At 34.4% G+C, this 230686-nt stretch carries 206 protein-coding genes, 2 tRNA genes and 1 riboswitch (1 of these 209 cut by a window edge); of the genes, 88 read left to right on the top strand and 120 right to left on the bottom strand.

Annotated elements, in window-relative coordinates; all coding sequences use genetic code 11:
- Positions 1–433: the 3' portion of a LytR/AlgR family response regulator transcription factor gene (locus JS605_RS01035; RefSeq protein ID WP_203255849.1), read on the top strand. Its footprint begins 317 nt before the window's first position; only the last 433 of its 750 coding nucleotides appear in the window; its start codon lies off the left edge, out of view; it ends in the stop codon at positions 431–433.
- Positions 434–637: 204 nt separating this feature from the next.
- Positions 638–1816: a hypothetical protein gene (locus tag JS605_RS01030; RefSeq protein ID WP_203255848.1), complete on the top strand. Its 1179-nt coding sequence runs from the start codon at positions 638–640 to the stop codon at positions 1814–1816.
- 251 nt (positions 1817–2067) lie between these two features.
- Here JS605_RS01030 and pruA read toward each other — a convergent pair whose 3' ends face one another.
- A complete protein-coding gene (gene pruA, locus JS605_RS01025) occupies positions 2068–3696 on the bottom strand; it encodes an L-glutamate gamma-semialdehyde dehydrogenase (RefSeq protein WP_203255847.1) in 1629 nt (542 codons plus the stop codon).
- Between the two features lie 207 nt (positions 3697–3903).
- On the opposite strand from pruA, the gene JS605_RS01020 reads away from it, so the two are divergent.
- Entirely contained in the window at positions 3904–4629 is a 726-nt protein-coding gene (locus JS605_RS01020; RefSeq protein ID WP_203255846.1) for an NRDE family protein, read from the top strand.
- A complete protein-coding gene (locus JS605_RS01015; protein WP_203255845.1) occupies positions 4622–5614 on the top strand; it encodes a DUF6695 family protein in 993 nt (330 codons plus the stop codon). The genes JS605_RS01020 and JS605_RS01015 overlap by 8 nt, the downstream gene beginning before the upstream one ends.
- On the opposite strand, the gene JS605_RS01010 is transcribed toward JS605_RS01015, so the two are convergent.
- The 3 genes from JS605_RS01010 to JS605_RS01000 all read right to left on the bottom strand — a co-directional run bounded on the left by JS605_RS01010 (position 5611) and on the right by JS605_RS01000 (position 8295).
- A complete protein-coding gene (locus tag JS605_RS01010; protein WP_203255844.1) occupies positions 5611–6402 on the bottom strand; it encodes a hypothetical protein in 792 nt (263 codons plus the stop codon). The two genes, JS605_RS01015 and JS605_RS01010, sit on opposite strands and share 4 nt — an antisense overlap.
- Before the next feature lie 171 nt (positions 6403–6573).
- A complete protein-coding gene (gene apaG / locus JS605_RS01005; RefSeq protein WP_203255843.1) occupies positions 6574–6960 on the bottom strand; it encodes a Co2+/Mg2+ efflux protein ApaG in 387 nt (128 codons plus the stop codon).
- Between the two features lie 84 nt (positions 6961–7044).
- Entirely contained in the window at positions 7045–8295 is a 1251-nt protein-coding gene (locus tag JS605_RS01000; RefSeq protein WP_203255842.1) for a type IX secretion system plug protein, read from the bottom strand.
- A gap of 151 nt (positions 8296–8446) precedes the next feature.
- Here JS605_RS01000 and JS605_RS00995 point away from each other — a divergent pair, with 151 nt between their 5' ends.
- From JS605_RS00995 to nqrF, 6 genes are all read left to right on the top strand, one after another.
- Positions 8447–9802 (top strand): Na(+)-translocating NADH-quinone reductase subunit A, encoded by a 1356-nt coding sequence (locus JS605_RS00995; RefSeq protein WP_203255841.1) that lies wholly within the window; start codon positions 8447–8449, stop codon positions 9800–9802.
- A 73-nt stretch (positions 9803–9875) separates the two neighbouring features.
- Positions 9876–11099: an NADH:ubiquinone reductase (Na(+)-transporting) subunit B gene (locus JS605_RS00990; RefSeq protein ID WP_203255840.1), complete on the top strand. Its 1224-nt coding sequence runs from the start codon at positions 9876–9878 to the stop codon at positions 11097–11099.
- A gap of 2 nt (positions 11100–11101) precedes the next feature.
- Positions 11102–11848, top strand: a complete 747-nt coding sequence (locus JS605_RS00985; protein WP_203255839.1) for a Na(+)-translocating NADH-quinone reductase subunit C — start codon at positions 11102–11104, stop codon at positions 11846–11848.
- A 1-nt stretch (position 11849) separates the two neighbouring features.
- Positions 11850–12494, top strand: coding sequence for an NADH:ubiquinone reductase (Na(+)-transporting) subunit D (locus JS605_RS00980; RefSeq protein ID WP_203255838.1), 645 nt, complete (start codon positions 11850–11852; stop codon positions 12492–12494).
- Positions 12495–12525: 31 nt separating this feature from the next.
- Entirely contained in the window at positions 12526–13248 is a 723-nt protein-coding gene (nqrE, locus tag JS605_RS00975; RefSeq protein WP_203255837.1) for an NADH:ubiquinone reductase (Na(+)-transporting) subunit E, read from the top strand.
- A 1-nt stretch (position 13249) separates the two neighbouring features.
- Entirely contained in the window at positions 13250–14557 is a 1308-nt protein-coding gene (gene nqrF / locus JS605_RS00970; RefSeq protein ID WP_203255836.1) for an NADH:ubiquinone reductase (Na(+)-transporting) subunit F, read from the top strand.
- A 68-nt stretch (positions 14558–14625) separates the two neighbouring features.
- On the opposite strand, the gene JS605_RS00965 is transcribed toward nqrF, so the two are convergent.
- Entirely contained in the window at positions 14626–15075 is a 450-nt protein-coding gene (locus JS605_RS00965) for a Na(+)-translocating NADH-quinone reductase subunit F (RefSeq protein WP_203255835.1), read from the bottom strand.
- Between the two features lie 108 nt (positions 15076–15183).
- On the opposite strand from JS605_RS00965, the gene JS605_RS00960 reads away from it, so the two are divergent.
- Entirely contained in the window at positions 15184–16053 is an 870-nt protein-coding gene (locus JS605_RS00960; RefSeq protein WP_203255834.1) for a DUF4846 domain-containing protein, read from the top strand.
- Here the strand turns inward: JS605_RS00960 and JS605_RS00955 are convergent.
- The 6 genes from JS605_RS00955 to JS605_RS00930 form a co-directional block, all read right to left on the bottom strand.
- Complete coding sequence (locus JS605_RS00955; RefSeq protein ID WP_203255833.1) at positions 16046–18904, bottom strand: CHAT domain-containing protein; 2859 nt, start codon at positions 18902–18904, stop codon at positions 16046–16048. The genes JS605_RS00960 and JS605_RS00955 overlap by 8 nt on opposite strands.
- 54 nt (positions 18905–18958) lie before the next feature.
- Positions 18959–19699, bottom strand: coding sequence for a tetratricopeptide repeat protein (locus JS605_RS00950; protein WP_203255832.1), 741 nt, complete (start codon positions 19697–19699; stop codon positions 18959–18961).
- Positions 19700–19705: 6 nt separating this feature from the next.
- On the bottom strand, positions 19706–20272 hold the full coding sequence (locus tag JS605_RS00945; RefSeq protein WP_203255831.1) for an RNA polymerase sigma factor: 567 nt from the start codon (positions 20270–20272) through the stop codon (positions 19706–19708).
- A 102-nt stretch (positions 20273–20374) separates the two neighbouring features.
- Entirely contained in the window at positions 20375–21430 is a 1056-nt protein-coding gene (locus JS605_RS00940) for a Kelch repeat-containing protein (protein ID WP_203255830.1), read from the bottom strand.
- Positions 21431–21452: 22 nt separating this feature from the next.
- Positions 21453–22241, bottom strand: coding sequence for a hypothetical protein (locus JS605_RS00935; protein WP_203255829.1), 789 nt, complete (start codon positions 22239–22241; stop codon positions 21453–21455).
- A gap of 66 nt (positions 22242–22307) precedes the next feature.
- Positions 22308–23453, bottom strand: coding sequence for a hypothetical protein (locus tag JS605_RS00930; RefSeq protein ID WP_203255828.1), 1146 nt, complete (start codon positions 23451–23453; stop codon positions 22308–22310).
- A gap of 96 nt (positions 23454–23549) precedes the next feature.
- Here JS605_RS00930 and JS605_RS00925 point away from each other — a divergent pair, with 96 nt between their 5' ends.
- Positions 23550–23927 (top strand): Na(+)-translocating NADH-quinone reductase subunit F, encoded by a 378-nt coding sequence (locus JS605_RS00925; RefSeq protein ID WP_203255827.1) that lies wholly within the window; start codon positions 23550–23552, stop codon positions 23925–23927.
- Positions 23928–24929 (top strand): FAD:protein FMN transferase, encoded by a 1002-nt coding sequence (locus JS605_RS00920; RefSeq protein ID WP_203255826.1) that lies wholly within the window; start codon positions 23928–23930, stop codon positions 24927–24929. It begins immediately after the preceding gene.
- A gap of 10 nt (positions 24930–24939) precedes the next feature.
- On the opposite strand, the gene JS605_RS00915 is transcribed toward JS605_RS00920, so the two are convergent.
- The 5 genes from JS605_RS00915 to gpmI form a co-directional block, all read right to left on the bottom strand.
- Positions 24940–26379 carry an SLC13 family permease gene (locus tag JS605_RS00915; RefSeq protein ID WP_203255825.1) on the bottom strand — a complete coding sequence of 480 codons (1440 nt, stop codon included), beginning with the start codon at positions 26377–26379 and terminating at the stop codon, positions 24940–24942.
- Positions 26380–26444: 65 nt separating this feature from the next.
- A complete protein-coding gene (locus tag JS605_RS00910) occupies positions 26445–27215 on the bottom strand; it encodes a class I SAM-dependent methyltransferase (protein ID WP_203255824.1) in 771 nt (256 codons plus the stop codon).
- 152 nt (positions 27216–27367) lie between these two features.
- On the bottom strand, positions 27368–28186 hold the full coding sequence (gene map / locus JS605_RS00905) for a type I methionyl aminopeptidase (protein ID WP_203255823.1): 819 nt from the start codon (positions 28184–28186) through the stop codon (positions 27368–27370).
- The gene (locus JS605_RS00900; RefSeq protein WP_203255822.1) at positions 28183–28596 is read right to left on the bottom strand and encodes a BT0820 family HAD-type phosphatase; all 414 of its coding nucleotides are present in this window, start codon (positions 28594–28596) and stop codon (positions 28183–28185) included. Before JS605_RS00900 ends, map begins: the two co-directional genes overlap by 4 nt.
- Before the next feature lie 50 nt (positions 28597–28646).
- The gene (gpmI, locus tag JS605_RS00895) at positions 28647–30164 is read right to left on the bottom strand and encodes a 2,3-bisphosphoglycerate-independent phosphoglycerate mutase (RefSeq protein WP_203255821.1); all 1518 of its coding nucleotides are present in this window, start codon (positions 30162–30164) and stop codon (positions 28647–28649) included.
- A gap of 248 nt (positions 30165–30412) precedes the next feature.
- Here gpmI and JS605_RS00890 point away from each other — a divergent pair, with 248 nt between their 5' ends.
- Entirely contained in the window at positions 30413–30808 is a 396-nt protein-coding gene (locus JS605_RS00890) for an ankyrin repeat domain-containing protein (RefSeq protein ID WP_203255820.1), read from the top strand.
- Between the two features lie 394 nt (positions 30809–31202).
- Here the strand turns inward: JS605_RS00890 and JS605_RS00885 are convergent, their stop codons facing one another.
- From JS605_RS00885 to JS605_RS00875, 3 genes are all read right to left on the bottom strand, one after another.
- Positions 31203–31691, bottom strand: coding sequence for a COG1470 family protein (locus tag JS605_RS00885; RefSeq protein WP_203255819.1), 489 nt, complete (start codon positions 31689–31691; stop codon positions 31203–31205).
- 101 nt (positions 31692–31792) lie between these two features.
- Positions 31793–32560: a M48 family metalloprotease gene (locus JS605_RS00880; RefSeq protein ID WP_203255818.1), complete on the bottom strand. Its 768-nt coding sequence runs from the start codon at positions 32558–32560 to the stop codon at positions 31793–31795.
- Positions 32561–32645: 85 nt separating this feature from the next.
- Positions 32646–33098, bottom strand: a complete 453-nt coding sequence (locus JS605_RS00875) for a GNAT family N-acetyltransferase (RefSeq protein ID WP_203255817.1) — start codon at positions 33096–33098, stop codon at positions 32646–32648.
- A gap of 85 nt (positions 33099–33183) precedes the next feature.
- Between JS605_RS00875 and JS605_RS00870 the strand changes: the two genes are divergently transcribed.
- Together JS605_RS00870 and JS605_RS00865 are read left to right on the top strand one after the other, a co-directional pair.
- Positions 33184–33609 (top strand): GNAT family N-acetyltransferase, encoded by a 426-nt coding sequence (locus tag JS605_RS00870; RefSeq protein WP_203255816.1) that lies wholly within the window; start codon positions 33184–33186, stop codon positions 33607–33609.
- A gap of 47 nt (positions 33610–33656) precedes the next feature.
- Positions 33657–33732: transfer RNA gene (locus tag JS605_RS00865), tRNA-Gly, on the top strand.
- Between the two features lie 43 nt (positions 33733–33775).
- Here JS605_RS00865 and pepE read toward each other — a convergent pair.
- On the bottom strand, positions 33776–34483 hold the full coding sequence (gene pepE / locus JS605_RS00860; protein ID WP_203255815.1) for a dipeptidase PepE: 708 nt from the start codon (positions 34481–34483) through the stop codon (positions 33776–33778).
- 147 nt (positions 34484–34630) lie between these two features.
- On the opposite strand from pepE, the gene JS605_RS00855 reads away from it, so the two are divergent.
- The 5 genes from JS605_RS00855 to JS605_RS17470 all read left to right on the top strand — a co-directional run bounded on the left by JS605_RS00855 (position 34631) and on the right by JS605_RS17470 (position 39659).
- Positions 34631–35428, top strand: coding sequence for a carboxypeptidase-like regulatory domain-containing protein (locus tag JS605_RS00855; RefSeq protein WP_203255814.1), 798 nt, complete (start codon positions 34631–34633; stop codon positions 35426–35428).
- 95 nt (positions 35429–35523) lie between these two features.
- A complete protein-coding gene (locus tag JS605_RS00850) occupies positions 35524–36312 on the top strand; it encodes a hypothetical protein (protein WP_203255813.1) in 789 nt (262 codons plus the stop codon).
- Positions 36313–36374: 62 nt separating this feature from the next.
- The gene (locus JS605_RS00845; protein WP_203255812.1) at positions 36375–36875 is read left to right on the top strand and encodes a DUF6702 family protein; all 501 of its coding nucleotides are present in this window, start codon (positions 36375–36377) and stop codon (positions 36873–36875) included.
- A gap of 109 nt (positions 36876–36984) precedes the next feature.
- Entirely contained in the window at positions 36985–39288 is a 2304-nt protein-coding gene (locus JS605_RS00840; RefSeq protein ID WP_203255811.1) for a M1 family metallopeptidase, read from the top strand.
- Between the two features lie 83 nt (positions 39289–39371).
- On the top strand, positions 39372–39659 hold the full coding sequence (locus JS605_RS17470) for a Sec-independent protein translocase subunit TatA/TatB (RefSeq protein WP_317194096.1): 288 nt from the start codon (positions 39372–39374) through the stop codon (positions 39657–39659).
- A gap of 21 nt (positions 39660–39680) precedes the next feature.
- Here JS605_RS17470 and JS605_RS00830 read toward each other — a convergent pair whose 3' ends face one another.
- The 9 genes from JS605_RS00830 to kynU all read right to left on the bottom strand — a co-directional run bounded on the left by JS605_RS00830 (position 39681) and on the right by kynU (position 47245).
- A complete protein-coding gene (locus JS605_RS00830; protein ID WP_203255809.1) occupies positions 39681–40466 on the bottom strand; it encodes a carboxylesterase family protein in 786 nt (261 codons plus the stop codon).
- Positions 40467–40478: 12 nt separating this feature from the next.
- A complete protein-coding gene (locus JS605_RS00825) occupies positions 40479–41129 on the bottom strand; it encodes an O-methyltransferase (RefSeq protein WP_203255808.1) in 651 nt (216 codons plus the stop codon).
- A gap of 65 nt (positions 41130–41194) precedes the next feature.
- Positions 41195–41383, bottom strand: coding sequence for a hypothetical protein (locus tag JS605_RS00820; protein WP_239000222.1), 189 nt, complete (start codon positions 41381–41383; stop codon positions 41195–41197).
- A gap of 109 nt (positions 41384–41492) precedes the next feature.
- Positions 41493–42578, bottom strand: a complete 1086-nt coding sequence (locus JS605_RS00815) for an amidohydrolase family protein (RefSeq protein WP_203255806.1) — start codon at positions 42576–42578, stop codon at positions 41493–41495.
- Positions 42579–42618: 40 nt separating this feature from the next.
- Positions 42619–43149, bottom strand: coding sequence for a 3-hydroxyanthranilate 3,4-dioxygenase (locus JS605_RS00810; protein ID WP_203255805.1), 531 nt, complete (start codon positions 43147–43149; stop codon positions 42619–42621).
- A gap of 133 nt (positions 43150–43282) precedes the next feature.
- Complete coding sequence (locus tag JS605_RS00805) at positions 43283–44065, bottom strand: SDR family oxidoreductase (RefSeq protein WP_203255804.1); 783 nt, start codon at positions 44063–44065, stop codon at positions 43283–43285.
- An 86-nt stretch (positions 44066–44151) separates the two neighbouring features.
- Entirely contained in the window at positions 44152–45573 is a 1422-nt protein-coding gene (locus JS605_RS00800) for an FAD-dependent oxidoreductase (RefSeq protein WP_203255803.1), read from the bottom strand.
- A gap of 3 nt (positions 45574–45576) precedes the next feature.
- Positions 45577–45981: a hypothetical protein gene (locus JS605_RS00795; protein WP_203255802.1), complete on the bottom strand. Its 405-nt coding sequence runs from the start codon at positions 45979–45981 to the stop codon at positions 45577–45579.
- Positions 45974–47245: a kynureninase gene (kynU, locus tag JS605_RS00790; protein WP_203255801.1), complete on the bottom strand. Its 1272-nt coding sequence runs from the start codon at positions 47243–47245 to the stop codon at positions 45974–45976. Before kynU ends, JS605_RS00795 begins: the two co-directional genes overlap by 8 nt.
- Before the next feature lie 112 nt (positions 47246–47357).
- On the opposite strand from kynU, the gene JS605_RS00785 reads away from it, so the two are divergent.
- Together JS605_RS00785 and JS605_RS00780 are read left to right on the top strand one after the other, a co-directional pair.
- Positions 47358–47777: a (4Fe-4S)-binding protein gene (locus JS605_RS00785; protein WP_203255800.1), complete on the top strand. Its 420-nt coding sequence runs from the start codon at positions 47358–47360 to the stop codon at positions 47775–47777.
- 138 nt (positions 47778–47915) lie between these two features.
- Positions 47916–48716 (top strand): class I SAM-dependent methyltransferase, encoded by an 801-nt coding sequence (locus JS605_RS00780; RefSeq protein WP_203255799.1) that lies wholly within the window; start codon positions 47916–47918, stop codon positions 48714–48716.
- Positions 48717–48803: 87 nt separating this feature from the next.
- On the opposite strand, the gene JS605_RS00775 is transcribed toward JS605_RS00780, so the two are convergent.
- Complete coding sequence (locus tag JS605_RS00775; protein ID WP_203255798.1) at positions 48804–49292, bottom strand: superoxide dismutase family protein; 489 nt, start codon at positions 49290–49292, stop codon at positions 48804–48806.
- A gap of 5 nt (positions 49293–49297) precedes the next feature.
- Positions 49298–49918 (bottom strand): YceI family protein, encoded by a 621-nt coding sequence (locus JS605_RS00770; RefSeq protein ID WP_203255797.1) that lies wholly within the window; start codon positions 49916–49918, stop codon positions 49298–49300.
- 127 nt (positions 49919–50045) lie between these two features.
- On the opposite strand from JS605_RS00770, the gene hemN reads away from it, so the two are divergent.
- Positions 50046–51410, top strand: a complete 1365-nt coding sequence (gene hemN / locus JS605_RS00765) for an oxygen-independent coproporphyrinogen III oxidase (RefSeq protein ID WP_203255796.1) — start codon at positions 50046–50048, stop codon at positions 51408–51410.
- Between the two features lie 59 nt (positions 51411–51469).
- Positions 51470–52303, top strand: a complete 834-nt coding sequence (locus JS605_RS00760) for a universal stress protein (RefSeq protein ID WP_203255795.1) — start codon at positions 51470–51472, stop codon at positions 52301–52303.
- Positions 52304–52425: 122 nt separating this feature from the next.
- Here the strand turns inward: JS605_RS00760 and JS605_RS00755 are convergent, their stop codons facing one another.
- From JS605_RS00755 to JS605_RS00695, 14 genes are all read right to left on the bottom strand, one after another.
- Positions 52426–52728, bottom strand: coding sequence for a type II toxin-antitoxin system RelE/ParE family toxin (locus tag JS605_RS00755; RefSeq protein ID WP_203255794.1), 303 nt, complete (start codon positions 52726–52728; stop codon positions 52426–52428).
- Positions 52712–52945, bottom strand: a complete 234-nt coding sequence (locus JS605_RS00750) for a hypothetical protein (protein WP_203255793.1) — start codon at positions 52943–52945, stop codon at positions 52712–52714. The genes JS605_RS00755 and JS605_RS00750 overlap by 17 nt, the downstream gene beginning before the upstream one ends.
- 175 nt (positions 52946–53120) lie before the next feature.
- A complete protein-coding gene (locus JS605_RS00745; RefSeq protein ID WP_203255792.1) occupies positions 53121–54524 on the bottom strand; it encodes a TolC family protein in 1404 nt (467 codons plus the stop codon).
- On the bottom strand, positions 54521–55879 hold the full coding sequence (locus JS605_RS00740) for an HlyD family secretion protein (RefSeq protein WP_203255791.1): 1359 nt from the start codon (positions 55877–55879) through the stop codon (positions 54521–54523). The genes JS605_RS00745 and JS605_RS00740 overlap by 4 nt, the downstream gene beginning before the upstream one ends.
- A 10-nt stretch (positions 55880–55889) precedes the next feature.
- Complete coding sequence (locus tag JS605_RS00735; protein WP_203255790.1) at positions 55890–57548, bottom strand: peptidase domain-containing ABC transporter; 1659 nt, start codon at positions 57546–57548, stop codon at positions 55890–55892.
- 2 nt (positions 57549–57550) lie between these two features.
- Positions 57551–58222, bottom strand: a complete 672-nt coding sequence (locus JS605_RS00730) for a TetR/AcrR family transcriptional regulator (protein ID WP_203255789.1) — start codon at positions 58220–58222, stop codon at positions 57551–57553.
- Positions 58223–58433: 211 nt separating this feature from the next.
- The gene (locus tag JS605_RS00725) at positions 58434–59135 is read right to left on the bottom strand and encodes a sulfite exporter TauE/SafE family protein (RefSeq protein ID WP_203255788.1); all 702 of its coding nucleotides are present in this window, start codon (positions 59133–59135) and stop codon (positions 58434–58436) included.
- A 1-nt stretch (position 59136) separates the two neighbouring features.
- On the bottom strand, positions 59137–59583 hold the full coding sequence (locus tag JS605_RS00720) for a FixH family protein (protein ID WP_203255787.1): 447 nt from the start codon (positions 59581–59583) through the stop codon (positions 59137–59139).
- 207 nt (positions 59584–59790) lie between these two features.
- Positions 59791–61215 carry a cytochrome c oxidase accessory protein CcoG gene (ccoG, locus tag JS605_RS00715; protein WP_203255786.1) on the bottom strand — a complete coding sequence of 475 codons (1425 nt, stop codon included), beginning with the start codon at positions 61213–61215 and terminating at the stop codon, positions 59791–59793.
- 137 nt (positions 61216–61352) lie between these two features.
- Positions 61353–62291, bottom strand: a complete 939-nt coding sequence (locus JS605_RS00710) for a cbb3-type cytochrome c oxidase N-terminal domain-containing protein (RefSeq protein ID WP_203255785.1) — start codon at positions 62289–62291, stop codon at positions 61353–61355.
- On the bottom strand, positions 62288–62473 hold the full coding sequence (locus JS605_RS17465) for a CcoQ/FixQ family Cbb3-type cytochrome c oxidase assembly chaperone (protein ID WP_239000221.1): 186 nt from the start codon (positions 62471–62473) through the stop codon (positions 62288–62290). The genes JS605_RS00710 and JS605_RS17465 overlap by 4 nt, the downstream gene beginning before the upstream one ends.
- A gap of 18 nt (positions 62474–62491) precedes the next feature.
- On the bottom strand, positions 62492–64675 hold the full coding sequence (gene ccoN, locus JS605_RS00705) for a cytochrome-c oxidase, cbb3-type subunit I (RefSeq protein ID WP_203255784.1): 2184 nt from the start codon (positions 64673–64675) through the stop codon (positions 62492–62494).
- Between the two features lie 9 nt (positions 64676–64684).
- Entirely contained in the window at positions 64685–64870 is a 186-nt protein-coding gene (ccoS, locus tag JS605_RS00700) for a cbb3-type cytochrome oxidase assembly protein CcoS (protein ID WP_203255783.1), read from the bottom strand.
- Positions 64871–64994: 124 nt separating this feature from the next.
- A complete protein-coding gene (locus JS605_RS00695; protein WP_203255782.1) occupies positions 64995–67481 on the bottom strand; it encodes a heavy metal translocating P-type ATPase in 2487 nt (828 codons plus the stop codon).
- Positions 67482–67601: 120 nt separating this feature from the next.
- Here JS605_RS00695 and JS605_RS00690 point away from each other — a divergent pair, with 120 nt between their 5' ends.
- The 4 genes from JS605_RS00690 (at position 67602) to JS605_RS00675 (ending at position 71500) form a co-directional block, all read left to right on the top strand.
- Positions 67602–68846 carry a PAS domain-containing sensor histidine kinase gene (locus tag JS605_RS00690; RefSeq protein ID WP_203255781.1) on the top strand — a complete coding sequence of 415 codons (1245 nt, stop codon included), beginning with the start codon at positions 67602–67604 and terminating at the stop codon, positions 68844–68846.
- Entirely contained in the window at positions 68843–69895 is a 1053-nt protein-coding gene (locus JS605_RS00685) for a response regulator (RefSeq protein ID WP_203255780.1), read from the top strand. The genes JS605_RS00690 and JS605_RS00685 overlap by 4 nt, the downstream gene beginning before the upstream one ends.
- Positions 69896–69983: 88 nt before the next feature.
- On the top strand, positions 69984–70790 hold the full coding sequence (locus tag JS605_RS00680) for a universal stress protein (RefSeq protein ID WP_203255779.1): 807 nt from the start codon (positions 69984–69986) through the stop codon (positions 70788–70790).
- A gap of 32 nt (positions 70791–70822) precedes the next feature.
- On the top strand, positions 70823–71500 hold the full coding sequence (locus JS605_RS00675) for a Crp/Fnr family transcriptional regulator (protein WP_203255778.1): 678 nt from the start codon (positions 70823–70825) through the stop codon (positions 71498–71500).
- A gap of 45 nt (positions 71501–71545) precedes the next feature.
- On the opposite strand, the gene JS605_RS00670 is transcribed toward JS605_RS00675, so the two are convergent.
- On the bottom strand, positions 71546–73492 hold the full coding sequence (locus tag JS605_RS00670) for a S9 family peptidase (protein ID WP_203255777.1): 1947 nt from the start codon (positions 73490–73492) through the stop codon (positions 71546–71548).
- Between the two features lie 240 nt (positions 73493–73732).
- Here JS605_RS00670 and JS605_RS00665 point away from each other — a divergent pair, with 240 nt between their 5' ends.
- From JS605_RS00665 to JS605_RS00645, 5 genes are all read left to right on the top strand, one after another.
- Positions 73733–74863, top strand: a complete 1131-nt coding sequence (locus tag JS605_RS00665) for a vWA domain-containing protein (protein ID WP_130936935.1) — start codon at positions 73733–73735, stop codon at positions 74861–74863.
- Positions 74864–74920: 57 nt separating this feature from the next.
- Complete coding sequence (locus JS605_RS00660) at positions 74921–76432, top strand: MoxR family ATPase (protein ID WP_239000220.1); 1512 nt, start codon at positions 74921–74923, stop codon at positions 76430–76432.
- A 251-nt stretch (positions 76433–76683) separates the two neighbouring features.
- Positions 76684–78768 carry an HAD-IIB family hydrolase gene (locus JS605_RS00655; protein ID WP_203255776.1) on the top strand — a complete coding sequence of 695 codons (2085 nt, stop codon included), beginning with the start codon at positions 76684–76686 and terminating at the stop codon, positions 78766–78768.
- 15 nt (positions 78769–78783) lie between these two features.
- Positions 78784–80058 (top strand): glycosyltransferase, encoded by a 1275-nt coding sequence (locus JS605_RS00650; protein WP_203255775.1) that lies wholly within the window; start codon positions 78784–78786, stop codon positions 80056–80058.
- Between the two features lie 16 nt (positions 80059–80074).
- Positions 80075–80959, top strand: a complete 885-nt coding sequence (locus JS605_RS00645; protein WP_203255774.1) for a carbohydrate kinase family protein — start codon at positions 80075–80077, stop codon at positions 80957–80959.
- A gap of 2 nt (positions 80960–80961) precedes the next feature.
- On the opposite strand, the gene JS605_RS00640 is transcribed toward JS605_RS00645, so the two are convergent.
- From JS605_RS00640 to JS605_RS00590, 11 genes are all read right to left on the bottom strand, one after another.
- Entirely contained in the window at positions 80962–81456 is a 495-nt protein-coding gene (locus tag JS605_RS00640) for a YdeI/OmpD-associated family protein (RefSeq protein ID WP_239000219.1), read from the bottom strand.
- Positions 81457–82023, bottom strand: coding sequence for a YdeI/OmpD-associated family protein (locus JS605_RS00635; protein WP_203255773.1), 567 nt, complete (start codon positions 82021–82023; stop codon positions 81457–81459). It abuts the gene before it with no gap.
- A 2-nt stretch (positions 82024–82025) separates the two neighbouring features.
- Positions 82026–83675 (bottom strand): M1 family metallopeptidase, encoded by a 1650-nt coding sequence (locus JS605_RS00630; protein ID WP_203255772.1) that lies wholly within the window; start codon positions 83673–83675, stop codon positions 82026–82028.
- Between the two features lie 12 nt (positions 83676–83687).
- Positions 83688–85022 (bottom strand): M28 family peptidase, encoded by a 1335-nt coding sequence (locus tag JS605_RS00625; protein ID WP_203255771.1) that lies wholly within the window; start codon positions 85020–85022, stop codon positions 83688–83690.
- Positions 85013–85507: a DUF6265 family protein gene (locus JS605_RS00620; RefSeq protein ID WP_203255770.1), complete on the bottom strand. Its 495-nt coding sequence runs from the start codon at positions 85505–85507 to the stop codon at positions 85013–85015. Before JS605_RS00620 ends, JS605_RS00625 begins: the two co-directional genes overlap by 10 nt.
- A gap of 171 nt (positions 85508–85678) precedes the next feature.
- Positions 85679–87484, bottom strand: a complete 1806-nt coding sequence (locus JS605_RS00615) for an acyl-CoA dehydrogenase family protein (RefSeq protein ID WP_203255769.1) — start codon at positions 87482–87484, stop codon at positions 85679–85681.
- 169 nt (positions 87485–87653) lie between these two features.
- On the bottom strand, positions 87654–88844 hold the full coding sequence (locus JS605_RS00610) for an acetyl-CoA C-acyltransferase (protein WP_203255768.1): 1191 nt from the start codon (positions 88842–88844) through the stop codon (positions 87654–87656).
- 130 nt (positions 88845–88974) lie between these two features.
- Positions 88975–91383 carry a 3-hydroxyacyl-CoA dehydrogenase/enoyl-CoA hydratase family protein gene (locus JS605_RS00605; RefSeq protein WP_203255767.1) on the bottom strand — a complete coding sequence of 803 codons (2409 nt, stop codon included), beginning with the start codon at positions 91381–91383 and terminating at the stop codon, positions 88975–88977.
- Between the two features lie 17 nt (positions 91384–91400).
- Entirely contained in the window at positions 91401–91841 is a 441-nt protein-coding gene (locus JS605_RS00600; RefSeq protein WP_203255766.1) for a MarR family winged helix-turn-helix transcriptional regulator, read from the bottom strand.
- A 130-nt stretch (positions 91842–91971) separates the two neighbouring features.
- On the bottom strand, positions 91972–92364 hold the full coding sequence (locus JS605_RS00595; protein ID WP_203255765.1) for a DUF1761 family protein: 393 nt from the start codon (positions 92362–92364) through the stop codon (positions 91972–91974).
- Between the two features lie 97 nt (positions 92365–92461).
- The gene (locus JS605_RS00590) at positions 92462–94234 is read right to left on the bottom strand and encodes an AMP-dependent synthetase/ligase (RefSeq protein ID WP_203255764.1); all 1773 of its coding nucleotides are present in this window, start codon (positions 94232–94234) and stop codon (positions 92462–92464) included.
- Between the two features lie 344 nt (positions 94235–94578).
- Between JS605_RS00590 and pflB the strand changes: the two genes are divergently transcribed.
- From pflB to JS605_RS00575, 3 genes are all read left to right on the top strand, one after another.
- Positions 94579–96804, top strand: a complete 2226-nt coding sequence (pflB, locus tag JS605_RS00585; protein WP_203255763.1) for a formate C-acetyltransferase — start codon at positions 94579–94581, stop codon at positions 96802–96804.
- 116 nt (positions 96805–96920) lie between these two features.
- On the top strand, positions 96921–97643 hold the full coding sequence (pflA, locus tag JS605_RS00580; RefSeq protein ID WP_317194094.1) for a pyruvate formate-lyase-activating protein: 723 nt from the start codon (positions 96921–96923) through the stop codon (positions 97641–97643).
- Between the two features lie 37 nt (positions 97644–97680).
- Entirely contained in the window at positions 97681–98958 is a 1278-nt protein-coding gene (locus JS605_RS00575) for an L-lactate MFS transporter (RefSeq protein WP_203255762.1), read from the top strand.
- Between the two features lie 195 nt (positions 98959–99153).
- Here the strand turns inward: JS605_RS00575 and JS605_RS00570 are convergent, their stop codons facing one another.
- The 4 genes from JS605_RS00570 to JS605_RS00555 all read right to left on the bottom strand — a co-directional run bounded on the left by JS605_RS00570 (position 99154) and on the right by JS605_RS00555 (position 108642).
- A complete protein-coding gene (locus JS605_RS00570) occupies positions 99154–101484 on the bottom strand; it encodes a response regulator (protein WP_203255761.1) in 2331 nt (776 codons plus the stop codon).
- Positions 101485–102283: 799 nt separating this feature from the next.
- The gene (gene purL / locus JS605_RS00565; protein WP_203255760.1) at positions 102284–105940 is read right to left on the bottom strand and encodes a phosphoribosylformylglycinamidine synthase; all 3657 of its coding nucleotides are present in this window, start codon (positions 105938–105940) and stop codon (positions 102284–102286) included.
- 431 nt (positions 105941–106371) lie between these two features.
- Positions 106372–107232, bottom strand: a complete 861-nt coding sequence (locus tag JS605_RS00560; RefSeq protein ID WP_203255759.1) for a fructosamine kinase family protein — start codon at positions 107230–107232, stop codon at positions 106372–106374.
- 192 nt (positions 107233–107424) lie between these two features.
- A complete protein-coding gene (locus tag JS605_RS00555) occupies positions 107425–108642 on the bottom strand; it encodes an RsmB/NOP family class I SAM-dependent RNA methyltransferase (protein ID WP_203255758.1) in 1218 nt (405 codons plus the stop codon).
- A 297-nt stretch (positions 108643–108939) separates the two neighbouring features.
- Between JS605_RS00555 and JS605_RS00550 the strand changes: the two genes are divergently transcribed.
- The 8 genes from JS605_RS00550 to JS605_RS00515 all read left to right on the top strand — a co-directional run bounded on the left by JS605_RS00550 (position 108940) and on the right by JS605_RS00515 (position 115552).
- Positions 108940–110268, top strand: coding sequence for a sulfatase-like hydrolase/transferase (locus JS605_RS00550; protein WP_239000218.1), 1329 nt, complete (start codon positions 108940–108942; stop codon positions 110266–110268).
- Between the two features lie 15 nt (positions 110269–110283).
- Positions 110284–111063, top strand: a complete 780-nt coding sequence (locus tag JS605_RS00545; RefSeq protein ID WP_239000217.1) for a YHYH protein — start codon at positions 110284–110286, stop codon at positions 111061–111063.
- Between the two features lie 30 nt (positions 111064–111093).
- Complete coding sequence (locus JS605_RS00540; protein ID WP_239000216.1) at positions 111094–111627, top strand: toxin-antitoxin system YwqK family antitoxin; 534 nt, start codon at positions 111094–111096, stop codon at positions 111625–111627.
- Positions 111628–111693: 66 nt separating this feature from the next.
- Positions 111694–112323 (top strand): SCO family protein, encoded by a 630-nt coding sequence (locus JS605_RS00535; protein WP_317194093.1) that lies wholly within the window; start codon positions 111694–111696, stop codon positions 112321–112323.
- Between the two features lie 176 nt (positions 112324–112499).
- Complete coding sequence (locus tag JS605_RS00530) at positions 112500–113078, top strand: RNA polymerase sigma factor (protein ID WP_203255757.1); 579 nt, start codon at positions 112500–112502, stop codon at positions 113076–113078.
- A 38-nt stretch (positions 113079–113116) separates the two neighbouring features.
- Positions 113117–113437: a hypothetical protein gene (locus JS605_RS00525; protein ID WP_203255756.1), complete on the top strand. Its 321-nt coding sequence runs from the start codon at positions 113117–113119 to the stop codon at positions 113435–113437.
- A 2-nt stretch (positions 113438–113439) separates the two neighbouring features.
- Complete coding sequence (locus tag JS605_RS00520; RefSeq protein WP_203255755.1) at positions 113440–113958, top strand: Spy/CpxP family protein refolding chaperone; 519 nt, start codon at positions 113440–113442, stop codon at positions 113956–113958.
- Between the two features lie 544 nt (positions 113959–114502).
- A complete protein-coding gene (locus JS605_RS00515) occupies positions 114503–115552 on the top strand; it encodes a beta propeller repeat protein (protein WP_203255754.1) in 1050 nt (349 codons plus the stop codon).
- A 13-nt stretch (positions 115553–115565) separates the two neighbouring features.
- Here JS605_RS00515 and JS605_RS00510 read toward each other — a convergent pair whose 3' ends face one another.
- From JS605_RS00510 to JS605_RS00480, 7 genes are all read right to left on the bottom strand, one after another.
- Positions 115566–116009 carry a Spy/CpxP family protein refolding chaperone gene (locus tag JS605_RS00510; protein WP_203255753.1) on the bottom strand — a complete coding sequence of 148 codons (444 nt, stop codon included), beginning with the start codon at positions 116007–116009 and terminating at the stop codon, positions 115566–115568.
- A gap of 10 nt (positions 116010–116019) precedes the next feature.
- The gene (locus JS605_RS00505) at positions 116020–116526 is read right to left on the bottom strand and encodes a hypothetical protein (RefSeq protein ID WP_203255752.1); all 507 of its coding nucleotides are present in this window, start codon (positions 116524–116526) and stop codon (positions 116020–116022) included.
- 44 nt (positions 116527–116570) lie between these two features.
- Entirely contained in the window at positions 116571–117113 is a 543-nt protein-coding gene (locus tag JS605_RS00500) for an RNA polymerase sigma factor (protein ID WP_203255751.1), read from the bottom strand.
- Between the two features lie 300 nt (positions 117114–117413).
- Positions 117414–119249 carry an ABC transporter ATP-binding protein gene (locus tag JS605_RS00495; RefSeq protein WP_203255750.1) on the bottom strand — a complete coding sequence of 612 codons (1836 nt, stop codon included), beginning with the start codon at positions 119247–119249 and terminating at the stop codon, positions 117414–117416.
- Positions 119249–120979, bottom strand: coding sequence for a phospho-sugar mutase (locus JS605_RS00490; protein ID WP_203255749.1), 1731 nt, complete (start codon positions 120977–120979; stop codon positions 119249–119251). The genes JS605_RS00495 and JS605_RS00490 overlap by 1 nt, the downstream gene beginning before the upstream one ends.
- A gap of 105 nt (positions 120980–121084) precedes the next feature.
- Positions 121085–122032, bottom strand: coding sequence for a glycosyltransferase family 2 protein (locus JS605_RS00485; protein ID WP_203255748.1), 948 nt, complete (start codon positions 122030–122032; stop codon positions 121085–121087).
- Positions 122033–122035: 3 nt separating this feature from the next.
- Positions 122036–122551 carry a DUF4199 domain-containing protein gene (locus JS605_RS00480; RefSeq protein ID WP_203255747.1) on the bottom strand — a complete coding sequence of 172 codons (516 nt, stop codon included), beginning with the start codon at positions 122549–122551 and terminating at the stop codon, positions 122036–122038.
- A gap of 157 nt (positions 122552–122708) precedes the next feature.
- Between JS605_RS00480 and JS605_RS00475 the strand changes: the two genes are divergently transcribed.
- The 3 genes from JS605_RS00475 (at position 122709) to JS605_RS00465 (ending at position 125230) form a co-directional block, all read left to right on the top strand.
- Positions 122709–122960 (top strand): type B 50S ribosomal protein L31, encoded by a 252-nt coding sequence (locus JS605_RS00475; RefSeq protein WP_076700033.1) that lies wholly within the window; start codon positions 122709–122711, stop codon positions 122958–122960.
- Between the two features lie 117 nt (positions 122961–123077).
- Positions 123078–124253 carry a GlmU family protein gene (locus tag JS605_RS00470; RefSeq protein ID WP_203255746.1) on the top strand — a complete coding sequence of 392 codons (1176 nt, stop codon included), beginning with the start codon at positions 123078–123080 and terminating at the stop codon, positions 124251–124253.
- A 41-nt stretch (positions 124254–124294) separates the two neighbouring features.
- Positions 124295–125230 (top strand): TolB family protein, encoded by a 936-nt coding sequence (locus JS605_RS00465; RefSeq protein ID WP_203255745.1) that lies wholly within the window; start codon positions 124295–124297, stop codon positions 125228–125230.
- A 3-nt stretch (positions 125231–125233) separates the two neighbouring features.
- Here the strand turns inward: JS605_RS00465 and JS605_RS00460 are convergent, their stop codons facing one another.
- The 3 genes from JS605_RS00460 to JS605_RS00450 are packed head-to-tail and all read right to left on the bottom strand — an operon-like array spanning position 125234 to position 129830.
- On the bottom strand, positions 125234–126871 hold the full coding sequence (locus tag JS605_RS00460; RefSeq protein ID WP_203255744.1) for an ABC transporter substrate-binding protein: 1638 nt from the start codon (positions 126869–126871) through the stop codon (positions 125234–125236).
- Positions 126872–126874: 3 nt separating this feature from the next.
- The gene (locus tag JS605_RS00455; protein ID WP_203255743.1) at positions 126875–128668 is read right to left on the bottom strand and encodes a hypothetical protein; all 1794 of its coding nucleotides are present in this window, start codon (positions 128666–128668) and stop codon (positions 126875–126877) included.
- A 10-nt stretch (positions 128669–128678) separates the two neighbouring features.
- Complete coding sequence (locus JS605_RS00450; RefSeq protein ID WP_203255742.1) at positions 128679–129830, bottom strand: ATP-binding cassette domain-containing protein; 1152 nt, start codon at positions 129828–129830, stop codon at positions 128679–128681.
- 112 nt (positions 129831–129942) lie between these two features.
- Between JS605_RS00450 and mtaB the strand changes: the two genes are divergently transcribed.
- Together mtaB and JS605_RS00440 are read left to right on the top strand one after the other, a co-directional pair.
- Complete coding sequence (gene mtaB, locus JS605_RS00445) at positions 129943–131298, top strand: tRNA (N(6)-L-threonylcarbamoyladenosine(37)-C(2))-methylthiotransferase MtaB (RefSeq protein ID WP_203255741.1); 1356 nt, start codon at positions 129943–129945, stop codon at positions 131296–131298.
- A gap of 12 nt (positions 131299–131310) precedes the next feature.
- Positions 131311–131802 (top strand): hypothetical protein, encoded by a 492-nt coding sequence (locus tag JS605_RS00440; RefSeq protein WP_203255740.1) that lies wholly within the window; start codon positions 131311–131313, stop codon positions 131800–131802.
- 57 nt (positions 131803–131859) lie between these two features.
- Here the strand turns inward: JS605_RS00440 and JS605_RS00435 are convergent, their stop codons facing one another.
- On the bottom strand, positions 131860–132156 hold the full coding sequence (locus JS605_RS00435) for a GNAT family N-acetyltransferase (RefSeq protein ID WP_130936895.1): 297 nt from the start codon (positions 132154–132156) through the stop codon (positions 131860–131862).
- Positions 132157–132281: 125 nt separating this feature from the next.
- On the opposite strand from JS605_RS00435, the gene JS605_RS00430 reads away from it, so the two are divergent.
- The 3 genes from JS605_RS00430 to cls are packed head-to-tail and all read left to right on the top strand — an operon-like array spanning position 132282 to position 135372.
- Positions 132282–132941, top strand: coding sequence for an alpha/beta hydrolase family protein (locus tag JS605_RS00430; protein WP_203255739.1), 660 nt, complete (start codon positions 132282–132284; stop codon positions 132939–132941).
- Positions 132942–132991: 50 nt separating this feature from the next.
- Complete coding sequence (locus JS605_RS00425) at positions 132992–133912, top strand: lytic transglycosylase domain-containing protein (protein WP_203256702.1); 921 nt, start codon at positions 132992–132994, stop codon at positions 133910–133912.
- Between the two features lie 5 nt (positions 133913–133917).
- Entirely contained in the window at positions 133918–135372 is a 1455-nt protein-coding gene (gene cls / locus JS605_RS00420) for a cardiolipin synthase (RefSeq protein ID WP_203255738.1), read from the top strand.
- Positions 135373–135614: 242 nt separating this feature from the next.
- Here the strand turns inward: cls and JS605_RS00415 are convergent, their stop codons facing one another.
- On the bottom strand, positions 135615–136193 hold the full coding sequence (locus JS605_RS00415; RefSeq protein WP_203255737.1) for a M48 family metalloprotease: 579 nt from the start codon (positions 136191–136193) through the stop codon (positions 135615–135617).
- A gap of 211 nt (positions 136194–136404) precedes the next feature.
- Between JS605_RS00415 and rpmH the strand changes: the two genes are divergently transcribed.
- Together rpmH and carB are read left to right on the top strand one after the other, a co-directional pair.
- Positions 136405–136566, top strand: a complete 162-nt coding sequence (gene rpmH, locus JS605_RS00410) for a 50S ribosomal protein L34 (protein ID WP_027878648.1) — start codon at positions 136405–136407, stop codon at positions 136564–136566.
- A 113-nt stretch (positions 136567–136679) separates the two neighbouring features.
- On the top strand, positions 136680–139532 hold the full coding sequence (gene carB / locus JS605_RS00405) for a carbamoyl-phosphate synthase large subunit (RefSeq protein ID WP_203255736.1): 2853 nt from the start codon (positions 136680–136682) through the stop codon (positions 139530–139532).
- A 255-nt stretch (positions 139533–139787) separates the two neighbouring features.
- On the opposite strand, the gene JS605_RS00400 is transcribed toward carB, so the two are convergent.
- The 7 genes from JS605_RS00400 to JS605_RS00370 all read right to left on the bottom strand — a co-directional run bounded on the left by JS605_RS00400 (position 139788) and on the right by JS605_RS00370 (position 146243).
- On the bottom strand, positions 139788–140324 hold the full coding sequence (locus JS605_RS00400; protein ID WP_203255735.1) for an acyl-CoA thioesterase: 537 nt from the start codon (positions 140322–140324) through the stop codon (positions 139788–139790).
- 3 nt (positions 140325–140327) lie between these two features.
- Positions 140328–141029, bottom strand: a complete 702-nt coding sequence (locus JS605_RS00395) for a DUF3307 domain-containing protein (protein WP_203255734.1) — start codon at positions 141027–141029, stop codon at positions 140328–140330.
- A complete protein-coding gene (locus tag JS605_RS00390) occupies positions 141026–141640 on the bottom strand; it encodes a transcriptional regulator (protein ID WP_203255733.1) in 615 nt (204 codons plus the stop codon). Before JS605_RS00390 ends, JS605_RS00395 begins: the two co-directional genes overlap by 4 nt.
- Before the next feature lie 149 nt (positions 141641–141789).
- Positions 141790–143109, bottom strand: coding sequence for a DNA recombination protein RmuC (locus JS605_RS00385; RefSeq protein WP_203255732.1), 1320 nt, complete (start codon positions 143107–143109; stop codon positions 141790–141792).
- 145 nt (positions 143110–143254) lie between these two features.
- Complete coding sequence (locus JS605_RS00380) at positions 143255–144049, bottom strand: ABC transporter ATP-binding protein (protein WP_203255731.1); 795 nt, start codon at positions 144047–144049, stop codon at positions 143255–143257.
- A gap of 16 nt (positions 144050–144065) precedes the next feature.
- Entirely contained in the window at positions 144066–145097 is a 1032-nt protein-coding gene (locus JS605_RS00375) for a FecCD family ABC transporter permease (protein ID WP_203255730.1), read from the bottom strand.
- Positions 145098–146243, bottom strand: a complete 1146-nt coding sequence (locus JS605_RS00370; RefSeq protein ID WP_203255729.1) for an ABC transporter substrate-binding protein — start codon at positions 146241–146243, stop codon at positions 145098–145100. It lies immediately after the preceding gene.
- 70 nt (positions 146244–146313) lie between these two features.
- Positions 146314–146558, top strand: a riboswitch (cobalamin riboswitch).
- A gap of 64 nt (positions 146559–146622) precedes the next feature.
- Here JS605_RS00370 and JS605_RS00365 point away from each other — a divergent pair.
- Both JS605_RS00365 and JS605_RS00360 read left to right on the top strand, forming a co-directional pair.
- Positions 146623–148497 carry a TonB-dependent receptor plug domain-containing protein gene (locus JS605_RS00365; protein ID WP_203255728.1) on the top strand — a complete coding sequence of 625 codons (1875 nt, stop codon included), beginning with the start codon at positions 146623–146625 and terminating at the stop codon, positions 148495–148497.
- 11 nt (positions 148498–148508) lie between these two features.
- A complete protein-coding gene (locus JS605_RS00360) occupies positions 148509–149081 on the top strand; it encodes a PAS domain-containing protein (protein ID WP_203255727.1) in 573 nt (190 codons plus the stop codon).
- A 199-nt stretch (positions 149082–149280) separates the two neighbouring features.
- Here the strand turns inward: JS605_RS00360 and JS605_RS00355 are convergent, their stop codons facing one another.
- Together JS605_RS00355 and JS605_RS00350 are read right to left on the bottom strand one after the other, a co-directional pair.
- On the bottom strand, positions 149281–149997 hold the full coding sequence (locus JS605_RS00355) for an adenine nucleotide alpha hydrolase (protein ID WP_203255726.1): 717 nt from the start codon (positions 149995–149997) through the stop codon (positions 149281–149283).
- A 12-nt stretch (positions 149998–150009) separates the two neighbouring features.
- On the bottom strand, positions 150010–151443 hold the full coding sequence (locus tag JS605_RS00350; protein WP_203255725.1) for a S41 family peptidase: 1434 nt from the start codon (positions 151441–151443) through the stop codon (positions 150010–150012).
- A 486-nt stretch (positions 151444–151929) separates the two neighbouring features.
- Here JS605_RS00350 and JS605_RS00345 point away from each other — a divergent pair, with 486 nt between their 5' ends.
- From JS605_RS00345 to JS605_RS00330, 4 genes are all read left to right on the top strand, one after another.
- Positions 151930–152439 carry an RNA polymerase sigma factor gene (locus tag JS605_RS00345; protein WP_203255724.1) on the top strand — a complete coding sequence of 170 codons (510 nt, stop codon included), beginning with the start codon at positions 151930–151932 and terminating at the stop codon, positions 152437–152439.
- Entirely contained in the window at positions 152426–152911 is a 486-nt protein-coding gene (locus tag JS605_RS00340) for a hypothetical protein (RefSeq protein WP_203255723.1), read from the top strand. The genes JS605_RS00345 and JS605_RS00340 overlap by 14 nt, the downstream gene beginning before the upstream one ends.
- 14 nt (positions 152912–152925) lie before the next feature.
- Entirely contained in the window at positions 152926–153519 is a 594-nt protein-coding gene (locus tag JS605_RS00335) for a DUF4252 domain-containing protein (RefSeq protein WP_239000215.1), read from the top strand.
- Between the two features lie 128 nt (positions 153520–153647).
- Positions 153648–154193 carry a DUF4252 domain-containing protein gene (locus JS605_RS00330; protein ID WP_203255722.1) on the top strand — a complete coding sequence of 182 codons (546 nt, stop codon included), beginning with the start codon at positions 153648–153650 and terminating at the stop codon, positions 154191–154193.
- Between the two features lie 268 nt (positions 154194–154461).
- Here the strand turns inward: JS605_RS00330 and purB are convergent, their stop codons facing one another.
- Together purB and JS605_RS00320 are read right to left on the bottom strand one after the other, a co-directional pair.
- Entirely contained in the window at positions 154462–155805 is a 1344-nt protein-coding gene (purB, locus tag JS605_RS00325) for an adenylosuccinate lyase (protein WP_203255721.1), read from the bottom strand.
- 86 nt (positions 155806–155891) lie between these two features.
- On the bottom strand, positions 155892–156461 hold the full coding sequence (locus JS605_RS00320) for an adenylosuccinate lyase (RefSeq protein WP_203255720.1): 570 nt from the start codon (positions 156459–156461) through the stop codon (positions 155892–155894).
- Between the two features lie 37 nt (positions 156462–156498).
- Between JS605_RS00320 and JS605_RS00315 the strand changes: the two genes are divergently transcribed.
- The 3 genes from JS605_RS00315 to JS605_RS00305 are packed head-to-tail and all read left to right on the top strand — an operon-like array spanning position 156499 to position 162411.
- Positions 156499–156972: a heme-binding domain-containing protein gene (locus tag JS605_RS00315; RefSeq protein ID WP_203255719.1), complete on the top strand. Its 474-nt coding sequence runs from the start codon at positions 156499–156501 to the stop codon at positions 156970–156972.
- Positions 156973–157027: 55 nt separating this feature from the next.
- Entirely contained in the window at positions 157028–158263 is a 1236-nt protein-coding gene (locus JS605_RS00310; RefSeq protein ID WP_203255718.1) for a glycosyltransferase, read from the top strand.
- Between the two features lie 59 nt (positions 158264–158322).
- Positions 158323–162411: a T9SS type B sorting domain-containing protein gene (locus JS605_RS00305; protein ID WP_203255717.1), complete on the top strand. Its 4089-nt coding sequence runs from the start codon at positions 158323–158325 to the stop codon at positions 162409–162411.
- Positions 162412–162673: 262 nt separating this feature from the next.
- On the opposite strand, the gene JS605_RS00300 is transcribed toward JS605_RS00305, so the two are convergent.
- Positions 162674–163780, bottom strand: a complete 1107-nt coding sequence (locus JS605_RS00300; RefSeq protein ID WP_203255716.1) for a WD40 repeat domain-containing protein — start codon at positions 163778–163780, stop codon at positions 162674–162676.
- Between the two features lie 203 nt (positions 163781–163983).
- On the opposite strand from JS605_RS00300, the gene JS605_RS00295 reads away from it, so the two are divergent.
- Positions 163984–166281, top strand: a complete 2298-nt coding sequence (locus tag JS605_RS00295) for a type IA DNA topoisomerase (RefSeq protein ID WP_203255715.1) — start codon at positions 163984–163986, stop codon at positions 166279–166281.
- The gene (locus JS605_RS00290; RefSeq protein ID WP_203255714.1) at positions 166271–166846 is read left to right on the top strand and encodes a pseudouridine synthase; all 576 of its coding nucleotides are present in this window, start codon (positions 166271–166273) and stop codon (positions 166844–166846) included. The genes JS605_RS00295 and JS605_RS00290 overlap by 11 nt, the downstream gene beginning before the upstream one ends.
- 130 nt (positions 166847–166976) lie before the next feature.
- Here JS605_RS00290 and JS605_RS00285 read toward each other — a convergent pair whose 3' ends face one another.
- Complete coding sequence (locus JS605_RS00285) at positions 166977–167591, bottom strand: hypothetical protein (protein WP_203255713.1); 615 nt, start codon at positions 167589–167591, stop codon at positions 166977–166979.
- Positions 167592–167595: 4 nt separating this feature from the next.
- Positions 167596–168090 (bottom strand): RNA polymerase sigma factor, encoded by a 495-nt coding sequence (locus tag JS605_RS00280; protein ID WP_203255712.1) that lies wholly within the window; start codon positions 168088–168090, stop codon positions 167596–167598.
- A 491-nt stretch (positions 168091–168581) separates the two neighbouring features.
- Between JS605_RS00280 and JS605_RS00275 the strand changes: the two genes are divergently transcribed.
- Positions 168582–170735, top strand: a complete 2154-nt coding sequence (locus tag JS605_RS00275; protein WP_203255711.1) for a TonB-dependent receptor — start codon at positions 168582–168584, stop codon at positions 170733–170735.
- Between the two features lie 14 nt (positions 170736–170749).
- On the opposite strand, the gene JS605_RS00270 is transcribed toward JS605_RS00275, so the two are convergent.
- Entirely contained in the window at positions 170750–171982 is a 1233-nt protein-coding gene (locus JS605_RS00270) for a M48 family metallopeptidase (protein WP_203255710.1), read from the bottom strand.
- Between the two features lie 5 nt (positions 171983–171987).
- Positions 171988–172788, bottom strand: coding sequence for a TrmH family RNA methyltransferase (locus tag JS605_RS00265; protein WP_203255709.1), 801 nt, complete (start codon positions 172786–172788; stop codon positions 171988–171990).
- 39 nt (positions 172789–172827) lie between these two features.
- On the opposite strand from JS605_RS00265, the gene JS605_RS00260 reads away from it, so the two are divergent.
- Both JS605_RS00260 and JS605_RS00255 read left to right on the top strand, forming a co-directional pair.
- Complete coding sequence (locus JS605_RS00260) at positions 172828–174900, top strand: T9SS type A sorting domain-containing protein (protein WP_203255708.1); 2073 nt, start codon at positions 172828–172830, stop codon at positions 174898–174900.
- 108 nt (positions 174901–175008) lie between these two features.
- Positions 175009–175797, top strand: a complete 789-nt coding sequence (locus JS605_RS00255; RefSeq protein WP_203255707.1) for a DUF6503 family protein — start codon at positions 175009–175011, stop codon at positions 175795–175797.
- 19 nt (positions 175798–175816) lie between these two features.
- Here JS605_RS00255 and JS605_RS00250 read toward each other — a convergent pair whose 3' ends face one another.
- Entirely contained in the window at positions 175817–176884 is a 1068-nt protein-coding gene (locus JS605_RS00250; protein ID WP_203255706.1) for a DUF3810 domain-containing protein, read from the bottom strand.
- Between the two features lie 193 nt (positions 176885–177077).
- Here JS605_RS00250 and JS605_RS00245 point away from each other — a divergent pair, with 193 nt between their 5' ends.
- On the top strand, positions 177078–178538 hold the full coding sequence (locus JS605_RS00245) for an aminoacyl-histidine dipeptidase (protein WP_203255705.1): 1461 nt from the start codon (positions 177078–177080) through the stop codon (positions 178536–178538).
- 75 nt (positions 178539–178613) lie between these two features.
- Here JS605_RS00245 and metE read toward each other — a convergent pair whose 3' ends face one another.
- Positions 178614–180911: a 5-methyltetrahydropteroyltriglutamate--homocysteine S-methyltransferase gene (metE, locus tag JS605_RS00240; protein WP_203255704.1), complete on the bottom strand. Its 2298-nt coding sequence runs from the start codon at positions 180909–180911 to the stop codon at positions 178614–178616.
- A 153-nt stretch (positions 180912–181064) separates the two neighbouring features.
- Here metE and JS605_RS00235 point away from each other — a divergent pair, with 153 nt between their 5' ends.
- The gene (locus tag JS605_RS00235; protein ID WP_203255703.1) at positions 181065–181529 is read left to right on the top strand and encodes an Lrp/AsnC family transcriptional regulator; all 465 of its coding nucleotides are present in this window, start codon (positions 181065–181067) and stop codon (positions 181527–181529) included.
- Positions 181530–181605: 76 nt separating this feature from the next.
- Here JS605_RS00235 and JS605_RS00230 read toward each other — a convergent pair whose 3' ends face one another.
- A complete protein-coding gene (locus tag JS605_RS00230; protein ID WP_203255702.1) occupies positions 181606–182112 on the bottom strand; it encodes a hypothetical protein in 507 nt (168 codons plus the stop codon).
- 232 nt (positions 182113–182344) lie between these two features.
- Here JS605_RS00230 and JS605_RS00225 point away from each other — a divergent pair, with 232 nt between their 5' ends.
- Entirely contained in the window at positions 182345–182722 is a 378-nt protein-coding gene (locus tag JS605_RS00225; protein ID WP_203255701.1) for a Fur family transcriptional regulator, read from the top strand.
- Positions 182723–182786: 64 nt separating this feature from the next.
- Here JS605_RS00225 and JS605_RS00220 read toward each other — a convergent pair whose 3' ends face one another.
- The 6 genes from JS605_RS00220 to JS605_RS00195 all read right to left on the bottom strand — a co-directional run bounded on the left by JS605_RS00220 (position 182787) and on the right by JS605_RS00195 (position 189135).
- A complete protein-coding gene (locus JS605_RS00220) occupies positions 182787–183188 on the bottom strand; it encodes a nuclear transport factor 2 family protein (protein WP_203255700.1) in 402 nt (133 codons plus the stop codon).
- Between the two features lie 177 nt (positions 183189–183365).
- The gene (gene yidD, locus JS605_RS00215; RefSeq protein ID WP_203255699.1) at positions 183366–183590 is read right to left on the bottom strand and encodes a membrane protein insertion efficiency factor YidD; all 225 of its coding nucleotides are present in this window, start codon (positions 183588–183590) and stop codon (positions 183366–183368) included.
- Positions 183591–183698: 108 nt separating this feature from the next.
- Positions 183699–185180, bottom strand: a complete 1482-nt coding sequence (gene cysS, locus JS605_RS00210) for a cysteine--tRNA ligase (protein ID WP_203255698.1) — start codon at positions 185178–185180, stop codon at positions 183699–183701.
- 42 nt (positions 185181–185222) lie between these two features.
- The gene (gene folE, locus JS605_RS00205; RefSeq protein ID WP_203255697.1) at positions 185223–185897 is read right to left on the bottom strand and encodes a GTP cyclohydrolase I FolE; all 675 of its coding nucleotides are present in this window, start codon (positions 185895–185897) and stop codon (positions 185223–185225) included.
- Between the two features lie 317 nt (positions 185898–186214).
- Positions 186215–187738: an OmpP1/FadL family transporter gene (locus JS605_RS00200; protein ID WP_203255696.1), complete on the bottom strand. Its 1524-nt coding sequence runs from the start codon at positions 187736–187738 to the stop codon at positions 186215–186217.
- Positions 187739–187869: 131 nt separating this feature from the next.
- A complete protein-coding gene (locus JS605_RS00195) occupies positions 187870–189135 on the bottom strand; it encodes a hypothetical protein (RefSeq protein WP_203255695.1) in 1266 nt (421 codons plus the stop codon).
- A gap of 99 nt (positions 189136–189234) precedes the next feature.
- Here JS605_RS00195 and proS point away from each other — a divergent pair, with 99 nt between their 5' ends.
- The 3 genes from proS (at position 189235) to rpsT (ending at position 191174) form a co-directional block, all read left to right on the top strand.
- Positions 189235–190713 (top strand): proline--tRNA ligase, encoded by a 1479-nt coding sequence (gene proS, locus JS605_RS00190; RefSeq protein WP_203255694.1) that lies wholly within the window; start codon positions 189235–189237, stop codon positions 190711–190713.
- Between the two features lie 114 nt (positions 190714–190827).
- Positions 190828–190899: transfer RNA gene (locus JS605_RS00185), tRNA-Glu, on the top strand.
- A gap of 23 nt (positions 190900–190922) precedes the next feature.
- Positions 190923–191174, top strand: a complete 252-nt coding sequence (gene rpsT, locus JS605_RS00180; RefSeq protein WP_203255693.1) for a 30S ribosomal protein S20 — start codon at positions 190923–190925, stop codon at positions 191172–191174.
- A gap of 89 nt (positions 191175–191263) precedes the next feature.
- Here rpsT and JS605_RS00175 read toward each other — a convergent pair whose 3' ends face one another.
- From JS605_RS00175 to JS605_RS00155, 5 genes are all read right to left on the bottom strand, one after another.
- Entirely contained in the window at positions 191264–192250 is a 987-nt protein-coding gene (locus JS605_RS00175) for an MBL fold metallo-hydrolase (RefSeq protein ID WP_203255692.1), read from the bottom strand.
- Between the two features lie 13 nt (positions 192251–192263).
- Positions 192264–193286 carry a M28 family metallopeptidase gene (locus tag JS605_RS00170; RefSeq protein ID WP_203255691.1) on the bottom strand — a complete coding sequence of 341 codons (1023 nt, stop codon included), beginning with the start codon at positions 193284–193286 and terminating at the stop codon, positions 192264–192266.
- Between the two features lie 25 nt (positions 193287–193311).
- A complete protein-coding gene (locus tag JS605_RS00165; RefSeq protein ID WP_203255690.1) occupies positions 193312–194361 on the bottom strand; it encodes a M28 family peptidase in 1050 nt (349 codons plus the stop codon).
- Positions 194362–194480: 119 nt separating this feature from the next.
- Positions 194481–194822, bottom strand: coding sequence for an FUSC family protein (locus JS605_RS00160; protein ID WP_203255689.1), 342 nt, complete (start codon positions 194820–194822; stop codon positions 194481–194483).
- Between the two features lie 4 nt (positions 194823–194826).
- The gene (locus tag JS605_RS00155; protein WP_203255688.1) at positions 194827–195594 is read right to left on the bottom strand and encodes a DUF3108 domain-containing protein; all 768 of its coding nucleotides are present in this window, start codon (positions 195592–195594) and stop codon (positions 194827–194829) included.
- 127 nt (positions 195595–195721) lie between these two features.
- On the opposite strand from JS605_RS00155, the gene JS605_RS00150 reads away from it, so the two are divergent.
- The gene (locus JS605_RS00150; protein WP_239000214.1) at positions 195722–196108 is read left to right on the top strand and encodes a DUF4870 domain-containing protein; all 387 of its coding nucleotides are present in this window, start codon (positions 195722–195724) and stop codon (positions 196106–196108) included.
- A gap of 197 nt (positions 196109–196305) precedes the next feature.
- Here the strand turns inward: JS605_RS00150 and dnaN are convergent, their stop codons facing one another.
- The 4 genes from dnaN to JS605_RS00130 form a co-directional block, all read right to left on the bottom strand.
- Positions 196306–197424, bottom strand: coding sequence for a DNA polymerase III subunit beta (gene dnaN / locus JS605_RS00145; protein ID WP_203255687.1), 1119 nt, complete (start codon positions 197422–197424; stop codon positions 196306–196308).
- Positions 197425–197594: 170 nt separating this feature from the next.
- The gene (gene gldG, locus JS605_RS00140; RefSeq protein WP_203255686.1) at positions 197595–199979 is read right to left on the bottom strand and encodes a gliding motility-associated ABC transporter substrate-binding protein GldG; all 2385 of its coding nucleotides are present in this window, start codon (positions 199977–199979) and stop codon (positions 197595–197597) included.
- An 87-nt stretch (positions 199980–200066) separates the two neighbouring features.
- Positions 200067–200363 carry a putative quinol monooxygenase gene (locus tag JS605_RS00135; protein ID WP_203255685.1) on the bottom strand — a complete coding sequence of 99 codons (297 nt, stop codon included), beginning with the start codon at positions 200361–200363 and terminating at the stop codon, positions 200067–200069.
- Positions 200364–200368: 5 nt separating this feature from the next.
- Positions 200369–201241 (bottom strand): SAM hydrolase/SAM-dependent halogenase family protein, encoded by an 873-nt coding sequence (locus tag JS605_RS00130; protein WP_203255684.1) that lies wholly within the window; start codon positions 201239–201241, stop codon positions 200369–200371.
- Between the two features lie 242 nt (positions 201242–201483).
- On the opposite strand from JS605_RS00130, the gene JS605_RS00125 reads away from it, so the two are divergent.
- Complete coding sequence (locus JS605_RS00125; protein WP_203255683.1) at positions 201484–202437, top strand: PhoH family protein; 954 nt, start codon at positions 201484–201486, stop codon at positions 202435–202437.
- A 148-nt stretch (positions 202438–202585) separates the two neighbouring features.
- On the top strand, positions 202586–203533 hold the full coding sequence (locus JS605_RS00120) for a phosphoribosylaminoimidazolesuccinocarboxamide synthase (RefSeq protein ID WP_203255682.1): 948 nt from the start codon (positions 202586–202588) through the stop codon (positions 203531–203533).
- Positions 203534–203540: 7 nt separating this feature from the next.
- Here the strand turns inward: JS605_RS00120 and JS605_RS00115 are convergent, their stop codons facing one another.
- The 3 genes from JS605_RS00115 to JS605_RS00105 form a co-directional block, all read right to left on the bottom strand.
- Positions 203541–204188, bottom strand: coding sequence for an HAD family hydrolase (locus tag JS605_RS00115; protein WP_203255681.1), 648 nt, complete (start codon positions 204186–204188; stop codon positions 203541–203543).
- 100 nt (positions 204189–204288) lie between these two features.
- Positions 204289–205176, bottom strand: coding sequence for an alpha/beta hydrolase (locus JS605_RS00110; RefSeq protein ID WP_203255680.1), 888 nt, complete (start codon positions 205174–205176; stop codon positions 204289–204291).
- 25 nt (positions 205177–205201) lie between these two features.
- Positions 205202–206296: a heparan-alpha-glucosaminide N-acetyltransferase domain-containing protein gene (locus tag JS605_RS00105; RefSeq protein ID WP_203255679.1), complete on the bottom strand. Its 1095-nt coding sequence runs from the start codon at positions 206294–206296 to the stop codon at positions 205202–205204.
- Positions 206297–206430: 134 nt separating this feature from the next.
- Here JS605_RS00105 and JS605_RS00100 point away from each other — a divergent pair, with 134 nt between their 5' ends.
- The 3 genes from JS605_RS00100 (at position 206431) to acs (ending at position 210491) form a co-directional block, all read left to right on the top strand.
- Positions 206431–206688 (top strand): DUF4212 domain-containing protein, encoded by a 258-nt coding sequence (locus JS605_RS00100; protein ID WP_203255678.1) that lies wholly within the window; start codon positions 206431–206433, stop codon positions 206686–206688.
- 16 nt (positions 206689–206704) lie between these two features.
- Positions 206705–208459 (top strand): sodium:solute symporter family protein, encoded by a 1755-nt coding sequence (locus JS605_RS00095; protein ID WP_203256699.1) that lies wholly within the window; start codon positions 206705–206707, stop codon positions 208457–208459.
- A gap of 124 nt (positions 208460–208583) precedes the next feature.
- Positions 208584–210491 (top strand): acetate--CoA ligase, encoded by a 1908-nt coding sequence (gene acs, locus JS605_RS00090; protein WP_203255677.1) that lies wholly within the window; start codon positions 208584–208586, stop codon positions 210489–210491.
- A gap of 9 nt (positions 210492–210500) precedes the next feature.
- On the opposite strand, the gene JS605_RS00085 is transcribed toward acs, so the two are convergent.
- Positions 210501–211115, bottom strand: coding sequence for a fumarylacetoacetate hydrolase family protein (locus tag JS605_RS00085; RefSeq protein WP_203255676.1), 615 nt, complete (start codon positions 211113–211115; stop codon positions 210501–210503).
- Positions 211116–211560: 445 nt separating this feature from the next.
- Between JS605_RS00085 and JS605_RS00080 the strand changes: the two genes are divergently transcribed.
- Positions 211561–213120 carry a helix-turn-helix transcriptional regulator gene (locus JS605_RS00080; RefSeq protein WP_203255675.1) on the top strand — a complete coding sequence of 520 codons (1560 nt, stop codon included), beginning with the start codon at positions 211561–211563 and terminating at the stop codon, positions 213118–213120.
- A gap of 310 nt (positions 213121–213430) precedes the next feature.
- Here the strand turns inward: JS605_RS00080 and JS605_RS00075 are convergent, their stop codons facing one another.
- Genes JS605_RS00075 through JS605_RS00060 form a run of 4 tightly spaced genes read right to left on the bottom strand, consistent with a single transcriptional unit; the run spans position 213431 to position 217528 of the window.
- The gene (locus JS605_RS00075; RefSeq protein ID WP_203255674.1) at positions 213431–214981 is read right to left on the bottom strand and encodes an acyl-CoA carboxylase subunit beta; all 1551 of its coding nucleotides are present in this window, start codon (positions 214979–214981) and stop codon (positions 213431–213433) included.
- 7 nt (positions 214982–214988) lie between these two features.
- Positions 214989–216431, bottom strand: a complete 1443-nt coding sequence (accC, locus tag JS605_RS00070) for an acetyl-CoA carboxylase biotin carboxylase subunit (RefSeq protein ID WP_203255673.1) — start codon at positions 216429–216431, stop codon at positions 214989–214991.
- 2 nt (positions 216432–216433) lie between these two features.
- Positions 216434–216919: an acetyl-CoA carboxylase biotin carboxyl carrier protein subunit gene (locus tag JS605_RS00065; RefSeq protein WP_203255672.1), complete on the bottom strand. Its 486-nt coding sequence runs from the start codon at positions 216917–216919 to the stop codon at positions 216434–216436.
- A gap of 57 nt (positions 216920–216976) precedes the next feature.
- Positions 216977–217528 (bottom strand): NUDIX hydrolase, encoded by a 552-nt coding sequence (locus tag JS605_RS00060; RefSeq protein WP_203255671.1) that lies wholly within the window; start codon positions 217526–217528, stop codon positions 216977–216979.
- A 148-nt stretch (positions 217529–217676) separates the two neighbouring features.
- Between JS605_RS00060 and pyrR the strand changes: the two genes are divergently transcribed.
- The 4 genes from pyrR to JS605_RS00040 are packed head-to-tail and all read left to right on the top strand — an operon-like array spanning position 217677 to position 220403.
- The gene (pyrR, locus tag JS605_RS00055) at positions 217677–218216 is read left to right on the top strand and encodes a bifunctional pyr operon transcriptional regulator/uracil phosphoribosyltransferase PyrR (protein ID WP_203255670.1); all 540 of its coding nucleotides are present in this window, start codon (positions 217677–217679) and stop codon (positions 218214–218216) included.
- 7 nt (positions 218217–218223) lie between these two features.
- Complete coding sequence (locus JS605_RS00050) at positions 218224–219153, top strand: aspartate carbamoyltransferase catalytic subunit (protein WP_203255669.1); 930 nt, start codon at positions 218224–218226, stop codon at positions 219151–219153.
- Between the two features lie 3 nt (positions 219154–219156).
- The gene (locus JS605_RS00045; protein ID WP_203255668.1) at positions 219157–219489 is read left to right on the top strand and encodes a ribonuclease Z; all 333 of its coding nucleotides are present in this window, start codon (positions 219157–219159) and stop codon (positions 219487–219489) included.
- Positions 219490–219494: 5 nt separating this feature from the next.
- Positions 219495–220403, top strand: coding sequence for a ribonuclease Z (locus JS605_RS00040; protein WP_203255667.1), 909 nt, complete (start codon positions 219495–219497; stop codon positions 220401–220403).
- On the opposite strand, the gene JS605_RS00035 is transcribed toward JS605_RS00040, so the two are convergent.
- On the bottom strand, positions 220396–220809 hold the full coding sequence (locus JS605_RS00035) for a hypothetical protein (RefSeq protein ID WP_203255666.1): 414 nt from the start codon (positions 220807–220809) through the stop codon (positions 220396–220398). The genes JS605_RS00040 and JS605_RS00035 overlap by 8 nt on opposite strands.
- Before the next feature lie 108 nt (positions 220810–220917).
- On the opposite strand from JS605_RS00035, the gene pdxH reads away from it, so the two are divergent.
- A complete protein-coding gene (pdxH, locus tag JS605_RS00030) occupies positions 220918–221565 on the top strand; it encodes a pyridoxamine 5'-phosphate oxidase (RefSeq protein WP_203255665.1) in 648 nt (215 codons plus the stop codon).
- 167 nt (positions 221566–221732) lie between these two features.
- The gene (locus JS605_RS00025; protein ID WP_203255664.1) at positions 221733–222227 is read left to right on the top strand and encodes a CAP domain-containing protein; all 495 of its coding nucleotides are present in this window, start codon (positions 221733–221735) and stop codon (positions 222225–222227) included.
- 890 nt (positions 222228–223117) lie between these two features.
- Here the strand turns inward: JS605_RS00025 and JS605_RS00020 are convergent.
- The 4 genes from JS605_RS00020 to JS605_RS00005 all read right to left on the bottom strand — a co-directional run.
- A complete protein-coding gene (locus tag JS605_RS00020) occupies positions 223118–225058 on the bottom strand; it encodes an OmpA family protein (RefSeq protein WP_203255663.1) in 1941 nt (646 codons plus the stop codon).
- 66 nt (positions 225059–225124) lie between these two features.
- The gene (locus JS605_RS00015; protein ID WP_239000212.1) at positions 225125–227047 is read right to left on the bottom strand and encodes an OmpA family protein; all 1923 of its coding nucleotides are present in this window, start codon (positions 227045–227047) and stop codon (positions 225125–225127) included.
- Positions 227048–227065: 18 nt separating this feature from the next.
- Positions 227066–227986, bottom strand: coding sequence for a PorP/SprF family type IX secretion system membrane protein (locus tag JS605_RS00010; RefSeq protein WP_203255662.1), 921 nt, complete (start codon positions 227984–227986; stop codon positions 227066–227068).
- A 10-nt stretch (positions 227987–227996) separates the two neighbouring features.
- A partial coding sequence (locus JS605_RS00005; protein WP_203255661.1) for an HYR domain-containing protein occupies positions 227997–230686 on the bottom strand: 2690 nt, incomplete at its 5' end.

The following is a 230686-nucleotide window of genomic DNA, read 5'->3' as shown; positions in this document are numbered from 1 at the left end:
TGAGTTAATTCAGGCTATAAGTAAAGTAAAGGAACGCAAGGATCATAAGAATCTTATTTATAAGTACGATGCCATGCTTAAAAACATGAGAAGTGCGCCAGGAAAAATAGAGAGATTAGCGATTTCAGATATGGAAGGTATTCTCATGTTAGATACTGCCAAAATTATTTATTGTGCTGCAGAAGGCAGTTATAGCAGAATATATTTAACAGGCAATAAAACGCATTTGTTTTCAAAGAAATTAAAAGAGTTTGAAATTATGTTGGGCGAATCTGGGTTTTGTCGTGTACACCATGCATCGTTAATAAATATTAAACATGTAAATCAATATGTTAAAGGAGAGGGAGGGTATGTGATACTCACAGAAGGGCATCATGTTAATATATCTCGTCGCCGTAGAGAAGCGTTTTTAAGTCAATTAAATAAAATATAGTCTTAGGTTTTTGTAACCCCCTCAGTAATGTGTAGAGACTCGAGCTAATTTTTTTATTATAGAAAGTTAGCTTGCGCTTATTATTGTCCACTTATGCCTCTAACTAAACCATTTATAAAAGTATATTAACCACAAGGGTAACATAGTAATAAATTTCTTTATGATAATAGTAAGTTTGCTTGCAATCTAAAGAATTTTAAACTCATGAAATATATCCTAAATTATAAGTTTTTATTGATAATAGGGGTTGTATTCGTTTCTGTTATTGTAGCATGTGATGGGAAGGAGAATTCTTTTGATTCTGATATAGAGCAAGAAGATCCCGTTGACCCAGATCCAGATGATCCAGAACAGACAGGTTCAATTAGTAGCTCAAACGATATAAGTGCAGCATTGTTATTGAGTAATGCTGAATTTAGAAGTGGTAGTGCTGCAGCAAGCGGTAATCTTTCAGATTTAAAAATTGATAAAGATACTATTAACTTGTGGCCAGGGGTAAAAAGTCGTGTGCGAATATTGAATCGCGATCAGGTTTCTATTAAAAATGTTCTAATACATATATTGGGGGCCAATGGGTATTACACTATGCCAATTGTGGAAGAAGAAAGCATAGATTCTATTTCAGTGTTCTATATTGATATTAATCCAAAAGATCTGGATCTACCCTATGAAGGGAAGATTGTTATATCTCCTACAGATACTAACGGTGGTGTAATTGATGAATTTGAGATGCCAGTTCTTATAGATCCCCCTTTTGATGAAGATATAGGTGCTGGGCCAGATGGTAATGAGAAGGGCAATTGTCCTATTAGGGTGGATCAACAATATTATCTTTGGATTTATACCACGATAGATGGCGAGTTTTTTGATGCGCCAGGATATCCCAAAGGAGGTACTTATGAAACTATGGGGTGTTGTGACAGATCTCGGATTCCTGAAAAATCTGTTCCATGTCTGGGAAAACCTCCTACAGAAGTTTTAGTGGTTCGCAATGATTATAGCTTAACTAATTTAGAATATATTAAATTACATCAAGATGATTATTTTTATGGGTATAATCGTACTTATAATAGCTTTAATTATAGTGAATCTGATTTTTGTAAAGGAGCTGCTAGTTACTCTCAATCTAAAATTGGTCTACAAGCTTTTGGTCAATTTTCCTACGAGCCAGCAAATGATTATGGAACTTTCTATAAGTTTATAATTAAAAACTTAGATTATGTAGAACGTGAACCGGGGAATTTTGCGAATATTGGCCCAAATGAAAGTTTTTCTTCAATAGAAGCGTATATCAGTTGTAAATATATAATTTGGACTACAAGAGTAGAAGGTTCAGTAACTACTAGGGTTTTTGAAAGAGGGGAGAATGATTGGTTTTTTTAATGGTGTTTTTCATTTATCGCAAGTGTTGTCAAAAAAGAAAGGAAATATATAGGTTGGTTTTTATTGATGGTATTTCAATAATATGAGATTATAGCTTTGTAAATCAAGCTATTTAATAGACATGTTATGCTGCAATATTTCGGGTGATTAATTTGTTAAATTAGGGAAATGAATCGGAGTGACGTTTATGTTACTCCGATTTATTGTTTGTATACATATAATTACAGCCTTTTTTATAGCACGAATAAAAACTATTCTCCTAAAAATGGATACCTATAATCCGTAGGTGTTACAAATGTTTCTTTTATAAGTCTAGGTGATACCCATCGTAAAAGATTTTGTGCACTACCAGCTTTATCGTTTGTTCCGGAAGCTCTGGCACCACCAAATGGTTGTTGGCCTACAACAGCACCAGTTGGCTTGTCGTTAATGTAGAAGTTACCAGCACTGTTTTGCAATGCTTCGGTAGCTTGTGTGATTGCATACCTGTCTTTTGCTAAAATAGCACCTGTTAATGCATATTCGCTAGTTTCGTCAACGAGCTTTAAAGTTTCTGCGTAAGTGTCATCTTCATAAACATAAATTGTAATTACTGGACCAAATAACTCTGTACACATGGTAGGGTATTTGGGGTTTGTAGTGACTAAAACCGTAGGTTCAATAAAATACCCTTTGCTTTTGTCGTAATTACCACCAATCAAGACTTCTACATCAGTATCTGATTTTGCTTGGTCAATATATTTTGCCAATTTATCAAAAGACCCTTCGTGGATTACAGCAGTAATAAAATTAGTCATATCCTCAGGAGACCCCATTTTAAAGGATTTTACGTCTTCAACTACAAAGCTTTTAACATCATTCCAAATGCTTTTTGGTATGTAAGCTCTTGAGGCGGCACTACATTTTTGTCCTTGAAATTCAAAAGCACCTCTAGAAATTGCTGTAGCTACCTGCTTAGGATTAGCTGATTTATGAGCAATAATAAAATCTTTACCCCCAGTTTCTCCAACAATTTTTGGATAGGTTTTATAATTGTGAATATTGTTACCTATTTGTTTCCAGAGTTCTTTAAACACAAAAGTAGATCCAGTAAAATGTAAACCTGAAAAATCTGGACTTGCCAAAACCGTATTGGTAATCATCACGGGATCTCCAAATACTACGTTTATTACTCCAGGAGGCACACCAGCTTCTTCAAAGACATCCATTATTACTTTTGCAGAATATACTTGGCTATCACTAGGCTTCCATACCACTACATTACCCATTAATGCCATGCATGCTGGTAAGTTTCCTGCAATTGCTGTAAAGTTAAAAGGCGTTACTGCATAAGTAAACCCTTCTAGAGGTCGATATTCTACACGGTTCCAAGCATCACTTGTACTTTCAGGTTGTTCCATGTAAATATCTGCCATGAATTGTACGTTAAAACGTAAAAAGTCTATCAACTCACAAGCAGCATCAATTTCGGCTTGGTGTATGGTTTTAGATTGCGCTATCATGGTAGCTGCATTAATTTTTGCGCGATATGGGCCCGCAATAAGTTCCGCAGCTTTTAAAAAGATGCCAGCACGTTGTTCCCATGGGATGTTACTCCATGTTTTTCTAGCTTCTAAAGCGGTTGCAATAGCATCATCAATATGTTTTTGTTCTGCTACATGATAGGTGCCCACCACGTGTTTATGGTCGTGGGGTGGCGACATGGTTCTTGTATTGCCGGTGGTAATATTTTTGCCATTAATGTACAACGGTACATCAATTTTACTGTTATACATCATTTTATAAGCCTCTAAAACAGCATCACGTTCTGGAGTTCCGGGAGCATAAGATTTTACGGGTTCGTTAACTGCTACTGGTACATTAAAAAAGCCTTTTCCCATAATTTATTGGTTTTTGATAAAAAATTTTCAGTGAATCGGCTACAAATTTAAGAATTATTAAATTACAAAGTATTACTTAAATACCTTAAAATCGCGTTAAATTTTTAAAATAGAGTTACTTTTTGGTTATAATTTTATGTGCCTTTGTTTGATTTACTTTTTATTTATTTTTTGTAAGTTGGCTGTTCTATAAGAGACTACTGTTTTATGTGTACAGTTACAATTATTCCTAAGGGTAATAGCGATTTTATTTTAACCTCAAATCGAGACGAAGCACCTAGTAGGGTATCTCTAGCACCTGAGTTCTATTCTGTTGATAATACTGAAGTTTTATTTCCTAAAGATGAATTGTCTGGAGGTACATGGATTGGTGTTAGTGAAAAAAAACGAGTGATTTGTGTATTAAATGGTGGTTTTGAAATTCATGAACGCAAAACATCTTACCGACTGAGTAGAGGGGTAGTAGCAAAACAATTTATGGTTGCTGATTCTATTGAAGAGTTAGTTGATACTTATAATTTTGAGGATATTGAGCCTTTTACTATCGTTATCGCTGATTGGAATACTACGCTAAAGTTTTACGAATTAGTTTGGGATGGTATTAGAAAATATTTTGAAGAACTCCCCTTGGAGCCTAAAATGTGGTCATCCTCTACGCTGTATGATAAAAGTATGAGGGCTGAAAGACAACAGTGGTTTGTGGATTATAAATTAGAATACATTCTTAAGTCTGATACCATTTTAGAGTTTCATAAAACAGCTGGAGCAAGTAATGAAGATTATGGTGTCGTTATGGATAGGGGTTTTGTAAAAACAACTAGCATTACACAAATAGAAAAAAATGAAGATAGTGTAGCGATGTATTATGAGAATATTGTAAGTAACGAAAAGTCGTCCAATATTTTTAAAACTCCACAAGTAGTTAATGAATAATACTGGTATTATTATAACTATGGCTTATCCAGAAACCATTGTTATGGTTGCCGATGAGTGGTATTCTCCTTATTTAAAATATCTAGGAATTGGAAAGAGGGATTATTTACGTGCCGGACATGCAGCATTAGTTTTAATTGATAAGTCTACAGGTGTTTTAGAGTATCATGATTTTGGACGTTACATTACACCAGAGCCCAATGGGCGTGTTCGAGGAAAAGATACTGATAACGAATTGGATTTTCCATTAGTGGCGAAAATTGAAAATGACAACATAAAAAACCTAGATGAAATTTTAGGGTTTTTAGGGACTCATCCTAAATTGACTCATGGTGATGGTAAATTGGTGGCTTCAGTTTGTAATGCTGTGGATTATCAAAAAGCAAGAGCGCATATTACCGAAATGCAAAATAAGCATTTTATCCGCTATGCTGCTTTTATAAAAAATGCTTGTAATTGTGCACGTTTTGTGACTGATAGTTTGATTGCTTCAGTAAATGACCCAGAGATTAAGAAAGCGCTCAAAACATCAAAATGGTTTACACCTAGTACAGTGGGGAATGTGCTCTTAGCTGATACTGAGAATTATGTGTATGAGATCTCCGAAACAGGTACAATATCAGAATTTAAAGGTTCGCAAAAGAGTGAAAATATACGTTACTTTTTAGATAGGTTAAAAGACCATAAGGTAAATCTTATTGGGACTTTGGAGCCTAGACAGAATGATGAAAAGGCAGATCATGCCCAGTGGCTATCAGGCATAGCGGCAGGAGCTTGGTTTGAGCTTTACACAACGGAAACAATGGGAGTTTACAGGTTTAGACGTATTTCTCCTTATGGTAATATAGATTGTGATGCTATTTTCGCTATTAATAAGGAAGGGTTTGATTATGAGCAGCCTTATGAGTTTGTGCATTACTCAAATTGTAAATTCTTTCATGTGAATCAGAAGGGTAAATTATTTATGTTTAACCTGTTACATTAAGTATTGTTTCTTCCAATTTTGGATATCTCAGCATCTAATTCAGACTCAGTATTTTTTTTAATTACAATTAATACCAGTAAGGTTAAAATTCCACTGATGTACTTTAAAGGTGGGGTTACTACACTGATAATATCAGCAACATAGGTATAACCAATGTCGTAATTGTTGTTTTCTTCAGTATGATTTTCTGCATGAGGGAATAATATTTTGTCTATAAATGTTATGCTGTCAAACCCTTCAAAATATAACCAACCAACAACAAAATTATAGTATGTGAATAAGAATGTAAAAAAGGACCAAAATAGTATAAGTGCTCTATTTGTCCATTTTTGATTTGTCATTTTCTTTATTTGATACCCAAGAGAAAAACTGTTAATAAGTGGTATCCAATTGAATAATTTGTTTATGTTGGGTTGTTTTAAGTTGACGTTTTTTATAAATAGAATAGTTGTAAATAGAAATAGAAAACCTGAGAGAATAGATAAGGTGTTAAAGATAATTTGGGTTATTGGATAATATCCAAATTGAAAATCATCTGAACTCGTTAAGACAATTCCGCTTTCATGATAAAAATCTGATGGCCAAAACCATGAAGCTTTCCAAAATGACCAGTAATCTAATAAGGGCAGATAAATTATTAAAAATGCAATAATAGCATTGGATAGAATTTTGTGAATTCTATGTTTTTTATGCCAAGTTATATAAGAGGCTGTTAGAAAGGCTGCGCCAACTATAATAATTGGCAGTAGGAGATGATTAGAATTCGAAGCTGAAAATAGACCTTCCAAAAGCTATAATAGTTTTCTTGATTGAAAGTAAAAATAGGTATTAATTTAAAATGTGTTAAATCTGGAATAGAAAATCAAAATTTTCTTCCGCGTTAGGGATTGAGCGGCATGTTTGAAATCCCCGACGTAGGAGGGATTGAGTAGTGAAAGCCCGACCCTTGTGGTAACGCCCTAATTAATAGCAAACGGTGCGCTTAATTTAAATGTTGGGATGGTAACCTGAAACTTTTTTGTTGTTGTAAAGTTTACCATGTTATAATGGCCTTGCATGGCACCAAAAGGAGCAGTGAGTAAGCATCCAGAGGTATAGGTGTGGGATTCGCCTGGATTAAGTACCGGTTTTTTGCCTACGATACCTTCTCCTGTTACAGTCTCTATGTTGTTTAGGGCATCTAGAATTTCCCAGTGGCGTGCGTATAGTTGTACAGTGTCTTTGCTTTGGTTGGTAATGGTAATGGTGTATCCAAAGGCATACTGTATTTTATAATTTTTATAAAATGTACCTTCAAAATTGGTTTCTACCGAAATTTTTATGCCTTTTGTTACCTGTTGAACCATGTTAAATATTGATATACAATACTTTTGCAGTGCTAAAATAAGGATTTTTAAAATTTGATCGTCTAAAAAAGCGTTAAATACAGACTAATTGGTAATATTTGTCGATGAAACTTCATTAAAACCTATAATCCTGTCGTATCTGGCACCTAAATCGCGATAATATACCAATACTTTGTAGTTGTTTTCGGTTTGCCAGAAGTTACCGCTTATACGTCCTTCGTCTAGCGAGCCATCTGCATTTACCACTACATATTTATAGTTGTAAAACCCTTGCTTTAGTTTAAAATGGGTTTTGTAGATTCTACCTTCAGGATAGTAAACCATTCTATTGTAATCGTCTAACGCATAGTTGTTGTAGTTACCGTACACATAAATACTTTCCCCATTGAGCAATTCTGGATATTCCAGAGAAAAATGGATTTCTACATAGTCTGCTTCTACAGAAACATCGTCACGATCTATAGCTGTTATTTTAAACTGCCCATTAATATCGGGGTTGTAGGTATATGGTAATTCTGCTCTAGAGCGATTGGTAAAGAGGTAGCTGTGGTAAATATCGTTGAGCTCTATGTATTGTACCCCCATGGATGCAGCTCTAACATCTTTGGTTTCAAAAAACAAGTACTCGTTGCCCCCCGGAAATGCCGTTTCGTTTACATAACGGTAAATCAGTTTATTACCAATGGTGTATTGCGGCTTTATGTCTTTTATAGCAGTATTTAAATTTCTATTTTGAATAATAAGCGTTTTTACAGTTTGTAGCGGGTTGTTAATCTGAGACGTTGCAGAAATCTCGATATCTACAGTTTGGGTGTAATCAATAGTTTGCACATCGCGCGAACGTTTTATGCTAATGCCGGGGGTAACGATGTCTTCGTAAACCATTAATTTTCTTGAAAACACCAAATTATCATCCCTGTCAAAAACAGAGATAAGGTAGTTGCCAGAAACGACTAAAGCCCTTGTTTGCGCATTAGGAATGGTTAACCTATAATGCGAGTATATTTGGAAGGTATTAAAAGAGTTGCGGTAATCTTGAATCCTAAAGTTATCCACGCCCAGTAAAAATTCTGTACGTACTAAAACAGATTCAGTCCAATCATAATCATAATGCTCTATCTTGTAATAAAAATCAGGTTCGTTGGTTACGAGTGCGTCAAATTCCAAATAAAACCGCTCGCCCAATTTTAAAATAGGTAGCTCCCCTAAATCGCTACTAGTACTTTTAAAAGTGATAGATTTAATATAATCGGGAGGATTTACTTCTTCTATCTGAGCCTGAAGGTTTAGGCAGATTAAAAATAGTCCAATACGTAAAGCGAATTTACAATGCATGTATTTTATTTTTGTAAATATAATCAAATTTGATGCCTAAAGCTTTTGATGTACTAATACTTATAAATTTATATTAATTTTTTATGGGAACTGTATTTTAGTTCGTATTTTTGCACCGATTTTTTAGACAACTAATTTCAACAAAGAAAATATGTCAAACGACATTCGCATTAAGAAAGGTCTAGATATTAAACTTAAAGGTGAAGCCGAAAAAACTACTGAGACAGCGGTTTTAAGTAACTTTTATGTTTTAAGACCTGAAGACTTCCATGGCGTAATTCCTAAATTAATTTCTAAAGTTGGCACAAAAGTAAAAGCAGGAGAGGCTGTTTTTTATGACAAATCTAATGAGGCTATTAAATTTGCTTCTCCAGTTTCTGGTGAGGTAATTGAAATCTCTCGTGGTGCTAAACGTAAAATTTTAGAAGTAAAGATTCAAGCTGATAAAACACAAACCTACCAAGATAATGGTAAGTTTGATGTAAATGCGGCAACTTCAGATGAAGTTAAAGCACATTTATTGGCAAGTGGACTTTGGCCATTTGTAAAACAAAGACCTTATGATGTTATTGCTAGTACTGAAAAAGCTCCAAAAGCTATTTTTATTTCTGGATATGCCAGTGCACCTTTAGCTGCTGATTTAGACTTTACATTACAAGGCAAAGAAGCTGAGTTACAAGCAGCTATTACAGCTTTAGGGAAATTAACCGAAGGTCAAGTTCATGTGTCTGTAGGCAAAAATTCTAACTCACCACTTGCAGGTTTATCTGGAATTGTACTACACAAAGTGTCTGGTCCGCATCCTGCTGGAAATGTTGGTACACTTATAAACAAAGTAGATCCTGTAAATAAAGGAGAGACCGTTTGGACTGTTAATGCACAAGATTTAGTGATTATTGGAGAATTATTGCTAACAGGTAAATTTAATGCAGAGCGTATTGTAGCGTTAGCAGGATCTCAAGTAAAAGCGCCTCGTTATTTTAAAACAAAACTAGGTAGTGAAGTAGCAACCATGATTTATGATAAAGGTGTTGAAAAAGATGCCAATGCTAGAATCATATCTGGTAATGTATTAACAGGTAAAGAAATTAAGCCAGATGGTTATTTAGATTATTACAGTAATGTAATTTCTATCATCCCAGAAGGTGACGATTATGAGTTTTTTGGTTGGAACAAACCAATTTTCAATAAAATTTCTACCTCAAGAGCCTTGACATTTTCTTGGTTAACTCCTAAAAAAGCCTATGATTTAAATACAAACACCAATGGTGAACATAGGGCTTTTGTAACCACAGGGACTTATGAGGAAGTTTTTCCTTTAGATATATTCCCGATGCAAATCCTTAAAGCTTGTATGTATCAAGATTTAGATGAAATGGAGGCTTTAGGTATGTATGAAGTTGCTCCCGAAGATTTTGCACTAACAGAATTTGTATGTGTTTCTAAACAACCACATCAAAAAATAATAAGAGAAGGTTTAGACTTAATGCTTAAAGAAATTGGATAATTATTCATTGAGGAACGAAATGAAAAATAACATTTTATTCATTTAGCAATAGTGAAATGAAAAATATTACAAGATGGGTTTAAAAGAGAAATTACATAAAATTAAAAAGAAGTATGAAGGCAAAAAAATGGCACCAGCCTTTAATGCTATTCATACATTTTTATACCTGCCAAATGAGACGACTCACGGAGGAACTCATATTAAGGTAGCCGATGACTTGAAGCGTACCATGAATACCGTTATCATGGCCTTAGTACCATGTTTAATTTTTGGTATGTTCAACGCAGGTTATCAACACTACTTAGCCTTGGGGGAAATAGAGTCTGCTAAAGGATTTTTAGGAGCTTCGTTTTGGACTATGGACAACTTTATTGTAGGGCTTACACAAGTTTTACCATTAGTTGTAGTATCTTATGGTGTTGGTTTGGCAGTAGAATTTTTATTTGCCGTACTTAAGGGACATGAAGTAGAAGAAGGGTATTTGGTTACAGGAATGTTAGTACCTTTAATTGTTCCAGTAGACATCCCATTATGGATGTTGGCTGTTGCAGTAATATTTGGTGTTGTAATAGGTAAAGAAGTATTTGGAGGAACAGGAATGAATATTCTTAACCCAGCTTTAACCATTAGAGCCTTTTTATTCTTCGCATACCCAACATGGATGTCTGGAGATAAAGTTTGGGTACATGGTGCTGTTGAACGTGATCAAATGATTGCTGCCGGCCAGAACTTAGATGCCATATCAGGCGAAACAATCCTGGGTACCTATGCAGCAAATAACCCGGTTGATTACAGTTATTGGGACATGTTTTGGGGAATAATACCTGGTTCTGTAGGGGAGACTTCAAAATTCTTGATTATTATAGGTGCTTTATTTTTAATCTTTACCAAAATAGGTAGCTGGAGAATAATTGTATCGACATTAATAGGAGCTCTAACTATGGGATTAATCTTTAATGGTGTTGTTGATGCTGGTTGGATTGGAGAATCAAGTAAATTCTATGGCTTAATGAGCGTACCATTCTGGCAGCACTTGATAATTGGAAGTATTTTATTTGGTGCAGTTTACATGGCTACAGACCCCGTAACAGCTTCTCAAACCAATAAAGGAAAATGGATTTACGGATTTTTAATTGGTTTTATTTCAATTATGATTCGTGTCTTTAATCCAGCATATCCAGAAGGTGTATTTTTAGCAATTTTATTAATGAATGTATTTGCACCAACTATAGATCACTATGTGGTACAAGGTAACGTGAAGAAAAGAATGAAACGTTTAAAAGTTAAAACAGCTTAGTTATGGCAATGGATACAGATAAAAATTCGTATACAATAATATTTGCTATAGCCATGGTAGTGGTTGTAGGTTCATTATTGGCGTTTACAGCATCATCTTTGAGGCCAAATATTGATGAAAATAAACGTATGGAAAAACAGCAAAATATTCTATACGCTATGGGTGTTAATGGTAATGAAGGAGATGGAGATATAACTTTTGTAAGTACAGATGTAGTTGGGGAAGAGTTTTCAAAATACATTAAAAAACAATTAGTTATTGAAAATGGCAGAGCAACTGAAGATGATGAAGCTTACTTAATTGATATTAAGAAAGAACAGGCTAAAGCTAAAAATGGAGGTGTAAGACGCTTGCCTTTATTTGTTGGAGAAAAAGATGATAAGACATTTTATATAGCTCCAATAAGAGGTAAAGGTTTATGGGATGCTATTTGGGGATACGTAGCCCTAGATAAAGATATGGTTGTTCAAGGTGCTTTTTTTGACCATGCAGGAGAAACCCCAGGTTTAGGAGCTAATATCAAGCAACGTTATTTTATGGATGATTTTGAGGGAGAGCAGTTATTAACTGATTCTGGTGTCTTTAAAGGTATTACTGTTGCAAAAGGAAATGCAGACCCTAAGAATGAAATTAAAGATGATTATGAAGTTGATGCATTAGCTGGAGCTACTATCACAGGAGATGGTGTTACGGCCATGATTAAGAAAGATTTAAAATTGTATTTACCTTACTTTAAAACGTTAAAATAATATGGGACTACTTTCAAAAAAAGATGCAAAGTTAATTACAGACCCGTTAACGGATAATAATCCAATTACTATACAAGTTTTAGGAATATGTTCCGCTCTTGCAATTACTGCAGAACTAAAAGCTTCGTTGGTAATGGGAATTGCTGTACTATTTGTTTTAGGTGTAGGTAACGTAGTTATCTCTTTAATGAGAAATATCATTCCTTCAAAAATTAGAATTATCGTTCAGTTAATTGTAGTTGCTGCTTTAGTAATTATAGTAGACCAAGTATTAAAGGCTTTTGCTTATGAATTAAGTAAAACACTTTCTGTATTTGTTGGACTGATTATTACTAACTGTATTATCATGGGACGTTTTGAAGCATTTGCTTTGGGTAACGGTCCTTGGAAATCATTTTTAGATGGTGTAGGTAATGCAGCGGGATACGCAATAATTCTTCTAATAGTGGGCTTCTTTAGAGAGCTCTTAGGTTCAGGAACATTATTTGGTATTCCTGTTTTAGGAGATCCAATTGAGAAAACAGGTGTGTATTCTATAGGTTATGAGAATAACGGATTTATGTTAATGCCCCCAATGGCTTTAATAGTTGTGGGATTAATTATTTGGGTACAACGCAGTAGAAATAAAGCTTTAATTGAAGACTAATATTCTTTTTTAAGAATTAAAAAATAAAACAATGATAGAACACATCGAATTATTTTTCAAGTCAATTTTTATAGACAACATGGTGTTTGCGGTGTTTTTAGGTATGTGTTCATACCTAGCCGTTTCTAAAAAAGTTTCAACAGCTGTTGGCCTTGGTGCAGCAGTAATATTTGTTTTAGCAATTACAGTACCACTAAACTGGTTGCTAGATCAATATTTGTTACAACCAGGAGCTTTGTCCTGGTTAGGAGAGGAATATGCTGATTATGATTTAAGTTTCTTGTCCTTTATTATGTTTATTGCAACCATCGCAACTATGGTACAATTGGTTGAAATAGTAGTAGAGAAATTTTCGCCATCATTATACAATTCCCTTGGTATATTCTTGCCTTTAATTGCAGTAAACTGTGCGATTTTAGGGGGGTCATTATTCATGCAATCTCGTGAAATTGAAACTTTAGGTTTAGCATTTAATTACGGTATAGCTTCAGGAATTGGGTGGTTCTTAGCTATTTTAGCAATTGCTGCTATCCGAGAGAAGATTAGATACAGTGCGGTGCCAGCTCCTCTAAGAGGGCTTGGTATCACGTTTATCATAACAGGATTAATGGGGATTGGTTTTCTTAGTTTTGGGGGAATGTTAACTGGAGGAGATGAAGAAAGCGAAGCTAAAACGGAAGCAGCCATAGAGATTCAGCAGGTAGAGACTGAGGAAGCGAAAGAATTAGCAGATAACACAAAAATAATCGAGTAGTATGATTTTAGCAGCAGGAACAACAGGAATAGTTATAGCAACTGTGGCGGCGTTTTTATTGATTACGTTGTTGTTAGTCAGTCTATTACTTTTTGTAAAACAAAAATTATCACCATCTGGTCCAGTAAAGATTACGATTAATGGTGAAAAGGAAATAGAAGTAGCTTCAGGTGGAACACTATTGTCTACGTTAGGAGGAAATAAAATATTCTTACCATCTGCTTGTGGTGGTGGTGGAACTTGTATTCAATGTGAATGTCATGTAAATTCCGGGGGAGGAGAAGCGTTACCAACTGAAACACCACATTTCTCAAGAAAGGAGTTACAGCATGGTGCCCGTTTAGCATGTCAAGTTAAAGTGAAACAAGACATGGATATCACAATTCCTGAAGAGGTATTTGGTATCAAGAAGTGGGAAGCAGAAGTAGTTCGTAATTACAATGTAGCTTCTTTTATTAAAGAGTTTGTTGTACGTATTCCAGAAGACATGAATTACAAGGCAGGTGGATATATTCAAATTGAAATCCCACCATGTGAGATAAAATATGCTGATATTGACATTACAGCACACCCAGAAGAGCATGAAACTCCAGATAAGTTTCAAGCTGAATGGGATAAATTTGGACTTTGGCCTCTAGTAATGAAGAATGATGAGACTGTTGAAAGGGCATATTCTATGGCATCTTACCCAGCTGAAGGACGTGATATTATGTTGAACGTACGTATTGCTACGCCACCATGGGATCGTGCTAAAAATGGCTGGATGGATGTAAATCCAGGGGTAGCATCATCTTATATTTTTGCTCAAAAACCAGGAGATAAAGTAACTATTTCCGGACCTTACGGTGAGTTCTTCATTAACGAGTCTGAAAGTGAAATGCTTTATGTAGGAGGTGGAGCAGGTATGGCACCAATGCGTTCTCACTTATATCACTTATTCAAAACCTTAAAAACAGGTAGAAAGGTTACGTATTGGTATGGTGGACGTTCTAAGCGTGAATTGTTTTATCTAGACCATTTCTATGATTTAGAAAAGAACTTCCCTAACTTTAAATTCTACTTAGCATTATCTGAACCTTTAGAAGAAGATAATTGGAAAGTGAAAGAAGATTTAGATGCTCCTGGAGACGGTTTTGTTGGATTTATTCATAATTGTGTAATAGATAACTATTTAAGCAAGCATGAGTCGCCAGAGGATATAGAATTATATTTCTGTGGACCTCCTTTAATGAATAAAGCGGTTCAAAAAATGGGAGAAGATTTCGGTATCCCAGATGAGCACATTCGATTTGATGACTTTGGAGGATAATCTTCAATTTATGATAATAAAAAACCAACTTATTTAGAGTTGGTTTTTTTATGTCGAAAAAACACGTTTTAAGCAAACATGTATTTTGGCTTATCGTTTTCTAATTCAAATAATTTAGTGTAATTCATAATATTTTCTACGCCCTCTAATTCACACAAATAACTTATTACAGCACATAAACCTTCAAACAACACATTTTTATCAGTTGGATTTTTAGGTTTAGTGTTAATATGATGTAAAGGGACTTGAAAGCCACATGCACTTAAAAAAGTATGTTCAATTTGAAGCAATCCAAGAGGGGTATAGCCATTAAATGTCCTGCCTAAAGTTTGGTGTACTTTACCAACGTAATTTAATACCAAACTGCCATGGCTATCTGAAAGATGTTTCCAGCTATCTCTGTTATCTAAAATATTGCCTACTGCACATTGTTGGCAACATTCAGGATTTAAGGTATTGTTATGAAATGCAGTATATAATTTTTTTATTGCCGATTCTAAACGAGGCGAAGTTTCCATAAGCACAATTTTGACATTAAATTACTAAAATTATCAATTATAGATGTGAAATTACTCTTAATTTTAACTGTATTCATACGAAGAAAAGCTTTATAACGTTTCTTAAGCATGAAGAAAATTTTACTTTTTGCGGGTTTTGTTTTAGTTTTTGGGATATCATACTTGTTGATGATGCCTCATCAGAATAGTATTGCTACTGTGTTAACTGCTAATGTATTTACAGACCTTTTAAACAGGGACAGTCTAACGATTAAGTCTAGAGTAAATCTACCTGAAGGATACACAAGGGTCACTTATCCAAAGGGTTCATTTCAAGAGTATTTGAGAAACTACGAGTTAAAACCATTTGGAACTAAAATTATTAATTATGATGATACTGAATACTTTTGGCAACGTGGACATATTGGAATTTTGGATATTCCAGTGCCTAAAAACGGATTACAACAGTGTGCAGATGCATTAATTAGAATACGTAGCGAATATCTTTGGGACACTAACAGAAAAAATGAAATTGGGTTTAACTTTACAAGTGGCCATTATTGCTCTTGGAAAAAGTACGCTGAGGGTTACAGACCAAAGATTAATGGAAATAAAGTAAGGTTTCAAAAAACAGCAACTGCAAATTACTCTAAAGATAACTTCTACAAATACCTTAACCTTATCTATATGTATTCTGGTACGTTGTCCTTATATAATGAGCTTCCCAAAATAAATGATGTAAAAAGTCTTAAGTTGGGAGATATGCTTATTAAAGGTGGTTCTCCTGGGCATATTGTTATGATTTGTGATGAAGCTGTAAATACAAAAGGCGATAAAATATATTTATTATTTCAAGGAAATACACCAGCGCAAAGTGTACATTTGGTTAAAAATTTAGAAGATACTAAATACTCGCCTTGGTATCATTTAGAGAAAGATGCTATTATACCTGTCTCTAATTACACGTTTTTCGACTCCAAGTTTGTAAGATTTAAGTAGCGCGCTTTGATTTTTTTCTTTTCAAGATTAAGTACGTGATTATGGCAAGTAGTAATGCTATCACAAAATACCATATTACATGTTTAGAAGATTGTAAATGTATTGGAGTGGTATCGCCAATTAGTACTAAACCCGCCCAATAGTTAGGGGCTATTGTTCTACCTTCGGCTTGAGACAAATAATGAAGTTTTGCCACCTGTAAAGCTTCATCCTTAGGCATTCCTTTTCTGATATTATTGAAGAAAAACTCAATAATTTGTGAACTAGATTTTTCATCGATTTTCCAACGACTAGTTAAGATACTCTCACTTCCTGCATAATTAAAAGCGTGTGCTAATGATATCATACCTTCTCCTGCTTGGTAGGTAGGTTTACCAGTCTCACAAGCGGTTAAAATAGCAAGGTTGGAGTTTAAGTTTTCATTGTAGATTTCATAGGTATACAGGGAGTTGTCATCACTTTCACTATTTTTGGCAAAGATTAAACGCGATAGTTCTGGAGAAACATTATTAGATTCAGCATGTGTGCCAATGTGTATTATTTTATGTTCGTTAGCTTCATTTTTAAAGATTTGTTTCGAGGCATTTTCATTTATAAAATAGTCACCATCAAATAAGCGTGAATACTCTTTGGCTAAATCTACACTGAATGGCTGTGGAAGAAGGCTTAAATATGTTTTATCCATTGATAGCGAATCACTAATGGAAACACTGTACTTTTTCTTCATATTCTCATTGAATTCAGGGGCAAATGCAATAAAGTCTTTAGGGTATTCTATAATAGTTTTAGAAGGTTCTACGAGTAAAAGGCTATAGTTATACGAAATAATGTGTTTTGATAATAAGCTTTTTGTAACGAGTTCTTTAAAAGATGTGATTTTAGAACTTGTTAAACTCTCAAAACTTAAATTAAATAAATCCCTATCTGGTATAATCACTATGTTTTTAGTTGTGATTTCGGGTGCAATAGGTTCCCATAAATCTTTGTAAAGCTCATGTAAAGTGTTTGCTGTTGTTTTTATGTCTAGTATATCTTGGGAAAGCGTTGTAATATGCGTTTTTAGATGATTAGTTTTTAATTTAAATAGTTTTTTATCGGTTTTGTTTATTACAGCAGTATATAACGTATCTCTTATATAAAGATACCTAACTATGGATGTGTTTTGCGGTATGTTTTTATGTAGACTATCTAAAGGCTCTTCTAAAGTGGCATAGCGCATTTTGTAATACTTAGGATGTTGATACTTTAATGAGTCTAAAAACGTATTCCATTGGTCGTTGGCTTTAAAAAACGCTTCTATGGATGTACTTGTTTCACTCAAAGCATTAATCATCTCGTCTTTTAAAAATTGCTCTCTAGCAATTATAGTTTTTGGGATATTTGAAAAACTAACCTTTTTTAGGTTTAACCTAGATCGTATTCTATTATAAAGGCTAGATTCATGGAGGCTGATGAGTTTGGTTAAATAATCATCACTTTTAGTTTTGTTATAGAGGTCTACAAGTAATTGTTTTCTAAAATCTATAAGCTCATTGTTTTCGGAAAGAAGAGTTTCAAGATCTGAAGGGTTTTTTATGATGGTTCTCTTTTTTTCTAAAATATCTAGCGCTTTTTTTGTCTGCTTTAAGATACTATCTAAACTGTGAATTGTATGCTTGTCTTTTAAAAAATATTCTGATTTAGATTTGATTAAAAGCGATATTGGTTTTCTTGTTTCGTTTTGAATAGAATCTAACAAACTATTCATTTTTAATTGTCTTTTTTCAAAAAACGAAAGTGCCTCGTTACTATACTTTATGGCGTTTTTATAGTCGTTTATACCAAAATAAACGTTCGCTAAATTTTGTACTTGGTAATATGCTAACAACAGATTTTTATAGGTGTTTTGTTGTGTAAAATTATAGCCTTCCATAGCTAAGGATAATGCCTTTTTCTGCATTCCAATTTTTGTGTAAAAATTAGACATCTCCACTAGCCCATCTAAAAACGAGTTTGAGTATACGCCATTAAAATTTTCTCTAAAAGCATCTTCACATAACTCATACACTTTTTTTGCATTTTTAAAGTCTTCTACATTCTCATATATTGAAGCTCTTACTAAATATGCGTAACTTTTTGCAAAAGGGATTTTGTCAATATTTTTGATGCCTTTGTCAATTATGTTTCCTGCTGTATCGTAGTTTCTAGCAATAAGGTGAAGGTGCCCAAGAATTAATTGGGAAATAATAAGGGCAGTATCATCAGGAGGTAAAATTTTTTGTTTTTTCTTGTAGGAGTACGTTGCTAAATTTATAGCACGCTCATTATCTCCAACACCTCTATAAAAACCAGCTAGATTATCAATACAAGCTAGTCTTTTCTTGATAGCTTTCAACTTTTTTTCTTCATCCTTTACTTGAGCAGTATAATTGTGGAGGTGTTTTATGGCCTCATGTAATGTAGAAATGGAAAGCTCTACGTGTCCTGTATTGAAAAAATTTAACGCTATGCTGTTTTTCGTGAGGCCCAAATTATATGCTTTGTCTTCATCTTTAAAGGCAGGGTTTTCAATGTATATTAAAGATTTTTTGAGATAGTAATTTGAGCTATCTAGCTGTTGGGATTTAACATTTACCAAACCTAGCAGATTGTAGGTTTTATACTTTAGGTGTATTTGGTTTTGATGGTTGTTGTTAAATGATTTTACGAGTTGATGAAGTGTAGTTTCAGAACCTTTATAATCTCTAGACCTATATAGGCTATCGGCCAAATCATAACTTTTTAAAAGCACATCTTTTTCAGGAGATTGTGCATCAATTGGTAAAACGCAAAAAATAGTAAAAAAGGTTAATATGATTTTGATATGTTTCATCAATGTTATGAAGCAACATGTTCTTTCTTTAGAGGAAAACCTTTTGCTTTTTAATTAGTTATCAAGTTCCTTTAATACAGTTTTACTTATTTCACTATTACTTAAACCTAGATTCTTTTTTGCAAGCTCAAGGTTCCCTTCTTTAATATATGCAAGTCCTAAGTAGAAATAGGCATCACTTAAAAATTCAAAACCATCTTTCGCTTCACTTGCGCGCTCTAAGTAAGGTATGGCTTCTTCAGCGTTTTTAGCAGCCAGGTGGGCAACACCCAAAAAGTAGTTTAGGGTATCGTTTTCGGGTTTTTGTTTGTTTAAAATGTTCCATTTATCAATGGCTATTTTATAGTCACCATGTTTGTAGCTTACCATAGCATCATAAAATTCAAAATTATTGGTACTGCTCATAGTTGTTGGTAAGCCAGGATCTGGTTTAAAGTACTTTGCATAAAGTGTTTCGTTTGGAGATCCACTAAAAAACCATATACTTCCAACCGCAATAATAATAGCAGCTGCAGCGGCAATTTTGCTATACCTTAAAAAACGAACTTTTTGTTCTGGGGTTGGTTCAGCCTTTGTTTGTGGGATTTCCTCATGAAATTCATTTAACTGTTCTTTTAAAGACTGGGCTTCTATACCAAAAAGCATAGTACGAACATCTTCAACCTGTGCTTTAAAATCTTCATCAAGATCTAAAAGTCTATTGAAGTCTTCACGCTCTAGGGTGCTTAGAGTACCGTTTAAGTAACGCTCTATGGTTTCTAGTAATTCTTCTGATATGTTGTTATTCTTTTTCAATGTTTGCTATTTTGAGGCTAAAACCACAGCTCTTAATTTTTGCATGCACCTGTATTTTTTATTACGAGCAGTGGTTTCTTCTATGTTTAATTCTTTAGAGATTTCTTTTAATGATTTCTTTTCAAAATAAAATGTTTTAAGGAGTTGTTTGCACGGTTGCCCTAGGTTTTCAAAAGCAGCCATAGTTAGTTTTAGCTTTTTATCTTCTAGCGTATCATATGTTTCTTCAGATTTCACTGTTTTTATAGTATCAGTATTCAATGGTTTTACATCCCTAAAGGCTTTAGATCTTAGAACATCTGTCCACTTGTTTTTACATATTCTGTATAAATACCCTTGTAGGGCACTATCGTTTTGTGGTGCAAATTTATTTTGTTTTATATGTGTCCAAACGGTAATAAATGCGTCTTGATAAATATCTTTTGCGTGTGCAGAAGAACCACTGTTTTTTAACACCAAAGCTTCTATTTTAGGATAATTGGATGTATATAGCGCTTTCAAGATGTTAGCATCATTTTCTTTGATAGCATCTACTAGTTGAGACTGACTCAATAAGTGTATTTTTTTCCCCATGAATTAATAGCTAGAGGAAAGATACAATTATTTCATATTGTTACAAATACTAGGCTATTAAATGACTATTATTTCGATTATCAACTTCATATTTTACTTTTTTTATTTAACAAAAATAGAAAGTGCTCTGGCAAAATTTTTACCATCGGTTAAATTTGTGGCAACGCCATTTTTCCAAACCGTTGCTGCTTCGTTATTTTCTCCTCTTTCAGTACCTGCTACATATACATCATTTTCATGTATAAAAATTGAATGTGCTCTTGCATAGTTATTACCATCGGTTAGATATGTAATGACTCCATTTTTCCACATGGCAGCAGCGTCTTCAAATTGATTGCCCAGATTTTCCATACCAACAGCGTATACATCATTTCCTGAAATTAAAACAGCTTCAACTAAAGCACTATTTGTCCCATCTGTTAGATCTATAGGTACTCCGTTTTTCCAAATTTTAGCAATTAATATTTTGTCTGTAGAAGTGTTGTACTCAGAGCCTCCAACATAAACATCGTCGCCATCTACATATACAGAACTAGCAGTTGCAAATTTAGTTCCATCAGTAAGTTGTGTTGCGATACCATTTTTCCAAACTACGGCTCTAAATTCCGACTGTATGTATTGCCAACCTGCGGCATAAACATTGCCATTTGATACAAAAACAGAAGTTGCTCTGGATTGAAAACCATCTGACAAATCGGTTGCAATGCCGTTTTTCCATACCCTAGCATTAAACCCTATATTTTCTATTTCATCGCCAGCAACATAAACGTCGCCGTTATCTACAAAGATTGATGCAGATGTGGAGTTTTTACTGCCATCTGTAAGTGTTGTTGCTGTACCATTTTTCCACACAGTAGCAATATTAAGTGAACCGTTAGATTCGTGCCCGGTAACATACACATCGTTACCTGCAACAAATACAGAACTGGCAGTTCCAGTACCGTTACTTTTAGCTATATTTCTTGGGGTGTTATTTACCCACAATTCAGCAACTGATGTTAACGCATCTATAGATTTTGTACCAGCAACATAAACGTTTAGGCCGGTTGTGTCTTCTTCCATTTTTTCACTCTCATCATTTTTACTACAGCTAATCGTAAAAAAAGAGATGACTAAAAGAGTTATAAAAAGGTTGTTAAAATGATTATTTGTTTTCATAATTATAAGTACGAGTTGTTTTTTATTTTACATTAGGATTATCAGGCTCGGGATCAAAAATATCTGGTGTTCCATCATTATCTCTATCTGATAATGGACTGCTCCCTGATGGATATAATTGAAAACTCATAGGTAAAAATATATCCATAACTAGATTAGCATATTCATTACTAGGTCCCGCAGATACTGATGAAGCTACACTTACCGTAAACAAGCTTTCCACATAAGTTGCTGCGATCCAAATGAGTGCTGTTGTATTGTTAAATTCTATCATTCTGGCTCTAAAAATTCTTGTGATACCATTTTCACTAAATACTATTGGAGTTGCTTCGCAAAGTGTATTATAATTAGCATTGAAACCAAAAGCATTGGTAACATTATTTACTTCAGTGTCTAAAATATTTGAGTCTGAAAAATTAACAGGATACGTTGAAATGGGAACGTATCTCCATACCACTGCACCGTCGTTCCTAATCATATTTACCCCAAAAGGATTGGTATTGGGATTTATATAATCAATAGCTTGATAACCTTGAGGGGGTGTTAAGGTTAGCGGAGGTAGATTCCTGTTGCTATGAGCATAGGAAAATGGTGCTTGAGGATTTTGCAGTACTGGTATTTGATTTAAGGGAATGGGATTGCCTTTGGCGTATTCCCAATACGCAGAGGTTGCACCTATGGGTAATTCAGGACAATTATCTTGTGTTGTAAATCCTACGAGACTATTAGCGTTATCATTATCATCATTCGAACTGCATGAGGTTAATAAAATAACAATGGCTAAAAGGCTGTATAACTTAAATGCTTTCATAGATGTTTTGCTTTAATAGTTTTTTGTTTATTGGTACATCGAAGTACTTTTAAAATGTCATCATTATTAGTTTTCAATATTGTATTGTGTCCAGTCTTGTTGGTTCATAGAATTATCTATGTTTGGGTTGTAAAGTGAATTATCGGTTCCCACATATTCATTATTCTGGTTCATCCAGTAATAATTATTTTGCCCTTCTACATAATACTGTTGTCCAGTATTTGGGCTAGATACCGTTGTGCGTTCCCATATACCATTATTTATGGATTTGGAATGTCCAGCGTTATTCATGTTATTTCTACGTTGCCAGCTTTCAAAACTACTGTCAGATATAGAGCTGTAGGTGTTACCAAGATTTCTAGCGGCTTGACCTTGTGCGTTGATTGCTGCCATACGTTGTTGGTGTTGTGCTGCACCTTGTCTTGATTTTTGTGAATAAAAGGTATTGTTACTTTGTACCCATTGTGGGTTAATTTCAAAATGCACTAACGCGTTGATGAATGCTTTTTTAGCACTTTCATATTCATGAATAGGAGCTTCCATAGCATTTAAGGTATATCCCCAATCCATACCTCCAGTAGTTGGATAATGGTTTGTGAAATATCGGATAATACCTATTGATTTTATTCCCTTTTTATCTATCCACTCTGTAGCGAGGCATTGAAATTGTTTGTTTTCGGGTATCCCTTTAAACAGGTAACTGTCAAAGCGTTTATCAAATTGGGATAGGGCTGGTAGCGAGAACTGATTTGTTAATTTTACACCTTGGGCTTCAGCATGCGGCAAAATATCTTCTTGAAGTACTCTATTTAAGTTTTTTACTGGTGCTACTGGCCTGCCACTCTGTTGTGTAATGTAATTAAGTTGTTGGTTGTTAGAGAAGAAGTAAGAAATAAAACGTTCACCATAGACCTTAATGTCACTGGAAGATTCAAATAAAATACCTTCGTTGTTTTTACGCTTTACCTTCCAGTCCTTTGGTATTGGCATAATACCTACAGGTATCCCAAATTGTTTGCTCATAACTTTATATCCCTTTAGGCTATGGGATATTTTGGGTTTTTGTTCCTCAAACTCTGAGGTGTTATTTTCATCTAATAGGGTTTCAGAATCATAACCAAAATCAGCAAAATCACTGTTGTTTTTTGTGTTTTGTCCACAAGAAAAGAGTAGTAGCGTAAGTATGCTAAGGCAATATAGTTTAGGTGTCATAGTACGTTTATTTAATGGGTTAACAATTACTTATATTACTACATCGAAAGTGCTTAAAAATGTCATCATCCTAGTAAGTTTTAGTATTTTTGCAGCATGAGTAAACCACTTTCTAAGCAGGAATTACATAATCTGGCAATGAATCATGTTGGAAAAGATTTGGAACAACGTGGTTTTGAATTTGTGGCTATTAATAGCCAACTTAAGAGACATCCTCAATTTGTATGTATCGACAAAAACAATCAGTATTATTTTGTAGTAGTTCGTGCTGTAGTTTTACCAGACAACCCCAATAACTATGATGTGGTTTGGATGGAGTCTTTTAAAAAGCATGCCTTTGAGAAAGATGCTAAGGTACTCTATGCTGGAGTAGGTTTAGGCAACCCTAATGGAGAAGATTTACCTGTATACCTTAACGAAGATTATTTAATAGAATACAATGGTATTCAATACATAGAATCAAACTTAAACTAGATGAAGAAGCTAATTACGTTTTTAATAGTTCTCATTGCATTTTCCTGTAAAAAACACCAACAAACATCTACCACTGTTGATACTTCTCATAATACAAAACTTTCTGGAGCTGTTTTTGGTACGAGTTATAATGTTATTTATGATGATGAAATTGATTATACAGTACAGTTTGATAGTTTGTTTGCTGTAATTAATAAGTCTTTATCAACATATATACCCAATTCAGATATTTCTAAATTAAATAGAAACGAACCTGTTGTTGTAGACCACCATTTTGAATGTGTGTTTTCAACTTCAAAAAAAATATACGAAGCAACTCATGGTGTTTTTGATCCTACTATTGGGGATGTTGTAAATGCGTGGAGTTTTGGTGCTGACCAAAATAAATTTTTAACTGATAGTACTACTATTAATGGGTTGATGGCACATGTAGGTTTTGATAAAGTAAAATTAGAAGGTAAAAAAATTATAAAACCTTTGGATGCCTACTTAGAGTTTAATGCCATTGCCAAAGGGTATGGCGTTGATGTAATCAGTGCATTTTTAGAAAGTAAAAACATCAATAACTATTTGGTTGAAATAGGGGGAGAGTTAAGGGTTAAAGGAGAGAATAAAGAAAAGCGTAAACCTTGGCGGGTTGGTTTAGATGAACCTAGGTTTGATGGGGAGCAGAGTGTTTTTAAAGCAATAAATTTAAAGGATGAAGCTATGGCAACATCTGGTACATATAGAAAGTTTAAAGTAGATGAAAACGGCAATAAATTTGCCCACATTATAAACACAAAAACGGGGTATCCTACCAGAACTAATATTTTAAGTGTCTCGGTTATTGCAAAAGACTGTATGGTGGCAGATGGTTATGCAACAGCATTTCAAGCCATGGGGATTGATGCAGTACAATCTTTTTTAAAATCGCATCCTGAATTGAAAGTATTTTTAATTTTTGAAAATGATGCTAATGCTCTAGAGACTTTAGCATTAAACGGGTTCCCTGAGAACTAATCTGTTTATGTTAAAAGATGAGCGGAACAACAAATTTAAAAACTCCAATTAATAAGAGCACAGCAATAAGATTTATTACCACACCCGCTTTAGCCATGTCGCTTACCTTAACGTAGCCACTGGCAAAAACTATGGCATTTGGTGGTGTAGCCATTGGAAGCATAAAAGCACAACTACTAGCCATAGTTACGGGGATTAAAAGATACAATATTGGTATATCCAAGCCAATTGCAATGCCTGCCACAACAGGAGCTAATACAGCGACTAATGCAACATTACTCATTAGTTCAGTCATAAAAAGCATAAGTATAATTAGCAGTGTTGCTATTAGAATAACACTAATATTAGCATTAGCTATGGTATCTGCCACCATGGCTACAATGCCAGTAGCCGACATGCCTTTTGCTAGAGCTAAACCACCACCAAATAGAATTAGGATGCCCCAAGCTAAATGTTTTGTGTCTTCCCATTTTAAAATGAAATCTCCTTTTTTTAGTTTATGGGGGATTGCAAATAGCGCAATTGCTCCAGCAATGCTTATGGTAGTATCTGATAATTTTAACTGGGGCAGAAGTGTATTTATGGTACTTCTAAAAATCCACAAAAACACCATAGATGCAAACACTATTAAAACCTGTTTTTCTTTCGCAGATAACTTTCCTAGTTTTTGTATTTCTTCATCAATAATAGTATTGGATGTGTTAAAATTTAAGCCAGTATTGGGGAATAACCATTTAACTATAATTAAATAAATAATGGTAATGAGTACAATGGAAAAAGGTAATCCTAAAAGCATCCATTTTAAGAATGAAATTTCGATTTGGTATTCATTCTCCAATAATCCCACTAAAACAGAATTTGGAGGCGTGCCAATAATTGTGGCTATTCCACCTGCATTTGCAGAGAATGCAATTCCCAACATAACACTCAAAGCAAAATTTCTGTCTTTTTTTGTGAAACCGTCATCATCATTTATTAAAAGCCTTATAACAGACATGGCTATTGGTAGCATAACCACAGTGCTTGCTGTATTGCTTATCCACATACTCATAAATGCTGTGGCTATCATAAAACCTAAAATAACTTTGTTTGGAGAGGTGCCTGTTTTTTTAATAATGTTAAGCGCAATTCTTTTATGGAGATTTACTTTTTCAAGGGCTAAGGCAAGCACAAATCCACCAAAAAACAGAAATATTATTGGGCTTCCGTAATTAGCGCCAACATCTGGTAGGGACATCACATTTAGTAATGGAAACAGGAGTAAGGGTAGAAGTGCGGTTACTGATATTGAAACAGCCTCGGTAATCCACCAAACAATCATCCAGAGTGCGGTTGCTATAACAAGGTCTCCTTTATTTGAAACTAAATGGGAGGGTAAAATATTTAGAATGATAAAAAGAAGGGGTCCCAAAAAAAGCCCTATGCGTTTGGATAAAGGTTGGTAAGTCATAAATAATTAGTGCCTTCTGAAGGTTTTTTATACGATTAAGATACTAATTTTTGAATTTTAAGAATCTAAATAGGTTTTGAAACTACAGGAATAATTTCCTCTTTATTTAAACAAAATACTTCTACATCAGCTTTTGGGAGTGTTTTAGAATAGGTTATTTCATCTACTTTAAAACCACACGCTCTTAGCTTATCAAAATAATCACGCCCATAAACCCTAACGTGGTCATACTGTCCAAATATTTTTGCACGTTCCTTTTTATCTGTAATAGAATCATCCTCAAAAGTAGTAGTTCTATTTAAGTCTTGTGGAATTTGGAAAACACCCCAGCCACCTGGTTTCATTATTCTATGTAATTCCTCCATAGCTTTGGTGTCATCTGGAATATGTTCTAGAACGTGATTACAAAAAATAACATCGAATTCTTTATCTTTAAAAGGGAGATTGCAAATATCAGCTTTTACATCTGCCAAAGGAGAATTTAAATCTGTAGTGAGGTAATCTAGATTGTCCATGTTCTTAAAACGTTTGTAAAATGCTTGTTCTGGAGCAAAGTGTAATACCTTTAATTGTGCTGTAAAGAAGTTGGTTTCGCGCTTAAGGTATAGCCAAAGTAAACGATGGCGTTCTAATGAAAGGGTAGATGGTGATAATACATTATGGCGTTGTTTTTCATAACCATAAGGCAGGAATGTTTTGAAGCTTTTGCCATCTATGGGATCTATATACTTGTTTCCTTTAAGAAAAACTACTAAAATAGGACGCACAATATAGCTTAGCCTAATTAATAAAGGTCTTGGAACTATATTTAATATGGTTTTGAAAAGCTGTTTCATATGGGATACGAATTTCTCAAATTAACAGTAAAAAAAACTAAAAAATAACCCTTTTGCAGTTAAGGCTATCTTCTCCAAATGTGACATGGGTTTATATTAATTAGAGTTAATTCGTATCAATAAAAGTATTAGGAAAAAGCGCTTTTGGGTATTTATATAGCTAAAGATTTTTGTCTGAACTCGTTTTCCTCATCACTAGTTATTCCCAAAGCTTCATAAATGTAAGCAAAGGTAGAAAGTAATTCGGGTTTACCATCTACTAATGCCACATTGTGCTCAAAATGAGCAGATGGTAAATTATCTAGGGTGGTTATTGTCCAACCATCTCTATGTTGCTTAATGCGTTGTGTGCCCATATTTATCATGGGTTCGATGGCTACAACCATACCTTCTATAAATTTTTTACCTCGCCCTCTACGTCCGTAATTTGGCATTTCAGGGGCTTCATGCATTTTCTTTCCTAACCCATGACCAACCAACTCCCTAACTACACCATAACCGTGGGCTTCGCAATATTTTTGAATGGCAAAACCAACGTCGCCCACCCTATTGTTCGCTTTAAATTCTCTTATGCCAACATAAAGGGATTCTTTCGTTACTTGGAGTAGTTTTTTGGTGTCGTTGCTAATTTCTCCAACAGCAAAGGTATAGGCATGATCTCCATAAAATCCATTTTTAAGAGCGCCACAATCAATAGAGATAATGTCTCCTTCAACTAAGGGTTCGTTATTAGGAATACCATGCACAACTTGCGAATTGGGGCTCATGCAAAGTGTATTAGGAAAATCGTACAATCCTAAAAACCCTGGCTCTGCTCCATGGTCTCTTATATGTTCTTCAGCAATTTTATCTAGTTGTAACGTAGTTATCCCGGGCTTTATTTCTTTAGCTAAAACGCCTAATGTTTTGGATACTATTAATGCACTTTCGCGCATTAGTTCTATCTCTTCTCTTGTTTTTATCTTAATCATTTTCTAAAAAAATCTAAAAAGCCTTTCTTCCTTTTGTACTCCAAGGGTTTAGCATCACTATTGGTTAATAATTGGTAAATTTCTCCCCAACCGTAAAAACCACCAATGTTTCTATCGTCGATAAATAAATCTGCATTTATTTTTCTACTGATGTCGTTGGTGTATTCTTCCTCAGGAAAACTTTTATTTACAGCATAAAACCGAATGCCGTTATCTTCGCAAAACTTAACAGCCTCGTCCAGTTTATCGCCACAACGGTAAGTCCACAAAATTAGTCTGTGCCCCTCTTCCTGAAGTTTTTTTAACGTCTCAAAAGCAAACATCTGTGGTTTGCCTATTCTGGGGTAGGCATCTTCTACAATAGTACCATCAAAATCAACTGCTATGATGAGTGTGTCTGCAAAATTCATTCAATTCAGGGTTTGTTTTTATGTAAAGTTAAGTCTTTTTCTTTATCTCTTTAAATCAAAGGGTGTTGTGTCATAGCTTCTGGTTGCTGTACACCAATGAGTTTTAAAATTGTTGGTGCTAAATCTCCAAGAATCCCGTCTTTAATTTCTTTTAAATCATTATCAATTAAGATAATAGGAACAGGATTTGTTGTATGTGCAGTATTTGGTGTGCCGTCTGGGTTTATCATAGTTTCACAGTTCCCATGATCTGCAATCAATAACGTAGTGTAATTGTTGTTTAAGGCAGTGGTAACGACTTCTTCTACACACTTATCTACAGCTTCACATGCTTTTATGGCGGCTTCCATAACTCCAGTATGCCCAACCATATCTCCATTGGCAAAATTTAGGCATACAAAATCAGCATCTCCTTTTTGTAATTCTGGTATTAAGGCATCTTTTAATTCGTAAGCACTCATTTCAGGTTTTAAGTCGTAGGTTGCAACTTTAGGAGAATTTCTTAAGATGCGTTGTTCTCCTGTAAAAGGCTCTTCGCGTCCACCAGAAAAGAAAAATGTAACGTGTGGGTATTTTTCTGTTTCGGCAATTCTAATTTGCTTTTTATTATGCTTTTCTAAAACCTCGCCTAGTGTTTCGCTTAAATTGTCTTTATTGAATACAACATTTATATTTTTATACTCATCATTATAATTAGTTAGGGTAACATAATGCAAGTTTAATGAATTCATGTTGTAGTCAGGAAAGTCTTGTTGCGATAATACTTCGGTTAATTCACGTCCTCTATCTGTTCTAAAATTGAAAAAGATAATCACATCGCCTTCTTTAACTTGTGTTAAAGGGATGTTGTTTTCATCAACAGCAATAATTGGTTTTATAAACTCATCGGTTATATCATTAGCATAACTTTCTTCGATAGAATTAACAATGTTTTTGGAAGTTTCTCCTTGGGTATTAACCAATGCATCGTATACTAATTTAATACGTTCCCAACGCTTATCTCTATCCATGGCATAATAACGCCCAGAAATAGTTGCGATCTTAGTATTTGTATTGGAAATGTGTTCTTCAAAATCTTTTACAAAGCCAGCTCCAGATTTTGGATCTACATCGCGTCCATCAGTAAATCCATGTACGTATGAGTTTTTTACTCCGGCTTCATTAGCGGCATCTATTAAACCTTTTAGGTGATTAATGTGTGAGTGCACACCGCCATTACTTAACAACCCTAAAAAGTGAACATCTTTATCATTTGTTTTGGCGTAGTTAAATGCATTAACCAAAACTTCCTCGTTATTTAAGCTTTTGTTTTCTACGGCCAGATTGATTTTAACCAGATCTTGATATACAATTCTTCCTGCCCCTAAATTCATGTGTCCAACCTCACTATTACCCATTTGCCCTTCAGGTAAGCCTACATGTAACCCATCTGTTCTCAAGGATGCACTTGGATATTTTGTATATAAATTATCTATAAAAGGTGTATTTGCATTATCAATTGCAGAAACTTTTGGATCAGGAGATTTTCCCCAGCCATCAAGTATCATGAGGATGACTTTTTTGTTCATTTGTGTTTGTTTAATTAAGCTGCAAAGATATGGAATTTAAAGGGATTGGAAGAGAGTATGATATTAAAAAACCAGTGTTTTTATATTTCTATTTGGAGCTTTTTTTGATAGTTTAAAATGTTAAAATGAGATATGTTAAACGTTAAAAAAATGTTATTTAAGATTTTTTAGTGTAACAAATTGATTTTTATGTCGTCTCTTTAGTGTAATCAAAAAACAATCATTAATCAAAATTAAATTCTTTCATCATGAAAAAATCAATCATTATTTCCGCATTTGCGTTATGTTTTTCTATTATCAGTGTTAACGCTACAACTTCATTTACACCAACAAAAGTATATAGCTCAGTAGCTATTTCAGAAGTAAGTCCGTTTTGTGTATCTATTGCCAAGGGCGATTTAGAAACGGTAAAAAAATTAATTGAGCTTGGTGCTAATGTAAACGAAAAATCTAATGGCATGACTCCTGCGATGTATGCGGCAAAGTTTAACAGATGCGATATTTTAAAACTTTTAATAGCTAAAGGAGCTAAATTAAAGGTAAAATCTACAAAGGGTATGACTGCTATGAAATATGCAAAATTGCATAAAGCTGTAGATGCCGAAAAAGTTTTAAAAGAGGCTCTTGCCAAAAAGAAAAAATAATTATTGAAAAACTATTATAATTATTTTGAGTTAGTCACAATAAAAAGCCCTTGAGAGAGGGCTTTTTTAATGTACAAGAGTTCTCGACATTTAGTTTCTGTTATTTATTCCCATAACTATGGGGCAATGCACAAGATTTAGGTTTTAGACACAATATTTAAACTAAAACAAGAGAAAGTAACTTATGTTTCTGCTTGAGGTATAACTCGTTGTATGTAGGTTAAAATTACAAGAGCTGAATCCATGTATGCTTATCATTCAAAAAAATAACTTTCGTATATAACTTTAAATAAAAATAGAAAACCGTCCCATTTTTTAATAGGACGGTTTTCTTATTCAACTAATTTTTAGTTTGGAAAAACTAATTAAATATAATTCAAGCACATGTTACTTATTATATAACTGTGGCTTTCAATTCAACTTTAATTTCCTCACCAATAGATGGTGTAAGAACGGCTTCTCCTGTATACACTCCTGGACCTAAGTTTGATGGGCCAAAGGTAAAATTAACAGTCATTGATTCTCCTGGATCAAGGGCTTTAAATTGAAACTCTACAGCAGCTTTTCCTGGGAAGTCAATAGAGGCGCTTAAGCCTGTTAAAACTTCGTTGGAATTGTTGGTTAAAGTAACGGGGACAACAGTGTCGTTATTACTTTTTGCAGTGTTTGTAGTGCTATTAACTTCTCCAAAATCAACACTGTAAGAACTAAGGATAATTAATCCATCTTGTCTGTCGTCCATTTCCTCCAGTTCATCTTTAGGGGTGTCATCACTATCACAACTAGTAAGCGTAAAACCACAAATTAAGAGAGCGATACATACTTTAAAGAGATTAATGGTAATGGGGCTTTGTTTTTTCGTTTTTTTGCGTGTTTTTAACATTTTAATTTATTTATAGGTTAAGTAATAATTCAAACGGCTTAAAAAAAACATTATTATGAGCTATTCAAATTATATTTTATTTTTTAACCTATATGCTTAAATTATAAGCTTTTATATTTTTCTATGGATTCTCTTATTTTTTCCATTCTATTTTCAGGATCTGGGTGTGTACTTTGAAATTCTGGAACGCGATTTGGCCCTGCAGCCTCTTTTAAAATTTTCATTACACCAATCATCTCTTTTGGATTATAACCAGCTTTTATCATAAATTTCACACCTAAATCATCACTTTCTAATTCATCATCCCTACCATTTGTTAACAAGGTTTGTTGTCCAATACCGCTTACTAATCCGCCCATATCTGCACCTACTGATCCTGCGGTTGCTAAACCCTGCCAATATTCGCTCTCTGCAATACGTTCTGCACTATGTCTTCCTAAAACATGACCTATTTCATGTCCCAAAACACCAGCCAATTGGTCTTCGTTCTCAAGTTTAGAGAACAAGGCATAAGTGATAAATATTTGTCCTCCTGGAAGTGCAAAAGCATTAATTGTTCTGGAATCGTTTAATAAATGGAATTCGTATCTGTATGGTGTGCTTCTAGCTACGCTGTTATTTACAAGTTTGTGCCCTACATTGTCTACTAATGCTTGATACTCGTTATTTGGATGTAACCCTCCATGTTGTTGTGCCATTTGAGGTGCATTTTGTATACCTATGGCAATTTCTTTATCTGGAGTCATAGATATGGTTTGCATTCTCCCTGTATAAGGGTTTTCCTCTCGTTGGCTACAACGTTTTAAAACAAAAAATAGGGCAATGGCGACTCCTATAAGTAGCCTTACTTTAAGATTTCTTCCTCTCATGTCTGACAGTTTTAGAGTAGTAAATTACAAAAATTTGGTGTATGTATTTAAGACACCTTTTTTATAAAAATGTCACATTAAGGTTTTACAAAACTTTATACATCCTAAAGTGCTCGCCGATATCAGAAATGTTAAATGATGTACCTTTTATTTTGTATGCCCTACGTTTATAGAAATTTAGGGCTTTTTTTCTGGCATTGCACCAAATAAGGTCTACGTTTTTGTTTGCTAATAGTGCCTCGCCATATTGCAATAGTATATTTCCTAATCCTTTACCTTGATAGGGTTGTAAAATGGCCATACCTCTTAGTTGGTATTGCGATGTTTTATTAAATAATTCATGTTTAGTTTGCATAAAAGATACCACACCTATTATATTATTTTTATGAAATAGTCCCAAATGTATAGTGGACGCTAAATTATCCCCAACAAAGGCGCAAGTAGCAATAGGTTTTCCAGTTCTTAAAACAGGATGCCTTACTAAGTACGTCTCCTCTGCTGATATTTCTTTAACTTGGTATTCCTTTTTTACTAACATTGTATGGGTTGTGAAGCGATATTCAAACTTAATAAAATTTAGTAATAACAAAATTTACTTTTTATCTTCACGTTAAAAATTTTATATGAGTTTTAGTTTTGGGATACTCAATAAAAGCGATATACTTAAAATAGTGCCTTTGGTTGAAAAGTTGAACGATTTTAAAGTACCTAAGTCTGTTTTAGAGGAGCGCTTTTTAGAAATGGCAACACAACATTATGAGTGTGCTGTAATTTATGATAATGATAGTATTGTGGGGGTTTGTGGTTTATGGTTTTGTACGAGGCACTATGCTGGAAAAAGTGTTGAGGTAGATCATGTTTATATTGAAGAAAACTACAGGGGAAAAGGTGTTGGGAAACAGTTTTTTAAATGGATTTACAATTATGTGGGTGACAAAGGTTGCAACACTGTGGAATTAAATACTTATGTAAGTAATTATGCCTCCCATAAATTTTATTACAACGAGGGTTTTAAAATTTTGGGTTATCATTTTTTAAAGAAATTATAATTTTCTTTGGTGTATTTGGGAAGTATTATATATTTGCCATCGCTAATGCGGGAGTAGCTCAGTTGGTAGAGCGTCAGCCTTCCAAGCTGAATGTCGCCAGTTCGAACCTGGTCTCCCGCTCCACAAGCCTCATGTTACATGGGGCTTTTTATGTTTAAAGATACATTTAATTTAATGTATCAAGATTGGTGTCCGGATTTATCTCGTAAGGTGGTTTGTTGTACTCAAAAACTCTTGCTTGTAATGTGCCTTTTAGTGTAATGTTTTTGTTTTCTATCCGTAACCAACTGCCTTCTCTTAACCCAACTACGGGTTGTGTGTTATGGTAATGAAACTCTTTAATTCTAGTCTCACGGGTTTCCCCCATATGTTTACTGTTTTTGTCTGGATCTAAATAGTGTGGGTTTATATTAAAGGGTACTATGCCCAGAGCATTAAAGTTTGGCGGGTATACAATAGGCATATCATTGGTAGTTTTTATTGTTAATCCACAAATATTGCTCCCTGCACTTGTGCCTAAATAGGGTGTACCTGCGTTAATGGTATCTTTAAGAGTGGTTATCAATTCATTTTTGTATAGTTGATGAATCAAAACAAACGTATTGCCCCCTCCTGTAAAAATACCTTCGGCATTTTTTAAGGTTTGTTTGGGGTTTTTAGAGGTGTGTAATCCAACAATGTTTTTTCCAATTTTAGAAAAAGCTTTACGTGCTATTTCTGTGTAATCATCATGAGAAATGCCACTTGGTCTTGCATATGGGATAAAAACTATGGTTTTTACATTTTTATATAGCACGGAAAGTTCTTCAAGTATGTATTCTAAATACCTACTACCGTGCAAAGTAGACGTGCTGGCGATAATTACATTTTTCATTTTATTTCAATATGGCGTAAATCTAACTATTTTTTTAACAAATATTAAGAGAGACATATTTTACAAAATGCGTTTTTAATCGTATTTTTAAAGGACAAAGAATTGCTTAATTTAAAAAACAATGCATTTTTGTTAAAAACCTAACCTATGAAAAAGATTGTATACGTATTACTGATTTTTGCTACCATGAATATAAATGCCCAAAACATTACGAGGACAGATGTTAAAGGTAAAATTGTTGTGGAGCACAGTGATATTTCTGGAATAACCATTTTTAATTCATCCTCTAACAAAGGTACGGTTACAGATAATAATGGAGAATTTACTATCGCCATAGCAGAAAATGATATTATAGAGGTTAGTGCTTTGCAGTTTCAAAACTTAAATTTTAAAGTGAATGCAGATATCATAAAATCGAAAAGCATGAAAATCTTTTTGATTGAAGAAATTAATAAGCTTGATGAGATTGTTGTAAAGTCCAAAGGGTTAACGGGTAATTTAATAACTGATATTGATGATTCTAAAACCTTTAATCCTAAGTTGGATGCACTTTATTTTGGCGTGAAACATAGTAGTGAGTATAATTTTGAAACCGATTACAAAACAGAGGTAAAAAATATTGGAGATGATATTCAGCGCAATACCTTGTATAATGGTTTAAATGTGGTAAATGTTGTGGACCAACTGTTGTTGCCTATCTTTAGATCTGAGGCCAAGGAGAAAAAGCCCAAGGATATGCCTGATGTACCTGCAAATGCCATAAAGTACTATTTTGCCTCGGAGTTTTTAGTTGATAATTTTAACATCCCAGAACACCGTGTTGAAGATTTTATAGCTTATGTGGAAAGTGATGATTTTGATTTTACTCTGCTTAATTATGGTAGGGAATTAGAATTTTTAGAACTTTTAAATCAAAAAAGCATAGAGTTTTTAAAGAAGGATTAAAGAGGGTAACTTCTTATTTAACAAAACTTTAGATGCATTTTTTATTTTGTTTAAGACTTTACTTCCGTTATTGAGGTTTTAAATATCCTCATTCTTTGAAGTTAACATTACCTCTTATAATTCTTTTTTCTATTCAGTTTGGGATAGCACAATCTACTGAAATTACTGGTAAAGTTGAAAGTAGCGCCAATGTGGAAAATATCCATGTAATTAATAAAACAGCAAAGAGGTTTACTATAACTGACAAATTGGGGAATTTTACAATTCCTGTAAGTATAAATGATACTTTAAGTTTTTCTTCGGTACAACATGAAGTAAAAGATGTTATAATTTCTAAAACTATTTTTGATTCAAGAACAGTTTCGGTTATTTTAGTTGAACAGGTTAATGCGTTAAATTTAGTGACAGTTGGTAAGGTGTTGTCTGGTAATTTAAGTTCAGATATTGAAAATGTAGAAGGTAGTGCACCAATTAATTTTTATGATGTAGGTATCCCTGGTTATAAAGGTAAGATTGCTACACAAAGTGAACGAAGACTTGCTGAAGCTGGTGAGTTTAAACCTAAAATGTTACTTGGAGCGTTAACAGGATCTATCCCGCTTGATCCAATACTTAATGGAATAACTGGCAGAACAAAAATGCTAAAACAACGCGTAAAACATGAACGTAATGAAGCGTTAATTGTTAAAATAAGAGAGACATTTTCAGAGACGTTGTTCAGTATCATTTCACTTGAAGAAGAATTTAGAATAGATTTCTTTTATTTCTGCGAGATGGATGAGAATTTCCATGAAAGGTGTCATGAAAAATCAGATTTAGAAATTCTAGAATTTTTAAAACAAAAACTTAAACAATATAAAGTAAACCAGAAGGACAAGGATTGATTTTTGGAATACTTTTTGAAAGCTTATAAAATAATTACATTAGCAGAAATTTTACAAAGGTTATGAGGTTCTTGAAAGTTGTCATTCTATTTCTTTTCGTTTTTACTGTGTCTTCTTTTTCTCTAGAGCATAAGTACTACATCAGTAATACACAAATTGAGTATGCTAAAGATAAAGCATCCGTTCAAATAATATCCCGTCTATTTATTGATGATTTCGAGGATGTACTAAAAGAACGATACGATGAAAGTTTAACATTTGATGATACGCAAAGTAACATAGATTTTTATGTGGACAAGTACCTTAGTGAAAAGTTAAGGATAAAGATAGATAACTCTGAAAAAAGTATGAATTATATAGGTAAGGAAATTGAGGCGGGAATTGTAAAATGTTACCTCGAAATTCAAGATGTCTCAAAAATAGAAACCATCGAGGTTTCTAATGAAACCCTATTCGATTTATATGCTACCCAACAGAATATTACAAAACTTAACATCAACTCTAATAGAAAGAGTTTTATTTTAACAAAGCAAAATGCTAAAGCAGTGTTAAATTTTAATTAAATTAAAGGACAAAACTTCTTTAAAGTCATATTTTAGCGCGCATTACGTGACATTTCTGAAAAAGTGTTACCAGAATTAACAAATTTTTTTAAAAATTATAATGTATCAAATGAAACATCTTTTGTATTATTTTCTGTCTTTAATTTTTATTTCTTCAGGTATTTGTGCACAAGAGAAAGAAAATTCAGCTCCTAAAAAAGGGCATACCAATACTAATAAATTCAAGCAGCTTTATGATGAGTTTTCTACGCCAAACGTCTACAGAGCTGCATCTGGTGCGCCAGGACATGCTTACTACCAGCAAAAGGCCGATTACAAAATGGATATTGTTTTAGATGATAAAAATGCAAAATTATCAGGTTTTGAAACCATTACTTATACTAATAATTCCCCAGATGTATTAAAATATCTTTGGGTGCAATTAGACCAGAATGTTAGGGCTAAAGATTCTAAGAGTCCCTTGATAGAAGGGAATGAGGTAGAACCGGTAATGTATCCAAGCCAATTTACAGATGATTATTTAGCGGCACCTTTTGATGGTGGTTTTAATATTGAAGCTGTTATAGATGTTGATGGAAAGCCTCTACCTCACATAATTAACCGCACCATGATGCGTATTGAACTCCCTAAACCTATGACAACAGGAGATAAGTTCTCATTTTCAGTAAAGTGGTGGTACAATATTAATGACCATGTAAAGCAAGAAGGTCGTTCAGGGTATGAATTTTTCCCTAAAGATGGGAACAGAGCCTATGTTATTGCTCAGTTTTTTCCAAGAATGGCAGTATATAGTGATGTTGAGGGATGGCAAAACTCACAATTCTGGGGGCGTGACGAGTTTGCATTAGCCTTTGGGGATTATGAAGTTAATATTACAGTTCCGGCAGATCATATTTTAGATGGTACAGGTGTGTTGACAAATAGAGAAGAAGTGTTTTCTAAAACAATGATGGAACGTTATGAGCAAGCAAAAAAATCGTATGATGAACCTGTTTTAATTGTTACCCAAGAAGAAGCTGAGGCTGCAGAAAAAGGATTTTCAACAGCAACAAAAACTTGGAAATTAAAAGCAGAGAATGTTAGAGATTTTGGTTTTGCAACCTCACGTAAATTTATTTGGGACATGATGGTGGTTAAAATAGGAGATAAGGATGTAATGGCAGTTTCAATGTACCCAAAAGAGGGTAATCCACTTTGGGAGGACTGGTCTACAAAAGCGGTGGCTAGTACTTTAAAAACGTATTCTAGAATGACGTTTGATTATCCTTACCATAAAGCAATTTCTGTTCATGCAAAGCAACAAGGTATGGAGTATCCTATGATTTGTTGGAACTATGGACGCCCTAAGGAAGATGGTACGTATAGTGATCGTGTACGCTATGGTATGATGGGAGTTATTATCCATGAGGTAGGGCATAACTTTTTTCCAATGATTGTAAATAGTGACGAGCGCCAGTGGACATGGATGGACGAAGGCTTAAACAGTTTTGTGCAGTACGTGGCTCAAGTAGATTTTGCTAAGGCTTATCCTGATGCGTTAGCTGAGGGTGATACAGAATTTCCTCATAGAAGAGGGCCTGCAAAAAAGATTGTGCCTTACATGAGTGGAAATCAAGATTACATAGCACCAATTATGACCAAAGGTATTAACACCTACCAGTTTGGGAATAATGCATATGGCAAGCCGGCTACAGCTCTAAATATTTTAAGAGAAACGGTTATGGGCAGAGATTTATTTGATTATGCATTTAAGGAATATGCTAACAGATGGATGTTTAAACACCCAACACCAGAAGATTTCTTCAGAACAATGGAAGATGCTTCAGCTTTTGATTTAGATTGGTATTGGAGAGGTTGGTTTTATACCACTGATTGGGTAGATATAGGGCTTAAGGATGTTAAAAAGTACTATGTATCCTCTGAACCTAATGCTTACATGAAGAATATAATGAAAGAAAGGGGGATTAAGAAAAAACAATTAAGACCTTTAGTATATATGGTAGAAGAGGGAAGTGAGGATTTTAAGAAATCAATGTTAGATCAGAACCCTAAAGACGTTAAAACAGTAAAAGAATATTTAATGGATAATTTCTCGGAGGAAGAGCGTCAACATATAAAAGCACCAAAGTATTTTTACAATATTACCTTTGAAAAACCAGGAGGTTTAGTAATGCCTATTATTGTGGAGTATACCTACGCTGATGGTACTAAGAAAACAGAAAAATACCCAGCACAAATATGGAGGCTTAATGATAATGAAGTAAGTAAAGCAATAGCAAGTGATAAGGAGATTGTAAACATTGCCATTGATCCTAATGAGGAAACTGCTGATGTTGATACAACAAATAATTATTGGCCTAAAAAAGAAGAGAAAGGAGAATTTGAAAACTTTAAGCAAGGTATAAAAGGGTAAACAATTTAATTATTCCTATGAAGCCGATTTTTTTAAAATCGGCTTTTTTTTATGCTCTCAAAACAACTTACTATATTTGTACTGTGATACAAACTTCAACATTTTTATTTATTAGCGGTACGGAAATCGCTTTTATCCTTTTTATAGCAATCATGGTGTTTGGTGCAGATAAGTTACCTGAAATTGCACGTGGTTTGGGTAAAGGTATGCGTACGCTAAAAGATGCCACTAACGATATAAAGCAAGAAATCACAAAAACTGCCGAAAATAATGGTATAGATACCAGTGTAACCAAAGATGTGAAGCAAGAAATAGATAAGGTAAAAGAAGATTTGGAGGACTTCACAGGATCAGTAAAACGAAAATTTTAATTAAGTTATACTCTTTTACTCTTAATCTGTAACTTTGGTTTTTTTACGTTGCTTAAATAGCCAAGTCATCATATTTTTGTCGCTATATGACATAATCCAAGAAAAGTGCCCCACTTCTGGATATTGTGTGTAACCGGGTGTAGCACCAGCTTCTGTTAGGGCATTTAGCATGTTTACTGATAAAATGGGGTTTACTATACTATCTATTGCTCCATGAAATATCCAAATTGGTATATGCGCAAAGTCTTTAGCTTTAGAAATATCGCCTCCTCCGCAAACAGGCACGGCTGCAGCAAATAAGTCTGGATACCTTGAAATGGCATCATAGGTTCCAAAACCGCCCATTGAAAGTCCTGTAATATATATTCTATTAGGGTCTACGGGAGATTTTTTTATCACTTCATTTATAAGTTCCCTAAGAAGCTGCATTGGTTTAGTAGGTTGAGCTTGAAGTTCCATATTTCTATTATAATTTCCCCATACACTATTATCAGGACACTGCGGCGCAATTAATATACATGGGTTTTGAGACATATTTTCGCTTGTTGCAAAATTTCTAACACCCCATTTTAACTGGGCTTCATTATTACTACCTCGCTCACCCATTCCGTGTAAAAAAATTACTAACGGATATTTTTTAGTGTTATCAGCATAATCACAAACTAACTGTCTGTATTTTAAGGTATCTCCTTGGGTGTCCACATATTCTTCATAACTGAAAAGTGATGAAGTAGATTGAGAATTTACTACGCTAAAACTAGAAATAATTAAAACTGCGCTTAATAGCTTAAAATTTAATAAAGTCATATCTTTTTGTGTTTAAGAATCCTTTTTTCTACTTATGGTTAACCCATCTCTAATAGGTAAAACCACCGTTTCTACCCTTTTATCTTCTTTTAAAAGTTTGTTATATGCAATTAGTGCTGGAGTAGAAGTGTCTTCTTTTTTAAATAAAGTATTTAAAACCTTACCACTCCAAAGTACATTATCAGATAAAATAATACCTCCAGAACTCAATTTATCTATCACAATGTTGAAATAATTGGAATAGTTTTCTTTATCTGCGTCAATAAATACCAAATCAAAAGTTACATCTAAACTGGGAATAATATCCAAAGCATTTCCTAAATGTTGATGAATACGGGAACCGTATTCAGACAAATCAAAGTACTTCCTCTGGAAATCTACTAACTCCTCATTTATGTCAATAGTATGTAATATGCCATCAGGTTGCATACCTTCTGCTAAGCATAAGGCTGAATAGCCAGTATATGTTCCAATTTCTAAAATATTTTTTGGATGTACCAGTTTAGATATCATACTTAAAACCCTTCCTTGGTATGGACCACTTAACATGCGTGGCTGTAAAATTTTCTGGTAAGTTTCTCTTGTAAGTTGTTGTAGTAATTCAGGCTCATTTTCAGAGTGTGCCACAACATAATCATCTAAATCTTCAGGAATAAAATGCATAAGTTACCTGTTTGAGTTCTAAAAATAGAAAACAAATTTAGGGTAATCACTAAAAAGTACGATTATTATTCTTCTGCTTTTGGAGCAGCATTATCACTAGTAGGGTTTCCAGTTTCAGTCCCTTCAGCTTTTCCTCCCATTATAAAGAGTATGGCTCCTACAACGACTAATGCTATTTTTATTATCCAAGCTGTAGTATCTCCCCAGCTGTATATCCACATTAATATGGTTGGTACTCTATCTATGAAATTCAAAACAATTGCGAAGAGTCCAAAAAAGACCATGTAAGAACCTATTTTTCTCATAATTTTAGTTTGTTGATTGTTTAAATATATGAAAGAAAAGTAAACTAAATAGCATTTTTTAGGATAGAATTCTATCAACCAATTCTTTTTTGCCATTTTCATCATCACCATATAACCATTGTAAAACGTTATCTTCCCAAATAGCATTATATTCGGTTTCTGTAATGATATCTCGTTCAATAGCTAAGTCTAGAAGTTTGCCAGGATAGGAAGATTGCGGTTCACTTTCCATTTCTCCCAGAGGATATGGATCGTCTAGCCCCATAATAACTTGCTTAGAACCGTGATTTCTTATCAACAAATCTAATCCTCCTGTATCATGTACTAACGTATCAAAGAAAATATTTTTGTGGCCAACTGCTTTTCTGGGGTGGTGCTTGCCTTCAAACAAATCAGGTCTACCATCAAACCCCTGAATGCGCCTCCCTAAATTAATTTGTGCCAATTGTCCGCCATGTGCGAAGCATGTACGCATGTTGGGGAACTTTTCTTGATAACCATTTAATGTTAAAAAATGATAAGCATCTGCACATTGGGCCAACATCCAAATTAGGTGAAACCTCCATGCAGTATTTTCAAGGTTTATAAATTTTTCCCCATCATACGGATGGATTTCAACAGCTAAATTATATTTATTAGCTAACTCAAAAAGAGGTTCGTTTTCCTCATCAAAAATACAACGCCACGTACCAATAGTGTCCATGTAATGCGTTGGTAAACATAATAAGCGCATCCCTAAAGTTTCCACACAACGTTCTATTTCCCAACCGGCACTTCTTATAAAACCGGGGTGTACCACAAAGCCACAAGTGAATTTATCTGGGTGTTCATGCTGAATTCTAGCATTAAAATCATTTTGAAAGCGTAATGCTTTTTTCATTTCTTCTACACGCAAGCCGTTACCATAAAGTTGGGATAAATTCAACACCACCGCATGGTCTAACTTATTGCGTTCCATCCATTCTAACTTTTCATTTAAAAAAAAGCTAGAATCAGTAACGGGACGTTTCCACCCTTTTTGCAACATGAATTTACGGTCTTTATCAACCCAAAAAATGCCTTTTTCCCTCATAAATTCTGGGATTTCCTCAGGATAAGGTAACAGGTGGGAGTGACCGTTTATTCTTAGTTTACGTTTATTCATTATAGGGTATTCTTAGTGAAGACAGGAATGGTAATTAATTTTATAGTTTAACCTTTTTAGGGGGTTGCATTACTGTACCGCAATTTGGGCAACTACGTTTCTTTTTATCTCCGTAATATGCATCGAAAATCTTAGGCATATCGGTTTCAATGTTGTCTAAAGTAAAGTCTTCTTCGTATAGTTTTGTTGCACAGTTTTCACAAAACCACAGCAGTGCATCTTTTGTGCCTTCAGGGCGCTTATATTCAATAACCAATCCTACAGTGTTTGCACCTCGTTGTGGCGAGTGTGGTACTTTTGGCGGTAATAAATAAATATCGCCCTCTTTTATATGTACATCTTTAGGCACACCATTGTCAATTATTTTTAGAACAATATCGCCCTCTATTTGGTAGAAAAACTCTGGTGTTTCATTATAATGATAATCCTTTCTGCTGTTAGGACCGCCAACCACCATAACAATAAAATCGCTATCCTTCCAAACCACTTTGTTACCTACTGGAGGTTTTAAAAGGTGTCGGTTTTCCTCAATCCAGGCTTTAAAATTTATGGGAGATGTTACATTGCTCATAGTAAGCCCCTCTTATTCTCCCAAAGGGAGAAATCCAAACGGGTATTTGAATTTTAGTTACAATTGATTTTCTAAATTAAAGATAATACATATTAGGTAATTTTTCATTTCCTTTAAAAGGGATAAGAAGTCCCTACAAAGATTTGGTCCGACCACCATCAACAGGTAGATTAATACCATTAATATATCCTGCCACTTCACTGGCTAAAAAGGTAATAGCGTTTGCAGTTTCTTCTGCTTGTGCAAACCGTTTTGCTGGTGTGTAGTTTTTCATTATCTCTGTCATTTCTTCTACAGAGGTATCTTCTAACTTAGCTTTTATTTTAATAATTTCAGCCAAACGTTCGGTGTCTGTAAATCCTGGGAGCACATTATTTACTGTGATACCAAATTCAGCAACTTCCATGCTTAAGGTCTTACTCCAATTACCAACAGCACCTCGAATTGTGTTACTCACACCAAGTCTTGGAATAGGTTCTTTTACAGATGTTGAAATTACATTAACTATCCTGCCAAAACCCTCTGCTTTCATAAAAGGTAGTGTGGATTGTGCTAATAAATGATTGCATTTTAAATGCATGGTAAATGCATTTTCAAAAGCCTCTAAACTAGCATTTACAATTTCGCCACTGGCAGGTCCACCTGTATTGTTGATTAAGATATGGAAACCATGTTGTTTCTCAATAAACTTAATTACTTGCTCTTGTAAATCCCTTGGATTCAAGAAATCTGCCACTATGTAACTGTGGTTTCTATGTTGCGGCAGTGCTGCTAAAACCTCCTTTAGTTTTTCTCTGTTTCTTGCCACCAGTGTTACATTAACACCTTCTTGGGCAAGAGCAATAGCAGTGGCTTTTCCTATGCCTTGTGTGCTACCGCATACCAAGGCATTTTTGTTATTTAGTTTTAAATCCATTAATACGTCCCTCTTAATCTCCTTTTTGGGGAGAAACTCTCAACAGGGTTTTGGAGTTGGTTGATATGTTTAATTAATTTTTTGTTTTAAATTCCTTCCTTGGGTTCTGTGCTCAACCCAGCAATTTTGTCATCCTCTAAAATAGTGGCAGTTTCTAATTTTACTTTTTCTAAAATAACTTTGATGTTATCTGTTGATGAAATCACACCATCAGAAAGCATATTTAAAATGGCTTTATCTTGAGCTCTTCCTCGAAGCATAGCTTCGCGGTAACCTATGTTTTCATTGAAGGTAACCAAACTATATTTTGATGCATAGTCATTTGGGAATTCTTTTTCCAGAGCCATCTCAATTTTTCGCTTTTCTTTGAATATAGATTTGGCCACATGATCTTTCATTTCATGGAAATTATCAATAGCCAAATCGGCAATGGCATCAGTATCTTTTTTTCGGGTTTTTTCATATTCAGAAAATACAGTTTCCCAATTGCCCTCATATTTATCTAAAATAGCATCAAATTCTACAACATCTTCAAAAGAGGCATTCATACCTTGACCATAAAAAGGGACAATAGCATGTGCCGCATCTCCCATTAAAAGTGTATTGCCTTTGTAATGCCAGGGGGAACACTTTATAGTACCTAAAGGCGCCGTGGGGTTTGCAAAGAAATCATCTAATAAATTTGGCATTATTGCCAATGCATCTGGAAATTCGTTCTGAAAGAATTCTAGAACGATGTCTTTATTAGTAAGGTTGTTAAAATTGTATTTGCCTTCGTTGTAACTTAAGAAGAGTGTTACGGTAAAACTACCATCTAAGTTAGGTAAGGCAATTAACATAAAGCTTTTGCGGGGCCATATATGCAATGCGTTTTTATGAATTCTGTAAACGCCGTTGTCTTTGGGCAATATAGAGAGTTCTTTATAACCATGGGTTAAATAGTCTTGAGAAAAACTAAACAAGAATTTTTTACCTAAATAATAGCTTTTTCGCATAATGGAGCCTGCACCGTCTGTAGAAATAATAACATCGGCGTCTTCCACAAATTCATCTTTTGTTAGGTAGTCTTTAAAAAGTGCGGTAGTCTTTTCAAAATCTACAGATTTACATTTCTTGTTGAAATATATGTTAACGTTTTCGTGTTTTTCTGCCTCATCTAGAAGTAAAGTGTTTAAATCTCCACGAGAAATAGAGTTGATATGTTCATGTGTTCTGCCACTGTAGTTGGATAAAAACGTATTGCCATGGGTATCATGTATCATACGTCCATGCATAGGGATGCACAGGGCTTTTACCTTATCTTCAATTCCAACCAAAGCTATGCCTTTACGACCTCGATTGGAAAAAGCTAGGTTTATAGAGCGACCAGCACTAATGTCAGTTTTTCGTAAATCGGGGCGTTTTTCATACACCGAAACATTGTAGCCTCTTTGGGCAAGCCTAAGTGCTAAAAGCGAGCCACAAAGACCTGCGCCAATGATGAGTATGTTTTGTTGTTTCTCTTCCATTCACTAAAATTGATTACAATGTAAATAAGCCTTATCAGATTCTTCATTTAAATATAGAGTAATTGAATATTCTTTTTCCCAGACTTCATAGTTTTCTAGATTTTTAATAAACCAATTAGGCTTATTATTTGAATAGAAAACAACTTTTTTCTTTTGACGTTTCATTTTAAAATGGTCAATAAAATAATAAGTTAAGAACTCTTTGGTTGCATTCATTTCGCAATAAAACTCAAATTCATAAGACCAATGAGCAGATTTCCAAAATCTGGATTGAATTACTTCTATTCCTTTTGGACTGTCCTCCCCAAATACTTTTTTCCATGATTTGGGGTCATTATCATAAGTGCCAGAATTACAGCAAATTGTCAGTAGAAAAACTAATATTAATATGAATGCTTTTTTAATCATTTAAAATAGCTTTCAATTTTTCAACCATCCTGTAAACATCTTCAAACGAATTATAAAGAGGTACAGGTGCACAACGAATTACATCTGGTTCTCGCCAATCACTAACAACGCCGGCTTCGGTTAATTTATGGTGCAAAGATTTATTTGCATTTTTAACTTGTATAGAAAGTTGACATCCACGTTCCTCTGGTTGGCTAGGTGTTATAATCCTAATAAAATCCTCTCCTAAATTTTTAAGTAGAAACTCAAAATACCCTGTGAGTTTTTTAGATTTTTCTGTTAGAGCTTCCATACCAACTTTGGTAAAAACATCTAAAGACGATTTTATAGCTGCCATAGATAAAATAGGTGGATTACTTAACTGCCAACCTTCGGCTCCAGGCAATTGATCGAATTCCCCTCGCATATTAAAACGTGTTTCTTTGTTGTGACTCCACCAGCCTGCAAATCGGTTAAGGTCTTTTCTATGGGCATGTTTTTCATGTACAAAACACCCTGCTAAGCTACCTGGACCAGAATTTAAATATTTGTAGGTACACCATGCTGCAAAATCGGCACCAGAATCATGTATATTAAGTGCAACATTACCTGCGCCATGGGCACAATCAAAACCAACAATACAACCATGGTTATGGCCAAGTGCTGTAATACGTTTTAAATCAAAAAATTGTCCGGTGTAATAATTTACCCCTCCAATCATAATCAAGGCAATCTCTGTCCCTTGTTCTTCTAAAATATTTTCTAAATCCTCATAATTTAGTAGCTCTTCTCCTTTTCGGGGCTTCCAAAGTACTAATCCATCTTTATGATCAAATCCATGATGCCGTAATTGTGATTCTACAGCATATTTATCAGAAGGGAATGCATCACTTTCAATCAATATTTTATATCGGGATGTAGTGGGTTGGTAGAACGAAGCCATCATAAAATGAAGATTTGCCGTAAGGGTATTCATTACAATAACTTCAATGGGTTTTGCTCCTACCATCTCTGCCATTTGTTCTGTTAGGAATTCATGGTATTTTAACCATGGGTTTTTGGCTTCAAAATGGCCTTCTACACCCAAACTAGCCCAATCGTCAAGTTCTTGATTTACATAAGATTTGGTTTGTTTGGGCTGCAAACCAAGAGAGTTCCCTGTCATGTAAATCAAATCATTTCCATTTTTGTCTTTTGGAATGTGAAACAGATTTCGATAAGGTCTTAAAGTGTCATTTTGGTCTTGTTTTAGAGCATAATCAAGACCTAATTTGTAATCAGACAATAGATTTTTGTTTTCGGTTTCTAACAAAAATAAGCAATAAAAGCTTAGAAGTAAAGAACAACAGTGGAGGTTAAAATGAGCTGGTTTTTGTATCTTTAGTAAAAACTAAAATATGGGTAAGATAAAAGAATACACAAATGGAGAAACCACAGTAGTTTGGGAAGCTGAAAAATGTATCCATTCTGCGATCTGCGCTAAGGGTTTGCCAAAGGTGTTCCGGCCAAGGTTAAGACCTTGGGTTAAAATGGATGAGGCAGAAACAGAGGCTATTATCGATCAAGTAAAACAATGCCCATCAGGTGCATTACGTTTTTATATGAATGATGAAAAGGATAAAACCTCTGAAACTATGAAGACTAAAATAGAAGTGCTAGAAAATGGACCGTTATTGGTGTATGGCACTCTGAAGGTAGTGGCTAAAGATGGTTCTTCTGAAACAAAAAATAAAACTACAGCATTTTGTAGGTGTGGAAAGTCTGATAACAAACCTTATTGTGATGGGGCACATGTACAAGCAGCATTTAAAGGTTAGTTAAAAATTACCAAAAAGGATAAAGCGCTTTGATAATTAATTATCGAAGCGCTTTAAATATATATAGACGCGTATGCGGAAAAAACTTTATACTATATTTACGATATAGGTCGTAGCTTAGATGTTTAACTTACAGAAATGAAATCAATTAATTCTTTTTTTAAAACCAATAAATCTACTTGGAATAACAAAGTCAAAGTTCATGCCAAAAGTGATATGTATGACATGGCAGGATTTAAAAAAGGAAAATCATCTTTAATGTCCTATGAGTTAGAAGCTTTAGGCGATGTTTCTGGGAAATCTTTGCTGCATTTGCAATGTCATTTTGGACAAGATACGTTGAGTTGGAGTAGGTTAGGTGCTAAGTGTATTGGCGTAGACTTGAGCGATGAAGGGATAAAACTAGCACAACAATTGAATGATGAGTTACAGTTAGATGCTAAATTTGTATGCTGTAATGTTTTAGATACCTCCAAATATGTAAAAGCTGAATTTGATATTGTTTTTACCAGTTATGGTGTGATTGGTTGGTTACCAGATTTAAAACCATGGGGGCGGATGATTGCAGAACGTTTAAAACAAGGAGGAACGTTTTTCATAGCAGAATTTCATCCTATGGTTTGGATGTTTGATTATTTGGGAGATACACCCATCATGAAATATGGTTATATGCAAGATGAGGTTATTTATGAGGAATATGAGGGGACTTATGCCGATGAAAACTCAAAAATGATTAGTAAAGAATACTGTTGGAATCATGGCTTAGGCGAAGTGGTTTCAGCGTTAACCGAAGCAGGTTTGCATATAGAATATTTGAAGGAGTACAATGAAAGTCCATACAATGTGTTGCCTAATTTGGCAAAGACAGATTCTGGGATGTATGTTACCCAGGATAAATTATACCCTCTGATATTTTGTTTGAAGGCGAGGAAGATTTAAGGATGTTACTAACTTTTTGATACTAGTTACTACCATAAAAAAAAGCTACCAAAAAGGCAGCTTTTCTATAGGATAAGCAATACGTTTTTATTTTATAAGTCCCGAGCAACTTATACTCGTTTCTAAGGTACTTGATGGATCGTTTGCTTTGGTATAAACCACAATGTGTTTCCCTAAAATATCTTTTGCATCGTTACCACAACCTATGCACCAATCTTCTGTAATTCTAGAAATAGTACCGTTACCACTATCATCAGCTATAAGATTGCCAATAAATTTGGAGTTATCATCGCTCTGGTTCACTTTGTCTTGAATGTATAATGCGTGTTCTCCAGGAACAAGTCCACTAACAATAGCAGTTAAGGTTACATTATTTTGTTCTGCCTTAAGCATTACTTTGCCAGTTACATTAACATTATACTCGGGGTTAAGCACTACTTTAAACTTTTTAGGTAGAGTAACTTCTGTTTCCACAATAGGTGCTACTACACTCTCTTTTTCATTGTTCTTTTTACATGATGTAAAAAGTAACAATGGGATTATTAGTAGGATGCTGTGGTTTTTTATAAATGTCAATTTTTTTAGCTTTTGCGTAAGTATGTAGATACTTCAAGGGCAACATCTTCCCATGTTTTACTAACACCATCAAGACCTTTGTGTAACTCATAACATATCTTATTTAAGGATGCTAAGGCCTCTAATGCATCCCAATCGGCCAAGTTTATAGTGCCAGTCATGGTAACACGTCTTTGGTCAGTAACAGTTACCTGTAGTGGTAGATCTTTAGTAACCCCATTCATGGTTAAAGCTGCACTATAATCTGTACCATTGTGTTTTATGGTGCCTTTTAAAAGCTCTGTATCTAACATTTTTCCAAAGAAAAACATTTTTATTTTCGCATCTCTACCTTCATCTTTAGTAAATAAACTGCTTACAGGGATTGAGAACTCAAGGTTATTAAGCGCTTCCTCTACAGATGCCCCTTCTTTGTTTTCAAAATTTACCGTCTTAAATTCGCCACCAACACCTTTTTTTTCAGTGGTTTTATAAGCGGTCCATTTTACAGATGTAGCTTCAGACTTTACAACAAACTTTTCAGTGGTAACATCACTGGTTGTATCTGTTTTTACTTCTTTTTTTTCGTTTTTACATGCGGTTAGGGTCAATGCTAAAACAAAAAAAACAATACTTAATTTTTTCATTTTTCATATGATTTTTAGTTATCTCGAAAGTTAAGTTATAAATCCATGAATTGCAACATTAATGATATGACTTATGTCATATTTTTTCACTTTTCAATCTTCTAATTTTGGTATATAATTATCAGGTATGTCAACATCATTAGTAAATAAGTATAACATAGCAGGTCCCCGTTATACAAGTTACCCCACTGTACCTTATTGGGATAGTGCAACATTTTCTGTTGAAGAATGGAAAACCTCCTTGAGGTATTCGTTAAAGGAAAGTAATACCAAAGAGGGTATAAGTATATACATTCACTTGCCGTTTTGCGAGAGTTTGTGCACGTTTTGTGGCTGTAACAAGCGTATTACAAAACAACATGCAGTAGAATTGCCCTATATAAACGCCGTATTAAAGGAATGGCGTTTATATTTGGAGTTATTTAATGAAACACCTCTTATAAGGGAATTACATCTTGGAGGAGGTACACCAACTTTTTTTAGTCCCGAACATTTAACATATTTAATTTCTGAAATTTTAAAGACTTCGCAATTAGCACCAGATTATGCGTTTAGTTTTGAAGGGCATCCTAACAATACAACCAGAGCACATTTACAGGCTTTATATGATGTAGGTTTTAGGCGTGTAAGCTTTGGCGTTCAAGACTACAATGAAACAGTACAAAAGGCTATTCATCGTATCCAGCCATTTGAACATGTAAAAAAAGCCACTGATATGGCTAGGGAGGTGGGTTATACATCAGTAGGGCATGATATTATTTTTGGACTTCCCTTCCAAACACTAGAGCATATTAAGGATACCATTTTAAAAACAAAACTGTTGCTTCCAGATCGTTTGGCATTTTATAGTTATGCACATGTGCCTTGGATAAAAGGTAACGGACAGCGAGGATTTCAAGATAGCGATTTACCTAGTGCAAGTCTTAAGAGAGCACAGTATGAAATAGGTAAACAGCTATTGGCAGAAGTAGGTTATGAAGAAATTGGGATGGACCATTTTGCCCTTAAAACAGATGCTTTGTACCAATCTATGGAACATGGAACATTACACAGGAATTTTATGGGCTATACCGCTTCTAAAACACAAGCCATGATTGGGTTAGGAGTATCCTCCATCAGTGATGCTTGGTATGGTTTTGCGCAAAATGTAAAAGATATTAAATCCTATTACGAGATATTAAAAACCAATACATTACCAGTGTTTAGGGGACATATACTAAATATTGAAGATTTAATTATAAGACAGCATATATTAAACTTAATGTGTCGCTTTAAAACGTCTTGGAGCAATACTAACCTTTATTTTGAGGAAATACCAGATGTTTTAATTCAGTTAAAAGAAATGGAAACTGACGGATTGGTACGTATTTATGCTGATGGTATTGAAGTCACAGAAAAAGGAAAACCTTTTGTACGTAATGTGTGTATGGCTTTTGATGTGTTGTTAAAACGAAAACAGCCAGAAACACAGTTGTTCTCAATGACGGTTTAACGAAACCTACCAAATTTACCGTTATTCTTTACTAGCACTAATTATTAAAAAACAACAAGATGAAAAAAATTATTGTACCCATAGATTTTTCAAATCACTCAGAATATGCACTTAAAACTGCAGCTAAATTAGCTAAAGTGTATAACGCAGAAGTACTAGCACTACACATGTTAGAGATGTCTGATATTATGCTTTCGTCTTCTGATGGTTTGCAACATGAAAAAACAGCATTTTTTTTAAAACTAGCTGAAAAGAAGTTTAAAGCATTTTTAAAAAAGGATTTTTTGCAAGATATAAAGGTAACCCCCTTGGTAAAACACTTTAAAATATTTAGCGAAGTAAATGATGTAGCTATAAAAACCGATGCGGATTTAATTGTAATGGGGTCCCATGGCACATCTGGACTTAAGGAATATTTTGTTGGCTCTAACACAGAGCGCGTGGTACGCCATGCGGAAATTCCTGTGCTGGTAGTAAAAAAGGAATTGCCAAATATTCATTTTGATGTGGTAGCTTTTGCTTGCGATTTTTCTGAAGAATGTATTTCGTCTTACCTTAAAGCAAAACAGTTATTTGAAAAAATTGGTGCTAAAGTGTATTTAGTGCATGTTAACTTGCCAAACGATCGTTTTAAAAGTACATTGGAAATTGAGCGTAACGTTGTAAACTTCTTTACCAAAGCAGATAGAAACTTAGATAAGATGGAAGATGTGTGCTATGTAGCAGATTATACGGTTGAAGATGGTCTGCTAAATTGTGCCAATAAAATTGGGGCAGATATTATTGCTATCCCTACCCACGGCAGAAAAGGCTTAGCACATTTCTTTGAGGGTAGTATTGGAGAAGATGTTGCCAACCATGCGACATTACCAGTTATGACGTTTAAGATTTAAATGGTTATATTTTGGGTGTTACACAGCCCTTCTAGACCCTTAAGGCTAGTGGTAGGGCTATTTTACTAATAGTTTTGGTTGCATATGAGCGGAACCAAAAGCTTACTTTGTCAGCAACGATTTTATATTTTCTTTTTTTTCGGATGCTTTCTGTTTGAAAATAAAGAAACAATCTCAATTGAATTTTTATTAATTCTGTAATAGAGATTATTGTGTTTTTCAACTACAGCTTTTCGGATATTCTTTTTCCCGATAGATGTGGGGAATATTTCAGGTGCTTTAGAAATCAGTTCGATTGTGTGATCTAGTTTAAGGGAAAATGTTCTTAATTCTCTTTCAGTCCAATTATTTTCTAGGTATTCTAAAGTTTCTTTAAGTTCGGATATTGCGTGGTCAGTCCAAAGTATTTTATAGCCACTTTTCATAAATCCCTTTCACATTTGAGTGAGAAGTCAAATTTCCTCTATCAGCATCTATAATTCCTTTTTCGATAGACTTTTTTTCCCTTGCTGAAATTTCATTCCACCAATCGTTTTTTTCCTTTTCTCTTAATTTCATTAGTTTGTCAATCAGAGACTTGTCATTTAAAGTTGATAACCATTGAATTAATTCAATTTTTTTATTTTCTAAGCTTAAATCCATAATACCAAAGTTACAAATTTAATCTTATGATTTTTCTTTTGAACGTAATTTTTATATGATGTACAACTTAGCTGATATAAACTATTTTAATGGCTCATATCCAAAGATAAACGGAGCTATTATTTTTTTCTGATAAAATCAAGTAAAGTTATAAAATGAAAGCAATCCCAATCCCTTAATTAGTCGGACCTTCAGGAATAGCCAATACATTAAATAAATTAGCTTTAGTTTTTAAGAAATCATTCTCAATTTCTATGGCTTTTAACTTTGCATCAATAAGTTTAGATTCTCGGGAATTTACTAAGAACAATGAGCTTTCCCCTAAGAAAAACTTACGTTCTTCTGCAGAGAGCATGGTGGCATAGTCGTCTACAATAACTTCGGTAAAATCACTTTGGGTAACGTAAGAGTCTAGTTCTTGGTTAATGGCATCAATCTTATTTCTTAAGCTTACCCTAGTATCTTGAACTTCAAACCTGGTATCTTGTAACTTTAATTTTGCCAACCTTAAATCACCACGTTCCTTTCTTAAAAATAGTGGGAAGTTAATATTTACCCCACTTTTATAGGCTGAGGTACTGAAAGATCTGGCAACTTCTGGGGTTTCAGATAAAAAATTATACTGTAAATCTATTTGGGGTAATAGATTGTTCGCCTTTAAACGCTTTTCAATATTTAAACTCCTAATCTTATAATCCAGGGATTGTAGCTTTGGATGGCTTTCAATATCAAAACTTTCAATATCGAGACCAGAGGTATTTAAAGTTTCATCTACCGATAAAAACGTATCAACATCGGGTATAACATTATCTTCTAGCTCAACGGGGGTATTGTTATTCAGCCATATAAAATTAGAAAGCTCTAAAGATGCTTTTATAAATTTAATCCTAGATTTTTCTAAGTTTAATTTTCTATTGTTAAGTGCAATTCTTGCCTCTAAAGTATCAATAGCTGGCATATCTCCAACTTCATGACTCTTTTTTATGCCATTGAAGCGTATTTCAGCATTCTCTAAAAAATCCTCATATACACGTTTTTCATTATATCTACGTAGCCAATTAAAATAGGTTACAGTGGCTTCGTATATAATGTTGTTAACAAGTAACTGCCTATCGGCCTGTGCTTGTTTTATATACAAACGCGATTGCCTTAACATGGCCATACGCTTGTTGGTAAGTAAGCCACGTGCTACTGGTATAGAAACCCCTGCACTGTATAAGCCATCCAACGGAACATCAGCTTCTCGGTTAAGGAAATCCCCTGTGTTTTCTTCAAAGTTACCCTTAAACTCAATACCAAACCAGGTTGGAATTTTAAAAGTGGCGTTTAGTTTATCAAAATACTCAGTGTTTTTAAATTTCTTTCTATCGTAATCCACTTCTAACTTAGGATCGAATGCACCTCGAGCCTTCATCAATTTGGCTTCACTCTCGTTAATAACCAAATTGGCTTGCTTTACAATAGGATGGAATGATTTAACGTACCCTAAATATTCTGCTAAGGAAATTACCGAAGTAGAATCTTGAGCAGAGGTTAAACCACTAAAGAGGATTAATATGCTTATTAGGGCTATTCTCATTTTTTGTCTTTTTTTGAGGCTGTTTTGTTACCCTCTGGTTGATAATAGTTAGGAGGGAAACTGTTAATTTGTCGCCATAACTCAAACCAAATAGGGACATCTTCTAATAAAGCTATGGTTTGCGCACCAGAACCTACACGAATTGCTTTGGGCCACTCGTGGTCTGACTCATCTGGAGCTAATAAAATTCTATATTTACCATTATCGCTAATAAAATTTTCGATAGCCACAACTTTAGCGCCATAAGTACCATAAGATACGTTGGGCCATCCGCTAAATACTATGGCGGGCCAACCATCAAACTGTACGCGTACATGTTCGCCAATGTGTATTAGTGGTAAATCAATAGGGCGAACAAACGTTTCAACTGCTAAATCGTATTGCAATGGCATAATGCCTACTAATTCTTCCCCTTCTTTAAATGTAACACCTACACCACCTCTTAATGCTTTATTGATGATGCCGTTTACAGGCGCAGTTACATATAGCAAACTATTTCTACGCTCGTAATTAGTTTTTGCATTTTCTAGTTTGGTAACCTGTGCTTTGGTATCAAACTGACTGGATTGTGCCGTAAACATATCACTCTGCGCCTTAGATATTTTATCTGCAAACGAGGCTTTAGTTCTAGAAAGTTCTAATTCGGCATTGATCACTTCGTTTTGGCTTGCCAAATACTTGTTTTGCTGTGATATAAATTTTGCTTGGGTTTCCTGTAGTTTTAAACGCTTTTCTTCAACATCTTTTACAGCTTTTAAACCTTCTTGTTGTAACGTAAAAATACGATTGTATTGGGTTTCGGCAATCTTTAAATTGGTTTTTGCTGCTTCTAAATCAATACTGTCGCTTTTTACCTTTAGTTGCGATTGTAACAGTTTATTTCTGGTTTGTTCCAGCTTTAAAGAACGCTCGTTTTGCAAGGCAGAAATTTGTCTATTTAAAGCTTCCACTTTTCCGCCATAAGCATTAACTGAAGATGATTTTGCTACAATTTGGTCGTTGGTACGTTCCACCAATCGGTCATCAAAATACTCACTTTTAATTTCAGAAATTCTTAAAATAGTATCTCCCGCTTTTACAGTGTCGCCCTCCTGTACATACCAATCTTCTATACGTCCAGGTATTTGGGATTGAATGGTTTGTGGACGTTGATTTGGTTTTAAGGTAGTAACCAAACCTTTTCCAGAAATATTCTGTGTCCAAGGTAAAAATAGTACTATTAGGATAATAATGGCAGCAGTTAATAAAAACCTGTTAAAGTATTTGTAATACTTTTTATTCAACACGTTTTTTCCTGATTTAAAGACACCTAAATCAATTGTTTTATTTAACTGGTTATGTGTGATATTTAGCATAACTTATATTTTAATTTTTAATTCTTCCCTGTTCTAAAGTAATTATCTCGCTACATTTGTTTAACCATGCATCGCTACTACTTACAACTACAAGTGCCCATGGCCTATCTTTATGTGTTAAATAGTCTATAATAGCATCGGTTTCTTTCTTGTTAAAACGATCTAAGGCATCTTCTAGGATAAGTACTTTAGGTTGTTTTAAGATAGCTCTGGCAAGTACAATCTTCTTAGATAAGGTGTACGACATTTGTTTTCCGTCAGGGTAAAGTATGGTATTCAAACCATTTTGTTGGTCTTTTATAAAACTTTTTAAACCTGCATTTTCTAGGACTTCCATGATTTGTTCATCGGTAATATCAGGGTTTCCAAAGGTTAAATTGTCTTTAATGGTGCCTTCAAATGGGGTTTCGTCTGATAATGATAAACCTAATTGCGATCTGTAAAAATTTAGGTGTAAACTATTAATGGACATATCGTTTACGTAAACATGACCAGAGGTAGCCTGAATAACTCCTGCAACAAGCCTTAGTAAAGTAGATTTTCCTGAACCACTTTCTCCACGTACCAGAATACGGCTCTTAGGATTTATGGTTAAAGAAATATTCCTGAGGATGTGCTTGTCCCTATTATCAACCTCATAGGCTACTTGGTCTAGCTCAATTCGTATGCCTTTACTAAATTTTGGTTGCTCCCCTGTTTGGCTTTCTAAACCTTTGTCTACAATTTGCCCTAGTTTTTCCAGTGATGTTAACGTGTCGTAAAAGGACTCTAAACCAAGGATCAATTTTTCCACAGAGGCTATAACCAATAGGATAATGATTTCGGCTGCAACAAACTGACCTATGTTCATTTCTTGATTTAAAACAAGAGCACCGCCTATCAATAATAAACTTGCAGTTACTATCACTTTAAAGCTTATCATTTGGATAAATTGAAGCATTAATACTTTAAAGTGGTTTTCTCTAGCATTAAGATAACCGCTTACAAGGTTGTCGTTTTTTTGTAACCCCAGACTCGTGCTGCCCGATAATTTAAAGCTGATTACGGATCTGGCTATTTCCTGAATCCAATGTGCAACCATATACTTTTTCTTGGATTCAACGAGACTGGTTTCTAAACCTTTAATTGCTGTGAATTTAAACACCACAAAAATGAGCGCTAAAAGCAGCAAGCCAAATATGATAAAGAATGGATGATAAAATGATAGCAATATTAATGCAAATACAATTTGAAGTACCGCAGTTGGAACATCTATTAAAATTTTAGATAAGCTTTTTTGTATGGTTAACGTATCAAAAAAACGGTTTGCTAGCTCTGGCGGATAGTAATTTCGTAGCTCAGACATTTTTATCTTAGGGAAGCGATACGTTAACTCAAACGACGAACGCATGAAAATACGTTGTTGAATGGTTTCTATAATTCTTAGTTGCATTAATTGTAATAGGCCTGCAAATGCCACACCTAGGGTAACTAAAACTACAAGTACCACCCAAGAGGTAGAGACTTGTGCACCTTGAATTAGGTTAATTATAGCCTGTATTCCTAACGGTAACGATAAAGCTACCACACCCGAAAATATAGCATAGTAAAATACTTGCAGTATATCCCTTTTTTCTAGTTGAAGCAACCCGATTAAACGTTGCCAAGGGGTCATTTTTGGTTGTTCCATAATTAAGATTGTAAGGTGTTTAACACTAGGTTTTTGTAAAATTGGGTAGGGGTTACATCTGCATCACAATCTGTAATGGAGGTAAAATGACTTTTTAAAAAGTGTTGGTGTAAGCTCCCATCTATAATCGTACTTGCCAGGCTGGATGGATATTTGTAATTAGATTTTAACGCAATTATCATATCTCGTAACCGATGAACGATGCGTTTATAAATAACGAAGTAACCCTCTTTGTTTTCTTGGTCTACCTCTTTGGTTAAAAATGATTTTGAATTTTCGTTTACCATAATACGATTTAAAATTACCTCATTTATATGAGAAAAATTGGAATCTTCTTTGGTGGTTCTAGATACGACCTCCACCGCCTTTTGTAATTTGTCTAATGGATTTAAATTATGGGTTTCTACAACTAGCTGGTACTCTATCCATGCCCAATACCATGACGATAAGTACAGTAGTAGTTTATGTTTACTTTCAAAATAGCGATATATAGAACTCTCGTTAGAGCCTATTAAAGTGCCAAGTTTTTTAAAGGTAAAACTATCAAAACCAATGTCGTCTATTAAAATAATGCTGTGCTCTACAATGCGTTTACCTAAAGCTGATGATTCAGGATCTTTTACATATATTTTTTCTGGAACAGCAATCTTTAAGTTTGAAAGTAATGAGTCCATAATTAATAATTTTAAGCGCAAATATAATAGCAATACTATTAATTATGTTAATTTAACTATTAGTTTTGTTAATGTTACCCATAAGGAATTCTTATATAAAAAAGAATTACCATTTAAATACAAGGGTTTTTATGTAAAAGTCTATTTGGAAAAAGGGTACAGATATAGCAGATAACCCTAAAACGCTATAGTGTGAGAATCCTAAATTAATTTAATGGCAATCTATACCATTGCTAACCAGTTCATAAACTGGAGCAGGAGAGAGGTAAGGAATGCCTAGACCTAAACCGCGTAAAATGAAAAGTGTACCAATAATTATAACAAAAACAGGAATGACCTTTTGTATGCGCTGTCTTGTTTTGCCTTTTAGAAAGTGACTAAAATAAATGGCACTGGTCATTAATGGTATGGTGCCCAAGCCAAATACCATCATGTAAAAAGTACCATTGGCAACACTACCATTGGCTATAGTGGCAAAAACCGCCATATATACCAGACCGCAAGGTAAAAAGCCATTTAAAAACCCTATGGTTAAAAATGTATCCATGGTTTTCTTTTTGAGGGCCTTACCTAGAGCCGATTTTACTTTTGTAATCACTTTATAAATTGGTTTAGAAACGTTGTAAGTATTAAATGTTTTTTGAGGCATTACAATCACTACAATCATTAAAACTCCAATGGCAATGGATAATTGCTGCTGAAAACCAAAAATAGACAAACTCTTACCTACAATGCCAAATACTAACCCAATAAAGCTATAGGCTAAAAGTCTGCCTATATGATAAGCTGTTATTTGTGAAATTTTTTTAACCTTATTGGAACGATCTACAGGTAACATAAAAGCCACAGGCCCACACATGCCAACGCAGTGAAAACTTCCTAAAACCCCCAATATAAATGCAGACCAAAACATACTAATACACAATAGGTTCCTTAAATAGGTATGACTTACCTTTGTAGTTCCAATCTATTTTAATGTTCCAGCGGCCATCTACCAAACGTTCGTCAGGTATGAGCAAATAAGAATTAGACAATGAAATAGCAGTTTCAAAGTCCAGTTGTTTGTTAGATGGCCTATATAGGAACAATTTTCCGGTAATCTCTTTATAATTAATATCTTCAGGGAAACTAATTTTTAACCCATCAGCTGTTTTGGTATAACTTATATTGGTTTTAAGCGTTTTAGAATTTTTAAGCTTATCAATATCGTTTTGGTATTTAAGCTCTTCACTGTAATAATCCTCGCTTACCAAATCATGGTCGTATTTATCATTTATGTTCATGCTAACGATAAAGTACATGATAAAGGCAATAAAGCCTATAAATGCTAGTACAATTCCTGTTCCCCAATTTAGTTTCATAATCTTATGTTTTTACAGCTTTTCCCTGTTGGTTCTGGCTTTATTTATGCATTTTATTTTGAATTAATGAATATAATATTTCACTACTCAATCCCTCCCCGGTCGTGCATTTCAAGCATGCCGTTCAATTTCTAATATACTTATCCGATAACGTCATTTTACCTAAAGGTTAAGACTGCTTACTACAACTGTTTACTGTAAACTCAGTTACCTGTAACTCCTCGGACCCAAAAAGTTTGCCGTAGTGGTTTCTATGAGTTCATTATCCTTATAAACACCAATTTTTATTTTATTTCTATCGCCACTTAATGCTGTATTGTTTATTTCTATAAATAAGGTGCCTTCTGCCATACCTTGACTAGGCACAACAAAATCCTTGCTCGTAGATACCAATTTTAATGCACCTTCGTGGGACATTAGTTTAAAGTTTACACCTTCAATATCTTCAGTGGTTTTATTCACTAATTTGTATGTGTAAACGTTGCTGATAATACCGTCATCTTTACGTTCATAAAGCTGTCCCGGTAATCGCAAAACATTAGCTTCTACATCATTTCTTAAAAACAGCATACCCACTAAAACACCCACAAGAATTGATAATACTGCTGTATATCCTTTCATTCTTGCACTAAGTTTAAAAGGTGTTTTTTTCTCAATATTTTCTTCGCTTGCGTATCTAATCAAACCTTTTGGTAAGTATATACTTTCCATGATATGGTCGCATTCATCAATACAAGCAGTACAGTTTACACACTCTAATTGGGTGCCATTTCTAATGTCTATTCCTGTAGGGCATACGTGTACACACTGCATACAATCAATACAATCTCCATGACCTAAAGTATTTCTATCCTCATTTTTACGGAATTTTTTTCTCCCGTTAGCACCTTCCCCACGTTTATGGTCATATGCCACTACGATAGATTTTGTATCTAATAATACACCCTGTAACCGTCCATAAGGGCATGCGATAATACACACTTGTTCTCTAAACCAAGCAAAAACAAAGTAGAATACTGCTGTAAAGATTAGTAACGCAATAAGTGTGCTTATGTGATTAAAAGGCCCTTCAGAAATATATCTTATCAATTCGTCTCCCCCAATTAAATAAGCTAAAAACACATTGGCAATTAAAAAGGAAATCACAGCGAAAATGAAAAATTTCAGTCCTTTCTTTCTTATTTTTTCAGCGTTCCACTTTTGTCTTGCCAGTTTTCTTTGTTTGTTTCTATCACCTTCAATCCAATATTCAATGCGTCTAAACACCATTTCCATAAAGATAGTTTGTGGGCAAATCCATCCACAGAAAATCCGGCCAAAAGCCACTGTGAAGAGAGTGATGAATACCACTCCAATTATCATGGAAATTACAAACAAATGAAAATCTTGGGGCCAAAATGGGAATCCGAAAATATTAAAACGGCGTTCTAATACATTGAATAGTAAAAATTGATTTCCGTTTATTTTTATAAATGGAGATAGGAATAAAAACACCAGTAGAAAGTAGCTTACGTATTTTCGATATTCGTAAAATCTACCCTTTGGTTTTTTTGGAAACACCCAAGCACGTTTACCTTCTTCAGTAACCGTTGCTATAGAATCTCTAAATATTTCGTTCTCTGGGGTATCCATTTTTAATCATTATCCTATAAGGTTTTTACAGCTTTACAGGTATGTTGGTAGTTTTATTTTTAAGACCTACAAGGTTTAAAACACCCTTGTAGGTCGTCTTCAAAAGTTTAGTTTAATTTAGTTTTGAAGTTGTATGTTTATTCTGTACCAACAGCTTCAGTGGTTGGTGTTTCAGGATTATCTTCAGTGGTTATTTCTTCACTTTCATCTACCCAAATATCGCCTTCGGCAGCTTTTGGATTTGCGGGAGTTGTACCTTGTAATGTGAGTACATAACTTGCTACTTTAGCTATTTGTGATGGTTTTAATTGTGCTTTCCAAGGAATCATACCTTTACCCGAACGACCACCTTCTGAAATAGTATTAAATACGTTTTTAATACCTCCACCAAGAATCCAGTGTTTATCTGTTAAGTTTGGCCCAATGCCACCGCCACCATCTGCCATGTGGCAGGCCACACAGTTGGTTTCAAAGATGGACTTACCTGTTTTTAAATCATCTGCTTCTGTAAGCATAACTACAGTATTTACATCTACTAAGTCTTTGGCCGTTTTTTTGTATGCTTCAATTTCAATTCTGGCTTCAGCTAATTCAGTTTCCAATTCATCTAATTGCGTATCGCCATCAAATACATGAAACCTTACCAAATAAATCGCAGCAAATGCTATGCTGATGTAGAAGCCATATAGCCACCATGGTGGTAAATTATTATCAAGTTCTTTAATGCCATCGTAATTATGGTCTAATATAATTTCGCCTTCTTCCTCAATGGGTTTTTGTCCCAGAAGGGTTTTGTAAGTAGTTTTTAGCCAAGTAAACTGGTACGCTTTTTCCTTTTCGGCTAAGAAACCTGCTTTAGCTTCCTCGTCTAATTTATGAAGCATTACATTTTCTAATGCGCCAACAATGGCTTCAATGGCAATTAGAATCAACAATACTAATAAGAGAAATAATAGTACTACTGGATATTCAATAAATGCTGGTTTCTCGCCAGAATCTACAAAGAATTCAACTGCTCCAAAAATGATAAAGAATACAACAGGAACGCGAATCCAAGATGGAACTAACTGTCTCATAATATGTCGTTATTTTGGTTGTCTAATGGTATGTTACTAACTGTTTTTATATAATCTTTCTTAGCGGTTACAACCCACCAAAAAAGTGCTACGAAAAAGATAAAAAAGATGAGCAGTGAAATAATAGGATAGATTTCTATACCTGTGATGCTCTCCATATGTTTTTTTACAAATTTTAACATGATATTTTGCTTATTGGGTTATTTTTGAGCTGTCTCTACTTTAATATCTGTACCCAAACGTTGCAGATAAGCAATTAAGGCCACAATCTCTCTGTTTTTCATTTCTACAAATGGTACTCCACTGGCTGCAGCAGCTTTTTTATCTGCTTCATAAGTGCTGGTAAAATCAGGATCACTGTATAAGTTTTCTTCAATTAGTTTGCCCTGTTCTAACATACTTTGTTGTGCGTTCGCGATGTCCTCGTCTGAATAAGGAACACCAAGCGATACCATGGTTTCCATTTTAGATTCGGTTTGGGATTTGTCCAATTCATTTTTAATCAGCCATTGGTAACGTGGCATAATAGAACCTGATGAGGTGCTTTGTGGGTCGTACATATGGTTAAAGTGCCAGTTGTCAGAATACTTGCCGCCAATACGGTGTAGGTCTGGACCTGTGCGTTTACTACCCCATAAGAATGGATGGTCGTATACATACTCACCAGCCTTAGAGTATTCACCATAACGTTCAACTTCATCTCTAAATGGTCGAATCATTTGGGAATGACAGCCTACACAACCTTCACGAATGTAAATATCTCTACCTTCTAATTCCAAAGGTGTATAAGGTTTCACACTTGCTATAGTCGGAATATTAGATTTTACCATTATTGTTGGTACAATTTGTATAATACCTCCAATTAATATGGCAATTGTTGCAAAAATGGTTAGTTTAATAGGTCTTCTTTCTAACCATGTATGCCAACCTTCACTAGCAATTCGTCTTTTGGAAACGCGCTCAAGAGCCGGAGCTTCTGCCAATTCATCCTGTACTTTACTACCACTTCTTATAGTAGCTATAACATTAACAACTAAAACCAGCATGCCGACGATGTAAAGTGTGCCCCCAATAGCACGCATCCAATAAAGAGGCACTATTTCCGTGACTGTTTCCAAGAAGTTGCCATATACTAAAGTACCATCTGGGTTAAATTGTTTCCACATAGCCCATTGAGTGAAGCCAGCCATATACATAGGAAGTGCATATATTATAATACCCAAGGTTCCTAACCAGAAATGTAGATTAGCCATTCCTAGAGAGTAGAGCTTGGTTTTAAATAATCGGGGTACGAGGTAATAAATCATACCAAATGCCATAAACCCATTCCATGCCAGAGCACCAACGTGTACGTGCGCTATAATCCAATCGGTAAAGTGGGCCATCGCATTTACAGTTTTAAGAGATAGAGTAGGGCCTTCAAAGGTTGCCATACCGTAACCCGTAATGGCTACCACCATAAATTTTAAAACAGGATCTGTACGTACTTTGTCCCATGCACCACGTAAAGTTAACAATCCGTTTATCATACCGCCCCAAGATGGCATCAATAGCATCACGGAAAAGGTAACACCTAAATTTTGTGCCCAATCTGGTAAAGCGGTATATAATAAGTGATGTGGTCCTGCCCAAATGTATATAAAGATTAACGACCAGAAGTGTACTATAGATAGTCTGTAAGAATACACCGGTCTGTTAGCAGCTTTTGGTACAAAGTAATACATCAGTCCCAAGAACGGCGTTGTTAAGAAGAACGCTACAGCATTATGCCCATACCACCATTGTACTAGGGCATCCTGGACACCAGCATAAACGGAGTAACTTTTTAATCCGCTTACGGGTAATTCTAAACTATTAAAAATATGTAGTACAGCTACTGTAACAAACGTGGCGATATAAAACCAAACGGCTACATACAAGTGACGTTGACGACGTTTTAAGATGGTCCAAATCATATTCACACCAAAAACTACCCAAACCAATGCAATGGCAATATCAATGGGCCATTCCAGTTCGGCATATTCTTTAGAGGTGGTAATGCCTAGTGGCAGTGTAATGGCTGCAGCAACAATAATAAGTTGCCATCCCCAGAAGTTGATGTTACTCAACATATCACTCGCCATACGTGTTTTTAGCAAGCGTTGTAACGAGTAGTAAACTCCAGCAAACATGGCATTCCCAACAAAGGCGAAAATCACGGCATTGGTATGTAAGGGGCGTAAACGTCCAAAACTTAACCAGGAGATACCATCAGTTAAATTCGGGAACAGAAACATAAAAGCAAGTAGTAAACCTACCACCATCCCTACTACCCCAAAAACAATGGTAGCGTAGATAAATTTAGTAACGATTTTATTATCGTAATGAAATTGTTGAACTTCCATAATAATGTATTATTCTTCTTTGGTTAGTATTGTTTTATTGGTTTTATTCTTTACAAGTTCGTCTTCAAATAACATGCGTACCGATGGGGTATAGCTGTCATCAAACTGTCCTTTTTTAACAGCAATAACAAATACTATAAAAAACGCCACAGCAACTAATATGCTCACAGCAAGTAAAATATATATAACGCTCATACCTATTTGAAGTTATGGCTCAAAAGTACTTTCATACTTATTCTTAAAAGATGATATTTGTCATGTTTCATGAAAAAAAGAGGCACCACCTGACCTCCCCATAGGGGAGGAAAAACTTTCGTATTTACTCATGCTTAACTCTAAGGTTACTGACTTTGCTTTCAACAACATTAATTTTAGATTTTTTGCTAATCTTATTTTTAGGTGTTGAGTGTACCTCCCCTCTGGGGAGGTAAGGAGGGGCTTTTGGAGCTATTAGATTTGTGCAAACCGTCGTAAATGCTACAATACTAATAGAACTTAAAGGCATTAAAATAGCAGCTACTACAGGAGCCAGTTGTCCTGTTACTGCAAAATAAAGCCCTATGGCATTATAGATAAACGATAGTACAAAACTCCATTTAATAATGGTTATTGCTTGTTTGGAAGCCTTGATAAAGCTGTACAATTGATTAAACTTTGTAGCATCCAATATGGCATCGCAGGCGGGCGAAAATACATTTACATTCTCAGAAATGGCAATACCAACATCACTTTGTGCCAATGCACCAGCATCGTTTAATCCGTCTCCAACCATCAATACTTTTGCACCAGAAGTTTGATGATGCTTTATATATTCTAATTTGTCCTCAGGTTTCTGATTAAAGAATAGTTTTGTTTTTGCAGGTAATAGTTTGGTTAGGTTCTCTCGTTCCCCAGCATTGTCACCAGATAAAATAACCAAATCATAGTCTTTTTTAAGTCTATTAAATAATTTAGATAGTCCTTTCCTATACTTATTATAAAAGGTAAATTTGCCTTTGTATGTGTTATTAGTACTTACATGAACAGCCGTGTTTAGCGTAGTACTTTCTGAAGTGTAACCTACAAAAGGTGCAGATCCTATTTTAATGGAATGGTCGTTATGTTTGGCCGCAATGCCTTTTCCTATATGCTCTTGGTAATCATCTAAAGTCAAAATATTGTTGTCTTCTAAAAGCGTGTATAGCGATCTGCTTAAAGGATGGTTAGAATTGCGTAACGAACTTTTTAAAAGGATTTCTTCGGCTTTAGAAAGTTCGGTACCTTCATAAGTAATAGCAGTTTCTTTATTGGCGGTAATAGTTCCTGTTTTATCAAAGATGATGGTATCAATCGCTGCTAATTGTTCAATCACTGAAGCATTTTTAGCGTAGAATTTTAGTTTGCCAAAAATCCGTAATAGGTTTCCAAAGGTAAATGGAGCAGCTAAGGCGATAGCGCAAGGGCAAGCAATAATCAACACCGCAGTAAATACATTTAGTGCTTTAGAACTATCTACTATTAACCAGTAACCTGTTGCTATTATAGCGATACTCAGCACTGCAACTGTGAACCGTTTACTAATACTATTGGTTAGGGTTGTAAATCCATCTTCCTTATTTTTGTTAAACACATCATTACTCCACAATTGGGTTAAATAACTTTGTTCAACAGTTTTTAAAACATCCACTTCAATACTGCCCTCGGTTTGTTTACCACCGGCAAAAAGTTTAGCTCCAGATTGTTTAGAAACTGCATCTGATTCTCCAGTAACAAAACTATAGTCGATTCTGGCATTACCATTTATCAAAATGCAGTCTACAGGAATCAGTTCTTGGTTTCTAATCAAAAGTCTATCTCCTTTCTTAATATCGTACACCTGTATGGCTTCCTCTTTACCTTTATTGTTTATTTTAGTAATCCCGATGGGAAAGTACGATTTGTAATCCCGTTCAAACGACAAGAAGTTATAGGTTTTTTTCTGGAAAAACTTTCCTAAAAGCAGAAAGAATACCAGTCCCGATAGGCTATCAAAAAAACCAGTGCCAATATCAAAAACTATTTCGGTAGTGCTTCTTAAAAATAGTACGGTAATACCCAAAGCAATGGGAACATCTATATTTAATAATTTAGATGTTAGGCCTTTATATGCGGAAATAAAATAATCTTTGGAACAATAAAACACTACGGGAAGCGAAAATGTAAACATGAGCCATCTGAAAACAGGGGCGTATTGTTCAATCCAAAAGCCACTTACCTGAAAATACTCTGGAAAAGACAAAAACATAATGTTGCCAAAAGCAAATCCAGCAATTCCCAGTTTATAAATTAAAGATCGGTCTACGTTTTTTTGTCCAACACTGTAATCATCCAAGCTAATAAAGGGTTCGTAACCAATACTGCTTAAAAGCTTTACAAGAGCCTTGAGAGAAATCTCTTTTGTATTATAGTTAACACGAACGGTTTTCTTTCCAAAGTTTACAATGGACGAATTAACCGATGGGTGTAACTTATTTAAATTCTCTAAAATCCAAATACAGGAGCTACAGTGAATGTGAGGGATATAAAGCGTAACTATTTGTGTGTTTTCATCGTTAAACTCCAACAAACTTTCAACGATTTTATCATTATCCAAGAAGTTATATTTGCCCTCTATTTCCTTTGGAGTAGCTCCTGGCGCATTCTCTAAATCGTAGTAACACGTTAAGTCGTTTGCAGAAAAAATTTCGTAAACCGTTTTACACCCGTTACAGCAAAACGATTTGTTATCATAAATAATCCCTGAAGTTGTAGCATCTAAACCACAGTGGAAACATGTTTTTGCTTCCATAATATTTGCTCATTTTTACCTTTTGCAAATATTTTAATTTGATGTATTTTAAAATATGATATCTATCATGATTTATATATTTTTACAGCATGTGGTTAGAAAAATTTATTTTTAAAATAGATGTTCCAAAAAGATAAAGACGTTTTTGATGTACTTTTTGAGTCCGTTTCAGAAGGCGTTATTGTGGTTAATGATACACAACAGATTGTAGCTGTAAATAGTTCTGCAGAATACATGTTTGGATACTCCAAGAATGAATTATTACATCAACATTTAGATATTTTAATACCTCCAGCATATCATAAGCATCACAGCCAACATGTTGATGGTTTTATGGAACAGAAGAAGCGCCGGCAAATGGGGCGTGGACGGGATTTGCACGGTGCTCATAAAAATGGTCATACCTTTCCTGTTGAAGCAGGGCTAAACCCGTTAAATATTAACGGGGAAACCTATGTGATGGCCTTGGTAATAGATATTACGGAACGAAAAAAGCAAGAAGATGCCTTAAAAGCGCTTAACAATGAGCTGGAAAAGAAAGTGGCTCTTAGAACAAAAGAGCTAACAGATACGGTTAAAGATTTAAAAAAAGCCAACGAAAAGCGTGATGTAGAAATAAGGAAACGTATAGAGGCTCAAAATAAAATAAGTAATGCGCTCAAAAAAGAAAAGGAACTTAATGAGTTAAAAACAAAGTTTTTATCTCTGGTGTCCCATGAATTTAAAACACCATTAAGTGGTATTTTAACTTCGGTCATGTTATTAGGGAAGTATAAATTAACAGAACAACAAAGTAGGAGGGATAAGCACCTAAAAACGATCTCTGATAAAGTACACTATCTAAATAACATTTTAAACGATTTTCTATCCGTTGAGAAATTAGAGACAGGAAAAGTAACATATAAGTTTGGTTCTTTTCGATTAACTAAAGTCGTGGATGAGGTAATCTACAACGCAAACATGTTGCTTAAAGAGGGGCAAAATATTAATTACCCTAATAATATTGATGAACTATCACTGTATCAAGATGAGAAAATAGTAGAGTTGGCGTTAAGTAACTTGGTACATAATGCCATAAAATATTCTCCAGAGGAAGCTACTATAGATATTGATATAAAGCAGGATAAAACTTATACGTTTTTTAAGGTTTCAGATAAAGGTATAGGGATTCCTGTAGCAGATCAAAAACAAATATTCAATCGATATTTTAGGGCAGAAAACGCACTTTTAACTCAAGGTACCGGTATAGGGTTAAATATTGTTAAGAGCCATTTAGAAAATTTAGGCGGTATTATTAGTTTTGAGAGTGAAGAACATAAAGGAAGTACATTTACCATACAAATACCCAACAAAGCCAATACATGAAAAATATACTTTTAATTGAGGACGATACAATTCTTAGGGAAAACACTGCAGAATTATTAGAGTTATCTAGTTACAATGTAGTTACTGCCCCAAATGGTAAAGCAGGTTTAGAGCGTGCAAAAGCTTTTGTTCCAGATATTATAATTTGCGATATTATGATGCCAGAACTGGATGGTTATGGTGTTTTGGAAGGATTGTCTAAATATGAAGATACAAAGTACATTCCCTTTATTTTCCTTTCAGCTAAAACAGAACGCAAAGATGTGCGTAAGGGTATGGATCTGGGCGCAGACGATTATATTACAAAACCTTTCGAGGAAGAGGAATTAATTAGTGCTATTGAAAGTAGGCTTGCTAAAGCCTCTATTTTACAAGATATTAGAGTACAAGAAACTGTTGAAGCTGTAAATGAGGTTCAAGATATTAGAAATTTAAATGACCTTAAGAATTTTTTTGATGATAACGGCGAAACCTATAAATTCAAACAGGGGCAAACCATATATGAAGAAGGGCAGCATTCCAACCATATTTATCTTATAGAGAAAGGTTTGGTAAAATGCCACCAATTTGATGATCAAGGGAAAGACCTTACCACTTCGTTATATAAAGAAGATGATTTATTTGGTTATGCGTCTTTTAATCAAAGTACTACCTATAAAGAAACAGCTGCTGCCATTAAAGAAACGGTGTTGTTGGGTATTCCAAGAGATGAATTTAAAACACTTCTAAGTAGCAACCATCAAGTAACTTTAGAGCTTATACAATTGCTTAATGAGGATTTGGCAGGTATAAAAAGCCAATTATTGCAAATGGCTTACAGTTCTGTGAAAAAAAGAACGGCTATTACTATTTTAAAATTTGCTGAAAAACTGGGACGAAAACCCGAAGAGTCCATAAGAATTTCAAGAAACGATTTGGCAAGTGTAGCTGGTGTTGCAACAGAAAGCCTTATACGCACACTTTCGCATTTTAAGGACTTAGGTATTATTGAAATTGAAGGTAGAAATGTTAAGGTTTTAGATGTTAATAAACTTAAAAGAATAGAGTAATACTTCAATATATCAATACAGATATGATTTTGGTCATATTTCAGTATTTATGTTACCCATACATTTGTTGCAGAGCAATTTATGTAAAATGGAAAACATTTTAATACCAACAGATTTCTCAGAAAATGCTTGGAATGCAGTAGAGTACGCGGTAAATTTTTTTAAAAATTCGCCCTGTAGTTTCTACATATTGCATGTATGCTCTAATTCAGTAAAACAACATCGTAATACGCATCATGATAATTCATGTGAGAACGATATGCAGGCAATTTTTCGCAAGATAGAAGGCCATTTGCAAAAAAACAAAAAGCATAAGTTTTTCAGGATTATAGATAGTGGTTACATGGTAAGTTCGGTAAGGGAGCAGGTTGAAAAAAACAGTATAGATTATATTGTTATGGGAACCAAAGGTGCCTCTGGGATATCACAAATACCTCTAGGTACTAATGCATCCAATGTTATTACCAAGGTAAAATGTGCTACAGTAGTAGTGCCAGAAAATGCAAAATACTCCAAACTAAATGAGATTGCATTTCCCACGGATTTCTTATCCATTTATTCAACAAAAACATTAGAGGCAATCACTACTATTATAGAAACTCATAAAGCATCGGCTAGAGTATTGCATATTAATAACGCCCAAGCAGTTTTAAATGAGGAGCAACAAAGGAATAAGGAATTGTTAGATGATTATTTAGGCGATACTAAACATAGTTTTCATTTTTTAACCAATACGCAAGTGGAGAGCCAAGTACAGGAATTTGTAGAAGACCGAAAGATAAACTTAATTACTATGTTGGCTAAAAATTTAAATTATTTTGAAAAAATATTATTTCAACCAAAAAATCCAGAGATTAAGTATTATACAGAAATACCTTTTTTGGTGCTACATTAAGTTATGTTTAAATAATAATTTAATTGATAATTATGGGAAAGTGTGAGCAATGTATTATCAAGCAATTTAATGCTTTAAAGTCTTTAAGTCGTGAGGAGTTAGTTCGTATTTCAGGCTGTAAAACATCAAGATTTGTTAAGAAAGGTCAAGTTATCTTTGAAGAGGGTGAGGCCATAAATGGTGTGTACTGTATTAAGGATGGGATTTGTAAATTAACGAAACTAAGTGAAAACGGTAAAGACCAAATTGTAAAAATGGTGGTCAAGGGAGAGCTTATAGGTCAACGCTCTTTAGTTTCGGATGAAAGTTCTAACCTGCAAGCTACAGCCTTAAATGATATGGAACTGTGTTTTATTCCAAAAAGTGAAATTATCTCAGATCTACAGAAAAACCCAAAATTCACTTTAGGCATGTTAAGAGATATGGCTCACGATTTAAAAGAAGCCGATGATATTATTGTGGATATGGCCCAAAAACCAGTAAGACAACGTTTGGCAGAAACCCTAATTTATGTTGAAAAGAACTTTGGAACAAACCCAGACGGTACCATTAGCTTAATGTTGTCTCGTGAAGATTACGCCAATATAGTAGGTACTGCTACAGAATCGGCAATAAGGGTACTATCTCAGTTCAAAAAACAGGGATTAATTTCTACGGTAGGTAAATACATAAAAATCGAAGATTCCAATGGATTGCGACGTGTGGAATAAAAGATAAACTAAATAAGGCTCTGAAATATTCAGAGCCTTACTTTTTTATTCAGCATTTTTTGCTTCAATTTCTTTTACTTGGGATTCTCCATCAATGGGTTGATTTTCTTTCTTTAAGTAGGTGTTTAAAAACTTTAAAATACTGCTGTAGGCTTCAATTTGATTTTTCTTTTTCACAAAACCATGGCCTTCATCTTCAAATAAAACATATTCAACAGGAACACCATTTTTCTTTACGCCTTCTACTATTTCATCAGATTCTACTTGAAGAACCCTTGGGTCTTTTGCACCCTGTAGAACGATTAATGGTTTTGTAACTTTGTCTGTATGGAATAAAGGAGAAATTCGTCTTAATCGTACAGAATCTTTTGTATGCGGATTTCCAAGTTCTTTGTATAGTGCATCTTTAAACGATTCCCACCACGGCGGAATACTTTTTAATGTACGTAACCAATTTGTTACACCAAAAATGTTAACACCTACTGCAAATTCCTCAGGTGTGTAAGTTAAGGCGGCCATAGTCATATAACCACCGTAAGAGCCACCCATAATACCTATTTTATTGGCATCAATTTCTGGTTGAGTTTTTAACCAATTTTTGCCTTCTACGCAATCTTGTAAATCTTTTTCGCCATGGTTTAAATCATCCATTTGAAAAAACGTTTTACCATACCCGCTGCTTCCCCTGTTGTTTACTGCTAAAACTGCATACCCATGATTTACCAAATATTGAGTGAGCGAACTAAAGTTTTGCCTGCTCTGGCCACCAGGACCACCGTGAACTAATACTAACGCAGGGACTTTATGTTCTGTTGAAGCTTGATGGGGTAAATAATAAATTGCAGGAATTTCAACACCATCAAAAGATTTGTATCTAATTACTTTTGCTTTTACCAAATGCTCTGGGGCAATCTCATCATTAAGTACATCTGTTAATTGATGTTGCGCTTTAGTCTCAATATTATATGTGAATAAATTTGCGGGACTATTAGAACCGCCCACATACATGCGCATCATGTTTTCGTCTCTAGAAAATCCAACACTAGTAATATTGCCATTATTAAAGTCAGGTAAGTCAATAATTTTACCAGATGCTACATCAGTTATTTCAATAGCATTTTTTCCATCTTCATTAATATAAGCTACCATATATTTTTCGTTATGAGTAAAATACATCCCCATAATATCCCATGGTTTTTCCAAAACCTTTTCTTTTTTTCCAGTAGTAATATCGTATTTCATAACATACGAAAACTCACTACCCTCATCAGTTGTATAATAAAGCGACTTTCCGTCTAGTGAAAAATCTTGTCCAGAATTTGAGCTTTGGTTTTCATTAACTTTGGTAAGAGATTTGTCATTCCTATTGTAAATAAACAAATCACTATCATTTGTATTAATGGTTTTGCTCAATGCAAAAAGGTTTTTGTCGCTAGAAATAGTATTCATATTATAACCTTCATCATTTTTATATATAAGTTTCGAGGACATATCTCCCACATTCATCTCATATATATCCATAAAACGTTTGTCTCTCTTATTAGAACCGTAGCTAAAACTTTTGCCATCATGAGCCCAACCGTAAAAAGTGGCTCTTGCACCTTCATCTGGAGTTAAATCTTTTATAGAGCCATCTATATCTCTAAGGTAAATATGGTATATCTCATCTCCATTATTATCAGCACGATATAACATGCGCTCATCTTCTGGGAAATAGGATATTCCAAACACGGATGAGGAATCAGACTTAGTAATTGGTACAAACTCGCCACCAGTTGTTGGTACAGTATACATATTATAAATGCCCGATTTGTTGCTAGATACTAACAGTTTTGATTTGTCTGGAGAAAAGCTTCCTCCGCCTACAGCTTCATTATCCATGAACTGCTCAATGGTATATTGCTTTAGATTTAAAGCAACTTCTTTGGTGTCTTTCTCTTTTTTACAAGAGAGGAAAACAACCAAAACACAAAAGATTAATAATTTTTTCATATTGATTGATTTTTAAAGAATTAACAAACCCCAAGTAGGATTTCTCTAATATAAGAAATATTAATTGTCTAAAATTAAAGTTGCACAGCTTGAAGCCATAAGCATACTTATTATTAAAATACATTTTTTAAGGCAAGGAAGAGATGTATTTCTGTAAAGTTTGAATCTAGTTAAAGAAATTGATAAATCTATCAGTAGTCTTTCTTTTTTTATTTGAAAATGTAGTATTTTTATACTGCTATGAAAAACAACAAAGTTTTTAGAAAAGGGTTTGCTTTTAAATCATTCGAAGCACCTTATAAATCGCCTTTTGATACACTTTTTGAAATTTTTAAAGAACTTATAACGCACACTTCTGGAGATTTTGATGAGGCGATTAGTTGGTTACGAGAATTAGATAAGGAATACAAGCTTACCACACCAGAGTACACCATTGAGGATTTTATTGAAGACCTTAAAAAGAAAGGCTATTTACGAGAAGAAATAGACCCTGATGGTAATGGATCATCTTTAGCCATTACAGCTAAAACAGAACGCGCTATACGCCAGCAGGCATTAGATCAAATATTTGGTAAGATAAAACGTAGTGGACAAGGTAATCATAAAAGTAAAAGTCCAGGAATAGGAGACGAACATACAGGGGATTTTAGAGGTTACCAATTTGGAGATGCTTTGGATAAAGTATCGATGACTGAAAGTTTAAAGAATGCCCAAATAAATCACGGAATATCTGATTTTACACTATCTGAAGATGATTTAGTAGTTGAAGAAACGCTACATAAATCCCAAATGAGTACTGTGCTAATGATTGATATTAGCCACAGTATGATTTTGTATGGCGAAGACCGTATTACACCAGCAAAACGTGTAGCCATGGCATTGGCAGAATTAATCACAACAAGATATCCTAAAGACACATTAGATATTATAGTATTTGGTAATGATGCATGGCGAATTGAGATTAAAGATTTACCATATTTAAAAGTGGGTCCTTATCACACAAATACGGTTGCGGGATTAGAATTAGCGATGGATTTGTTACGGCGTAAGCGAAATACGAATAAACAGATTTTTATGATTACAGATGGTAAACCTAGTTGTTTACGCTTACCAGATGGGCAATATTATAAAAATAGTATGGGGTTAGATACTCATATTATCAATAAGTGCTACATGATGGCGCAGCAAGCAAGACGTTTACACATCCCCATCACAACATTTATGATAGCAAAAGATAGCTACTTAATGCAATTTGTACGGGAGTTTACCTATGCCAACCAAGGAAAGGCCTTTTACACGGGGCTCAAAGGTTTGGGAGAAATGATTTTTGAAGATTATGAAACAAATAGAAAAAAGAGGATACGAGGATAGAAAAGCCCCTCTCAATCTCCCCAAAAGGGAGAAACACTCAACAATAAAATAAAAAATATGAGCAATAAAGAGAAAAGTAAGCAGGAAACAGTTCCCTCTCCTTTGGAGAGAGGTAGGGCGAGGCTTTTAGGAGAATTAAAACAATCAGGATATTACTCAAAATCTATAAAAGATGAGTTGAGAGATAATTTGATTCAAAAAATAAAAAATAAAGAAACCACTTTTAAAGGGGTTCATGGTTATGAGAATACGGTAATTCCAGAATTAGAACGAGCTATTTTATCGAGGCATAATATTAATTTGTTAGGATTACGCGGACAAGCAAAAACACGTTTAGCACGGTTGATGTTAAATCTATTAGATGAATATATTCCATATGTGGCAGGTTCTGAAGTAAATGACGACCCTTTAAACCCCATTTCGCGATATGCAATCGAACTCATAAAGGAAAAAGGAGATGATACGCCAATTTCTTGGTTGCATAGGAGTGAGCGTTTTGCTGAGAAATTAGCAACACCAGATGTAACGGTTGCTGATATTATTGGAGATGTAGACCCTATAAAGGCAGCCAATTTAAAATTGAGTTATGCAGATGATCGTGTGATTCATTATGGTATGATACCAAGAGCCAATCGTTGCGTTTTTGTAATTAACGAGTTACCCGATTTACAAGCTAGAATTCAAGTAGCGCTATTTAATATTTTGCAAGAAGGCGATATCCAAATTAGAGGGTTTAAGGTACGTTTGCCCTTAGATATTCAATTTTTATTTACTGCAAACCCCGAAGATTATACTAATAGGGGCAGTATAGTTACACCTTTAAAAGATAGAATTGGTTCGCAGATTTTAACACATTATCCAGAGGACATTGAAACCGCTCGCTTAATCACAGAACAAGAAGCTAATTTAGTTGAAGGTCAAAAAGAAAATGTATATGTACCAGATTTAGCAAAAGATGTATTAGAACAAATTGTTTTTGAAGCTAGAGAAAGCGAATATATAGATGCAAAATCAGGTGTAAGTGCAAGGTTAAGTATCACAGCGTTCGAGAATTTGTTAAGTACAGCAGAAAGACGTGCTTTAATAGCCGGAGATGAACGTACTACCTTGAGGTTAAGTGATTTTGTCGGTGTTATTCCTTCTATCACAGGAAAAGTAGAATTAGTATATGAGGGGGAGCAAGAAGGTGCTGCAGTTGTAGCCTATAACTTGATAGGCGAAGCTGTTAAAAATCTTTTTGTAGAATACTTTCCTAAGATAGAAAAACTTAAAAAACAAGATGAAGAAACACCTTATGATGATATTGTGTCTTGGTTTTTCCATCAAAAAGAAGGTTTTGAGCTACTGGACGATTTAAGGGATAAAGAATATAAAAGCATGCTAGATGTTATATCTCCTCTTGATGATCTTTTGGGTAAACATCAGCCTAATTTGAAAAAAGAAGATAGTTACTTTGTTAAAGAGTTTGTACTTTGGGCACTAGCAGAATACAAACAATTAAGTAAAAATAGATTTTCTGAAGGCATGCAATTTAAAGACCCGTATGGAAGTTTTATAAGCGGGATATAAATTTATTTCATAATGCAAAAGAGCCGATTCATTTTCTTGAATCGGCTCTTTTTTTATGTGTTTGAGTCAATTTTATAATTGTGTAATCTGTAAAATTGCATTATCAAAGTTTAAGATTTCGTAGTGGTTTACTCTTAATTTATCACATTTTAAAAATGAGCAAAATTGATTAGTTTTAGCTTGTTTTTGGCTGTTTAAAGCCTTATTTTGACAAAAAATGATCAAAAAACTGTAAATTTTAAAAATTCTACATGAGTAAAATTAGTGCTGATTTTTCAGAAAATATACAATTATTATCGTTTGATATTGATAATACATTAATCGATTTTCATACCTATCAAAGCAATTTTAAAACTATTTGGGAATCTCATAAACCAGACGATGTTTTTTTGGCTTATAATACTGGGCGTTTAATTGATGATGTGCTTAATTTGATTGATTCTGGTGTGCTCCCAAAACCAGACTTTATAATTTCTGGTGTAGGTACTCATATATACAACTACCAAGAGCAGAAAGTAATTAAAGAATTTAATGATGTTCTTGATGATGGATGGGATTTAAAGGTGGTAGAAGAAATTATATCAAATATCAATCAGCCCATAAGTGAGCAGCCCACTAGGTTTCAGCACGCCTATAAGCGCAGTTACTTTTTTCATGATGCTAGTGTGTCAGATATTGAAGCCATAGAGCAAGACTTTTTTGAAGCCAATATGCATATTAATGTGGTGTATTCTCAAGATAAGTATTTAGATATTTTACCAAAATTTGCAAATAAAGCAAACGCATTACAATGGTTATTGAACAAACTGAATTATAAAACACAAGAAGTTGTGGTTGCTGGAGATAGCGGTAACGATTCTGCTATGTTCGATCTTAAGGACGTTAACGGTATTGTGGTATCAAATGCGCACGAAGAGCTTTATAAGTACACAAAGCATAAAAAAGTGTACCATTCAGAAAAAGAGAAAGGGGACGGTGTTATTGAAGGCTTAATCTACTTTGGTGTACTTCCTAAAGATGCCGAAATCTCTAACATTATAGATCATAGTGAGGATTTCTTTATTCAAAAGGAAATGGAAACTATTGCGCTTGAAGATGAAGATGAAAAAATAGCTCTAATAAAAGAAGGATATAAAAAAGCTATTGAAGCACTCCGTAAAAACATAACACCTTTAGGCTTTTCGGCATGTTCCATAGAAGACAATGTAGCTCACGGTACAGACGAAAACTATTATAGCGTTTGGGCTAGAGATGGTGCTATTACCGTAATTGGAGCTTTACCTTTAATCCATAAAGATGAAGATATCCACAAATGTGCAAGACAAACATTGGTAACACTTTTTGAGCACATTTCCCGTAATGGTCAAATACCATCAAATGTTCGTATCAAAAATAACATTCCGGATTATTCTGGTGTTGGTGGTATATGTTCTATAGATAGTGGTATATGGGTAATTATTGCCTTCTACGAGTATGTTAACGTAACCAAGGATATTGCATTTCTAAGAGAATACATTTCAGATATAAAAAAAACCATGCAATGGTTAGGTGCCCATGATAGTAACAACGACGCACTTTTAGAAATTCCTGAAGCAGGCGATTGGACAGATTTATTCGGTAGAAGTTATAATATTCTTTATGATGAAATTTTATGGTATCGTTCTAATGTCTGCTTTGGACGTATGTTGGAAATGTTGGGTGAGCATGAAGAAGCAGGAGAATATATTCGTTGGTCTCAAGTGATAAAAAAGGAAATTGTACAAAATTTTTGGCCTTCTACTCAACAGCAACTATTTCAATCGGTATCATTTGCTGAAAAGCAATTTACCCTTGGAGATACATCATACCTAATTGCACAAACCACACCTTTCGATTTTAGTTGGCGTTGCGATATTTTAGGTAACGTATTGGCATTTTTACATGGCACTATTGATGCCGAAAAGGCGCATCAAACCTTTAAATTTATGTTAGGCGTGGGGGTTAATGATCCTTTTCCCGTAGCCAATGTGTATCCAGTGGTAAGTCCAGGAGACCCAGATTGGAGGCCTTATTACACAGTAAATTTACTGAATTTACCAAACCATTATCACAATGGCGGAATATGGCCGTTTGTTGGTGGATTTTGGGTAAAGTTTGTGAATAAACTAGGATTGAAGGACGTGGCAATTTCAGAATTATACAAACTTGCTTTAATAAATAAAGAAGGTATAAATCATGAGTGGGAGTTTACAGAGTGGGCACATGGTACTACCGGTAAACCTATGGGTAAAGCCTATCAAGCATGGTCTGCAGCGCAGTATATTTCTGCATGCCATGATTTAAAAATTATTAAATAACTTAAAATATATATTATGAAATCTATTTTAATGATCTCTTTGCACGGATATGTAGCTGCAAACCCAGAACTAGGTAAACCAGATACCGGAGGGCAAGTGGTTTATGTATTAGAACTTGCCGAACGGTTTAGCCGCTTAGGACGAAAAGTAGATTTGGTAACCCGACAGTTTGAAGATCAGCCAGAATACGATGAGGTTAATGAAAATTACAGTGTATGGAGAATCCCTTTCGGAGGTAAAGAATTTATAAGGAAGGAGGATATGCATGACCATCTAAAAAAATTTGTTACCAATTGTTTAGCCGCAATTAAAAAGCAAAATAAACAATACGATATTGTATACTCTCATTATTGGGATGCAGGTTGGGCAGGACAAAAAATAGCAGAGGAGTTAGGTATTTCTCATGTACATACACCTCATTCCTTGGGTTGGTGGAAACAACATACCATGGGAAGTGATATGGACGAAAAGGATATGGAGGAGAAATACCGTTTTAAAGAACGTATTCAAAAAGAATATTTTGTATTTCAAATGTGTAATCATGTAATTGCCACTACTGTTCCTCAAGTAGATTTGTTGAGCCAGCAATATGATCTTCTACCAAGAAATTGTACTATGATCCCTCCCGGCATTGATGAAAATAGGTTTTACCCCGTACCTTCCAAAGAGAATGATAAAATAAGAGCTAAATACGATATTCATCCTACAGATATTTTAGCACTTGGTAGAATGGCGCATAATAAAGGATATGATTTATTAATTAAATCATTACCTACAGTTTTTGAGTTGGTGCCAGAGGCAAGATTAGTAGCTGCTGTTGGCGGAGATTCTGAGCAGGATAAACAGGGCATTAAAAAATTAAAAAAACTTGCTACAGAACTAGGTGTAAACGATAAGATTAAATGGAAAAATTATATAGCAGACGAAGATTTGGCTAACGTATACCGCTCAGCAAATATATTTGCAATGCCATCACGATATGAACCTTTTGGAATGGTAGCTATTGAGGCTATGGCCTGTGGTACACCAAGTGTAGTTACGGTGCATGGTGGATTGAACGATTTAATCGATTTTGGAAATCAGGCACTTTTTGCCGACCCTCATAGACCTTTAGAATTTGGTGCTATGATGTCCATGCCTATGTTATACCCTAACTTAAGAAACGAACTATCTGTTGAAGGTGCGCGTTTCGCACGACGAAATTTTGGGTGGACGGGTATAGCAAAACGCATGTTGCAAGTATTTAGAAACTCTATTAACCAACAGACCATGGAGACTAATATTTACTAAAGAATAAGAGGATATCATGTCTAAGATTGTTTGTTTTGGAGAAGTATTATGGGATGTTTTTCCCAATGGAAGTAAAAAAATAGGTGGGGCCCCTTTAAATGTGGCACTTAGGCTGGCTTCATTTGGAGATGAAGTTACCATGGTAAGTGCTGTTGGCAAGGATAGTAATGGAGAAAGATTATTACAATATATTAATGAAAACGGACTTGATGATACCTATATTCAAACCAAAGACAATTTTAGCACAGGAGAAGTTACAGTTATACTAAATGATAAGGGGTCTGCATCTTATGAAATAGAGCATCCCAGAGCTTGGGATAACATAGAGTTGTCTGATGCATTAGAGAAACAAGTTGCCAACTCTGATGCTTTTGTTTTTGGTAGCTTAATTGTGAGGGATGAGGTGTCAAAACAAACATTATATCGGTTACTTGATGTATCACATTATAATATATTTGATTTAAATCTAAGACCTCCACATTATTCCAAAGCGGTTTTAATACACCTTATGGAAAAGGCAGATTTTATAAAGTTTAATGATGAGGAACTTTATGAAGTTGCCGACTATTTAGGTTCAAAATACATGGGTTTAGAGCAGAATATTAAATTCATTGCAGTGCAAACCAATACAAAACATATTTGTGTGACCAAAGGCGCTTATGGAGCCGTATTATTTTACGATGGACGTTTGTATTACAATAGTGGATACAAAATTAAAGTAGCAGACACAGTAGGAGCAGGTGATTCCTTTCTAGGGACGCTCATTAATCAGTTACTCAATAATGAAGATGCACAAAAAGCAATTGATGTAGCTTGTGCTGTAGGTGCTTTAGTTGCCCAGAGTGAGGGGGCAAATCCTAAACTAACGATGTCTGATATAGATAGATTTACAAACCCTTGACGCTAATTATGTTTTTTCAAAATAGTATAAGGATTCAAAACACCTTTCTTTAAATTTTCACAGGCTATTAAAGCTTTATCAATTCTAGTTTGGCTGGTTTTAAACCTTGCTATAGCATAAATAATACTACGTTGTTTACCTATGGTTAAAGTTTCAAAAATTTTAAAGGCTTCTACGTCCAATTTAAAAACTTCTTCTAATTCTTCGGGCACGTCAACACCATATCTTGAGGTGTCTTCGCATAGTTGAATGCTGAAATAATCGTTCTGCAAAACACCAAGTTCTTTTTGTAATCGCTTGCCAAACATAATCCGATAATCGTCAGTATTTTTATCTCTTACAAATGCCGCATAAAAATTTATTGATTTGTTATCGTTAGATGCTGTTATGTGTAAACGTTTTACTTTTGCATCAATAAAAGGTTGCATGATACGTTCTGGAATATAAATATGATATCGGTCTAATAATCCAACTTCAAAAATATCGCTTTTCAACATTTATCTACTTTTTATATTGGCCTCACATAGTCTTATAATTTCGTTGATGCGTTTGGTTCTTGTTTCTTGTCGCTTAGCACTATGTAACCATGAAAGGTAAGATTTTCTGTAGCCTTTGGAGAAATTTTGATAGTTTTCAAAAGCACGTTCATTTTTGTTGAATGCTGATTGTAAATCTTGTGGAATTATACCATTTTCAACATCATCCATGGCAGTCCAAGTACCTATCTTTTTAGCAAGATCAATCATTTTATAACCAGACTCGTGAATTAGTCCAGCACTTTCCAACACTTCAATATGTTTTTTATTTAGAGCACTCCAGTTGCTTTTTGGGTTTCTGGGGCAGAAGTATTGCCTACGTTTGCCGTTGCCTAAACTCTTTACCGTCGAATCAATCCATCCAAAACACAATGCTACCTTTACGGCTTCTTCCCAACGCATTGTGGGCATATTTAATTCTAATTTATAGAATATCAAATAAATACCTTTGGATGTGTTATGATGTTGTAACAGCCAATCGTACCAATCTATGTCACGTTCAAAATATATTTCAGGTAAGTCTTCCAAATTTAAATTTGCTTGGCATAGATGTAAAAATCGTTATCCACTTCAAAGGTTTTTATTTTGGAATCCTCCTGTAATGTTTTCCATTCTGTAGTAGGATATAACCAACCCTCTTTTTCGTTTATTCTAATTTGAACAGGCATATCAAACCCATCAACAATATTAGTATATCTGTATTGTAATGCCTTTTTGTCAATTTTATATTCTAGAGTTGGAATTTTGGTAGTTCTTAAGTATTGATTAAAAAACTTGGTTAAATCCATACCGGTTTCTTTACTTAAAAAATCTTCAATCTGTTGCGTTGTCACGGTTTGATGGTAGAACTCAACATTTATTTTACGTAAAATGTTTCGCCATTTTTCATCATCTTTAATGAGTTGGCGTAGCGTATGCAGCATGTTGGCACCCTTGTAATACATATCTGTGCCCTCACTGGATTTATTAACATTATAGGTGCCAATAATCGGATTTTTATTTTCAATAAGCTTGCGTGTACCTATCACATAGGCAGCTGAAGCGTCTTTTCCAAAATGATAATCTAAGTACAGGTTTTCCGAGTACGCAGTAAAACTTTCATGAATCCACATATCTGCCACATCTTTGTTGGTAATGCTATTTGCAAACCATTCGTGCCCTGATTCATGAACCAAAATAAAATCAAACTTTAAGCCCCAACCAGTACCTGATAAATCTCTACCCAAATATCCATTCATGTATTTATTACCATAGGTTACAGAACTCTGGTGTTCCATACCTAGGTAAGGAACTTCAACTAACTTAAAACTATCGGCATAAAACGGATATTGCCCAAACCAATGTTCAAAAGCCTCCATCATTTTTGGGGCTTGTTTAAACTGTTCCTTAGCTTTTTCTAGGTTATAGCTTAGTACATAATAATCCATGTCTAGGTTACCAGCCATACCATCATAAATTTCAGAGAAGTTAATGTAATCTCCTATATTGATATTTACGCCATAATTATTGATAGGATTTTTTACAACCCAATGGTAGGTTTTAGTGTCTCCGATACGTTCTACAAGTCTCAATCTACCGTTAGACACGTTTGTTAACTTGTCTGGAACGTTTACACTAATTTTCATATTATCAACTTCATCATACATATGGTCTTTACAAGGCCACCAAACACTTGCTCCTAAACCCTGGCAAGATGATGCAATAAAATGGTTGCCATTTTTGTCTTTTTTCCAGGAAATACCGCCGTCCCAAGGTGCTCTTACGGCTTCTTTAGGGTGTCCCTCATAATGCACTTCAATAGTTTCTGTTTTACCAACTATTTGTTGTTTTTTTAAATGTACAAAATGTGCATTGCCATCATGTTTAACTTTCAATTCTTGGTCGTCTTGTATTATTTTTAAAATAGTCATAGGTGGTTGCAAATCAATTTGCATCACAGAATCTGTTTTAAGAACTTTATATTGAACTGTATTTTTACCAGAAATGAACTTTTTATCCGGTTCAACCTTAATATCTAAGTGATAATAGGTTAAATCCCACCATTCGCGTTCGGGAGTAATACTTCCTCTTAACGTATCCTGTCTGGTAAGGTTTGCTTTTTCAGATAATAATCCTTGTGAATATCCCAAAAACAATGAAAGTGTAAATAAAAACGTTATAAATAGTCTATTGTAATTCATTTATATGAAATTTTATCGTACCATTAAACTATTTGGAAATACAACAGGGCTTTCAAAGCCATTCTCTCCAACAGTTGCAATTCCGAAGAAATAATTATCAATAACAATACCATGTAAAGTGGTGCCTAAAACCCCTTCAACATAACGACTGTTATCCCATGTGGGGGAGGTGGTATCTCTCCAATATACTTTGTAGCCTTTTGCGCCATCAACTTTTTCCCATATAAAGCGTGCTGATGCTTCAACCACACCTCCAATAGCCACTTCTTTTGGTGTAGGGGGTGCCCAAGCTAAACTTGCCAAATTAATAGCGTTTACGGCAGTAAGTTTTTTAGCATAATCAAAGTTAACGTGTTCTATTACATCTCCATATTTAATCCCATTTTCTTCTCTAATGTCTTGATGCTGTTGCGTGTAATTTTCATGAGCCTCCATAATACGTACACCAGCAAATCCTAAATCGTTAAATGGACGGTGGTGACCGCCTCGGCCAAAACGATCTAATCGGTATATCATCATTGGGTTCATTTCTGGCATATATTTTCTGGTGTTTTTATGGATATAACGGGCCAATTGCCTAGAGATACCATCAACTTCCCCACCGTAAAAACGTCTCAATTTTCTTTGATGTTCAGTTTCGGTAGGAGGCACAGGTTCAGAGAAAATTCTAAAGGTTCTGTTATCAATCACGCCATCAACACCTTTAATGTTACCAATCATGTCGTTATTTAATACACCAATAATATCCCAATTGTTATCTTTTGCATATTTAGCCAATCCAGCACCACCAAAAAGACCTTGTTCTTCTCCAGACAGACCAACGTAAGCTATACTGCTTTCAAATTTATATTTAGATAAAACACGTGCAGCTTCTATAGTTCCTGCCATACCAGAGGCGTTATCATTGGCTCCTGGGGCATCTGTAGTGAAATCCATAGTATCACTAGCGCGAGAGTCAATATCGCCACTCATAATCACATAGCGATTAGGGTATTTAGTACCTTTTTGAATCGCCACTACATTAACCACCCATGCATCATGAGGTACACGATTATTACCTCCTTTAGTTACAAAATCTTTCTGATAGGATACGTTTAAGCAATTATTACAATTGCTAGAAATAGTTTCAAATTCTTTTTTTACCCATCTTCGAGCAGCTCCTATACCTCGGGTTTTAGAAATAGTGTCGCTAAATGTATTTCTGGTACCAAAATTTACAAGTGTTTGTATATCTTTTTCAATACGTTCAGCTGAAACGGCATTTATAATATCATAAATATCTTTTTCTGATTGACTATAACAGCACTGAATTAAGGCTACAAAAATTAAAGTAAGTTTTAATCGCATTTATCTTTTTTATAATTGAATTTAACTGTTTCAACTGTGCCGTCTTTATGTTTAACGTCTACGTAAACGTTCATTTCGTTTGGGCTAATGTTTTCAAAGGTCATACCTTCAAATTCTACTCTGTTTTTTGTTATACGTTTTAAAGGAAAATCAACGGTTTCATCTTTTGTTTCCCAGCCTTCTAATTTATTGTTAAAGTGCTTTAATTGCAGTATTAAAGTGTTATTAACTTCTCTGATTACTTCTATTTCATAAAAAGTAACTGTTCCATCATTTATTAATTTGAAAGTTGCCATCATAGAGCCTCCAGATGGTTTACTCCAATTTTCTTCGGTTTGTCCTCCAAAGGCTTCGCCTTTCCAATTCCCTGAAATCCACGCTATGTTTTCTAATTTTGGTTCTAATTGTTTTTCAGATTGTGTGTAGGCATGATTAGTTAATACAAATCCTTTTAATACAAACGCTATTATTATAAATGTTTTCATGATAAGAAGTTTTAATTTATATGTAAAACGTTCTAAACTTGATAATAGAGGACATTATTAGACAATTTTTTAAAGAACTACAAGATAAAGAAATAAAAAAACGCCTCAAAATTGAATTTGAAGCGCCTTTTACATTTGAATTAGTCACACGATATGTTTAGAGTTTAAACTCTAAAAACAATATTTATTTTCTTTAATTACTTTTTCTGCGATAATATGTCTGAGCTCAATAATATTAGGCATGTTTACATATTTGATATAACGTCTTAGGCCTACAAGCATCATTTTTTGTTCATCGCCTTCAGAGAAGGAAATGATAGAGTGTTTGCCTGCAGTTTCTATAACATCGATAGCATGGAATAAATTTAATTTTGCCATAGCAACTTGCTCTTTAACGTTATCTTCTCCTTCTTTTTTAGCCATTTTTTCTGCACGTAAAATTGCAGATTCTGCCAAGTAAATTTGAATCAATATATCAGAAGACGCTAACATTAATTGTTGTTGCTCTTCAATTTTCTCGCCGTATTTTTGAAGTGCTGCACCAGCTACCATTAAAAATAGTTTCTTTAAATTTTTAATGATATTTTTTTCTTCTGAAAACAATTCTGAGTAATCTGGAACATCAAATGATGGAATACCCATTAACTCTTCTTTTACAGCCATAGCTGGTTCTAGAACGTTTACATGACCTTTCATAGCTTTTTTGATGAGCATACCTATACTCAGCATACGATTGATTTCGTTGGTACCTTCGTAAATTCTAGCTATACGGGCGTCTCTCCAAGCAGATTCAATTGGTGTTTCTTCTGAAAAGCCCATACCTCCAAAAATTTGGATACCTTCATCTGTACAATGTTGTACAAATTCTGAAACTGCTACTTTTAAGATAGAGCATTCAATAGCATATTCTTCAACGCCTTTAAGCTCTGCTTCTTGATGGGTATCTTTTCCGTTGTTTTTGCGAAGTTCAATACGCTTTTCTATATCTTTTGCGGCACGATAGGTAGCTGCTTCTCCAACCCAACAGTTGGTAGCCATTTCAGCAATTTTTTGTCGGATAGCACCAAAACTTGAAATAGGTGTTTTAAACTGAATGCGTTCGTTGGCATATTTTACTGATTCTGTTATGGTACGTCTTTGCGCATCTAAACAGGCTGCTGCCAATTTAATTCTACCTACATTTAGTGCATTCATCGCAATTTTAAAACCGTTTCCTCTAGTAGATAACATATTTTCTACAGGAACCACAGTTTCATTAAAAAATACTTGACGTGTGGAAGAGGCACGAATACCTAGTTTATGTTCTTCTTCTCCCATGGTAATGCCATTAGGGTTTTCAGGGTCGTAGTCTACTATAAAACCTGTGATGTTTTTATCATCTTCAATACGGGCAAAAACGATCATTACGCTACAGAAACCAGCATTAGAAATCCACATTTTTTGTCCAGTGATTTTATATGTTTTCCCATCATCTGAAAGTACTGCTTTTGTTCGTCCAGAATTGGCATCACTACCAGCAGTAGGCTCTGTTAAACAATACGAGCCAAACCATTCTCCAGAAGCTAATTTTGGTACATATTTTTGTTTTTGCTCCTCGTTACCGTATAGTGTAATTGGCATAGTACCAATACCTGTATGTGCTCCAAATGCTGTACTAAAAGAACCTGTTGCTCCAGAAATATAATCACAAACCAAACATGTGTCTACAAAGCCCATGCCCATTCCACCGTATTCTTCAGGAACGGCAACACTTAAAAAGCCAAGTTCTCCAGCTTGACGCATACAGGATTCTGTTAATGCATAATCTTTTTGTTCAAACTGCGCTTTTTTGGCCCATATTTCCCTGTCAACAAATTCAGAAACAGCTTCTTTCATCATGAGTTGATCTTCATTAAAATCCTCAGGTGTAAAAATGTCTTCACAGTTGCTTTCCTTTACAAGGAACTGGCCACCTCTTAATATGTCTTTTGTTTCCATAGTAACAGCCCCCTCTAGCTCCCCCAAAGGGGGAGAAACTTACTCGGGGTTATTTTTAATTATATATTAATTCTTATTTCCTTTTTTGTTGATCCTTTTTTTCTTTACAAACACCTTTTTAGTTAGAGTATTTCCTCCTCTTTGGGGGAGGTTAGGTGGGGCTTTGGGCTTAATTAAGAAACTCAAAAATTCCACAAGCACCCTGTCCAGTACCCACACACATGGTTACTGCACCGTATTTACCTTTCATATCACGTTTACGCATTTCATCAAACAACTGGACTGAAAGTTTAGCACCAGTACATCCTAACGGATGACCTAATGCAATTGCGCCTCCATTTACATTGATGATATCTGGATTTAGATCCAATTCTCTAATAACAGCAAGCGATTGAGATGCAAATGCTTCATTAAGCTCTATTAACTCTAAATCACTTTGTTTTAATCCTGCTTGTTTTAAAGCTTTAGGGATAGCTTTAACTGGCCCTATGCCCATAATTCTTGGCTCCACACCAGCTGCTGCGTAATTTACCAATCTCGCAATAGGTTCAAGATTTAATTCTTTTACCATGTCTTCACTCATAACCATTACAAATGCTGCGCCATCACTCATTTGTGAAGAGTTACCTGCTGTAACGCTTCCGCCTTGAGCAAACACAGGTCGTAGTTTTGCTAGAGCGGCTAAGTTTGTTCCTTTTCTAGGGCCTTCATCTTTAGTAACCGTATAGCTTTTAGTAGCTTTTTTACCGTTTTCATCCACGTAGGTTTGTTCAACTTCAATAGGCACAATTTGATCTTGAAATCTATCTTCGGCCTGCGCCTTTAGGGCTTTCATATGTGAGTTGTATGCAAACTCATCTTGATCTTCACGAGACACTTTAAATTCATTGGCTACGGCTTCGGCGGTATTTCCCATACCCCAGTAATATTCTTCCCTGCCAGATTTGGCTAAATCATAATTTAGGTCGGTTTTATAACCTGTCATTGGGACAGCACTCATGCTTTCAGCACCACCAGCGATAATGCAATCTGCCATCCCTGCTTGGATTTTTGCTGTAGCAATACCAATAGTTTCAATACCAGAAGAGCAAAAACGATTTACTGTAACTCCCGGAACATCAATAATATCTAATCCCATTAATGAGATTAAACGTGCCATGTTTAAACCTTGGGAACCTTCTGGCATGGCATTACCTACTATAACATCATCAATACGTTTTTTGTCCAATTCAGGAAGCTCATTCATCATGTATTGAATGGTTTCAGCAGCTAATTCATCGGTTCTTTTAAACCTAAAAACACCTTTGGGCGCTTTTCCAACTGCGGTTCTGTATGCTTTTACTATATATGCTTGTTTCATAAGCCTCTCCCGAACCCTCTCCAAAGGAGAGGGAGTATTTTGGGCTATATTTTAATTGTTTAACTTTTTCATTTTTATTTAGGCCTTAATTTCAGTTCCTCCCCTTTGGGGAGGTTAGGTGGGGCTACTTTTAGTTGCGTAATGGTTTACCCGTTTTTAACATGTGTTGGATGCGCTCCAAAGTTTTTCGTTCTGTACATAAACTTAAAAAGGCTTCCCGTTCTAAATCCAGTAAATATTGTTCAGTAACTAAAGTAGGCTCAGATAGATCGCCTCCTGCCATCACATAAGCTAATTTATTAGCAATTTTATGATCGTGTTCACTGATATAATTACTAGCCTCCATAGCGTCTGTGCCAACTAAAAACATCCCAAGGGCTTGTTTTCCTAGAACTTTTACATCTTTACGTTTTACGGGTTGTGTATATCCTGCATCTGCCATCAATCTTGCATGTGCTTTGGCTGTAGCTATCTGTCTGTCTTTATTAACAACCACCACATCTTTTCCTTTTTGAAGTATACCTAAATCGTAAGCTTCATAAGCAGAAGTTGATACTTTTGCCATTCCTATAGTTAAAAAGTACTCTTGTAGCACATTTAATTCCACATCTCCTTTTCTGAAGGTATCAGAAGCACGAAGTGCCATTTCTTTAGAACCTGCGCCACCGGGAATAACCCCAACACCAAATTCAACTAAGCCAATATAAGTTTCTGCTGCTGCTACAACTTTATCAGCATGCATTGACAATTCGCATGCACCGCCTAAAGACATACCGTGTGGAGCTGAAACTGTTGGAATAGCAGAATAGCGCATTCGCATCATCGTATCCTGAAAGTATTTTATGGCACCATTTAATTCTTCATATTCCTGCTCTACGGCCATCATAAAAATCATACCAATATTTGCACCTACTGAGAAATTAGCGCCTTGGTTTCCTATAACTAATCCATCAAAATCTTTTTCGGCTAGATCAATCGCTTTGTTTAATCCTGCTAAAACATCACCTCCTATGATGTTCATTTTAGACTGAAATTCACAGTTTAAAATACCATCGCCTAAATCTTCAATAACAACACCTGAGTTTTTAAATACTTCATTAGATGTTCTAATGTTATCTAGGATAATGAAGGCATCTTGTCCTGGTACTTTAGTTTGTGATTTTGACGGGATATCATAAAAGTAGGTAGCGCCATTTTGCACGGTATAAAAGGATGCATTACCGGAGGAAAGCATTTCGTTTACCCAATTGGCAACTTCTAAGCCTTCAGCTTTAATTAATTCCAATCCTTTTTCAACACCAATAGCATCCCAAATTTGAAAAGGACCGTGTTCCCAACCAAACCCTGCTTTCATTGCGTCATCAATTTTATATAGTTCGTCTGAAATTTCAGGAATTCTATAAGTTACATAAGCAAATAACTGTGCAAAACTTTTTCTGTAAAATTCTCCTGCTTTGTCCTTGCCGGATACTAAAATTTTGAATCTATCGATAACTTTATCCACAGATTTGGTTAATTCTAAAGTGGCAAACTTTGCACGTTTTTTAGGTCTATATTCTAAAGTATCTAAGTCTAATGACAGGATTTCACTTTTACCGCTTTCGCCTTTAACCTTTTTATAAAACCCTTGTCCCGTTTTGCTACCTAACCATTTATTATCAACCATAGTTGATATAAATTCTGGAAGTTTGAATAGTTCTAAACGTTCGTCATTCTTACAATTTTCAGCAATGCCGTTGGCCACATGTACTAAAGTATCTAAACCTACAACATCAACTGTTCTAAAGGTAGCTGATTTTGGTCGTCCAATTACAGGACCTGTTAATTTATCAACTTCTTCAATTGTTAATCCCATTTCCTTTACGGTATGAAATAAACTCATGATGCTGAAAATACCAATCCTGTTTCCTATAAATGCAGGAGTATCTTTAGCTATAACCGAAGTTTTACCTAAATACTGCTCTCCATAATTATTCAAAAAATCTAAAACAGAAGTCTCAGTTTTAGGTCCAGGGATAATTTCAAATAACTTTAAATATCTTGGTGGATTGAAGAAATGTGTGCCACAGAAATGCTTCTGAAAATCTTCACTTCTGCCTTCACTCATAAATTTTATGGGAATACCAGAGGTGTTACTCGTAATAAGCGTTCCAGGAGTTCTGTGCTTTTCTAAATTTTCAAAAACTTGTTTTTTGATGTCTAGTCGCTCTACTACTACCTCAATAATCCAGTCAACATCTTTTACTTTGGCAATATCATCTTCTAAATTTCCAGTGGTTATCCTACTGGCAAATTTCTGATGGTAAATAGGGGAGGGCTTTGATTTTAAAGATGCTTTTAGCGCATCATTTACCAAACGGTTTCTAACACTTTTATCTTCTATAGTTAAACCTTTAGCCTCTTCTACATCAGTCAGTGCTCTTGGTACTATATCTAAAAGTAGAACTTCAACACCAATATTGGCAAAATGGCAAGCTATTCCACTTCCCATGATACCTGAACCTATTACAGCAACTTTTTTTATAATGCGTTTACCCATTTTCGTTTAAACTCAATTTACTTGTTTATGTATATTTTTTTGTTTGAAACCAATTCGTTTATGGTTTCAGCAACCTCGTAAAAATGACTTAATTTTTCTTCATCTATATTTTTTCTGATGGCCTCATTAAAGGTCAACACCTTTTCTTTTGAAAGCTCTCGTTTTTCTTTTCCAAAATCCGTTAAGTGAATCAAAACACCTCTACCATCTTCTGGGTTAGGATGACGCTCTATCAAGCCTCTTTTTTCCATGGTTTTTAATGTGCGCGACAAGCTCGTCGCTTCCATGCCCATTTTCGGCCCAAGAGCGGTTGAGGGTGTGCCTTTTTCAGGATCTATACTTAGTAGGGTAAAACCAGTAGCCATAGTGCTTTCAAATTTTGCAGCTTCTTCGTTGTACATTTTATTTACAGTTAACCACGTGGTCCTAAGTACATAATCTATTGTTTTGTCTTTCATTCTTGAGAGTTAGAATTTCTCAAATATAATAAAAATATATTATGCGTGCATAATATATTAAAAAAAGAATAGCATAGAAACAAAAAACACCTCATTAAGAGGTGTTTAAAGGTAAAATGTAAAAAATAAACTATCCTAGTTTACCGTTTACGGCACCAATAACAGCTCCAATAATAGATGTCATAACTATAGATATCACAACATCTAAAGCTGCTAGTTGTAGTTCCATTCCAGAATCCATGGCCATATTAAAGAAATTGTAAAATAAGCCTATAAATACTCCAATTATAGCACCAGCTTTAGCACCAGTAGCGGCAGTAGTTATTTGTGCCCATCGGTTGTAAATGTAGGAAACAAAAAAGCCAAAAGTTAAACAGCCTAAAAAGATAAACAACATGGTTTGTTCACTTTCCTCTGGTTGCGGGAATGTGTCTTTAAAAATAATGCCGTAAAACAACCATCCTAAAAGGAAATCTACGATGCCTCCAACGATACCAGAGACTAGAAAATTCTTTGTTTTCATTTTTTTAGTTTTAATTGGTTATGTTTAAATATACTAAAAAAAATGAATAACTAATTAATAGTCATTTATTTAGGGAGTGTTATTGTAGTGCTTTAAATTAAGAAGGCCGATATATATTCTCAATTAAATTAACGTACATCTTTTTAATAACATCCCGTTTCATTTTCATAGTGGGGGTAAGATGTCCCGCATCAATAGACCATTCTTCAGCAGTAATTTCAAACTTTTTAATTTGTTCCCACTTTCCAAACTTTTTATTGCATTTATCAACTTCTTTCTGAATACGTTTTTGAACAATTTCAGATGCCGCAATATCTTTTAGTGAATCTCCTACGGTATGATTTTTACGTTCTATCCAATCTTTTATAAATTCAAAATTTGGTTGTATTAAGGCGGCTGGCATTTTTTCGCCTTCCCCAATTACCATAACTTGTTCTATAAACCTAGATTGCTTTAATTGATTTTCTAAAAGTGTGGGAATGATGTATTTTCCACCAGAAGTTTTAAACATCTCTTTTTTGCGTCCAGTAATTTTTAAGAAGCCATCAGCGTCAATCTCTCCTTTATCTCCTGTATGGAAATAGTCAACTGTCATCACACTAGCAGTTTTTTCAGGATCTTTATAATAACCCATCATAACATTGGGGCCTTTACATAATATTTCGCCATCTTCTGCTATTTTTACTTCAACGCCGTCAATAACTCGCCCTACATAACCAATTTTCCAGCCATTGTTTCTTCGGTCACTAGCAGATATTCCTGGAGAGGTTTCGGTTAAGCCATAACATTCCATTATAGGCATATCTGCAGCTCCAAAAATTCTTCCAAGTCGGGATTGTAGTGCAGCACTTCCTGAAGCCATAAAAACAATATTTCCTCCCAGAGCTGCTTGCCATTTACTAAAAATTAGTTTTCGTGCTATAGCAAGTTTCAGTCCATACAAAAAGCCATTTTGGCTGTAGGGTTTAAACTGTGCACCAAGCTCCACCGCCCAAAAGAACAGTTTCTTTTTAAGGCCTGTAAGATCTGTGCCCTTATCCATTATTTTGTCATACACTTTCTCGATGAGTCGTGGTACAACAGTCATTGTATGTGGTTTTATTTCTTTAGCATTATTACCTATTTTATCAATAGCTTCAGCATAGTAGGTTTCAATGCTACGGTACTGGTATAAATAGGTAAACACACGTTCAAAAATATGGCAAATAGGTAAAAAACTTAAAGCTCGAGCGTTTTTGTCTAAAGGAAATCTATTGGATGCAGAAAGTACATTAGAAACGATATTATTGTGTGATAGCATAACACCTTTGGGCTTTCCTGTGGTTCCAGAAGTATAGATTATTGTTGCTAACTCTTCAGGTTTTATGTCTAATTTTCGAGCCTCGACGTCTTTCTGATTTGCATCCTCTGCCCCCAACTCTAACAATTCGGAATAGTGTTTACACCCATCAATATGGTCGAATGAGTATACTTCCTTAAGTTGTGTTTTCTTTTTAACCTTATTTATTTTTTCTAGAACTTCGGTACAGCTTACAAAACAATATATGGATTCGCTATGATTCAAAACATATTCATAATCATCAGAACTAATAGTTGGATAAATCGGAATATTTTGTGCACCAACTTGTAAAATGCCTATATCCACAATATTCCATTCGGTCCTATTATTCGATGAAATAACCGCAATTTTGTCATTTTTCTTAACGCCCAATTTCAACAAGGCTCTACTTATGGCATTGGCTTTATCTAAATAATCTTTAGTAGATGTTTTCTCCCATTCGCCATTTTTTTTGGTGTTCAGCGAAGCATCTAACGGGTGGTTTTCTAATTGGTAATATGGAAAGTCAAAAAGTCGTGTTATCTCAGTCATAAGAATTGTAGAATGTATTAATGCAAATTATGAAAATAAATAAGATTTTCAAATTGGCTTAATTCCTAAAAGGAAAGACAATGTATGCAATTTTTAGATGAAATTATGAAAATAAGTTAGCTTTCATTTTTAAATTATCAAATTTTTAACGCTTTTTTTGAAAAAACATAAAAGAACTAAGCTAATGGAATCCTATTTATTGGAATTTCCCTAGGCTTTATCTTAATATCTTCAAAATCCTCTTTTTAATGGTTTACTGACAATTGTCATGATTTAAGATGTAATGGGGTGCTACCTTTGGATGGTCAAACATTGGCATACACAACATATAAATACAAATAGAGATGGAAGTAAAAGCATTTAGACCTGGAATTTGGAATGATAAGATTGATGTTAGAGATTTTGTTAGTAATAACATAACACCTTATCATGGAACGCATGAATTTTTGGAAGGCCCAACAGCCAAAACTCAAAAATTATGGGACATCTGTAAAGAAGCCACCAAGGAAGAACGCCAAAATAATGGTGTACGCGCATTAGATACTGATACGATTTCAACCGTTAGCGCATTTAATGCAGGTTATATTGATAAAGCAAACGAAGTTATAGTTGGTTTACAAACCGATGAGCTACTAAAGCGTACCATGAAACCTTTTGGAGGTTTTAAAGTAGTACAAAAAGCCTTGGCAGAACAGGGTGTAAAACCAAATGATAACTTAACAGAATTATTTACAAAATATGTAAAGACACATAACGACGGTGTGTTTTCAGCCTATAATGCTGAAATTAAAAAATTCCGTTCGCTAGGGTTTTTAACAGGATTACCAGATAACTATGCACGGGGTAGGGTGATTGGAGATTACCGTCGTGTGGCACTATATGGTATCACTACTTTAATTGAAGCTAAAAAACAAGATTTAGCAAATATTGGTGGCCCTATGACCGATGCTGTTATTCGTTTACGTGAAGAGGTGTCAGACCAAATTAAAGCCCTCAATGAAATTATAGAGTTAGGAGCTAAGTACGATTTGGATTTAAGTCGTCCTGCTGAAAATGCTCAAGAAGCGGTACAATGGACCTACATGGGATATTTAGCTGCGGTTAAAGAACAAGATGGTGCAGCGATGTCCTTAGGTAATGTATCTACATTCTTAGATATTTTTATTGAAGAAGATTTACAGGAAGGTATTATTACTGAAGCTGAAGCACAAGAGTATATTGACCAGTTTGTGATGAAATTGAGAATGGTACGCCATTTAAGAATGAGTGCCTATGATGAAATTTTTGCAGGTGACCCAACGTGGGTAACTGAAGCTATTGGCGGTATGTTTGAGGATGGTAGAACTAAAGTTACTAAAACATCTTTTAGATTTTTAAATACACTTTATAATTTAGGTCCATCTCCAGAGCCAAATATGACAATTCTTTGGTCTAAAGATTTGCCTCAAAATTTTAAGGATTTTTGTGCTAAAGTGGCTATTGATACATCTTCAATCCAGTTTGAAAATGATGCATTAATGCGAAAAACCAGAGGGTCTGACGATTACGGTATAGCGTGTTGCGTATCATATCAAGCGCTGGGAAAGTCTATTCAATTTTTCGGTGCGCGTACCAATTTAGCCAAAACCTTATTGCTGGCTATAAACGGCGGACGTTGTGAAATTACAGGGACTAAAATGGTAGATGGTATTGCGCCTTGTAACTGTAAAGTACTTGATTTTGATAAAGTAATGGCTAATTTTAAAATCGCCATGAAAGAGGTAGCTCGCGTGTATAACGATTCTATGAATATTATTCACTACATGCACGATAAGTACTATTATGAGAAAGCACAGATGGCACTTATTGATACTAATCCTGAAATTAATATTGCTTATGGTATTGCAGGCTTATCAATTGTGGCCGATTCGTTATCAGCTATAAAATATGCGAAAGTAACACCTATTAGAAATGAAGAAGGTTTAACTGTAGATTTTAAAATTGAAGGCGATTTCCCTTGCTACGGTAATGATGATGATCGTGTAGATGTTTTAGCTGCAAATGCTGTGGCAGATTTTAATGATGAACTAAAAAAATTACCAGTTTATAAAAATGCAGAACCTACCATGTCTGTGTTAACCATTACGTCAAATGTGGTATATGGTAAGAAAACAGGGGCTACGCCAGACGGGAGAGCTAAAGGTGTACCATTTGCGCCTGGAGCAAACCCTATGCACGGTAGAGACTCACAAGGAGCTATTGCATCATTAAATTCTGTAGCTAAAATCCATTATGAAGATTCTCAGGATGGTATTTCAAATACCTTCTCTATTGTTCCAAAATCTTTGGGTGCTGATGCAGGAGAGCGTATTGAAAACCTAGCCTGCATATTGGATGGGTATTTTTCTAAAAATGCACAACACGTTAATGTGAATGTTTTAGATAAAGACACCTTACTGGATGCGATGGAACACCCAGAAGCATACCCACAATTAACCATTAGGGTTTCTGGTTATGCTGTGAATTTTGTAAGACTTACCAGAGAGCAACAAATGGAGGTAATCACAAGATCATTCCACGAGTCTATCTAATTCTATTTGTATGCTGTAAGCATCTGAAAAAAGAAGTGTAAAGTATAAAACGCTTCTTTTTCAGGTGCTAACTATAAAAACCTAAAGTCATCCAACATAAAGATAACATATTAAGAGTGCATTCCATTGAATCCTTTGGTACACATGATGGCCCAGGAGTAAGAATGGTAATCTTTCTACAGGGTTGTAAACTAAAGTGTTTGTATTGTCATAATCCAGATACTATAGATACCCATGGCGGTAAGGAATATCCAATAGAAGATTTAGTGCAAATGGCCATTAAAGAGAAGCCTTATTTTGGAAAACGCGGTGGTGTTACCGTTTCAGGTGGCGAGCCATTGTTACAATCAAAAGAGTTGCTTCCGCTGTTTAAGCGTTTAAAGGAAGAAGGTATCCATACCAATATTGATACTAATGGTAGAATTATCAATCACTTTACAGAGGAATTATTAGATGATTATGCCGATTTGGTAATGCTGGATATTAAGCATATGACCGAAGAAGGCTATGAGTACATTACTGGGCAAAAAAATAAGGAAACCACATTTAATTTAGCAAAATACAGAGAAGCTTCCGGTAAGCCTATGTGGTTACGCTATGTGCTTATTCCAGAAATAACCAATACACCAGAACTGTTACACCAAATGGGCACGTATTTTAAAGATTACAAAACCATTGAGAAGATAGAATTACAGCCCTATCATAAATTAGGTGTGCATAAATGGGAGGCTTTAGGTTGGGATTACCCATTAAAAGATGCTAGAGAGAATAAACCTGAAGAGATTGATGCGGCAGTCGCCATACTAAAAGCATATTTTAAAGACGTTAGAGTAAATTAATGAGTAGAGCGAGAGCCATACTCAAACCATGAAAATTATGAGTACACAAAAACTAAAAAATCGTTGGCTTATCGCTGCATCGGCAGTAGGCATACATATTTCTATCGGGTCGGTATATGCCTATTCGGTAATGACCAATCCTGTTAAAGATATATTTGATGTAGATGGCAGTGTGATAAAATGGGCATTTAAAATTGCTATTTTATTACTTGGGTTATCAGCTGCTTTTTTAGGACGATGGGTAGAAAAAGTTGGCCCTAAAGTAAGTGGTACAACTGCTGGTTTATTTTATGGTATAGGTATTTTGGGTTCAGGATTGGCGGTACAATTAGAATCGTTATGGTTGTTTTATTTATGCTATGGTGTTATTGGCGGTATTGGTTTAGGCTTAGGATATATTACACCTGTAAGTACCTTAGTAAAATGGTTTCCAGACAGACGTGGTTTGGCTACAGGAATGGCTATTATGGGATTTGGGTTCGCAGCCTTAATTTTTGGCCCCGTAATGCAATCGCTTTTTGAAAGTGTTGGTGTTTCTAATGCATTCTATATTTTAGGATTAATTTACATGGTGCTTATTTTGTCTTCAGCACGATACATCGAAAGACCACCAGAAGGGTATTTGCCTGCTGGTTTTAAACCGGGAGAGGGTAAAACCATTAAAAAAGATTTAGCAAATATTACGGCTAATGAAGCTTTAAAAACCCCACGCTTTTATTACATCTGGATTATGATGTTTATTAATATTGCTTGTGGTATTGCTATTATATCAGCAGCAAGCCCTATGATGCAAGAGAAATTAAACTATACCCCTATGGAAGCTGCAGCTATCGTGGGTTTAATAGGCGTATTTAATGGCTTGGGTAGAATTATGTGGTCTACACTATCCGATTATTTGGGGCGTGCCAACACCTATATTGTGTTTTTCGGATTTCAAATTTTAGCTTTTTACTTTTTGCCACAAATAGGTATGGAAATCTTATTCTTAATCGTATTGTTTACGGTAATTACTATGTATGGTGGTGGTTTTGCAACCTTACCCGCTTTTTTAGGAGATTTATTTGGTACAAAACAATTAGGAGCTATACATGGTATGGTACTGGCAGCTTGGGGATTAGCAGGAGTAGTAGGGCCAACAATATACGATATGGTTAAAACCGCCACAGGCTCTTTAGATACCACGCTTAAAGTCTTTGCAGGTTTGTTTGTAGTGGCTTTAATGGTGTCGTTATTAATGAAGCGTACTGTAGTAAAAGCGTACCAAGCAAATAATAGAAATAAGTTAGATAAAAAGAGATTAAAATTTGCTAGCTAAAAGTACTTTAAATACGTGAGTTAGTTAGGAAAGCACTTTTAGTAAAAACATGAGTGCTTTTTTTATAACTTATTGAAGGTTAGGTTCCTGCAATCACCTTGTACTTACTTTAGCTTAATAAGTTTTTTTAATCGGTATATAATTCCATATTTATTGTAGGATCCTGCTTTTAAGATTTCTGCTCTGGTAGAAATATTAACCTAATTTTTTTAATTCACTACGTTTATCAATAATTAGGTTTTCTATTATTGTACGTTTAAAAACATCTATATCATAGGGTTTCACTATAATATCATTCATTCCAGATTCAAAAATTTGGTATTTCTGTTCTTCAATTTCTACAGCAGTTAGAGCAATTATAGGCGTACTATTATTAAAAACTCTTATGTCTCTTGCTGCATCAATACCGTTTTTTACAGGCATATTTATATCCATCAAAATCAAATCATAATTATTTTTTCTTGCCATATGTACAGCCTCTTCTCCATTTTCGGCAATGTCACAAATGACATCTGACGATTTTAGGATTTTTTTGGTAACTATTTGATTGATACGATTATCTTCAACAATTAGTGTTTTTTTACCAGCCAATTGAGAAGTGTCTTTTATTGAGGAAGACATGTGTTCTTCACTTTGAGACGCTGTTTTTAATTTTAAAGCAAATTTGAATGCGCTACCCTTTCCTAAAGTACTTTCTACATGGATAGAACTCCCTGCCTGAACCAGTAATTTTTTAACTATTGGAAGTCCTAGACCCGTGCCTTGATATGTTTTTGTTGAGGAATCAATTTGAGTAAATTCATCAAAAATGCTATCAAGTTTATGTTGCTCTATACCAGGTCCTTCATCTTTAATTGTAAAATTAATGGTTGTGGTTTCGTTATCTAAATATGCTAAATTAATGATGACATCAATATTACCGTTTTCAGTAAATTTACATGCATTACTAATAAGATTCATAAGTATTTGGGATAGCATTACAGAGTTGCCTTTTAAATTTTTAGGAACATCATCATGTATTGAAAGATTAATATTGTTTTTATGCTGTAACCTAATGTACTCAAATGAAAACACTATAGTGTTTATCAAATCTCTTAAGTTGAAAATGGTTTCTTCTTTAGTGAAACTCTTATTATCAATTTTGTTCATTTGCAATAAGTCGTTTATAAGTGCAAGAAGATAATTTGCCGAAAATTTAAGCGATTTTAAATCTTTTTCGTGTTCTTTTAACTCTACATTTTCTAATAGTATACTGCTTAATCCTATAACACCATAAAGAGGGGTTCTTAATTCATGGCTTACAGTTGCAAAAAATTGGGATTTAGATTTTGCTAGTTTATCGCTTTCTTCCTTAGCAATTAAATATTGTTTGTTTTTTAACTTAAGATCTTTAACCAATATTTTTTTCTTTTTATTGGCAATTTTATAAGTAGAGAGTATCACTACAAGCAATAAGGTTATTAATAAAATTGCAACTATAAAAATGTTTTTTTGTTGTGCTTTTTGTTTTAATAATTCTTTTTCAAGATTACTAGTTGTAATTTCATTTTTAAATTGCTCAGCCTTTAATTTTGATGTTACAGCATCAATAGTATTTTTTGTTCTATTTTCATTTTGTGCTATAAGATAATCTTCTATCTTTTTATTAATCTCATATAATTCCTTGTAATCTTCTTTCATTTCTAGGGCAACTCTGTAGCCAGTATAAGCCCAATGTGCAAGATCTGCTAATTCTGTATCTTTAGAGTGAGCAATTGACTTTTTAAAATATACGATAGCCGAGTCAGGTTGTTTTAAAAGTAGATGATAGTCGCCAATATTGCTTAAGTGGCTGGCATAGAAATCGTCAGGGTATCCCAACTGTTCTACATATTTTTCGGTGTTTTCTATTTCATCAGGGATGTCCTTTAATTGTTCTAACTCAAGAAATAGCTTAGTTAAATTATGGTGTATCTTGTATAATTTTAAAGTATCTTGTAATTGTTCTGCTATGGTTATGGCTTTTCTATAACTTTTAATACATTGCTCCTCTCCACCTTCTATATAATAATAAACAGAAGCAATGTTGCTCATGGCCTGTAGCATAATACTGCTATCGTTTGCTTTTTTGCCCTCCTCGTGTAGTTCATAAAATATTTTTTTCGCTTGAATCGTATCGTTAATTCTAAGGAATGTATGGCCTACAGTAGCTAATACATCGCTAAGAAGCTTGATGTCTCCATTTTTTCTAGCTAACGAGATGCCTTTATCAGCATAAATTAAAGTTGGTGCGTAGTTAGAACTATAAAGTCCTTCTTGCATCCATTTTAGCATTGCCGTAACATGTTGGGAGACTTCGGCTTGCGTGGAGTCCTTAGAAATTTTAGGAAGTATTTCAGAGGCTGATTTATCCTGGGAATTAGTAGAAGAAAAACGTGATTTATCTAAAGATTTTTGAGTGGGAAAATCAAGTTTGTCATTTTGACTATTTATGAAAATACCAGTAAAACACAAAAAAATAACAAGTGTATTATTTAAATATTTCATAGCATTTTTAATATAACGAACCGTCTAATATACGTATTTTTTTACATAAAATTTATTTTTGTCGATAAAAATCGCTTTTAGGCGATTTTTTTAGTATTTAAGTAATTAGTCAAAAAAATAAAATACAAGCAAATATTGTTTTGTGTTTATTTGATTTTATGAATTAATTACTGCTTTCCAATTCAATGTATGAAGATAGAGTTTATCGCTTGGGAAACATCTATCCTGAAATTACTGAAATTCAAACATACGTTATTTTTGAAACCGCATTAAATCTAAAAGAAATATGCATTGTTTGTAAATCTGAGATTATTATTCCTTTATATAGAACTATCGTTAAAGTTTTAAAAACGATTCTTCTCGTTAATTTAATTGCTTGATAAGCTTATTTCCTCTTACTCGGAAGAAATGACCTCACAGAAATGACCTTTAGATATACTACAGGTTGGGTTGGAAAATTTTTACCACACTATAAAAAATGGGGTTCTGAAAATTGGTCTTGCAAGTTATAGAGTAATACCACACCGATTGTAAATTAAAACCAATAATCTTATTTTATAATTATTTTGGTTACAAAAGGTGTTGATGAACTGATAAAAATAGAAACCTAGGGCTGAAGCAGCATAAAACCAAATTATACCTTTTCAACATAAAATTACCGTAATAAATTGCCCCTTTTTCGTTTATACTTCGATGTTAAAAAAATCGTAATTAAGGCATACTCTATTTTTCTATCTTGTATAAAGAAAAAACCATCAATCTCTTTAAAAGGAATTTCTAATTATAAGTTATTTGTATTTTACTTTTTTTCAACCCACTTTCTGGCATTTACAAAAGCTTCAAGCCAAGGCGAAACTTCATCTTTTCTGCCATCAGGATAATTTGCCCAATTCCATTGGAAGGTGGAACGTTCAATATGTGGCATAGTTACCAAGTGGCGTCCCGTTTTATCCGTCATCATCGCGGTGTTAAAGTCCGAACCATTAGGATTGTGTGGGTAACCTTCATAACCGTATTTTGCCACAATATGGTATTGATCTTCAGTGTAAGGCAAGCTAAATTTACCTTCGCCATGTGAAATCCAAACCCCTAATGTGCTTCCTGCTAACGAGGATAACATCACAGAATTATTCTCTTGAATTTTTACCGATGTAAAACTGCTTTCGTGCTTATGCGAATCGTTATGTTGCATTTTACCGTGTACTTCATGCTCTGGGTTGATGAGGTCAAGCTCCATCCAAAGCTGACAACCGTTACATATCCCAACAGATAATGTGTCTTTTCTAGCAAAGAAGTTATCAATAACTGCTTTTGCTTTTTCGTTGTACTTTATGGCACCAGCCCAACCTTTTGCAGAGCCTAAAACATCAGAGTTAGAAAAACCGCCAACGGCTCCTAAAAACTGAATATCTTCTAGAGTTTCACGACCAGAGATTAAATCGGTCATGTGTACGTCTTTTACATCGAAACCTGCTAAATACATAGCGTTTGCCATTTCACGTTCGGAGTTACTGCCTTTTTCACGAAGGATGGCTGCTTTTGGTCTCGAATTTCCAATTACAGGTAGTTTTCCTGTAAAATGTTTTGGGAATGTATATTGTAATGGTTGCTTTTTATAATTATCAAACCTGTCTTGTGCTAAACCATTTGCAGTTTGCTTTTGGTCTAATAGGAAAGAGGTTTTATACCAAACATCACGTAATGTAGATACTGTAAGTGTGAATACATCAGTATTATTAATAATGCTTAAGGTATCGCTTTCAGTAGTTTTACCAATATTAAAAAATTCGATTTTAGCATCAGCTAATATCTTTTCGATAGAAGCGTCTTTCGTCTGGATTACAATACCTGCATTTTCGGCAAATAATAGCTTAATGGAGTCGTTTTCATTTAAAGCAGAGAGGTCTAACTCAGCACCCAAATTAGTGTCTGCAAAACACAATTCTAAAAGCGTTGTAATTAAACCACCTGATGCTACATCATGTCCTGCAACAATGTGTTCGTCTCTAATTAAACCTTGAATGGTGTTAAATACGTTTTTAACATAGCTAGCATCCTTTACATTGGGCGCATCGTTCCCGATTTTATTTAATACTTGCGCAAACGAACTACCCCCTAATTTAAAATCATCTTGCGAGATATTGATATAGTAAATACTTCCAGCGTTTTTCTTTAAAACAGGCTCAACAACTTTAGAAATAGCGTTACAATTGGCTGCAGCAGAAATGATGACTGTTCCTGGAGAAATCACATCCTCGTTAGGATATTTTTGTTTCATAGAAAGCGAATCCTTTCCGGTAGGCACATTAATACCTAAATCTATAGCGAATTCTGAAATGGCTTCTACAGCCTCATATAATCGTACATCTTCGCCATCGTTTTTACAAGGCCACATCCAGTTTGCAGACAGGGAAACGTTTTTAAGTCCGTCTTTTAAAGGTGCCCAAATAATATTAGTTAAGGCTTCGGTAATTGAATTTCTACTTCCAGCTACAGGATTAATCAATCCAGAAATAGGCGAATGACCAATAGAAGTGGCAATACCTTCTTTTCCTTTATAATCCAATGCCATTACACCAACATTATTCAATGGGATTTGTAACGGACCAACACATTGTTGTTTTGCTACTTTACCCCCAACGCAACGGTCTACTTTATTAGTTAACCAATCTTTACAAGCTACAGCTTCTAGTTGTAATACTTGCTCTAAATAGCTTTGGAAGTTATCAGAATGATACGCAACTTCAGCATAGTTTCGTTTTATGGTATTATCTGTCATTATCGTTTTTGGCGAACTGCCAAACATGTCTTCCATGGCTAAATCCATCGGTGTATTACCTTTGGTTTTAGATTTGAAGGTAAAACGATCATCTCCAGTAACATCCCCTACGGTGTACATTGGCGAACGTTCACGATCTGCTATTTTGTTAAGGGTATCAATATGTTTTTCAGAAATAACTAACCCCATACGTTCTTGAGATTCGTTACCAATAATTTCTTTATCCGAAAGTGTAGGATCGCCAACAGGTAAAGCATCTAAATCAATCTTTCCACCAGTATCTTCCACCAATTCTGATAGACAATTTAAATGGCCACCAGCACCATGGTCGTGAATAGAAACGATAAAGTTTTCATCACTCTCCACCATCCCACGAACTGCATTGGCAGCACGTTTTTGCATTTCTGGGTTAGAACGTTGTACCGCGTTCAATTCGATACCTGAGGCAAATTCTCCAGTATCAGCACTTGATACCGCAGCACCTCCCATACCAATACGGTAATTTTCGCCACCGAGAATTACTATTTTATCGCCTGTTTTTGGGGTGTCTTTTAGGGCTTGATCTTGTTTGCCGTAACCAATTCCACCAGCTTGCATAATTACTTTATCAAACCCTAGTTTTCGGGCATCTTCTTCATGTTCAAACGTTAATACCGAGCCGCAAATTAAAGGCTGACCGAATTTATTACCAAAGTCTGACGCACCATTAGAAGCCTTTATTAGAATATCCATCGGGGTTTGGTATAGCCAATCGCGTTCTTCAATGCCATTTTCCCAAGGACGGTTTTCTTCTAGTCGAGAATAAGACGTCATATACACCGCAGTTCCAGCCAAGGGAATAGAGCCTTTACCACCTGCAAGTCTATCACGAATTTCGCCTCCCGAACCTGTAGCGGCACCGTTAAAAGGCTCCACTGTGGTAGGGAAGTTGTGTGTTTCTGCTTTTAGTGAGATTACAGAATCAAAATTTTCGGTCCTATAAAAATCAGGAACATCAGCACGTTTTGGTGCAAATTGCTCCACTCTAGGACCTTTTATAAATGCCACATTATCTTTATATGCCGAAACAATATCGTTAGGATTTTGCTTGGACGTTTCTTTAATTAATTTAAATAAAGACGTTGGTTTTTCTTTACCATCAATCACAAATGTGCCATTAAAAATTTTATGGCGACAGTGCTCCGAATTTACCTGTGAAAATCCAAACACTTCAGAGTCCGTCAATGGGCGACCAATTTTCTTAGAAACACCCTCTAAATAGGCCACTTCCTCATCACTTAAAGATAAACCTTCCTGTACGTTATACGCCGCAATATCTTCAATGTCTAAAATTGGTTCAGGTTCAATATCAATGGTAAAACTCTCTTGGTTTAAACCATTAAATTTTTCAGAAATCATCGGGTCAAAATCCGCAAAATCTTCTGAAACTGCTTGAAATTCTTCAATGCGTATAATGCCAGAGATTCCCATATTCTGAGTAATTTCCACCGCATTGGTACTCCAAGGTGTGATCATTGCGGCACGTGGCCCAACAAAAAAAGCATCTAAAGATGCTTGCTCAATTTTTGGTTGGTTGGCAAAAAGCCATGTTAATTTTGAAATTGTTTCAGGACCTAATTCTTTTGTTGTTTGAACCGCAAAAACCTTGCTATTTACGTTCCCAAAGAAATGAATCATTAGTGTTGCGTTTGGATGTTTATAGAAAGTGCAAAAATACACTTTTTTAGCGATTCAATGTGTCTTTTTTAGTGAAAGCGATATCTGTTATTAACAGTATTTTAACAAGAGATTTTTCGGCGTTATCACGCTCATATCTACCAGGTTTTAGAAACCTTGCAGAATTACTTAGGTTGAGGCTGTTGTTGACAAGTCTTTTGTTTTGTCATTCCTGCGAAAACAGGAATGACAGGATTGTTAAAAAAGCTTCTGGACATTTCTAAAAAATCAAACGTTTTGTCATGTCGACATGAGGTACGATTGAGACATCACATTATTAAATTAAATATGTTGATACTTCTACTAGAATAGGTGTTTATATTTAAATCCATATTTTGGATTCCTGCCTTACTGAAACAAGTTCAGCACGTGTCGCAGGAATGACAGGTATGTTAGAAGTACTTTTTCAAAATAGATTTTACAGAACCATAATAAGAGCGTCCAAACATATTTAAATGCACCAACAAATAATACAATTGATACATTTCAATTCTTGCTGAAGTATTTTCATCAGTTGGGCATTCTAAAAAGTAAGCCTTATAAAACGATTCACTAAAACCACCAAAGAGTTTACTCATGGCAATATCCACTTCAGCGTGTCCGTAATACACTGCTGGGTCAATAACATAAGGTGTGCCGTTTTTTGAAATTAAATAATTGCCACTCCATAAATCGCCGTGTAACAGACTAGGTGTTATATCTTTAAAAAGTGGTTTTAATTTATTTTTAATGCGTTCTGGTTTTGGGCACTCAGAGTCTTGAAGCAAGCCTTTTTGTTGGGCTAATTCTAGTTGCGGTTGTAAGCGTTGATACGTATAAAAATCTACCCATGTTTTGTGATGGGTGTTACTTTGTGGCAATGGCCCGATAAAGTTATCTCTATCTAACCCAAAATACTTAGATGTACATTGGTGTAGTTGTGCTAATTGTGTGCCTAGGGTTTTAAAATCCTGAGCGGAAGGAGATTTCGACGCAATAAACTCTAAAATTAAAAATGCTGAATTCTCAAAAACATCATAAGCGATAACTTTTGGTGTTTTTATGGTATTGGTTTTAGCTATGGATTGTAAACCATAAGCTTCAGTTTGAAACATGGTTAATGCATCTGGTGCGTTATTAACCTTTAAAAAGTAATTTGCTTGCGGTGTAGAGATTTTACAGGCTTGTGAGACATCCCCACCACTAATTGATGTGACGTTTTGGATAGCGTCATTTAAAATATTGGAAAGGTAAGTTTTTAAATCAGAATTCATGATTTAAAAGTACCGATTATTTTTTCTAAATCTGATTTTGAAATAAACTATATAAGTGATTCTATTGGTGGTTCTTTACGTTTTACAAAGTAGCTGTCATGTCGAAATGAGGTACTATTAAGACATCTCATTCGGTAGCATAAAGTATGATGTGATTTCTCCTTTCGTCGAAATGACTCGATATATTGCTATTTATGCTTTACGCTCCAGCAACGCCATATAAAACCCATCGAATCCGCTTTCATGCGCCAGTACTTTTTTGTCTTTTACAAACTCAAAATTGGCACCTGCTTCCGATTTTAGAAAAGCTTCTACTTGGTTTTGATTTTCTGATGGTAATACGGAACAGGTAGCGTAAACTAGTTTTCCATTTGGTTTTACCATTTTAGAGTATTGTTGTAAAACATCTTGTTGGACACCTCTAATTCTATCTAAAAACTCGGGTTCTAATTTCCATTTGGCATCAGGGTTGCGACGCAATACACCTAAGCCAGAGCATGGCGCGTCTATTAAAACGCGGTCTGCTTTATTGTGTAATTTTTTGATTGGTTTTGTGGAATCAATCACTTTTAAATCAACGTTATGTACGCCGTTTCTACGTGCTCTTATTTTTAGTTTTTTAAGTTTGCTTTCGTAGATGTCCATCGCTACAATTTGTCCTTTATTTTCCATTAAAGAAGCTATATGTAGTGTTTTACCGCCTGCGCCTGCACAAGCATCTACTGTCTTCATTCCGGGCTTTACATCTAAAAATTCTGCGACCAATTGGGATGAGGCGTCTTGTACCTCGAAAAGTCCTTTTTTAAAAGCATCGGTTACGAATACATTGGCACGTTCAGTCAATTTTAAGGCTGATGGATAGCCTTTTATGAATTCGGTTTCTATATTATTTTCGTCTGATAGTATGTTTTGAAGCTGATCTTTTGTTGTTTTTAGGGTGTTAACTCTTAAAATTACATCAGCTTGCTCATTTTGCATGGCGATTTCCTTGGTCCATTTGGTTTCTCCCAGTTCTTTCAAGCCCAGCTCGTCAATCCAATCAGGTATAGATTCTCTTAACTTTCTGGTTTTTGAGAGCTCATCAAAACGTCCTTTTATTTTTCGGGTTGGGGTATTTTCAAAATATTTCCAATCGGGTAACTTTATGCCTTTTAGTGTAGCCCAAACAGCAAACATACGCCAAAGGTTATCACGATCAAAAGGTTCTTTTACTTCTGCTATTTCTGCATACAAGCGTTTCCAGCGTACGATGTCATAAGTAGTTTCGGCTACAAAGCCTCTGTCTCGAGCACCCCAGCGTTTATCGCGTTTTAGGAGTTGTTGAATGACTTTATCGGCGTACTGTGCTTCGTTAAAGATTTGCGTTAATCCGTCTATTACGGCAAAGCAGAGGTTTCTGTGTAATCGCATGGTGTTTTATTGAGGGTGCAAAGGTACGTTTAAATTGTTTAATTGTGGATGTGTTACTTTGTTTAAACGTTTTGTTTTATGGTGTGTATTGCTGATAGTTTTTTGGTGGTTTTGGCTTTTGGTTTAGCATAGGTTTTGGCAGATACCTGCGTTAAGCCTGCCTGCTGGCAGGCAGGGATTGCAGTGGAAAGCCCATAGCCCGACGTAGAAGGTGCGAGGACTTGAAACGGAAATCCTGACCCGACAGGGGAACGCAAAAAAAATAATTAAACCTTTTTTATTTGTTCGAGTCTAAAAATGAAAATTAAACTCCAAATGAAATTACCAACACTTATTTTTGTTTCTTTATTAGTAATGTTATCGTGTGGTTCGTCTGATGATATTGATACTTCTATGGACGATAGTGATGATACTACAGGTCCTCCTAATATTCTTTTAATTATTGCTGATGATATGGGGGTTGATGCGTCTCCTGGATATGCTATTGGGGATATTAAACCTAATATGCCAAATTTAGAGAGGATGATAAATAATGGTATCGTTTTTAATAACATGTGGTCTTACGCAGTTTGTACCCCAACTCGTGCCAGTATGCTAACTGGTAAATACGGTTTTAGAACAGGGATAACTGGTGTTGGGGATGTTTTACCTACTAGCGAAACCTCTATACAGAAGCATTTGGATTTGAATAATTCTGGGTATGCGCATGCGGTTTTTGGGAAATGGCATTTATCGTCTGATACTGCTCATCCTAACAACATGGGTGTTGGTACTTATGCCGGTATATTATCTGGTGGCGTTAGGGATTATTGGAATTGGGATTTATACGAAGGTGGACAAACATCACCTAGTAATACCTACACAACTACAAAGTTTACAGATTTAGCTATTGATTGGGTTACTGCACAATCGCAACCTTGGTTTTTATGGTTGGCGTATAATGCACCACACACACCGTTTCATTTACCTGACGCTAATTTGCATAGCCAAGGTGGTTTGCCAAATGACCAAGCGAGTGTGGATAACAATCCGTTACCTTACTACATGGCTATGCTCGAGGCTATGGATACTGAAATTGGTAGGCTTCTTAATGCTATGACACAACAAGAACGCGATAACACTATAATTATATTTATAGGTGATAATGGCACCCCAAATAGGGTGGTACAAGAGTATCCAAGACAAAGGGCGAAAAATAGTATTTATGAAGGAGGTATTCGTGTGCCTATGGTTATTTCTGGTGCAGGTGTTAGTAGAAAAGGTGTAAGTGAAGACGCTATTTTAAATTCTACTGATATGTTTGCTACTATAGCGTCCTTAGCTGATGCTGATGCTGGAATTATGACCGATAGTAAAAATTTTGAGTCTATGTTGCATACATCAGGTATAAGTGTGAGGGATTACAGTTATGCTGAGGTAAATAATGGCGGTAATGATTTTGATTATGCGATTAGAAATGATATCTATAAATACATTCGGTTTGCAGATGATACCGAGGCGTTTTATAATTTAACAGATGATCCTCTGGAGGAAACTAATTTGTTAAATACTAACGGAGGACTTAGTAGCGAAGAGGCAACTAATAAAACCAATTTAGAGACACAACTAAATAACATTACACAATAATTTAATACACAATTTATGATGAAGACATCCAAATATATAAGTCAGTTTATACTTTTAATTTTTGTAATAATAGCATGTTCTAATGGAGATGATAGCGTTAATGATTTGACTATAGATGATGAAGGGGTTAACCCTGAAACCGAATATGATATTAGCGGTATTCTATCAAAGTTTGTAGGTACAGGTTTATCGTATGCTGTTAACGGCAATACGGTAACGTTTACTACAGCTAATTTGCCAAATCATACAAGTCCGTATTGGCCTATTAATAACCCTTTGTATGAAGCCTATAACGGCACCAATGCTAATTTTAGACAGAACCCTAACGAGATAGCAGAACAAAACATCGTGTTTACCATAACCTTAAACCCTGAAGAAGCCACTAATAAACAGGCCACGTCAATGGGGCCTATTGGTATTTCCAGAAATGGTGTAGTGTTCTTTAACCAGTATGCTGCAGGTGGTTCTCCTTTAACGAATGAAATCAATTCTTTCGATCAACATTTAGGGCATCCAGCCGGAGGAGGTCAATACCATTATCATATTGAACCTACTTATTTGACAGGGCTGTTTGGGGAAGATGCATTTTTAGGGCTTTTAGCCGATGGGTTTCCTGTGTATGGGCCTGTTGAAAATGGTAACACAGTTACCAATGCCGATTTGGATGTGTATCATGGACATACACATGCTACTACCGATTTTCCTGATGGTATTTATCATTATCATGTTACCAGTGAAGATCCTTATATTAACGGTAATGGCTTTTATGGAACTCCTGGAAATATATCACGTTAATTGAGGTGCATTTATTTTTATATCGTTTTTTTGTGTGTTGTTGGATGTGGAAGGACTTCTAATACCAAGAATATCAATGCATCTGATACAAACTTGCATCTAGATAATGGTGTTTTGTTTTACAGGGATGTACCGTTTAATGGTATATTATCTGAATACTATACTTCTAAAACCATAAAATCTAAAACTGATTATAAGGAAGGGAAAAAGCATGGCACAGAAATGCGATGGTATAAAGATGGTAGTACGTTAAGCGAGCGTTTTTATTCTGGAGGTTTTAAAACTGGTGTGCATAGGTCTTGGTGGCCTTCTGGGGATTTAAAGTTTGAATACCATTTTAATGATAAAGGCGAGTTTCATGGTGTTGTGAAAGAATGGTACAAATCAGGTCAAATCTTCAGCGATTTTAACTACCGTAAAGGTAAAGAAGATGGTAAACAGCGTATGTGGAAAACTGATGGATCCATTAAAGCAAATTATGAGGTGGTGGACGGAGAACGTTTTGGTTTAATAGGACTTAAAAAATGTTATACCGTAACTGTAAATAGTGATGATATTGAGTGATAATTATTTAGTTGTTATCCCTAACTTGTCTTAGGTTCTTATTATACAAAATTTAAAAGTTTAGTAGTGAAATATATATCCATAATAGCATGCGTTTTAGTTTTATGGTCTTGTAAAGAGAAACAAAAACAGGCCAGTACTGTAAGTAAGTTGCCCTACTTTAATGCTGCTGATTTTACTCCAGAATGGGATATGCCAAAACATAAAATACCTGAGTTTGCATTTATAAATCAAAAAGGAGATACAGTTACCAATGATACGTTTAAGGGGAAAATTTATATAGCAGATTTCTTTTTTACAAGTTGCCCAGGTATTTGCCCAAAGCTTACCACTAACATGAAAGCCATTCAAGATACCTATACTTTGGATGATGATGTTATGTTACTATCGCATACGGTAATGCCATGGCGAGATTCTGTGCCATTATTACAAAAGTATGCACAGAAATATGAGGTTAATTCTAAAAAATGGCATTTGGTAACTGGAGATAAAGATGCACTGTACACCATTGCCAGAACAGGTTATTTTGCTGATGAAGATTTTACTAAAACCCAAGATGAGAGCAATTTTATACATACCGAAAATTTTATTTTAATAGATGCATCAGGATACATACGTGGAGTTTATAACGGCACGTTGCCTATTGATGTAGAGCGTTTAAAACGGCATATAGAGATTTTGAAACGGGAGATTTGATTTCTGTATTATATTATAATTATAAGCTTTGGGAATATTCTCGAAGCTTTTCTGTGTTTATGGATTAGCTACCCATAAATAAAATCCTTAAGGTAAAACCAAACAAAAAATTTGATAAAGCACGCAAGTTTTATTTTTTTTAAACATCTAAACTTGTACAAGTTTAATTTAAATATTTGACGGAAAACGAATTTATAGCTGGATTACAAAACCATAATGCCAATGCGTATGGTAAATTGTTGGATGATTTTCAGCAGAAGGTATTTGCAACTTGTATTTCTTTTGTTCCCAACAAGGAGGATGCTGAGGACATTGCGCAAGAAGTTTTTGTAGAAGTGTTTAATTCAATTAGGAAGTTTAAGGGGAATTCTAAATTATCAACGTGGATTTATAAAATTACTACAAATAAATGCCTGGAATTTATAAGGAAGCGAAATACAAAAAAACGTTTTGGGTTTATGCAATCGATTTTTGGAAATGAGATTCTTTTAGATAAAAAGAGCTACTTCACAGAGATGAATCATCCAGGGGTTATTTTAGAGAATAAAGAGAAAAGTGAAACTTTGTTTTATGCAATTAATCAATTGCCCAAAGTTCAAAAGGTGGTATTTACCTTGCATAAAATAGATGGGAAAAGTTACCAAGAAATTAGTGATATTATAGAGAAGAGCCTGTCTTCAGTAGAATCTTTAATGTTTAGGGCAAAAAAGAATTTACAAAAGCTTTTAGAAAATTTTTATAAGAACAATAACTAACGCAAGTTTTTAAAACTTACGACATCTAAATATTTGATATGGATAGAGATAGAAACATACAAAACCAAATTGATGAGACCTTAAGCGTTTTGGAAAGTACAAATACCGTTAATGTTTTCCCTTTCTTTAAGGATAAAACGATGCATGTTTTATTTGCTGAAAAGAGAGAAGAACCAAATGTTTGGTTTCGCTTTACACCTGAATTACAACTTGCAACTTTAATTTGTATTGTGGTTGTAAATGTGATAGCCTTTACCAAGTTGCAAGAAACGTCTACTTATCAAGAAAATATAAGTGAGTTTGCTGATTCCTATGGATTGTCTACTAATGATATGGATACTGCAATTTTAAATAATTAATTATGAAGAGGAATTTACCTTTGTATATTTTACTCGTCTTCTTGATAATTGTGAATGTTTTTTTTCTTAACAATTATTTAGGCAGTAATAATAAGGAGCAGCAAGTCATAGAGCATAAGCCTCCTGGAGATTTTTTGATGAAGGAACTAGGTTTTGATGATATGCAAAAAGAAGCCTTTAGGGCTTTGACACATAAGCATAGGCAGAAAATGAGGGGCATATCTGATGAGATAAGAGTGCTAAAGGATGAACTATTTGGTAGTATTTCAGATACTTTATCAGGAAGTAAAAAAGTAGAATCCATTGCCAGTTTAATTGGAGATATGGAGACACTAAAAGACTTAGAGGTGTTTCGACATTTTAAGGAAGTTCAAAAATTATGCGATGCAGAACAAAAAAAGAAGTTTAGTAAGATAATTCAAGATGCATTAAAGCCCGGTTTTAGAAATCATAGGCCACCACCTCATGGGGGAAGACCACCTCGACATGGTAATGGACCTCCGACACCCCCAGATCATTAATGCTTAAAAATGGTAAAGACGCTTTATTGGAAGAGCGTCTTTTTTATTTATACTTTTTTTAACAGTATTCCCTACTAGTTTGGAGCGATATATGTGTTCTTAAGACTAAGGCTCTTTGTTAATTAAAAACTATGAAGTTTTTTTCCTCAAAGCGCAAGTATTTTTTTAAACATGCATCTAAAAAGATAAACCAAACCCGAATTAATGAAGCTTAGCCAGAACAAATTAATGTATTTGCTTACAGCAGTTGTTTTAATTGTAATAAGTCTTAACATCGTAATGATTTGCGTTTGCTGTAGATAGAAATAGTGTAGAAAGATATATCGAAATCATTCTATAGTATTTTAAGTATTAGATGACTCTATCTATTCACTTTTTAGCCTTTAGCGATAATGACGATAGTACCTCTAGATAATGAGAAATGAGAGGAGGTTAAGAGGTTTGGGCAGCTTTTAAATAGGAAATTTGATAATAGCCATATATTTTAACAGAAGGCTTCGTGAATATTCATGAAGCTTTTTTATTTTTAGACAAATCTAAGCTTATGCGTTATTACGTTATCCTAGTTTTAGTGTTTCTAGCCCATACATCCTGTAAGCAAGAGGAAAAACAAGATAAAACTATTACAAGAGTAGATATTGATACGATTGTACAGGATTCTCTTTTAAATGTAAGAGCCTTGGAAGTTTATGGGGAAAGTTTTGGTTGTTATGCTACATCTAGAGGCGAAGTAGGTATACTTACGGAAAACAATGGGGTTACCGAGCATGAATTTTTAGTACAACATACTTATGATACCGTAATCCCCAATTTTAGGGCAATAAGTGCTACTAGTGAAGGCGGATTTGCTTTAAGTATTGGTAGTCCAGCTTTATTGTTTAGTGTGGCAATTTTTAATAACCAGATTGTTTACAAGGAAGATCACCCTAAAGTTTTTTACGACGCTATGGAATTTTGGAACGATCAAGAAGGTATTGCGATAGGCGATGCTATAGATGGTTGTTTAAGTATCATAATTACCCGTGATGGAGGAAAAAGTTGGGCAAAGTTGCCTTGTGAAGCTTTACCTAAAGCTACCGAAAACGAAGGTGCTTTTGCGGCAAGTGATACAAATATTGCCATTGTTGGTATTAAAACATGGGTAGCTACTTCAGCGGGGCGTGTGTATTTTTCGCCAGATAAAGGTAAAACTTGGGAGGTTTTTGATACACCCATCATCAAGGCAAAAGATACTGAAGGTATTTATTCTATAGATTTTTACGATGAACTTAATGGCTTTGCTATTGGCGGCGATTATACCAAACCAGATGATAATAAAGCTAACAAAATAAGAACTCATAATGGTGGTAAAACTTGGGAGTTGGTTGCGGTAAACAAAAACCCTGGATACCGCAGTTGCGTGCAATACATACCAAACAGTGACGCCAAAGCATTGGTTGTTGTTGGTTTTAAGGGTATTGATTACAGTAATGATTTTGGTAATACATGGCAGCACTTAAGTGATGAGGGGTTTTATACTATTAGATTTTTAAACGATTCTACAGCCTATGCAGCTGGAAATGGTAGAATTTCAAAATTGATATTTCGAGAATAAAAAAAAGAGGCTTTTAAGGCCTCTCATTGCGTCGCTTTCTTAACTCATGCAGCATTTTTTTCTTAAAATCTTCTTCAGCAATTTTAAGCTTAATAATTTTTTTAGCAGGAATAATATCTAAAAGTTTACTGTGAAATACATTACGTAGCTCATGTAATTTATTTTCAGCAGCATTCATTTTTTTTATTAAATTTTTTGCCTCATCATTAGTAAGTGTTTCATAGTTATCACGAATACTGTTTCTAATACTTCTAATCTCTTCAAACCTAATTTTAGATGTTTTCTCATCAAAATCATTATAAACTGGCCAGAAGTTTTGAGCTTCTTCAGTAGTTAAATCTAACTGCTCAGTAATAAAAGCAATTTTTAAACTCTTAATGCGCTTGCTATGTTTTGGCTGTGCATAGGCACTTAGGGCGATAAAGAATAATAATGTTACAGTAATATATTTTCTCATTTTTTTAGTGTTATTCAATCATTAAACTTTCAATATCACTAGCATCTAAAAGATAAGCTTCTATAGATTCATCCTCTAAATTTAGTTCCACAAAAGTATCCTCAATAAGTTCCTCCTCAGATAATAAAGCAGCAATTTCGTAAGAACTGATATTTGTATCGATAATGTAATTTTCAACGGTTTGCGTTTCTAAATCATCATATTCAGTTGTTGTATTAAATATCGATAAGCTTATTAATAATAGCACTGCAGCTGCGATACTGGAAATGTAAACTATATTTTTTTTGCTAAATAATGGGATTACTTTTGTGTCTTTGTCATCTGATAGTGTTTTGATGATACTATCTTCAAGTCCATCAAAATAACTATTAGGAGTTTTAAAACCTGATACCATAGTATTAGGAAGAACCTCATTAGTTTTGATGTTCTCTAATAATTTTTCATCAAAAGTATCAAAGTAGTCTTTTGGGGTTTTAAAACCTGAAGCTTTTATGTTATGTAAATTCTTGTGTTTCATTGTTTAAGCGTTCCTCTACTTAGACATCTTATTTGTAAAAAGGTTTAATTATCAGTTAAATAAGTCTCTATTTTTTTTACTGCTATATGGTAAGATGCTTTAAGAGCACCTTCACTAGTTTCTAGGATATCTGAGATCTCTTTGTATTTTAAATCTTCAAAGTATTTCATGTTAAATACCAACTGTTGTTTCTCTGGTAATGTGGCTATGGCTTTTTGAAGTTTTAATTGAATGGCGTCCCCTTCAAAATAGACATCAGATGTTAAATTATTGATGGCAAATCGTTGTACTTCTTCACTTGTAATTTGTAAGCGCTTAGCGTTTTTGTTTATAAGTGTGATAGACTCGTTAGTGGCAATGCGGTACATCCAAGAAAATAGCTTACTGTCCCCTTTAAAGTTGCTGATATTTTTATACACTTTAATGAATGTATTTTGAAGCACATCGTCGGCATCCTCATGCGATTTTACAATGTTACGGATATGCCAATACAATCGCTCCTTGTAGAGAGAAATAAGTTCTCTAAAGGCTTTTTCTTTATGTTGTGGCGTTTGTAGCTCTTGTACTAATTGTGCTTCGTTGGTCACAAATGGGGTTTAAGGTTTAGACAGCTAAATATAGCTAAAGTTTAACATGTGATTTTTTAATCAAACGGCTAAATATGTAATTATTTAATAATCATATTGTTATAAAATAAATAATCGATAAAATGTAAAAAAATACGATAAAATGCATTTTTTCTTGCTTACTACGTATTTTTAGTATAGATTTGTATCAGAAACCTACTTATATATGTTAGTCGTCCCCAAGTCTAGCATGAACAAAAAAAGGATAGTCCCCCAAATCACTATCCTTTTTTCTTTTTTTACGGTATTCTTTTGAAAAAACTAACCAATGCTCTGCATTTCTACAAGCTTATGGTAAGTCCCTTTATTTGCAATGAGATCACTGTGTTTTCCCTGTTCAACAATTTCTCCTTTACTTAAGACTACAATTTCATCAGCGTTTTGAATGGTAGATAATCTGTGGGCAATTACAATAGAGGTTCTGTTTTTCATCATATTCTCTAGGGCCACTTGTACTAGCCTTTCGCTTTCAGTATCTAGAGCAGAGGTAGCCTCATCCAAAACCATTATTGGAGGGCTTTTTAAAACTGCTCTTGCAATACTTAAACGTTGTTTTTGTCCACCAGATAATTTATTCCCTGCATCTCCTATATTTGTATTGATCCCTTCGGGTAAATCTTTTACAAATTCCCATGCATTGGCAACTTTTAGGGCTTCTACGATATCTTCGTCGGTAGCGTTTTCATTACCAAGCTTTAAATTGTTTTTTATGCTATCGTTAAACAAAATGGCATCTTGGGTAACGATTCCTAATTGTTTTCTAAGTGAGTTAGTTGTTAAGTGTTGGATGTTTATACCATCAATTAAAATCTCTCCCTCATTTACATCGTAAAAACGTGTGATGAGATTGGCAACAGTAGATTTTCCACTCCCAGATTGTCCTACCAATGCCACGGTTTTACCCTTTGGAATGGTTAAGCTGAAATTTTTTAGCACATATTCGTCTTGATATTTAAACGAAATGTTTTTAAATTCTATTTTAGAATTAAAACCTTCTTTTATCTTAGCATCTGGTTTATCTTTTAAAGGATTTGGTGTGTCTATAATTTCTTGGATACGTTCTGCGGCTGCTCCTCCTTTTTTAATGTTATAAAGCCCTCTGGATATGGCTTTAGCGGGTGTAAGTATGTTGTAGGCAAGCCCCATGTAAATAAGAAAGTTACCTCCATCTAAAGCTAAACTTGCATTATTGTTTAGCACAAGATTTCCACCATACCATAAAATTACGGAAATCATGCAAATACCCAGAAATTCACTTGCTGGAGAGGCTAGGTTTTGTCTATTTAATAGTTTATTGGAGAAATTATAAAATCTATTGGTAGATTCTTGAAACTTTTCGTTAAACTTATTTTCTGCACTAAAGCCCTTTATAATTCTTAATCCCGTTAAGGTTTCTTCCAAGGTAGATAAAAACATGCCTTGTTCCTTTTGGACTCTATCTGATTTTCGTTTTAAACTTTTACCAATTCTTGAAATTACAAAACCCATGATTGGTATAAAAATAAATACAAATAATGTGAGTTTAGGGCTTATGTATATCATGGCAACAATAGTAAACAGAATTGTTAGGGGTTCTCTAACAATAAGTTCCAAAACGGATAGAAAGGAATACTGTAAATCTTGTACGTCGCCAGTTACCCTTGCCAAAATATCGCCTTTTCTTTGGTCTGAAAAGAAGGATAATGGCAGTTCCATAGTTTTCTTGTATACTCTGTTTCTAATATCTCGAATTACACCATTTCTTAAAAACACCAGAAAGTAATTGGCGAGATACCCAAATAGGTTCTTAAGGAGAAACATGACTACTATAAGCGCAATGGTAAACATTAACGCTTTGGATTTGTCTCCACCTGTAAATTGATGCATTTCGTAATTAAGGTAATCGCCTGCATATTCCCCTAACTTATCAATGGTGGTGTACACTGGTTTAGATGTTGGAATCGTTTTTTCTTTATCGAAAATAACATCTAACATAGGTTTTAAAGCTATAAACGAAAGTGTGCCAAATAACGCAAAAAACACGTTAGAAATAACGTGTCCTATGGCATAACGTTTATAAGGTTTTGCATACCTTAAAATAGTTGTGAAATGACTCATTAAATCAAATTCATATCCTTCAGGATGGTTTCTGCTTTAGTATCTAATTCTTTTTCTAAAGCTTTAAAATTTTCGGTACTATCCAACTCTGAATTTACACTTACATAAAACTTTATTTTTGGTTCTGTACCACTTGGTCTTAGTGCTATTTGGCTACCATCTTCAGTGTAATAAATAATTACGTTGGATTTAGGGATGTCTATTGGAGTGGTTTCTCCTGTGGCTAAATTTTTTGATGTAGCAGATTCGTAATCTTCAATTTTTACAACCTTGGCACCATTAACAACGGTTAATGGGTTTTGACGTGCATCAATCATCATTTGTTTAATTTCTTCTGCTCCTTCAATCCCCTTTTTGGTCAATGAGATTAGTTTTTCTTTAAAGCAGCCATGTTCTACGTATAGTTTTACCAGTTCTTCAAAAAACGAACTGCCATTAGCTTTTGTTATTGCCGCTATTTCACAGGCTAATAGGGTAGAGGTTACAGCGTCTTTGTCTCGCACAAAATCTCCTACCATAAAACCAAAACTTTCTTCTCCACCACCAATGAAATCTAATTCTGGATGGTCTTTAATTAATTTGGCGATCCATTTAAAGCCTGTAAGTACTATTTTGTTATCTACACCATAGGCATCAGCTAATTTATTGAGCATTGGTGTGGAAACAATAGTGGTTGCTATGAATTCTTTTCCTTGTATTTTTCCTTCGGATTTCCATTTTTTCAAAAGGAAATCCACCATCATTATCATGGTTTGATTTCCATTAAGTAGTTGCAATTCGTTTTCAGCATTACGTACCGCAACACCCAGTCTGTCACAGTCTGGATCTGTACCAATAACTATATCTGCTCCTACTTGTTCAGCTAATTCCAAAGCCATTTTTAACGCTGCGGGTTCTTCTGGGTTGGGAGATTTTACAGTTGGGAAACCACCATCTGGTTTGCGTTGTTCTTCAACGATATGTACATTTTTATAACCAGCACGTTGTAGTGTTTCAGGCACAGCGGTAATGGAAGTGCCATGAAGTGAGGTAAAAACAATTTTTAAATCGTCTTTGGCTGTTTGCGAAGCTCCAACACTTCCGTTTTCTAATGAAGCATCAATGAATTTATCATCAACATCTTTACCTATGTAGGTAATCAAATCATCATTGGCCGTAAACTTAATATCTGCATAATCTAAATCATTTATTTTACTAATTACAGCACTATCATGTGGAGGTACCAATTGCCCGCCATCTTTCCAATATACTTTGTACCCGTTGTATTCTGGTGGATTGTGAGATGCTGTTAAAACTATACCACAGTGGCAGTTTAAATGTTTTACGGCGAAAGATAATTCTGGAGTAGGTCTTAAATCTTCAAACAAAAATACTTCTATGCCATTTGCAGAAAATACATCGGCTACTACTTTGGCCAGTGTTTTACTATTGTGTCTACAATCGTAGGCAATAACCGCTTTGGGTGTTTCATTAGGAAATTGAGCATGCAAATAATTGCTTAAACCTTGTGTGCTTTTTCCGAGTGTGTATTTATTTATGCGGTTGGTGCCAACCCCCATAACACCACGCATGCCTCCAGTACCAAACTCTAAATCTTTATAAAAACTTTCTTGAATATCTTTTGGGTTGTTTGCAATGCTATCTTTTATAATTTGTTGCGTTTCTGTATCAAAAGTTGGAGTCAACCAAGCGTTTATTCTTTCTAAAATTTTTGGTTCGATGTGTATCATGATGGTCTTATTAATAACTAAGAACAAAAGTAAACATTTGATTAAAAATAAGGCTTCAAATCAAAGCCTTTTTCAATAAACATTCATAAAGATAAAATGATACAACTAGAAATTTAACTCGTTTTTTATAAGGTAACGACGTTTATCTGTTTTGTTTCGTAAAATAAGCTCACCCAAAAACCCAGCTACGAAAAATTGTGTACCAATAATCATGGTAACTAAAGCGATATAAAATTCTGGACGCTGGGTTATTAACCTTCCTGTTGGGTTTATGTAAATTTTATCTAAACCTAAGTAAAAGGCAAAGCCAAATCCTATTACAAACATAAATACTCCTAAGGCACCAAATAAATGCATAGGGCGTTTGGCAAAATTAGACAAAAACCAAATGGTAATTAGGTCTAAAAAACCATGGATAAAACGGTTCACACCAAATTTGGTTTCTCCATATTTTCTGGCTTGGTGCTTTACAACTTTTTCGCCAATCTTACTAAAACCAGCATTTTTAGCTAAAACTGGAATATAACGATGCATCTCACCATTTACATCTATATTTTTAATAACTGCTCTTCTGTAAGATTTAAGTCCGCAATTAAAGTCATGTAATTTAACACCAGAGGTTTTTCGAGCGGCCCAATTAAATAATTTTGAAGGTAAATTTTTTGTGAGTACTGCATCATAACGCTTCTTTTTCCATCCGGAAATCAAATCGTACCCTTTAGACGAAATTAATTCGTATAGTTCTGGGATTTCATCAGGGCTGTCTTGTAAATCGGCATCCATAGTAATAACAACATTGCCTTGTGCTTTTTCGAAACCAGCGTGAAGTGCTTGAGATTTTCCAAAATTTCTTAAGAATCTAATACCTTTTACATTGGCATCTTTTTCGGATAATTCAGAGATAATTTTCCAAGAATTATCAGTACTTCCATCGTCAATAAAAATAATTTCATAAGAAAAATGATTGGAATGCATCACTTGTGCAATCCAATCATGTAATTCTTTTAAAGATTCTTCTTCGTTAAGTAGTGGTATAACTACGGATATGTTCATTAATTAAGCTTCTTTTTTCATTACTAATCCTCCAATCAGGGAATAGATTAATCCAAAAATGGCGCTAAGCCCAATCCAAATGGCTGAACCTAATATAGGGTTTGAAAACTTCTCCATCATCTTGATACTTTTGTCTATCATTTCTTCTGTCATCTTCGGATTTTCATATAATTTTTCTCTAGTAGCATCCATTAATTTATTTATGAATTCTGGGTCAATTACATAATTAAATAAAATATTATAGAGAGCATAAACAATAGCACTTACAGCAGCAGTTGCAACACCTACTTTTAAAGCATCGGAAAGTGTAAGTAAACCTGCATTATGTTTTTTGAACTGACTGATGGTGTAAATAATGAATGCGGGAAAAATGATGTAATATAAGTACATAGGCCATTGTTTTCCTTCTAGCATCATACCGGTTGCGTACATTATTGCCGCTAATACAATCATTATGGTACCTAAAATCAGTCCATAATTTACTGAAAATTTCCCTGGTGTTAGTTGTTTGGTTTCCATATTTTGTGAATTTTTGGTTATATGGATTGTTAGTAAACAAAGATAGTAAAACGTTACATTACCAAACGAAAATAAAAAATATTAAAAAGTAATTGTGGATTTGTAAAAATTACTTAAATTTGCACCTCTAAAAAATTAAGATTTAAAGCGTAAAGCGATGAAAAAAGGTATACATCCAGAGAATTATAGAATAGTGGCGTTTAAAGATATGTCTAACGACGATGTGTTTTTAACAAAATCTACTGCTGATACTAATGAAACGATTGAGGTTGACGGTGTTGAATACCCATTAGTAAAAATGGAAATTTCTAGAACTTCCCATCCATACTACACAGGTAAATCTAAGTTGGTAGATACTGCTGGACGTATTGATAAGTTTAAAAACAAATACGCTAAGTTCAAGAAATAAGAAACTTACGCAAAAAATATATTTACAAAAGCCTTTCTTCAATAGAAAGGCTTTTTTATTTTTACTCCATAAATAGATTTTAAACTAAAATCTGTTTTATACAAACTAAAACTTAAAATGAACTATATTCTTTTTGACGGTCCTGTAAGGGGAAATTTGCTTCCGTTTACATTCACTCGTCCCGTAGCAGATATTCGTGTTGGTATTTTAACCATAAGGGAGAAGTGGGAATCTTGTTTAGAGACGACAACAACTACAGTAACTGAAGATTATTTGTCTGAAAAATACCCAATGGTAGAAATGGAAGAAAACGTAATGATTAATGCAGCGTATCTTCCAAATTTTCAATTGGTTGAAATGGTAAAAGCGTTAAAAGAGAACCAAGCTATATTTAGAGGGGAAGATGTTATTGCATTTTACACAAAAGAAGGAGAGGATGCCATTGATTTTGAGACTTACAACCACATTGAATACGAAAATGAGTGCATTAAAATAGAACATACTTGGGATATTTTTTCAAAAAATGGAGAGGCCATAAAAGAAGATTTTATATTACTCACGAAAGGCAGGACGTCTCAAGCTATACCAGCTAGTAATAATATAATAGCCCCAGAACATATTTTTATAGAAGAGGGTGCTAAATTAGAGTTTACTACGCTTAATGCTAGTAAGGGCCCTATTTATATTGGGAAGAATGCTGAAATTATGGAGGGTGCCGTAATAAGAGGACCGTTTGCTTTATGTGAAAATGCCACCGTTAAGTTAAGTGCAAAAATATACGGTCCCACTACCGTTGGACCTCATAGTAAAGTTGGTGGAGAAGTTAATAATTCTGTGATTTTTGGATACTCTAGTAAAGGTCATGATGGGTATTTGGGGAATTCCGTATTAGGAGAGTGGTGTAATTTGGGGGCTGATACCAATAACTCTAACCTGAAAAACAATTATGCGGAAGTAAGATTGTGGGATTACCAAACAGAAAGTTTTGCTAAAACCGGTTTGCAATTTTGTGGACTCATGATGGGAGACCATAGTAAATGTGGTATTAATACCATGTTTAATACTGGTACTGTTGTAGGCGTAAGTGCCAATATTTTTGGTAGTGGTTTTCCAAGAAATTTTGTGCCAAGTTTTAGTTGGGGGGGGAGCAGTGGTTTTACAACCTATTTAACCAAAAAAGCATTTGAAGTAGCAAAGGTGGTAATGTCTAGGAGAGATGAAGAGTTTACACAAGTAGATAAGGATATACTGGAGTTTGTTTTTGAGGAAACCAAAAAACACCGTCGCGAGTAGGTATAATTATCTTATAATGAAACATTTGTATATTTGTTAATATGCACAATGTTCTTGTTTTAAAAAAAATAGTTTTAGCCTTATTTTTATTATTTGGCACCATTGGGTTTGCCCAGGTAACGCAATATAAGATCAAAAATTTAGCATTAAATACCAAATATCCCCATTTTGGTGTAAGCTTGCAGGGTAATAACCGTATTATATTTACCTCTTATGTCTTCACAAAAAAGGGTAAGGTAAAAAGAACTCTAGACGAGCAAGGTGTCTTGGCCATATATGAGGGTTCAATAACTAATGATGGCAATATTGAAAACATTAAACAGCTAATTATTGACCCTAAAGCTTCTATTGAAAGTGTTACTAGTGCTGCATTATCTATAGATGGTAAACAGTTGTACATTACTACAACATATACCAATAAAAACCGTCCTAAAGGAAATTTTAATAAAGCGAACTTCCATATTGAAGTAGGAACGTACAAAGCAGGAATTGGATTTACCAATTTTAAGGTATTGCCCTTTTGTAAACCTAAGTATTCTTATGCACATCCTACCTTAAGTGCAGATGGCAAAACTTTACTTTTTACGGCAAATATTAGAGGAGGTAAAGAAACTACAAAAGGTGCTTCAGATATTTTTAAAGTTACAATTTTAGAAGACGGCACATTTGGAGATGTAAAAAATTTGGGATACAAAGTAAACTCTTATAGTAGGGAAATGTTTCCAACAATGGGGGCAGATAATACATTATATTTTGCTTCAAATAAACCAAATGGTATTGGAGGGTATGATTTATATAAAAGCACCATGCAAGAAGATGGTACGTTTAGCAAAGCTAAAAGATTACCTAAACCCATAAATAGCAAAGGTGATGATTTGTCTCTGGTAATGTTACCAAATGGAAATTCAGGATTTATTGTTTCTAAAAGAGAAGGCGGAGAAGGGGATGATGATATTTACCATTTTACTATACAATAGGAGTTAATCAATGGATTTTGTCACATATTTAAAATCCAACATATTTATGGGATTGCTGCCTAGTCCTTTTACGTTTTTTCTAGTAAAACGCACCACTTCATCGTAAAATAAGGGTACCATTATCGCATGTTCCATAGCGATAGAATCTATAGTTGTATACAAATGTTTACGCTCATTAATATTCGAAATAGTGAAGGCCTTATTGTATAGGCTATCCACTGTGTCATTTTTAAAATGAAAGTAATTTGAACCATCTGGAGCGAAATTTTTGCTATAGAATATAGAGAGGTAATTTTCAGCATCTAAATAATCAGCTACCCAAGAGCTTCTAAACATATCTACTTTACCATTGGAGCGTGATGACCTTAAGGTAGCTTCAGGCATTACATCAACATTAATTTTTAAGCCAGCTTTTTCTAATTCACGTTGAATAAATTCACAAAAGCTTAAATAGTTACTAGAGGTAACCAATGTAATCTCTGGATTAGCGATGCCGCTCTCTTCTTTAAATTGGTTGATAAGTTTTTTAGCTTTTTCAGGTTGATAGCTAAAACCAATAGAGGGATCATATCCTGGTAGGCCAATAGGTATAAAACCACCATTTGCAGGATTGCCTATACCATTTCTTAAATACGCCATCATTTTTTTTCTGTCGAACCCATAATTAATGGCTTTTCTGATGAGTTTAGATTGAATTTCTGGGGTTTCAGAATCTAAATAAAAACCAAGATATTCTGAGTTTAAAAAAGGACCTCTGGTCATATTAACAGATATGGCATATTTTTCTCTTAATTTTCCATCGGCTGTAAGTAGTTCGTCTTTATATGAAGCGTCCAAACCTTGTAGGTAGTCAATATTACCTTGTGCAAATTGTAAAAACTCACTTTGTTTATCGGGTAAAAAAGTTAATGCTATGGCTTCTAGGTAAGGGAGTTGATTTCCATCTTTATCAATTTCAAAATAATTCTCATTCTTTCTAAATACCAATTTTATATTCTCTTCCCAACGTTTAAATTTAAAAGGACCAGTGCCAATAGGATGTGAACGAAATTCGGTGCCATAGTGTTCTACGATTTCTTTAGGCACCACAGAACAGTATTTCATGGTTAAAAGCCCAATAAAAGCAGGGAAAGGTTGTTTTAAGGAAATTTTAAAAATAGTATCATTTACAGCTTTAAAATTAGCAACTTTGTTTAAAACCCACCCTCCAGGTGCCGCTAACTTTTCATCTCTTAATCTATTTAAACTATAACTAAAATCGTTTGCCTTTACCAATCGTGTTGAATCTTTACCAAATAGTGCATGTTTATGAAAATATACGTCATTTCTTAAATTAAAAGTATACGTTTTTCCATCTTCAGAGATAGACCAACGCTTAGCGATACAGGGCAAAATATTTAGTTCTTCATCGAGTTGCACCAAACCATTGTATAGCTGGTTACATACAGAATTGTCTTGTAAAGTTCTAGAAAATGCAGGGTCTAAGGTATTTATATTGGCATACTCGTTGTAACGAAAAACAAGGTGGTCTTTTTGGGCATTTTTGTCTTTTCCGCAAGAAAAAAAGAATAATAAAAATACAGTAGTGCTCAAGTAGTGTGTATAACAAGAAAAAGTGGAGAGTTTTTTGTTTTTGACCATAATTTAACCTTCAGGTAAGCCTTTCCAATTTTTGATGACTCCCATATAAAAATAGAGAAATATTAAGTTTATTACAAAAAGTATAAAACTCCATAAGATGCCAATATCAGTTAATAAATTAAAACAATTGTTTATTGGATCATATCGGTTAGGACAGGCATCATCTTGATGAAGTGAAATAATTAAAACAATTAAAAATACATATAAAATAAAGCCAGACATGGAAATATTAACGCAAATTGCTATGATGCTTTTCCTAAATTGTTCTCTAAAACATAGAGGGATTAATAAAATAACTGTGCCTAAAACTAGTGATAAGTATGCGGCAAAATAACCTGTTGTGTTGTCATTCAAATTCGTTGAAAAAGCAAATAGTGTGGTGGTAAGTCCAACTATAAGAGCTAAAACACCCGTAACAATTATACTGAATATTAGAGGTTTTAAACCTGTTGTTCTAAACATTAAAATAACTGTAGCCAATAGCATAGTTAACCACATAAAAAAATGAATACTCTCCTTGTATGGTGTACTTTCTTTTATGGTTTCAACGTTAGAAAATAGGTTTCTTAAATCATCGTGTTGAATGTAGTAATCTGTAAGAATATCAGTTTGAAATTTTTCTAAGGGTGTATTCGCTGTAGAAACTTTAAAGTAGTAGTCTAACTTTGGTTCTTTTCTTATGAGGTTGGTTACTTCAAACTTTGAAGGATGGTATACCAAGCTAAACCAAGTTTCAACATCTAGGTTATGTTTAATTTTGTATGATTCACATAGTGATAAAAAGTGATTTAGAATCTTTTTTATTTCATTGGGATTGTTACGGTTTAAGAGTTGATAAGTTGTTTTATTACTTTGGAGTTTTAATTCTGAAAAAGGGTTTTCATTATAACCTACTGAATTCGAGTATGTATAATCTAGATAATCATCAAATCTTTCTGCTGTGTTTCTTTTGAGATAGTAAAAAGTTGACGAGTAATTAAAATATGAAGGGCTTGAAGTGTCGATTAATTTTGATATGTCAAAAATAGAATCCTTGTAAAAATAATTTCGTTTAGAGTCTTTAAGGCTTTCAAAAAATACAAATCCACTGTAATCACTGTTATTATATGCATCTTCCATTACCCCTTCTTTGCTACTTAATGTGTAATAGAAATATTTAATATCTAGAAATTTAGTATGAGGCAAAGAATCATTGTAAGGAAGGACAGATGTAGTTAGATGATTGTTTAATCTCTCATGTGGTTCAAGATTACCAGTAAATACCTCACAATATAAACTATCAAAAGGCTTTGGGTACCTTTTTTGATTAATAGTGTATTTTTCTATTTCATCTGAGAAGAAAATGGCAGCTTTGTTTGCAGTAGTAATTTCGTCTTTAATTTTATCATCGCTGTAAGCTGAAGAAATATAGGTTTTTAAACCGTAATTGTAGCTTAAAAAAAATGTTGTAACACAAAATATGATAATTAGGTACGACAGAAATTCTTTAAATAATTTTAGTCTTGAGGTTGGGTAAAAGTTTTTAAAGGCGTTGTTTTTGAATAATTGTATGCACCAAATTACTAACAATAAAATAGAAATGATTATACTAACGTAGACAGTCCCATTTTTAAAGAAAATAGATTTGGCACCGTACTCGTGTAGCTGTTCTACATTAGTTAAAGCTAAAGCACCTAGGATGAAAAAGATTAAATGCAGAAATAATGCAATTATTAGCATCCAAAGAAGTTTTGTGTTCCAAACAAGAGGGTGTCTATTTAGTAGAAATTTATCGATTTTATTAATAAATGCTTTCATTTATATGTGTTTAGGAGATAAAAAAGCGTCTGGTAGAATTAGAGATGTTTCTAGAATATGTAACTTCAACTTTTTGCTTGCCCAGAGCTTCTAAAACAGAGTAATATGGTGTTTTTTCAGAGAAGTATGCTATAAAAATACCACCATTAAAAACTAAGGTTTCGAGGTTTAAATTGGACAAAGTATTAAGTAAAGTGTCACGATCGCAATTGCAATCTATCTCTACAATAAGCTGTTTTGTGGAAGTAGCTGTATCTTGTTCGTCAGCTTCATATTTACCGTTTTTTAGGTAGATAACCTTATCTGATACTTTCTCTACCTCATAGAGCTGCTGTGAGCTTAAAATTAAGGCGACAGGATTTGTTATTGAATTACAAATGGATTTTAAATCTTCTAAAATTACCTGTTGTGCCAAAACATCAAGATTAGCCAAGGGTTCATCTAATAGTAAGAGCTCTGGTTGTCTCAACATAGTTCTGGCCAGTTCAAAACGCATTTTATACCCCGATGATAATTCACTCCATTTTAAGTTTTTATAGCCCCAAAGTCCAAAGCGAGCGATCATCATCAATACTCTAGTCTCATTTTCTTTTTCTGAAATTCCATAGTTAGAAAGTACAAATTTCAGATTGTCAATCAGACTGCCGTACCATTGCTTGGTACGTTGTGGGATATAAACCAAGTTGCATCTTAAATCATAAGTACTATTGGTATTAATATCTAAATTGTAATCTAAACTACCAGAAGTTAATTTAAGCTCTTTTGCCAGTAGTCTTAATAATGTTGTTTTTCCATTTCCATTTTCCCCAACCAAGCCGTAGACTTCCCCTTTGTGAATATTAAGGGATACTGGTCCTAATTCAAAATGACTGCCTGGATATTTTTTTGTAACATTAGCAGCACTAATTACAGGTGCTTCTTTTTTATAAGTTTCAATTGGGATAGCGGATATTTTATCAAGAAGTGTTTTGCTTTTTTTGATAAGACCTGCCTTATCTGTTTCATATGATGTTTTCCAATCGGTTAGAGTAATAACGTCATTATAAATTTCCATATTCTGTGTATCAATGGCACAGTCCATTAGTTTTCTAAAACCTAATTCAGTGTCTTCATTATCTAAAAAAGAATATACATCATTCAATCTTTTCTTTTGCTTGTCCATGGAGATAAAGAGATTATATAATATGCTAACGTATTACTTAACAATTATGTAAATTTGCATGCTTTTATAATAGAAAACAAGTAAATAAAGGTTTTTCTGCCATAAGTAGGTTATGAATAAAAAAGTAGCATTTTACACATTAGGTTGCAAACTCAATTTTTCTGAAACTTCCACCATTGCTAGAAGTTTTGTTAATGAGGGGTTTAATCGTGTGGACTTTACTGAGAAAGCAGATATATATGTTATCAATACTTGTTCGGTTACTGAAAATGCAGATAAACGCTTTAAAACTATTGTTAAGCAAGCCCAAAAAAATAATCCAGAAGCATTTGTAGCTGCAGTAGGTTGCTATGCGCAACTGAAACCACAAGAATTGGCAGATGTTAATGGTGTAGATTTGGTATTGGGTGCCACTGAAAAATTTAAGATTACAGATTATCTAAACGACTTATCTAAAAACGACTTTGGAGAAGTGCATTCTTGTGAAATTGAAGATGCTGATTTTTATGTGGGGAGTTACTCTATTGGAGATAGGACACGGGCTTTTTTAAAGGTGCAAGATGGCTGCGATTATAAGTGTACCTATTGTACCATTCCTCTAGCACGTGGTATCTCAAGGAGTGATACTATGGATAATGTTTTGAAGAACGCTAAAGAGATTTCAAAACAAAATATAAAAGAGATTGTACTTACTGGAGTTAATATAGGCGACTATGGTAAAGGAGAGTTTGGAAACAAAAAACATGAACATACCTTTTTGGATTTGGTGATCGAACTGGATAAAGTTGAAGGCATTGAGCGTTTAAGGATATCTTCTATTGAGCCTAACCTGCTAAAGAATGAAACTATAGAATTGGTTGCTAGGTCACGAGCTTTTGTACCTCATTTTCATATACCATTACAATCTGGAAGCAATGAAATTCTCAAGAAGATGAAACGTAGATACTTACGGGAATTGTATGTTGATAGGGTTGCAAAGATACGAGAGGTTATGCCTCATGCATGTATTGGAGTGGATGTGATAGTTGGTTTTCCAGGAGAAACCGATGAGCTCTTTTTAGAGACCTATAACTTTTTGAGTGGGCTGGATATTTCGTATCTCCACGTATTTACCTACTCAGAAAGAGATAATACCGAAGCTGCCGACATGGAGGGGGTAGTCCCTAATAATGTGAGGAGCAAACGCAGTAAAATGCTGCGTGGGCTATCGGTTAAAAAACGTAGGGCATTTTATGAAAGCCAATTAGGTACTTCTAGAACTGTTTTATTTGAAGGTGAAAACAAGGAAGGGTATATTCATGGGTTTACCGAAAACTATGTCAAGGTAAAAACCCCTTGGAATCCAGAGTTAGTTAATACTTTACATGACGTGGAATTAACTGAAATTGACGATGACGGATTAGTAAGGTTTGAGTTTATATCCCATCCAGAAAATGCTACAGGATACTATCAAAAAAAGGTAGTTTAAAGCGAGTTGTAAATGAATAAAAAACTACCTACTAAGCAAAATAAAAATTTTATTCAATCCTCTTTTGATGAAGCAATAGATAAATTAAAATCAGGATTAGATAAGGTTGCTGATTTTGGAAATTATACAAAAGATAAAACAGTAGATTTTGTTGAAGGTATAGCGGCGCTTATTCCGATAATTGAAAAAGCGGGTTACCGTACGAATAGATTTATTGTAGGGATTACCATTCCTCCCTCGGTTCAATTACACTTGCATAGGTTTAAAGAGGTCTCCGATAAAGATATCGAGAAGCTAACGCTACAATACAAGGATAAGAAGATTTTAAAAATGATACTATCTTCATTGATAACTGTGAATAACCTTCAAGGAAAATTAAGTATTGGGGATTTGGTATTCAGCGAGGTAGCTATTGATATTACTTTGCCTCCAAAAATAAGTGTTAGGTACCTAAATAAAGAAATAGCTAAACTGGAGCAAAAAATTGATCTGTTTTCGGAATAAAAAAAAATCTGAAATCTTTAAAATGATTTCAGATTTTGTATTTTTTTAAAGTACTGTTTAGATTCTTACACCTACAGGCAACATTCTCTTATATTTTCTGTTGCTTCTTACAAACTTAGCTATAGCAGGGCTTGTAGGCATAACACTTAAATTTCTGTCCTGAATTTGTTCAAATACGGCAGCAAGAAATTCTTTTTTAACCTCTTCATTATTAATTTCTTCTGGAATAATTAACTTCGTTAAAAAGATTTTTCGTTCCTGTAAGGAATATTCAATTTTTGCCAATTGTCCATCAATTTTTAATTCAAATTGACGTAAAAAATCATTGTCAATTAATTCAGCAGCTTCAACCATAGTAGTTTATTAATTATTTAATTATAAAGAAGTATCGTGTTAGAATAGTGATTACTATTTCTATAACTTTGTGCAAAAGTACAAAAAATATTCACCTATTAAAAGGATTTTAGAGTTAAAACCTTATGAATCAAGATATAATACATGTTTATTTAATGCCTGGAATGGCAGCAAGCCCTTTAATTTTTGAATATTTGCGGCTTCCTGAACATCAATTTAAAATCCACAAGCTAGAGTGGTTTGTTCCTTTAGATGAAGAGACCTTAAGCGATTATGCTCTTAGAATGACAAAAAAAATAAGGCATGACAACCCAGTGCTATTAGGCGTGTCTTTTGGGGGTATTTTAGTTCAAGAAATAAGTAAGCATATTAATGTTAAAAAATTGATTATTGTTTCTAGTGTAAAGTCTAAACACGAACTACCATTAAAAATGCAATTGGCTAAGTCTACCGGAGCTTATAAGTTAGTACCCACGCAATTGGCAAATAAAATAGAGGTTTTCGAGAAGTATGCCTTTGGGAAAACCATGGCAAAGCGTTTAGAACTTTATAAAAAGTATTTATCCGTAAACGATCCTAAATACTTAAGCTGGGCCATAAAACAAGTAGTATGCTGGGAGCAAGATGAGCCAAATGCTAATGTTATTCATATTCATGGAGATAAAGATCCTGTTTTTCCCATAAAGCATATTGATAATTGCATAACTATTAAAGGCGGTACCCACATCGCTATTATTAATAAATACAAGTGGTTTAACGAGAATTTACCAGATATAATCCTATAATTACTCAATAAATACATGATTTTTTTTATTTTTAAAAAAACTTTTTGATGATGAAGACCATACAAAGAATGCTGGCGCTTGTGGGATTATTAAGTTTATGTTTACTATTTATTTATGCCCTCCAAGACGCTCCTACTGATGAAAATTTCGAGAAGAAAGTAATTAACGATTATAATGTTTACGCCTTACAGGTGCCAGAAGATTTATCTTTTGCTGGTGAGGCTATGCCTTTAGATAACCCTGATATCTTAGAACGTATGGATAGGGAACTTTTGGTAAATACCTATTGGCAGTCTAATGGCTTGCTCATGTTTAAGCGGGCTAAAAAATATTTTCCTGTTATAGAACCTATTTTGGCAAAATATGGAGTGCCAGATGATTTTAAATATCTGGCAGTTATCGAGAGTGGTTTAACCAATGCAGTATCCCCAGCGGGAGCACGAGGGGTTTGGCAAATTATGAAAGCCACTGGTCGTGAGAATGGGTTAGAGGTAAATACTAATGTAGACGAGCGTTATCACTTAGAAAAAGCAACAGAAGTAGCCAGCAAATATCTAATCAGGGCTAAGGAGCAATTAGGCTCATGGACATTGGCTGCAGCTGCATATAACGCAGGGAATGCTGGAGTTGCGCGTCGTTTGGAAGAACAAAATGTTTCTGATTATTACGATTTGTTACTTGGAGAAGAAACAGGCCGCTATGTGTTTAGGATTGTAGCCTTAAAAGAAATACTGTCCCATCCAGACAAATACGGATTTAATTTTAGAGATAAAGATTTATATACCAATATACCCACATTTAAGGTTGAGGTAGATACTGCAGTTACTGATTTTACAAAGTTTGCAGAACGCTTTGGGATTAATTATAAGATATTAAAAATTCACAATCCTTGGCTAAGAGAACCTCATTTAAATAATAAATCTAGAAAGCAGTATTTTATTGAGATTCCCAAAGAAGGCTATTATAATTAGTATAGATGGTAGAATATCTAAAAGATAACTACTGGAATATATTAATAATTCTTAATTACATTATAGCCATATCAGCAGCTATAACAGTGATATTAAAAAATATCAACCCAACCAAAACATTGTCTTACATCCTTGTTTTGGTTTTTTTTCCTTTTTTCGGTGTTCTAGTGTATTATTTATTTGGTCAAGAGTACCGAAAAAATAAAATTTTCAATAGAAAGAAAGTGCTTAACCAAACTACTATCAAGTCTATAAATAGTGCTTTGGAGCTTTCAGGGGACAAAATAAAAAAGTTGGATGGCGATTTAAACCATAAAATGAAACTTGTTGAACTTTTGTACAGCAATAAATACTCACCGCTTACATTTTGTAATACTATAAATATCCTTAAAAATGGTAAGGAAAAGTTCGAATCTTTGATTAACGATTTAGAGAAAGCCGAACATCACATTCATTTGGAATATTATATTTTGAGGGATGATAGGATTGGTTCTAAGGTTTTAAATATCTTATGCGAGAAAGCTAAGAAAGGAGTGATAGTTAGATTGACTTATGATGATGTAGGTAGTAAATTGTCCTCTAAAATGAAACATCAATTAGATAGTAGTGGTGTGGAATTTTATCCATTTATGCCAGTATTGTTCTCAAAGTTCACAGGTAAGATGAACTATAGAAACCATAGGAAAATAGTTATAATAGATGGAAAAATAGCTTATGTTGGAGGAATAAATATAGCGGATGAATATGTGAACTATGAGGATGGAGATTTATTTTGGAGAGATACTCATTTAAGAGTTGTAGGCGAAACCGTAAATTCTTTACAAATTAGTTTTTTTACAACTTGGGATTTTGTGTCTGAGGAAAAAATAAATATAGACAAGAGCTATTTTCCTGAGGTAGTCTGTAACGATAACGTAGCGGTTCAAATAGCATCCAGTGGTCCAGATACCGATTGGCCTTATATTATGGAAGCCATGTTTACAGCTATAAATACAGCAGAAGATTATATTTACATTACTACACCATATTTTGTACCTAATGATCAAATAATAACGGCGTTGCAAGTAGCGGCAAAAAGTGGTGTGGATGTAAAACTGATTATTCCAAGAGAATCAGATTCTTGGATGGTAAAATATGCTACAAATTCGTACCTAGAACAGTTATTGGAAGCTAATATAGAAGTGTATTACTATACAAAGGGTTTCATACATGCGAAAACCATGGTTGTGGATGATATTTTTTCAACTGTAGGCACATCTAATATGGATTACAGAAGCTTCAATATAAATTTTGAAGTAAATGCTTTTATCTATGACGCTGAAAATAGTAAAATTTTAAAAGGGCATTTTCTTGAAGACTTGGGATACACTGAAAAAGTTGAACTTAACAAGTGGATAAATAGACCTAAGTACGAAAAGTTTAAAGAATCGTATAGTAGGTTGTGGGCACCACTTATTTAATTTGAAACCTCGTAAGAAACACATAAAAGTATTTAAATTTCAAATTTAGATATTATTTATGTCTACTGCTTCATAATATTGAAATTACCATAACACGCTTTATGTATCTTAATTGCTGTAATGTTAGTAGTGTAAGATAGTAGTTGTCCTAGGCTGTAAAGTATAACTATCTTTGCTAAAAAATCAACGAAGTTCTGCGGCTTTTTTAAAAAGCAACCCTGATAAAAAGTGTAGTTGTTAAACTATCTACTTCTCCTTTTCTGTGATCTTAAGGAGCCACCAGCACCAAAATGTTGGTTAGGGCCAACAGCTTGTTTCATGTTTTGCTTCATCATTTTAATTTGGTCAGTAAGCATGCCATGTTTGTCAAGTTTTTGAGCTTCGTTTAATAGCTGTTGGGCTTCACGTTTTCTACGCTTAGAGAATGCAATACCTGCTAGGTTTAACTTGGCCATTGCCAAATCGTGTTTCATAGAAAGCCCTAAACTCACAGCCTTTTTAAAATGTTTTTCAGATTCGTTCATGTTATCCTGCATGGTCATAATGCCATGTAAGTAACTGTAGTAACCTTGTTGCTTTTTTACCAAAGCAGCCTCTGGATTTCTAATTTTATTCAGCCATTTTTTAGCACCATCAAAATCTTGCTTTCTAAGGCGTAAAAAAGCTAAGAGGATAAATTCATTTTTAAAATAAAGGAATATAAAAACACCAGCTAGTAAGATAAGAGAAATACCATTACCAATATTTCCTCTAGAAAATTGGTATACGGCATAAGCTACGATTCCAGCGGCTAAAATTAGTTTTATAATTTTATTGAACATTAAAATTGATTTTTTATTACAATGTAGGGCAAGATCATTCACTTTTAGCCCATTTTTATTTTAAAATGCAAAGAAACTAAATTTTTATGGAAAAAATATTTTTAAAATAGGTTTGTGAAATAAAAAAGCTTTGTATATTTGCCCCCAGTTTTGCCGAAGGGTCAAAATTATTTCAGAAAAGATAAAATTCAGATTTTAAAGATATAAAACGATGAGTAAAAGAACGTTTCAGCCTTCTAAAAGAAAAAGAAGAAACAAGCACGGTTTTAGAGAGAGAATGGCTTCTGCTAATGGTAGAAAAGTGCTTGCTAGAAGAAGAGCTAAAGGAAGAAAGAAATTGTCTGTATCATCTGAAACAAGACATAAAAAATAATGATTAACAATTGTTGATATTTTAAAGGTGTTGCTTAAGTGTAACGCCTTTTTTTATGTTTAGTTATCACTAAATTTGCAAACCGATTAATTTATAATAGAATACTTTTAAAAATGCCGAAAAATCCGAAATTAAAATCTATCCTAATCATTGGTTCAGGTCCTATCATTATTGGTCAAGCATGCGAGTTTGATTATTCAGGTTCTCAAGCTTTAAGATCTTTAAGAGAAGACGGAATTGAAACCATTTTAATTAATTCGAATCCAGCAACAATCATGACAGATCCCTCAATGGCAGATCATGTGTATTTGTTGCCGTTGAATACCAAATCAATAGTAAAAATATTAAAGGAACACCCTCAAATTGATGCGGTATTACCAACAATGGGAGGGCAAACCGCTCTAAATTTAGCGATAGAGGCCGACGAAAAAGGTATTTGGGAAGATTTTGGAGTAGATATGATTGGTGTTAACATAGATGCCATCAATATTACCGAAGATAGGGAGCAATTTAGAGAGCTCATGGGTAAAATAGGTGTTGGTATGGCACCACAGGCTACAGCATCTTCATTCTTAAAAGGAAAAGAAATAGCACAAGAGTTTGGTTTTCCACTTTGTATTCGTTCCTCTTTTACACTAGGAGGAGCTGGAGCAGCAATAGTTTATGATGAAGCAGATTTCGATAAATTATTGCGTCGTGGATTAGAAATTTCGCCTATCCACGAAGTGATGATCGATAAAGCACTTTTAGGATGGAAAGAGTATGAGTTAGAGTTACTTAGAGACTCCAATGGTAATGTGGTAATTATATGTTCTATAGAAAATATGGACCCTATGGGAATACATACAGGAGATTCTATTACAGTAGCTCCAGCCATGACATTAAGTGATAGAACCTACCAAAAAATGCGTGATATGGCTATACATATGATGCGTAGCATAGGGGATTTTGCTGGAGGGTGTAACGTGCAGTTTGCTGTAAGTCCAGATGATCAAGAAGAAATTATCGCTATAGAAATTAACCCGCGTGTATCTCGTTCTTCGGCGTTAGCGAGTAAAGCAACAGGGTATCCAATCGCTAAAATTGCTGCGAAATTGGCATTAGGCTACAGTCTAGATGAATTGAGTAACCAAATAACAAAATCTACTTCAGCATTATTTGAGCCTACTTTAGACTATGTCATCGTAAAAATACCACGTTGGAATTTTGATAAGTTTGAAGGATCAGATAGAACTTTAGGTCTACAAATGAAAGCCGTAGGAGAGGTTATGGGTATAGGACGCTCATTCCAAGAAGCTTTACATAAAGCCACGCAATCCCTAGAAATTAAACGTAACGGATTAGGTGCAGATGGTAAGGAAAACACCAATTACGATGAGGTGATAGAAAAATTAACCCATGCGTCTTGGGATCGTGTATTTACCATATACGATGCCATAAAAATGGGAATCCCATTAAGCAGAATTTTTGAAATTACTAAGATAGATATGTGGTTCTTAAAGCAATACGAAGAACTATTTTTCTTAGAGAAAGAGATTTCTACATACAACATAAATTCTATTGACAAAGAATTACTGCTTGAAGCGAAGCAGAAAGGCTATGGGGATAGACAGATAGCGCACATGTTAGGATGCTTAGAAAGTGAAGTTTATAATAAGCGTGAAGAGATGGGGATTAACCGTGTATATAAATTGGTTGATACATGTGCAGCAGAATTTGAGGCTAAAACACCATATTATTATTCAACTTTTGAAAGTGATATGGAAACAGCAGATGGTAAACGTTATTCTGATAACGAAAGTGTGGTTACAGATAAGAAAAAAATTATCGTTTTAGGTTCTGGACCAAATAGAATTGGACAAGGTATTGAGTTTGATTATTGTTGTGTTCATGGTGTATACGCAGCCAAGGAGTGTGGTTATGAAACTATAATGATTAACTGTAACCCAGAAACCGTATCTACCGATTTTGACACAGCAGATAAACTGTACTTCGAGCCAGTATTTTGGGAGCATATTTACGATATCATCAAGCATGAAAAACCAGAAGGTGTTATTGTACAGTTAGGAGGGCAAACCGCTTTAAAGCTTGCAGAGAAATTATCTCGTTACGGTGTTAAAATTATAGGAACCAGCTTCGAGTCTTTAGATTTAGCAGAAGATAGAGGAAGTTTTTCAACCTTATTAAAAGAAAACAACATTCCTTATCCACAGTTTGATACTGCCGAAACCGCAGATGAAGCTCTAGCTGTGGCTAAAGAATTAGACTTCCCAATCTTGGTAAGACCATCATATGTTTTAGGAGGTCAAGGGATGAAAATTGTGATCAACGAAAAAGAATTAGAAGAACACGTTATCGATCTTTTAAATAAAATACCAAATAACAAGTTGTTATTGGATCACTATTTAGAAGGTGCCATTGAAGCTGAAGCAGATGCTATTTGTGATGGAGAAGAGGTTTATATTATTGGAATCATGGAGCATATAGAACCATGTGGTATCCATTCAGGAGATAGTAACTCTACCTTGCCACCATTTAACCTTGGGGAATTTGTGATGCAACAGATAAAGGACCACACAAAAAAGATTGCCCTAGCACTCAATACGGTAGGTTTAATCAATATTCAGTTTGCTATAAAAGACGATAAGGTATATATCATCGAAGCCAATCCAAGAGCATCTAGAACAGTGCCATTTATTGCCAAGGCTTACGGAGAACCTTACGTTAATTTTGCAACTAAGCTAATGTTAGGAGAAAAGAAAATAAAAGACTTTAACTTCAAACCAGAGCTAGATGGCTATGCGATAAAACAACCCGTATTCTCATTCAATAAATTTCCAAATGTAGATAAAACATTAGGGCCAGAAATGAAGAGTACAGGAGAAAGTATCCTATTTATAGATAGTTTAAAAGACGATGAGTTTTACGATTTGTACTCCAGACGTAAAATGTACTTAAGTAAATAAAACCTTAAGACATAAATTAAGAATCCCGTTTTAAAAGCGGGATTTTTTGTTTTTAAGGGTGTTACCTTCTTAAGATAGGGTCGGGCCTGCTTGCTCGTAGACAGGTTTTCCGTTATACCTGCGTGCCGACAGGTAGGTCTTTTGTTTTGTCATTCCTGCGTAGGCAGGAATCCATAATGTAAAATTACAAGTTAGTCTTATTTAATAAATAAACAAAAGGATACCGCTGCAATCCCTAATGAAGGCGTCTTTGCATTAAAGTTCAATTTTAGCATTTTGCTGTTTTATGCTCTCAATATGTTCCTCAATCTTAAACTCAGAAGATTTAAACTTTGTAGAGCGGTGTTTAGCCTGTTGTTGCCTAGCAATACTTCTGGCAAAGCGTCGTACAGCCTGTTCACTATCCAAAATAATACCAGGAACAGCCACATTATTGCCATGTTCGTCTTTAGCAACCATTGTAAAATACGAAGAGTTACAATGTTTAACCTCTCCTGTTTGTATGTTTTCAGATTCTACCCTCAACCCCACAACCATAGAAGTTCTACCTGTATAATTTACCGAAGCTTTAAGCGTTACCAATTCGCCAACCTCAATAGGATTTAAAAAATCTACACGGTTTACAGAAGCCGTAACACAATAGTGTTGCGAGTGCTTAGAAGCACAAGCAAAAGCAATTTGGTCCATTAAGTTTAAAATATGACCTCCGTGAATTTTACCACTAAAATTTGAGTGGGAAGGTAGCATTAATTCTGTAATAGAAACTTGTGATTCTTTAGGGTGCTTAAACATACATTAAGTTAAAAAGGTATACAGTATACCTGTTAGTATTGCAATTCCAAAACTAATTAAGGTGCCAATTAAAATATATTCAGTGAGTTGTCGGTCTTTAGATTCTTTTAAGTCGCCAAATCTGAAAACAGACTTGGCTGTAATTAAAAAACCAACAGCTTCCCAATGGTTAGAAATTATAAAAATAAACACCAAAATGCGCTCTAAAATACCAATATATTTCCCCGCATCCTTAAGGGACTCATTATTTTTAGTGAGTTCTGAAATATTCCACTTTAAAAAAATGGTTTTCATAATAATGGATACAGGAATCGATAAAAACAATAAACAGGTTATGAGTAGGAGTTGGCTTTCGGACAAGGAAATGTTTAAAACACTCATACTATTTTCAACATAAAAAAAGCAACCAAGAATTACTAAAAGATGAAGCAACTGGTCTACAAAAAACAGTATACGTTTTGTTTTTTTCTTCTGAAAAGTGAGTTTTAAGGCATCAATTATAAAATGCGACATTCCAATAATTACAATTATAGGCCATAGCGATACATCCAATAAAAGTATAGCAGTAGCAGCAATATGTATTAAAACATGAAAATAGAGTTTTGACGATTTTAGTTTTTTCTTTTCTTTTTCTTTAACCCATTTTTCGGGTTGTAGAAAAAAATCGCCAATTAAATGTGCTAATAAGAGTTTAATTAAAATCATGATAGTGAGGCTATTTTTTGTTGGAACATAGCATTAAGTTCCCATATAAGGTCAAGTTCAGCGCGTTTTTGGCGTTTACTTATAGCATCTTGTTTTGTGCCTATTATTTCAGCAAGTTCTTGCTGTAAGGCACTAGGTTGCTCTATGCTTAATTTAACAATTTCAGCAGAACTCACGGTCCAACTATCCATAAACGTTGATGCTAGTTTTAAATATAGATTAAGTTCCTTATTAAGCACTTCGTTAGCTGTTTTTAGTTTTAAGTTAACTTTTTCCTTTTTCAAAGTTTCCAAGGTTTCTCCAGAAAAGATAAAAGCCTCTCCGTTAGATTCGCTTATCGTATGGCTTTGGTACGTTTTATCTCCAATACCTATACCCAGTCTTACATCTAGGCCATTAATCGTTTTTATGCAAGCTTTTAAATAAACCGCACTAATAAAGCTTTTAGAAATATCGTTAATCTCAATTTGAAAACTATCGCCACGGTATATTTCCCACTGTACTTCGTTGGTATTAATATACGATAAAGCAGACTTTAAAGCAGGCATCCAAAGCTCAGGGTTTTTTAAGCTTCTGGATTTGATAATATCTCCTGTAATGATACTGGTCATAATATACATCTAATATATTCCTTTTAAAGAGCATAAATTAAAATATTCCTTATTTAAGGCATAAATTAAAATATTCCTTTTTAAGGGAATACTCAAATATATCATGTTTTTATGTGATATACAAATATGTAGGGTAATTAAGCTGAAATTTACGTGTCGTCTTCAGCACGTTTTATAATGGCTTCAGGAAGCGATTTTTTTGCTTTAGCCCCCATTTTCTTTAGCTTTTCTACACTGGTAATGAGGTTACCACGACCGTCTACCAATTTATTCATAGCAGCAGAATAATCGGTTTTGGCGGCATCAATTTTTTTACCAACACCAGTAAGGTCTTTTACTAAACCTTCAAACTTATCATAAAGCGCACCAGCTTGCCGAGCAATCTCTATGGCATTACGTTGCTGTTTTTCGTTATTCCACATGGTATCAATAGTACGTAGAGTTGCTAACAATGTAGACGGTGTTACAATAACAATATTCTTTTCAAACGCTTTATTGTAAATGCTATTATCTTCATTTACAACTACGGCAAATGCAGGTTCAATAGGAATAAATAGCAATACAAAATCAGGAGATTCTATGTCGTATAAATCTTGATAGTTTTTGGCCGACAATTGCTCCACATGTTTTCTAATGGAATTAACATGTGCTTTTAAAAATTGAGGTCTGTCGTCTTCATCAGCATTTACCATACGTTCGTAATCAGTTAAAGACACTTTAGAGTCAATAATCATTTTTTTACCATCAGGTAAATGTAACACCACATCAGGCATGACACGAGAATTATCATCTCTTGTAAAACTTTGTTGTACAAAATACTCACGATCTTTTTCTAATCCCGATTTTTCAAGAACCCGTTCCAAAACCAACTCGCCCCAATTACCTTGCATTTTACTATCGCCTTTTAAAGCTCTTGTCAAGTTGGTAGCTTCTTTAGTCATTTGTTGGTTAAGGTCTTTTAAGCCCAATAATTGCTCTTTTAAGGCAGAATGCATGCTAATACTTTCTTTTTGAGACGCTTCTACCTTTTTCTCAAAACCTTGAATTTTTTCCTGTAAAGGGTTTAAGATATTCTTGATATTTTCCTTGTTCTGCTCAGTAAATTTATTGGATTTTTCCTCTAGAATCTTGTTGGCTAAAAGTTCAAAATCTTTACGTAATTGTTCTTGGCGTTGCTCTAACTCTTTATCGCGTTTTAAGTTTTGTTCCTGTAGATTTTCGTATTCAGAATTTTTTCTAGCCAACTCAGTGTTTAGAAATTCTTTTTCACGACGAATCTCTTCCCGCTCTGCTTCAATCTTACTTAGATTTTGCTTTAAATCATCAATAGTATGTTGCATTTGGTTTTGGCGTTCTTCTAAGGTGCTTTGTTCGCTTTTATTTTTCAGTTTTGAAAAGTAATTGCCTAAAAAGAAGCCTATTGCTGCGAAAATAATAGCAGCTGTAATGATGATTAAGTTGTCGTTCATTGTGTAAAAAGAAGTTTAACCAAATATAAATGATTTATTACCTCTTGCAAAAGTGTGAAGATGCAAAGTATCAACATAACTAAATTTTTGAATGAATGCTTTTTTTAGAAAGCAGCTACTGCCAACTGACACTGTATACTGCTTACTACTTTTTAAACCTAAAACTCCCTGTAGTTTCATCAAAACTAATTAAATCTTTAGGGAATAATTTGTTAAAAGTACCTTTAGAAATAAGGTTGCAAGGTTCATCAGAAACAACTTCACTTTCAGTCATTACAATTAAGGTATCGCAAAGTTGAATTGCTAAATCGATTTCATGGGATGAAAACAAAATAGTTTTACCTGTATTTTTTGCCAATTGTTGCAGCAATTTTAAAATATAGGCTTTATGATACATGTCTAGATGTGTGGTGGGTTCATCTAGAATAATAAGATCTGTATCTTGAGCCAAGGCACGGGCAATCATTACTTTTTGAAGTTGTCCGTCACTGAGTTCAAAACATTTTTTATGTTTTAATGCAGTAATGTTGGTTTGTTCCAGAGCTGTATCAATAATTTTGATGTCCTGCTTTAGCAAATTTCCTATCCAATTAGTGTAAGGTTGCCTGCCGAGAGCTACCAACTCAACAACAGAAAGATTTTTTGATGCAACGGGTTCTGTAAGTACTAAACTTAGCATCTTGGCCAAGTCTAAGGCAGCATATTCCAGAAGGGGCTTATTATTCAAAATTACATCCCCACTAATTGGGTTCTGTACTTTGGTAAGCGTCCTTAAAAGTGTAGATTTACCTATGCCATTAGCGCCAATTAATCCTACCAACTTTCCACTTTCTAATGTAATGTTGATGTTTGAAGCCACAACGGTTTGGGATGTCTTGGATGAATACCCTATGGATAAGTTATCGGTTTTAAGGATGATATGTCTTTTGTCTTCGCTCACGCTTTCACTTTAGCATTTAAAATATCATTTTACGTTTTCTAATTAATAACCAAATTACCACAGGAGCACCTACTAGAGAGGTAATAGCATTTATAGGTAATGCAAAGTCGCTATTAGGTAATTGGGAAACGCTATCGCAAATTAATAGTACTATAGCCCCCAACAAAAATACAGCAGGTAGTAGTATTTTGTGGTTAGAGGTATTAAAAAGTTGTCTTGTAATATGTGGGATGGCTAAACCAATAAAAGCAATAGGTCCTGTAAAAGCAGTGATGGTTCCAGCTAATAGACTCGTAGCTATAATAATGATAAATCTGTTGTTTTTGATGTTTACTCCCAAACTTTTAGCATAATTTTCCCCTAGTAATAAAGTGTTTAAAGATTTTGTAGAGATGATGGCTAATAAAATGCCAATTAAGTAAACTGTTATTAAAACTATTAAATCTTGCCATGATAAATGTCCTAAGCTACCAAAACCCCAAAAAATGTATTGTTGTAGTTGTTCTGCAGACCCAAAATAAGAAAGCACGCTTACAATAGACGCTGTTATACTTGCAAACATCAAGCCTATGATTAAAATAGCCATAGTGTCTCTAACTTTTATGGAAACTGTGAGTACAGCTAATAATACTAAAAAACTTCCTAGGCCAGCAGCGATAACAATGCCCCATTTTGTTACAAAAAGTGATGCCAAAACACCTCCAAAAATTCCAGAGCCTAAAATAATTAAAGCTACACCTAAACTTGCTCCTGAGCTTATGCCTAAAACGAAAGGACCAGCTAGTGGGTTTCTAAATAAGGTTTGCATTAACAAACCAGAAATGCCTAAACCAGAGCCCACTATAATTGCTGTTAAAGCTTTAGGTAATCTGTAATTTAGAATAATATACTGCCATGTTTCTTGCGTTGTTGTGTTTCCAATCAGGCTATTAAAAATAGCCTTTAAGGGAATGTATACCGAACCTAAACTTATATTGATAAAGAAACAAACCACTAAAACCAATGTTAGAATGATAAATGGTAAACGGTATGTTTGTGTGTTAGGCAATTATTCTAAGGGTTTAAAAAAATAAGGTGTATAATCTTGAAGCAATTCTGGATGGCAAATCTTTATGATGTCTTTTAATATCAAATCTGGTCGTGTCATTCCCAATTCATAATATAAAACGCCACCAGTAGAACCAGTAGTATTGGTAAATGTATAGATGTTTTTATGTTGAAATGCATCAAATATACTATGGTTTTCGTTACCATTTTTAAGATCAATGTAGCTGGAATAGTTTGATGGGCTTAACCATATGTTGGCAGTTTTAGCCTTTACAAAAACCGACTCGAAATTTAATTTTAAGCTTCCAGACCCATTTGTGTCTTTCCATAGGTAATTTACATTGGCATCCTTTAAAAATTGTGCCTCGTTACTTGTGCCATTGGGCAAATACCAAATATTGCTATGCATGGCGCCACTCAATACGGTTGGTTGGTTTATAACATTTTTAGCTAGTGCTTTAGCTTCTAGGTAATTTTTTTCAATGGTATTAAAAATAGAATCGGCTTCCTTTTCTTTACCAAATAAAACACCAAAGAATTTAATCCATTCCGCTTTAGCAAGAGGAGAGCTTTCTACCCAATCACCGTTAAAAATTACTGGAATACCAGATTTTTTAATGGTTTCCAGTGAACGATTGCCTCCTTCAATTCCAAATGTTACTAAAATATCAGGGTTTAATTCTAGTAATACTTCCGTATTCAAGCCTTCGTTTTTACCCAATTCTCTAATGTCTCCATTATCAATTAGTTTTCTGATTTTTTTGGAAGATACATAATCATTTCCAGAGAATCCTACGAGTGATTTTTCGACATGTAATAATTCCAGTGCAGGAAGATGGGTTGTTGAGGTAACAACAATTTTTCTTATTGGTAACTCTATAGTATTATCAAATCTTTGTTTCTCATCGATCCAATAATCTGGCTCGTAATTGTTTTTTAATAGTGCATATCGATATTTTCTTTTTGATTCAGGCCAAGGTTTATGTATTTCTATAATGGTATAGGTCTCAAGCTTTTTTATTGAAAACCCTTTTGCATACTTCAACTTTACAGGAACACCTTCAACATTTTCTTTTGGTTTTTTACCTAGTTCACTTTTACATGAAATAAAAAGTAAGATGTTTAAAAAGAAGATTAGCTTTTTCAAAACTCAGTGTTTAATCTCTTCAAAAGTAATATTATTTAAAGTTTTTATATAAACATTAAAGGGATTGTTTACTTTTGCATAGAATTTTGGTTTGATACTAATGAGATCCTGAAAGAAATCAAGGATACACGTGTATCAATTAAAAGGGAATCTGGTGGAATTCCAGAACTGTTCCCGCAACTGTAAGTTTATGCTGAAATCATTTCAGCACCTAAGAGTAAAGGATGTTGCTTACTACAAAACCACTGGCGTTATGCTGGGAAGGTAAAGTAACATTAAATAAGTCAGGAGACCTGCCATATTCAAACAATTAAGTTAAACTTTCGGGATAAAAGTTTGCGTATGATGATCCATGCGATTCTCGAGTAATTATTTTAAAATGAACAAAAAAACAGGTGTCTTTGGTGTACTATGCTTTGGTATATCATTATTTGGATTTGCACAAGAACAAAAGGTAGATTCAACAAAAGTAGAGCAACTGGATGAGGTTGTTGTTTCAGACTCTCGTTTTGCCTTAAAACGTGAAAATTCAGGTAAAACAGTGATTAAAATTTCTCAAAAAGAAATTGAGAGGAATCAAGGTAGAACACTAACAGAATTGATTAATACCAAAAGTGGTATTGAAATTAATGGTTCCCGTAGTGTGGCTGGACAAAATATTTCCAGTTTTATTCGTGGTGGTAATAACAGACAGGTTTTAGTGTTGGTGGACGGTGTTCAACTAAACGACCCCTCTTTGGTAAATAATGAATTTGATTTACGCCTAATGGATTTAAACACCATTGAATCCATAGAAATTATAAAAGGAGCGGCTAGTACCTTATATGGTAATGCGGCAGCGACTGCAGTTATAAGTATTACTACTAAAAAAGCTTCTAAAGATAAAATATCTGGTAATTTTTTAAGTGTTGTAGGTACCAATCAAACGCAGGATGATTTGAATTATAATGGAGCTAGTTTTATTAACAATGTTTCAGTAAATGGAACTTTAAATAAGTTAACATATCTGGCCAGTTTTGGCAATCAATTTGTGGACGGATTATCTGCAGCTGCATCTGAAACTCCCGAGAAAGATCCGTTTTCAAGGTACAATACTAATGTAAAGCTGGGTTATAAGTTTAGTGATAATATAGCGTTCACAGCCTATGCTAGTTTAGATAAGTTTAAAACAGATATAGATGGTTTTCCACCTCCTACCTTTGCTTTTGCGGATACTGATGATGAATTTATTTCGCAACAAAAGCGTGTAGGTATTGCTCCGAAATTTACCTATAAGAATGGAAGCTTTCAAGTAAATGCGGCATATACTAAAATTGATAGGGAAACTATTTCTGCTTTTGGCTCTGTAAATGAGGCGGATAGTTATGTTGTTGATGCTTTTAATAAATACAACTTCAATGATAAATTTTATACCATTGTTGGTTTAAATTATGGAGATTATAAAAGCGTTTTTACCGATGATGAAAGCTTTACGAATACCGATCCGTATTTAAACGTTGTTTATGTGTCAGAATTTGGTTTAAATGTCAATGCAGGAGGGAGGATGAATAACCATAGTGAGTATGGTTCTCATTTTGTATATAATTTTAATCCTTCATACAGTATTTCCCTGGGTAAAGGGTATGCTAAAGCCTTTGGGTCTTATGCAACGTCTTTTATTGCACCTAACTTGTCCCAATTGTTTGGTTTTTTTGGACCAAATCCTGATTTAGAGCCAGAGGAGAATGTTACTATTGAAGGGGGAATCGAGTATAATACTAAAAAGAATTTACGTTTAAGCGTTGTTTACTTCAATAGAAATGAAGAAAACACGATTATTTTCGGATCAACATACGAAAATGCCACAACTGATGCTACTGTTCATGGTATTGAAATAGAAGCCCAAATAGATTTGATTGATGATTTATCAATTTCTACAAATTATACATTTATTGAGGTTAAAGACGGTATACGCTTACGAATACCAAAACACAAAGCAAATGCAAGTATAGGTTACGCTATTTGTGAAAGCACTTTTGCGTCTTTAAACTATCAATTCGTTGGAGAGCGAACGGATACCAATTTTTCTACGTTTGTTAACGAAGATTTAAGTGCTTACTCTTTAATTGACTTATATTTTAGTCATAAAATCCTTAAAGACAAGGTAAAAGTATTTGCAAACATTACCAATCTTCTCAATGAAGATTACTTTGAAATATTAGGGTATACTACAAGAGGTAGAAATGTGAGTTTAGGATTGAATTTGAATTTATAAGCCTTGAAACCATGAAACACAATTTATCTAAGATGATGTGCTTGGATGTATATCTCTCATCCTTAAGTAAGGAGGAGTATATAAAGGTGTCTTCTAAAATTTCGAATAGCTCCAGAATAATAACACCACTTATGAGTTGGGATATTTATGGACAAGACTATTTTAATGGTTTAAATGATGCTAGACGATTACAGGATATAAAGAAGGTAAAGGCTTTTGCTATAGAGATGAATTGGGAAAACAATATAGATTCAATTTTTGAAAATGAAATTTATGAAGCTATTATTATTACTGATTCAAATCAAAAAATAGTGTGGGTAAATAAGGGGTTTTCTAACATGACGGGTTACTCCAAGGTTGAAGTCTTGAATAAAACGCCAAGGATTTTACAAGGTGATAATTCTTCCAGCATTTCGAGGAGAAGTATAAAACAAAAGCTTCAAGGTAATTTACCTTTTAAGGAAGGTATTACTAATTACAAGAAAGATGGAAACCCTTATGAATGTGAAGTAAAGATTTTTCCCTTATACCATCATGATACTACGAAGACGCATTTTATTGCTTTAGAGCGCCAGGTTGGCTAAATGATTGAATATACTAAGTTTTTGTTAACCTTAACTTGTTTCTGGTTCTTATAATTTAACTGTGGATTCTGAATCAAGTTCAGAATGACAGGTCTGTTTTTTGAGGATTTCCAAATTAAATGTAATCGAACCTACAAGGTTTTAGAAGCCTTGTAGGTTCTATCTTTCATGCTTATCAGGTTTTAAAAATCTTGCAGAATTAAACTGGAAGTAAATCACAGTACCAAACACCATATTTATCCGCAGTACAAACAGAGTCGTCAGTATTTGGGTGGTCATATTCGCGGTATACTTTTTCTCCTATTTTAAATGCTACGGGGTTTTTAAAAATAGGGCCATCAAAACAAAAGGTGTGAAATTCTCCGTTTTCCCCACATGGGTCTACACCATCGGGGAGGCTATTTATAAAGTGTTTATCTATAACTGTACCAACAAAATCTTCGCCAAAGTATTTGGAGTTTGCGCAAACAATTATGGTTTTAAAACCTAGATTTAGAAACTCGTTTAACAGTTCTTTAGTATCCCTTTTCCATATGGGAAATACAGCTTTAAAGCTTTGTTTTGCTAATTGGTCTTCGCGGTATTTGCGTAAGTCTTCTAAAAAGATATCTCCAAAAGCTGAATGGGTAAAGCCTTCATTTTTCAACCTTGAGACCGTTGCGTTCATTTTTTGTTCATACACTTCCATACTTGGCATTTCCGGGAGTTCTATAAAGCTCGCAGGGATATCTAGAGCATTGGTCTGGGTTACCAATAGCTCTTTTCTCAACCCATGCATCGATACGCGGTTGTAGTGAGAGTTTACAGTTGTAATGAGTTCCTCGACAGCAAAACTATCATCTTGTAATATATGATAGAGTGCCAAGGCGGAATCTTTACCGGAGCTCCAGTTGAAGTAGGTTTTGTGTGGTTTCAAAAAAAACTAAAATTAATCTGCTATCATACCACCTTTCTCAAATGGAAGGAAATCATAACTGTCCATTTCTTTTTGCGTGATTAAAGCAGGTATATCTTTTATTAAGAACCTTTTGCTAGTGGAATTTTCTATGTCGGCCAAAGCCAAAGCTAACATGGGTTCGTTAACATCCCCCAAACTCCCTAGATTTAATGGTCTTTCTTCGTATTCAAAACCTATGGATGGTGTTAGGCCTGTACCAGGTACGGTTTCACTATTTTTATTGATGCCATTTGCAATTAAAGGCTGTATAGCATAGGTGTGAGCTGGATTAGCACCTTCTCTACTTAGATCTGGAGAATCGTAAAATGTTCTTGAGGCTTGTGTTTTTCCTGTAGTATTCTCTCCAATTTGTACTATATCTATGTATGGTGATAGCCCATTAATTAAACCTTCACTTGCAGATGCAGATCTAGATGTGGTAAGAACGTAAATCTTACTTAGCCCTAAGCTATTAATGCCTGTTTGATTTGGTAATGAATTTGCAAATAAAAAATCGGTATTTAGCTCTTGTAAATTTTCATTGTATATTAATTTTTCGAAAACCTCTCCAGTAAATTGTCCTGTAATCATACTTGCTAAAAAAGTTGTAGTACTAACACTTCCACCAGGGTTGTAGCGTAAATCTAAAACCAGATGTTGTATGTTGTTTGATTTAAAGTTGCCAAATACTGTATTGAGTTCGTTTTCAGATCCTGATGTGAATCCGTTATACATTAAATAGCCTACATTTTGACCTGCAACTTGTAAAACATCAGAAATAAAAATAGGATTTTCGGTATACTGGAATTTATCTAGGCTTATGTTTGTGCCTGTGTTTTCTATACTATCGTCTGTGGTTTCAGGAGTACCATTATCATTATACGTACCCAAATTAATTGTATAACTATCTTGATTAAATAGGGAGGAGAAATTATCTCGTGTTAAGGTAGTGCCATTTATTTGAGCAAATAAATTACCTCGTTTTACACCCTTATTGTCAGCATCAGAATTAGGAAGTACCAATCGTACTACACCAATAAGGTCTGTATTGCTATTTGGAGCTGCATACAGTGTAAATTCCATGCCGTTGGTTACAAAAACACCAGAGAATTGTTGTTCTAACGCAATGTAATCATCAACGATAAAGCTAAATCGATCTGTTGTATTTGGATCAAAAATTAAGCTTTCAAATAAATTTTCTGGGGTTGTAAAGCTATTGAGGTATTCATTATATTCATCATTGTTGGAAAACCTGTTATCAGCAAGGTCTGGGATCTCATCTTTGTATAGGTACACAAAATTCATAGCCTTCCAAACAAAATCATTAATCTCTTTGGTTTGAATTGGGACATCGTCTCTATCTTCAAAACAACTAGTTAAAACTAGGGTAGCCAATATTAGTGTTAGGGCTTTTATTCTTTTCATCTTTTTCGCAATTTTATATAGTAGTCTATAAAACCCTAAATTTACTTACATTATTGCGTAATAAAAAATTTTATGTTTGGCTATTGGCTATTGGCTATTAGGTGTTGGGTATTGGGTGTTTGGTGTTGGGTGTTGGTTAAAACTTTTGTTTTTGTTATTCTTGCTAAGAGCTAAGAGCTAAGAGCTAAGAGCTAAGAGCTAAGAGCTAAGAGCTAAACCATTAGATGACAATAAATAAATGCATGTGTATGGGAACTATGCTTGCAAGTATGCCCCGCGTAAGGGATTGAGGCATTTGTTGAAGCTCTTTTTGTGTTGTTGCACCTATGCAACACAAAAAAGCGACTGCCGAAAGCCTGACCCCTTGTGGGTTACGCTCAAAATATAATTTTTTTAATGTTCTTGTAACAAAATAAATAGTAGGTCGTCGTAATTACAAATAGCACAAATAAAGCTGTTTTTATAAAACCACTAACCACAACCAAAATGACTCAAAGCGAGTTTTTAAACATAGTGATGCCTTTTAAGGATAAAGTGTTTCGTTTAGCTAAACGATTGCTGGTATCTACCGAAGAGGCTGAGGATGCCACCCAAGAGGTGTTGCTAAAACTATGGCGCAATAAAGGTAAGATAGGAGAGTATAAGAATGTGGAGGCCTTTTCTATGACGATGACAAAGAATTTTTGTTTTGATAAACTAAAATCTAAACAAGCACAAAATTTAAAAATTGTACATAGTAATTATGAGGAAAAAAGTACGCCGCTGCAGAAACAGGTTGAATTAAATGATAGCGTAAGTTGGGTGGAGCGTATTATACAGGAATTACCGGAACAACAGCGTATGATAATCCAGCTAAGGGATATAGAAGAATACGACTTTGATGAGATTGCTAAAATGCTGGATATGAATAATACGGCGGTAAGGGTAGCCTTGTCTAGAGCGAGAAAAACAATAAGAGAACGATTAACTAATACGCATAATTATGGTATTAAATAATATAGAAAAATTACTTGAAAAGTACGAGAACGGGGAAACTAGCCTTAAGGAAGAGCACGTGTTAAAAAACTATTTTTCTGGAGACAAGGTTGCACCACACTTAGAGCATTACAAACCCATGTTTGTATATTTTTTGGGAAACCAACAGGAAGAGTTTACTAAAGACCTACCATTAAAAACTAAAAATGTATTTAATAACACGTGGTTATCGGTTGCAGCAGTAGCAGCTATTTTGTTGGGCGTTTATTTTAGTATACCTGTTATAGACGATAATTGTAACGACTTAGGTACCTATTGTAAACCAGAGGAAGCGCTAGACGAAGTATCAAAACAGTTAGCGATGATTTCAAACCATTTTAATAAAGGGACGTCTGCCGTGAGTTACCTAGATGAGGTTAACAAAGGAGCATCTACCTTAAATTACTTGAACGAAATCGAAAACTCTACGAGTATAATCTTTAAAACGAATTAGTAAAACATTAAAAAATGAAAACTTTAAATACAGGTAACACAAATAAGATGAAAACACGATTAGTAGTATTTGTAATGGCAATTATGTTATTGCCACTTACTGGAATGGCACAAAAAAATATATTTGATAAGTATAGTGACGATCCTAATGTAACGTATGTAAACATTAAGCCTAAAATGTTTCAGATGATTTCTAAAATAGGTATTGATACTGATGATCCTGAAGCACAGGCGTATCTGGATATGGTAAAAAGTATTACCAGCTTTAAAACTATAGTTACAGACAACTCTGATATTTCTGCTGATATCTCTAAATGGGTAAAATCCCGTTCTAGTAAGTTAGAAGAATTAATGGAGGTAAAAGACGATGGTACTGAAGTGAAGTTCTATGTAGAAGAGGGAAAAGATGACGACCACGTTAAAGAACTCCTGATTTTTGTAACGGGCATCGATAAGAAAATGGATGAAAAGGTAGAGATTAATGGAAAAGCTCGTAAAATAGAAACTGTAGTGGTATCTATGACAGGAGATATAGATTTAAACGAAATCTCTAAATTAACCCAGAAAATGAATATTCCTGGAGGGAAACATTTAGGTAAAGAACAATAAAAACATCATCAATTAAAAATACCGAACAACTATTTTCTTCATGCTACTTTTAAGTGGCATGAAGAAAATTTGTGTAACCCATTGGGTAATTCTTTTTTTGGAAAACAACCAATACCAAACGTCACAACATGAAACGAGCAGTTAAAACTTCTTTAATACTAACTTTATTTAGCCTTGTTTTGATGAGCTGCAGTAATGAGCCAAGTTTACAGCGCTATTTTGTAGACCACCAAGAACAGCCAAATTTTATATCTCAAGATTTACCAGTATCTATGGTTAAAATAGATAAAACAAATTTTACCGAGGCGCAAACAGAGGCGTTTAATTCTGTACGTAGATTAAATTTCTTGGGTTTTAATATTAATGATACCAATACAGCTATTTATGAAACGGAGCTAGATAAAGTTAAGTCTATACTACGGCAAGATAAATACCAAGATTTAATGGAATTTAGTGATAACGGTAGAAAAATTTTGGTAAAATACATTGGGGATGATGAGGATGCAGATGAAGTTATTCTTTTTGGAAGTGCCAAAGACATGGGGTTTGCCGTGGTTAGAATTTTAGGAAATGATATGAGCCCTGAAAAAATGATAACCTTAGGGGAAGCTCTAAGGACCTCTAACCTTGATGAAACCCAAATGCAGGAGATGTTAGATTTTTTTAAGTTATGATGCAATACCGATGTTAATGATAAAGGGGTTCCAAATATTTTGGAACCCCTTTTTGTTTATTTTAATACCGTTATAGCAGTTGAGATAACTTAGTTTTGCCGTTTCTGGTAATATGTGTAAAATAAGTTGATGAGTATGGCGAAAAACACTAGTGTTAAAACAGTAAGTACTATAAAGTTGTCTAAGACATCCAGTATGCCAAATACAAAGATACTAGCAGCCATAAAGCCAGTAAGGAAAAGAGATTGTTTATTGCTTAACATAACTATTAAATTCCGGTATAGTTGCTAGGTGTAATTTGTTTTAATTCTGCTTTTATCGCATCTGAGACTTCTAAGGTATCAATAAAATTTGAAATAGAAGATTGGTTTATCTTTTCATTAGTTCTTGTTAACCCTTTTAAAGCTTCGTATGGGTTAGGGTAACCTTCTCTTCTTAAAATGGTTTGAATTGCTTCGGCAACCACAGCCCAGTTGTTTTCTAAATCTTCGGCAAACTTACTTTCGTTTAACAAGAGTTTGTTTAATCCTTTTAGGGTAGATTTAAAACCTATAATGGTATGTCCAAAAGGAACCCCCACATTTCTTAAAACAGTACTATCAGTTAAATCTCTTTGTAATCTGGATATTGGCAATTTAGCAGATAAATGCTCGAAAATAGCATTAGCAATGCCTAAATTACCTTCAGAGTTTTCAAAATCAATAGGATTTACTTTATGTGGCATTGCAGAACTGCCCACTTCTCCTTTTTTAATTTTTTGTTTGAAATAGTCCATGGATACGTAAGTCCAAATGTCTCTATCCAAATCAATTAAAATAGTATTGATGCGTTTTAAAGTGTCAAATAACGCAGCCATGTGGTCGTAATGCTCAATTTGGGTAGTAGGGAAGGAATGTTGCAACCCTAATTTTTCTTGTACAAAACTATCCCCAAACGCTTTCCAGTCTATATTAGGATATGCAACATGGTGCGCATTAAAATTACCAGTAGCACCACCAAATTTGGCAGCACTAGGTATATCGTTTAATAAATTAAATTGTTCTTCTAAACGTACTACAAAAACATCAATTTCTTTACCTAAGCGCGTTGGCGATGCAGGTTGTCCATGGGTTCTTGCTAACATAGACACTTGTGCCCATTCCTTAACCAACGCTTTTAATTTATTTAAAACAGTAAAATATTCCGGCACATAAACATCGTTCATGGCTTCCTTGATACTTAAAGGGATTGCAGTGTTATTGATATCTTGAGAGGTTAACCCAAAGTGGATAAACTCTTTAAATTCAGATAAGCCTAAAACATCAAATTTTTCCTTTATAAAATATTCTACAGCTTTTACATCGTGGTTGGTAACACTTTCAATATCTTTTATGGCTGTAGCATCTTCAGCAGAAAATTCCTTGTAGATATCTCTTAGGTCATTAAAAATATCATGATTTACCTTTTCCAATTGTGGTAATGGAATTTCACAAAGTGCAATAAAATATTCTATTTCAACTAGAACACGATATTTAATAAGTGCTTCTTCAGAAAAATAGTTGCCTAAGTCGTTGATTTTGTTTCTATAACGACCATCAATTGGAGAGATGGCATTGAGTGATGATAAAGACATACGTGCTTGAAATTTTAAAGGTGCAAAGATAGTTTATTTAGATAGAAGACGGAAGCTTGAAGCTTGAAGTTTTTGATGGTTATAGATTAACTGTTTTTCTTGATTTTTTTCAAGATGTGCCTAGCACGTGCTTTAAATGCAGCACTTTGCAAATGGAAATCGCGTTCTAAGATTAAAACTAATTCAGGATATACCCAATCATATTCTTTTCCTAGAAGAAATAGTGTCGTCATGGAGTAAGCCTTAGGAGCTACTTTTTCATCATTAATCATACAATCAAAACAGGTTTCTATAATCCTTTCCTTGTGATGCTGCATTAGGTTACTCTTTATTTTATTTTTCTCTTTTGAGGTATAAGCTACAGCGAGTAGTTCGCATATTTTAGCAACAGGTCGCACAGAAGAATCTAAGTGTACGGTTTTTATATTTTTAGTGAATATATCAAGGTAAGGAATAATAGCTTCTATAGTGTTGCTGCACATAAACTCTAAAATCCAAGCAGCTTTAGGGGAAATTTTATCATCTACCATAAATAATATGTCTAATACTTTAGGGATGAGTTTTGGGTTGGCTAGTAATAAATTAGCATAATGTAAACGTTTCTCTCTGGAGTGATTTACATAATTTAATTCTTCATAAAGTTCGGCTGTAGTCAAAAGGATTTCTTATTTTTAAAATCTAATAATTACTTTGATGAAAATAATAAAAAAAATAGGTTTAGTACTTTTAATTTTGTTGGTAATTGCTCAGTTTTTTGGGCCTGATAAGAATTTAGGGGATATAGCTTCCGTTGAAGCATTCGAGAAAGAAACAAACCCACCAGAGGATGTAAAGCTTATTTTGAAGAATGCGTGTTATGATTGTCATAGCGATACAACAAATTACCCATGGTATAACGCTATTACACCAGTTAATTATTGGTTAAATCATCATATTGAAGAGGGAAAGGAACATTTTAACGTGTCGCAATGGGAAGGTAATTCTGTAAAGCGAAAAGACCATAAGTTTGAGGAATTAATAGAGGAAGTTGAAGAGGGAGAAATGCCTTTAAACTCGTATACCTGGACGCATGGAGATGCGAAATTGACGGATGCACAAATTAAGGCTGTTGTAGATTGGGCAAAGCGCGTACGACTTCAATATGGTTTAGAGCCTAAGCCGGAATAAACACCAAATTCCAAAAGCTCACATTTAGGATTTTGTTTTTGGATCTTAGTTTTTTATGAAGAAAAAATTATTGGTTATTGGTTACGTATGGCCAGAGCCTAACAGTTCTGCTACTGGTAGCCGCATGTTGCAGCTAATTGAAATTTTTCTTTCTGAAAATTACAATATAACCTTCGCTAGTCCTTGTGCTAAAACTGAAAATGCTTTTGATTTAAATGCTATTGATGTGGTTTCTGCATCCATTAAATTGAATGACTCAAGTTTTGATGAATTTATCAAAGAACTGAATCCTGATGTAGTACTATTTGACCGTTTTATGATGGAAGAACAGTTTGGATGGCGCGTTGCAGAACATTGTCCTAATGCTGTTAGAGTCTTAGATACCGAAGATTTGCATTTTTTACGTAAAGGAAGACATCAAGCTTTTAAGGATAAAAAACCATTTGATAAAACATATTTATTCAATGATATTGCAAAACGAGAAATAGCAAGTATTTACAGATGCGATTTAAGTTTGATAATTTCTGAGGTTGAAATGGAAATCCTTCAAAAGGATTTTAAAGTAGATGCATCACTATTGCTATACGTTCCTTTTATGTTAGATGAAATTTCTAAAGATAACATAGCACAACTTACTGAGTCTGATGAACGGCAACATTTTATAACTATTGGTAATTTTTTGCATGAACCTAATTATAATGCGGTTTTATACTTAAAAGAGACCATTTGGCCTCTAGTAAAAAAACAATTACCTAAGGCTGAATTACATGTGTATGGTGCCTACGCTACTGATAAGGTAAAACAATTGCATAACGAGACCCAACGATTTTTTATAAAAGGATTTGCAGATGATGTGGAAAAAGTAATGCAAAAAGCTAAGGTGCTTGTGGCACCGATAAGATTTGGAGCTGGTTTAAAAGGAAAACTAATTGATGCGATGCGTAATGGTACACCAATAGTAACAACTACTATGGGTGCAGAAGGTATGTTTGGTGATTTAACACCTAACGGTTACATTAAGGATACCACAGAGACTTTTGCAAATGCCTGCGTTAAACTATATGAAAATAAAGCGCTATGGAAAGATAAACAGCTAAACGGATTCGATATTATTAACACGCGTTTTAATAAAGCGCAAATAAAGCCCTATTTTGTAAAAATTTTAAACGATACCCTAAAGCAACTCCATAAAAAAAGGAGTGTTAATTTCACAGGGCAGATGCTTCTGCATCATACACTTCAAAGTACAAAATATCTCGGTAAGTGGATAGAGGCAAAGAATAAAGCCTAATGGTGTTTTGGCTAAGCTTAAGCTATATTTTGTTATCTTTAGTATCTTAAAAAATGAGCATGAATAAGTGTCTGGCCATATTATTACTATTCTTCGTTATACTTGGTGTAAACGCACAAGTTATAAAGTGGCAAAATACCATTGGTGGAGATTCTATTGAGGTTTTATGGGTAATGGAAAAAACTCATGATGGTAATCTTATTATAGGGGGTACTTCATATTCTGGTATTTCGGGCGATAAAACACAGGAGAATAGACGAATTCCAGATCCTCCTTTATTTAGTGAAGAAAGAGGAGGCTATCAAGATTTTTGGATTATGAAAATCAATAAAAGTACAGGTGGGATTCTATGGGAAAAGACCATTGGCGGTGCTTGGTCAGATAGTCTTAGAGGTATAAAACAAACTGCAGATGGAGGGTATCTATTGGTGGGAAGTAGTGTAGCCACATCTAACTTTGTGTCGGGAGAACGAACTGCTAGCCCTTTGGGAGCGAGTGATATATGGTTGGTAAAGTTGGATGCATATGGTACTGTGGTATGGGATAAAACTCATGGCAGTGCTAAAAGTGATTCAGTGTTAGACATGGTAGAGACGCATGATGGTGGATATTTAATGGTAGGTTCAGTTGTTTCAGGAGGCGCTAGTGGTACTGATATTTTAATAATAAAAATTGACGCATCGGGAAATGAAGAATGGCAAAAATCTATTGTTGGTAATTATAGTGATACGGGGATTTCTGTGGATAAAACAAGCGATAATGGCTTTATAATATTGGCAGAGTCGAATTCAAGTATTTCTAATGATAAAACTGTAGAAAACATTGGGGGAACTGATTTTTGGATTACAAAAATAGACAGTCTAGGTAATATCGTTTGGCAACGTAATATTGGTGGTGCGACAACAGATAGTCCTCGTGAAATTATTGCGACATCCGATGGAAATTTTTTAGCATTAGGAAGATCTGAGTCTAATATGTCAGGCGATAAAACAGAAAACTCTATCTGTAACTCTTCTGATGGTTGGGTGGTTAAAATTGATAATGAAGGCAACATTCTATGGGATAAAACTATAGGAGGAGATAAATATGAATGGTTTAGCGATGTTGTTGAAACCCAAGATGAAGGCTTTTTATTGGGAGGTTCCTCTGTTTCGAATGTTTCAGGATATAAAACAGAAGATTCCAGATTGGATCCAGGCTCAATAGCAAGGTGTTGTATAACAGACTATTGGATTGTGAAATTAGATAAATATGGTAATATTGAGTTTGATAAAACAATTGGAGGTTATGGCAGTGACAGTTTAGAAGCGATGGTACAATTAGATGACGGTAGCTATGTTCTTGGGGGTGATAGTATGTCCGATATATCTGGAGAAAAAACTGAAAATAGTCAAGGAAGTAATGATTATTGGATAGTTAACATAGATATCGGTAACATTGACACCCCAGTAAATATTGCCCCTACATTTAGTGAGCTTTTGGTTTGTAAAGGCGAAATGGTACAACTAAGTACAGTAGAAGGGCAAAGTTATAGTTGGTCTGGACCTAACGGGTTTACAAGTAGTGAGCAAAATCCGTTTATAAATAGTTTATCCTCACAAAACGTAGGTGTTTATAATGGCACAACCTATTTTTCAGATGGTTGTATTGAAACAAAAATAATAGACCTTAGCATGCACAACTGTGCGCAAACCAATATACCCCCAGAAATTACTGCAACAGGAGATCAGAGTTATTGTTTAGGAACCCCGATGAGCATAGCCACAGATTTTGATATTGTAGATCCTGATGATACAGGGATTGAAGCCTTTTTTATTCAAATTTCTGAAGGCTACACCTTTGATGAAGATGTTTTACTTTTAACTGGGAATCATCCCAATATTACTCATAGTTGGGATCCTGTACAAGCGAAGCTTTCATTTTTTAGTGCAACAGCCAGCGCAATTATACCGTATACTGATTTAATCGCTGCTGTGAGAGATGTCGTTTATAGTGCTACTCCCAATACGGATAAAGTTGATAAAATATTCTCTTTTACCATTGGCGATGCTAACTTTTTACCCACCACAGGGCATTATTATGAATATATTCCAGATTTTGGAATTACGTGGGCAGAAGCGCGATCTGCAGCAGCCTCTAGAACATATTTTGGGCTTCAAGGCTATTTAGCAACCATTACGTCTCCTGAAGAAGCACAATTAACTGGAGAACAAGCAGCTGGTGCTGGCTGGATTGGGGGAAATGATGCAGCAACTGAAGGTGTTTGGCAATGGGTAACTGGGCCTGAAGCAGGAACTGTGTTTTGGAATGGAGGTATTAATGGTACTTCTCCAAACTATGCGAATTGGAATACCAGCGAGCCTAATAACTTTGGTGGGAATGAAGATTACGCACATATTACAGCCCCTAATATTGGAACACTAGGATCATGGAATGATTTACCCTTAGCAGGAGATGCAGATCCCTTTAGCGATTTTCATCCTCAAGGTTATATTGTAGAATATGGCGGTATGCCTGGAGATCCAATAGTAAATATTTCTGCGAGTACTAAAATTAGTTTTCCACGTATAATAAGCCCAGTTGAGCCCACTGTGGTGTGTGGAGCTCAAAGCATTAACCTAGAGGCCACACCTTCCTCAGGGCAAGTACTTTGGTTTGAAAGTATAGATGCTTCTACACCTGTTTTTGTTGGTAATGCATTTACAACTCCAGTGATCAATACTGCAAAAAGTTATTTTGCCCTAGCATCTGATAACGGATGTTTAGAAGGGGAGCGTATTGAATTTCTGGTGGTAGTAAATCAAGTTCCTGTTGTGGAGCCTGTGGTAACATATAGAAATTGTGACGAAGATGGTAATCTGGATGGATTTACAGATTTTAATTTAAATGAAGTTAATTCGATAATAACAACTGAAGATTTAAATGAACTTAATATTACTTTTCATTTAACAATTACTGAAGCAGAACAAAGGCTTGCTGGTATCGAGGTATTACCTTTTAATAATCAAACAGCAAATACCATTTATGCAAGAGTTGAATTTGCTGATACTGAATGTTCCAGTCTAGTCACAATAAACTTGGAAGCATCTACAACATCATTTCCATCAGACTATATTTATGAATTCGAGACATGTGATGTAGATGCAGCTATTGATGGTAAAACAGAGTTTGATTTAACGACAATTTCTGCTAATTTTATAAATCAATTTCCAACAGGTCAAAACCTAAGCGTTCATTATTATTATACAGCAGTAGACGCTCAATTAGAGGAGAATGAGATTGCCAATACTTTAAACTACCAAAATCAAACGCCTTTTTCGGAAACCTTGTATGTTAGAGTAGAAAATAATGATAATGGAAACTGTTTTGGAATTGGTCCGCATTTACTTTTAACAGTACACCCAAGACCAGAATTTGAAATAGAACAAAGCGAGATATTTTGTTTAAACGGATTACCAGTAACACTTTTGACTGTAAATGCTAGTAATACAGACTTTACTTATGTGTGGAAAGATCCAGACGGTAATACAATAAGTAATTCAAATACAGCGACAGCAATTTCTGAAGGTGTCTATAGTGTCCTTGCAACTTCACAAGAAAATTGTGAGTCTGAACAAGTTTTTTATGAACTTAAAACATCCGAAATTTCAAGTATAACTATTGAGGACGTAACCGTAATTGATCTATCAGATAATAATACCATAACCATCGATACTTCTGGTATAGGTATTGGGGACTATGAGTTTGCTTTAGATGATGAGCTTGGAACATATCAAGACGCTCCTGTTTTTCGTAATATTTTAGCTGGAATGCATACCGTTTATGTAAGGGATAAAAACGGTTGCGGTACAGTTGATGTAGAGGTATTTGTAATGGGCTTTCCTAAGTTTTTTACACCCAATGGAGATAGCATCAATGATACATGGAATATAAGAGGTTTAAGCGATATTTATCTTAAAAATACAACAGTCTTTATTTATAACAGATTTGGTAAGTTGATAAAACAATTTAAACCCGAAAATGGAGGTTGGAATGGTACATTAAATGGACGGTTACTTGCTACGAATGATTATTGGTATGTGGTAAATTTAGTAGATGAAGCTGGTGCTACACAAACCTTCCGGGGACATTTTAGTTTAATCAGGTAGTTTTTTGTTTTGTCATTCCTGCGTAGGCAGGAATCTATAATATAATTACAGTGTAAAATTACAAGCCAGTCTTATTAATACATAAATAAAAGGATGCCGCTGTAATGCCTAACGCGAGTGTGCTTGCAAACTTATATTTTAAGAGCCAAAGTGATGTATTTCTGGGGAGGTTTGTTTATCGTCTCTGTATGAGCCTTGTTGCTTCGTTTTCAAGCTAAAAGTAAGCCAAATGCAATGAGGTTTATACCTTGTTGGGTACTGGCTATTGTTTTCTCCAAATTGTTATTTTTCCTGATTTTGTACCTGAAATAATATAATCACTATTAGGAGAAATACCAATTTCAGTTATATCACTATATTTAATTAAAGCTTTTTTACCTAAAAAAGTTGATTCTTTTTTAGTTTTTCCAAAAGATGTTAACATTTTTCCATTTTCAGATCTTACCCTTACTATTCTATCAGCACCAAGATTCACAAAGTATTTCTTAGAGGTAACTGTTTTTATAGAGTAAATATTTTTAGAATCTATAAAGTTTACTGAACCTGATTTAATGTCTAATATTTTTTCATTCTCAGTTGGAAAATGATAATCAAAATAGCAATAAAGCTTAGTGTTTAAGGGAGTAGTCATAAAATTCTCATAGCCTTCAATTTTTTTCAAGTTATTTAATTCAAAATTCAGAGTAATATTTGGAGTTATAAACAATGTTGTATTTGAAATAAAGAAAATATTAGTTCTTTTTTTGTTATTGAAAATCTTGCTTTTATAAATAATGTTTCCATTTAAATCCCAAATTTTTAAATTTCTATAATAATCAATTGTTGCAATAAGATTATTGTTAGGTGAGATTGAAATACTCTGAATATATTCTGAATGTGATAACCCATTTTTTGCACTAGGAATGTTTAATGATTTCCATACATTTAAAGAAGTAAATTTGTTGTTAATTGAAGATGTAGCTTTTAAAACACCTTTATTATTTGATAAAAATAAAGAATCAACATAAGGTTGTGATAAAGTAGAGTCAATAAATACTTTCAATAAATTTCCTTTAATATCAATGCTTTTTAGAAAATATTTTTTATTTTTTTTATTCTTTTTTTCAGTTGTTGCAACTAATAGTATATTAGATTTTGGAATAAATTTCAGAGTATTAATTTTTCCTTCTTTGATTTTATATTCATATATTTTTTTTCCTTTATAATTCCAAACGATAACTGACTTATCAGAACTTGATGTAGCAAAAAAATCATTAGTTGTTGTAATAGAATTTATTTCTGCTGAGTGTTTATGTAAATTCTTTTCTTTTTTATAGTTTTGGGAGTAAATATGACTGCAAAAAAAAAATAATAATAAAGTTTTTTTCATCTTCTATTATGTAGTTGATTGTGTGCTTGTGCCCAAGGTTAGATATGGTCACGTTTTAATGACTATATCGTCCGATAAACGAAGTTATCATTTTTTTCTGATAAAGTCAAGAAGCTCAAAACCCGTTAATAACTCCTAATAACTCGCTTTTTTAATAGTTACTAAAATTTCTACTTTGCATTTTAAAATAGAGTTGTAAATAAGTGAAAGTCTGTATTGCCGAAAAGCCAAGTGTTGCTAGAGAAATTGCTGCTGTATTAGGTGCAAATACCAAACGCGATGGCTATTTTGAGGGTAATGGTTATGCCGTAACCTACACCTTTGGGCATTTATGTACGCTTAAAGAACCTGTAGATTATAAACCATACTGGAAAAGTTGGGATTTAAACAATTTACCCATGCTCCCCGAAAAGTTTGAAACCAAAGTGTCCTCCAACTCAGGGATTCAAAAACAATTCAACATAGTAAAAGGTTTATTTGAAAAAGCTGAGCTTATTATAAACTGTGGCGATGCAGGACAAGAAGGAGAATTGATACAGCGTTGGGTAATGAATGAAGCCAAGTATAAGGGAGAGGTAAAACGTTTATGGATTTCATCATTAACTACAGAAGCTATAAAAGAAGGTTTTAATAACCTAAAACCAGCATCAGATTACGATAATTTATACTATGCAGGGTTTTCCAGAGCTATTGGTGATTGGCTGCTAGGTATTAACGCCACAAGATTGTATACCGTAAAGCATGGTGGTTACAAACAAGTATTGTCAGTTGGGCGTGTGCAAACACCAACTCTGGCTATGGTGGTAAATCGTTTTAAAGCAATTGAAAACTTTAAACCACAGCCATATTGGGAACTGCAAACCTTGTACAGAGAAACCTTGTTTAGTTATGAAGAAGGCCGGTTTTTAAAAAAGGAAGATGGAGAAGCCTTAGCAAATAAGGTAAAAGAAAGTGATTTTATAATTCAATCTATCACTAAAAAGAAGGGGAAAGAATATGCGCCAAAACTTTTTGATTTAACAGGGCTTCAAGTGTATTGCAATACAAAGTTTGGGTTTTCAGCAGATGAAACCCTAAAAATTGTGCAAGCGCTGTACGAGCGTAAAGTAGTGACTTATCCCAGAGTGGATACCACGTTTTTACCAACAGATATTTATCCCAAGGTACCAACCATATTAAAAAAGCTGACGAATTTTACGCAATTAACACAACCAATTCTTGGTAAGAAGATCAAAAAATCTTCTAAGGTTTTTAATGATAAAAAAGTGACGGATCATCATGCTATTATACCTACAGGGCTGCAAACGACGTTACAGTACAATCAGCAACAGGTATATGATATTATTGTAAAACGCTTTATTGCGGTGTTTTATGATGATTGTATAGTGGCCAATACAACGGTGTTGGGAAGTGCTGCAGACGTTGTGTTTAAAACCACAGGGAAAGAAATTTTAGAAAAAGGCTGGCGTGTTGTTTTTGAAAATCCTAATAAAAGAGAGAAGGAATCAGGGATTTTACCAACTTTTGAAAAAGGCGAAAAGGGACCACACGAACCAACGTTTTTAGAAAAGCAAACCAAGCCACCCAATCAGTTTACAGAAGCTTCGTTGTTAAGGGCTATGGAGACGGCAGGGAAACAAGTAGATGATGAAGCGTTGCGAGATGTAATGAAAGAAAATGGTATAGGTAGGCCATCTACCCGTGCCAACATTATAGAAACCTTGTTTAAGCGAAAATATATAAAACGTAATAAGAAACAGGTGTTGCCTACGGAAACAGGTATTCAGCTGATTGAAACCATTAATAATGATTTGTTAAAATCTGCAGAACTTACCGGAAAATGGGAAAAGCAATTAAAAGATATAGAGAAGGGAGGCTATAGTGCTGGAGCGTTTATAAAAAACATGAAGCGTATGGTAGATGCCTTGGTGTATGAGGTAAGAAGTGAAGCGAAACGTGCCAATATTTCGTATGCGACCAACCAAAAAAAGAGAGCGGCTAAGGCTAAAACAAAAGCGGAGATAACAACACAACAATGTCCAAAATGTAAAAATGGGAATGTTATAAAAGGGAAGTCTGCCTTTGGCTGTAGTGCATACAAAGCAGGGTGTGATTTTGTGATGCCCTTTAAATTTAAAGGGAAGAAAATTTCAGAAAAACAATTTATAAGACTGCTTCAAAAAGGTGCTACGGTAAATTTAAAAGGCTTTAAGGTAGCTGATAAAACTGTAGAGGGTTCGGTGTGTTTTGATGCTGATTTTCGTCTTGTTTTGCAATCTAAAGAAGCACCGAAAACACAAGAAAAGGACATGCTTTTATGTCCTAAATGTAAAACTGGAACCATTATAAAAGGTAAAACAGCATATGGTTGCTCTAACTATAAATCAGGTTGTGATTTTAAGGTGTTGTTTGATGTTGTTAGGCGGAAAATAAATGGACAAAAACCAACAAAAGCTTTGATTTCTAAAATATTAAACGCTTCAGTTTTTAGTGAAACATAAACATTTTATTATCTACAAACCTTACGGATACCTAAGCCAATTTATGAGCAAGGATTCCAAACAGCAATCCAAACGATTTTTAGGTGGTTTGTATGATTTTCCAGAAGGTATTATGGCTATTGGCAGATTAGATGAAAAATCGGAAGGCCTGCTATTGCTTACTACTGATGGGAAACTAAGCGATTACATTAACAGTAAGAAGGTTGATAAGGAATACTATGCTTTGGTGGATGGGGATATTACAGAAGATGCTATAATACAATTACAACAAGGTGTGGAAATAGGATTTGATGGTAAGAAATACAAAACCAAAGCCTGTAAAGTATTTAAATTAAAAAAGGTACCCGATTTACCTGAACGTTCCAAAAAGATAAGGGATATGAGACATGGCCCTGTGTCTTGGATATCTATAACCTTAAATGAAGGGAAGTTTAGGCAAGTGCGAAAGATGACATCTGCTGTTGGATTTCCAACATTGCGATTGGTGCGTGTAAGGGTTGGTAACATTCAATTAGGAACTATGGAAGTTGGTCATGTAAAAGCCGTTGATGTTCTTAATGTTTAATTCAATGTATTTATAAATGCCAAAACCGCGTTAGCGATAGTAGTGGTTAGCTTTTGGTCCCGCTATTGCGGGAAACCAAAACTAGTAACGGATAGCGCAACCCTTGGGTAACGCCCGAAGTATTAACCTATTAATCTTCTAATTTTTTAAGCTCTTTGTAATTGTGTTTTAATCGTCTTAATAATATACCATAAAGTAAATAATAGATGGCAAAAATGATACCTAGAAATAGGACTGTTATTAAAAGGATTACTAAAATAACTATAATATATTCAGTTAAACCTGTGGCTTCGTTAAAAGCGTCTATTCCTCCTTGTAATTGTGTATAGCCAATAAAACTAGCTACTGCAAAAAATACACCTCCAAAAAATAAATTAAATATAATATAATACCGAACGCATTTTCTTGTTCTTAGAATATTTTGCATTAATACCTTGGCACTATCAGTTGCATTAATTTTTTTGTAATTTGTGTAGAAAAGATAAATGAAGTAAAGCGCTACTGGAAATACTAAGTAAGAGAAGGTGTCTAGCCATTTTGGGTATTCGATTTTATTTTCAAATGTTGGATTTAAAATGATTAGTATAAGTCCAAGACTTAGTTCAATTAAACTGATATAATATATCCATTTAACTATAGAAGATGACTTTTTAAGTATCATCTTATAAATTTCGTCGTACGAAAGTTTAGGGTATTTGCTCTCGCTTTTGTCCCAATCTTTCTTTAATAAATCTAGTCCATCCATAGGTTTACGGATTTAATATTTTTCTTAGTTTAGTTTTAGTTCTATTCATTTTCACTCGCGCATTTACTTCGCTAATACCAAGTGTTTCACTTATTTCCCTATAATCTTTGTCTTCTAAATACAAAAAAACAAGTGCTTTTTCAATATCATTTAGTTTATGAACTGCCTTATACATTAACTTTAATTGTTCCTCTTCTGTATCATCATACTCCTCTGCTTTCATCTTAAATGCTACACCTTCAAAATCTTGAGTTGAAATACGACGTTTAGATTTTCTATACAAAGTAATTGCTGTATTTAATCCAACACGATACATCCAGGTACTAAACTTAGCATCTCCACGAAACTTTGGGTAGGCTTTCCAAAGTTGAATGGTTATTTCTTGAAATAAATCATTATGCGCATCATAATTATTAGTGTATAATCTACACACTTTATGAATGATATTTTGATGCTTTTCTAATAATTCAACAAAGCTATGTTCCAGTTCTGTATTCAAATATTTTGATGGTTTAGTTATACTATAAGTAGCTTTTATTTATCATTTGTTACACTGGTAGCTAACTTTTTTATATTGTTTTTTAGGATGGGTAGATGCTCTTTTTAGAAGTTATAGATAAGTTTTTCTGTAATGTGTTTATATTTTAATTGTAAGTTTATGTAGTAGTGTTTTAATGATTGATTACTAGTTATTTGTAAATCATGTATAGAGAAAATCTATTATGGTTGTTTTAACTGTATTAAGTGGTTTTTACGGAAGTACTTAAGGCTAATATAAGGAAAAAATAGTATCAAGGTTTTAAAAAAAGCTTTATTATTTTATTCGCTTATTTGTGATTTCACACTATCTGTAATTCAGTGTCACTTTCATGCTCAAACTATTAAAAATACAATTCATCTTAAAAAATATACAGTTCGGTAATTATCAATTTTTAAATGACGCCTTCTGCTGCAAATTTGCATCAATAATCATATCAAAATTTGTAGTAAATGAAAATTTTTATATCTGTTTCAATGCTATGTTTTACGATGCTGTTTTATGGGCAAACCCAAATAAGTGGCACGGTAACTAATTTTAAAAAACAACCTATTGTTGGTGCTAATGTGTATTTAGAAGGTACTTATGACGGTGGAACTACTAATGAGAATGGGACGTTTTTATTTTCTACATCGGAAACTGGAACCCAAACGCTAGTTGTTTCGTTTTTATCTTATGAAACTTATACAATGGTAGGCGATATATCGTTTATGAAAAATATAGCTATTACACTTAAGGATGATGTAAACACTTTGGATTCTGTAGTATTATCCGCAGGCACATTTTCAGCAGGCGACAATAGTAAAGTAAATGTTTTAAAACCATTAGATGTAGTTACTACGGCTAGCGCATTAGGGGATTTTGTTGGTGCTTTGCAAACACTCCCAGGTACAACTACTGTGGCTGAAGATGGTCGCTTGTTTGTTCGTGGAGGAAATGCTAACGAAACTCAAATTTTTATTGACGGTATTCGTGTGTTTACACCATACACGCCAACCACTAATAATGCGCCCACACGAGGCCGTTACTCCCCATTTTTATTTGATGGTATTACATTCTCAACTGGAGGCTATTCTGCAGAGTATGGTCAAGCTTTATCCAGTGTGCTACTCTTGAATACTATAGATGAACCAGACCAAGAGAAAACAGATATTGGCATTATGAGTGTAGGTGCTACTTTAGGGAATACTCAAAAGTGGGAGAAAAGTTCAGTGAGTGTTAATGCGTCATATATTAATTTGGCACCTTATAATGCTATTTTTCCCAACAGAAATAATTTTATTAAGCCTTTTGAAACCGCTTCTGGAGAAGCAGTTTACAGAAGAAAAACAAACAATGGCTTGTTTAAACTTTATGGTGCTTTTGATACAAGTAGTTTTGAATTGACGCAGGAGGATATTAATCTACCAGATGGGCAATACATAAAGTTAAATAACAATAACTTCTACTTAAATGGATCGTATAGTGGTAAAATTAATGATACTTGGAGTATGCAAACCGGATTTAGTTTTACAAATGCGAAAAACAAATTGAATTTTGGGGACAGAGCTATTAGAGATACTGAAACATCAGTGCATTCTAAATTGAAATTCAAGAATAGAATTAGTAACCGATTGAAACTATATTTTGGTGCGGAATATTTTAAAACCGATTTTAAAGAGGAGTATAATGATGATTTTATTGATAACATTCAATATGGATTTAAAAATAATATTGCAGCGGCATTTGCAGAAGCAGATATATTTATATCTAAAAACTTAGCTTTTAAAACTGGGTTAAGAGCAGAATACAGTGAGTTGTTTAGTAATTTTACTTTATTGCCAAGGGCAACTATGGCATATAAAATATCAGATAAAAGTCAGTTGTCTTTGGCTTATGGCGATTTTTACCAAAACCCAGACAGTAATGTGTTGAAATTCCATCAAGATTTTGAACCTGCAAATGCTAAACATTATATTTTGAACTATCAATACAATGCTGATAAAAAAATATTTAGAGCGGAAGCCTATTATAAAGACTATAATAGTTTAGCAAAGTTTGATGGTGTTTTTCCAAGTTTTGATAGCAACTTTAGTAGCACTGGATCTGGATTTGCAAGAGGGATTGATTTTTTCTGGAGGGATAGTAAAAGTATAAAGAATTTAGATTATTGGTTGAGTTATTCGTTTTTAGACACCAAACGTAATGATGGTAACTTTCCAGAACTTGCACAGCCTAATTTTGCTAATACGCATAACTTCTCAGCTGTAACTAAGTATTGGATAGATGATTGGAGAAGTCAAGTAGGGTTTAGTTATGCACATGCATCTGGAAGAACTTATACAAATCCAAACAGACCGGGATTTTTAAATGAAAAAACAAAATCTTTTAATAGTTTAAGTGTGAATTGGGCCTATTTAATAAGTCCACAAAAAATACTGTATGCCTCAGTAAACAATGTTTTAGGGTTTAAAAATATAAACGGTTATCAGTATGCTAATACACCTGACATGAATGGTAATTTTAATCGTCGCGCCTTACGCCCTGCTTTAGATCAATTCTTTTTCGTAGGATTCTTTTGGACTATTAGCGAGGATAAAACTAGCAATCAGTTGGATAACTTATAAGTTAACTGTATGTTTTACTGTTTCAAATTTCTGATTCGTTGCAATAGTGTAGGGTGCGAGTAATGCATAAATACATACGCAGGATGTGGTGTTAAATTGCTTAAGCTATTTTTAGATAGCTTTTTTAGAGAAGTAATTAAAGGTTCGGCCTTGTACGTATTTTTAGCATAATTGTCCGCTTGATATTCAAATTTCCTAGAAAATACATTCATAATCAGTCCTGTGATTTCAGAAATAGGCGCATACAGGAGTCCGAAAGCAATTAATCCAATATGGAAGCTAGGTATCTCTACACCTAAGGCTTGAGACAGCATAGGGTTGGAAATAAATAGTGATAAGATATAAAGTGTAAGCCCCGTTAATAAAATAGAAGCAAATAGGTTAAAAATAATATGCTTCTTTTTATAGTGTCCCACTTCATGTGCCAGTACAGCTACGATTTCTTCATTGTCTAGATCATTAATCAGTGTGTCGTAGAGTGTTACTCGTTTTTCACTCCCAAAACCAGAAAAATAAGCATTGGCTTTTGTACTACGCTTGGAACCGTCTATTACAAAAATTTTATCAAGTTTAAAGCCAACGGTTTTGGCATATGCAGCAATTTTATCGCGTAAACTTCCCTCCTCTAAGGGCGATTGTTTATTGAATAATGGTACTATAAGTTTAGAGTAAAACATGTTCATAAACAAAGTAAATGCCGCTATTAAAGCCCAAGCGTATAACCAAAAGTGTGTACCAGCAGCTTGATAAAACCAGATAATTAGGGCTAAAATACCTCCGCCTATAACAACCATCATAAACCAGCCTTTAATTTTATCTAATACAAATGTTTTTTTTGTGGTTTTATTAAAACCAAACTTTTCTTCGATAACAAAAGTACTGTAATATGAAAATGGCGTTGTTAAAATATCGCTCCCTATCATTATTATCCCGAAGAAAATCAAGGCTATCACAATGGCATTATCGCTGTAACCTCTCGCAATATTGTCAACAAACTCAAATCCGTCAAACCATAAAAACCCCAAGGTTAGTATAATAGAAAAAACAGAGGTTATGATTCCGAATCTATATTTGGTGGCTTTATAGTTTTGAGATTTCTTATATTCAGTATCATCATACACATCTTGTAAATCTTCAGGAAGCTCATCATTAAAATGTTTCGCGTTTAAAGCATCTAGTATTTTATCTACTATAAAGTTGATAATTATTATTCCTATTATAATGTAGAATACTGTTGTTGCGTTCATACTCTCTATTTAAAATCTCGTTGTCTTTTGGCCTCAAAAATAAGAATTCCAGCAGCAACTGAAACATTCATAGAATCAATCTCGCCTTGCATGGGAATAATGATATTTTGGGTTGAATTCTCAAGCCATTCATCACTCAGTCCTGTGGCTTCTGTACCTACAATAATAGCTGTAGGCGCTGTAAAATTTTGTAAATAGTAATGCTCTGATGCTTGTAAGGCGGCACAGTAAATATTGATGTGCTTAGATTTTAAAAAGTCTATAATCTCAGTAGTGCTTCCAGTGGCAATAGTATTGGTAAAAAGGCACCCAACACTAGAACGTATAATGTTAGGGTTGTACAAGTCGGTTTTTGGATTAGCAATAATTACAGCATCAACATGTGCGGCATCAGCGGTTCTTAAAAGCGCACCAATATTGCCAGGTTTTTCAGGAGCTTCAGCCACTAAAATTAAAGGGGTTTCAGTACGGAAATTTAAATTTTCTAGTGTATTTGCTTTAGCTTTTGCTACAGCTAATACACCTTCGGTCGTGTCACGATATGCCAATTTTTTATAGACATCCTTAGAAATTTCAATAATATTAACCTCATGGTTTATTAAACCGCTTAATTGCTCTACAGTACACAAATCAGGGTAAAACAAAACGGTTTCTAGCTTGTAATTGCCTTTGATAGCTAAAGCAATCTCACGCTTGCCTTCAATTAAGAAAGTGCCTGTTTTTTTACGTTCTCTTGACTTATCTCGTAGTTGTACAAGTTGTCGGATAAATTGGTTTTGTGTACTTGTTATCGTTGTTGAAGGCAAATCTTTACTAACTTTGTTTGTGCAAATTTACTATAAACTATGAAACCAGCTTTACTTTTCTTTTTTGCAACTCTTTTTTCATTTTCATTATTTGCTCAAGTAGAAAGTCCGCCACCACCTTGTGGATTTCTAGATATAAAGATTTGTGATGATATTGGAGGTGATGGGATAATGGTTATAAATCTGAGAGAAGTATTACCTTTTCAAATGTTTTGTCTGGCAGCTCAAAATTCGGTTATGGAAGAAGATTATCATTCTATTACATATTACCTAAACGAAAGTGATATGATGAATGAGGTAAATCCAATAGGGAACCCGGAATCTTTCAGGAATTCTTCAAAAGATTTTGAAATTTATTTTAGAGCCAATAAAAAAATACCTGAAGGTTTTACAACAGATGTTCTTTACCGTAACGGTACAATTGAAATCTTAATAGGACCATCAATAAATCAACCTACTTCTTTTGAAAAATGTGATGATGAGTCAAAAGACGGTATTGAGGTGTTTGATTTAACTACTAAAATACCAGAAATTGTTGGAGGAGGATTAACAGATGTTGGAGTTACGTTACATGAGACAATGGAGGGGGCTGAAACTAATAATGATGTTATTGTTAATTCAACAAATTATACTAATAATATGCCTGCCGTTCAAACTATTTATGTGAGAGTAGAGCATTATGACACAGGTTGTTATTCAATTACAAGCTTTGATTTGATTGTTAGGGATTGTGATGCTACGGGCGTCATAGAAATTAATGCATTTTATGACAAAGACGAAAACGGAATTTTCGATAATGATGAATTTAACTTTTTAAACGGTGTACTGACATATGTTAAGAACAATGACGGCATTACACGACATTTATATGCTTCAAACGGTAATTTTAAAATCATCAGTGATGAAAATAGCGATGTTTTTGATATAAGCTACAGTATTTTTGAAGAATTTGAAAACTGCTATAACTTAACGGTAGATAGTTATGATAATATTAATGTAGCAAAAGGCAATATTGTAAACTATAATTTTCCAGTTACCAAAATAATTGAATGTGGAGACATTGCTATCTATTTAGTCTCTAATGTGCCTCCCAGACCAGGGTTTGATTACAAAAACTATTTAGTTGTTGAAAATAAAGGTATTGAAACCATTTCATCGGGTACAGTAGAATTTACCATAGATGCAACACTAAGTTTAAATGGTGTAAGTTTTGTTAATGCAGGGAATTCAGTAACAAATACCGCAAATGGATTCAACTTAAATTTTACAAATTTGCAACCCAATTCTTATGAGAGGGTTCGTGTGGATATGAAAGTTCCTATTCCTACACCGCTAGGAACTGTTTTAACTAATAAGGCGCGATACACAGGTAGTGATGTAAATATGGATAATAATTATACCGAATTATCAGAGGTTGTTATTGGTTCCTATGACCCCAATGATATTCTAGAATCTCACGGACCAGAAATAGTACATAGCAGTTTTACTGCTGATGATTATCTATATTACACCGTGAGGTTTCAAAATGTGGGAACTGCTGATGCCATAAATGTTTCTATTGATAATACTCTAGATTCTAGATTAGATAAATCTACCATTAAAATGTTAAGTTCTAGCCATGATAATGTGTTTACAAGAATTGATAATCAACTTAATTGGCAGTTTGATAATATTCATCTACCCAGTGAAGATATGGACGAACCCAACAGTCATGGTTACGTTTACTATAAAATTAAACCCACAGCTGGTTATAGCGTAGGGGATATTATACCAAATACAGCAGAGATTTATTTCGACTTTAACCCTGCAGTAATTACAAACACATTTGAGACTGAGTTTACAACCACATTATCCGTTTACTCAAATGTGAACACATTATTCTCTATGTCTCCAAACCCAGCACATGGTTTTGTGGAATTAGGGTTTAATAAGTATATAGGTAACCCAAAACAAATAAGCATCTGTGATATTCAAGGTAAGCTCATAAAAAGGGTTTCAAATGTCGCACCATCTAAAATAAAACTTGATGTATCGCAATTAGATACCGGACTATATTTTTTAAAGGTAAATAGCGGTGTTTCAGAAGATATTAAAAAACTAATAATTAGGTAACTGTTACTATAAAACTAAATTTCCCAAAGCCTCAGAATACATCTGGGGCTTTACTGTAATTAAAACCTCTTAACTTCGACAAACCAACAATAAGCTAAAACCAATAAAATGATAACACGTATACTCTTAATAGTATTAGTTGTATTAACCTCATGTAAAAGTGATAAAAAGGAAACTTCTAAATACGCTGAAGAACAACTAGATGTAACCACATCTATTTACCCAGAAAATATTACCAAAGTTTTTGATGCACATGGCGGAATAGATACATGGAATAAGATGCAAGGTTTAACCTTTACCATGGAAAAACCAAATGGTAATGAGGTAACTACAACCGATTTAAAAAACAGAAAGTCGCTTATTGAAATGCCTAAGCATACTATTGGATTTAATGGTAAATCAGTTTGGTTAAAACATAAAGATACCACTCAATATAAAGGCAATGCAAAATTTTATTATAATTTAATGTTCTATTTTTATGCTATGCCATTTATTTTTGGGGATGATGGTGTTATATATCAAGATACAGAGCCATTGATTTTAGAGGGTAAAACCTATCTTGGAATAAAAATAGCTTACGAAGCAGGTGTTGGAGAATCTCCAGAAGACGAATATATCTTGTACTACAACCCAGAAACCTATAAAATGGAATGGTTGGGCTATACCGTTACCTTTTTTTCAAAAGAAAAAAGCAAAGAATTTCATTTTATAAAATATAGTAATTGGCAAACTATTAATGGTCTAGTTTTACCAGAAACCTTAACTTGGTATAACTATGAAAATAACAAACCAACCCAAAAGCGCAACGATTTAAAATTCACGGATATCAAGTTAACAGAGGAGCGTCCAGTACCACAAATTTTTGAAATCCCAGAAGGTGCAACACTTATAGAATAATCGTTGCTAAATATTAAAATTACAGGTTTTCTGTTTCCAAGTAATTTACTAACAGCGCCACAACATAACTATAGCTCTCCATACCTTTGGCTTGGTTATTAGCTCTTAAAAAATTACCATAAAACAGTTTAAAAAAGGGCTCAAAAGGGTTTTCGTGAGCCTCCCAAAACTTTCGGGATTCCTCGTAGTTTTTTAGTATTCCTTTGTTTACATCGGCAACTATATCTTCAAAAAGGCAAGGATCCCGTCTATAAATTTCATTTAGGCAAAATCGTAACCCAAAGATGTAACCGCAATACCTAATGTAAATATCATCATTACTGGAAGCAGCCATAAAGCCAATAAAATTAGCCTCATTTTCGGCAGCATATCCTAACTGGTGTGCCATCTCGTGAGCAGCAGTCGTTGGGAATTTATACATGGGAATCCGCCCATTTACTTGGGCCTCATTGGTAAGTGGATTTAAGTATCCGCTAAACCCCATATAGGTTAACGGATAACTGAATAGAGATTGTTTAGCACTCTCTGGGTAGTATTCCAGATCGTGGAACGTCGTTTTTAAATTTTCATACCCTTTAGGTATCAACCCAAACACTGTTTTTTTGTCGTAGGGCACAGTTACGGGTAACGTATCGTTATGTGTAATCTCTGCATGCAAATCATTAGAAATAGAAATGAGTCCGTTAGTCGCTTTTACCAGTTTTTCGGTGGTGTACTCTGCATTTAAACCTAAATTTTTATGTAAGGGTAGCCTGTAATAATTTAAACCCCAAAACAAATGAAACGTAAAATATATAAGGGATACCGCAGCGAAAACATCCACGAGCCAATGTTTAAGATCACTTACTATACGCTTCCTGTGTTTTACTAGCCACCAACACATGTAAAACCCACCAAGCCCATATACCAAATCGCCAAAAGAAAAAGGCAGCCAACCTAAAACAAATCTAAACAATTTAGAAATATAGGGGTATAACCCTTCACTATAAAAACGTTCAACAAAAGTTGGGTTTCTAGCTAAAAGTTTTACAGTTAAAACCTGCGGAATTAAAGCTAAAGCAAGTACGAGTTTTTTCCTTTTCAGCATAACTCAAAAATACTAAAAATTTGTACTGCAGCCTTTGTGTATGTTAACTAAAGCTTCTTTCTGCTTTCCGTTATACCTGTCTGCCGGTAGGTCTTTTTTTTCGTGTCTTAAAAAAAGGATGTCACTGCAATCAGGAGTAACTGCTAACGTCGTAGCATTTTTGCTATCTTTGAAGTGCACTATAAATTTAACTATGAGTAAAGAAATTAGACAGTTAGAACCCCAAGTACTTTGGAATAAATTTGCCGATTTAAACGCAGTACCGAGAGCATCAAAAAAAGAAGAACGTGTCATAGCTTTTATGAAAGATTTTGGTAAAAATCTTGGTTTAGAAACATTAGAGGATGAGGTAGGCAATGTTATTATAAAGAAACCAGCAACGCCTGGGATGGAACATAGGACTACAGTGGTAATGCAATCACATTTGGATATGGTGCATCAAAAAAACAACGATACTGTTTTTGATTTTGATACCCAGGGCATCGCTATGTATATAGACGGCGATTGGGTAAAAGCACAAGGCACTACTTTAGGAGCAGATAACGGATTAGGTGTGGCAACAATAATGGCAGTTTTAGAAAGTAAAGATATACCCCATCCAGCCATAGAAGCACTATTTACCATAGATGAAGAAACAGGGATGACAGGGGCTATGGGCTTAAAAGGAGGGGTGCTTACTGGCGGTATATTGCTAAACCTTGATACCGAGGAAGATGATGAAATAGGGGTAGGTTGTGCAGGAGGTATAGATGTTACCGCAACTAGAACTTATGAGGAAGAAGAAACCCCAGAGTTTAAAATAGGTTTTGCAATTAATGTAAAAGGCTTGCAAGGTGGGCATTCTGGGATGCAAATCCATGAAGGGTTGGGAAATGCCAATAAAATAATGAACCGTTTATTGTTTGATGGTTTTGAAAAATTTGGATTGCGAATCTCAGAGATAGATGGAGGCAGTTTGCGAAATGCAATTCCAAGGGAAAGCAGGGCAGTGGTTGCCATAGATGCTGTTCATGAAGATGATTTCATAGCCCAACTAAAAGCGCTGTCAACAACTATTAAAACCGAATACAAAACCATGGAACCCGATTTGGTAATTAAGATTACTAAATGCGATACACCAAAGCATATTATAGATTTAGGTGTGCAAGAAGGATTTACCAGAGCCATGTATGCAGCTTTAAATGGTGTGTATCGTATGAGTGCAGATATTCCAGAACTTGTAGAGACTTCAAATAATATAGCAAGGGTTATTGTAAAAGACGGTAAGATAAAAGTAGGATGTTTAACCCGTTCATCGGTGGAAAGTTCAAAACTAGATTTGGCAAATAGCTTAAGGGCAACGTTCGAGCTCACTGGTTGCGAAGTGGAATTTTCGGGCGATTATCCAGGGTGGACACCTAATATGGATTCTGCCATTCTAAAATTAATGACCACGTTATACGAAGATTTAAATGGAGAAAAGCCACATGTAGCAGCCTGTCATGCAGGTTTAGAATGTGGTATCTTAGGTCAAAACTATCCAGATATGGATATGATAAGTTTTGGACCCAATATAAAAGGTGCGCATTCCCCAGAAGAACGTGCCCAAATTTCTTCGGTACAAAAATACTGGAGGTTTGTGTTGGAGATTTTAAAGCATATTCCAGAGGAGTGATATGTATTTATAGTTAGCATTTAAGCCATAGACGAGGTACAACCCCGCTATGGCCTGATAAAATAACAATACTTTTTATACCTCTTGCAATGCTTTTATCCTCATATGTTTTGCTGATTTTACAAGGTTTTTTAGGGCAACCTTAGTTTCAGGCCAGTTACGTGTTTTTAAACCACAATCTGGGTTTACCCAAAGTTGATCAGTAGGGATAACAGCTTGGGCTTTTTCCAATAGCTGTTCCATTTCTTCGGTCGATGGTACTCTTGGGGAATGAATGTCATAAACCCCTGGGCCTATTTCATTAGGATATTTAAATTCAACAAAAGCATCTAATAATTCCATCTGCGAACGAGATGTTTCAATCGTAATAACATCTGCATCTAAGTTAGAAATACTATGTATGATATCGTTAAACTCCGAATAGCACATGTGTGTATGAATCTGGGTTTCGTCTTGCACAGAAGAAGAGCTTATACGAAATGCCTTTACTGCCCAGTTAAGATATGTGTTCCAGTTTTCTTTTCTTAACGGTAACCCCTCTCTAAATGCAGGTTCGTCAATTTGGATTATTTTTATGCCTGCTTTCTCAAGATCGGAAACTTCATCTCTAATTGCCAATGCTATTTGTGTGCAGGTTTCTGAACGTGGTTGGTCATTCCTCACAAAACTCCATTGTAATATGGTAACGGGTCCCGTAAGCATTCCTTTCATCCAATTATTACTTAGTGATTGTGCGTAAGCAGACCATTCAACAGTAATTGGTTGTGGGCGGGATACATCTCCATAAATAATAGGAGGCTTTACACATCGTGTTCCGTAGCTTTGTACCCATCCATTTTGTGTAAATACAAAACCGTCTAATTGTTCGCCAAAGTACTCTACCATATCATTTCTTTCAAACTCTCCATGCACCAATACATCAATTCCAATGTCTTCTTGGATTCGGATGGCTTTTTCAGTTTCTTCTTTTAATAGTTTGTTATATTCATTTTTGTCAAGGCTTCCATTTTTAAACTTCGCTCTCCACGCACGTACTTCTTTAGTTTGTGGGAATGAGCCAATTGTAGTGGTTGGAAATAAAGGTAGATTTAATGTTTTATGCTGTTTTTCTTTACGAATAGAGAATACGTTTTTACGTCTGGCCTCTGCCTCTGTAATGGTGTTTACACGCTTTTTTACAATTTCGTTATGGATAAGACTGGACGTTTTTCTACTTTCAATAGCGGCCGTATTAGTTCTTAATTTTTCAATAGCAACCGTATTATTTTCATCAGCAGCTAGTGTTTTAAGTGTAACTACCTCATCTACTTTTTGCTTTGCAAATGCTAACCATTGCTTTATTTCAGGGTTAAGTCCTGTTTCAAAATCTAAGTTTAAAGGCGAATGAAGCAAGGAACAAGATGTTCCTATCCAAATATTTTCTGCTGGTAATTTTTCTTTTACCTGTTCAATGGCTTGGAGCGATGTTTTAAAATTATTTTTCCAAATATTTCTTCCATCAACTACACCTAACGAGAGGATTTTGTCTCTGTTTAAAGACGGATGTGTTAAAATATCCTCTAGTTGTTTCCTGCAGCGTACTAAATCTAAATGAATAACATCTACAGGCAATTTTAAAGTAAGGTCTAAATTCTCTCCGTAGCAATCAAAATAATTGGCAAGAATTAATTTTACCTTGGTATTTAAGTTTCCAAAATATTCGTAAGAACGTTTAACAGCTTCCTGTCCCTTCGTATCTAGGTCTGTTGCCAAAATTGGCTCATCAATCTGAATGTATTCTGCTCCTAAGGCATCAATTGTTTTAATTAATTGCCCGTATAAAGGCAATACCTTTTCTAATAATTCGAGGCTATTAAATCCGCTTTCTTTCTCTTTACCTAAAAGTAAAAAAGTTACTGGACCAATAATTACAGGTTTTGTATTGATACCGAGAGCAAAAGCTTCTTTATATTCATTAATGATTTTTTCGGCATTTAATGAAAAACTTTGGTCTTTACTAAACTCAGGAACAAGAAAGTGATAGTTAGTGTCAAACCACTTAGTCATTTCCATAGCAATTACATCTATGTCTTCTTTTTGTATTCCTCTAGACATGGCAAAATACTGTTCCAACCCTCTAAGGTTTGAGAATCTCTCAGGGATACATCCTAAAGTGATACACATATCTAACATCTGGTCGTAGAGCGAAAAATCATTTGAAGAAATAAGGTCAACACCAAGCTTACTTTGTTCTAGCCAATTTTTTTCTCTAATATTCTTGCTAATGTTAGATAATTCCTCTTCCGAAGTTTTGCCTTTCCAGTACTTTTCAATAGCTTTTTTAAGCTCTCTTTTTTCCCCTATTCTGGGATATCCTAAGATAATCGATTTCATTGTATTTATTTTAAATTTCTTTCAAAACTACATATAGTAGTTATAATATTTATTTGAAATCATATTTTTAGATGAATACTCTTTTAAAATTGTTTAATTAGATAAATTAACTTTAATTTGTGATGATTTGATACACTAAAAGAAAATTCATCTATGGCTGATTTGGACGAAATTGATTTGAAGATATTGGGGCTACTTCAACAAAACGGAAAGTTGACAACAAAAGAACTGGCAGGGCAAGTGCATCTTTCCCCAACACCCGTTTACGAGAGGGTAAGACGTTTGGAAAGAGAAGGTATCATAAAAAAGTACGTGGCATTGGTTGAAGCTGAAAAAGTAGGAAAGGGGCTTGTTGTATTTTGTGATATTACTCTAAAAGAGCATACTAAGGCAATTGGTGTTCAGTTTGTGCAGGAGATTATGTCTTTAAAGTATGTGTGCGAGTGTTATAATATTTCTGGAGATTATGATTTTAGATTAAAGGTCTTAGTGAGTGATATGAAACATTATCAAGATTTTGTGCTCAATGATTTAGGATCAATTAAAAACATTGGGAGTGCCCATAGTACATTTGTTATGGGTGTTATTAAACAATCATTTTCAGTGCCATTGGGGTAATCGTTTTTAAGTTAAGATAGGGAAGTTTATAATTGAATTTTTTAAAAAGTAATTCTCAATCCTACTCAGTTATTTATTAGCTTTTATTGTTAATATTTAAACCGAATAATTTTTTTTGGTCAACATTGTATTTTATGTTCCAATATAAACAACCTCCATGAAACGATAATCTTCTTCCTTGGTTCCAGTCTTCCTCTTTGCTTGCTAAAGTGTGCCAAAAAGAGTTTATATGTAAAATTCGGTGCCCTTCCTCATTGATATATCCAAAATATTGACGTTTATATTTATCCAAATTCTCATGAATAATTATAGGGCCGTCTTGGTTTTTTAATGCTTTATTTAGTGTTTTTAAGTGTTTATTTAGTTGTCTCTCAGCACGTAAAATATCTTTTTTAGTGGGGGTGTATGCTTTTCCTCCAAATTCGTAATATCTGTATGGAAAAATCATAACATCAAATCTTTTTGTTTTAAAGTGTTCTGTTTTATCTGTATTACTACCATTCTGTCCATGGCAATAAAGTATTGGGTTTGATAGAATTACTATGTAAGATATTTTTATTATCAATTTAATGTTTACTTTCATAAAGCTTTAATCATAATTTGTAAAACTAAGTTACGAGTCATTTTTTTAATATGACTTAAAGATACGCTTTGTTCTAATAGCTTATATTAAAGGCTAACGAAAGTAGTTGAAAAATAACCCAAAGACAAGAAGAGTTTAATACTATGTATTGAATAATAACTAATAAGAATTTATGTGTTCATAAAAGGTTAAAATATTTTAAAATGCAACAAAGTTGCAATAAATTTGTAATATGAGTGTAATTAGAAAAACGAAATCAGTAAAAGCATTGCTTCATGTATTTGAGGTGTCTAAAACAGCCGTATCTACGCTGGAATTAGTGGAAAGGTTTCAGGGCCAAATGAATAAATCTACAGTGTATCGTATTCTTGAACGCATGGAAAATGAGGGGGTCTTACATTCTTTTGCAGGAGTAGATGGACTGAGATGGTATGCATTATGTGGTTCATCACACACAGATCATTTAGATACGCATCCTCATTTTCAATGTCAGGATTGTGGTAAAACAGAATGTCTGCCTATTGATATAACTATACCAGAGGTTGCAAAATATAATATAGAATCTGCCTCTATCTTGTTGACAGGGAAATGTGAAAACTGTGCTTCTTAAGCGTTGGATGTTTAAAGCCTTTTGATATTAAATACGATAAACATACCAAATATTTTATAGCTCTCTAGTTTTTCTCTTTTTTGATTTTTTCCTGTTGCATTAGTTCGTTTACTTTATTCCAAAGCTCATTGTAAATCATAAAACTTTGAATATACTGAGTAAATTTCCATTTGCCTTTTTCTTTGCGTAGTACCCCAGATCCACGATAGTGATTACCACTATTGTTTGAAACCATGATCTCATCAAACCAAGCAAAATCCTCATTTTCTGAAACATAAATTTTTCTGTTAATGGAATGGTAAGACCAACCGCCCTTATCGAACCTTTCACTTACATAATCTGTGAAATCTGGGATTAGTGGCCAGCGTTCCCACTCGTCAGTTCCCATATAAACAGCATCTTTGGCGAAATGACTTAAGTACCTTTCCTTGTCTGCATGTTTAGCGGCATCATGAAAATCGTCCAACTTTTTATATATTTTTTCCTGATCTGGAGAGTGTTCTTGCGCAGTTGTAACATGTGTTATTCCAAAGCATAGGATAACTACTAAAAAAAAACAGTGGTTTCATTGTTATCTTCTTATTAATGTTAGAAATGGTATTAAACGAAGATAGCTGATTTATCTTAGTGTAAAAAAGTTTAATTAAGGTACAGGATCGTGCCCAGAACCTCCCCAGGGATGACAACTAAAAATGCGCTTGAGGGCTAACCAGCCGCCTTTAAAAAGCCCATGTTTTTTTAAGGCTTCTATGCTATAATGGGAACAGGTAGGCTGGTATCTGCACGTGGCTGGTGTTAAAGGTGATATGAAGATTTGATATACTTTTATCAGTAATAGAAACGGTGCTATGAGTATTTTTTTTAGCATGGCTACTGGTATTCTGAAATCTTTTAAGAATCTTGGAAGGGTTTATTCTTACCTATTGGATAGCATTTAGATTGCTCTAACGTAGCACAAACTAATTCATCAAAATACTTAGTTAACCGAAAACGTAGTACCGTCTTTACCATCTTTTAAAACAATACCAACTTCAGCAAGTTCATCGCGAATCTTATCTGATAAAGCAAAATCCTTATTAACTCTAGCTTCTTGTCTTAGTTTTATTAAAACATCTACAGCTCCTGCAAGTTTATCTCCGCCAGAGTTGGTCTCGGTCACATTTTCCAAACCTAGTACATCATAAACAAAAGCACTCATGGTAGTTTTTAATAGTTCTAAGTCCTCTGCTGATATTGTTGCGTTTTCTTTTTTTATCTGGTTTATGTATTTAACGGCCTCAAATAAATGTGAGATAAGAATAGGTGAGTTAAAATCATCATTCATAGCATCGTAACACTTTTGTTTCCATGCAGCAACATCAAAAGTAGAGCTTTTGGAGCTTTTAATGTTATTTAACAATTTCATGCCTTCCATTAACCTGTAAAAGCCTTTTTCACTGGCAAGTAAACCATCATCGGTTAAATCTAAAACACTTCGGTAGGATGATTGTGCATTAAAAAAGCGTATAACTCCCGGAGCGAATGGCTTGCTGAAAAACTTGTTCTCGCCAGAAAGTAATTCATGAGGGTTTACAGTATTTCCGGTAGATTTAGACATTCTTGCGCCATTTAATTCCAACATGTTGGCATGCATCCAATAGTTAACTGGAGAACATCCTTTAGCAGCTTCATTTTGTGCAATTTCACACTCATGATGCGGAAATTTTAAGTCCATACCACCACCATGTATATCAAACTTATCTCCTAGGTATTTTGTGCTCATTGCAGTACACTCTAAATGCCAGCCAGGGAAGCCGTCACTCCAAGGTGAAGGCCAACGCATAATATGCTGTGGTTCTGCTTTTTTCCAAAGTGCAAAATCTTGAGGATTTTTTTTATCACTTTGCCCATCCAATGCACGTGTGTTATGTATTAAATCTTCAAGTACTCTTTTGCTTAGCTTACCATATTTGCTGGTTTCATTAAACTTGTGTACATCAAAATATACAGAGCCATTTACTTCGTAAGCAAAACCATTCTCTATAATTTTACTTATCAATTCAATTTGTTCAATAATGTGACCAGTCGCTGTAGGTTCTATGCTAGGAGGAAGGAAATTAAAAGTGTCTAGTACGTTATGGAAATCTACAGTGTATTTTTGTACAACCTCCATGGGTTCAATTTGTTCTAGACGTGCTTTTTTAGCTACTTTGTCCTCACCTGCATCTTCATCATTTTCTAGATGACCTGCATCCGTAATATTTCTAACATAACGTACTTTAAAACCTAAATGCTTAAGGTAACGAAATATCATATCAAAAGACATAAAGGTGCGCACGTTCCCTAAATGCACATAGCTGTAAACAGTGGGGCCACATACATACATGCCTACATGTCCTTCGTTTATAGGTTTAAAAGTTTCTTTTTGTCCAGAGAGGGAGTTATATATTTTTATTTGATTTGTTTGGTATAACGCCATGTTTTGGTTGATTGATGAACTAGTATTTGGAGCTAATATGTGTTAAAATTGAGTGTCTAGTTGAATATAATCCAAAAATTCACGTCGTGTAGCCATATCTTTAAATTTTCCGCCAAATTCAGAGGTCACTGTACTGCTTTCAATATCGCGTATGCCTCTAGAATTCACACAAAGGTGCTTAGCATCAATAACACATGCCACATCTTTAGTGTTTAAAACATCCTGAAGCTCTTTTACGATTTGAATAGTTAAACGCTCCTGTACTTGAGGTCGTTTGGCAAAATAATCTACAATACGGTTCATTTTAGATAAACCAACCACTGTACCGTTAGAAATGTAAGCTATATGTGCCCTACCTACAATGGGTAACAAATGGTGCTCGCAAGTTGAATACACGGTAATGTTTTTTTCAACTAGCATTTCTCCATATTTGTACTTGTTGTCAAAAGTAGAAGCGCTAGGTTTTCTTTTAGGATCTAAACCACCAAAAATCTCATTGACAAACATTTTTGCTACACGGTTTGGCGTACCACTTAAGCTGTCGTCTGTTAAGTCTAAACCCAGTGTTTCCATGATGTGACGTACATCATCCTTAATGATGTCTATCTTTTCTTCATTTGTAAGTTTAAAGGCATCGCTACGCATTGGTGTGTCTTCTGAAGACCCAATATGTTCATCACCATAAGCATCAAACTCTTCTAAATCGTCAAATTTCATAATTAATAACTGAAAATTTAATTTGCAAAGATAAGCATTTCTTAATTTTAGCTCACAAACGCAATGTTAATAATAAGTGATAAGAAATAATCTATATTTCTCCTATAATTTGGGCGTTACCACAAGGGTCGGGCTTTCACTAGTCGCTCCTCCTTAGGTCGGGAGCTCCACATACCGTTCAATCCCTAACGCAGTTCCGTTTGTTTATACTATTTTGTGCTACTAAGGTAAGTCCCTTTTTGTTTAAAATAATTACAAAAAAAGCCTGAACTTGTGTGGGTTCAGGCTTTCAATTTATTGTATCTAAAATTTAGAATTTAAATATTAAATCCTAGAGTTAATGTGATGTTGGAGTTCTCTCTGTTTATAGTTGCAGCATCAATTAAGCCAACATTAAAAAGCGGGGTTTGGTCTGTACGCTCCCATTTGTCGTATGTAACATCTAATCTTGTGTTTCCAAAATTGTATCCAAAACCTAAAGAAAAACCAGTTAAGTCTCCAACAGTAACACCATCTACATAAGGACTTTCTTCAAATCTGTAACCACCTCTAAAGCTAAATTGTTTGTGCTTATATTCGCCACCAAGCCTGTATGTAGAAGCAGTGGTTAATACGTCACTGATGTCAGCGTTCAAACCTGAAAAATCATTGTCAGGTCTAAATTTAGTTGCACCATAGTTTTTTGTTGAATAATCAAAACTTATAAGACCTTTTTGCCCAAACACATAAGCGGCACTACCTGTAATTCTTGAAGGGGTTTGTAATCTGTATGATGGGTAAATGTTGGTAACTTGTGGGTTGATGGAAACATTTATAGGATCGCCATCGTTTCCTATAGTTCCTAAAAATTGTGAGGTCTCTTCTTCAATGGTGTACCAAGTAGGAGAATCATAAGTTACACCTACCCTAAATTCATCACTTAATTTTAAAATACCACCTAATTGGAATGAAAATCCAGAGCCTCTTGTAGATAGGTTGTTTTCAAATTCAACATCAGTTATGATCGATCCTGCGTTATTATTGTCTTCAAATAGTAAGGTAGAACGATCATAATCAATAAAATGAGAATTAAAGTTGGCTCCTAAATATAAATCATCTCCATATTGTCCTGCAAAGTTTACCGCAATTTTACCGTTGTAACCAGTCGATATAAAAGTATAATCATGATTAAAGTTACCTTCGGCAACATTAAGTAAGTAGTTTGTGTTGTTATCGGCATTTACCTCTGGATCTAGTATAAAAGATTCAAACCCTAAAAACCCTTGTTGGTGTGCAAAACCAAGGTCATTACCAATATTGATGTATGCTTCATCCAAGGTTTCATTTGGAAATGCAGAGATTTCATCTAAACGCAATCCATTGGCGAAATCAAAGAAATAACTACCAATGGTATTATTAAAGTTGTTACTGTTAGTATTAGTACCAACAGCGAACCAACTATCATCAAAATTGTTTGTTCTATCGTATGCTATACCAAGTGTAAACTTTTTCCAAGGTGAGTTACTGGTACTTTTAAAAACAAAAGCAGCACCTCCTTGCGTTAAATCAAAATTAGAATCGTTGGTATTTCCCGCGCCATTAAAATATCGTGTACTATTGTTTAACTCAGAATTAGCCAATGAGAACGAAGCATGGCTTTGGCTAAATACAGCTGAACTTGCAGGATTTATATTCACTGCGCTCATGTCGCCTCCTAAGGCACCAAAAGCACCACTTAATGCTCTAAAACGAGCTGTTCCTTGAATGTTATCTTGAGAATATCGTAACGCATCGCTAATATCTTGACTGTACATTACCGATATGGATAAAAATGCTATGTAAAATAATTGGAGCTTTTTCATATGTTCATTTTTTTTGATGTGTATTGGGCAAAAGTAGCCTGGGTATGTTTAAAATAATCACTGCTATTAAGCAATATGATTATTTTAAACATGATTTAGGCATATTAAATTGTGTTGATTTTTAAGATGTATTAACGTCTTCTTCCTCCAGAGGAACTTCTTGAGCCTCCTGAGCTTCTGGAGCTACCCGATGATCTGGAGTAAGATCCAGAACTTCTTGATGGCGAAGAAGATCTTGAATAAGAACTGCTTCTACTGCTTGAAGAGCTTCTGCTGTAGTTTGAGCTACGGCTAGAAGATCCACCTCTTGAATATGAAGAGGATGAATTTCTTCTGATAGGAGCTGAATATCTACTACTTGAATTAGATGAAGATCTATTGGGTGAGTAAGACGGCTGTCTTGAACTACTTCTTCTCACGGTAGAATTTCTGTTAATTGTAGTAGGGGAGCTAGAACGGTTTACTCTAGACGATGTGCCGTTTACTCTAGTACTATTGGTTCTTCGAGCTGTGCTGTATCTAGACGTTGTTGTGTTGTTATTGTATCTTGAAGCTCTATTGTTACTTGCAACACTAGTTCTGCGTGATGTGCTATTGTATCTCACATTAGAATTTGAGCTTCTTGCAGTAGTTGAAGAGCGCCTTGTACTGGCTATGCTACTTCTTCTTAATGTATTATTGGCACTAGTGTTTCTACCGTACAGAGAAGCACCGCCTCTTCTTGAATTATTAAATGCTAATGTATTACCAAATCTGTTGGCAGCAAAAAACCTATTTCCATAGAATCCTGGAGGACACCAAGCATTCCAGCCCCAACCGAAGCCACCGCCCCAACCAAGGCCTCCGCCCCAGCCAGCATTAAACCATGGGTCGTTCCAGCCCCATCCAAAGCCACCGCCCCAACGGTTCCAGCGATTCCAGCCCCAGTTATTCCAACCCCAACCGAAGCCACCACCCCAGCCAGCGTTAAACCATGGATCCCATCCCCAACCCCAGTTGTTCCAACCGTTGTCTACGATGTTTATGGTAACATTATCATTGGTTTGTCCCCATCCGGCATAGCCTTGATAATCGTTGTATATAGTATCGTTTACAGCAAGGTTTTCATTACCGCTGCTGTAGCTATCTATATCTGTGAAGATTGCACCATTATCAGTTGCAATTTCATATTCCTGAGCTTTGTTTTTAAAGTAATTTTCATAGTAATCATTACCTTCTGCATTTTTGCTTGCATCAACAACTTTTACTTGATTTTGCGCATTATCATTAGTCCCTCCGTAAATCCCATCATTGTCAACACCCACATATTGGTAGGAACCGCAAGATACTAATCCGAAGAACAACCCTAGGATTGCCGCGAATTGTATTTTCGATTTTAAGTAGTTATTAATTTGCATATCTCTATAATTTAATTGTTGAACATAACAAAAATAGTTAGTTTTGCGCAACTATTTTTTTATTTAACATAGTCACAATATTTGTGCCAAAAAAGCGATATGGGAAAAAAATTGACGAGTAGGGCAGAAGATTACTCCAAATGGTATAACGAATTGGTTGTCAAGGCAGATTTGGCGGAGAATTCAGCAGTGAGGGGTTGTATGGTTATTAAACCTTATGGCTATGCTATTTGGGAAAAAATGCAGGCAGAATTAGATAGAATGTTTAAAGAAACAGGACATCAAAATGCGTATTTTCCATTATTTGTGCCCAAAAGTTTATTTGAAGCCGAAGAAAAAAATGCTGAAGGTTTTGCTAAAGAATGTGCGGTTGTAACACATTACAGACTACAATCTGATCCTGAGAATGAAGGGAAGCTTAGGGTAGACCCTAAAGCTAAATTGGAAGAGGAATTGGTAGTACGTCCCACAAGTGAGGCTATTATTTGGAACACATATAGAAATTGGATTCAATCGTATAGAGATTTACCTATATTAATCAACCAATGGGCAAATGTGGTGCGTTGGGAAATGCGTACGCGTTTATTTTTACGTACTGCGGAGTTTTTATGGCAAGAGGGACATACAGCTCATGAAACTAAAGTTGAAGCTATTGAAGAAACTAAGTTGATGAATGGTGTGTATGCAAAATTTGTAGAAAACTTTATGGCTATTCCTGTAGTACAAGGTGTTAAGTCTGAAAGCGAACGTTTTGCTGGTGCGGAGGATACCTATTGTATAGAAGCCTTAATGCAGGATGGTAAAGCACTGCAAGCTGGTACATCTCACTTTTTAGGTCAGAATTTTGCAAAAGCGTTTGATGTAAAGTATGCGAATAAGGAAGGTAAGCAAGATTATGTTTGGGCTACATCTTGGGGTGTTTCAACACGTTTGATGGGAGCTTTAATTATGACACATAGTGATGATAATGGCTTGGTGTTACCACCAAACCTAGCGCCTTATCAAGTAGTTATAGTGCCTATCTATAAAAATGATGAGCAATTTGAAGCTATTGGTAAAGTGGCTGAAGATATCATAAGCGACTTAAGGGATAGAGGTATTTCTGTTAAGTTTGATAAACGGGATACATTACGCCCCGGTGCTAAATTTGCGCAGCATGAATTACAAGGTGTTCCCGTACGTATTGCTATTGGACCAAAAGATTTAGAAAATGAAACCGTTGAAGTGGCCAGGAGGGATACTTTAGAGAAGCAATCCGTAATTTTAGATAGAATAACCGTTGTTGTAGAGGATTTGTTGGAAGAGATACAAGAGCATCTTTTTAATAGGGCTTTAGAGTTTAGGGATTCGCATATTACAACTGTGGATACTTTTGAGGAGTTTAAAGAAGTTTTAGAAACTAAAGGAGGTTTTATCTCTGCACATTGGGATGGCACCAACGAAACCGAAGATAAAATAAAAGAGCTTACCAAGGCTACAATCCGCTGTATTCCTTTGGAAGCAAAAGTAGAAGAAGGTGTTTGTGTGTATTCGGGAAAGCCATCAAACAAGCGTGTTTTATTTGCAAAAGCTTACTAGATTAAATTTTTTTCAAAAAAGTTTCATCTACTGTTGCAACATTTAAAAATAGTTGTATTTTTGCATCCGCAATGGAAACATTGTAGGTTCATTTAAAATAGTAAATAACCAAATGGCCCGTTCGTCTATCGGCTAGGACGCCAGGTTTTCATCCTGGTAAGAGGGGTTCGATTCCCCTACGGGCTACAATTAAATTAAGAAAAAGATAAATGGCAAATCATAAGTCAGCTTTAAAAAGAATTAGAAGTAACGAAGCTAAGCGTGTGTTAAACAAATACCAACACAAAACTACGCGTAATGCTATTAAAAAGTTACGTGAATTAACTGATAAGAAAGAAGCAGAAGCGATGTTTCCTTCGGTTGTTTCAATGTTAGATAAATTAGCTAAAAAAAATGTTATTCATGCTAATAAGGCAGCAAATTTAAAATCAGGTTTAGCAAAGCATATTGCTGCTTTATAGTAGTAAAATAGTTATATAATATATTTAAAAAACCACTCTATCTAGAGTGGTTTTTTATTGGGATATACTTTCCTGTAGTGATTTTAACGTTATAATTCATATACATCCAATTGTCTCGCAATTTTAAATCCTTCTTTTAAGACTAAATTGCTTTCGTTGCTTTCTGTCCTTAATAGTGGGTTTGTATGATTAAAATGAATAAAAACAATTTTATTTTTCTCTTGAGAATCGAGGCGCTCGAATTTTTTTAGGCTTTCAATTACAAAAGGATGCGGAATTTGGGATATATCTCTGTTGTTTATCTCTTCGGCATTAAAAAACGTAGCGTCTAAAAAAGCGTAATCTACTTTTTTTATTTCCTCTACTATATTTTGATTCCATTTTTCCCATTTGTCTATATCGGGAATAAATAATGCTGTTTTGTTTGGGCCTTTAATTTTATATCCAACGGTTTCTGAAAATTCATCTCTATGTGGTACTAAAAAAGGAGTAACTTCTATTGTACTTGATAATTTTACAGGTTTTTGATGCTCTATGCTGTGTAAGACGATATTTTTATTTTTCACTACCTGAGACCAAGGGCCGTTTTCTTCAAGGAAAGTTTTCATTTTAGGCATTACATAGGTAGGTGTTTTTTGCGAGTTCATCGCCTCTTTTCCTAAAAACATTAAACCTGTGTAATGTCCTATATGCGCGTGTGTTATAAAGATTCCATCTATTAGGGAAGGGGTGTTTTTAATTTTTAATTCATCTAATATTTTTGTTTGTGCTCCAATATCAGGAGTAGCCTCGAAAAGGTAAGCTTTATTGTTTTCTGCATCTAGTAATCCCAGAGATACTACATGATTTTTATTCTTAACGTTGTTAAATAAGTTGGCGCAACATGTCTTTTTGCATCCTATTTGTGGAGCTCCTGCATCTTGTGTTGTGCCGAGTATAACGATTGATGTTTTGTTTACATGTGTTTCTTTTAAGAAAGTGTCTTTAGTCGTTGCTTTGGCTGAAGCTTTATTTTGTTCACAACTAAAAAGAATAGTTGTAAAAAACAAAAGGTATAAAGTTTTAGCGTATGTCATACTTAAAGAGGAATTAATCTAATTTAATCCGTTCTCCTCGGTTGGCCAATTCCCAAGCGGTGTAAAAAATAAGTTGGGTTCTTGTCTCTAAAAACTCATAGTTTATTTTGTCTGGAGTGTCACTAGGCTTATGGTAATCATCATGTGTACCGTTAAAATAAAAAATAGCTGGAACGTTATGCTTCGCAAAATTATAGTGATCTGATCTGTAGTAAAAACGATTGGGGTCGTTTTTAGCATTAAAAGTATAATCCAAGTTTAGATTTACTGTGGTTTTATTAATAGAATCTGAAACATTGTGTAGTTCTGTACTCAATCTATCTGAGCCTATTAAATACAGGTAATTTGGTTTGCCTTTGTGTTTTTCATCAACACGACCAATCATATCAATATTTAGGTTAGCAATCGTATTTTTTAAAGGAAAAATAGGGTCTTCATCAGTGTAATATCTAGAGCCAAATAAACCTATTTCCTCGCCTGTTACATGCAAGAACATAACAGAACGTCTTGGTGGAAATCCATCTTTTTCAGCTAATTTAAAAGCTTCAGCTATTTCTAAGATACCAACTGTCCCAGAGCCATCATCATCAGCACCGTTATTAATTTCTCCGCTTTCTGTAATTCCTATGTGATCTAGGTGAGCTGATATCACTAAAACTTCATCAGGTTTTTCATGACCCTTAATATATGCTATTACGTTTTCAGAAGCATTATCTGCTCTATTTTTAAAATATTCTACAGGAATTTCTTGGAAATAGTCGCCCTCAGCGATAGGGGATAAGATACCATTATTAACATACTGTTCTTTAATGAAATTAACTGCTTTTTTTTGTCCAGCTTCTCCTGTTTTTCTGCCTTCAAATTCATCTGAAGCATATGTGTAAAGCATTTCCTTGAGTTCGCTGGCAGTTATTGTTTTTGCGTAAATTTCTGGATTAATAGTACTTCTGGTACTGGTACTTTTATTAGCCTTTTTACAGCTAATTAACAGAAGTATTAAAGACACTGACATTATGAAGAAACTTGTCTTTTTCATGATTTATGATTTTAGGACAACTAAATTAGTTGAAAAATATACTATTTTCGTCAATTGCTACGCGTTCATCTTGGTTAACTAATTGCCATGTTGTAGCAAAAATTAGTTTGGTGCGTTTAGCCAATAACTCGTAATTTATTTTGTCTGGGGTATCCGTAGGTTTAGAATAATCCTCATGTTCACCACTAAAATAGAAAATTACTGGGATATCTTTTTTTGCAAAGTTGTATTGATCTGATCTGGAATAATAATGATTGTGGTCATTTAACGCATTGTATTTATAATCTAGATCGATATCAACATAAGCTTCCTGAACGGCTTCAGAGATATAATGGAGTTCTTTACTAAGTCGGTCAGAGCCTATTAAATAGATGTAATTATCGTCTTCAGTATGCCTATTATCTGTACGACCAATCATATCAATGTTTAGATTGGCAATTGTGTTTTCTAGAGGAAAAACAGGATTTTCAGTATAGAATTCAGAACCGTATTTGCCTATTTCTTCGGCTGTAAAATGCGCAAATAATATGCTTCGTTTTGGTCTATGTCCATTTTGGGCAGCCATTTTAAAAGCTTCAGCTATTTCTAGTAAGGCCACAGTTCCAGAGCCATTATCATCTGCACCGTAATAAACCTCTCCTTTTACAATGCCTTCATGATCCATATGTGCAGATAAAACCAAAATCTCTTCAGGTTTTTCAGCTCCTTTAATATATGCTAAAACATTTTCTGATGCTTTAATATCTTTAGGAAAATAGGATTTAGCTATGCCTTGGAAATAATTATTATTGGCAAAAGGGGAAGGAATGTCAAGGTTAATATAGTATGATTTTATAAACTCTGCTGCTAATTTATGACCTGGCTCTCCCGTCATTCTACCCTCAAAATCTTTTGAAGCAAATTTGTATAGCAACTTCTTGAGTTCGTTAACTGTTATGGTTTCAGCATATTGTTTTACTTGAATGCTGTCTACCATAGAGATGTTATTTTGGAGGTTTTCTATCCTTTCAGAATACCTTGGCGTAGCACAAGTACCAACAAGCGTTAGAAAAGAGATAACGTAAGCAAATTTCATGTTGTTTTGATTTTATTCAAAAGCAACTCACAATCAAAACGTCTTTTCAGTGAGAGAAAACTTTATACCAGTTTTTTTAAGCTGTACAAATATATGAATTAAACGTAAAAAAAAGCCTACTATTCTATCTCAATATCTTCTAGATCAAGTTCTTCAAGTTCTTCTATAGCTTCTTGTTTAGATTCGGTTTCTTTTTCAACCAAAGCTTCTGTATTTCCAACCTCTGTTTTTGTGAAAATTGCCTTATAGGTTGTTAGTCCTAATGCCATGATAGTTAATAGGAAAGAAAATTGAATAATCTTTTTAACCTTACCTGTTTTTTTAGAGAGGTAAAATGCAATTAATCCAAAAATTAGAGCAGTTATTCCGGGGAATATGGCCAAATTTGAGATGGGTAATACGGAAAAGATAATAGTTAGAGCTGAAGCTATCACAGCTAAAATGGTAAATACTTGTTTCATTTCTTTAATTTTTTAGACCAGTTGCAGATTTTATCTTAAGTTCTCCATTACCAACAGGGATTTTAAACTTTCCGTAAACCATTATTTTATTGGCATCAGCAGTAAGCCATACTATATTGTTCCTATTATTTTTTATGACATTGGTGTCGTTACTGCCAACAGCGATTTTGTAACATGTTTTACTGCCTATTGCTGTGTTTATGGTCTCTTTTCCTAAATAGGTAATTTGCGCATTTATTTCTTTTCTATCAAAAATTACCGTAAATGATTTTTTTGTTCCCACAGCCATAGATTCATAATCAAAGAGTCTGATTTTATACAAAGTAGCAACAATATCTTTAGTTCCAGAATTGATCTTAATATCTTTTTTTTCAACCCAATCATTCTTTTTGGTTTGTACTGATTTTACTGTATTTGTTTTATGGCTAAAGGTGTATTTCATGTTTTTGTAATAGCCACCTTCGTTGATGTCTCTTTTGTATAAATAAGGGGTTAGTGTTTTTGGGTTTACATAACTTTCGTATAGGTCTCTAATTTTAAAGAAGTTATCCCATTTTTTATAGGTTACGGCTTTACATTTTAAATGTAAAAGTGTAGCTTTTGATGTTTTTACATTACTGGTTTCTAAAGTTACTTGGGCAATGTCGTTCAACACTCCCGACATATTGTATGATGCTGTATATACCAGTTTTTCGCCAGCTGCAATGGCGGTATTTTGAGCTGAGGATATAAAACTTCCTAAAAAGAGCAGAACAATAAGAAAGTGTTTCATTTACTTGGTATTTTGTGTTTATAACGAAAACATTAACATTTATTGTGCCGAAAATACAATGCGAAATATTATTATGCTAATTTGGGATAAATAATTCCTGTTTTTACCTGTAACAATCTTTAAAAAGATGCGTCATATAAATATCAATCAAATATTTTTAATGACCATCATCATGAAACGAGAAGACAATCAATTAATCGTAGTTACTCATTTAAGCCAGTTAATTTCACTAGTTATAGGATTTGGTAGTTTAATAGTGCCACTAATTCTGTGGGTAACACAAAAAGAAAAGGTATACCAAATGGACGAACATGGTAAAAACATTATAAACTTCCAATTGAGTTTGCTTGTGTATTGCCTTATTTGTATTCCATTAATTTTATTATTTGGTCTAGGCATTTTAGGTTTAATTGTTTTAGGAATCGTATCTATAGTTTTTCCTATTATAAATGCAATCAAGGCTAATAATGGCGAAACTCCAAAATACCCTTTATCTCTTAATTTTATTAGTTAGTTAGAAAAAATGAGATAAACTAAACGCTCACTTCACGGTGGGCGTTTTTTGTTTAGTTATAAAATTGCGTTGGTTAGTCTAAAATACTTAATAATAGATTTATATGTTTCTTAAAACCCATAACAAAAAAGCAGTAACTCAAATTAAGATTACTGCTTCTTCAATATATCGAGATTCCTGCGTTCGCAGGAATGGTATTAACTATTCAACATCACAGGCATTACCAGCATTGTAATTTGTTCTCCATCATCTAAACCATCCACAGGGGTTAGAATCCCTGCACGATTAGGCATGCTCATTTCTAATTGTACATCTGTAGACCCTAGATTATTTAACATCTCGGTTAAAAAACGTGAGTTAAACCCTATTTGCATGTCATCACCTTGATAATCGCATGTTAAACGCTCTTCTGCCTTATTGCTGTAATCAATATCTTCTGCAGAAATATTAAGTTCTGCTCCGGCAATTTTTAATCGTATTTGGTGTGTGGTTTTATTGGAGAAAATACTAACACGACGTACTGAGTTTAAAAATTGAGTTCTGTCTATCGCTAACTTATTGGGATTTTCTTTTGGTATTACAGCCTCATAATTTGGGTATTTACCGTCGATTAAACGGCAAATCAATTCAGAATTTTCAAAAGTAAATTTAGCGTTGGAGTCGTTGTACTCGATGGTAACTTCATCTTCGCTAGCAGCAAGAATGCCTTTTAGTAAGTTTAGCGGTTTTTTAGGCATGATAAACTCTGCTACTTGACTCGCATTTACATCTTCCCTTGTATACTTAACTAGTTTGTGGGCATCAGTAGCCACAAACGTTAAGCCTTCTGTAGAAAACTGAAAAAACACACCACTCATTACAGGGCGTAAATCATCATTTCCAGCGGCAAAAATAGTTTTGCTTATGGCGGTAGCTAAAATATCTCCTAGTATAACTGTTTTACTTGGATTCTCTAGAGCAACTGCTTTTGGGAACTCATCTCCACTGGCATAAGCCAAAGCATATTTACCATGGTTAGAGCTAATTTCAACCGTATTGTTATCCTCAACAATAAAGGTTAATGGTTGTTCTGGGAATGTTTTTAAAGTATCTAGCAATAAACGTGCAGGAATAGCAACGCTACCTTCACTATCACTCTCCACATCTAATGTAGAGGACATGGTTGTTTCTAAATCACTTGCAGAAACGGTTAGTTTTGTATGATCTAACTCAAATAAAAAATTATCTAAAATAGGTAATGTGTTAGAACTATTGATTACACCACCCAACACCTGTAATTGTTTTAAAAGGTAAGTACTTGATACAATAAATTTCATTCGTCTTTATATTTTTTAGAAGTCTTATATTGTTTTACGATTAACCTATTAGCTATTTACAAACTAAATATTTTGTAAAACATATCGTATTTAATGTCTTAAAAATTAGAAAATCGTTACCTACAAATATATCTTAAAGCAACGTTTTATCGAAACAAACTTATTAACAGTTAACTAGCGTATTTTTTCTTTCTGTAGTAGTTAAATCCAAAACCAAATAATGAGAGTAAAGCTATTGGTAATCCAATGTTTAGCAGTTGCCATAGCGTTTTTTCTTCTGCTATTTTTTCTTGGTTTAAAAAGGCAACTTCAATTTCCTTACTACGAATGTTTATAAGTCCATTATCATCTAGAAGATAATTTACCGAGTTGAGTAAAAATTCTTTGTTACCATACAATTTTCCAGTCCATCTATCAAACCCTAATTCTTGGGGCCTGTTACGTACTACATCATTTTTAATCACATCGCCATCAGCAACCACAATCATTTTAGTATCTGTGCTATTCTCTTTTTCGTTAGTGACTTTAAAGGGTTTTACACGATTAGCAAAAGCCGATTTAAACTTGCCTTCTAGTAATACGGCAAGTGTTTGTGTTTCATTTTTAAAAGTTTTAGGGTTGATGGGTTTGGTAACTACATCTAAATTTATTTCTCTTGGCGTGCCCTCCAGTCGGGATAAAGGGGCGGTTTTAAGTAAGATGGTCTTTTTTATATTGTTCTTAAGTGTATCAATAGGGTTTGAGAAATCAAAACGAATTAAATTGAGATTGTTGGTAATAGGATGATTGCTGTTTGAACTGGCTAAAGGCGAATAGGGCCAATTTAAATGTTGAAATTGGGAGTTGCTACCATCTCCAATAGCCAAGGTTATCGGTGCAGAGTAAGGTGTGGCTACCATAACTGGATTAATGCGAACACCGTAGTTAAAAAAGAAATCGGTTAAACCAAGCGTCCTACCTATGGCATAGTTTTTACCAGCATCATTGTACAAACTGTCCTTTTCCATAGCAACGGCATCTATAAGCCATAAACTTTTGCCGCCTTGCATGTTGTATTGGTCTAGAACATACTTTTCCGCTTCAGTAAACGTTTGGGTGGGTTTTGCTGAAATTATTAAATCAAAATTATTTAATTCTTTTAGTGTTTTTTGAGGGCTGTTAATTACGCTATCCAATGTAAACGGTGCAATAAAATAGTATTCGCCCAAGGTTTTGACAAAATCTGCAATGTGCTTGTCTTCTAATTGAGCGTTACCCTTTAAAATTGCTATTTTTTTAGATCTTGGGGTAACCAACTTTTTAAAGCCATTAGCAAAAGCATACTCTAGATGTTGTACCGAATTCGTCACTAATTCCTGTTGGGATGCTCCAATTTTGGTTTTTACTAAAGGTATAATTACGGTTTGTTCGTTATAACTGGCCAATGCCCATGGAAAAATTACTTCTTGGGTAGATTTTCCGTTTTCTTTTACTTCCAATTGCATAGGGGTAAGACCACGTTGTGTCATTACTTGTATGGTTTGTTCACGAGAGGCTTCGTTTTCTAACGGATTAATAAAAGCAAAAACAATATTATCGTTTTCATTGGAAAACTCTTCCAGAAGCTGGCGGGTTTCACGTTGTAACCGTCTAAATTCTGATGGAAAACTTTCGCCTTTTAAAAATACGTCTACGACTATTGGAGAATCGGCTTTATTAGCAATTTCCTTGGCCGAATCACTTAAGGTATACCGTTGGTCTTTTGTTACATCTATGCGTTTGTATACGTAACTGGAAATACTATTTAAAATTAATAAGCCAATAAAAGTTAAAGCGACTTTTTGCAGGTCTTGCTTTTTAAATGTATCAGTTTTAATACCTAAGCAGGTTAGCATAATAAAAAAGATGATGACGCTCAGGAAATAAATAATATCTCTGGAGTCCACAACACCTCGACTTAAGCTTTTGTAGTGGTAATTTATTCCTAATTGTTCTATAAACGTATTAGATGAAAAAGCAATAATACTATCAAAACCTAGAAAGAAGAACAAACAAATGCACACAGATGCAATAAAAGCTATAATTTGATTGCTAGATAATGTAGAGCAAAATACACCAATAGCAGTGTAAGTGGCAGCCAAAAAAAGAAGCCCAACATAGGCGCCAAGCGTGCTTCCTAAATCTAAATTACCAATAGGATTACCTAATTTATATACCGAGTATACATAGAGTAAAGTTGGTAACAATGCCATTAAAATTAAAATATAAGCCCCAAAAAACTTACCCAAAACAATGTTTAAATGCGAAATGGGTTTGGTAAGTAATAATTCTAAAGTACCTTGTTTTTTTTCATCAGAAAAACTGCGCATGGTTACAGCAGGAATAAGAAACAACAAAATCCAAGGTGCTAGTAAAAAGAATGCTGATAACTCTGCAAATCCATAATCTAGGATGTTAAATTCGCTTTTAAACACCCAGAGCAGTAAACCATTTAATATTAAAAAAATAGCAATAACCAAGTAACCTATTGGAGATGCAAAAAATGTGTTTATTTCTTTTTTTAGTAGTGCTAGCATTTAGGTTTTAGTGTTCAGTGTTCAGTGTTCAGTGTTCAGTATTTGGTACTAATTTTTAATTGTTTATCATTAATTACTCATTATTAATCATTCTAGCGTGTCCGACTTATCAACACTCCAAGCCTCAGGCTTTGCATTAAACAATATTTTGGTTTTACTCCAAATACTTTTAAATATATCAGAGTTTCTGTAAAGCTCTAAATCAGTTTCAGAATTCCAATAGCTGTAAGTGAAAAATATATTAGGTTGCGTTTTATCACGATACAATTCAAGAAAATTACAGCCTTCATAACCTCTAATACGTGTTTTGTTCTTCTCGAAAATATCTAGAAAATCATCAACACATTCAGCCTTAAAACTCATTTTTACAATTCGTATCAGCATTATGTTTAGTAAATATCTTGGTTTTGTGGAATAACAGAAACTGTAATAAAATCTATTCCAATAGTATCTCTAACTTGCAAGCCCATTAGGGTGGCTGCACTCCCATGTTTTTTTGAGTCACTTTTATACATTGCAATTTCTAGAAACCCACCAGAATTAAAAACCACTAGGCCCTTGCCTTCATCTTGCCGTTTTTCTTTTGGGATATCAAAATTTACAACATCACTATATTTCTTGTAAATGGTTTTAAACTTGTATTGGCGTGCTGTAATCTCAAACTTGCGTCCTTTTTGGATGGTCTCAAAAAATTGTTTTCTCACATTAGTAACCACATTACCATAATTATCAATATAAATAACACTACCAATAATTTTGGTTTTTTCCTCATTTACATAGGGTTTTAAGTTGTTTATAGGTTTTATGTTGTTTATAGGTTTGCCAATTACTTCTAGGGTTCCGCCACGTGCAATATGGCAAGCCACTTTTACAAAAACATCAAGCACAGGAAAACTAGTTTGGATTTTATCATGAATATTAATTTTAACAATTTTCTCTGGTGCAATTTCAGAACAAATCATGCTCATAATACCATTATTGGCACATATAAAATAATGGTCATCCAGTTTCATCGCAATATGCTTGTTTTCTTCATTTAATTCAGAATCAATACCAATAATATGTATAGTGCCAGATGGGAAGCTGCTATAAGCATTTTGAATGATGTAAGCCGCTTCAGGAATATTAAAAGGCGATATACTATGCGAGATATCAACAATATTCACATTGGGAAGTTCACTATAAATAGCGCCTTTTGTTGCGCCAGTAAAGTGATCTTTCTCTCCAAAATCGGTGGTTAATGTGATGATGGGTACAGACAAATTTGTTGATATGTTTTTAAGGTTAACTCCTCTAAAATTATGTATTTTTGAATTTAGAGAGTATGATATACAAACCTACGTAAAATTTCGATTTAAATTTTCATGTTTAATTCTAAAAAGGAGGTTTATTAACTTAGCGTTATTCAAATTTTAGATTCTGGATATACCAAGCATATCATTGATGTCCTGGGGCATGTATCTCAATTAATGTTTTAAACCCAAACTATATTAAATAAACGCTTTTGAACGAAATTATTATTGAACTCGAAGAAATATCTCCAAAAGAGTTTTTTGGAGCCCAAAATGTAAACATAGAACTTCTTAAAAAGTATTTCCCAAAATTAAAAATTGTAGCACGCGGTAATAAAATCAAAGCTTTTGGCGACGAAGAATTGCTGGAAGAATTTGATAGGCGCATTACAATGCTTTTAAAACATTTTGGTAAGTACAATAAACTTGATGAAAATGTTATAGAGCGTGTGCTTACGAGCCAGAGTAGTGATGATTACACAACATCAAAAGCCAGTGGGGAAACCATAGTGCATGGCGTTGGGGGGAAATTAATAAAAGCCCAAACAGCAAATCAGCGTAAGTTGGTGGAAAGCATGCATAAAAACGCTATGGTTTTTGCTATAGGACCAGCAGGAACGGGAAAAACATACACAGGCGTAGCTCTTGCGGTACAAGCATTAAAAAATAAAGAGGTTAAACGTATAATTTTAACACGTCCTGCAGTAGAAGCAGGGGAAAACCTTGGTTTTTTACCAGGTGATTTACAAGAAAAATTAGACCCATACATGCAACCTCTGTACGATGCGCTGCGTGATATGATTGCTCCAGAAAAGCTAGCGAATTATATAGAGAAAGGCACCATACAAATAGCACCTTTGGCATTTATGCGTGGTAGGACTCTAGATAATGCCTTTGTGATTTTAGATGAAGCGCAAAACACAACCCATGCACAAATGAAAATGTTTTTAACACGTATGGGTAAAAATGCAAAATTCCTATTAACAGGAGATCCGGGGCAAATAGATTTACCACGCCGAACCATTTCAGGGTTAAAAGAAGCGCTTTTAATTTTAAAGAATGTAGACGGTGTGGGGATTATATTTTTAGACGATAAAGACGTTATAAGGCATAAACTAGTTAAGAAAGTAATAGAAGCCTACAAGAGTATAGAGAATAGGGATTAAATGTTTAAGGAGCTACTTCCCGCTTTCCGCTATATCTTTTTTGCAGAAAAAGCAAAAAAGGATGCCGCTGCAATCGGGGCTAAATTATTTACTAGCTTAGGTGCTAAGCTTTAAAAGCAATACAAACCAACCCATAAAAAGGTTAAAAATGAGTAATACAATAATAGATACCAATTTCAATTTTCCGGGACAAAAAAATGTTTATAAAGGAAAAGTTAGGGAGGTATACAATATTAATGATGAGCAGCTGGTAATGATCGCTACAGATCGTTTATCAGCTTTTGATGTAGTAATGCCCAAAGGGATTCCATATAAAGGACAAATACTAAACCAAATAGCCACAACAATGATGGCTGCAACAGAAGATTTAGTACCCAATTGGTTAACAGCCACACCAGATCCGAATGTAGCAGTAGGTCACTTATGTGAACCTTTTAAGGTAGAAATGGTAATACGTGGTTATATGTCTGGCCATGCAGCACGTGAGTATAAAGCAGGAAAACGTATGTTATGCGGAGTGTCTATGCCAGAAGGGATGAAGGAAAATGATGCTTTTCCAGAGCCTATTATCACACCAGCAACTAAGGCAGAAATGGGGGATCATGATGAAGATATTTCTAGAGAAGATATTTTAGCAAAAGGTATCGTTTCAGAAGAAGATTATACTATTCTAGAAGATTACACAAAAAAACTATTCCAAAGAGGATCAGGAATAGCTGCATCCAGAGGTTTAATTCTGGTAGATACCAAATACGAGTTTGGTAAAACTAAAGATGGGGAGATAGTTTTGATAGATGAGATACATACACCAGATTCTTCAAGGTATTTTTATGCAGAGGGCTACGAAGACCGTCAAGCAAAAGGCGAGCCGCAAAAGCAACTATCAAAAGAGTTTGTGCGCCAATGGTTAATTTCTAATAATTTTCAGGGTTTGGAAGGGCAAACTGTGCCTCATATGAGTGATGCATATATCCAAACCGTTTCTGAGCGTTACATTGAGCTTTACGAAAATATTACAGGGGAAACCTTTGATAAGGCAGATGTCTCTGATATACAAAAGCGTATTGAGGAGAATGTTTTGGGGTATTTAAAATAAATCCAAGCTATAAAACCTCAAGCAAGTCTTTAGGTTGCTCTAAAATAACGTTAGCCCCTTGAGCAATAAGTTCGGCTTTGTCTCTAAAACCCCAACTAACCCCAACGGCAAGCGTATTTGCATTTTTGGCAACTTTAATATCAACATTGGTATCACCAACATAAATACTTTCTTCAGGTTTTACATTTAAAGTATTGCAAATTTCTAGAAGGATCTTCGGATTAGGTTTTTTAAGCGCTTCTTCTTTTAAACCCAATATTGGATAAATATAGTTTGGTAATATAGTTGTTGCAACCTTTTTAGTTAAGCTATCTTCTTTATTAGATAGTATGGCTAACTTAATATTTTTAGATTTTAATGTTTCTAAAAGTTCTAAAATACCCGGATAAGGCTGTGTTTTATTAGTGCAATTTTTACTGTAAACATCTAGCATTTCTTCAAGGCATGTGTTTATAAGCTCAGGTTTTTCAGGAGATTCTGGAAGTGTTTTTACAACAAGACTTCTTACGCCATGCCCCACAAAGGTTTTGTATGTTTCGTAGTCAAATGTTTTATAATTGTGCTTTAAGAGTACGTTATTCATGGCATCCGCTATATCATAAATTGAATTTACCAGCGTTCCATCCAAATCAAAAATTACAGCCTTATATTTCATGCGTCAAATCTAGCAATAATATTAAATACGTGTAGCCTTTAACAGCAATTCTGTTAAAATAACTAGTAATAATTCTTTTTTAAAAAAAGGTTAAAGTGTTTTAAAAACCAGTAGTTCGCTCTGTTTGTCTCAACTTGTTTTTTAGAACATCATTGTTGAGGAAGTCTAGAATCTCATCAAAGTTGTCATGCATAGGAGAGCTAGATGTATTATGGGGTTCGCCTAATTTGGAATGTAGATAATAAGGCTGCCCAATTGCTTTTAGTTTATTAGCAATTGCTCTAGAACCATAAAGTATTAAATGGCCTTTTTCGTCTTCATTGCAAAAATGATGAGGAGCAACATCAAAGGGCACATATTCATCATCAGTACCGTGAAAAAGCAATGTGGGAACAGCCTCTTGCGCGTTTATACGATCTAGAGTAGGTATTGCGCCAGACATACTAATTACTCCTGCAAATTTAAATTTAGAAGGTAAAATTCTATTTTTAAAGACATACACCAAATTTAAGCTTGCCTCTGCACCAGAGCTGGTACCGCATACCACAACTTTAGTTGGGTTTATTTTAAAAGTATCCTTACGATCCAATAAAAACTTTACGGCATAACTAATGTCCTTACTAGTGGTATTAAAGGCCTTAATCTTGTGTTTTGCCTTTACATCACAGCCAAACCCTTTGTTTTTCATGGTTAAGCGATATGATATTGAAGCTACCGAGAATCCCTGATCAGAAAGGTTTTGAGCAAAGTCAGCTATATAGTTTGCATCCCTATTTCCGCTAGCAAACCCACCACCATGAACATATATAATAAGCGGTGCTGCACTATTTTTATACTTAGAGGGATAAAAATCAAGTTTTAGTGTGTCCTTTTTGATGATTTTATAGACATGCGTAGTTTTTTGAGTCAAAATATCATCGACACTATCAAACAACATGGTACTTTTTTGAAGAATAAAAAGCGCTAAAATTAAATAAAACAACTTCATAACTTAAACTTGGTCGTTGTATACATCAATTCCTTTTAAGTTTATTAAACAATAGTTTTATTTTCGTGTAGATGTAGGTATTGCTTCTGGCATAATAAAACGCTATTAAACAAACTATGATGATAAATACTAGCGCGCCTATTATGGCCTCTTTAGGTGATAACGCCTTATTCCAAAAGCTATTTAGTCCCAAACCAGTAAAGCTTCCGTACAATACCACAAAATGGATAATATAAATGGACAACGTTTTTTGACCGATTTTCAGGATGATTGAAGCTTTTATATAGCGTTCAAAAAGATAAAATATACCAAATAGGACTAGAACATTGCCTAATCTTTTAAATAAGTAGTTAAAGTTTGCGCTATCATGAAATAATTGAATATCCGTTAATTGGTATAGTTTAATGAGTAACCATGAGGAATGATAAATAAGAAAAAAGCCAACTGCTAAAAAGCTTATGATGGTTAATAATTTAAATTTGTTTTTTTCTATATGTCGGTAAAATACTGTAGCAATAAAAGCACCAAATGCCGAAAAACCGAACCATGGTATTATGGTGAATACCGATCCGTTTTCTTTCGATACATAATTGGCAAAAACTAATGGTATGTTGTTAAGATGCAACTCTCTATACAAGGGTTCTGTAACAAAACATAAGGTTCCTATTGCAAATAAAATGATAGAAAATAGATAGCTGTATTTTTTTAATATAATATGTAAGATTATAAGTATAATAATGGATAGACCGATGCATTGCAAAACATCTACAATTAAAAAATGTGTATTGAAACCATCGTATATCCAATGCTGGAAATTGATCCGTAACAAGTAACCAGTGCCAATTAACAATATGCCTCTAAAAAACCCTTTTTTTATTCTTATCAGGTCAGATTTATTTTGGTAAGCTCTAAGCAGTAAGAATGTAAAAATAAGTCCAGAAATTGTAAAAAATGTTGGTGCAGTAATGCCTCTAAAATACCTCCATGTATTATAAATCACACTAGTATTGTCCTTATAAATAGGGTCTAAAAGGGTGTCTATAAAGTGTCCTTGCAACATCATTAAAATAGCAAAAGCCCTTACGGCATCTACAAAATACAGGCGAATGCTTTTTTTCATGATTATAAATTATACTTGATCACTATCTTATTTTGTGTTCATAAAGGTAACATTCTATAGCTTCTAAATAAATTATATGTTTTTTTACAAAATTCAAAAAAGGTTATATATTCACATGCTAATCATAACTAAATATGACTAAAAATAAAAATGCCAAAGCGTACTGGAAAGAAAATATAAAGTATGTTTTGTTGCTACTACTCGTTTGGTTTCTCGTTTCTTTTGGAGCCGGGATATTGTTTAAGGACACATTAAATACCATTACTATTGGAGGATTTAAATTAGGCTTTTGGTTTGCACAACAAGGTTCAATGTATGTATTTGTGATTTTGATTTTTGTGTATGTACGTATCATGAATAAACTAGATAAAAAGTACGGTTATGATACATAGTTTGATAGTTGAAGGAATAGGAGTGCAAAATTGGACCTATATTTTAGTGGGTATTACATTTGCTATTTACATTGGTATAGCTATTTGGTCCAGAGCGTCATCAACCAAAGAGTTTTATGTTGCAGGAGGGGGAGTATCACCACTTGCCAATGGTATGGCTACTGCTGCCGATTGGATGAGTGCCGCTTCCTTTATCTCTATGGCAGGGATTATATCCTTTGCAGGATATGACGGAGCAGTATATTTAATGGGATGGACAGGAGGATATGTATTATTGGCCTTACTTTTAGCACCTTATTTACGCAAATTTGGAAAATTTACAGTACCCGATTTTATTGGGGATAGATACTATTCTAAAACAGCTCGTTTTGTAGCGGTACTTTGTGCGCTTTTAGTGTCGTTTACATATGTAGCCGGACAGATGCGTGGCGTTGGTATAGTATTTTCTAGGTTTTTAGAGGTAGATATTAATACAGGTGTCATCATCGGGATGCTTATTGTGCTGTTTTATGCCGTTTTAGGAGGTATGAAAGGCATAACCTATACACAGGTAGCACAATATTGTGTATTGATTTTTGCATTTATGGTACCAGCTATTTTTATTTCAATACAGATGACGGGAAACCCCATTCCACAATTTGGGTTTGGAGATACATTATCTGACGGATCTGGTGCTTATTTGTTAGATAAATTAGATGGATTAAGTACAGAATTAGGTTTTGCTGAGTATACCGAAGGTTCCAAATCTATGATGGATGTGTTTGCAATTACCTTAGCATTAATGGTTGGTACGGCAGGTTTACCCCATGTAATTGTTCGTTTTTTTACTGTAAAACGTGTAAAAGACGCCAGAAAATCTGCAGGTATAGCCTTGTTGCTAATCGTGATTTTATATACCACGGCACCAGCCGTTGCAGCTTTTGCAAGAACAAATTTAATTGAAACCGTTTCTAATAAACCTTATGCAGAGGTACCAGAATGGTTTAGTAAATGGGAGGAAACCAAACTGATAAGTTTTACGGATAAGAATAACGATGGTATCATTCAATACGTAAAAGGAGATGCTTATTTAAAAAATGAAGACGGAAAGGTGGATTTTACCCAACCTAATCCCAATAGTAAAAATGAGCTTTATGTGGATAGGGATATTATGGTGTTGGCAAATCCAGAGATTGCCAGATTGCCAAACTGGGTAATAGCACTTGTTGCCGCAGGCGGATTGGCAGCGGCTTTATCTACGGCAGCAGGGTTATTGTTGGTAATATCTTCATCAGTATCTCATGATTTGATTAAAAAAATTATAAAACCTTCAATTTCGGAAAAAGGGGAGTTGGTGGCGGCACGTTTATCGGCGGTGGGAGCTGTTTGCGTTGCAGGTTATTTTGGAATTAACCCCCCTGGTTTTGTAGCTGCAGTTGTGGCCTTGGCTTTTGGTTTGGCGGCAGCCTCTTTTTTCCCAGCTATAATTCTAGGAATATTTTATAAGCGTATGAATAAAGAAGGAGCTATAGCGGGAATGGTGGTAGGCATAATCGCTATGTTACTATATATGATAAAATATAAATTGGGATGGTTTGATGACACGCTTCCAGATAAAAGCGAATGGTGGTTTGGTATTTCACCCGAAGGTTTTGGTACGGTTGCCATGATTTTAAATTTTGTGGTATCAATAGTTATTATGAAGTTGACCAAAGCACCACCAGAAGATGTGCAAGATATTGTAGAAAATATTAGGATACCAAGTGGGGCGGGAGATGCTGTAGAGCATTAATATCTACACTATTTGTTTCTATCTACAAGCATATGTTATTTGTAGAAAAACTTAGTAAGATTTTATTAATTTATCTATTTTAGGTCGCCACTAAATTAGATATTAATATTAATTAAGAAAACGCATGAGTAATTACCACATAAAACACTTAGAAGAATATTATCAAGTTTACCGAAAATCAGTACGGGAACCCGAACAATTCTGGGAGGAAGTGGCCGAAGAACACTTTTTATGGTATAAGAAGTGGGACAATGTATTGTCTTGGGATTTTTCAAAGCCTGAAGTAAAGTGGTTTGAAGGAGCGAAGTTAAATATTACGGTAAATTGTATTGATCGCCATTTAACAACGAATGCCAACAAGACGGCTATTTTGTTTGAACCTAATAATCCAAACGAAACCGCAGAGCATATTACATACCAGCAATTACATGAACGTGTGTGCCAATTTGCTAATGTTTTGAAAGCTAATGGTATTACAAAAGGGGATAGAGTATGCATTTATCTTCCTATGATTCCTGAATTAGCGATTGCTACTTTAGCCTGTGCTAGAATTGGTGCTGTACATTCTGTGGTATTTGCAGGATTTTCTTCAACAGCCTTAGCTACCAGAATTAATGATAGCGATTGTAAAATGGTAATTACTAGTGATGGTTCTTACAGAGGGGCAAAAACTATTGATTTAAAAGGTATAGTGGATGAGGCTTTAGAGGAATGTCCTTGTGTAGACACTGTTTTAGTGGCAAAACGTATTAATTCAGATATCAATATGGTTGAAGGGCGTGATGCCTGGTTACAGCCTTTGCTAGAAAAAGCAGATAAAGTATGTGCGCCAGAAATCATGGATGCTGAAGATCCTTTGTTTATTCTATACACATCAGGGTCTACAGGGATGCCAAAAGGTATGGTGCACACCACAGCTGGCTACATGATTTATACAGCTTATACGTTTAAAAACGTGTTTCAATATAAAGAAGGGGATGTGTATTGGTGTACTGCAGATATTGGCTGGATTACAGGGCATAGTTATATTATATATGGACCTTTGGCCAATGGGGCAACAACGGTTATGTTTGAAGGGGTACCAAGTTATCCAGATTATGGTCGTTTTTGGGATATTGTAGATAAACATAAGGTAAATCAGTTTTATACCGCACCAACAGCTATTAGAGCTCTGGCCAAAGAAGGGTTAGGTCTGGTAGAAAAATACGATTTGTCTTCTTTAAAAGTTTTGGGTTCCGTTGGAGAGCCTATAAATGAAGAAGCTTGGCATTGGTACAATGACAATATTGGTAAAAATAGAAGTCCGATAGTGGATACTTGGTGGCAAACTGAGACAGGAGGTATCATGATTACCCCTATACCTTTTGCAACACCAACAAAACCAACATATGCTACATTGCCGTTTCCTGGCATTCAACCTGCTTTAATGGATGAAAATGGGAAAGAATTAAAAGAAAATCAGGTAAATGGACGTTTGTGTATCAAATTTCCTTGGCCATCGATGGCAAGAACTATTTGGGGAAATCATCAGCGTTACAAAGACACGTATTTTTCTGCTTTTGAAAATAAATATTTTACTGGAGACGGTGCCTTGCGTGATGAGGTAGGATACTATAGAATTACAGGTAGGGTGGATGATGTAATTATAGTTTCAGGTCATAACTTAGGAACAGCTCCAATAGAAGATGCAATAAATGAGCATCCAGCAGTAGCAGAAAGTGCTATTGTGGGCTTTCCGCATGATATTAAAGGTAATGCCCTTTACGGATATGTTATCTTAAAAGATGTTGGAGAAACCAGAGACCAAAATAATTTACGTAAGGAAATCAACCAAATTATCACAGAACATGTAGGGCCAATTGCAAAATTGGATAAAATTCAGTTTACTCAAGGTTTACCTAAAACACGTTCAGGTAAAATTATGAGGCGTATTTTAAGAAAAATTGCGAGTAACGATACAAGTAACCTCGGTGATACAAGTACATTATTGAATCCTGAAGTGGTTCAGGATATTATGGATAATGTGTTGTAAGGTTTAAAATTATATCATTTTAAAATCTAAAAGTAACTCTCCTTCAATAGAGGCTTGCAAATGGTCTCCTTTAAAAATCAAATCAGCTCCAGAAGCTGGAGTTCCAGTAAAGAATAAATCACCAGGGTTTAAAGTCATAAATTTAGAGACATATGCTATAATTTCTGCAAAATTATAAATCATTAAAGCTGTATTCCCTATTTGTTTTTGTTCTCCATTAATTTTTAGATCGAAATTGATGTCATCAAGATCTGAAAAATCAGAAATGGGCTTGAACTCAGAGATTGGAGAAGCACCATCAAAACCTTTAGCCAGAGCCCAAGGCCACTTTAACTCACGATGTGCTTTTAGTATATCGGTTGCCGTATAATCTATTCCAACTGCTATACCACTAATATGAGAGGCGACATCAGCTTCAGCAATATTTTTACCTTCGGTTCCTATTTTAGCAACAAGCTCTACTTCATAAACAAGTTCGTTTGTAATTTCAGGATAAATTACATCTTCATTCCCTGTGACTATTGTACTATCGGCCTTGAGAAAAATAAGTTGCTGACCGTTTTTTAACGAGTCTGCTTCAGATTTTTCATTAACATAATTCTTGCCAATGCCTATTACTTTCATAAGTGGTTTGTTTTTGTAGGGTAAAATTACAAATATGCTTTTGAATGGAGTTAGGCTTTTTATAAAAATTATATATATAGCTACTGTTTTAAAGCATCAAAAAAAAAGAAATAATATAAATATATCAAAGGCAGATAGTAAAGGATAATATCTAAAATTTAATTTTTGATATTGCGTTAGTTACTAGTTTAATTCTATTAATGAAAGTGAAATTGTATTATGGTTTTTGCTTTAATTTTTCAGTATTATTATAAATTATTCAATGTATTGGGTATAATAAATCGACATTTCAAGATTTAAAAAAGTGTGAATATTTTTAATTATATTTTGACAAAAAAATATCAATAAAAAGCAGGCCTTTGGCAAAATTTTAAATTAATTAAGTTTTAAGGATACATTTATGGTTAAAATATACAGCAAATTAGGAATTAGTATATTATTCTGTATGGTATTTCAGTGGTTTGCGGCACAAGAGACATCACGTTTTGTGGATTACATTTACGAAGCAGGTGATAATTTGCAAACTTCTGAAAAGGCTCAAGCTTTTCTAGATTCAATACCTCGTCCCTTGGAAGATTATATTGATACGTATGTTGATGAATATTATATAATTCAGGGCCTTATTTATGGTTATGACAACAACAGTATTAAGGCTATTCAAAGTTTTAATAAAGCGCTAAGTTATGCTGAAAAGGAGAATGATTATTTTAATGCAGGTTACGCATATATACAATTATTTAGAGAACTGTATGATCCCTCTGTAGATAATAGCTTAGCCTTGAGTTATTTGGATAAAGCAAAAACATGTTTTGAGACTTGCAGCAATATATGTTGGTTGTACGAAATAGAGCTTATAAAGGCTTACATGAAATATCTAGATGGTAAAACTATTGAAACTATTAATACCATATTACCAAATCTAGGCAAGTACAAGGCGGTACTAGATGAAGATGCTTATATTTACATGGATGCCACAGCACGGCTAGTTTTGAGTTACATCAAGATTGATAGTGTTACTAAAGCTCAAAGCTTTTATAAAGAGTTTAAGACAACTCGAGAGTTGCCTACTGCTCCTACATATAATTACAGAAGTTTTAGCACTGTCATCAATCTGGAGTTTGCAGATTATTTTTTAAGAGAACAGCAATTGGATTCATGCAAGTTTTATTTATCCGAGGTCAGACCAGATCTGATTTACCTAGATAAGAGTTATGTGATGCGTTATTATAATATGTGTGTCGATTTGAACAGGGGAATTAAAAATTATGATATGTCTGATATCTATTTAGACTCACTCAGAAATTATGAAGACGAAATATTACAAACACAGTTGATCGCAACCACAGATATTAGCCGATCGATGAGATTATCAGAAGATGAGTTGAAGACGGAGCGTACAAAAAGAAAACATAATGTGGTTTTGGTCCTTATATTGCTTATGGTTTTGATACTTTCAAGCATGGTATATTTTGTGTTTTACAAAAAACAAAAGAAAAAATTACATAAAGTTTCAAGCGAAGTTGATACTTTATCTTTTGTAAGATCTAACAATGAACAGCTGGCTTTAAAAATGCATGGGCTTGAAGAATATTTGAAGCATTTAAAAAATGAAATTAAAGATATAGCTACAGAAAATTCACTGGAGGATCAAAAAACGAGAATAAAAAATCTTTATACGGATATTCGTGTTAATTCGTCTGCTATTATAGATAAGGGTGAGGGACATTTTGATTTAGTTAATGATTTAAATAGTAGATTTTTTAGTGAGGTTAGCAAACTACATCCAGAATTAAATAAGACTGAAATTATTATCTGTTATTACGTATATCTTGAGTTTACCAATAAAGAAATATCGGTGTTTCTTAACAGTTCAATTAGATCCGTTGAAAGTAGACGCTATCGTATTGTAAAGAAAATTGGATTTGATAGAGAAAAATTCACTCTTGCAGAATATTTATGCAGTGTATTTTCTGATAAGGTAAACATCGACAACTACAATATTTGATTTTTTTCACACAAAAATCTAATTTGCGTACTAAATGCGTAGTGAAAAATTAATGATTAACTTTCCTTTTTTAGACATTTGTACAAATGCTATTATCAATATTAATTAATTTGGGAAAGGCATCTTACAATTTCTATTAGGGAAAATTAAAATAGAAATTAATATGCAAGGGTTGGTTATTAATTCATTTTAATTACAAGTAAGATTGTTAAATTAATTATTAAGTTACCAAAAAGTAATTTATTGATTACAGCTAGAAAAGGGGTTTATTTTTAAACTCCTTTTCCTGTTTCTATACATAATTAATTGATTAAAGAGGAATATTACCGTGTTTACGTTTAGGAGTATTTACTTGCTTATTCTGCAAACTGGCAAATGCTTTTAATAATTTTCTTCTTGTGTTCTTGGGAAGTATTACCTCATCAATAAATCCCCGTTTTGCAGCACGATAAGGATTCGCAAATTTCGCTGCATATTCTGCTTCTTTTTCTGCTAGTTTTTCCTCTGGGTTTTCAGCAGCAGAAATTTCACGTCTAAAAATAATCTCGCTGGCACCTTTTGCACCCATAACAGCAATTTCAGCACCTGGCCATGCAAAATTAAAGTCTGCACCTATGTGTTTTGAGTTCATAACATCATAAGCACCACCGTAGGCCTTTCTTGTAATAACGGTAACGCGTGGTACGGTAGCTTCACTTAAGGCATACAATAATTTAGCACCATGCACAATAATTCCGTTCCATTCTTGATCTGTTCCTGGTAAGAAACCTGGGACATCAACTAATACCAAAAGTGGGATGTTAAAACAGTCACAAAAACGAACAAAACGTGCTGCTTTTTTGGAGCTGTTTACACCTAAAACCCCGGCAAAATCCATCGGCTGGTTTGCAACAATACCAATACTACGTCCTCCCAACCTTGCAAAACCAACTATAATACTTTCTGCATAATTTTTGTGAATTTCATAAAATGAATCTTCATCAATAATACCAGTAATTACCTCATGCATATCATAAGGTTTATTTGGATTGTTAGGTACAATATCAGACAAAACATCTCTAATTTCATCATCCAAAGTGTACGGAATTTGTTTGGTAACTTGGGTGTTGTTTTGAGGAAGATAACTTAACATCTTTTTTATATCCTCCAAACACTCCACATCGTTGGAAGCTATTTTATGAGCCACACCAGATTTGGAAGCGTGTGTTTGGGCACCACCCAGTTCTTCGCTTGTAACCTCTTCATTGGTAACGGTTTTTACAACGTTTGGTCCTGTTACAAACATATAACTTGTTTGTTCTACCATGATAATAAAATCAGTCATAGCAGGGGAGTATACGGCACCTCCAGCACATGGTCCCATCACTGCAGAGATCTGTGGAATTACACCAGACGCTTGTACATTTCTATAGAATATATCAGCATATCCACCAAGGGAGCGTACGCCCTCTTGAATACGGGCTCCTCCAGAATCATTAAGTCCAACAATAGGAGCTCCTACTTTTAAGGCCATATCCATAACCTTACAAATCTTTTCAGCATGTGTTTCGGATAAAGACCCACCAAAAACTGTAAAATCTTGCGCATAAACATATACAAGTCTACCATCTACAGTACCATAACCAGTAACGACTCCATCTCCATAAATCACCTGATCCTCCATTCCAAAATCAGTAGTCCTATGTGTCACCAATGCTCCTATTTCTTCAAAAGAATTCTCATCTAATAAATACTCTACACGCTCTCTTGCAGTAAGTTTTTTATTGGCGTGTTGTTTATCAATTCGTTTTTGTCCTCCTCCTAACTTTGAGAGGGCAATATGCTTATTGAGTTTATCGATTTTATCTTGTTTAGAATCCATAAGAATTTTAATTGGTAGGTAACCGAAGTGTTTTTTTATCCTCTAAGTATTGCCTCACTGCTATTAAAGCCGCTATTTTAGCTTCATCTTGAGTGCTTTGTTGCAATACATCGGGAGAATAATGGGTTTTTACAAAATGAGTATCAAAATTTCCTGAAATAAAAGCGTCATGTTCACAAACATATTTTCCAAAAGATAGTGTGGTTTCAACACCTTTAATTTTGTAATTGTTAATAGCATCAATCATAAGCATAATGGCTTCTTCCCTAGAAGTACCATATGTGATAAGTTTGGATAGCATAGGATCGTAATAAATCGGGATATCCATACCAGCTTCATAACCATTATCTACACGAATACCTTTCCCAGTTGGTGGGCTGTAAATCTCTAAATGACCTATACTTGGTAGAAAATCATTCAAGGGATCTTCAGCATACACTCTTAATTCTAAGGCATGACCATTAATCTTTAAATCCTTTTGTTCAATTTCCAGCTTTTCCCCTCTAGCAATTTTAATTTGGAGTTCTACTAAATCCACTCCAGAAATAATTTCAGTTACGGGATGCTCTACTTGCAACCTTGTATTCATTTCCAGAAAATAGAAATTATGGTCGGCATCTAATAAAAACTCTACGGTTCCTGCACCAAGGTAATCACAAGATTTAGCAACTTTTATAGCAGCTTGCCCCATCTTTTCCCGTAATTCTGGTGTCAACACAGATGATGGCGCTTCTTCAACCACTTTTTGATGACGTCTCTGTATGCTGCATTCTCTTTCAAAAAAATGAAGGATATTACCATGGCTATCCGCCACCACTTGTATTTCTATGTGTCTTGGAGAGCTCACGTATTTTTCAATAAATACAGAGCCATCCCCGAAAGCAGAAATGGCCTCACTAATGGCGCGATTCATCTGGGATTCTAGATCTTCTTCCGTTTCAACAATACGCATACCTTTTCCACCGCCACCTGCTGATGCTTTTATTAAAATGGGAAAACCTATGGCTTTGGCAATTTCTTTGGCTTTGGTAACATCAGTAATAGCTTCATCAATTCCTGGAACCATTGGGATATTGTATTTTTTAACCGCTTCCTTGGCAGCGAGTTTACTTCCCATGATTTTAATGGCTTTAGAACGAGGGCCTATAAAAATGATATTATTTTTCTCGCATAGCTCGGCGAAATCAGCATTTTCGCTTAAAAAACCATACCCTGGATGAATACCATCAACATTTAAACTTTTTGCAACTTCAATAATTTTATCAGCTTTTAGATAAGATTGACTTGAAGGAGGCTCGCCTATACATACGGCTTCATCAGCAAATTTAACATGTGGCGCATTTCTATCTATTGTTGAAAAAACAGCTACGGTATCAATCCCCATTTTTTTAGCGGTTTTCATAACACGGAGTGCTATTTCTCCTCTGTTAGCAACAAGAATTTTTTTCATAGTTATTCAAATTCAATGATGAGTTGGCCTTTATCTACAGCATTTCCTTTTTTTGAGTGAATAGCTTTTACTGTGCCATCAATAGGTGAGGTAATACTATTTTCCATCTTCATAGCCTCAAGTATAAGCAAAGTGTCGTTCTCTTTTATTTCTTGTCCAACCTCAATATTAATTTCAAGGATTAAACCAGGCATGGGTGCTGTGATTGAAGAAATTGCTTTTTTAGATTCAATAGAAAATCCCATGTCTTTAATAAGCACATCTAAATCATTAAAAATTTCAACGTTATACAATGTGTTGTTTATCGAAATCTGATACATTTTTTTGCTGAAATCTGCATCAATGATGTTACAATGAAAGGATTTGTTATTGTAAAGTAAGTGATAATTTAGGTTAGAAAGCTTACTAATGTCTAAGTTAGAAATATCATCTAAGCTAATATCAAAATCAAGATTAGTATTTACCTTAACTTTTAAATTTTCACTCATAAGTATCTTGCTTTCTGTAAATATAAGCAAGATTTATGGTTTAAACTAGAGCAAAAACTAACCTATTTGGGCTCTTATATTTTGATATACTTTTTGATAATATGTTTTATTGGTTGCTATTAGATGTTTGTCTTTGCCTATATGTTCCAATAAATGTTCAAAGTCTTCAAACGAGACTAATTTTAGTGCTTCAACTTCATCTTCTTGGGGAGTTAATGCAGATAATGGTATTGTAAGTTCTGCCATATAAGTATTATGAAATTCATTATCAATTAATCCGTTATCATAGTTTTGAAAGCATTTAAAAATACCTATTAGTTTTAAATCGTCTTCTAAAAGCTCTAAACCAATTTCTTCTTTAGTTTCCCTAATGGCGGCTTGTTGTGGTGTCTCGCCTGCATCAATATGTCCTGCTACAGAGACATCCCACAATAAAGGACAAATGGATTTTTTATGTGATCGTTGTGCTAAAAGAATTTTTTTGTCGTTGGTATATAGCCAAATATGGGCTGTATGATGGTACAACCCTTTATTATGAATAATGGATTTTAATTCACGCCTGCCCGTTAATTTCCCCTCTTTGGTTGCCACATCTATAAATTCATCCATGGTTACAATAATTAAAAAGATCTATACAAAATTACTCTAATAGCATTGAAAAACTAAATCAAGAACCTAGTTTTTATAAAACGGGGTAAACCCTAGGCATTATAAATTTTTGCATTACCTTTGTACTCCAAATACGTTTGGGTAGTATATGAGTCAGAAAGTTTTACTTAACGCAAAAGAGGTAAACATCATTCTTCATCGATTGGCTTGTCAACTCATTGAAAAACACAACGATTTCTCTAATACAGTTTTAATAGGATTGCAACCTAGAGGCATATATCTAGCTGATAGGATTGCGAAAATTCTTAAGGAAGATTACAATGTAAAAGATATAAAGTTAGGATATCTAGACATTACATTTTATCGTGATGATTTCAGAAGAAGTGAAAAACCACTTGAGGCCAATAAAACAAAAATAGATTTTCTGGTTGAAGACAAAAACATTGTTTTTATAGATGATGTATTGTACACTGGAAGAAGTATTAGAGCTGCATTAACTGCAGTACAGTCTTTTGGAAGGCCCAATGAGATTGAATTGTTAACATTGATAGATAGGCGCTTTAGCAGGCACTTACCAATACAGCCTGATTATCGCGGTAGACAAGTAGATGTTATTAATAGTGAAAAAGTAAAAGTAAACTGGAAAGAGCAGGATACAGAAGATTCCGTTTACTTAATAGATAAATAGAAAATAAATGAGCGAATTAAGTGTAAATCACTTACTGGGAATAAAGTATCTTAAGAAAGAAGATATTCAACTTATTTTTGAAACAGCCGACCATTTTAAAGAGGTTATTAATAGACCAATTAAAAAGGTGCCTTCTTTAAGGGATATTACCATTGCTAATTTATTTTTCGAAAATTCTACAAGAACAAAGTTGTCTTTTGAGCTTGCTGAGAAACGATTATCTGCTGATGTTATAAATTTTTCATCAAGTCAATCCTCAGTCAAAAAAGGGGAAACGCTTATAGATACTGTGAATAACATCTTATCCATGAAAGTGGATATGGTTGTGATGCGGCACCCTAATCCTGGAGCTGGGGTATTTTTGTCAAAGCATGTAAATGCGAGTATCATCAATGCTGGTGATGGAGCACATGAGCATCCTACACAAGCATTACTGGACTCTTATTCTATTCGCGAAAAACTGGGAGAGGTAAAAGGAAAGAAAGTAGTTATCGTTGGAGATATATTACATAGTAGAGTAGCGTTATCTAACATTTTTGCCCTACAACTACAAGGTGCGGAAGTTATGGTTTGTGGGCCAAAAACCTTGATTCCTAAATATATTGATAAATTAGGAGTGAAGGTTGAAACCAATCTGCTAAAAGCTCTAAACTGGTGTGATGTAGCAAATATGCTTCGTGTACAGAACGAACGTATGGATATTAGTTACTTTCCCTCAACAAGAGAATATACGCAGCAATATGGGGTAAATAAAGCATTATTAGATAGTTTAGATAAGGAAATTACCATAATGCACCCTGGACCAATTAACAGGGGTGTAGAGATTACAAGTGACGTGGCAGATTCTAAACAAGCCATTATATTAGATCAGGTACAAAACGGAGTTGCAGTTAGGATGGCTGTTATCTATTTATTAGCTTCAAAAATAAAACAGTAAGTTATGATTATTGATAGAAAAGGTAATATTGCCATTATTACTCAAGAAAAGGTCACAGTTGTTGAGCTTGTTAAAAAGCTAGAAGCTTTGTATCCTAAGTTTAAAAATGATAATATAATTACTGTTCTCACTTCCTTGGAGCATATAGATGCTGCTGTGATTGCAGAGTTCCTTCAAATTTCCAATATCCACAGAGGAGAGGGGCATTCATTCGTTATAGTATCAGATAAGGTTAATTTAGATGATATTTCAGAAGAACTTATTGTGGTACCCACACAACAAGAAGCTCTTGATATTATTGAGATGGAAGAAATGGAACGCGATTTAGGGTTTTAATAACTATGAGATTAACCATTTTAGGCTGCTACAGTGCAACACCAAGAACTTTAGGAAATACCACTTCTCAGGTTTTAGAAATAGCCAACCATATGTTTTTAATTGATTGTGGAGAAGGTACTCAGGTGCAATTGCGTAAGCACAAGGTTAAATTCAATCGCATAAAGCATATTTTTATATCTCATTTACACGGTGATCATTTTTTTGGTTTGGCAGGTTTGGTATCTACGTTTCGACTACTAACCAGAGAAGCAGATTTGCATATATACGGACCAAAAGGTATTAAGGAAGTGATTACATTGCAAATGAAGTTAGCAGATTCGTGGACGAATTATAAGCTTATTTTCCATGAATTGTCCTCTACAGAATCACAATTAATTTTTGAAGATGATAGGGTAGAAGTCCACACCATTCCTCTAGAACATCGAGTATATACCAATGGCTATTTGTTTAAAGAAAAAAAGGGAGATAGAAAGATAAATATTGATGCCGTGGAGACAGCAAATATTAATACAGCATATTATAGAAAGCTGAAGCAAGGTTTTGATGTTACTAACGAGGATGGTATCTTAATTAAAAACGAAACTGTAACTTTTGAACCTAAAAAGTCTAAAAGTTATGCATTTTGTAGCGATACAGTTTATAGGGAGGCTATTGTGCCTATTATAAAAGATGTTGATGTATTGTATCATGAGTCTACTTTTTTAGATGCTCATGCACATCTAGCCCCTAAGACAAAACATTCCACAGCAAAAGAAGCGGCTAGTATAGCAAAACAAGCTAATGCAGGTACGTTAATTTTGGGGCATTATTCTTCTCGTTACCCAAACTTAGAAGTATTTAAAACTGAAGCTAAAACTGTGTTTGAGAATGTAAAACTAGCTGAAGATGGGAAGCATTTTAACTTTAATTAAATTCCTTTAAGTTTTTAACCCAATTCAAGGCTTCATCTAGTGAAAGACATCTTTTAATGCTTTTTTGGGTAAAATGTTTTTCTAAAGAGGCATTAATGTATGATGCTTTATTGTAAACTACAATAGCGCTGGCAACTAAAGTATCATACTCTTTTTCAATTCTTAACCAGTTTTGCGGATCAATAGAGTAGGCGTTTATTCTATTTGCTACATAACAAACTTTAGTATTTTTACCATAATGGTTATGGATTTCATGAATTAAAACTTTTGCCATATCCCAATTAAAATGTACACCTTCAAATGGTTCAGCTACAATTAGGTTTTTGCAAAAATAATAATGACCAAAAGCAAGTTCTAATTTGTAAGGATTATAGCTCTCAAAATATGGAGACTTTTCAAATTCCATGGGCAGGTATCGAATTTAAATTAATAAATTTTGAGAGATTCCCGAAGTTAAGAAGTTTATCTTAATTTTCTCATATGTGAAGGGCTATTTTTTCATTAATTTCGTAGTATGGAAAATGATTTAAGTAATTATAGAAAATCTTACGAGAAAGGGGAGCTCTCATTGCAGGATGTACCAGAGAATCCTTTAGAATTATTTCAAAAGTGGTTTTACGATGTAGACAAGAATTTTTCAGAATATGAAAATAATGCTATGACGATTTCTACTATTGGATTAGATGGATTTCCCAAGAATAGGGTAGTACTGCTTAAAAAATTTACCTATGAAGGGTTTATATTTTATACTAATTACAATAGTGAAAAAGGAAAGGCTATTAGTAAAAACCCTAATGTATGTTTATCATTTTTTTGGCATGGTGCAGAACGTCAAGTCATCATCAAAGGAAAGGCAGAAAAAATAGCTCCTAATTTAAGTGATGGTTATTTTGAGTCAAGACCAAAGGGGAGTCAGCTAGGGGCTTTGGTATCTAATCAAAGTGAAGTAGTGCCAGACAGAGCTTTCCTAGAACAACAACTAAAAACTTTAGAAGTCAAATATGAAGGCAAGGAAGTAGTACGTCCCTCTCACTGGGGAGGTTACATAGTAAAACCTGCTGAATTTGAGTTTTGGCAAGGAAGGCCTAATAGACTTCATGATAGAATTAGATACTGTCTTATGGAGGACTATAATTGGAGCATAAATCGATTATCTCCCTAAAAACACTACGAAATACACTTTTACTTACTTCAAGAATGTATTTCATCGATTAAAAACATTTTAATTCGATGAAATACATGTTTTTAATCGATTTTAACATTTCATTAACGCTCATCCCGTGGTTTAGAAAGTAGATTTATAATCCCAAATCTAAATTTACTTAACCTATGAAGTTGCTAACCAAACTGGCCTTAGCGGCAGTTATAACCCTGAGCTTATTTTCATGCTCTCCAGAATCTATGGATGATAAAGCAGAAGCGCTAATTGTTAATGAAACTGTTCCTAGTACCAAGCCTATCGAAGTTGAAATTTTAGAACTGATTAACAATCATAGACTCTCTGAGGGTCTACAGCCTCTACAGAGTATGACAATTATTAAGTCTACAGCATTTACCCATACAGATTATATGGCAGACACTCAAACGGTGTCTCATGCTAATTTTTTTACGAGAAGCAATTACTTAAAAAATAATGCAGGCGCTAAAAATGTATCAGAAAATGTAGCTTATGGGTATTCATCGGCCGAATCTGTAGTAAATGCATGGATGCGTAGTGAGTCTCACAAAAAAAATATAGAAGGAGATTTTACTGATTTTGAGGTGTCCGCAGAGAAAGATATTGATGGTAGATGGTATTTTACCAACATCTTTATTAAGAAATAAATTGTATTTGATACAATAAACACGTAACCTGTTTAATTACTGATTAATATAACAGCATAATTAAATTTGATATTTAATTTGAATTAGTCATTAGCAAGGTTATATTGATAACTTAGTTGTTATTAAATTTAGCTTTAGGAATAAACCCTTTCAGAAATGGAAGGGTTTAAGCTTTGTATTATATAGTGCTAAGTAATTTATTTCATGATTTAAGATCTTTTACATATTTTAAAAAGTTTACTAAGTGTTGCTCACAATGGTATTGCATCAAAAATTTAAATAACTACAGGCCGTTATTAAAACTTTCGTTTTCAATCGTCCATTTTACGTCCATCATATCTTTAACGATATCCGCTAGTACCAACCATAGTTTAGGAAATCAATTGCTATAAATCATCTAACATCTTCATATTTAAACTTAGGAGTAATTATCACAAGTTTCACTGTAAAGTTATCGATAATCCATTTTTAAGTAACGTGAGTTCGATTTAAAAACCAATAAATAAGCTGTTATTAATATAATATACTGAAAAAACACTTTTTTGTCATGTCGAAAGAGCGACAAGATATCTCATTATGATGAGATTCCTCCTCGTTCCTCGTTCGGAATGACATAGTGATAATATTTAACATCATAAGTAATTGATTGTCAATACATAGTGTATCTAACTTACGTTAGATGTAAACAATACAACTCAGTTAATAATACTAGTATTTTAGATTCATTTTCATTAATATTCAATATTGGTTTGCTTCCAAACTCAACTAACTCATCAATACTATTTTTTAAATTTTTCAAATTGTAAGATGTTGTGATAGCGTAAATATAAAAAAACCATCAAAAGTTAACTCTTGATGGTTTTTAATTATTATTAAACTAAGCTTTGGAATTATTTCACTTTTACAACTATAAAGTTAGTACGTCTGTTAAGCTTGTGTTGATCTTCAGTACAGCGTTTAGTACCATCACAATCGTTTGTGAGTTTTTGTTCGCCATAGCCTTTATATTCTATTATCCTAGAGGCATCAACACCTTTAGATATTAAATAACTATACGTTGCATTTGCTCTCCTAGTTGATAAAGTATCATTATATGAAGCGGGACCTCTGGAATCTGTATGGGATTCTATTTTAATGGTCATCTCTGGGTATTTGTTAACCATAAGGTCTACAATTCTGGTTAACTCTTCAGAATCATCAGATCTTATTTTAGCACTATCAAAATTAAAATAAATAGGACCAAGATCATCAATTATTAATTCAGGTTCTATATCTTCTTCAACAGCTTCCTGTATTGGGCTTATCTCGAAATCTACTGTAATAGATTTAATAGTATTATCTAAACCTTTAGTTGTGACAGAAGTAGTGTATTCTGGATACCCTTCTTTATTTGCTGTAACAACATAATCAGTATCTCTATCAATGTTTATTTGGTATTCTCCATTTTCATCTGTTTCAACAAAAGCTATTTTGTTTCCATCACTATCTAATAGTGTTACAATAGCATTTTGGACAGGAGTGTTACCAACAGAATCTATAACTGTACCTTCAATTTTTAGGCGAGGAATTCGGTTATACGCGTAAATATCATCATCTCCTTTTCCGCCATCCCTATTTGAAGCAATGTAACCTGTGAGGCCATCATCATTCATAAAAAATGAAAAATCATCTTTGTTTGAATTTACTGGAACTCCAAGATTTACAACATCTGAAAGTGTACCGTTTTCATCATAAACTGTTGCGAATATATCGAGTAGGCCTAATCCGAAATGCCCATCAGATGAAAAGAAGAGAATGTTTTCTGTGTTTATAAAAGGGAATAATTCATTTCTTTTAGTATTGATGATTTCTCCTGCATTTTGAGGTTTTCCGTAGTTGCCATTCTTTTCAATATCTACATAGTAAATATCAGAACCTCCAAAACCACCTGGCATGTCTGAAGCAAAGTATAATTTAGTTTCATCATTATTAAGACTTGGGTGACCAACGGAATATTCATCACTATTAAATGGTAATTCTTTAATATTAGTCCATTCTCCACCTATAAGGGATGCTTTATAAGTTTTGAGGTTACTAATGCCATACTTGTCCTTTCCCAGTTTTTTATCGTTAAAATTATTTCTGGAAAAATACATGGTTTTCCCATCTTTAGTGATAACAACAGGGCCGTCGTGATACACAGAGTTTACATCTCCTTTTAGTTTAGATAAATGATGAATAATGGTGTCAGTATCTTTTTCTGTAACGTAAACGTCTAAAAAAGGCTGTTCATTCCAAGCATACAAATGCTTTGTAGATACGCCTTTATCTGCCGAAGATGTGAAATAGACTTGATCATCATGTTCAAATGCTCCAAAATCACTTAATTCAGAATTAAAGTTTACGTCTTTTAAGGAATATTGATGTTTTGCATTGAAAACAGCGGTTATAAAATCTGGATCTTTAGTGATTTTATTTTTATCGATTACGCCTCCCGCTTCTTCAAACTTTTTTAACCAAACCCTAGATGTTTTATAATTTTTTATACCTCTTAATGCTTGTGCATACTTGTAATAATATTCAATAGGAACATTTTCTTGGGCAACAGCACTTTTATAATACTCAACTGCTTTTTCGGGGTTACGCATGTAGGCGTAACAGTCTCCCAACTGCCTAGTGGCATATGCTGCATTATAATTCTTCTCTACTAATTTTTTGTAAGCTTCTGAGGCATCCACAAAAGCAAATTTGTTAAAAAGACTATCTGCTCTTTTTTGTAAACCTTGTTGGGCATAAATACTTAACGAAAGTACGCATGAAGCAACGATTAATAAGTAGTTTTTTGGTTTCATTGGGTCTTGTTTTTTTATTAAAACAATAGTTATATAATACTTCTACAAGTAGTTAGCTTGTTATTTCTATTCCATCTGAACAACTATAAATTGAGTTCTACGATTAAGTTGGTGTTGTTCATCTTCACATTTTGCACCATCCTCGCACCCATTGGTTAATCGCCTTTCTCCAAAACCTTTATGTTCAGTAATACGGCTTGGGTCTACGCCGTTTGAAATTAAATAGTCGTAGGTTGCATTTGCCCGATCTATAGATAGCCTATCATTATAGCTTAATGAACCTCTGGAATCGGTATGTGATTCGATTCTGATAACCATTTCTGGGTAATCGTTGTTCATTAAATTGACTATTTTATCCAGTTCTTTTTTGGCATCTTCACGAATATTGTGCTTATCAAAATCAAAGTAAATTGTGTTTAAAGATAAGTTTGCCAATACTTCTACATTTTGAACAGGATTTAAAATTAAGTTTGCTACGATTACAGATTCGATACTAGATATATTCTTTGATGTGAATTCTCTATAATCATCTATGTATTTGTCTAAACTCGCTACAATTTTATAGTCTTTATTTCTGTCTATATTAATATTGTAGTAGCCATCTTTATCTGTGACCATGTATGCAATTTTATTGCCGTCAGCATCAAATAAGTTTATTTCCGAATTAGGAATAGGTTTACTATTGATGGCATCTACTACTTGACCTTGAACGTTTAATAAAGGTTTTCGGTAATATTCATAAATATCATCATCCCCTCGTCCACCTCTTCTGTTTGAAGAGAAATAGCCCGTTAAACCGTCTTGGTTCATAGTGAAAGCGAAATCATCCTTTTCAGAATTTACGGGAACCCCTAAGTTTACTACATCTGTAATGGTACCGTTTTCATCAGTTACAGTGCCAAAAACATCTAATAAACCTAAGCCCAAGTGTCCATCAGATGAAAAGAACAATATGCCTTCATTATTAATAAATGGCGTTCCTTCTGCATCTTTTGTGTTTACCACTTCTCCAGCATTTATTGGAGTTCCAAAGGTGCCGTCAGGGTTGATATCTGCATAGTAAATATCAGAACCACCATAACCACCTGGCATATCTGATGAAAAATAGAGGCGCGTGTTATCTTTATTTAATGCAGGATGCTGTGTTGAATATTCATTACTATTTATAGATAGTTTTTCAACATCAGTCCAAAGGCTATCTTTAAGCGTAGCTTTGTAAATGTTTATGGTGCTAACTCCTTTTTTGTCATTTTCTTTACCATATTTGTTGGCAGCATTTCTAGAGAAATACATGGTTTTTCCATCTTTGGTAATAACTACTGGACCATCATGATAAATAGAATTAACATCTCCCTTAAGTTTGTGAGTATGGTTTACACTGCGTTTACCTCCTTTTTCAGTAACATATACATCTAGAAAAGGTTGTTCATTCCAGCCATAAACACGTTTTACAGAGACACCCTCGTCTCTTGAAGATGCAAAATATACCTTTCCATCATGCTCTATAGCTCCAAAATCGCTAAATTTTGAATTAATTCTTGTGCGTTTTAAAAAGTACTGTTTCTTTGAGCTAAATACGTGTGCCATAAACATCTGGTCTTTTTCAAAACTATCTGTGTTTGTGACACCTCCAGAATCTTTAAAACGTTGCATCCATTCTCTGGATTCTTCATATTTTTTTATACCTCTTAAGGCCTGAGCATAGCTATAATAATACTCAATCGGTACATTATCCTGCTCTACAACACGTTTATAATATCTCGCTGCAGCAGATGGATTTCTTAAATACGCATAACAATCAGCCAATTGTCTTGTGGCATAATCTTTATTGTAGTTGTTTTTTATAAGATCTTTATAAACTTCGGCAGCCTTAACAAATGAAAATTTATTAAATAGTGTGTCTGCTCTTTTTTGTTTACCAGGTTGCGCAAACGCTACGGATACCATTAATAAAGCTATAGAAACTAATATGTAAGTTTTTAATTTCATAATGAATACTTGCCGTTTTTAGAAATATCTAGGAGATTTTAGTTTAGAACTTAAGAATTTAAATTCGTATATCAATAATACTTCATGAGTACCGCTAGTGTAGTTTCTAATTTCAGAAATAGGTTTTTCGTAAGAATAACCTAAGCGCAATTGTCTTGACACTTGGATATCTGCAAAACCACCAAAAGCTCCTGTATCTTGATTAAGTCTATATGAGGCACCCAACCAAAACTTCTCGTTAAATAAGAAATTAGCTGTAAAATCAAATGATAAAGGCGCACCGTTTGTTGCTTTCAATAATGTAGAAGGTTTAAATTTAATAGATTCATTAAGGTCTATTACAACACCAGCAATAGCATAATAACTCAATCTTTCAAGAGCCTCAAAACCTTCGTCAGTATTTCTATCAGTGTTTAAAACTCTGGGAGCGGAAGCACCAATATAGAATCTATTAGTATGATAAAATAAACCTAAACCTATGTTAGGTGTCCATCTGTCTTGAACACCTCTAATAGAAGGGTCAAAACTTTGAGAATTTCTAAAATCAGGATCTAAACTGTAACTGGTAAATCCACCTTTTATACCAAATGCTAATTTACCGGTTGTACCTACTGGAAGCGTATACGAAAAGTCCCCATATAAATATGTGAAGTTTTCAGGTCCTAAATCGTCTTCAATAAAAGATAATCCTAAACCTATTCTATCATTTCTTAAAGGGGAATGTATAGAAAGTGTTTGTGTAATAGGGCCACCATCAAAACCAACCCATTGGCTTCTGTGTAATCCAACAATGCTTAAAGCTTCTCTACTACCAGCATAAGCTGGGTTAATAGAAATTGTGTTATACATGTACTGTGTAAATTGAGGTAATTGTTGTGCAATTCCAACAGTACAACTTAATAACGCAAAAGCAATTATGTAATGTTTAATAGGTTTCATAGGTTACGTTTTATTTGGTTCCGATGTAGATAGGGCCAGTGTAAGGTGGTAATCCACTATTTTCTAAATTAATAATGTAATAGTACGTTCCGTTTGGTACTTTACCTGCAGATCCAACAGAGGATTTGTGAGCATTTCCTTGCCATGAACCTTGACCTTCTCCTAGCGTATAGTTACTAGATTCATAAACTAATGCACCCCAACGGTTAAATATTTTAACATTAGCGGTAAATCCACATAGTTCTATACCCATAATGTCAAAGCTATCATTAAAACCATCTCCATTAGGCGTAAGTGCTTTGGAAATTACAACATCTGTATCTCCACATGGTAATACTACACAATCTGGGTTTATTGCCATAGTTACTTCTGTAATATTAATACAACCTGCATCTAATCCGGTATATCTGAAAACATAGGTAATAGAATCGCCATTGTTTGGTAAAAAGTCTAAAGATGGTTCTAGAGTTGTTGGATTAAATATATTGCCATTTAACTCTGCTTGGGTGTTACCTTCAACTAATTCCCATGTACCTTCTTTGTTTTCTGAAATTAGGAATTCATTTAAGTCAACAATACCATCATCAAAACACCTGTCTGGACCATTAACTTCTGTAATAATTTCATCTAGCAGAACATTTAATGTTTGGGTGTAGGTTGCTTCGTTGTTACAAGCATCTCTTACTGTCCAAGTTCTAATTATTTGATAATCTTCAAATACTGTATCGTCAAATCCATTGACTTCATTAAATACAACTACTATATCTGTGGAACAATTATCCTCAAATTGAATTTCAGGAACCTCAGGTATATCAGTACAACTAACAGTAACAGTATCTTCTATTGTCTCTAAAGGTACAGGTGCAGTCGTATCTTCTACATTAATAGTTTGAGTATAGGATACTGATAAGCCACATTCGTCAGTAGCTGTATATGTTCGTTCAATTGTATATGTGCCAACACAAGGTCCATCAACAATTATATCATCTGTTGTAACGGTTGCTGAGCTACAGTTGTCTGTAGCAGAAATATCATCAGGTGTTGGAATTGCATCACATTCAACAGTAATATCTTCTGGTAATCTTTCAACAAAAGAAGGAGGTGTAGTATCTTCAACCGTAATGGTTTGCGTATGTACAGTTGTTAAACCTGCTTCGTCTGTGGCAGTCCATGTACGTTCCAATATGTAATTAGAAACACAAGAACCATCTATTCTTATTTCGTTAAAAGTCACAATAGCATCACTACAATTATCAGTAGCTGTAAGTGTTTCTTCTTCTGGTACGTTATCACATTCAACAGTTATATCAGTTGGAAGTGCTTCTATAAATGTTGGAGGAATGTTATCCTCAACAGTTACTATTTGTTCACAGGTTTCACTGTTTCCTGCTAGGTCTGTTACTGTCCATATTACGGTAGTATTACCTAATGGAAATGTAGAGGGTGCATTGTTTGTAATAGTAACATCTGTACAATCCTGTGCATTTAAGCTACCTAAATCTACATTTGTAGCTTCGCAAGTTCCTGGATCAACATTTACGGTTAATGCAGGTGGACATATGATTTCGGGTAATTCCCCATCTACAACAGTAATAATTTGTTCGCAAGTAGCTGTATTTCCTGACTCATCAGTAACGGTCCACGTTACAGTAGTTTGACCTAGGGCAAATGGCTCTAGCGCATTGTTTAGTACTGTTGCTACGGCACAGTTATCGTTAGTAATAGGTTCTCCTAAGTCTACGTTTGAAGCAGAACATAAGCCTGGATCTGCATTTACGGTAATATCAGCAGGACAAGTTATAGTTGGGTCTTCGTCATCCACAACCGTAACGTTTTGCGTACAGTTAGCCGTGTTGCCACTACCATCGGTCACAATCCAAGTTACTGTAGTATCTCCCAATGGGAACTCAAAGGTAGCGGGATCGATATCAGCTCCGTTTACCTGAGCTACAACAGAAGCCACCGAACAGTTATCATTAGTATCTGGAGTACCAAGAGCAGCAGTGGTAGAACAATTACCAGTTGCATCGTCAGAGGTGTTTACAGTAATATCAGCAGGACAAGTTATAGTTGGGTCTTCGTCATCCACAACCGTAACGTTTTGCATACAGTTAGCCGTGTTGCCACTACCATCGGTCACAATCCAAGTTACTGTAGTATCTCCCAATGGGAACTCAAAGGTAGCAGGATCGATATCAGCTCCGTTTACCTGAGCTACAACAGAAGCCACCGAACAGTTATCATCAGTATCTGGAGTACCAAGAGCAGCATTGGTAGAACAATTACCAGTTGCATCGTCAGAGGTGTTTACAGTAATATCAGCAGGACAAGCTATAGTTGGGTCTTCGTCATCCACAACCGTAACGTCAAAGCTACAGGTAGCGGTGTTCCCAGCAGCATCTGTAACCTCGAAGGTATTGGTCGTAGTCCCCACAGGGAACAGTGATCCCGAAGGCAGACCAGCAATTTGTGTTGTTGTTACCGTACCCGAGGCATTATTGTCCGTACCCACCGGCGCGGTATATGTTACAATGGCTCCACATTCACTTGTATCAACATTTACGTTAATAGGCGCGGGACAGGTAATGGTCGGGTCCTCGTTATCTGTTACCGTTACGTCAAAGCTACAGGTAGCGGTGTTCCCGGCAGCATCAGTAACTTCGAAGGTATTAGTTGTAGTTCCTACTGGGAATAAAGAAC

It is taken from the genome of Hyunsoonleella ulvae (assembly GCF_016827605.1).
In the GTDB taxonomy this organism is placed as follows: Bacteria; Bacteroidota; Bacteroidia; order Flavobacteriales; family Flavobacteriaceae; genus Jejuia; species Jejuia ulvae.
Note: the sequence above shows the minus strand (reverse complement) of the source record. Positions and strands in the feature narration are given on the sequence as shown.

Excerpts from the sequence above, each read along its gene's own strand:
- JS605_RS00725 (WP_203255788.1), bottom strand. The coding sequence starts at position 59,135 with ATGTTTTGGTCTGCATTTATATTGGGGGTTTTAGGAAGTTTTCACTGC.
- carB (WP_203255736.1), top strand. The coding sequence starts at position 136,680 with ATGCCGAAAAATCCGAAATTAAAATCTATCCTAATCATTGGTTCAGGT.
- accC (WP_203255673.1), bottom strand. The coding sequence starts at position 216,431 with ATGAAAAAAATTCTTGTTGCTAACAGAGGAGAAATAGCACTCCGTGTT.
- JS605_RS00490 (WP_203255749.1), bottom strand. The coding sequence starts at position 120,979 with ATGATACACATCGAACCAAAAATTTTAGAAAGAATAAACGCTTGGTTG.
- JS605_RS00100 (WP_203255678.1), top strand. The coding sequence starts at position 206,431 with ATGACTAAAAATAAAAATGCCAAAGCGTACTGGAAAGAAAATATAAAG.
- JS605_RS00025 (WP_203255664.1), top strand. The coding sequence starts at position 221,733 with ATGAAGTTGCTAACCAAACTGGCCTTAGCGGCAGTTATAACCCTGAGC.
- JS605_RS00940 (WP_203255830.1), bottom strand. The coding sequence starts at position 21,430 with ATGAAAACAAATAATCATTTTAACAACCTTTTTATAACTCTTTTAGTC.
- JS605_RS00135 (WP_203255685.1), bottom strand. The coding sequence starts at position 200,363 with ATGCTGATACGAATTGTAAAAATGAGTTTTAAGGCTGAATGTGTTGAT.
- JS605_RS00555 (WP_203255758.1), bottom strand. The coding sequence starts at position 108,642 with ATGCGATTACACAGAAACCTCTGCTTTGCCGTAATAGACGGATTAACG.
- JS605_RS00900 (WP_203255822.1), bottom strand. The coding sequence starts at position 28,596 with ATGAATTTTGCAGACACACTCATCATAGCAGTTGATTTTGATGGTACT.
- folE (WP_203255697.1), bottom strand. The coding sequence starts at position 185,897 with ATGAAATTTGACGATTTAGAAGAGTTTGATGCTTATGGTGATGAACAT.
- JS605_RS00015 (WP_239000212.1), bottom strand. The coding sequence starts at position 227,047 with ATGAAATTAAAAACTTACATATTAGTTTCTATAGCTTTATTAATGGTA.
- JS605_RS00365 (WP_203255728.1), top strand. The coding sequence starts at position 146,623 with ATGAACAAAAAAACAGGTGTCTTTGGTGTACTATGCTTTGGTATATCA.
- JS605_RS00750 (WP_203255793.1), bottom strand. The coding sequence starts at position 52,945 with ATGGATTTAAGCTTAGAAAATAAAAAAATTGAATTAATTCAATGGTTA.
- cysS (WP_203255698.1), bottom strand. The coding sequence starts at position 185,180 with ATGGCGTTATACCAAACAAATCAAATAAAAATATATAACTCCCTCTCT.
- JS605_RS00645 (WP_203255774.1), top strand. The coding sequence starts at position 80,075 with ATGTCTAAGATTGTTTGTTTTGGAGAAGTATTATGGGATGTTTTTCCC.
- ccoN (WP_203255784.1), bottom strand. The coding sequence starts at position 64,675 with ATGGAAGTTCAACAATTTCATTACGATAATAAAATCGTTACTAAATTT.
- JS605_RS00075 (WP_203255674.1), bottom strand. The coding sequence starts at position 214,981 with ATGGATTCTAAACAAGATAAAATCGATAAACTCAATAAGCATATTGCC.
- JS605_RS00345 (WP_203255724.1), top strand. The coding sequence starts at position 151,930 with ATGACTCAAAGCGAGTTTTTAAACATAGTGATGCCTTTTAAGGATAAA.
- JS605_RS00230 (WP_203255702.1), bottom strand. The coding sequence starts at position 182,112 with ATGAAAGTAAACATTAAATTGATAATAAAAATATCTTACATAGTAATT.
- JS605_RS00175 (WP_203255692.1), bottom strand. The coding sequence starts at position 192,250 with ATGACATACGCTAAAACTTTATACCTTTTGTTTTTTACAACTATTCTT.
- JS605_RS00505 (WP_203255752.1), bottom strand. The coding sequence starts at position 116,526 with ATGAAACACAAGAATTTACATAACATAAAAGCTTCAGGTTTTAAAACC.
- JS605_RS00235 (WP_203255703.1), top strand. The coding sequence starts at position 181,065 with ATGGCTGATTTGGACGAAATTGATTTGAAGATATTGGGGCTACTTCAA.
- yidD (WP_203255699.1), bottom strand. The coding sequence starts at position 183,590 with ATGCTAAAAAAAATACTCATAGCACCGTTTCTATTACTGATAAAAGTA.
- JS605_RS00275 (WP_203255711.1), top strand. The coding sequence starts at position 168,582 with ATGAAAATTTTTATATCTGTTTCAATGCTATGTTTTACGATGCTGTTT.
- JS605_RS00385 (WP_203255732.1), bottom strand. The coding sequence starts at position 143,109 with ATGAACGACAACTTAATCATCATTACAGCTGCTATTATTTTCGCAGCA.
- JS605_RS00620 (WP_203255770.1), bottom strand. The coding sequence starts at position 85,507 with ATGAAAACATTTATAATAATAGCGTTTGTATTAAAAGGATTTGTATTA.
- JS605_RS00675 (WP_203255778.1), top strand. The coding sequence starts at position 70,823 with ATGGGAAAGTGTGAGCAATGTATTATCAAGCAATTTAATGCTTTAAAG.
- JS605_RS00710 (WP_203255785.1), bottom strand. The coding sequence starts at position 62,291 with ATGAGACAGTTAGTTCCATCTTGGATTCGCGTTCCTGTTGTATTCTTT.
- JS605_RS00495 (WP_203255750.1), bottom strand. The coding sequence starts at position 119,249 with ATGAGTCATTTCACAACTATTTTAAGGTATGCAAAACCTTATAAACGT.
- JS605_RS00560 (WP_203255759.1), bottom strand. The coding sequence starts at position 107,232 with ATGAATTCTGATTTAAAAACTTACCTTTCCAATATTTTAAATGACGCT.
- JS605_RS00980 (WP_203255838.1), top strand. The coding sequence starts at position 11,850 with ATGGGACTACTTTCAAAAAAAGATGCAAAGTTAATTACAGACCCGTTA.
- acs (WP_203255677.1), top strand. The coding sequence starts at position 208,584 with ATGAGTAATTACCACATAAAACACTTAGAAGAATATTATCAAGTTTAC.
- JS605_RS00200 (WP_203255696.1), bottom strand. The coding sequence starts at position 187,738 with ATGAAAAAGCTCCAATTATTTTACATAGCATTTTTATCCATATCGGTA.
- JS605_RS00880 (WP_203255818.1), bottom strand. The coding sequence starts at position 32,560 with ATGAGAGGAAGAAATCTTAAAGTAAGGCTACTTATAGGAGTCGCCATT.
- JS605_RS00050 (WP_203255669.1), top strand. The coding sequence starts at position 218,224 with ATGAGCGAATTAAGTGTAAATCACTTACTGGGAATAAAGTATCTTAAG.
- JS605_RS00450 (WP_203255742.1), bottom strand. The coding sequence starts at position 129,830 with ATGGACAAGCAAAAGAAAAGATTGAATGATGTATATTCTTTTTTAGAT.
- JS605_RS00665 (WP_130936935.1), top strand. The coding sequence starts at position 73,733 with ATGAAAAACAACAAAGTTTTTAGAAAAGGGTTTGCTTTTAAATCATTC.
- JS605_RS00685 (WP_203255780.1), top strand. The coding sequence starts at position 68,843 with ATGAAAAATATACTTTTAATTGAGGACGATACAATTCTTAGGGAAAAC.
- JS605_RS00770 (WP_203255797.1), bottom strand. The coding sequence starts at position 49,918 with ATGAAAAAATTAAGTATTGTTTTTTTTGTTTTAGCATTGACCCTAACC.
- JS605_RS17465 (WP_239000221.1), bottom strand. The coding sequence starts at position 62,473 with ATGTTAAAATTTGTAAAAAAACATATGGAGAGCATCACAGGTATAGAA.
- JS605_RS00875 (WP_203255817.1), bottom strand. The coding sequence starts at position 33,098 with ATGTTAGTAAAAAAGGAATACCAAGTTAAAGAAATATCAGCAGAGGAG.
- ccoS (WP_203255783.1), bottom strand. The coding sequence starts at position 64,870 with ATGAGCGTTATATATATTTTACTTGCTGTGAGCATATTAGTTGCTGTG.
- JS605_RS00575 (WP_203255762.1), top strand. The coding sequence starts at position 97,681 with ATGAGTACACAAAAACTAAAAAATCGTTGGCTTATCGCTGCATCGGCA.
- JS605_RS00480 (WP_203255747.1), bottom strand. The coding sequence starts at position 122,551 with ATGGAAACCAAACAACTAACACCAGGGAAATTTTCAGTAAATTATGGA.
- pepE (WP_203255815.1), bottom strand. The coding sequence starts at position 34,483 with ATGAAAAATGTAATTATCGCCAGCACGTCTACTTTGCACGGTAGTAGG.
- JS605_RS00105 (WP_203255679.1), bottom strand. The coding sequence starts at position 206,296 with ATGAAAAAAAGCATTCGCCTGTATTTTGTAGATGCCGTAAGGGCTTTT.
- JS605_RS00360 (WP_203255727.1), top strand. The coding sequence starts at position 148,509 with ATGAAACACAATTTATCTAAGATGATGTGCTTGGATGTATATCTCTCA.
- JS605_RS00805 (WP_203255804.1), bottom strand. The coding sequence starts at position 44,065 with ATGGATTTAAAACTAAATAACAAAAATGCCTTGGTATGCGGTAGCACA.
- JS605_RS00660 (WP_239000220.1), top strand. The coding sequence starts at position 74,921 with ATGAGCAATAAAGAGAAAAGTAAGCAGGAAACAGTTCCCTCTCCTTTG.
- JS605_RS00110 (WP_203255680.1), bottom strand. The coding sequence starts at position 205,176 with ATGAAGTTGTTTTATTTAATTTTAGCGCTTTTTATTCTTCAAAAAAGT.
- JS605_RS00150 (WP_239000214.1), top strand. The coding sequence starts at position 195,722 with ATGCGTCATATAAATATCAATCAAATATTTTTAATGACCATCATCATG.
- JS605_RS00745 (WP_203255792.1), bottom strand. The coding sequence starts at position 54,524 with ATGAGAATAGCCCTAATAAGCATATTAATCCTCTTTAGTGGTTTAACC.
- JS605_RS00525 (WP_203255756.1), top strand. The coding sequence starts at position 113,117 with ATGGATAGAGATAGAAACATACAAAACCAAATTGATGAGACCTTAAGC.
- pflB (WP_203255763.1), top strand. The coding sequence starts at position 94,579 with ATGGAAGTAAAAGCATTTAGACCTGGAATTTGGAATGATAAGATTGAT.
- JS605_RS00885 (WP_203255819.1), bottom strand. The coding sequence starts at position 31,691 with ATGTTAAAAACACGCAAAAAAACGAAAAAACAAAGCCCCATTACCATT.
- JS605_RS00920 (WP_203255826.1), top strand. The coding sequence starts at position 23,928 with ATGAAGAAGCTAATTACGTTTTTAATAGTTCTCATTGCATTTTCCTGT.
- JS605_RS00310 (WP_203255718.1), top strand. The coding sequence starts at position 157,028 with ATGAAGAAAAAATTATTGGTTATTGGTTACGTATGGCCAGAGCCTAAC.
- JS605_RS00335 (WP_239000215.1), top strand. The coding sequence starts at position 152,926 with ATGAAAACTTTAAATACAGGTAACACAAATAAGATGAAAACACGATTA.
- JS605_RS00165 (WP_203255690.1), bottom strand. The coding sequence starts at position 194,361 with ATGAAATTTGCTTACGTTATCTCTTTTCTAACGCTTGTTGGTACTTGT.
- JS605_RS00730 (WP_203255789.1), bottom strand. The coding sequence starts at position 58,222 with ATGGACTCATTACTTTCAAACTTAAAGATTGCTGTTCCAGAAAAAATA.
- pyrR (WP_203255670.1), top strand. The coding sequence starts at position 217,677 with ATGAGTCAGAAAGTTTTACTTAACGCAAAAGAGGTAAACATCATTCTT.
- JS605_RS01000 (WP_203255842.1), bottom strand. The coding sequence starts at position 8,295 with ATGCATTGTAAATTCGCTTTACGTATTGGACTATTTTTAATCTGCCTA.
- JS605_RS00625 (WP_203255771.1), bottom strand. The coding sequence starts at position 85,022 with ATGCGATTAAAACTTACTTTAATTTTTGTAGCCTTAATTCAGTGCTGT.
- hemN (WP_203255796.1), top strand. The coding sequence starts at position 50,046 with ATGTCAACATCATTAGTAAATAAGTATAACATAGCAGGTCCCCGTTAT.
- JS605_RS00060 (WP_203255671.1), bottom strand. The coding sequence starts at position 217,528 with ATGGATGAATTTATAGATGTGGCAACCAAAGAGGGGAAATTAACGGGC.
- JS605_RS00630 (WP_203255772.1), bottom strand. The coding sequence starts at position 83,675 with ATGAATTACAATAGACTATTTATAACGTTTTTATTTACACTTTCATTG.
- JS605_RS00460 (WP_203255744.1), bottom strand. The coding sequence starts at position 126,871 with ATGGTCAAAAACAAAAAACTCTCCACTTTTTCTTGTTATACACACTAC.
- JS605_RS00740 (WP_203255791.1), bottom strand. The coding sequence starts at position 55,879 with ATGCTAAATATCACACATAACCAGTTAAATAAAACAATTGATTTAGGT.
- JS605_RS01030 (WP_203255848.1), top strand. The coding sequence starts at position 638 with ATGAAATATATCCTAAATTATAAGTTTTTATTGATAATAGGGGTTGTA.
- JS605_RS00390 (WP_203255733.1), bottom strand. The coding sequence starts at position 141,640 with ATGACCAGTATCATTACAGGAGATATTATCAAATCCAGAAGCTTAAAA.
- JS605_RS00995 (WP_203255841.1), top strand. The coding sequence starts at position 8,447 with ATGTCAAACGACATTCGCATTAAGAAAGGTCTAGATATTAAACTTAAA.
- JS605_RS00855 (WP_203255814.1), top strand. The coding sequence starts at position 34,631 with ATGAAAAAGATTGTATACGTATTACTGATTTTTGCTACCATGAATATA.
- JS605_RS00400 (WP_203255735.1), bottom strand. The coding sequence starts at position 140,324 with ATGTTTAAGCACCCTAAAGAATCACAAGTTTCTATTACAGAATTAATG.
- apaG (WP_203255843.1), bottom strand. The coding sequence starts at position 6,960 with ATGGTTCAACAGGTAACAAAAGGCATAAAAATTTCGGTAGAAACCAAT.
- JS605_RS00425 (WP_203256702.1), top strand. The coding sequence starts at position 132,992 with ATGAAGACCATACAAAGAATGCTGGCGCTTGTGGGATTATTAAGTTTA.
- JS605_RS00430 (WP_203255739.1), top strand. The coding sequence starts at position 132,282 with ATGAATCAAGATATAATACATGTTTATTTAATGCCTGGAATGGCAGCA.
- JS605_RS00065 (WP_203255672.1), bottom strand. The coding sequence starts at position 216,919 with ATGAGTGAAAATTTAAAAGTTAAGGTAAATACTAATCTTGATTTTGAT.
- JS605_RS00600 (WP_203255766.1), bottom strand. The coding sequence starts at position 91,841 with ATGAAAGACAAAACAATAGATTATGTACTTAGGACCACGTGGTTAACT.
- JS605_RS00255 (WP_203255707.1), top strand. The coding sequence starts at position 175,009 with ATGATAACACGTATACTCTTAATAGTATTAGTTGTATTAACCTCATGT.
- JS605_RS00965 (WP_203255835.1), bottom strand. The coding sequence starts at position 15,075 with ATGGAAACTTCGCCTCGTTTAGAATCGGCAATAAAAAAATTATATACT.
- nqrF (WP_203255836.1), top strand. The coding sequence starts at position 13,250 with ATGATTTTAGCAGCAGGAACAACAGGAATAGTTATAGCAACTGTGGCG.
- JS605_RS00305 (WP_203255717.1), top strand. The coding sequence starts at position 158,323 with ATGAATAAGTGTCTGGCCATATTATTACTATTCTTCGTTATACTTGGT.
- nqrE (WP_203255837.1), top strand. The coding sequence starts at position 12,526 with ATGATAGAACACATCGAATTATTTTTCAAGTCAATTTTTATAGACAAC.
- JS605_RS00485 (WP_203255748.1), bottom strand. The coding sequence starts at position 122,032 with ATGAACATATCCGTAGTTATACCACTACTTAACGAAGAAGAATCTTTA.
- JS605_RS00470 (WP_203255746.1), top strand. The coding sequence starts at position 123,078 with ATGAACTATATTCTTTTTGACGGTCCTGTAAGGGGAAATTTGCTTCCG.
- JS605_RS00945 (WP_203255831.1), bottom strand. The coding sequence starts at position 20,272 with ATGGGGAAAAAAATACACTTATTGAGTCAGTCTCAACTAGTAGATGCT.
- JS605_RS00245 (WP_203255705.1), top strand. The coding sequence starts at position 177,078 with ATGAGTAAAGAAATTAGACAGTTAGAACCCCAAGTACTTTGGAATAAA.
- JS605_RS00655 (WP_203255776.1), top strand. The coding sequence starts at position 76,684 with ATGAGTAAAATTAGTGCTGATTTTTCAGAAAATATACAATTATTATCG.
- JS605_RS00985 (WP_203255839.1), top strand. The coding sequence starts at position 11,102 with ATGGCAATGGATACAGATAAAAATTCGTATACAATAATATTTGCTATA.
- JS605_RS00550 (WP_239000218.1), top strand. The coding sequence starts at position 108,940 with ATGAAAATTAAACTCCAAATGAAATTACCAACACTTATTTTTGTTTCT.
- JS605_RS00780 (WP_203255799.1), top strand. The coding sequence starts at position 47,916 with ATGAAATCAATTAATTCTTTTTTTAAAACCAATAAATCTACTTGGAAT.
- JS605_RS00035 (WP_203255666.1), bottom strand. The coding sequence starts at position 220,809 with ATGGAATTTGAAAAGTCTCCATATTTTGAGAGCTATAATCCTTACAAA.
- proS (WP_203255694.1), top strand. The coding sequence starts at position 189,235 with ATGGGAAAAAAATTGACGAGTAGGGCAGAAGATTACTCCAAATGGTAT.
- purB (WP_203255721.1), bottom strand. The coding sequence starts at position 155,805 with ATGTCTTTATCATCACTCAATGCCATCTCTCCAATTGATGGTCGTTAT.
- JS605_RS00045 (WP_203255668.1), top strand. The coding sequence starts at position 219,157 with ATGATTATTGATAGAAAAGGTAATATTGCCATTATTACTCAAGAAAAG.
- JS605_RS00640 (WP_239000219.1), bottom strand. The coding sequence starts at position 81,456 with ATGTTGAAAAGCGATATTTTTGAAGTTGGATTATTAGACCGATATCAT.
- JS605_RS00570 (WP_203255761.1), bottom strand. The coding sequence starts at position 101,484 with ATGAAATATTTAAATAATACACTTGTTATTTTTTTGTGTTTTACTGGT.
- JS605_RS00350 (WP_203255725.1), bottom strand. The coding sequence starts at position 151,443 with ATGAAAAGAATAAAAGCCCTAACACTAATATTGGCTACCCTAGTTTTA.
- JS605_RS00825 (WP_203255808.1), bottom strand. The coding sequence starts at position 41,129 with ATGCATTTTATTCCTGAAGATTTAGATGATTATGTTGTGGCACACTCT.
- JS605_RS00170 (WP_203255691.1), bottom strand. The coding sequence starts at position 193,286 with ATGAAAAAGACAAGTTTCTTCATAATGTCAGTGTCTTTAATACTTCTG.
- JS605_RS00395 (WP_203255734.1), bottom strand. The coding sequence starts at position 141,029 with ATGATTTTAATTAAACTCTTATTAGCACATTTAATTGGCGATTTTTTT.
- JS605_RS00935 (WP_203255829.1), bottom strand. The coding sequence starts at position 22,241 with ATGAAAGCATTTAAGTTATACAGCCTTTTAGCCATTGTTATTTTATTA.
- JS605_RS00800 (WP_203255803.1), bottom strand. The coding sequence starts at position 45,573 with ATGGAAGAGAAACAACAAAACATACTCATCATTGGCGCAGGTCTTTGT.
- JS605_RS00260 (WP_203255708.1), top strand. The coding sequence starts at position 172,828 with ATGAAACCAGCTTTACTTTTCTTTTTTGCAACTCTTTTTTCATTTTCA.
- JS605_RS00435 (WP_130936895.1), bottom strand. The coding sequence starts at position 132,156 with ATGGTTGAAGCTGCTGAATTAATTGACAATGATTTTTTACGTCAATTT.
- JS605_RS00195 (WP_203255695.1), bottom strand. The coding sequence starts at position 189,135 with ATGCAAATTAATAACTACTTAAAATCGAAAATACAATTCGCGGCAATC.
- JS605_RS00010 (WP_203255662.1), bottom strand. The coding sequence starts at position 227,986 with ATGAAACCTATTAAACATTACATAATTGCTTTTGCGTTATTAAGTTGT.
- JS605_RS00735 (WP_203255790.1), bottom strand. The coding sequence starts at position 57,548 with ATGGAACAACCAAAAATGACCCCTTGGCAACGTTTAATCGGGTTGCTT.
- JS605_RS00510 (WP_203255753.1), bottom strand. The coding sequence starts at position 116,009 with ATGAGAAAATATATTACTGTAACATTATTATTCTTTATCGCCCTAAGT.
- JS605_RS00545 (WP_239000217.1), top strand. The coding sequence starts at position 110,284 with ATGATGAAGACATCCAAATATATAAGTCAGTTTATACTTTTAATTTTT.
- JS605_RS00080 (WP_203255675.1), top strand. The coding sequence starts at position 211,561 with ATGGTATTTCAGTGGTTTGCGGCACAAGAGACATCACGTTTTGTGGAT.
- ccoG (WP_203255786.1), bottom strand. The coding sequence starts at position 61,215 with ATGGATACCCCAGAGAACGAAATATTTAGAGATTCTATAGCAACGGTT.
- JS605_RS00760 (WP_203255795.1), top strand. The coding sequence starts at position 51,470 with ATGAAAAAAATTATTGTACCCATAGATTTTTCAAATCACTCAGAATAT.
- pruA (WP_203255847.1), bottom strand. The coding sequence starts at position 3,696 with ATGGGAAAAGGCTTTTTTAATGTACCAGTAGCAGTTAACGAACCCGTA.
- JS605_RS00225 (WP_203255701.1), top strand. The coding sequence starts at position 182,345 with ATGAGTGTAATTAGAAAAACGAAATCAGTAAAAGCATTGCTTCATGTA.
- JS605_RS00610 (WP_203255768.1), bottom strand. The coding sequence starts at position 88,844 with ATGAAACAAGCATATATAGTAAAAGCATACAGAACCGCAGTTGGAAAA.
- map (WP_203255823.1), bottom strand. The coding sequence starts at position 28,186 with ATGATTAAGATAAAAACAAGAGAAGAGATAGAACTAATGCGCGAAAGT.
- JS605_RS00840 (WP_203255811.1), top strand. The coding sequence starts at position 36,985 with ATGAAACATCTTTTGTATTATTTTCTGTCTTTAATTTTTATTTCTTCA.
- JS605_RS00160 (WP_203255689.1), bottom strand. The coding sequence starts at position 194,822 with ATGAAACAAGTATTTACCATTTTAGCTGTGATAGCTTCAGCTCTAACT.
- JS605_RS00285 (WP_203255713.1), bottom strand. The coding sequence starts at position 167,591 with ATGGATGGACTAGATTTATTAAAGAAAGATTGGGACAAAAGCGAGAGC.
- gldG (WP_203255686.1), bottom strand. The coding sequence starts at position 199,979 with ATGCTAGCACTACTAAAAAAAGAAATAAACACATTTTTTGCATCTCCA.
- JS605_RS00990 (WP_203255840.1), top strand. The coding sequence starts at position 9,876 with ATGGGTTTAAAAGAGAAATTACATAAAATTAAAAAGAAGTATGAAGGC.
- JS605_RS00340 (WP_203255723.1), top strand. The coding sequence starts at position 152,426 with ATGGTATTAAATAATATAGAAAAATTACTTGAAAAGTACGAGAACGGG.
- JS605_RS00910 (WP_203255824.1), bottom strand. The coding sequence starts at position 27,215 with ATGAAACAGCTTTTCAAAACCATATTAAATATAGTTCCAAGACCTTTA.
- JS605_RS00595 (WP_203255765.1), bottom strand. The coding sequence starts at position 92,364 with ATGAAAACAAAGAATTTTCTAGTCTCTGGTATCGTTGGAGGCATCGTA.
- JS605_RS00670 (WP_203255777.1), bottom strand. The coding sequence starts at position 73,492 with ATGAAAAAATTATTAATCTTTTGTGTTTTGGTTGTTTTCCTCTCTTGT.
- JS605_RS01015 (WP_203255845.1), top strand. The coding sequence starts at position 4,622 with ATGAATAATACTGGTATTATTATAACTATGGCTTATCCAGAAACCATT.
- JS605_RS00120 (WP_203255682.1), top strand. The coding sequence starts at position 202,586 with ATGAGTAATACAATAATAGATACCAATTTCAATTTTCCGGGACAAAAA.
- JS605_RS00300 (WP_203255716.1), bottom strand. The coding sequence starts at position 163,780 with ATGAAAAAAACTTTATTATTATTTTTTTTTTGCAGTCATATTTACTCC.
- dnaN (WP_203255687.1), bottom strand. The coding sequence starts at position 197,424 with ATGAAATTTATTGTATCAAGTACTTACCTTTTAAAACAATTACAGGTG.
- JS605_RS00465 (WP_203255745.1), top strand. The coding sequence starts at position 124,295 with ATGCACAATGTTCTTGTTTTAAAAAAAATAGTTTTAGCCTTATTTTTA.
- JS605_RS00455 (WP_203255743.1), bottom strand. The coding sequence starts at position 128,668 with ATGAAAGCATTTATTAATAAAATCGATAAATTTCTACTAAATAGACAC.
- JS605_RS00515 (WP_203255754.1), top strand. The coding sequence starts at position 114,503 with ATGCGTTATTACGTTATCCTAGTTTTAGTGTTTCTAGCCCATACATCC.
- rpsT (WP_203255693.1), top strand. The coding sequence starts at position 190,923 with ATGGCAAATCATAAGTCAGCTTTAAAAAGAATTAGAAGTAACGAAGCT.
- JS605_RS00315 (WP_203255719.1), top strand. The coding sequence starts at position 156,499 with ATGAAAATAATAAAAAAAATAGGTTTAGTACTTTTAATTTTGTTGGTA.
- JS605_RS00155 (WP_203255688.1), bottom strand. The coding sequence starts at position 195,594 with ATGAAACACTTTCTTATTGTTCTGCTCTTTTTAGGAAGTTTTATATCC.
- purL (WP_203255760.1), bottom strand. The coding sequence starts at position 105,940 with ATGATTCATTTCTTTGGGAACGTAAATAGCAAGGTTTTTGCGGTTCAA.
- JS605_RS00680 (WP_203255779.1), top strand. The coding sequence starts at position 69,984 with ATGGAAAACATTTTAATACCAACAGATTTCTCAGAAAATGCTTGGAAT.
- JS605_RS00890 (WP_203255820.1), top strand. The coding sequence starts at position 30,413 with ATGAAAAAATCAATCATTATTTCCGCATTTGCGTTATGTTTTTCTATT.
- JS605_RS00810 (WP_203255805.1), bottom strand. The coding sequence starts at position 43,149 with ATGAGCAATGTAACATCTCCCATAAATTTTAAAGCCTGGATTGAGGAA.
- JS605_RS00960 (WP_203255834.1), top strand. The coding sequence starts at position 15,184 with ATGAAGAAAATTTTACTTTTTGCGGGTTTTGTTTTAGTTTTTGGGATA.
- JS605_RS00085 (WP_203255676.1), bottom strand. The coding sequence starts at position 211,115 with ATGAAAGTAATAGGCATTGGCAAGAATTATGTTAATGAAAAATCTGAA.
- JS605_RS00115 (WP_203255681.1), bottom strand. The coding sequence starts at position 204,188 with ATGAAATATAAGGCTGTAATTTTTGATTTGGATGGAACGCTGGTAAAT.
- JS605_RS00650 (WP_203255775.1), top strand. The coding sequence starts at position 78,784 with ATGAAATCTATTTTAATGATCTCTTTGCACGGATATGTAGCTGCAAAC.
- JS605_RS00720 (WP_203255787.1), bottom strand. The coding sequence starts at position 59,583 with ATGAAACTAAATTGGGGAACAGGAATTGTACTAGCATTTATAGGCTTT.
- JS605_RS00615 (WP_203255769.1), bottom strand. The coding sequence starts at position 87,484 with ATGGAAACAAAAGACATATTAAGAGGTGGCCAGTTCCTTGTAAAGGAA.
- JS605_RS00915 (WP_203255825.1), bottom strand. The coding sequence starts at position 26,379 with ATGACTTACCAACCTTTATCCAAACGCATAGGGCTTTTTTTGGGACCC.
- JS605_RS00330 (WP_203255722.1), top strand. The coding sequence starts at position 153,648 with ATGAAACGAGCAGTTAAAACTTCTTTAATACTAACTTTATTTAGCCTT.
- JS605_RS00270 (WP_203255710.1), bottom strand. The coding sequence starts at position 171,982 with ATGAACGCAACAACAGTATTCTACATTATAATAGGAATAATAATTATC.
- JS605_RS00755 (WP_203255794.1), bottom strand. The coding sequence starts at position 52,728 with ATGAAAAGTGGCTATAAAATACTTTGGACTGACCACGCAATATCCGAA.
- JS605_RS00590 (WP_203255764.1), bottom strand. The coding sequence starts at position 94,234 with ATGACTGAGATAACACGACTTTTTGACTTTCCATATTACCAATTAGAA.
- JS605_RS00830 (WP_203255809.1), bottom strand. The coding sequence starts at position 40,466 with ATGACTTTATTAAATTTTAAGCTATTAAGCGCAGTTTTAATTATTTCT.
- JS605_RS00520 (WP_203255755.1), top strand. The coding sequence starts at position 113,440 with ATGAAGAGGAATTTACCTTTGTATATTTTACTCGTCTTCTTGATAATT.
- cls (WP_203255738.1), top strand. The coding sequence starts at position 133,918 with ATGGTAGAATATCTAAAAGATAACTACTGGAATATATTAATAATTCTT.
- JS605_RS00475 (WP_076700033.1), top strand. The coding sequence starts at position 122,709 with ATGAAAAAAGGTATACATCCAGAGAATTATAGAATAGTGGCGTTTAAA.
- JS605_RS00440 (WP_203255740.1), top strand. The coding sequence starts at position 131,311 with ATGAATAAAAAACTACCTACTAAGCAAAATAAAAATTTTATTCAATCC.
- pdxH (WP_203255665.1), top strand. The coding sequence starts at position 220,918 with ATGGAAAATGATTTAAGTAATTATAGAAAATCTTACGAGAAAGGGGAG.
- JS605_RS00845 (WP_203255812.1), top strand. The coding sequence starts at position 36,375 with ATGAGGTTCTTGAAAGTTGTCATTCTATTTCTTTTCGTTTTTACTGTG.
- JS605_RS00870 (WP_203255816.1), top strand. The coding sequence starts at position 33,184 with ATGAGTTTTAGTTTTGGGATACTCAATAAAAGCGATATACTTAAAATA.
- JS605_RS00955 (WP_203255833.1), bottom strand. The coding sequence starts at position 18,904 with ATGAAACATATCAAAATCATATTAACCTTTTTTACTATTTTTTGCGTT.
- JS605_RS01020 (WP_203255846.1), top strand. The coding sequence starts at position 3,904 with ATGTGTACAGTTACAATTATTCCTAAGGGTAATAGCGATTTTATTTTA.
- JS605_RS00040 (WP_203255667.1), top strand. The coding sequence starts at position 219,495 with ATGAGATTAACCATTTTAGGCTGCTACAGTGCAACACCAAGAACTTTA.
- JS605_RS00925 (WP_203255827.1), top strand. The coding sequence starts at position 23,550 with ATGAGTAAACCACTTTCTAAGCAGGAATTACATAATCTGGCAATGAAT.
- JS605_RS00020 (WP_203255663.1), bottom strand. The coding sequence starts at position 225,058 with ATGAAACCAAAAAACTACTTATTAATCGTTGCTTCATGCGTACTTTCG.
- mtaB (WP_203255741.1), top strand. The coding sequence starts at position 129,943 with ATGAATAAAAAAGTAGCATTTTACACATTAGGTTGCAAACTCAATTTT.
- JS605_RS00785 (WP_203255800.1), top strand. The coding sequence starts at position 47,358 with ATGGGTAAGATAAAAGAATACACAAATGGAGAAACCACAGTAGTTTGG.
- JS605_RS00605 (WP_203255767.1), bottom strand. The coding sequence starts at position 91,383 with ATGGGTAAACGCATTATAAAAAAAGTTGCTGTAATAGGTTCAGGTATC.
- JS605_RS00930 (WP_203255828.1), bottom strand. The coding sequence starts at position 23,453 with ATGACACCTAAACTATATTGCCTTAGCATACTTACGCTACTACTCTTT.
- JS605_RS00795 (WP_203255802.1), bottom strand. The coding sequence starts at position 45,981 with ATGATTAAAAAAGCATTCATATTAATATTAGTTTTTCTACTGACAATT.
- rpmH (WP_027878648.1), top strand. The coding sequence starts at position 136,405 with ATGAGTAAAAGAACGTTTCAGCCTTCTAAAAGAAAAAGAAGAAACAAG.
- JS605_RS00250 (WP_203255706.1), bottom strand. The coding sequence starts at position 176,884 with ATGCTGAAAAGGAAAAAACTCGTACTTGCTTTAGCTTTAATTCCGCAG.
- JS605_RS00415 (WP_203255737.1), bottom strand. The coding sequence starts at position 136,193 with ATGTTCAATAAAATTATAAAACTAATTTTAGCCGCTGGAATCGTAGCT.
- JS605_RS00695 (WP_203255782.1), bottom strand. The coding sequence starts at position 67,481 with ATGGAAGCAAAAACATGTTTCCACTGTGGTTTAGATGCTACAACTTCA.
- metE (WP_203255704.1), bottom strand. The coding sequence starts at position 180,911 with ATGAAATCGATTATCTTAGGATATCCCAGAATAGGGGAAAAAAGAGAG.
- JS605_RS00815 (WP_203255806.1), bottom strand. The coding sequence starts at position 42,578 with ATGAATAAACGTAAACTAAGAATAAACGGTCACTCCCACCTGTTACCT.
- JS605_RS00690 (WP_203255781.1), top strand. The coding sequence starts at position 67,602 with ATGTTCCAAAAAGATAAAGACGTTTTTGATGTACTTTTTGAGTCCGTT.
- gpmI (WP_203255821.1), bottom strand. The coding sequence starts at position 30,164 with ATGAACAAAAAAGTCATCCTCATGATACTTGATGGCTGGGGAAAATCT.